The following is a 230,686-nucleotide window of genomic DNA, read 5'->3' as shown; positions in this document are numbered from 1 at the left end:
CACAAGTGACACCTTTCGATCGAGCGTTTCAATCAATGGCAATCATTACTGACTTGTGTGACTGGCGTCACTCATTGTTCTCGTCAAGTCGGGCTAAGGCCCCGACCCGGACAACCCGAGAGGCTTCGATGACCGGCTTCACCTTCAAGCGTCTGGGAGTCAGCACACTGGCCCTGGCGGTAGCCACCGTCTCTCTGGCGGCGTGCGGCTCTTCGACGAACAGCGCTGATCGTTCTTCGAGCACCACGCTGACCATCGGCTACGACTCCGACCCGGCACCGCAGGGCTACGACCCGCTGCTCTACGGCGGCGGCCAGCGACTCTTCTACGAGTCGGTCTACCAGTCGCTCTTCGCGGAGGGCGCCGACGGTCAGCCCGTCCCTGAGCTCGTCTCAAGCTTCAGCTATAACAAGGCCAAGACTCAGATGAAGCTGAAGCTCAAGTCCGGCGTCACCTTCACCGACGGCTCCAAGCTCACCGCTCAGCTGGTCAAGGAGAACCTCGACCGTCGCAGCGACTCCAAGCTCCAGGCCTACTCCGGCTTCGCCAAGGGCGGCTCGAGCGAGATCACAGACGTCAGGGCCCCGAGCGCGAACACCGTGGTGCTCACCTTCCCTGCTGCGCAGAGGTCGTTCCAGACGAACCTTGCCGGCGTCCCCGGGACGATCGTCGGAGCGAAGGCGATCAGTGACCCGAGCCTGCTCAATCGGGGTCCGGACGGCTCGGGCCCGTACAAGATGAACGCCGCGGTCAAGGGCAGCAGCTACACGATGAGCCGCCAGCCCCGCACGAACACGGGCACCTACCCGTTCCAGACGATCGTCTACAAGCCCCACCTGGACAAGAACGCTCGCCTGAATGCGCAGATCTCCGGCCAGACCGATGTGTCGCTCATCGACACGTCCACGGAGCAGACGGCGGCGTCCAACGGCGTCTCTCTGGCCAAGAACGGCGGCACGATGCTGGACCTACTGGTCTTCGACAAGACCGGGGTGAGCTCGAAGCCGTTCGGCAACAAGGACGTTCGCCTGGCACTGAGCTACGCGATCGACCGGGACGCCTTCGTCAAGACCGTGGCGAAGGGCGCCCAGCCGACAGCCAACGCCTTCCCCAAGTCCTCGCCCGGCTACGACCCCGCGCTGAACACCCAGTACTCCTACGACGTCGCCAAGGCGAAGCAGACGCTGAGCCAGGCCGGCTACCCGAACGGGTTCTCGTTCACCATCACCGCCAGCCCGACCAATCGGGCCGAGTTGGAGTTCCTGCAGAACGAGTTCAAGGCGATCGGCGTTGACATGAAGATCGACGTCACCACCTCGACCGACCAGCTCTTCGCAGCGATCAACTCCCAGCCGCTGGGCTTCATCCCGCTGACGATGAGCAACGAGATCGGCGTTACCACAGGGGTTCTCGTGGGCGGCTTCGCGAACCCGCACAAGACGCAGGACCCGCTGATCGGGGCTGCGCTCGGGGCGGCCGCAAACGCCTCCGCCTCGGACTACCCCGCCGCGGTCAAGAAGCTGAATGGCTCGCTGATCAACGAGGGCTGGCTGATCCCGGTCGCCGAGCAGTACTCGTACGCCGGCTACAACGCCAAGGTGCTCAAGGCGCCGGCCTATCCCGGCAGTGACGGCTACCCGCTGCTGAGCTCGTTCAAGCCGGTGTCCTGACCATTCCCGGCAGTTGGCCGGCGGTCCACAGGATCGTCGGCCGACCGACGGGACAGCGTGCTCGGTGCCGTGATCTCAGAAAGGAATTCATGTTCGCCTACCTCGCCCGTCGTATCGGGCTCGGTGTCGTCACTGTCCTGGTGGCGTCCGCCCTGAGCTTCCTCCTGGTGCACGCCTCCGGCGGCAGTCCAGGAGCCATCACCGCCGGGGAGGGGGCGACCAGAGCCCAGATCGCGGCGGAGAACGTCCGGCTCGGCTGGGACCGTCCGCTCGTCGCCCAGTACGCGAGCTGGCTGGGACATGCGGTCCGTACCAACCTCGGGGTCTCGTTGATCGACGGTACCGGCATCTGGCCGGACCTGATGCAGCGCATACCGGTCACCGCTTCGACGGCAGCCTTCGCGACTCTGTTCAGCGGGATCCTGGGGATCCTGGTCGGAGTCGTGGCGGCGGCGCGCCGAGGCCGACTCGATCGCCTGATCACGGTGACCAGCGGGGTCGTGCTCTCCCTGCCACAGTTCTGGCTCGGCATCCTGCTGGTCTATGTGCTCTCGGTGAATGCGCATCTGCTGCCCGCCACCGGCTATGTCGGGTTCATGACCTCGCCGACGCAGTACTTCCAAAGTCTGGTTCTCCCGGTGCTCGCCCTGGGGCTGACGGGAGCCGCGATCATCGCGCGCACGACCAGGGCGGGCATGGTCAACGCGCTGCAGCAGGAGCACATCCGCACCCTGCGGGCCCTCGGCACGCCGGTCTGGCGGATCCGCTACCTGCACGCGCTCCGCTTCGCCGGTGCGCCGGTGGTGTCGGTGCTCGGCATCCAGTTCATCGCCCTCTTCGGTGGCTCGGTCATCATCGAGCAGCTCTTCGCGCTGCCGGGTCTCGGCCAGGCCGCACAGACCGCGATCAACACCCACGACTTCCCCGCGGTCCAGGGCGTCGTCGTCATCGCGACCGTGGTTGTGGTCGCCACCAACCTGGTCCTCGACCTCGTCCTCGCTGTCCTCGACCCGAAGGTTCGTGCCGCGTGAACGCCTTCACTGAACCCCTCCAGCTGCCCGCGGCGTCCGAGCCGGCGTCCGGCCGCCGCCGACTGCCGGCCTCGCTGCGCCGCCCCGAGACCGTGCTCGCGATCGCATGGCTGGTCGCGATCGTGATCGCCTCGGCGATCGCGCACTGGTGGGTGCCATTCCATGTCGACCAGCAAGACCTCGCTCACGTCCTGGCCGGCCCTTCGCGCAGGCACTGGCTCGGCACCGACGAACTGGGTCGCGACATCTTCTCCCGGATCGTCACCGGTGGCTGGATCTCGATCGGTCCGGCACTGCTGGCAGTGGCGGTGGCCTTCTGCGTCGGCGTGCCGATGGCGTTGCTCGCAGCCGAGCACGGTCGGAGGGTCGAGTGGACCTGCAGCCGCGTCGCCGAGCTGCTCCTGGCACTGCCGACGACCGTGATTCTGCTCGCCTTCGTCGGCGCGGTGGGGGTCCATGTCTGGGCCATCATGGCCGTTCTCGGGCTTCTGCTCGCGGCGCCGGTGTATCGGATCCTGCTCGCGTTGGCTCAGTCGCTTCGCACCCGCCTCTATGTCGATGCGGCGAGGGTGAACGGCGTCGGCTCTCTCCTGGTGAACGTGCGTCACGTGCTGCCCGGCATGGCGACCACGATCGCCGTCCAGGCGGCGCAGCTCTTCGCGCTCGGCATCCTGATCGAGGCCGGCCTGGCCTTCATGGGCTATGGGCCGGCCATACCGGCGCCGAGCTGGGGCGGCCTCATCGGCGACGCTCAGCAGCACATCTACGACGCCCCCTGGATGATGGTTCCCACCGGTGTCGTGCTCGCGCTGACCGTGATCGCGGCCAATCAGATCGCCGACGCCCTGGCTGGTGAGCGACAGCGGACCGCACCTGCTCGCCGCCCCGTGCGACGAGCGGGTCGACCTCGAGCAGCGGCTCCGGCCGCGGGCGGGGCATTCCCTCGGACCGATGGATCCCTGCTCGAGGTGCGCGATTTGCACGTCGGCGTCGTGGAGGGCACGGAACTGGTCACCGGCGTCTCGGTTTCGGTCCGGTCCGGTACCGTGCTCGGCCTGGTCGGCGAATCCGGGTGCGGCAAGACGATGACGGCACGGTCGCTGATGGGACTGCTGCCCGACGGCGTCGAGGTCAGCAGCGGCTCCATCCTCTTCGAGGGCCGGGATCTGGTCGGGCTTTCCGACAAGCAGCACCAGGCCGTCCGCGGACGGGATATCGCGCTGATTTCGCAGGAGCCGATGGTCGCGCTCGACCCGATGTTCTCCATCGGCTATCAGCTCACCCAGCCCATCCGCCGCTTCCGCCGGGTCGGCCGCGCAGAGGCCCGCCGCATCGCGCTCGACTTGCTCGCCCAGGTCGGCATCGTCGACCCCGAGCGGATCCTGCGCAGCTACCCTCACGCACTGTCAGGCGGCATGGCCCAGCGAGTCTGCATCGCCCTCGCGCTCACCGGCTCGCCGAAGCTCTTGATCGCCGACGAGCCGACCACTGCTCTGGACGTGACCGTGCAGGCAGAGATCCTCAGCTTGCTGCGCTCACTGGTGCGCAGCACCGGCCTGTCGGTCGTCCTGGTCAGTCACGACCTAGGTGTGGTGGCAGACCTGTGCGACGACGTCGCCGTCATGTATGCCGGTCAAGTGGTCGAGTCCGGGACCGTGGCCGAAGTCTTGGACCAGGCCGCGCATCCCTACACGAATGCGCTGCTGAGCGCGAACCCCCACATCCCGCAGGGGGATTCGGTCCCGGACCGGCTGCCCGCGATCCGGGGCACGGTGCCGGCGGCGAAGGACTGGCCCACCGGCTGCAGGTTCGCGAGCCGGTGTTCCCTGGCCACCCCCGAATGTCACGAGCCGATCGCGGCGGCGCCGGCGCACGGTGCAGGAACCGTGCGCTGCATCCATCCGCTGGCCCTGGCGCCCAGCAGGGCCATGCCGAACGAATCCGGAGTCGTCCGATGAACCAGTCAGCGCTCTGCGTGCGGGATCTTGTCGTTCACTACGGACGTCGTCGCAGGACGCCGCCCGCCATCAACGGGGTCAGCTTCGACATCGCGCCAGGCGAGACTCTCGGGCTGGTCGGTGAGTCCGGCTCCGGCAAGTCGACCATCGGCAAGGCGATCCTGGGACTTCAGGCGGCGAGTTCTGGGGCGATCAAGCTGAACGGGACGGACATCACCACGGCCTCGCTGCGACAGCGGCGGGTCAGCGCGATCGACCTGCGCGTGGTCTTCCAGGACCCCTACTCCTCGCTCAATCCGACCCAGAGCATCGGCCAGACTCTGGTGGAGCCGCTACGGCTGTTGCGAGTCTCGAAGCAGGAGCAGTGGCAGCGGGCCCGAGAGGCGCTTGAGGCGGTCGGTCTCCCGAGCGATGCGATCGACCGCTATCCGGCGCAGCTCTCCGGTGGTCAGCGTCAGCGAGTGGCGATCGCCCGGGCCCTGGTCTGCGACCCGAAGGTGATCGTGCTCGACGAGCCGGTCAGTGCTCTCGATCTTTCGACCCAGGCGCAGGTGTTGAACCTGCTGGCAGACCTGCGTGACCAGCGACAACTCGCTCTGCTCTTCATCGCGCACGACTTGGGCGTCGTCCGGTTCCTCTCCCAGCGGGTCGTGGTTCTCTACCGCGGCCAGGTGATGGAGCAGGGCGATGTCGAGTCGGTGACCCAGGACCCACGTCACCCCTACACCGTGGCGCTGACCGCGGCGGCACCCGTGCCTCATCCGGCCGAGCAGGCGCACCGTCGCGCTGCGCGCGAAGCATTGGGCATCGGCGTGGCCGGGACAGCCGCGGCGGCACCGACGGGCTGTCCGTTCGTCAACCGGTGCCCGCTCGCGGGGGACCTCTGTCGCACCGAGCGGCCGCTCCTCACCGGCCCCGGTGACGCCTCTGCGGCTTGCCATCGCCTCGATGAGGTCGCCGCGCTTCGTGCGACCCGCTGACCCTCGAACCACCTTTGGAGATCCCATGCACCGGTTCCCCGCCGATTTCCTCTGGGGAGTGGCCAGTGCCGGCCACCAGACCGAGGGCGACAACGTAGCCAGTGACTGCTGGTTCGCCGAGAATGCGACACCGACTGTCTTCAAAGAGCCGTCAGGCAAGGCGTGCAACGGATGGGAACGTTGGCGCGAGGATGTCGACCTGGTTGCCGCCATGAACCTCAACGCCTACCGCTTCTCCGTCGAGTGGGCGCGCATCGAGCCCGTCGAAGGCGAGTTCTCCGCCGCTGCGCTGGCCCACTACGAGGAGATCGTCGACCACTGCATCGAGCGAGGTCTGGCGCCGGTCGTCACGTTCCACCACTTCGTTGCCCCGCACTGGTTCGCAGCGCGCGGCGGATGGCTGGACGCCGAAGCCCCGGAACGGTTCGCGCGCTTCTGCGATCGGATCATGACAGCCTTCGGTGATCGGATCGCGGTGGCGGTGACGATGAACGAACCCAACCTGCCGCCGATGCTGGCCTGGGCCGGGCTGCCCGAGTTCGTCCGGGACCTCGAGCGGGCGACGCTGGAGGCCTGCACCCAGGCGACCGGCGTCGAGCGCTACCGCCTGACCAACATCACGCTCGCCGAGGAGGCCGACGCCCTGCTCGCTGGCCAGGCTGCGGGGCACCGTGCGGCTCGCGCAGCGATCAAGGCGCGTCGCGCAGATCTTCCCATCGGCCTGTCGATCGCGATCGTGGACGACCTCGTCTACGGCCCGGATCCCACCTTGCGTGACCGCAAGCGCGCCGAGGTCTACGAGTCCTGGCTCGAGATCGCTCGCGAGGACGATTTCATCGGCATCCAAAACTACGAGCGGCACTACTACGACGCGACGCGTGCAGTGAACCTCGACGGCACACCCGCCGAGGGCGGGGTGATGAACCGCACCGACCCGGCGTCGCTCGGCAGCTGCGCGAGGTACGCCTACGCGGTGAGCGGCGTGCCGGTCCTGGTCACCGAGCACGGCATGCAGGCGGACGACGACACGAAGCGTGCCGGTTTCATCGAGCCGTCGCTGGCAGGTCTGCAGGAGGCGATGGACGACGGCGTCCCAGTGCTCGGCTACTTCCACTGGACTCTGATGGACAACTTCGAGTGGATCTTCGGCTTCGGGCCCAAGTTCGGGCTGCACGGCGTCGATCCCGTCAGCTTCGAGCGCACGCCGAAGCCGAGCGCGGGCCTCTACGGCGACCTGGTCGCGGAGCTGCGGCGTGGATGAGGTTTCCGCGCCGGAGTCAGGCCTTCCGGCCGCTCAAGACTCCTTCCTCATCAGGTGAGCAGTACTACGTGCAGGGCGCGCGGGCCGTGTACTCCCTCGACGCGGTCGAGTTCGATGTCGCTGGTGGCGGACGGTCCCGAGATCCAGGTGAGCGGGCTGGTGGGGTCGAGGCGGGGGAGGGCTTGAGGGACCGATGCAACGACCTGGTCGGCGGTGCGTACGACGCAGATGTGCAGGTCGGGGACGAGGGTGAGCGCGCGGCGGCCCTGCCCGGGGCCGCCGTCCAGGACGATCGTGCCGGTCTCGGCGATGGCGAGGGCACAAGTGGTGACCACGGCGTCCGTGGCGTCGAGGTCGTACGACGTGAGGGGTGTTCCCCTTTCCGCATCTTCGTCCGGGCGCTGCTCCACCGCTGTGTCGGACAGCCAGGTGTCCGGCAGGCCAGGTGCGACGGCGACCGTGCGGGCTCCCTGCTCGCCGAGCAACTTTGCTATGAGCGAGGGGAGTTCACTGCTCTGGGCACGGTGCACGATCGCCCGGTAGTCGGCCAGGTTCTCGTGGAGCAGGTCGAGGATCGTGGCTGGGTCGTCGGCGGTATGGGTCGTGAAGTAGGTGCGCGTGGGGTCGTCTGCCTCGGGTGCGTCGACAAGGGCCTTGCGCACGCGGGACAGGATTCGCTCGCGGGACGAGGGTGTCGTGGGGGAGGTCATGTGCGGTTCTTCTTCCACCAGTCGCGGAACGGTTCGGCGGGCATACTCGGCAGGTCTCGGCTGTTCGTCCACTGCCCGGCTCCCGGTCCGGGGAGCTTCTTCGGGTGCAGCTTGCGGGTCTTCGCCGCGACGCGTTCGCCCGCTGCCAAAACACCTGGGTGGTCCAGGACCCAGCCGGCCGCCTTGATCGCGGCCTTCTCCAGGCGGTGCCCCTTGCCGCCCTGGTCGGCGACCCGCTCGCGCAGGTGGACGAGGACTTCGGGGATGTCGATGGCGACGGGGCAGACTTCGTAGCAGGCGCCGCAGAGGCTGGAGGCGTAGGGGAGTGAGGCGTCGATCTCGCTGGCTGTGCCGCGGAGTTGGGGGCTGAGGATGGCGCCGATCGGGCCGGGGTAGACGGAGCCGTAGGCGTGGCCGCCGGCCCTTTCGTACACCGGGCACACGTTCAGGCAGGCGGAGCAGCGGATGCAGCGCAGGGCCTGGCGGCCGACCTCGTCGGCGAGGGTGTCGGTGCGGCCGTTGTCGATCAGCACCAGATGGAACGTCTGTGGGCCGTCACTGTCGCTGGTGCCCGTCCACATCGACGTGTACGGGTTCATGCGCTCTGCCGTCGAGGAGCGGGGGAGCGTCTGGAGGAAGACTTCGAGGTCGCGCCAGGTGGGGACGATCTTCTCGATGCCGACGACGGAGATGAGGGTCTCGGGGAGGGTGAGGCACATGCGGCCGTTGCCCTCGGACTCGACGACGACCAGGGTGCCGGTGGCGGCGACCATGAAGTTGGCGCCGGAGATGCCGACCTTGGCGCGCAGGAACTTCTCGCGCAGGTGGAGGCGCGCGGCCTCGGCCAGCTCCGCGGGTGTGTCCGTCAGACTCTCGGGGGCCGGGCGGCCCCACTCGCCCATTTCCTTGGCGAAGATGTCGCGGATCTCGCCGCGGTTGCGGTGGATCGCGGGGACGAGGATGTGGGAGGGGCGGTCGTGGCCGAGCTGCACGATCAGCTCGGCGAGGTCGGTCTCGTAGGCGTGGATGCCCTCGGCCTCCAGCGCCTCGTTGAGCCCGATCTCCTGGGTGGCCATCGACTTGACCTTGACCACTTCGGACTCGCCGGTCTCCTTGACCAGGCGGGTCACGATCCGGTTGGCCTCGTCGGCGTCGGTGGCCCAGTGCACGGTGCCGCCCGCCGCGGTGACGGCCTCCTCCAACTGCACGAGATAGGTGTCGAGATGGCGGAGCGTGTGGTCCTTGATCTGCTTGCCGGCCTCGCGCAGGAGCGCCCAGTCGTCGAGCTCCGCGACGGCCTTGGCCCGCTTGTCGCGGATGGTGTGCGTGGCGTGCCGCAGGTTCGCGCGCAGGGTGGTGTTGCCGACGGCCTCATGCGCCGCCTTGGGGAAGGACGGCATCCCCAGATAGGTCCCGCTCATGACCAGGGCTCCTCTTCGGTACTGGCGAGGATCTCCGCGAGGTGCAGGGCTCGCTGTGGTGCGTCCTGGCGGCGCAGGATGCCACCGATGTGCATCAGGCAGGAATTGTCCGCGCCGCACAGGACGTCCGCGCCGGTGGAGAGGGAGTGGTCGACCTTGTCGGCTCCCATTGCCGTCGACACGTCGGAGTTCTTCACCGCGAAGGTGCCGCCGAAGCCGCAGCACTCCTCAGCGCCCGGCAGTTCGATCAGTTCAAGCCCCTTGACCGCACTGAGGAGTTGCGTCGGCCGGTCACCCAGGCCCAGCATGCGCAGGCCGTGGCACGAGGGGTGGTAGGTCACCTTGTGTGGAAAGTAGGCGCCGACATCGGTCACGCCGAGCACGTCCACCAGAAACTCGGTCAGCTCGTACATGCGAGGGACGAGGGAGTCCGACACTCGCGTCAGCCGTGGGTCGGTGCCCTTCGCGGCGATGCGCGGATAGTTGTCGCGGACCATCGCCACGCAGGAGCCGGAGGGGGTGACCACATAGTCGTAGCCCTCGAAGGCGCGGCCCATGCGGTGCACGAGGGGTTCGGTCTCGCGGCGGTAGCCGGTGTTGAACTGGGGCTGTCCGCAACAGGTCTGAGCGGCCGGGAAGTCCACCTTCACACCGAGGCGTTCGAGGACTCTGACCGTGGCGACGGCTGTGGACGGATACACGGCGTCGTTGACGCACGTGGCGAAGAGGGCGACGCGCATCACGAGTCCTTGCCGGAAGTGGTGGCTGTGAGGGAGAGGCGGGCCGCGGCCGCGGCCCAGGCGGCGCTGTTGCCACGTGGTGTGTAGTGGCGTAGTTCCTGTGTGTCGGCGACGAGGCTGCGCATCGCCGACAGGTCGCCGATGAGTCCGTGGGCGCGCGCCTGTACGAGGATGTTGCCAAGGGCCGTTGCCTCGGTGGGGCCCGCAATCACCGGGAGGCCGGTGGCGTCGGCGGTGAACTGGCACAGCAGCTCGTTGCGGGAACCGCCGCCGACCAGGTGGACGTGGCGGATGTCGCGGTCGGCGAGGGCGGATGCCTGGCGCAGGGTGCGGCGGTGGGCCAGGGCCAGACTCTCCAAGATGCAGCGGACAACGGCGCCCTGGCTGCTGGGGGCCGGCTGGCCGGTGCGGAGGCAGTACGCGCGGATGCGCTCGGGCATGTCGCCGGGTGCCATGAACTCCGGGGCGTCAGGGTCGACCGCGGACGTGAACGGCTCGGCATGGGCGGCACTGGTGAAGAGGGCGGGCAGGTCGTCCGGCAGACCCTGCGCCGCCCAGGTACGGCGGCACTCCTCGAGGAGCCACATGCCCATGATGTTGCGCAGGTAGCGGACGGTGCCGTCGATGCCGCGCTCGTTGGTGAAGTTCGCTGCGCGGCTCGCCTCGCTGAGGACCGGAGCGTCGAGTTCGAGTCCGGCAAGAGACCAGGTGCCGCAGGAGATGTAGGCGAAGTCCGGTGTCGTGGCCGGCACGGCGACCACGGCCGACGCGGTGTCGTGCGAGGCGACCGTGGTCACGGGGGTGTCGGGGGCGAGGCCGGTGTACGCGGCGACGTGCGGGAGCAGTGTGCCCGCCGGGTCGCCGGGGGAGCGCAGCGGGGGCAGGAGTCCTGGGGCGAGGGAGAGCCGGTCGAGGATGCCGTCGGCCCAGGTGCCGGTGCGGGCGTCGAACAGGCCGGTGGTGGAGGCGTTGGTCTCCTCCGCGCCGATGGACCCGGTCAGCCAGTGGATCAGCAGGTCGGGGATCATCAACAGAGTTCGAGCGATGCCGAGCTGGGCGCTTCCTGCTGCGGAGGCGAGCTGGAAGACGGTGTTGAAGGGCAGGTGCTGCAGGCCGGTGACCTGATACAGCTCCTGGGGCCCGATCTTGGGCCATACATTGCGGGCGGCGACGCCTTCGGTGCGGGTGTCGCGGTAGTGGAACGGCTGGCCGAGCAGGGCGCCGTCCGCGTCGAGAAGGCCGTAGTCGACGGCCCAGGTGTCGATGCCGATGGAGGACACCTGACCTGCCGCGCGCAGGCCGTCGAGTATGCCCTGCCAGAGGGCGAGTACGTCCCAGCGGAGCCCGTCCTGGAGGCGGACGGGTGTGTTGTGGAACCGGTGCGTCTCCGTGAGGTCCAGGTGACTTGGGCCTACACGGCCGAGGATCACACGGCCGCTGGTGGCACCCAGGTCGGCGGCGGCGAAGGTGAGGTTGTGCATGCGGGCTCCGGGGAGGGGGCTGAGGTCTAGCGGCCGGGTGCGGGGCGGTCCGGCTGGTCACCGGCTCCCGCACCCGGCATGCTGCGGGTCATCGAAGGAAAGCTGCCGCGACCCCCGCGTCGACCGGAATGTGCAGGCCGGTCGTGTGGGTCAGGTCGCCGCCGGTCAAGGCGAAGACCGCGTTGGCGACATGCTCGGGCAGCACCTCCCGCTTCAGCAGGGTGCGCTGAGCGTAGAACTCGCCGAGCTTGTTCTCCTCGATGCCGTACGTCGCCGCGCGCTGCGCGCCCCAGCCACCCGCGAAAATTCCGGAGCCGCGCACCACGCCGTCCGGATTGACGCCGTTGACGCGGATGCCCTGCTCACCCAACTCGGCCGCCAACAGACGGACTTGGTGAGCCTGGTCCGCCTTGGTGGCCGAGTAGGCGATGTTGTTGGGGCCGGCGAAGACGGCGTTCTTGGAGGCGATGTAGACGATGTCGCCGCCGAGACCCTGTTCGGCCATGGTCCGCGCGGCCTCGCGGGAGACGAGGAAGGAGCCGCGCGCCATGATGTCGTGCTGCAGGTCCCAGTCCTTCGCCGTCGTCTCCAGGAGCGGCTTGGAGATGGAGATTCCGGCGTTGTTGACGACGAGGTCGACGCCACCGAAGGCGAGAGCAGCGGCCTTGAACGCTTCGGTGATCTGCTCCTCCGACGTGACGTCCACGGTCACGGCCACAGCCTTGTCCGGCCCTCCGAGCTGCTCGGCGACAGCAGCGGCGTTGTCCCCGTTCAGGTCGGCGACCACGACGCAGGCGCCCTCCGCCGAGAGCCGGTGGGCGATGGCCTTACCGATACCGGAACCGGCGCCGGTCACCAGAGCCACCCGGGTGGCGAGAGGCTTGGGCTTCGGCATGCGCCGCAGCTTGGCCTCCTCCAGCTCCCAGTACTCGATGCGGAACTTCTCCGACTCCTCGATGGGCGAGTACTCGGAGACGGCCTCGGCGCCGCGCATCACGTTGATGGCGTTGACGTAGAACTCGCCCGCGACCCGCGCGGTCTGCTTGTCCTTGCCGAACGAGAACATGCCGACTCCGGGCACCAGCACGATCGCCGGGTCCGCACCGCGCATCGCGGGTGACTCGGGTGTGGCGTGCCGCGCATAGTAGACGGCGTACTCCTCGCGGTACTCGGCGTGCAGCTCCTTCAGCCGGGCGGTCACGACGTCGAGTTCGGCCGTGGGCGGCAGGTCGAGGACCAGCGGGCGCACCTTCGTGCGCAGGAAGTGGTCGGGGCAGGACGTGCCCAGCGCGGCAAGGCGGGGGTGCTCGGCACTCGCCAGGAAGTCGAGGACGGCCTCGGAGTCGTTGAAGTGGCCGACCTGCGGGCGGTCCATCGACGCCAGCCCACGGATGACCGGGGCGAGCCGAGCCGCGCGCTCCAGGCGCTCGGTCGCGCCGAGCGCCGCGTATCCCTCGAGGACCGGACCGAACGGCTCGTCCTTGCCCTTTTCGACGAGGAAGGTCTCCGCGGTGCGGATGATGAAGAGGGCGTTGCGCTCGCACTCCTCGGCCGTCTTGCCCCACGCGGTGATGCCGTGTCCGCCCAGGATGCAGCCGACGGCCTGCGGGTTGGCGGTCTTGATGGCCGCGATGTCCAGGCCGAGTTGGAATCCGGGGCGGCGCCACGGCACCCACGCGACCTTGTCGCCGAAGCACTCGGTGGTGAGCTTCTCCCCGTCGGCCGCGCAGGCCAGCGCGATGCCGGAGTCGGGGTGCAGGTGGTCGACGTGAGCGGCGTCCACCAGGCCGTGCATGGCCGTGTCGATGGACGGTGCGGCGCCGCCCTTGCCGTGCAGGCAGTAGTCGAACGCGGCGACCATCTCGTCCTCGCGCTCCACACCCGGGTAGACGTCGGTGAGCGCCCGCAGTCGGTCCAGGCGCAGCACGGCGAGTCCGCCTTCGGTGAGTGTGCCCAGGTCGCCGCCCGAGCCCTTCACCCACATCAGCTCGACGTCGCCGCCGGTGACCGGGTCGGTCTCGGAGCCCTTGGCGGACGTGTTGCCGCCGGCGTAGTTGGTGTTGCGGGGGTCGGCGCCGAGTCGGTTGGAGCGCGCCAGCAGCGCGGCGACTTCGGGGTGCGTAGACATGGCGTGGATCAGTCCTTGTGAGAGAGGTGAACGTACGGAACGGAGCGAAGACTCAGGCCCCCCACCCCGCCTGCTCCCCGCCCACCCGCTCGGCCACGATCCGCTCCTGCCACCCGGAGGCGGCATACGCGGCGACGGGATTCGGGTTGAGCCCCTGTTCCTCGCGAAGCTCGCGCAGCAGAGGCCGGACATCGGTGTTGTAGGCGTCCATCAGCACGAGGTTGGCGCCGAGCACATCGCCTTCGCGCTGCGCGGCCACGAGCGCGTCGAGGTCGACGAGAAGCGCCTTGGCGGTGGCTTCCTGCACGTTCATCACGGAGCGGATGACCGCCGGGATCTTCGCCTCGATGTTGTGGCACTGGTCGAGCATGAACGCCACGTTCGTCTCCGGCTTGAAGCCGCCGTTCTTGGCGACCTCGTGCAGGATCCGGAACAGCTGGAACGGGTCGGCGGAGCCGACCATCAGGTCGTCGTCCGCGTAGAACCGTGAGTTGAAGTCGAAGCCGCCGAGCTTCCCCTCGCGGAGCAGTGTGGCGACGATGAACTCGATGTTCGTACCCGGCGCGTGGTGCCCCGTGTCCACCACGACCTGAGCCTTGTGGCCCAGCTTGAGGCACTGCAGGTACGAGGTTCCCCAGTCAGGCACGTCGGTCGTGTAGAAGGCCGGCTCGAAGAACTTGTACTCGAGGAGCAGACGCTGGTCGTCGCCGAGCCGCTCGTACACCGTGGCCAGCGACTCGGCGAGCCGGTCCTGGCGGGCCACGATGTCGTCCTGCCCGGGGTAGTTCGTGCCGTCGGCGAACCACAGCTTCAGGTCCTTCGACCCGGTCGCGTCCATGATGTCGACGCACTCCAGGAGGTGGTCGACGGCCTTGCCGCGCACCTTCGGGTCGGGGTGGCAGACGCTCCCCAGTTTGTAGTCGTCGTCCTGGAAGGTGTTGGAGTTGATGGCGCCGAGTTCCACACCACGTTCCTTCGCGTACGTGCGGAGGCCCTCGTAGTCGTCGACCTTGTCCCACGGGATGTGCAGGGACACCTTGGGTGCGATGCCGGTGAACTCGTGCACCTTCGCCGCGTCGTCCAGCTTCTCCCGCGGGGTACGCGGCACACCGGCCTGCGCGAACACCTTGAACCGCGTGCCGGAGTTGCCGTAGCCCCAGGATGGTGTCTCGATCCGCTGGCCGGCGAGTGCGGCCTTCACGGCAGCGATGTCAGGCATGTTCACCTCGGGGTGACTGAAGGAATGGGGTGCCCCGGAAGCTGGGGCGACAGGTACACGAACCGACCACGTGTGTGGCCGCATGCGGATGAAGATGTGAATCGATTCATTCCGTTGGGGAAAGTAACCCTCTTGACTGGCGGTCGTCAAGGGGTTCAAGTCGCCCGGTAGGGGCTCTCGGGGGCGTTACGAAATCGTGTCGTTCGTCCCTCGCGGGTCCAGGGTTCCTCCGATTTCCTGCAGTTCAAGTGGCCTTTATGGCTCGGCGGGCCCACATGGGAAGGCCTGGAGGTCCAAGTGACCCCTTGACCTGTCGACCGCGCGGGGTTAGCTTCCGGGCAACCTCGCTGAAACATTTCAGTCGGGTGACTTCTTCGGCATTCTTCGCCGCGCTCGACGACACACCACCTCGGCAGACTCCCCGGCACACCCATGGAGAGACGCATGACGCTTTCTGAACCGGAGACCACTCCGGTGCTCGCGCTGGAGGGGGTGAGTAAGTCCTTCGGCGCTGTACGCGCCCTGCGTGGTGTTTCGCTGCGGCTGTACGCCGGAGAGGCGCACGCCCTCGCCGGTGAGAACGGCGCGGGCAAGTCGACCTTGATCAAGACGCTTGCCGGGGTGCACCGCCCCGACTCGGGCGCGGTCCTGCTCGATGGTGAGCCGGTGGCGTTCAACGGTCCGGCGGACGCCCGTGACGCGGGCGTCGCCGTCATCTACCAGGAGCCGACGCTCTTCCCGGACCTGACCGTCGCCGAGAACATCTTCATGGGCCGCCAGCCCCGGCGTTCCCTGGGCCGTGTCGACCATCGCGCGGTCAAGCAGGCAGCCGCCGATCTGTTCACCCGGCTCGGTGTCGACCTCGATCCCGAGCAGCCGGCGCGCGGCCTGTCCATCGCCGACCAGCAGCTCGTCGAGATCGCCAAGGCGCTCTCCTTCGACGCCCGGGTCCTGATCATGGACGAGCCGACCGCCGCGCTCACCGGCAGCGAGGTCGCCCGCCTCTTCGGCGTCGTGAGGACGCTGCGCGCGCAGGGAGCCGCCATCCTGTTCATCTCGCATCGCCTGGAGGAGATCTTCGAGCTGTGCCAACGGGTGACCACGCTGCGTGACGGCGCCTGGATCAGCAGCGAGCCGCTGGAGGGGCTGACCGAGGACGATCTCGTACGGCGCATGGTCGGCCGTGATCTGGACGAGCTCTACCCCAAGCAGGTCACCGAGGTGGGTGACGTCGCGCTCACTGTGCGAAGGCTGACGCGTGAGGGTGTCTTCACCGATGTGTCGTTCGACGTGCGGCGCGGGGAGATCGTGGGCCTTGCTGGGCTCGTCGGCGCCGGCCGCAGTGAGGTGGCCCGGGCGGTGTTCGGCGTCGACCGTTTCGACGGCGGCGAGGTTGAGGTGCTCGGCAGGAAACTGAAGCCAGGCGCCCCGAGCCTGGCGATGGCCGCGGGCCTCGCCCTCGTGCCGGAGGACCGCCGCGCCCAGGGCCTGGTGATGGACATGTCCATCGAGCGCAACATCGGACTTACCGGTTTCGCCGACACCACCCGCGCCGGGCTCATGAACCGCACGGCCGAGCGCAGTCGCGCTGTCGACTGGGCGGTCAAGCTCCAGGTGAAGTACGCGCGTCTCGCTGATGTCGTCGGCACGCTTTCGGGCGGCAACCAGCAGAAGGTCGTCCTAGCCAAATGGCTTGCGACCGCTCCGCAGGTGCTGATCGTGGACGAGCCGACGCGCGGCATCGACGTCGGTACCAAGGCCGAGGTGCACCGCTTGCTGTCCTCGCTGGCCGCTGACGGAGTAGCGGTCCTGATGATCTCCTCCGACCTGCCGGAGATTCTCGGCATGGCCGACCGCGTCCTTGTCATGCACGAGGGCCGGCTCACCGCAGAGATCCCGCGCGCCGAGGCGACCGAGGAGTCCGTGATGGCTGCGGCCACCGGCCGTACGAAGGAAGGGAGGGCGGCCGCATGACCATGACCGCGCAGCCGGTGCGGAACGAGACCGCACCTCAGGCCACCGCCTCGCGCCGTTTCATCGACAAGGTGTTCAAGGCCCGCGAACTGGCCGTCGTCGCCGTGTTGGTGGTGATGCTCGGTGCCACGCAGATCTACAACGGCGAGTTCCTGTCCGAGCAGGGCCTCAAGGACCTGATGCTCAACGCCACCATTCTGGTGCTCGTTGCGGTCGGTCAGGCCGTCGTGGTGATCACCAAGAACGTCGATCTGTCGGTCGGCTCGGTGCTCGGCATCTCCGCCTTCGCCGCCGGCAACTACCTCCGGGACGGCGGAAGCCCACTCGTCGGCGTGCTCCTCGCCGTCGCACTCGGGGTGCTCTTCGGAATCCTGAACGGGGCCCTCGTCAGCCTCGGCAAGGTACCGGCCCTCGTCGTCACCCTCGGCACTCTCTACATAGTCCGCGGCGTCGACTCCATCTGGGTCGGCTCCAAGCAGATCACCGCCGACGCTCTGCCCGGCAGCTTCGTCGACTTCGGCCACGACGGTATTTGGGTCGTGCCCTATCTGGCGCTGCTCGCCGTCGTAGTCCTTCTCGCGGTCGGCTACTACCTGCGCAGCTACCGCAGCGGCCGCGACATGTACGCACTCGGATCGAGCCCCGAGGCGGCGAACCTGGCCGGCGTGCCCGTCCGTAAGCGCATCATGACCGCGTACGTGCTGTGCGGCGCGCTCGCCGGACTCGCCGGAGCCCTGTACCTCGCCCGCTTCGGTAATGTCGACTCCGCCACCGGCAACGGCTACGAACTCACCGTCGTCAGCGCCGTCGTGGTCGGCGGTGTCGCCTTCACCGGCGGCGCCGGCACCGTCTACGGGGCCGCGCTAGGCGCCGTCCTGCTGACCTCCATCAACAGCGTGCTCCCCGCGATCGGCGTCAGCTCGGTCTGGGTCACCGCGATCAACGGAATCCTGCTCCTGCTCGCCATCGCCGTCGACCGGATCCTGGCGCTGCGGGTCGCCGCGGTGCTGCGAAAGAAGGCCGCACAGATGAGGAGTGCCCGCCATGACTGACATCACGAGCCCCAAGCCGACGGCCCGTCGTGGCCTGGGTGGGGCGGTGCGCTGGGACACCGCGGTAGGCGTCCTGTTCGTGCTCCTGCTTCTGTTCTCGTTCTCGTTCGTCGACAACTTCGGCAACGCGCTCAACGTCTCGTTCCTCATCGGCAACACTCTGCCGATCGCCTTGATCGCGCTGCCGATGACGATGCTCGTCATCTCCGGTGAGGTGGACCTGTCCGTGGGGTCCACGGTCGGTCTGTCCAGCTCGGTGATGGGTGCCCTGTGGAACGAGGGCATGGCCATCGAGACGATCATCCCGCTGTGCCTGCTGCTCGGTGTCGTGTGTGGCCTCATCAATGGCCTCCTGGTCACCCGGCTCGGGCTGCCTTCCCTCGCTGTCACCATCGGCACCATGGCCGCCTACCGCGGCATCGCCCAGATCGTCCTCGGGTCCGACTCGGTCACCGACTTCCCTTCGCAGTACCTGGACTTCGGCGCGGGCCGGATCGGTGACACATTCATCCCGTACGCCGCCCTGCCCTTCGTGATCCTGTTCGTGATCGCGGTCCTGGTCCTGCACGCCACTCCGGTCGGCCGCTCGTTGTTCGCGATCGGTGCTTCGGAGGAAGCGGCACGTTTCACGGGCATCCGGGTCAAGCGCCTGAAGCTGTCCATGTTCGTCACGACGGGCGTGCTGTCAGCGCTCACCGGCGCCTTCTGGACCCTGCACTACGCCAGCGCCCGCTATGACAACGCTTCCGGCTTGGAGCTGTCCGTCATCGCGGCGGTGCTGCTCGGCGGCATCGATTTCGACGGCGGCAGGGGAACCCTCGGCGGCGCCATCGCGGGCGTGTTCCTGCTCGGCACCCTGCAGAACGTGATGAGTCTCGTCAACGTGTCCGCCCAGTCCCAGATCCTCGTCACCGGCGTGCTGCTCGTGTTCTCGGTCCTCGCCCCGCGCGTCGGTCGCCAGATCTCTCAGGCCAGGGCCAGGAAGAAGACGGCGGCAGCGCCACCGTCATCACCTGCGCCCGCCACTGCATAGAACCACCAGCTCCTGTTCGGTCAACCGCTGTACACCGTCGTACTACGCAAAGGCAGAAGCCCATGTCTCTCACCACCACCGCCAGAACCCGTCGGCTCACCGCGGCCCTCGCCGTCACCACCGCCCTCGTCCTCGGTGCCACCGCCTGCGGTGGCACGACCAAGGACGACGCGAACAAGGAGGCCGGCTCCGCGGCGGCGGGCAAGGCCGACGCCAATGCCGCGACCAAGAAGGGCCTGAGCATCGCGTTCCTGCCCAAGCAGGTCAACAACCCGTACTTCACTACCTCGGACAACGGCGGCAAGAAGGCGGTCGAGGAGCTCGGCTCGACCTACAAGGAGGTCGGCACCAGCAGCGGCACCGACACCTCCGGCCAGGTCTCCTACGTCAACACGCTCACCCAGCAGCAGGTCGACGGCATCGCCGTGTCGGCGCAGGACCCGGGCGCGCTGTGCACCGCGCTGAAGCAGGCCATGAAGAACGGCGTCAGCGTCGTCACGTACGACTCCGACACCAAGGCGGACTGCCGCAACGTGTTCGTCTCGCAGGCCAGCGCCGAGGACCTCGGCCGCACCCAGGTGCAGCAGATGGCCAAGCAGATCGGCAACAAGGGCGAGATCGCGATCCTCTCGGCGGCCCAGACGGCCACCAACCAGAATACGTGGATCGACTACATGAAGGACGAGCTGAAGAAGCCCGAGTACAAGGACATCAAGCTCGTCACGACCGCCTACGGTGACGACGACGCCCAGAAGTCCTTCCAGCAGACCCAGGGCCTCCTCCAGGAGCACCCGAAGCTGAAGGGGATCATCTCCCCGACCACGGTGGGCATCAAGGCCGCCGCCCAGTACCTGTCCGGCTCCAAGTACAAGGGCAAGGTCAAGCTGACCGGCCTCGGCACCCCCAACGACATGCGCGCCTATGTCAAGAACGGCACCGTGGACGCGTTCGAGCTGTGGGACCCGGCCAAGCTGGGCGCCCTGGCCGCGCACACCGCCGTCGCCCTCGAGTCCGGCCAGATCAGCGGCAAGGAGGGGCAGACCTTCAAGGCCGGTGACATGGGCGAGTTCACCATCGGCAAGGACGGTGTCGTCTCCCTCGGCAAGCCGACCGTCTTCGACAAGTCGAACATCGACAACTTCAAGTTCTGACCCGACGTAAGGGAGAAGGGGCCGCCGTTCACGTCATGGACGGTGGCCCCGGCTCCGTCATTGGACAAGGGAGATGAGGATGCAGCGGGTTTGCTTCCTGCTCAAGGTCAAGGCCGACCGGATCGACGAGTACCGAGTCCGCCACCAGGGTGTATGGCAGGAGATGCGAGAGGCGCTGACCGCCACGGGCTGGCACAACTACTCACTCTTCCTGCGCGAGGACGGTCTGCTCGTCGGCTACCTGGAGACCGAGGACTTCGACGCGGCCCGAGCCGCGATGGACGCCACCGACGTCAACGCCCGCTGGCAGGCAGAAATGGGCGACTTCTTCGAGGCACTGGACGGACAGGCTCCCGACGCCGCGATGCGACCCCTCACCGAGGTCTTCCACCTTGCCTGAGCGGCGGACAGGCACCGACTTACTAGAATGAATGCTGCTCAGAGCACGTACGAGGGGAACCCATGACGGTTGGCATCAAGGACGTGGCGCAGGCGGCGGGCGTCTCCGTCGGCACGGTCTCCAACGTCCTCAACCAGCCCGACCGGGTCTCCGCGGGCACCCGCCGTCAGGTGCAGGAGGTCATCACTCGTCTCGGCTACGTCCGCAGCGAGTCCGCCCGGCAACTGCGCGCCGGCCGCAGCCGCATCATCTCGCTGCTCGTCTTCGACATGGGCAACCCGTTCTTCGTCGACATCGCACGGGGCGCCGAACGCGCCGCGCGTGACGCCGGACTCGGCGTCATGGTGTGCAACAGCGGCCAGGACCCGGCCGAGGAGGCCGACTACCTCGCCCACTTCGCCGAGCAGCGGGTACGCGGGGCTCTTGTCGCCCCGGCCGACCCAAGCGGTGGGACGCTGCGTGACTTCCGCCGGCACGGCATCCCGTACGTCGTCGTGGACCGCGTCGCCGGAGACGAGGAGGGCTGCTCGGTCTCCGTCGACGACGAGGCGGGCGGCGCGCTCGCCCTGCGCCACCTCGTTGCACAGGGCCATCGCCGCATCGCGTTCGTCAGCGGCCCGCCGCATCTCAAGCAGGTCCAGGACCGGCGCACCGGAGCTCTGGTCGCGCTCGCCGAGGCCGGTCTCCCTCTCGACGCACTGCGCGAACTGCCCACCGAACGCATGGACGTGGCCGCGGGCCGCGACGCCGGCGCCCGCCTCCTGGGCCTTGCCGACCGCCCCACCGCCGTCTTCTGCGCCAACGACCTGCTCGCCCTCGGCGTTCTGCAGGCCCTGTACACCGCGGGCGTCCGGGTTCCCGAGGACATCGCGCTCGTCGGATACGACGACATCGAGTTCGCAGCGGCCGCGACCGTCCCGCTCACCTCCGTACGCCAACCCGCCTACACTCTCGGCACTATCGCCGCGGAGCTGCTACTGGAGGAAACAGGAGCGGCAGCGACGGATCACCGACACCAACACGTATTGCTGCAACCGGAGTTGGTGGTGCGCAGGTCGAGCATGGGCGGGCATGATGGCTAAAGCCTGTTGCAGAAGGCTGCGTTGGGGCAGGTCAGTGCCTCGGCGTAGCCATCCCGCCAGAACTGGATCATCGCGGCGTCGAGTGCCGTGTCGATGTCGAACTGCTTCCTGCCTGTCATGCCGCACCTACTTGCTGCTCTGCCCCATGTGTTGCTGGCCACCCCGTCTTGGATCAAACAGTAGATCTGGGTGTTGCCGTCCGGGTGCAGTGACTTGAGGGCCGTGCTGCGCAGGTGGTTGACCAGGTCGACGGTCTTGGCGTCCTGAGGGCTGCTGATCGACTTGAATGCGACGAGCGCGATGTCCTGCTGATGGCGAGCTCGGTGGCTGCTCGTGTTGACGTTGGGGACGGCGGTCAGAGTGTCGGTGACTGTGTTGAGCGGATTCTTGCGAAGGAACCCCGGGCGTTCACGACTCCGTTGGGAAATGCGTAAACCGGCTTCGCTGGCTTGCTGAGGTCGGCATGATCGTTGTGTTCGCCGGAGCGAGGGGTGTGGCTGGGTGTCGCTGGAGTCTCGGGACGATGGTGGGGTGCCGGAGCTGACCGCTCGGGTGGTGCGGGCGTCGTTCCCGAAGGGGACGTTGGCAGTCCGGGTGCGTGAGGCGCTCGGTCCGTTGTTCTCGGACGGATCCTTCGCTGAGGCGTTCTCGGCCCGGGGGCGTCCGGCCGTGTCGCCGGGGGCGCTCGCGCTGGTCTCGGCGCTGCAGTACGCCGAGGGACTCACCGATCGGCAGGCGGCTGACCAGGTGCGGGCTCGCATCGACTGGAAGTTTCTCCTCGGCTTGGAGCTGGACGATCCGGGGTTCGACTTCTCCGTCCTGAGCGACTTCCGTGTCCGGCTGATCGGGCACGGGCTGGAGGAGCATGTCCTGGACCTGGTTTTGGCCAGGTGCTCCGAACTCGGACTGCTGCGTGCAGGGGGTCGGCAGCGCACCGACTCCACCCACGTCCTGGCAGCCGTGCGGACGCTGAACCGGATGGAGTTTGTCGGTGAGACCTTGCGCGCGGCGCTGGAGGCACTGGCCGCAGCCGCCCCGGCATGGCTGTCCGAGCTGGTCAACGCCGACTGGGCCAAACGCTACGGCGCCCGGATCGACTCCTACCGCTTCCCCAAGGGCGACAACGTCCGCCAGGAGTGGGCCGAGCAGGTCGGCCGGGACGGCTTCACCATCCTGGAGGCCGTTTACGCACCCCGGGCCCCCGCGTGGTTACGGGAAGTCCCCGCCGTCCAGGTCCTGCGCCGGGCCTGGGTGGAGCAGTACCACCGCGACGGCGAGGGGGTGCGCTGGCGGGAGGGCAAAGATCTCCCGCCAGGCAGACGCAGGCTCTGTTCGCCCTACGACCCCGACGCCCGCTACGCGACCAAGCGCGGCTCGGGCTGGTGCGGCTACAAGACCCACCTCAGCGAGACCTGCGAACCTCACGTCCCGCACCTGATCACTCATGTCCTCACCACGGACGCCACCGTCGCCGACACCGAGGTCACCGCAGTCGTCCACCAGGGCCTGGCCACACGGGAACTGCTGCCTGAAGAGCACGACGTCGATGCCGGCTACGTCACCGCCGCACACATCGTGGCCGCGCGCGAGGCACATGGGATCGAACTGCTGGGGCCGGTCGGGCTGGATACATGCCACGAGAACTACGAAGGTGAGCACTTCACGCAGGGCGCGTTCACGATCGACTGGGAAGCCAAGAAGGCCGTCTGTCCCCAGGGCAAAATCAGTGCCAGCTGGTCCGACCAGCGCAAGAGCAGCGGCACCCCCGTCTCACGGGTGCACTTCACCGCCCAGGACTGCGCGGCCTGCCCGGTGCAGGACATGTGCACCAAAGCGGCGAACGGCAAGTGGGGCCGAAGCCTGACCCTGTTGCCCCAAGACCAGCAGGCAGCACTGGAAGACCGGCGCCGCGAACAGCTCACCGACCAGTGGCAGCAGCGCTACAACATTCGCGCTGGAGTGGAGGGCACCATCTCCCAGGCAATCCGACGCACCCGCATCCGCCGGACCCGCTACACGGGCCTGCCCAAGACCCGCCTCGGACACATCTTCGCCGCCACCGCCATCAACATCATCAGACTCGACGCATGGCTCAGCGAAACACCCCTCGGCGCAACCCGCACCTCACACCTCACCCGACTCCAACTCGCCGCCTGACGACGAGATCGCACCCGCCGGTTTACGCATTTCCCAACGGAGTCGTTCACGCCCGGGAGGAATCGCGTCCACGTGGTGCGACGCGGAGCGTCGCCGTGTTGTGCCACAGGTCATGACGGCTGCGGAGCGGCTGGGGTCGGTCAGTTCGGCATCGGTGTGCGTGGCCGTGTAGTGCTTCTCGAACCGCGACAGGTCCGCGGGCGTGGGGACCTGGGGCGCGAAGTGGCTCAGTCCCGGCCCCGAAGCAGGCGCAGGAGAGGCACCCTGGCGCTCCCGCAACTGGGCGAGCACGCGCCCGGGGCACACCCACTGATGCGCGGTCCGCATCGTGGTCGAGCACTTGAAGGCCGATGGGGCTCGTGTAGTAGTCCAGGCTGCGTTCAAGGTCTGCGACGGTCAACCGACGGCGCCGACCGCTAGTTGAGCGTCTATCCGGCCGGCTCGGAGGGTGTCACGGTCACTCTCCCTTTCCGGAAGCGGGGATGCGTGCGAACGGTTTGGCGACCTTCGCCGCGACCCCCATGGCTTTGAAGAACAGAATCAGCTTCCGCGGCGGGCCCTTGACGAACATCATGTCCAGGCCCCGCTGCGATGCAGCGGCCGACTTGGCCCCGCGCGCGAACATCATCTTCTCGTAGCGGGACAGGGCCGTCTCCACGTCGATCTCGCGGGCGAGGTCGGCACCGTCGATGAGCGCCAGATTGGCGCCCTCGCCCGCGAACGGCGACATCAGGTGCGCGGCATCCCCGACGAGCGTCACGCCGGGCGCCCGCTCTCAGGCCGGACCTGTCGGCAGGGCGTGGATCGGCCGGGGCCAGAACGCGTCGTCGCACACTCGCGGGCCCAGTCGGGATACTCCCGCAGCAGCCCGGCACCGCGAGGCGGATGCCGGATCAGCCCAGTCGATACAGCTGGTGTCAGGCCAGTCCTCGGCCCCGCGCAGGCCGCACCCGAGCGTGATGGTGTCGCCGCCGTGCCCGCCGATGTACTCAGGAAGGCCGCTTCCACAAGGCCGCTAGGCGACTCGGCCACACTCCTGCCGCAACCGTCGCCGGCTGAGAACGATGACGCCCCGGCTCCGGCTGAGACGGTGCCGGGGCGCCTGCTGACCTGCTTGATCTCAAACAAACGCTCCAACAAACGCGTGCCGACGGGGCGGCGCGATTGCATCGGCAGCCCGCGTAGTTCAGGCGGTCAGGCCTAAACGGCGGCGGACGATCCGGCGCCGGCGGGACAGCTCAGCACGTGGCTGCCGGGTCCCGCGTCGACGCGGGCGCCGTCGGGCATCCGGATCTGCGCGGAAGTTCCCGGAGGAATGGCGGCGCTCAGGGTGAACACACCGTCCTCGATGCGCCATGCCGAGCGGATGCGCCCGTATGGGCAGTCGTGTTCAGCGCGGGCGGATGTCAGTCCGCCTCCGGGGACGGGCTCGATGACGAAGCGCCGGTAGGCCGCGGCGGTGGGGTCGGCGCCGTCCGCGAGCCGGATCCCGGCAGTTCGCGTGTGTAGGAAGGAGACGACCGCGCCCTTGCTGTAGTGGTTGTAGGACATCTTGGGGCGGCCGGCGTCGTCGACGCCGTCCCAGTCCTCCCACATCGTGGTGGCTCCGCGCTCGAGCATGGCCAACCAGGAGGGAGAGGTGTCCTGGAGCAGCAGGGCGTAGGCGAGCTCCCCGTGGCCGTGGTCCGCGAGGACGGCCAGCAGGTCCGGGGTGGCCAGGAAGCCGGTCGCCAGATGGGTGCCAGCGGATCGAACGCTGCTCGCCAGTTGGTCGGCCACTTTTTCGCGCAGGCTGTCGGGAACGAGGCCGAAGGCGAGAGCGCGGACCAAGGTCGCCTGGGTGCCAGGGCTGATGATGCCGTCGGCAGCGACGTACTCGGCCTGCCACGCGGCGCGGGCGCCCTGGGCGAGGCGCTGGTATCGCTCATGGTCGTCGTTGCGGCCCAGGAGCCGGGCGGTGGCGGCGAGCAGCTGCGCGGAGCGGTGAAGGTACGCGGTGGCGACGTCACCGCGGTCCCGGGCGGGGTCCAGGTCGATGGCGACGCCGGGTTCGAGCCACTCGCCGAAGTGGAACCCTGTGTCCCACAGGAATTCCTCGTGCGGAGCCGGTTCGGGGCGCCGGGCGGCCCTGTCGGGGTGGCGGCGGGCGGATGCCTGCCCTGCCGCATAGTCGACCCAGGCGGTCATGGACGGGTACTGCTCGCGCAGGAGGTCCAGGTCGCCGTATGCCCGCCAGGTCTCCCAGGGGACGATCACGGCGGCGTCGCCCCAGCCTGCCGAGCCGGTCATGGGGCCCTCGGGTGAGGCTCGCCGGGAGGCTTCGTCGGCGGGATCGGGGACGAAGTTGGGAACTCGGCCGTCCGACCACTGGTCCGTGGCCAGGTCGCGCAGCCACTTGGCGGAGAATCCGGCGACGTCGTAGAGGAAGGCTGCGGTGGGGGCGAACAGCTGCCAGTCGCCGGTCCAGGCGGCGCGTTCACGCTGGGGGCAGTCCGTGGGCACGTCGCAGGCGTTGCCCCGGAAGCTCCACACCGCGGCCTCGTGCAGCCGGTTGATCCGCTGGTCGCTGCAGTCGAACCAGCCAGTGCGCTCCAGGTCGGTGTGTACGACGACGCCGGTGACGTCGCCGAGAGCGAGCTCGCGCGGATGGCCTTCCACCTGCACGTACCGGAATCCGTGGGTGGTGTGCCGGGGCTCGAACACCTCGCCCGGGCGCCCCGAGGAGACCACCTTGTCCACCTGTCCGGCCGGGAGCAGCCGGCCGGTCGTCCAGTCGAAGGCGCGGATGTTCTCGGTGGTGACGGCACCCTCGGCGTCGAGGGCTTCGCCGTGGGTGAGTATCAGCCGGGTCCCGGTGGGGCCGAGGTCGTTCAGACGCGCCCAGCCGCTGATGTTCTGGCCGAGGTCGATGATCTGCCGGCCGTCCGGCAGGGCGGTGACCGAGGTGGGCTGCAGTTGGGCGACGCGGCGCATGGGAGGCGCTGGGCTGGCGGTGAGCCGGCTGAAGTCCTCGTACAGGCCGCCCTCGCCGACCGCGACGCCGTCCCAACCGGGGCCGGCCCGACCGGCATCGTCCGCGGCGGACCAGCCCGGGTCGAGGAGGCGCAGGTCGACCTCCTGACCGTCCATCAGGTCGGCTGCCAGGACGGGGCCCCGGCAGCTCCGCCAGTTCGGCCCGGTGCCGATCACAGCGGTCGAGCCGTCAGAGTGCTCGACGATGAGCTGGGCGAGCAGCGCTGTGCGCTCCCCGAAGCCGTCGGCCGCTCTGCTGAAGCCGTGGCGGCCGCGGAACCAGCCGTCGGACAGCACCGCGCCTACGGCGTTGGCGCCCTCCTGCAGCAGTTCGGTCACGTCGTAGGTCTGCACTTGGAGCCGGGAACGGTACGCGGTGAAGCCAGGTGTCAGCTCCTGATCGCCGACCCGTCGCCCGTTGAGGAACAGCTCGTAGACGCCGTGGGCAGTGGCGTAGACCCGTGCGCGGGTCACCGGGCCGCGCACGGTGAAGTCGTGCCGCAGAAGGTGTGCGGGGCGCCTCCCGGCCGGCGCCGGGGGCTGCGCCTCGGCAGGTTCGATCCAGACCGCCTGCCAGTCGTCGCGGGCTGTCAAGCCGGTCTCCCACCAGGAGGGTTCGGACCACCCGCTCTCGCCGAGGTCGGTCCAGACCTTCACCTGCCAAGGGATCCGCTCCCGTGCCGTGGGCTGCGGGCCCTGGTAGGGAATCAGCAGGCTGCCGGATGCCTCGACGCGCCCTGAGTCCCACGCTCCGGCCCGGATCCGGTGCGCGAGCTGGTGTGTCGCGCCTGCGGGCAGCAGCCATGACAGGCGCGGGCGCGGTACGTCGATGCCCAGCGGCCGGTCCAGGTGTTCCACCCGCAGCCGGGTCGGCCGACCGCGGGAGTCACCGGAGGCAGGGGGCGTCCTGAGGCCGAGGTTCAGCTCGGGGGTGCTGGTCATGACCGTCCTTGGATCTGCGGTGCGGATGTCGCCGTCTCTTCGGCGGCGGGTGCCACGGGCGCGGCTGTGGGGGTGCCAGCTGCGCAGGTCGCGCAGCCGGCACCCCCACAGCCCGGGTTCAGGCTGCGGCGTGAGAGGTCTCGAGGGGGAGGGCGGACAGGCCCGTCGCCGAGTCCTTCAACCGCGGGATGAGTGCGGAGACGCCCAGCGCCACGACGGCGAATCCCGCGCCGGCCCAGAAGGCGAGGCTGTAGCCGGAGCCCTGGTAGAAGGCGGTGCCCTTCAAGGTGACGCTGTGGGCGTCCAGCGCCGCGTACATAACGGCGGTGAAGACGGCGCCGCCCACGTTGGTGAACATGGTGAGCATTCCGCTGCCCAGGCCCTGCTCGTCCACAGTCACCACCGAGACAACCAGGACAGGCGCGGTCGCGACGACCAGGCCGCTGCCCAGGCTGGCGACGCACATGGTCCAGGTGAGCTCGAAGGCGTTGCCGTGGAAGAAGCCCGCCAGCAGGAAGCCGACGGCGGTGACCGCCAGACCCGCCCGCCAGACGGCGCGGGCATCGGCTCGGCGCAGCACACGGCTGGTGGCGATGCCGGCGGCGAACAGCACGACGTTCCAGGAGACGCCGATGACGGCGTTGTGCGTGGTCGTCCAGCCGAAGCCTGCCGAGACGCCGGGGATGTTCGGGTAGAGCGCGAGCAGGATCGCGATGACCGGGGCGCTGTACACCACGGCCTGGGCGATGGAGCCGGAGGCGACGGCTGCGGCCACCGGGCGCCGGCTGAGCACCTTCAGGTCGATGATGGGGTGGGAGCTGGTCCGCTCGATGAAGACGAAGGCGACGATAGCGGCCAGGCCCGCGCCGATGAACACCCAGGTGCGGCCGCTGGCCCAGCCCCAGGTCGGCCCCTCGGCGAGGGCGTACACGATCGAGGCAAGGGCGCCGCCGAGCACGATGCCGCCGATCCAGTCGAAGCCGGCGGCGACGGAGTGACGCGGGGTCTCGGGCACTACGAAGAGGACCAGTAGGAAGGCGACGGCCGTCGCGGCGACGATGAACCACAGAGCGCCCTCGTAGCCCCAGGAGTCGATCAGCCAGCCGCCCAGGAAGGGCGAGGCCAAGGAGACGAGGCCGAGGCTGCTTCCCAGGATGGCGCTCGCCGACTTGACCAGGTGGCGGGGGAAGATGTCGCGGACTGTGGGGAAGCTGAGGGCTGCGAGCGGTCCGTAGAAGGAGGCGATCCCCCGGCCTACCAGCAGCATCGGGAAGCTGGTCGCCGTCGTCGCGATCACTTCTCCGATGACGCCCAGTCCGATCATGGCGAGCATCACGCGCTTCTTGCCGTGCATATCCCCGAGCTTGATCACAAAGGGGGCCAGCATGGTCGTCCCGAGCGTGATGATCAGGGTGAACCAGACCACCTGGGTGGTGTGGAAGTGCTCGGCCACGCTCGCGGTGGCGTTGGCGCCGAGGATGCCGACGGCGACGAGCAACTGGGTTGGCCAGATGAGCGCGATCAAGATGGCGATCAGTCGGGGACTGTATCCGCCTGCGCTGGAAGGGGGTGCTGCGTTGGGCGAGAGGCTTGCTGACGTCGGCGTCATGAAGCCGGTCCTTTCGCGAGGTTCGGACTGCGGGCAGGCGTGGACCGGTTGCCCGTTACGGAGTGGCCATGGGGGCGCAACCTGGCTGAAACCCGTCGTTGCGTGGGCTTGATGATGACACCGAATACTTAGTGTTCACTAGGTGTTGCAGAAGTGGTGCACGTCACACGACTGAACACATGCAAGCGATCGCCCGAAGCCGAGCGGCGCTTCCTTGATCCACCCCACCGGGGGCTTGCGCCGTGCGCCCGCTACGGTTGGGGCATGGTGACACCTCGAGGGCCGCGCGGCGGCTACGCGACAGGGCAGATGAGGCGCGCGCAGATCCTCGACGCCGCCCTGAACCGCTTCGGGCGCGATGGGTACCGCAGGACCTCGCTGGCGCGGGTCGCCAAAGACGCCGGGATCACCGACGCCGGGCTTCTGCACCACTTCCGCGACAAGCAGCAGCTGCTTCTGGCCGTCGTGGAGCGCTGGTTCCAGCGTCAGGACGAGCGCTGGACGCAAGTCTCAGCCTCCGCCAGCGCCAGGGAGGTCTTCCGCAGCTACCTTCAGGCCATCGAGGACAACCTGCGCGAGCCAGGGATGATCGAGCTCGAGGTCGTGCTGGCTGCCGAGGCGCTCAGCCCGGACCATCCTGCGCACACCCTCTTCTCTGGATGGCAGGAAAGCGGCGTCCATCGGCTGGCCGCGAACCTGCGCGCCGGTTCCGAGTCCGGCGAACTCAAGCCGGGCGCGGACCATGTGGCCTTGGCTCGCGAGTGCTTCGCGGTCGACGCGGGCATCCGGCTTCAGTGGCTGGCGAGCGGGAGGGCGTTCGACCTCGTCAGCGTTGTGCGCGTGCACCTGGACCGGCTCCTGCGCGACATCTCTACCGATGGCGAAGGGCTGCTCGCGGTTCCCTGAGGCTCGATGGAAAGTTTTCATCCTGAAGTTGCAGGTCACGGGGCTCGCGTGAGCTGGTGAGGGTGTGCTCACGCCGGCGGCCGTGGTGATCGTCTCGCGGAGATCATCCGCGACGCCTGGTCAGCGCCGATCTTCGCGTTGGTCAGTACGAGCACGGCCCGCAGCAGTGTGGTCGCGTGTCGGGCATTCATGCGGATCCTGGTGAGGATCTGCCAGTTCTTCAAATCTGCGAAGCCGTGCTTGTTCGGCGCGCGTTTGCGGCTCACCCGTCGGTTCGCGTCTTGCTGAGCGGCGGTGACCGGGTGGCCTCGGGTGGCTGCGGCCGGTGAAGATGACTGGGGCGTCGGTGTCGTCGTCCAGGCCGGTGAAGCCGAGGTCTGGCCCTGAGGCCGACCTTCCGTGGTTGGGCGCTGATCCTATTTGTGGCGGGCGGCGGTGATCTAGCTGGAGCGTCCCGGCTTCGCCGCCGAACCCCCCAGGTTGCAGCGCTTGTCGGTCAGGGCGAGGGACAGCGGTGGTGCTTGCCCGGGTCGTTCGGCCGGCTTTCGTTCCCGATGTGTCTGCGCGTGCGCACGAGGGTGCTGTCGAGCAGCATGACGGCGCCACCCTTCCCGGCGATTTCCTTCAGGGCGCGGTCCAGGCGCGGAGAGCGGGCCGACAGCAGCTCGATGACTTTCAACAGCCACCCAGGCAGGTCGCGTCATCGACACGCAGGGAATGGTCAGCCCCGAGGTCGCTTGGCTGGGGCCGACGGCTTTGCCGTCAGGGGTGAACGGCTCGGCAGGAAAGCGAAGAAGCGCTGTTCGCGCCGACCTCGCTCCGCTCCATCGTCCGGTGCGGGCCGCGTGGAAGACGGGTGAGGCAGTGGCCGTTCTCTGCGAAGGGGCCTGCGGCTTCGAGGTCCTGCGGTGCTGCAGGACCTCGCACACATGCAGGAGCGGGGTCAGGACAGTTGACGCCAGGCGTGGGTGAGTGCGTTGCGTAGTTGGGCGGTTTCCGTCGGGGTGAGGCCGTCCGTCATTCGCCGCTCCAGTTCGCGTACAGGTTCTTCGTGGTCCGCAAGGAGTTGGCGGCCGAGCTCGGTCAAGCCGATGAGGAGTTCCCGCCGGTTGGTGGGATTGGCGCGGCGGACGACGTACCCGCAGGCTTCCAGGGTGCGGACCATGTCCGCCATGGACTGGGCGGTGACGAATGAGCTGCGCGCGAGCTGGGCGGCCGTCAGTCCGTCGTGCCGATGGAGCACGGTCAGTGCCGTGTACTGCAGCGCGGTCACGCCCGACGGCTTGAGCGCTTCGTCCAGCCGGGCCCGGACGACAAGTTCGGTGCGTTTGACCAGGTAGAGGAGAGAAGGAAGGTCCTTCTCCCCTTGGCGGGCCGTCGGTGTGACTGCTTTCGGCACGGCGTCCTCCCGGTGTTGCTGCTTTGAGGGATGCGCGTGGCATGCCCCGTGTAGAAGAGTCACCCTAGCCCATTGACAGGATTCCTGTTGATCGAAAAACTGGCGCTTGCCAGGAATCCTGTCAATGAAGGGTTGGTAGTCATGGACTTGATCGGGAAGGTCGCCGTCGTCACCGGCAGTGGACGCGGGCTGGGTCTCGCATATGCTCGGGCGCTCGCCGCGTCAGGAGCCTCCGTTGTCGTCAACGACGTGGAGGAGGAGGCGGTCGAGGCTGCGGTCAAGGCCGTGGAAGCGGCCGGCGGCAAGGCTGTCGGTGTGACGGCTGCCGTCGGTGGCACCGGCGCGGCCGAACAGCTGGTCTCCGCGGCGGTGGAGCATTTCGGGCGGCTGGACGTCCTCGTCACCAATGCCGGCATCTTGCGCGACCGGGTGTTGTGGAAGATGACCGACGACGACTTCGACGACGTCGTGCGTGTTCATATGCGCGGCACCTTCACCTGTGCCCGAGCAGCAGCTGTGCGGATGCGTGAGCAGGGTGAGGGCGGACGCATCATTCTGATCGGCTCGCCTGCGGGGCAGCGCGGGAACTTCGGACAGACCAACTATGCGGCGGCCAAGGCGGGCATCGTGGCCATGGCGCGCACGTGGGCCATGGAACTGGCCCGGGCCCAGATCACCGTAAACGCCGTCGTCCCGGTCGCTGCCACCGAGATGACCAAGACCATTCCGGTCTTCGCGCCCGCCATCGAAGAGGCTGAACGTACCGGTGCGCCCCTGCCGGACTGGATGCGCAAGGACGAAGGGCTCGGCACGGTCGACGACGTCACCGGGCTCGTCACCTTCCTCGCCTCCGACGCCTCCAGCGGTGTGACCGGCCAGGCCATCGGCGTCGGCGGAGACCGCCTCGCACTGTGGTCCCATCCCAACGAGAAGGCGGTGATGCTGCGTGACGGCGGCTGGTCCGCCGAGGAGATCGCCCATGACTGGGTCGGCGGCATCGGGGCGGAACCGGAGAGCTGCGGCATCCCCGCCCCCCAGCCGCCGACGGGCGCCTGACATGCCCTCGTCCACCGCAATCGACCCGGAGCAGCTCACCGCGATCGACGTGCACACGCATGCGGAGGTGTCGCGGACGGGGCATCCCTCGCTCAGTCCTGAACTCATGGCCGCCTCCGAGAAGTACTTCGCGGCACACGGACACCGCCAGCCCACCATCGACGAGATGGCGGAGTACTACCGGCAGCGCCGGATGGCTGCCGTCGTCTTCACGGTCGACGCCGAGCACGCGCTGGGGCACCCGCCGATCCCGAACGAAGAAGTCGCCGAGAGCTGCGCGGACCATGCGGACGTTCTCATCCCGTTCGCCTCGATCGACCCGTGGCGGGGCAGTGCGGGTGTGCGCCAGGCCCGGCGTCTCGTTCACGAGCACGGCGTACGGGGGTTCAAGTTCCACCCGAGTCTGCAGGGCTTCTCGCCGGACGACCGGCTGGCCTACCCCCTGTACGAGGCCATCGAGGAACTGGGCGTGCCCGCCCTCTTCCATACCGGTCAGACCGGTATCGGCGCTGGTGTGCCGGGAGGCGGCGGTATTCGCCTGAAGTACTCCAATCCCATGCTCATCGACGACGTGGCGGCCGACTTCCCGGGCCTGCGCATCATCCTGGCCCATCCGTCCTTTCCGTGGCAGGACGAGGCTCTGGCCGTTGCGACGCACAAGCCGAACGTCTTCATCGACCTGTCCGGCTGGTCCCCGAAGTACTTCCCGCCGCAGCTCGTCCGGTACGCCAACACCCTGCTGAAGGACAAGGTGCTCTTCGGGTCGGACTATCCGGTGATCACTCCGGACCGGTGGTTGAGCGACTTCGACAAGCTCGATATCAAGCCTGAGGTACGGCCGCGCATCCTCAAGGACAATGCGGCGCGACTGCTCGGTCTGGTTCAGGACTGACCGCCGTCTGTTGTCTCCGGCGCACCGTGCCGGAACCCTGTCGCGGTACGGGCCGCTGTCCGACCGGTTCGCGAGCGGGGGCTCCTTAGGTCTCGCCGCACGTGTTGAGGCGACGGCAGGAATTCCTCGGCAACGTCGAGGCGTGGCGTGACCGGCCGTGTCATGCCCGGCGTAGCAGGCGACGGGCTGCCCTGCGGAGCCCCGCCGGGAACCGTGGCCACCGGCTCCCGGGCCAAAGGTTTATCCGACACTCCCGAGCCGTCCGTCTTCTCCACTCCCTTCTTGGCCGGCTCGTCCGATCACATCCGAAAGGCACGGCACCCGCATGCGCAACCACGGCATCGGATCCTGGACCGCGCGACGCGCCCGTAAGTCTCCGGACCGCCTGGCTCTCGTCCACGGCGCCACCCGGCGCACCTACGCACAACTCCACGACCGCACCACGCGCCTGGCTCACCACTTGCGCAGTCTTGGTGTGCGCCCCGGCGATCGCGTCGCGTTCCTGGGACCCAACCACCCCGCCTTCCTCGAAACGCTCTTCGCCAGCGGCCAACTCGGTGCCGTCTTCTTGCCCCTCAACACCCGGCTGGCGCAGCCGGAGTTGCGGCACTGTCTGACAGACTCCGGGGCCAGTGTCCTGGTGCACTCGCCTTCCTACGAGGCGTTCGCGGCTTCCAGCGGTGTTCGGCAGACCGTCAGCGTGGACGAAAGCCTGGAGGAGGCCCTCGCCCGCTCCTCGGACGCGCCGCTCGATCTCGTGGTCGGCCTTGAGGACAACGCGATGATCCTCTACACGTCGGGCACCACCGGCCGCGCCAAAGGGGCCGTGCTGACCCACGGAAACCTCATCTGGAACAGCTTCAACACCCTGGTCGACGGCGACTTCGTCACCGGGGACGTGACCCTGCTGTCCGCTCCGCTGTTCCACACCGCGGCACTGAACATGACCAGTCTGCCCACCGTCCTGAAGGGCGGCACCCTGGTCATCGAGGAACAATTCTCAGCGAGCCGTACCCTCGACCTCGTCGAAAGGCACCGGGTCTCCGTGTTGTTCGGGGTGCCGGCCATGTTCCAGCAGATCGCCGCCGAACCCCGGTTCGTCGAGGCCGACCTGTCGTCGTTGCGCATGCTGCTGTGCGGCGGCGCGCCGGTTCCCGAAGGCTTGGTTCGCGTCTACCAGCAACGCGGTCTCGGTTTCATCCAGGGCTACGGCATGACGGAGTCCTCGCCTGGCGTCTGCTTGCTCGACGCCGAGCACGCCCTGGACAAGACCGGTACGGCAGGTCTGCCGCACTTCTTCAGTGACATCCGTGTCGTTGATGCCGACGGCAACGATGCCGCACGCGGTGAACTGCTGGTCGAGGGACCCAACGTGATGAGTGGGTACTGGAATCTGCCCGCCGAGACCGCTGCTGCCTTTCACGACGGCTGGTTCCGCTCCGGTGATGTCGTGGCCACCGACGAGGACGGGTACGTCACCATCGTCGACCGCGTGAAGGATCTGATCATTTCGGGCGGGGAGAACATCTATCCCGCCGAGGTCGAAAAGGTTCTCTACGACCACCCGGCCGTCGTTGACTGCGCCGTCATCGGTGTCCCGGACGAGACGTGGGGCGAAGTGCCCCGCGCGGTCGTCGTCCTCGCCCCGGCCTCCGAGGCGACGGCCGACGACATCATCGCCTCTCTCGACGGGCGCTTGGCCCGATACAAGATCCCCAAGTCCGTCGTCTTCGCCGATGTACTGCCCCGCAGCGGCGCCGGAAAACTACTCAAGCGCCGTATCCACGAACAATTCGGCACATCCAACTGAAGGAGCTCCCCGTCATGACCGCCCTGCGCACCGCCACCGGACTCGACGAGATCAAGGCCCTGGCGGGCACCGGCCTCGACCGTACCGAGTGGCTTGAGATCACCCAGGAAAGGGTGAACACCTTCGCCGACGCCACCGGTGACCACCAGTGGATTCACACCGATCCCGCTCGTGCCGCCGACGGGCCCTTCGGTGGCACCATCGCTCACGGCTACCTGACCCTGTCCCTGATCATTCCCCTTTTCAACCAGTTGCTGACCATCCAGGGCACCTCGATGAGCATCAACTACGGCCTCGACAAGGTGCGTTTTCCGCACCCCGTGAAGGTGGGCGCCAAGGTGCGTCTGCACGGCGTGGTCGACTCGGTCGAGGACGTCAAGGGCAACGGCGTGGAAATGCGCCTGACTTTCACCATTGAGATCGACGGTGCGGACAAGCCGGCCTGCGTCGCACAGGCCATCTACCGTCACTACGCGTAGCACCCTGCCGGTGGGAGGAGCGTGCCCCGGGGCCGCGGGCGGGAGGCGGCGACACCGGCCCGGGGCTCCTCCCACCCTGTCCGCCGATCTACCACCAGCCCTGTCTCCACCGTCGCCAGGCCGCGAGGGGCGGGGTACTAAGCTGGAGCGATGCCGGAGAAGAACCCGTCGATCGAGGCGCTTGTGCTGCGCCGCGCACAGGAGGGGTCCGTCCTCCCACGCCAGCAGACCGGGGCGTCTCCGCAACGGCTGCTGACCACGTTGCTGGGCGAGCACTGGCTGGACGCCCCGGCGGCTCTGTCGATGAGTACGGTCATCACCCTGCTGGCGGAGTTCGGTATCAGCGAGACGAGCGCACGAGCGACCGCGAACCGGCTCGTCAAGCGGGGAGTGCTGGAGACCGAGCGGTCCGGGCGCCAGTCCTACTTGCGGCTGAGCGCGATCGGCTGCGAGGACACCCGGCACAAGACCGCGAGCATCGTGCGTTTCGGCTCGTTGCAGCCGGACTGGGACGGCCTGTGGACGCTGGCTGCCTTCAGCATTCCGGAACAGCAGCGCCACGTCCGCCACCGGGTACGCAGCTATCTGAGGTGGCTCGGGTTCGCGCCGCTGTTCGACGGGCTATGGGTTTCGGCGCACGCCGATCCGGCGGCTCTCGAGCCGATCTTCCGGGCCGCGGGAGTGGACAACTTGACGATCTTCAGGGCCGAGGAGGCAGGGGAGACCCTGCCGCTGGCGGCGTGGAACCTGAGCGACGTAGCCGCGGCTTACCGGACCTTCGTCGCCGACCACCAGCAACTGGCGGTACGGCTGACGGCGGGAGAAGTGAACCCCAGCGCCGCCCTGGCCGACCGGCTCCAGGTCTTGGACGCCTGGCGTACCTTTCCGGGAATCGACCCGGACCTACCGGACGAACTGCTTTCCCCCGACTGGCCCCGGACAACGGCGCGGTCGCTGTTCGTGTCCCTGTACGACGGGCTCGCGCCTCTCGCAGAGCTGCGATTCCGGCAGCTCATCGCCGTCCACGACGGTGCGGTGGCCGAACAAGCCGGCCACCGAACTACCGCCGACTGGGCAGCCGGATAAGAACGGAGCGGCGCGCGGTGAGGCGGTCAGCACCCACTGTTAGGCAGGAGTGAGCTGCAACTCGGCCGAGACAATGCCCAGTTCAGGCATCCTGGCGCCCTCGCGCTCACCGACGGCGGTGAACGACGTTGTACGGGACAGGAGTTCCTCAAGCGCGATCCTCAGCATCGTCCGCGCCATGGGTGCCCCGGGGCAGCGGTGCCGTCCCCGGCCGAAAGCGAGATGCCCAGCGATGTTCGCCCGATCGATCCGGAACGTGTCGGGATCGTCGAAGACCGCGGCGTCCCGGTTCGCTGACGCGTACGCGAGCGTGACGGGCTCCTCCGGGCGGATGGTGCGACCCAGAATCTCCACGGGCGCGGACGGGGTGCGTGCGAACCCCCGATAAGGCGCGTAGAGCCGTAGAAACTCCTCCAGGGCGTCCGGAATCAGCTCCGGACGTGAACGCAGCCGTTGCTGCAATTCCGGGTCGTCCGCAAGATGGACGGCGATCGACCCGAGGATGATCGGTGGTGCCACCATCCCGACCACGAGCGACTGACGGAGCGCCCCGACCACGTGCTCCGGGTCCAGCGGCACGCCGTCGATGCGTTCCGACAGAAGAGAACTCGCGGGATCCTCGTCGACAGGACGGGGATTGCGCCGCCGATCGGCAACCAGCTCGCGCGCCATGTCGTACAGCTTCTGACTCGTCGAGTTGACGATGTCCTTGTCCTGGCTGCGCCAGGCCTGCACCCACCGGGCCGACGTCTCGGCGAGCAGCGGAGCCACGTCCGGCGTGAGGTTGAGCCACTCGGTCGTGGTCCACGCAGGAAAACGGGTGCCGAACTCCTGCGCAATGTCACCGTGGCCACGGTCGAGCAGCGGCTGGAGTTCCTTGCCGGCGTGCCGGCGCAGCCGCGGCATCAACCGCTGCAGCCGGTCACGCTGCAGCGTCCTCTCCAGCGCCCGGCGGTACGGAGTGTGCGCGGGTGCATCGAAGTTCAGCGGAGGTCTGCGCAGCCCACGAGGATCACTGGGGACGACGGCTTTGACCGACGAGATGAAGGTACGGTCGTCGAGCGCCGCCGCACGAACCTCCCGGTACCGCGTCAAGGCCCAGAAACCACCGTAGGAACTGCTGTGCGCGACGGGGCATTCGGCCCTCAGCCGACGGTACATGGCGTGCACGCGGTCCGGTGCGTTGTCGGCCGTCGGGTCGAAGTCGTCCGGCTTGTCGGGGCAGGGGTCCACGGCAGTCATGGGTGGGTCCGATCGCTGGTTGGCCGGCCGGGAAGGAGTCGGGGGGAGCGGCGACGCTGCATCGCCTGGCTGCCCAACCCGAGCAGCTGATCTGTGGAGCGGTACTCGATGTACTCGGCGAGTTCCGGCGTGTACCGGCCCACGATCTGCCGGACCCGGAGCGCAGCCAGGGGGCCGAGGGCGTCGTAGACCTCGACATAGATGGTGCGGGCGTCTTTCCGGGGCCATTCGCGTGGCAGCAGGTTGGCGGGGAGATCCGGGTCGATACCGGGGAACGTGCGCCAGCTGTCCATGATCCTCGTGCGGGCGAGCAGCGCCTGGGCAGCGCTCACTTCTCCCTCACGGACCTGGTCGCGCAGCGGGCCGTAGGCCGTCACGAAACGTGCGTAGGTCGCCTCGACCTCGTCGAGATCCCAGGCGTCGACCGGTCGACGGGGCGACCCCGGCTGCTCCGCCGCGCGGAAGACGGTGACGTCCCGGATCCCGAGGCGGTCCAGCTCGTGCCGGGCCTGAGCGGCTACCGGGCGGGACGACACCCAGGTGCCGTCGTAGAGCGGGGCGAAACCCAGCCAGCGCAGTTTCGAGCGCACCGCGTGGCGCAGATCCCGTTCCCTCTCGTTGAGCGAGAAGAGGGCGAGGGTCCACTGCCCGTCCCACGATCGGTCGCCTTGTCCGAAGGACACGAATTCGTATGCGCCGGCCATGAGTACTTCCGCGGCGCCCGGCGCGAAGCCGTAATAGGTGTAGCGCCCCACTCTGGTCGAGGCGAGCACGCCGCGCCGGGCCAGCCGGTTCAGCGCCGCGCGGGCGGCGGCGGGACCGATGTCGAACTCGCCGAGCAGAGCCACGAGCGCCGCCGACGGCAGGTGCTCAGTGCGCCCCGCCCAGTAGTCGCCCAGCAGGGTCGTCAACAGGTGCTGAGACGACGAGCCCGCCTGGGGACGGGGCAGATGCGGGCCAGGGGCCCCGGCGGTCGGAACCACGTCGCCCGACTGTGCCGAGCCGGTGGGTCCAAGGGCAGCAGACGTCATCAGATGGCTCCATCAGCGACGAGCCCGTCGATCTGCTCCGCGGAGTAGCCCAGCAGCTCGCGGTAGACGAGCCGGCTGTCTTCACCGAGGTGGGGGACACCGTCGGCGAAATCGGTACGGGAGCGGGACATGTGAACGGGCATGCCGCTGCCGATCAATCCGTCCGCAGTGCCGTAGGCGGGATGGTGGAGCGCAACGGTGTCGCCGCGGCTGAGCAGCGACGCGTCGCTGACGGCCTCGGCGGGTTCCCTGACCGGGGCGCATGGGACACCGTGGGCCTCCAGAGCGGCGATCACTCGGTCCTGTGGGTGCTTGCGTGACCACTCCTCGATCAGGGCATGGAACTCGTCGGCATGAGCCACCCTCGCGTCACGGGTGGTGAACCGCCCGTCGGCCAGGAGCTCGGGGCGCCCCAGAGCCGTCAGCACTCCCCGCGCGAACTTGTCCTCCGGTGCGCAGATGGCCACCCAGCCGTCGGCGGTCTCGAACACCCCGAACGGCGCCAGCCGCGGCATGAACCTGCCGTTGCGGCCGGACAGGCCGAGCCGGGTCAGCAGGTGCGACTGCTCGCCGGCGACCAGCGCGGTGAGCGAGCCGAGCATGGAGACGTCGACATGCTGGCCGATCCCGGTTGCCTCCGCCTGCCGCAGAGCGCCCAGGACGCCGATGACCGCGTAGAGCGGTGCGGACAGGTCGCCGATGGGAAACCCCACGCGGACCGGCGGGTCACCCGGGCTGCCGGACGTCATCATGGTTCCGGACAGCGCCTGCACGATCGCGTCCATCGCCTTGCCGGTCCCCGGCTCGCCGGCCTGCCCGAAGCCGCTGATCGAGCAGTACACGATGCGGGGGTTGATCTCGGCGGCGGCCGCGTAGCCGACGCCGAGCCGGTCGGCAGTGCCACGGCTGTAGTTCTCGACGACGACGTCCGCCTGCCGTACCAGGTCCGCGAAGACCTCGCGGCCGGCCGGGTGCTTCAGATCGAGCGTCACGCTCTCCTTGCCCCGGGTGCGTTCGAGGGTCCCCAGGGAAATGTCGTCGTCGTGGCGGCGCTGCATCGTGAGTCCGTCGCGGCCGAAGTAGGGCGCGTTGTTGCGGACCCGGTCACCGCCTCGTGGGTTCTCGACCTTGATGACCCGTGCCCCAAGCCCGGACAGCAGGAGGGTTGCATAGGGACCGGCCAGCGCGATGGTCAGGTCGATGACGGTGATGCCTTCGAGCGGTCGGGGAAGTTCGGCGGTCTGTGCGGACATGAGTACCTCGACGGTATGCGGGGACAGCAGATGGTCGGACTGATGGTTCGACGGCAGGGCCGTGCCAGGGAACGCCGGGACCGGTACGCGGCAGGCGGCACCGACTCCCGGCCTTGGCGATGTGCGTGCTCGCCCTCCGGGCCGAGCCCGCGGCGTCAGTTCGCCCGCAGAGCAGGAGCGGGTCGCTGCAGGGGCGGGAGCACCGTTTGGAGGCCGTTGCGGCGAGGTGGGGAGGGGCACGTTCAGCCGGTGCCCTTCTCCTGGGCGCGACGGCGAGCGGCGACCGGTTCCACCCGGGTTTGGATGAACTCCGAGACCTCTGCCTGCACGGCTTGGGCATCCCAGCCCCGGGAGTCGCCACTGTCGCCGCCGATCTGAAGCACCGGCACCCCGGCCGCCTCCAGGGCGCGGTTGACGAAGTAGGTTCCCCGGCGATCGGTGCCCGCCATATGGACCGCGCCGTCGATGCGGTTGTGCACCGCCTCCTTGGCGTACCATTCCGCCGCCCACGGCGGTGCGTTGATCATGTCGGGGAACGCTGCGAACCTGCCAGCCAGGGTGCGCAGCGGATCGTCGCCGTGGCGGATGTAGCCGTCGGCCGCGATCGCGAGGTACATCGACCACACGAAGACCGCGCCGTATACCTCCTGGAACCAGGTGTAGAAGCCCATGTCGAACCAGAGGCCGGTCCCCACCCACATGAGCCGGATGCGCTCGTCGGGGCAGGGGGCCGCTCCCGTATCCACCCGGTCGCGTACCTCGTGGTAGAAGGTACGGGCCGCGTCACGTGCCCACACCGTCCCGCGGTGCCACTGGGGGATCATGACGCTGGGGATGCTGTCACTGATCGTGATGGGGGCCGGGCTGGTGCGGGCGATGAGGTCGCGAGCTGCCCGGTTCCACAGTTGCTGCTCGTTGACCAGAGCCATCACCTCACGGAAACGCTCCTCGTCGAAGACACGACCGGTGACCATCTCCAGATGCTTGACCGCACCGGTCAGTTCTGCGGTCATCAGGTCGATGCGCGCAGTGCCGATCAACGCTTCCCAGTCGTCCTCGATCCGCTCCCACCAACGGGGGTCCTGGTGGTTCGCGATGGTGCGCTCGAAGGGCAGGAAGACGGCGCCATGTTCGCGTTCCCAGACCTCGAAGACCTTGCGCAGGGCGTCCCCCGTCGTCTCGGCGAGCACCAGAGAGATGGGGGGCAGACCACCCCACGGGGGATCCTCGTCGAAGGTGCTCGCCAGCGCCAGGGTGTTGTACGCCTCCTGGTCGGCGGGGTATCCGCGGTCCGCAAGCAGACGCAAGTAGCGGCCGGATTTCTGCTTGGCCGCGCAGACCGACGCCCACCACTGGTTGACCACGTACGGAATGTCGAGCGCGCGCAGGATCTCCTGCGGGGCGTCGGCGTTGACGAGTGCGACCGGGTCGCCGTCCGCGGCACGCTGTTTCAGGTCGGCGAACCACTGCCGTTGATAGGCCGTGGCCGCGCTTGCGGAGGGCAGCACCATCCGGTTGCGCCGGCCGATGGCATCGGCCGTCACCGGGTCACCCCAGCGGCGCGGGCCGGTCGGCGCAGCGCCGGTTCCAGCAGTGAGCGCACGTTCTCGTTCCTTTCTTCGCCGTACCTCTGAGCAGGGACGGCGAACATCGGGATCCCGACGGCTTGCAGGGCCGCGCGCTGGGCCGGGACGTCCCACGGCGGCGCGTCGTCATGGCAGCGGGCCCAAGCCACCACCAGGTCCGCGCCGCACGCGGCGGCCATGCGCGCCGTCTGCGCGGCGCGTACAGCGGCGCTGTGACCCGCGGCGGCGGGCGCTTGCAGGGCCCCGGCCCGGACGAGAGCACTGCGGATGTCGTACGCGGGTCCGACGCTTGCCTCGCCGGCGAGGGCTCCCCAGCTGTGGTCCTCGCCGACGATCACGCAGCCCAGCGACTCGATGGCCTCGTAGGCATCCGGATGGTCGTGATCGCAGCCGGTCAGGAATACGCGAGTGCCCGGCAGCGCCGGCAGCCGGCCGGCGTCGTCGATCAGCCGCTTCACGGCCTCGCACCAGTGCTCGGGCGTCGTGAGGAAAGCCGCTCCGATCACCGCCAGGGCCTGGGCTCCGGTCAGGCGCGGGCCACCGGGGCCGCTGCGCAGCCGGGTGCCGACCGTCCGGATCAGCTCCCGCACACGGTCGTGGAGTTCGGCGGCGGTCCGCAGCCGGTCGTCGGTGACGGGCCGGCCGGCCCAGCTGCTGATCTCCTCGACCAGCTGGTCAAGGCGCGTCCGGTTGTAGGCGGCCGAGGTTCGCTGCGGGAGGTGGACGAGGTCGAAGAACGTGAACCGGGGCACCGTGGCGCGGGGCTGAAGACGCTGGATCTCCCGCAGGTACAGAAAGAGCCGCACGGAGCCTTCGGTGTCGGCGGACATCACGAGACCAGCGGTCCTTGCGGCGTCGCCCTCGAGGAGACGGGCGAGTTGCGACACCGCAAGCCGGTCGATTCCAGGCCCGCAGTACGGCTCGGCTGCCTCGTGCCGATCCGGGCGGCCAGCCAGCCGGAACGGGACGAATCCCGCGGCGGTGAGCACCTCGGCGGGCACGTCCGCACCGACGCAGGCGACCACGGGGCGGCTTTGCACCTCGGCGGGCAACGCGTCGTTCCGGGACTCGTAGACCGTGAGGAGATGCTGCAGTGATCTCAACGTCCGCCACCTCTCATGTACTGCTTCCGGTGAATTTAGCCGGTCGCGATGAGCAACATATGCAGCGACGATCCGGAAGGCAAGTATCTTGTGTCGAGGTTAGATCCCGCTCAACGCCGCGTATGTATGGGCGTTTTGAGGTTGCATGTACACCCCTGTGCCGCGTCAGTGACCAAAGAGTTGTGCCGCAATATGAGACACATTCATTGACACTCGGCAACGTACTTTCTATGTTTCACGTCACGTTCCAGCGCTACGACGGAGTGCGCCATCTCCTGTGGTCAGGCCCAGGCCACCCCTACCTGCCCGGGCTTCCGTTGTTTGCCGCGGTCGCCTCCCGTGCACACCGCACGACCTGTCCGCCGAGGCCGACATGGCAACGGCATCCAGCAATCCCCCGAGGAGACAGCCGATGGCCCGACTCATCCGACACGGACGGCGACCGATCGCCGTGCTTGCCATGTCGAGCGCCATGGCGCTCGTCCTGTCCGCCTGCGGAACGCACCCGTCGGCCGGTTCGCCGAGCGGCTCCGCCGACTCGTACAAGGTTGGCTTCATCCTGCAACTGTCCGGAGCGGGTTCCGTCTACGCGGACCACGCCCAAGCCGGCAGCAAGGCCGGCTTCGAAGATGTCAACAAGCACAACAAGGCCGGCGTCCGCTTCACCTCCATGGTGGCCGACGCAGGTGCGGACGCACGCAGCGCCAACACCGCCTGCAGCCGGCTCATCCAGCAGCAGAAGGCACAGGCGATCGTCGCCTTCATACCGGGCCCGCAACTGCTGGCCTGCAACGCCCTCGCGAAGCGGCTCGACATCCCGCTGGTGAGCCTGTCGTCCGGTGCAGGCAACATCTGCGCCTGGAACCTCACGAGCCTCGGGCTGGTGCCCAACCAGCAGACACTGCCCGCCATCGACGAACTCGTCGCCGAGGGCAAGAAGAGGTGGTACTTCCTCGGCGCCAACTACTCCACGCCGAAGGCCTCCATCGGGACGGCCAAGGAGCATCTGACCAAGCTGGGCGGCACCGTCGTCGGTACCGCTTACGAGCCCAGCGGCACCGCCGACTTCTCCCAGGACATCGCCAACATCGTCAAGGCCCGCCCCGACGTTGCCTTCCTCAACGTGATCGGTGACGACGACGTCGCCCTTCAGAAGCAGTGGGCGGCCGACCCGCGTACCAAGGGCATCACGCGGGTGGACGTGCTACTCGGCGAGGGCACCGCCAAGGCCTTGGGCGCCGCCGCCGAGGGAATCTGGTCGTCCAGCATCTACTTCGCCGCCATCAAGGGAAGCGGCAACGACGCCTTCAAGGATCTGGCCGAGCGAAGCGGTCTCAAGGGCGCGCCGGACGTCAACGCATATGTGTCGTACATGCAGGTGCAGGCACTCGCCGCCGCGGTCAAGCAGTCCGGGGCCGATGGGCGGGACGTCGTCAAGGCGCTCCGGCACACAGACATTGACGGCCCGGTCGGCGCCCTCAAGTCCATGAACTCCTTCAGCTACCAGCCGGTGTACCTGGCGCAGGCGCGGTCCGACGGCACCTTCACCATCCGCAAGAAGTCCGACCCGATCCCCCCGAAGCTTGCCTGCCAGGGCTGACGGACGACTCGGCAACGACCTCAAGGAGAGTCAAGTGACGCTCTTGTTCGACGTCCTGACAGCAGTCGGGATCCTCACCATCGTCGTCCTGGGCCTGGCCATCGTGCTGGGCGTACTGGATGTCATCAACCTCGCGCACACCGGCTTCATGGCGGTCGGCGTCTATGCCTCAGTGATTACGCACCGGGCGGGCTGGCCGTTCTGGATCGGCATCCTGGCCGGTGCCGCCGCCGCGGCGGTCACCGGGCTCGTCGTTGAAGGCCTGGTCATCCGACGCCTCTATGACCGCCCCCTGGAGACGATTCTTGCCACCTGGGGCATCTCTCTGATCGTCATTCAGGCCCTGACGCTGGGATTCGGACATGACAACCAGGCGGTCGGCCAGCCAATGGCCACGGCGACGTCCGTCGCCGGAACGCCGTACCCGACCTACCGGCTCCTGCTGATCCTGCTGGCAGCCGCGCTGGTCGTGGCGCTGGCACTGCTGATGCGTTTCACCAGGGTCGGCCTGACTATTCGCATGGTGCAGTCCAACCAGCACCTCGCCCGTGCGCTCGGTATCCGGGTCGCGCTCATCCGAGCCGTCACGTTCGTCGTCGGCTGCGCGCTCTCCGGCTTCGCCGGCGCCGCCCTGGGCCCCACCCAGGCAGTCACCCCCAACTACGCGCTCTCCCTGGTGGCCACCGGGTTCCTTGCGGTGCTGCTTGCCGGCGGAAGGCTGTCCGGTGTCGTGACCAGCTGCCTCGTCCTCGGGGTGGTGCAGATTCTCTTTGCGCATTGGGCCAGCCCCGTCTACAGCTCCACGGCGGTCATTGCGGTCGCCGTCGTTCTCCTGCGTATCCGACCCGAGGGGTTGACATGGCGTCACGCCTGACCTTCAACGGCCGACTCTCGGCCGCCGGCGCACTTGTCGCCGTGCTCGTGTTCGTGGTGCTCGGCCAGGTCGTCGGTGAATACGACGTAAGCCTGCTCACCGTCGCCTTCATCTACGGCATATCCGCCGTCAGCCTCGACCTCGTCTGGGGTTACGTCGGCGCGCCCGATCTAGGACACGGCCTGTGGTTCGGCATCGGCGCCCTCACGGTGGGTGCCATGACCACGACGACCGACAGCACCGGTCTAGTCATCTCGGTACAGGACGAGCCCTGGCGCTACGCCGTTGCCCTGCTCCTCGGCATCGCCATCGCCGCCGCGGTCGCCGGCGTGGTGGGGCGCTTCGCCTTCTCGGCCAAGGGATCCCCGTTCTACATCGCGGTCGTCACCCTGGCCCTGACCACCGCTGCCACCACGCTCTACTCACAATTCCCCACCGTCACCGGTGGCGAGAACGGACTGTTCGGCTTCAACCCCCTCACGATCACCACCCGCGCCTGGTACTACCTCACCCTGGCGGCGCTCGTGCTGGTCACCGCGGGTGCGCTCATCCTGGTCCGCAGCGATGTCGGCCTGCTGCTGCGGGCAGTCAGGGACAACGAGGTTCGCACCCGCTACCTCGGCTACAACGTGGAGAACGTCAAGACCGTGACGTTCATGGGCGGCGCGGGCCTGGCCGCCTTCGCGGGTGGGCTGATGGCGCTCGCCACCGGACTGGTGGCCGCCGACCTCTTCACCTTCCTGTTCGCCACGCAGATGATGGTGTGGGTGGCGGTCGGCGGACGCGCCACCATCATCGGCCCGGTGATCGGCGCCATCGGCCTGCAACTGCTCGGAGCGCGCCTGTCGGGGAGCTTCCCCACGCAGTGGTCGCTGATCCAGGGCCTGCTGTTCGTGCTCGTCGTGGTGTTCACGCCCAGCGGCATCCTGCCGCCGCTCACCCGCGCGTTCGGCCGACTGCTGAGACGAGATGCCCGGGCCGACGAGCGCGAGATCGTCCCCGAGACCACCGCACCCCCACCGCTCCCGGACAAGTCACCCGTCATCTCGGTTTCCGGCCTGGAGTTCGGATACGGGAGCCTTCAGGTGCTGCGTGGTGTGGACCTGAAAGTGCAGCGGGGCGAACTGCTCTGTGTCGTCGGCCCGAACGGAGCCGGCAAGTCGACGCTGGTGTCCGTGCTCGCCGATGGCAACCTGTCCGCCCGGGGCACCGTGCACTACGACCTCGGCGCACACACTGTGGACCGCCGTCCCCCGGCGCACCGCCTCGCGCGCCGGGGAGTGAGCCGCAAGTTCCAGTCGCCGCAGCTGTTCGAAAGCCTTTCGGCGGCCGAGACGGTCCTGCTCGCCCGCAAGGCTGGCAGACTGCCTTCCTTCTGGCGACGGAGCCGACGCATCCCCACCTCTCCAGCGGTGCTCGACGTTCTTGAGGCCATGGGCCTGCAGGGGCGGGACCATGAGAAGAGCACGTCGCTGGCACACGGGCTCAAACAGGGACTGGAGATCGCCGCCTCGGTTGCCTCCCGCCCCCAGGTGCTGCTGCTCGACGAACCCACCGCCGGGCTCACCCACAACGAACGGGCGGTCGTGGGAACGGTGTTGCAACGCCTTGCAAGGGGAGGTATGACGATCATCCTCATCGAGCACGACCTGGACTTCGTCAACCGGATCGCCGACCGTGTTGTCGTCCTGCACGAGGGCCGGATCATCGAGGACGGCACTCCCGCCGAGGTCAGCAACTCCGATGTGGTCCGTGAGGCCTACCTCGGGACGGTGGCGTGATGAAGCTGACGGCACTGGGCATCGAATCCGGTTACGGATCCGCCACCGTCCTCAGGGGGGTGGATCTGACCGTGGGCAACGGCGAGGCCGTCGGAGTCGTCGGCCGCAACGGCATGGGCAAGACAACGCTGCTCGAGACGCTCCTCGGCTTCATCCGGCCGACCGCGGGCACGGTGCATCTCGGCGGGGAGGACATCACCGGCCGGCTGCCGGAACGGACCGTGGGCCGAGGCGTGGCCTATGGCCCGCAGGACGAGCCGGTGTTCGCGGCGCTGAGCGTCGAGGAGAACATCGTCGCCGCCAAGGCCGGGCGCATCGACCTCAAGCGGCGATCGACCGTCCTCGAACTCTTCCCTGTCCTGGGCACGCGTCTGCGTCAGCGCGCCGGCACCCTGTCCGGGGGCGAGCAGAAGATGCTCGTTCTTGCCCGCGCCCTGCTTGCCGACCCCACGCTCATCGTCCTGGACGAGATCACCGCGGGTCTGCAGCCGTCGATGGTGGACACCGTGGTCAGCGCCCTGCGCTGGGAACGCCAGGAACGCGGCACCGGCATCCTGCTCGTCGAGCAGAACATCGACGCGACCCTGGGAGTGTGCGACCGGGTCGCGGTCATGAAGCTCGGCCGCCTGGTGGCCGAGGAACCCGCCGCAGAGGAGGCTCGGGAGCACTTGCTTCGCCTGCTGGCACCGTGACGTGCAGGCATGGCACGGCCATCCGCAGTGCCGGGGAGGTGCCGGCACTGCTCCGTCGTCGCGCAGCGTCCGAATGACCTGTCCCCTTCCCGTACCACCGGCGACCTGAGCCGCTGCTGGCCCGCGAGTCCCCGAACCGGCTCCACGGATGACGTTCGATGGAGTGCGGCCTGATCCACCGCCGTGCGTCCGACAGCGTCGCGCACTCCGGGACACCCGACGGCTCTGCCCCTCAGCCGGGACTGCCGTGCGGCGTGTCGGGTCGGAGCCCTGCCCCGACCCGTCTGATTCCGCACCAACCTGTCCTCAAGGAGGACCGTGAACCACAGCCCCCGCAACAACCATTCAAGCGCCGACGAGAGCCGCCGCGACGCCCACGACTTCGATCCCGTGCGGCCAGGCGAGACCTTCACCAGCGCCCACGAGGAGTTCGCTGGGCTGCGGGCCCGCTGCCCGATCGCCCGCAGCCAGGAGTACGGCGGGTTCTGGGCGCTGCTGGGCTACGACGACGTGCTCTCGGTGATCACGGACATCGAGCACTTCACGACGTCACAACAGAACGCAATACCGAAGTTCGCGTTCACCGGGGTGCGGCCACCGCTGCATCTCGACCCGCCGGACCACATGGCGTACCGGCGCGTCATCAACAAGTTCTTCACCCCGCCGAAGATGCGTGACCTTGCCCCCAAGGTCCGCTCCGCAGCAGTCGAACTCCTCGCCCCGCTCATCGACCGGGGCTGGACGGACGTGTGCAAGGACTACGCGCACCAGTTCCCCGCCCACGTCTTCGCCCACTTCTTCAACCTGTCCGTCGAGACCTCGACCCTGATCAAGCAAGTCAGCGGCACCTACGTCGACGCCATCCAGGTCCTCGACCACGAGACGGTGAAGAAGCTCAGCCGACGGCTGTACGAGATCGCCCAGTCAGTCATCGACGAGCGACGGGCCCATCCGCACGATCCCGAAGAGGATCTCACCGCTGCGCTGCTCGACGCCGAATACCAGGGCGCGCCACTGCCCGCCGACATGGTGCTCGGCTGCGTCCGGCAGCTCATCGTCACCGGGATGGTGGCGCCCAGTGTCTTCATCGGCAACATGTTCGTGCACCTGAGCCAAGACCAGGAGCTGCAGGATCACCTGCGCGACCGGCCGGAGGACATTCCCGCCGCGGTGGAGGAGTTCCTTCGGCTCTATTCGCCCTACCGGGGCATGGCCCGCACAGCGCGTGAGGACGTGAGGCTGGGCGGGCAGCTCATTCGCAAGGACGACCCCGTGGCGCTCGTCTACACCTCGGCGAACCGGGACCACCGAGTGTTCCCCGACGGAGACGCCTTCGTCCTGCACCGGCCCAACATCGCCAGGCACATCTCCTTCGGCCGAGGCACGCACAGCTGCCCCGGAGCGCCCCTCGCCCGGATGATGATGATCACGACACTGGAAGAGGCCCTCACCCGCAGCGCCGGCTTCCAACTCGCCGGATCTCCCGAAATGGCCATATGGGCCGAGTGGGGTACCCGTTCCGTTCCGCTGGATTTCGTCCGCGCCTGAGCCCGGATCCACCGGCTGATCTCGGGGGTGGGAATTTCGAGGTTGTGAGGGATGTGTCGGGATCGCGTCGCGGATTCAGGCATGGGGTGGGCTGGTCTGCCCAGCTCTTCCACTTGTCCTGTGGGGCTCGCCCTTTCGAACCCGGAACGGTTCAGTGATCAGCAACGCCGCCAGTCGGTGCAACCGGCCCATTGTCCGAGGGCGACCTCAATGCGCCGTTGACCGGGGACGGCCGCGCGGCAGCGGCCTCAATCTGATCCGGGGGAGGGTGGCTGGCCCCACTGCGCCTCCAGCGCCGTCCGCAGGGCATCGACCGTCCCCCGGCCGATCCGTTCGGCGAGCTGCTCTTCCAGCCGTTCAAGGATGACGCCGGCCTGGCGGTGCGCGCGTTCCCCATCCGGGGTACGCCGGATCAGGCGCTGCCGGGCGGAGGCGGGGTCGGGAACCTGTTCGAGCAGTCCGGCGGGGATCAGGCCGTGCACGGCCTGGTGTGCGGTCTGCCGGGTCACGCCCATGCGCCGCGCCAGCTCCGAGACCGTGGTGCCCTCGTCGTCCAGTACGGCGAAGAGCTGCGCCTGCGTCGGGGAGACCGGCGCGGCGCCGCCCGCTTCCATGGCCGCCAGCAGCCCTTCTTCGAACCAGCGCCGGGCGTCACCGAGCAGTTGGGGGAGGTTGCGGTGGGTGGATTGCATGTGTTCCTCACGGCGACAGGGGGCGGGGGCCGGGCTCGCCTCAGGGTTGCCCACCGACATTTTCCATGTCAGGCTACCTGACATTCCTGGCGGTAGCCGATCCGAGGAGACTCATGACCATCGAGTACGCCACCCGATACCGGCGGGCCTCGCGCATACCCGCCGAGGTGGGCAAGCCCTACTTCATCGAGAAGGGCGAGGGCGACCGCGCCCACCTGTTCGGTGACCTGGTCACCATCTACGCGGGCGGTGAGCAGACCGAGAACACCTTCAATTTCTTCACCGTCGAAGGCCCCAAGGGCGACCTCATCCCGGCCCACCTGCACTCGGACACCCATGAGGTCTTCTACATCGCCGCTGGCGCGGTCCGGCTGTTCGTCGAGGACACGGAGGGCAACCAGCAGGAGAAGCTGCTCACCCCCGGCGACTTCGGCTTCGTGCCCAAGAACTGCCCGCACGCCTACCGTATGGAGCGCCACCACAGCCAGGTCGTCGGCGTCGCCGCCGGCCCCGGGGGCACTTTCGAGCGGTTCTTCGAAAACCTCGGAGCGCCGGCCGAGCAACTCGGCCTGCCCACTGAGCCGGTCATCCCGGAACCCGGCAAGTTCGTGAGCATCCCCGAGCAGTACGACGTGCGTTTCCTGCCGGACCACCAGTGGCGGATCCGATGACGGCAGCCGAACCCTCGGTGCGGGAACGGATCGTCGCGCCCCACCCGGACCGGGCCCCCTTGCCGCCCGCCGATGAGAGGGAGCCCGGCGTGCGCGAGCTGCGCGGCGTGCCCTACGGCGTCGTCGAGGGCGGCCGTCCGTTGGAGTTGGACCTGTGGTTGCCGAAGGCCGACCAGGCGGGGCCTGTTCCGCTGGTGCTGTTCGTGCACGGCGGCGCCTGGCGTCGGGGGCGACGCGATGACATGGGTCCGTGCATGCGTTCCTGGGTTCCGGGGCCTTTCGCGCGCATCGCGTCTGCGGGCTTCGCTGTGGCCTGTGCCGACTACCGGCTCAGCGGCGAGGCCACGTTCCCCGGCGCGCTCGACGATCTGCGCGCCGCGCTGCGCTGGCTCACCCTGCGCTCCGCGGAACTGGACATCGACACCGAGCGGACGGTGGTGTGGGGGGAGTCCGCCGGCGGACACCTCGCCTCACTCCTCGCCCTGACACACACCGCCCCGTCACCGGCCGGTGCGGTGATCTGGTACGCCCCGAGCGACCTGACCACTGCACGGGGCTGCTTCGCTCCCGAAGACCCCGCCACGCCCGAGGCCCTGATGCTCGGCGCGGCCCCGGCCACGGTCCCGCAGCGCGCCCGCGCGGCCAGCCCTCTCGCCCAGGTCCGCCCCGGTGCGCCACCGTTCCTTCTCGTCCACGGCGACGAGGACACCTTGGTGGCCTGCTCCCACAGCGAATCTCTCGGCGCGGCATTGGAGCAGGCTCAGGTGCCGACCTGGCTATGGAAAGTCACGGGCGCCGACCACGGCTGGTGCCAGCTGCCTGATGCCCAAGTCGAGGAAATTTTCAACCGATCCCTGGCCTTCGCTCGTCACCTAGTCACCTAGTCACCTCGCGACCGGGAGGGCGAGTGGAGTGTGAGGGCCAAGGGCTGTCTCGCAAATGATCTCCGGTGCGGTCGGGGCGTGGTCGGTGGCGGTGGTGACCGCTCGCCTGTCACGCGAGGTTGAGGTTGTGCAGGCGGGCAATGCCGCGCAATCGAGGTGGGCTGCGAACATTGTGCGTGCCCGCAGCCCGATATCGGCGTCATGGGCACGCAGCGTTTGCGCGATCCGCATCTGCGCCACAGGTAGGCCGCCATTTGTTTCTCGAACCCGATGAGCCGATGGGCCAGTTCTTCCACCTGTCCCGCTCGAAAATACGATTCTCGGCTGTGGCCTGGACGTTTGTTGATCCTGGCGACGCGGCGTCGACTGCCCTGCGACGATCTGCAGATGTCGCTGTCGGTCGTCGCCGCGCTGGTCCGGAATCTGATCGCGGTGCCCGTGCCGTGCTGCGCAGCCGCGTGGCCAAGATGCGGAAGTGTTGGCGCTACAACATGAGAACGCGGTGTTGCGCCGTCAGATCGCCCGGGCCCGCTACCAGCCGGCCGACCGGGTCTGGCTCGCCGCACTTTCTCGGTTGATCCCTCGTGGCCGTTGGCGCCAAGTCTTCGCGGTCACTCCCACCACACTGCTGCGCTGGCACCGTCAACTCATTGTCCAAAAATGGACGTTCGGACGGACGTGCCGTCCAGGCAGACCTACCACCGCACCCATCGTCAAGCAGCTCATCCTGCGCCTGGCCCGGGACAACAGCACCTGGGGCCACCGCCGGATCCAGGGCGAACTCGCCCGCCTCGGCTACCCGATCGCGCCATCCACGGTCTGGGAGATTCTGCACGCCGCCGGCATCGACCTCGCCCCGCAACCCTCCGGCCCGACCTGGCGTCAGTTCCTCACCGCCCAGGCCCACGGGCATCCTCGCCGCCGACTTCCTGCACCTGGACACCATCTCGCTCAAGCGCCTGTACGCCCTGATCCTCCTCGAACACGGCACCCGCCGCGTCCACCTCGCTGGCATCACAGCTCACCCCACCGCCGGGTGGACCGTCCAACAGGCGAGGAACCTCGCCAGAGCACTGGACCACCGCATGGAGTCCTTGCGCTTCCTCCTACGGGACCGGGACAGCAAGTACACCGACGCCTTTGACGCCGTTTTCGAGGCCGACCACATGGAGATCCTGCTCAGCCCACCTCGGGCGCCCAAGGCGAACGCGATCTGTGAAAGGGCCGTGGGCACCCTCCGCCGCGAGCTCCTCGACCGGATCCTGATCTACGACGAGGTCCATGCTATTCGTCCGGGATCGGTGATCGGTTCGGGGACCGCGCCCATCAGGATGTAGTGCACGTAGAGACCTGCGGTCAGAAACTCCCCCACGCTATTCCGTCTTCGCTGTCCCCCTTGCCGGTTGGAACCCGCTCGCATCTGACGCCCGGGCCGGCCGCCGGATGCGCTGCTCGATCCGCCCGCGTAGCCGCCGCGGTCCAACTCTCCGTGCCTATCCAGACACGTAAAACAGGCACGAGACGGTTCGATGTCGAACCGTAAACGGGGGGGCGCAGACCGGGAACCCGTCTGCCGGTCGGCGGGCTTAGGCTTCTAGCCATGGCATCGACCCCGAACCCGACGCACCCTCCGGTCCGGTTCGAGACGGCCGAGCGTGTCTGGCGTCTCGTCGTCGACGAGGCCGACCGCGGGCGCGCCAGGCCGGAGCAGGTGCGGCTGGCGTGTGTTCTCACGCTGGCCCGGGCGACCGGCGGTCGGGCGAGGGTGGGGGAGTTGCAGCAGGTCGCCGTCGACGACGTCGACCTGGGGGCGGGCGCGGTCGGGGTTTGGCACGCGCGGCCGGGTCCGGCGGCCGGCTCCCGCTACCTGCGCATGTACCCGCTCGATGACGCTTCGTTGACGGTGCTCGGCTGGTGGCTGGAGGTCCGGAAGCGGGTGATGCATGGGCCGATCGAGGGGGACCGGGTGCGGGCGTTGTTCGTGACGGTGCGGGCCGCGCACAAGCCGGACGGCACCCTGTATCACGTCGGGATGCCGATTCACCCGCGCGGCATGCAGCAGTCGTGGGACCGGCTGGTCGGCCGGTTGAATGCCCGGCATGTCGGGGACGAGGGGTTCCCGTTGCCGCGCCGGTTCGAGCAGATGCGCCGCGCGTGGCGGTAGCTACTTCCCTCGCGTGCGGTAGTAGATCCAGATGCCTAGGACGGCGATGGCGGTACCCGTGAACGACCACCGCGTCACTTCGTCGCTGTAGGGCACCCGGGCGACAACAGGATTCACGGTCCTCCTTCGGCTGCCAGTTCATGTGGCGCGGCATGTCGCCTACCCCGCGTGTGTTGGGTCAGGTAGCTGCCTGTGATCTCCAGCGGGATGGGGTCTTCGGGACCTGTCCCATTTTTGCTATCCGAGTGTGGTGTTCTCCGGTTCTGCCTTGCTCGCAGGCGCCTGTGTGGTTGCGTGCGTGTGGCTGTCGTTGGTGAGGGACGTATGTGATGTCGTCGAAGTTGGATCTTGATGTGGCTCATCGGGTGTGCGAGGTGGCGACCGGTGGCTCCCTGCTGGCGGGTTCGTCGGTGGTGGAGGTCCGGGCGCGAGGTGTGCGTGCGGTGCTGGCGGCCCGGTTGAACATGGCAGAGATCGCACGTCGTGAACGCGACGGTGTAGCGCCATTGTTGGACGGGGCCGTTCTGGACGGGCTGATGCAGTTGCCGGCGGGCGTGCCCGTGTCTGCCTCGTCGTTGTCGCCGCGTGAGCGACTGCTGCTGCGGCATTGCCCTGCGGATGCCATGGAGTGCAGTGACGGTCAGTTGGTGCGCCGTCTGGTGAGACCACTGGAGGTGGACCTGGCCGTGGTGCGGTCCCCGAGGCCGGTGCGGGGGGCGTTGGTGCGGGCGGGCCGGTTCGGCGCCTACGCGCGGTCGACGGTGTGGCTGAATGGTCCTGTGCGCGGTCCGGAGCTGTTGGTGATGGAGGCTGCCGTGTATGGCCTGGGGGTTGTCCGGGGGTGGGTGGGCGAGACGCTGGAGTTGTTGGCGGCACCTCGGTCGGCTTCGCGGTTCGGGCATACGCCGGCGGGCTGGCTGTTCGCGGAGCAGGTGTATGCGGAGCTGATGTCTAGTCGGGCTCTCCTACCAGGCCGCCGTCCCGCAGTGTGTTGAGCAGCCGCAGGGGTCGTCTGACGCTTCGGGCCGGGCGGTTTTGCGGGTTTTGCTGTGCGCGCCGGCCCGGCGCCGGCCCTGGTACGCCAGGGCCGGCCGTCAGGCCAGGATGGTCCAGCGCTGCGGTGAGAGCTAGTCGCAGCAGTGCGGATCTCTACGTCTGCGGGCTGGGTTCAGGCGCCGGCGTAGGCATTGGCGTGGTGCCCTCCGGCGTGGGCGCCGTGCCAGTCCAGGCATAGCACCGTGGCGTCGTCCCCGAGATGGCCGTCGCAGGAGTCGGTGACCGCGGCGGTCAGGACGCGCACGACCTCGCGCGGGTGTTCGCCGGCGGTGTCGCGGATCAGGCCGGGCAGGTCGACGGCTTGCGCTTGGCGGTCTTGCATGCCGTCGGTGTGGAGGATGAGGCGGTCGCCGGGGCGCAGGTCGAGGTTCTGCACCCGGTAAGGGATCTGCGCGGCCATGCCGAAGGGCAGGTCGACGGCGAGGGTGATCTCGTCGACCGTGCCGTCGCGCAGGCGCAGTGGCCACGGGTGGCCGGCGTTGACGAGCTGGGCGCGGCTGTTGTCGAGGGCGATGCGCAGCAGCTGGCCGGTGGCGAAGGCGCGGCGGCCGTGGTCGAGGAGGGCCTGATCGATTTGGGTGGCCTGTTCGGCCAGGTCGGTGCCGGCGCGGCGGGCTCTGCGGGAGGCGTTGACGAGGAGGGTGGCCATGAGGGCGGCGTCGACGTCGTGGCCCATGGCGTCTGTGATCGACAGGTGCAGGGTGTTGTAGTCGAGGGTGTAGTCGTAGGTGTCGCCGGCGATGCTGTCTGCGGACGCCAGGGCGCCCGCGAGTGCGAACTCTGCTCCCTCGCACGAGGGAGCAGAGGGCAGGAGCTGACGCTGGATCTCCGCGGCCAGGCTCATCGGTGTGGTGCGCTCACCCCAGTGGTAGAGGTCGGTAAAGCGTCGGTCGGCGACGATGATGTAGGCGAGCGCGTGCGCGGCCTCCTCCACCTGCTCCAGTACGTCCTTGCTGACCTCGGGCAGGAACAGCTCCAGGACGCCGATGGTGTCCCCGCGATTGGTGACCGGGGCAAGCACCCGCCGGCCTTGCCCGCCGTCTTGGGTTTGCACCAGCTGTTGTCGGCGCAGAACTTCGTCGTAGGCGCTGCCCGTCAGGGGCATCTGATCGGCCTGGCGGCCTTGCTGGGAGGCCGTCTCCTGACTGACTCGCACCACCTTCCGGCCGATCACATCCACGAACAGAAACGACACGTGCCGCGCACCGAATCGGTCCCGCAGATTCCGCGCCACAACATCGAGAGAAGCTACCGGCGAGGCACCCTCCGCCGCCGCCAGCACCTCAGCCAGCCCGATCCGATCAACCACCACATCAGCCTCCCTGATCTCCCTCACTCCTTCCCCTTGGTGCCGCAGCCGTCACAGAAGCGACTCACGCTCCTGCAATATAGGCATGCGACTCAGAAGGACCAGCAATGCTGGCCACTCGCAATGTGATGGCAGGCGCTCAAGGCTCGCTGTCACTGGACAGCATGAGTTTCCCGCCCTCAACGTCTCGTGGCCCTGACCGACCAGCCGTCACTGGTATTCGCTCCCCAGGCTGTTACCCCACGCCGGTCACTTCATCAGTACTCCACTCGAGGACACCATGCGGACGCTGGGGCACTGGCGGCAGCTGGTGGCCGACTGGGCACAGGAGCCGTCCAGGCCGATCCCTGCCGATGTGCTGAGACACGCCCATGCCGTGCTGGCTGATGATCTCGGCATCCCCGCTGTCCTTGACAAGCTGGTCACCGTGGCGCCGCGCGCCGATGTACCGACGTGTGTCAAGTTTGAGACGTTCGCCCTTTTCGACCGCGTCCTCAGAATGAACCTCGCGCGCGAAGTGGGTCACCAGCACCGGGCCGCGACGTGGCGTCGGGCGCGTGGGCCAGACGATGGGGGTCGTTGCAACGGTCAACGGCCCCAGCGCATTCACTCCGCCAGGGCCGCCCTTCCGGATCGTCACACGTGAGAGTGCTCGATCCAGTTTCAATTGTACGACTGCGGGCCAGACAGGCCGGGAGGATGAGCGCACCATCGGGCAGGCCCCGTCCCGCTCGTTCTTGTGTGCAAGTGGGGCCGTGCAGGCCGTAAATGCCGGACTGAGCGGCGGGCGGGCGGCCCTCGGACAGGCCGGCTCAGCCGCGTTGTTCTTCTTCGGCCTCCATGCGGCGGATTCCCTGGTGGGTGAGGGAGACCATTGCGGGTGTGTTGCCCGGTTCCCAGTCGACTGTGATTAGGCCCTCGCCGGCCAGGTAGGTGCAGGCGGCCGCCAGGTCTGCCTCCGGGATGCGCAGGTCGTTCCGCAGCGTCCGCCCCGGGACTCCGAGGAGACGGTTGCCTTCGGTGGCTTCGTAGAGGGCGGTCAGGACCTGATCGCGGTAGACCTGCCGCTCGCGGAGGGTCGCCATGACCGAGTCCTTTCGTTCATGTGAAGGTCCGATGCTTCTCAGACTTCGTCGCCGTAGGCGCCGGTGTGCGTGGACGGTCTGCTGGTGGTGAGCCAGGCGAGGGCCGGTGCTGCGGCGGCTTCGGTGTCGACGGTGAGGTGGAGCCGGGTACCGCCCTCGGGAACGGGGTAGCTGCGCTGTTCCGTACCGGCGAAGGCATGGCGGAGCAATTCGGCGACCGTACGGGCGGCTTCGGGGGTGGCGGCAACGATGCGGATCTCGGCGAGTCCGGCCGAGGGCAGGGTCGCGGTGTCGGTGGGATGCAAGGTACGTGCTCCCTTCAAGAGCGAGCGCGGGGCCGGCGGGTGGGGCGGCCCAGGTGTCTGTTGCCCCACCCACGGCGCCTTCGGTCGGAGGAGTGGTCTGAGGTCAGGGCCAGGTGCCCGTGAGCCCGCGGCTAGTGGCTTGCCCCCGTCGACCTGTGGTCGCTACGGCCGGGTAGCCGGCTGTGATGGCCGGGAAGGGGTCGCTGAAGTGGTAGGCCGCGGTTCGTGCGTCGTGCTGGGCGTTGAGTCGGTGGAGCAGGCTCAGGCCAAGCACAATCATGAGGGCGCTTGCCGCGAACGTGATCAGGGCCTCCATGTCGTCATCTCCGCGTGTTCCACGGCAGGAGGATCATCCGCGCGCCCACGACCGGGCGCCGGAGGGACGGCGGCAGGGCGGACCCGCCGTCGTTCTCCCAGGTCTCCTCGCTGCTTCGGGTGTCCCGAATACGGCGGCCGGTCGCGGCTTCGTCGGACATCAGCACCCCGGCAGTGAGGACACTGCCGGGGATTGCGGCGGCAGTCAGAAGCCGGACGGCTGCGTCGGGTTCGGTCCCGGGCGGAATCACCAGCAGGTCGAAGCGGCCGACCGTGTAGGAGAGAAGGATCATCTTGTCGGGATCCAGTTCGGTGAACCAGCCCACGTGCACCGTGTGCCCGGTGAAGGAAACCTTGTGTGGGACGACGGGCCAGCGGGTGGGGTTCACCATGGCGCGCGTAATACGACCCAAACGCCCTTCCAGCGCTTCCACCAGGGACGGAAGTTCCGTGGGCAGGTCGCGCGAGTACGGCCACCAAGCACCGTCCAACTGGCCGGGGAGGGTGGTCTTCGGCGTCAGGGAAAAGCGCGTCGGGAGCGCGGAATCAAGCCCCCGTGCCACGCCGCGCTCGACGTTCGTGGTCATGATGCGGACCCGTCTCCGGGCCGCCCTGCAGGGCGGCCCAGTGTCATGATCGCCGGAAACGACGTCCGCGTGGGAGCGGGTGTTCGGGTTACTCCCGGTACCTTCAGACTACTCCGAGCCGCAGTCGGACGAGTTGTTCTGACCAGGCGATTTTCCACCGGGGACACCGCCCGGCCGATGCTCGCGGGCAAGACCACAGGCACGCGAAGTACCGCGAGACCACGGCGGTGCCTCGTCGGCCACGAGGTGTCGGCGGCCCCGCGCAGGCAGGCGACCCACCATGGCCGAACCTGACACCCCACCCCCGGACGCTCCTTCCGGTCGAGAGCCACCGAGCAGTGAGGCCCGGCGCGGCACTGCTCCCCCCGTTATGTTTTCCGCGGCTCCGCAACGGGGCCGCTGGCCTCCGGGCCCGGCATGACTGTTGCCCCCTGTCGAAGGCATGACCTGGGGGGTGGTGTTCACCGGGCCCGGGAGGTGTCCGTCGGAGACGCTGATCAGAGGTCCGGCCACCGTCCGGTCCGGCGCAATGCCGGGCAGTTCGCGGGCGGCAGGTCTGCATAACGTGGATGCGCGAGCACGACACCCAAGCCGAGGCCGGCACCGTCAACACCCGTGAAAGGGCGCGATGTTCGAGATCGAAGATGTCGGCGTGTTCCTGGGCCTGGACGTCGGCAAGAGTGCCCATCACGGCCACGGGCGCACCCCGGCCGGGAAGAAGGTCTTCGACAAGCCCCTGCCCAACAGTGAACCCGGGCTGCGGGCCGTGTTCGACAAGCTGGCTGCGAAGTTCGGCACCGTCCTCGTCGTTGTCGACCAGCCCGCTTCCATCGGCGCCCTGCCGCTGACAGTCGCGAGGGACGTGGGCTGCCGCGTCGCCTACCTGCCCGGCCTGGCCATGCGGCGGATCGCCGACCTCTACCCGGGCGAGGCGAAGACCGACGCGAAGGACGCCGCCGTGATCGCGGACGCGGCCCGCACCATGCCGCACACCCTGCGCTCGCTGGAGCTGACCGACGAGATCACCGCCGAACTCACGGTCCTTGTCGGCTTCGACCAGGACCTCGCGGCCGAGGCCACCCGCACGTCCAACCGGATACGCGGCCTGCTCACCCAGTTCCACCCCAGCCTGGAGCGCGTTCTGGGTCCCCGCCTCGACCACCAGGCCGTCACCTGGCTGCTGGAGCGCTACGGCTCCCCATCCGCCCTGCGCAAGGCCGGCCGCCGCAGACTCGTGGAGCTGATCCGCCCGAGAGCCCCGCGCATGGCCCAGCGGCTGATCGACGACGTCTTCGACGCCCTCGACGAACAGACCGTCGTGGTCCCGGGCACCGGCACCCTCGACATCGTCATCCCTTCTCTGGCCGCCTCCCTGGCCGCCGTCCACACCCAGCGCCGGGCGATGGAAGCCCAGATCAACACCCTGCTGGAGGCTCACCCTCTTTCCCCGGTCCTGACGTCGATGCCCGGCGTCGGCGTCAGGACCGCCGCAGTCCTGCTGATCACCGTCGGCGACGGCACCAACTTCCCCACCGCCGCCCACCTCGCCTCCTACGCCGGACTCGCCCCCACCACGAAGCAGTCCGGCACCTCGATCCACGGCGAACACGCACCCCGAGGAGGCAACCGGCAACTCAAACGGGCGATGTTCCTGTCCGCCTTCGCCTGCATGAACGCCGATCCGGCTTCCCGCGCCTACTACGACAAGCAACGGGCCCGCGGCAAGACCCACACCCAGGCCCTCCTCCGCCTCGCCCGCCAACGCATCAGCGTCCTGTTCGCCATGCTCCGCGACGGCACCTTCTACGAATCCCGGACACCGAAGGACGTCGAGCTCGCCGCATAACCTCAGCAACCCCGAACCACCCCAAACCCGACAGGAGTGCCTTGACGAAAGACATAGAGGCACCCCCCGGCTGTAGACGACGCACTCCTGCGAAGGCGGCCTCGACGGCGCGTGGGGACCCCGCTCCCTGGTCGTCATGACCGTGCCCTCGTCATGGACCTCGAGGACGCCGACTGCCGGGCCCGATTCCTGATCAGAGGTTGGGACGGAAAGTTCCCCTACCTGTTCGACGCCGTCCTGAAGGACGCGGGCATCGAGGTCGTGCTCAGCGGCGTCCGGATGCCGCGAGAACTCCATCATGGAGAGGTGGGTACAGACCGGCCGGTGCGAACTCCTGGACCGCACCTTGGTCTGGGGCTAGTGCCGTGACCGGATAGGTTCACCGAGGTCTCGTGGTCTGCGGGTGCGTGAGTCACCGCTGCTCCCCGGTTTCGGCTGGTCGCAGGGCTGAACGACCTCGTTTGCATGGTGGTAATCAACTTGCTGCCGACCCCGGCGGGCGGGCAGGGTCTGGATCATGCTTGAACTACGCACTTTGGAATCAGACGACTGGCCCCTTTGGCGGGAGTTGCGACTGGTCGCGCTTGCTGAGGCGCCCTACGCGTTCGGATCGACGCTGGCCCAGTGGCAGGGCTCCGGCGACCGAGAGGAACGCTGGCGTGCCCGTCTGTCGATTCCTGGCGCGCACGATCTCGTCGCGCTCCTCGACGGTCTTCCGGTGGGCATGGCCAGCGGAGTGCCGGGCGAGGGAGCAGAGAACGTGGAGCTGATCTCGATGTGGGTCAACCCCACGGCTCGGGGCAAGGGTGTGGGTGACTACCTGATCCAGGCGGTCGAGCGGTGGGCGGCGGAGCGCGGTGCCGCGACGCTGCGGTTGTCCGTCATGCCGGACAACCGCAAGGCGACCGCGCTCTATGAGCGGGCCGGTTTCACGGACACGGGTGAGCCCGGCGATCTTCTGCCCGATGGCGTTGGCAGGGAGCGGGTCATGGCGAAGAGCCTGGCCGCTGTCTGATCTCCACATCCGGGCACGGCGGGATCCCTCACTTGGTCAGGCTGCGGCGGCGAGGGGGCGTCCGCCCAGCGAATGCCCTTCTCGCTGCGAATGCGGGCGCGTTCGCGGCGCTGTGCGGCCAGGACGTCGGGGTGGTGGGGATTCTGGTTGCGCCAGCGCAGATAGCGGTGCAACTGGCAGGTCTGGACGGTGTGGTTGGGGTGGCGGGAGTTGGCGAGGGTGAACTGCCGCAGCGGCCCGAAGGGTGCCTCGATCGGGTTGGCCCAGGCGATGACATCGTTACTGATCGGGGAGCTATCAGGCCCCGGAGACGGAGGCCAGGTAGGCGTTCGTCTTCTCCGGCCAGAAGTAAACGATCTGGCCTGGCGCTGGTGGCTCCGCGAGGATGTCACCGCCGTCCCCATCGCCAGAGCTGCCAGCGTTGCCCCCACTCGGTCCTGGCGGCTGGAGCGTTGGCGAGGTTGTGGCGGCTGGTGAGGGTGTCGGGGTGCTCGGGGCCGAGGATTCGTTCGCGGGCGGTCCGGCCCGAACTTGTGACCAGCTCGACGGGAGGCTGGATTCCCCAGGTGTCCCCCAAGCAATGCAGTTGCATGAGGAACGCCTGGTAAACAAGGGGAGAGATGGCTCACTGTAAATCTGCTGCTGGCCTGAGCTAGGCCTAGGCCGTGACCACCAATCCGCCACCTCCTGCGTCTCCAACAAACCCGTGCGTTGAAGGCCAGTGAATGGTTTCAGATCTGTCCAGGGAGCGACCGGGGCCGCCTTTGGGGCCGCAGAACGGCGCTCGCGTACGGCTTCTTGGGTCAGGTGCGTGTCACGGGCACCCGACCGAGGAACTCAGCCGCGCGCCGCTCTAGGGCCCGCTGCGGCATATGTGCGCTCTCTGCCATCAACGTGGCTCGCTCTGCTCTCTGTGCGCAATCAGTCGACTGATGCCACGAAAGGGTACGTGGCTGGGGCGTGTTCGTGTCGATTTCATCGTTGCGGTCCCGACTGGGCCAAACTTGCGTCGAACGGCGAAGATCGTAAGCGTAAGGGAGCTGAAATGGCCACAGGACCGATGAAGTATGGCACCGAAAACGATGCGCTTGGGGATAGCACGACTCTGCGATCAGACTCCGCCGAGGCGGCCCTGTCCATCTACGACTTCAACGGGGTGGGCGTAAGCGCCTTGGGCGCCCAGGCCGGCGTAGAGGGTCGCTCAAATAGCCTCAAGGGAAGCGGGGTCGCCGGGCATGCCGTAGAAGACGGCATGGGTTACGGCGTGACAGGAGTCGCTGGCCGTGGGCTCGTCGGAGAGGGGATCGGTGTTGAGGGGATCTGCCTCTCCGAAACAGGCGTCGGCGTGCACGGAATTACGGCAAAAAATGGACGCTCCTGCGCGGTCAAGGGCGACGGGCTGGGGAGGAATAATATTGGAGTCGCGGGAATTGTCGAAGAAGGATTCTCCGCGATGGCGGTGCTGGGTGCGTCAACTGAGGGTTACGCCGGATACTTCAATGGAAAGGTTCGGGTTAGCGGAGACCTATTGAAATCCGCAGGCGGCTTCGAAATTGACCATCCATTGGACCCGGAGAATCAAACGCTCCGGCATTCATTCGTTGAGTCAGATGAACGTCGGAATATCTACTCAGACATGATCGTGACTGGCGATGATGGCAGGGCCGTAGTCGATCTACCTGAATATTGCGAAGAGTTGAATGAGAGATTTCGGTACCAGCTAACTGTGGTGGGTGCTGAATTTGCGCAAGCGATCGTAAGTCAGGAAGTACAGGAAGCGAAATTCTCTATCAAGACCGACCAGCCAAAGGTGAAGGTCTCGTGGCAAGTGAGCGGAACTCGCCGAGATCGTTACGCGCAGGCGAATTCCTTTTCGCCGGAAGTGGAAAAGCCTGAACATGAACGTGGAAGGTATCTGCACCCGGAGGCTTGGGGTAAGCCCAAGGAACTCGGGGTGGACTTCGAGCACTTGGCAGCGCTCCGCGAACAGGATGAAGAGCGCACTTTGCCGAAGTTGTTGAAACTTGCTGAACCGACCCGCGATGACGGCGCTAGCTGAGTACGTCTCTGCTGGCGTAAACGGTGGCTACCGAGCCACGGCCGGGCGAACCGGCTCTGCTCGTTTCAGGCGCGACAGGGCCTGCGGGTGCCAGCGATGACGGTCTCAATTGCGGTCTCATCAGCGCCTCAGTCCCAGGCTGTCCGCAGTCGTCCGCTGTGGTGCGATCTAGCCTCTGAACTGCGATGAAAGCCATTTCCCGGTCAGGAGAAGGGCCCTGCATCCGGACAGGCCTCGGCCGCGTCGGAAGGAAACCGGTGAGCGCTTCGGAAGCAACACAGTCGAAGACCCGCACGACGCCCGAGGACGTCGATGGAGTCCTGAACTTTCTCTGGCTCGAGCTGACGAACCGCTGCAATCTGCAGTGCGTCCACTGCTACACGGAGTCGCATCCGCTCAGCGGAGACCGGGACGTGCTGACCACCGAGGACTACGGATCCGTCATGGGCCAGGCATAAGACCTGGGCTGTCGCCGGATCCAGCTGATCGGGGGCGAGCCCCAGCTCCACCCGGCGTTCAAACAGCTCCTGCGCCGCAGCGTGGACACCGGCTTCGAGTTCGTCGAGGTGTTCACCAATCTCACCCGGATGGACGACGAGACACTCGCACTCTCAGCCGAGAACGGAGTGCACTTCGCGACCTCGGTCTACTCCGACGACCCCGATGTGCACGATGCCGTCACCACCGTGCGCGGCAGCCACAGGCGCACCGTTGCCAACCTGCGCCGACTCGTCGAGAGGGGAGTGCGGACGCGGGTAGGGGTCATCGCGGTGAAGGGCGACGCCGACGCCGCTGAACGTACCCGGCAATTCTTGCTAGACCTCGGGGTCGATGGCTCGGTGCGGACGTCCGAGGTGCGGGAGTTCGGCCGGGGACAGGACCTTCTCGGACAGCCTGCGAGCCTCTCGGGCCTGTGCGGGCATTGCTGGAACGGCAACCTCGCCGTCGCGCCGGACGGCAAGGTCTTCCCGTGCGTCATGTCCCGGGACTGGGCTGTCGGTGACGTCCTGGACCAGACGCTGGACGAAATCCTGCACGGTGGCGAGCTCGCGCAGATCCGCCGCGAGATCCACGACACGCTGTGGCCGAAGGCCTCCGAGGAACGGTGTCCGCAGTCCTGCCAGCCCGATATCTCGTGCCCCTGCGAGCCGCTGGTGTGCACCCAGTCGTGCGACCCTCTGCATTCAACCAGACAACCGCAGTAGGTGGTCCCCTCGCGTGCCGAAGGGCCCCTTCCTCTCGATGCGGCAGTAAGAGGGCAACTGGGCGTCGGCACTCCGGGTGTTCACGCTCGGGGTGGAGAGCCGCTTGGACGCGGTGCAGCGGCCGACAAGGAATCAGAAGGACCCGCTCCTCAAGCTGGGCTACACGGAGAACGCAGTCGAGATCACTCTGCAGCAGACCATCGCCTGGCGCTCGATGCACAGTCAGGGTCGCGGCCTGTTCTCCGTGCCGCCCCGACCGGCTGGTACCGGCCGGTCGGGGCGGTTGTGCATCTGCCGGTCACCGCCATCGAGGAGGGCCAGGGCCTGTCCTCGATGAGAGGCATCCGGCCGGCACGGCTCACCGTCTGCTGGTGGCCTGACGGCCAGCGTCACTTCATTGTGCCAGGTGAAGAACCGTGCCCCGGCGTCGAGTTCGAACTGGGGGACGCCGGTGTGCCCGCCCATGTTGGCGTGCAGCGTCTTCTCCTTGGTGCTGAAGGCGTCGAACAGGTCCAGGGCCGCCTGCCGGTCGTTCCCTTTGTCATCCCACTGCAGCAGGACCTGCAGCGGAATGGTGACTTGGCGGGCCTCCTCGAACATGTGCGGGGCACGAAACTACCGGCGAACGTCCGGCAGTGGCGCTTGCGGGCGGCGAATGGCGCGCGTAGAGCGGTGACCGGCGTCATTCGGCTTCGTAGAACGGTTGCCCGTGTTGGGTGCCGGGAAGACGTTCGTGGCGGGGGAGTCGCTCTACGGACGCGCAAAGCCCCTGACGCCATTGAGGCGGTCGGTCGCCTTGTGGCCTTCGGCGGTCACTGAGTCGCAGTGGAATCGTTCGGACGCTGCGGAGGCGGAAGCAGGAGAGGCAGTGAGGAGCATTGCGGTGCCAACCCCGGGGGACGACGCAGCACGTCGTAGGGGAGGAGCGGTCAGGGTTACCCGGCGCTGCTCCACCCGGTTGTGCTGGAATACGAGTCCAGCAGGTCCACCACGAAGACCAGGGTCGAGCCCGCCGGGATCAAGGGCGAGGGCGACTGCTTGCCGTAGCCGAGACGCGGGGGAACGATGATCTCGCGCCGACCGCCGACCTTCATCCCCCTCACCCCCCGGTCCCAGCCCTTGATGACCTTGCCACTGCCCAGGGTGAACTTGAACGGCTGGCCCCGGTCCCAGGAGGCGTCGAACTCCTTCCCGGACTCGAAGGTCACCCCGACGTAGTGGACCCTGACCACCATGCCTGGCTTCACCTCGGCCCCGTCCCCGACGACCAGGTCCCGGATGGTCAGCTCGGTAGGAGCGTCACCCTCCGGAACGTCGACCTCGGGCTTTGTCAGTTCACTCATTGCAGCCTCATCACTCTCCGTCGGAAGCCATCGCACGGACCAGCCGGACACATGAACATTCCATGCAGCAGATGGCCAGGCTACCGAGAATGCCGGTCCCCGGAGCACACCAGATCCAGCGGCCACACGTGATGATCTTTTGCACTGCCGATGAACGCGACCGGCACGCACAGGTCACGCAGTAATCGCCAGAACGAGACGAGGTGCAGACGGCTGTCGGCACATTGCGAAACATGTCGACCGAACATGGGACTTCGCAGGCACAACTCTCTGCAACAAGCAGCCCGGGCGCCCACGCACCGTCCGCTCCATCCGAGCCCTCGTCCTGCGCCTGACCCGAGAGAACAGCAGCTGGGGCCACCGCCGGATTCAGGGCGAACTCGACCGCCTCGGCTACCCGATCGCCCCGTCCACAGTCTGGGAGATCCTCCACGCAGCCGGCATCGACCTCGCCACGCAACGCTCCGGCCCGACCTGGCAGCAGCGCGAGGAGGAGTGAAGGCACCGGGAGCTGGAGGGCGGCCTATAGTCGATCTCATGAGTCGTTGGCAGGAACTGACCGGTGGCACATCCGGACACGAGTACGCCGCGCGCTTCGCCGCGCTGGCCCGCAACGGCAAGGATGTGCATGGTGAGGCGCGTTTCTGTGCGGCCCTGGTGCCCGCTGGGGCGCGGGTGCTTGACGCCGGATGCGGTACCGGACGGGTCGCGATCCGGCTGGCGGAGCTGGGGTGCGACTGCGTCGGGATTGACCTCGACGACTCGATGCTGGACGTAGCGCGGACTCACGCGCCGGAGCTGCTGTGGTTCCGGGCCGATCTCGCCGAGTTCGATCCGGCCCTGCTCGGCATCGCGGCGGACTTCGACCTGGTCCTCGCTGCCGGCAATGTCTTCCCACTGCTGGCCGCCAGTACCGAGGCCGCGGTGGTCAAGCGCCTGGCCGGGGCTTTGCGTCCGGGCGGGCTGCTGGTCGCGGGCTTCGGCCTGGACGCCGCCCACCTGCCCGTGCCGCCCGGTATCACGCTGCCGGAGTACGACGCGAGTTGCACTGCGGCGGGCCTCGCCCTCGTTGACCGCTTTGCCACCTGGGACGCCGACGCCTACGACGGCGGTGGCTACGCCGTCAGTATCCATCGCGCCAGCCCCTGATCCGGCCGCTCAGGTCCATGACCACCGGGGTGAGCGCCAGGCCCGCTGCGGCAGAGTTCTGACAGCCGAGAAGAGGCCAGCGCCCGCTACGAGAGCGTGACTGCCACGAGCGACACGCGAGGGTGGCTGAGGTCTCGTAGTGGACGTGAGCGTGCGCCGGGGGAGCTGGGTGGTGTTGGCAACTGTGTTGCCGGGAAGGGGAATCGAGGTCCTCGTCGTGTGCGGCAGCGGGATTCTGTCAGTAGCCTCGAACTGCGCGCTCCAGGTCTGTAGTTGCGCAAGTTACCGTGCCATTGGTGTCGAAGTCCCGCGACGGCGGCATACGACTTTCGAGAGCTTGGACGGGGCGCGCCGGCATTCCACACTTTCCTGTCTCCGGAGAACAGCTGCATTTCGGCCCTGCCTGCTGATGTCTTCGCTCCCTTCGCCGAAGCCACTGGCATGACGGCAGAACAAGCGGCTGATCTTCTTGCCGCGGCGCTGTCGTCCCTGACCGACAAGGTCAGCCCGCAGGCCCGCAATCCTGACGAGCAGTGATGTGCTCCGCGTGTCACAGGACACCGGCGCGGCTGCCCGTCCGCACAATGAGGCGATGGCACTCGAAAGGACACGACCGTGGCCGGTCCGGGCTACACCAGTCTCGCCGACCCGAACTCGGACGGCAGCCGAACATGACCGGACAGCGCCCTTCTGATGCGGGCAATTTGCGCGAGCCACAGCAAGCGCCATACGGCGAGGCCAGATGGCCGATGGCCGGAGCCGTCATCGCCGCCGCGGTGCTGACTCTGCTGCTGCCCGACGACCTGCGCCTGGGACCTCGCTGGACGCTCCCTCTTGTCGAAGGACTGTTCCTGGTGGTGCTGATCGCGGGCGACCCGGTTCGAATCAGCCGCCGCTCGGCTGCCATGCGTGCGGTATCGATCGCCCTGGTTAGCGTGCTGGCATGCGGTGCCATCTGGTCAACCATCCGGTTGGTCGACGACCTCATGCACGGTGGTAGCGAGACCAACTCCGCCGACGCCCTCCTGCAGGCCAGCGGCAGCGTGTGGGCCCTCACCGTCCTCGCGTTCTCCCTCTTGTACTTCGAACTCGACAGTGGCGGAGCCGCCGCCCGGGCTCACTCCATGTCGCCGACCCCCGCTCTCGCCTTTCCCCAACACCTCGCCCCCGAACTAAACGCCACGCAGTGGCGCCCCCGCTACATCGACTACCTCTACCTCGGCTTCACCAACGCCACCGCCTTCAGCCCCACCGACGTCATGCCGCTGGCACCTTGGGCCAAGATCGTCATGACTGTGCAGTCCATCGTCTCGCTGCTCATCCTCGGGCTCGTCGTCGCTCGAGCCGTCAATGTCCTCGCCTGACGACCCCCAGCGGCAAATCACCGCACGACGTGCGTAAACGCCTGTCTCGATGACTGGACCGACATCACCGACGCTTGGCGGATCGGATCGCCAGCTATTTGAACAACAGGCGCCTTCGCTTGGATGTCTTCGCCTACCGAGTCGAGTCGACCACCAGCGCAAGGCAGGCAGCCGCTAACACGGCAAGTGTCTGACTGCGTGACAACGCCGACGGACAGCAGCGGACGTACCCTGCGAACAGCGCGGTGATCCATGGTCACTTACCGAGGCGGGGTGGATAGCTCACCGCGCTCTTGCAGCCGCTCAGGGATGAACCACTCGAAGCTGAGGCTGCGGGTGCTAAGCGATCAGCTGACATCCAACGCTGACATCAACGACCCCGGACGGCAGCGACACACAGCGGGCACCTGTGGCACCGGTTTACGAGGCGGAGCCCGACCCGGCCGAAGGGACATCGAACTCCTAAAGCGGGTGTCGCAGGTTCGAATCCTGCCGGGGGGCACCGACGCAATGGCCCCGGACCGATCCTGGTCCGGGGCCATTGACATCAACGCGGGTGGTCACTGACGACCGCGCCTCGTTCTGAGCAGCCGATTCATGTCGAGACGTCAGGCGTGTGCGCGGTCGCGGCGTCCGCGACCCGCGTGGTGGCGCCTACGACCGGGTTGTCGTCTTGGCGGCCCGCTACGGCGAGCATCCGGTAGTCGCGCGGCGCATCCATCGACGGCGTCATCACATGGACCCCGTAGCTGGCGGGCAGCTGCTCCAGGGTCTCCTCCGCACCGCGGTTCCTCGCGACCCGACCCCAGCCTCGCCTGAGGAGGCGACGGCCGCCTACCGGCCGGTGGACGTCGTCGGTGCCTCGGCCGTCCTGATGGGCAGCGGCCTGGTGGCCCAGGTTGACGCCCGCGACCAACTCGGCGGGCCCCTCGCCGACGACGGCCTCGAACCGTTCACGCGGGTGCTCTACGCCAGCCACCAGGACCTCACCGCCGCGACGTCAGCCGGGCCCTCGGGCGCATGCAGGAGATCGGCTGGGCGGTCGGCGGCGAGTTCACGAGGTACGACGTACTGCTGAGCCCGGCGCTTGCCCGGCCGACGCCCCGGCTCGGCACGCTCGACACCGGCCGTCCGGAGTCGATCTACCAACACGCCTCGGTCTACTCCGCGTTCACCAGCGTCCACAACGTGAGCGGCATGCCCGCGATGTTGCTCCCCTTTGGCCCCGACGCCGAAGGCCTGCCATTCGGTGTCCAGTTCGCCGCACGTCTCGGCGCCGAGGGCACGCTCCTCGTCCTTGCGACACAACTGGAGTCGGCGGCGCCCTGGACGTGTCCGCCTACCGTGTGACCGCGGTTCGGGCGTCCAGGGGAGGGCGTCGATAAGGGGCGGGTGGTTGTCGCGCTGGTTCAGTTCAATAACCAGCGCCGTGATCGCGGGCGTTGTCGGCGTGAGCTGCCGCCGGTATTGATGCTCGCCAGACGCCGCCACACGGTTCGTGGGCCGGCTCGCGGGTCTCGCCCAGGTCATCGGTATGCAGTACCAGCTGACGTCCAGGCCAGGTGGGGCCATCGCCGAGACGGCAGATTCCGCGGGCCTCGGCCCAGCGGTGCGGCGTCTGTCTTCTCCAAGCCAGAGAAGAGTCGGTGGCTTGGCTCGATCACAACCATCCGCAGCGCTGGGCCTGTAGGGCCATCTGGAAGCGGTTGGCGGCGCCGAGGCGGGCCATGAGGATCTGCAGTCGACGGAACAGCGTCCGTCGGCTGATTCCCATCTCGCGGGCGATGACGTCGTCGCCCGCGCCACTGGCGAGGAGCCACAACAACCGACGGTCGGCGGGCGGCAGACCGCCTGGCCGGGTGGTGGAGCCATGGAATGGCAGGGCGCTCTGCCAGGACTGCTCGAACAGTGCCACGAGCGCGGAGAGCAGCCCACACGGTTGCACGACGAGCATGGTGTTGTGCACATCGGCCTCCTTGATCGACAACGACACGAGCGCGTACGCCTCGTCGATGATCACGAGCTTGACCGGTACCGAGGCGAGCACCCGGGCCTGTTCGCCGGCCTTGATGGCCGGTTCGATGGCCTCCTTGAGGCGGCCGGGATGCTCCAGCGAATCCCGCGAGTACACGACTCGCTGCGTCACGCCTCGGGCGAGCGTGGCCATCGCGTCGTCCATGGCCCCGGGCAGGGGGAAGTACGGGGGTGACTCGAGTTGCCGGATCTGGTCGCGGGCGCTGGCCCACGCCTGACGCATCCTGGGGCCGATGGCGTCCCCGGTGACGACCTCGACGAGATTGTCGTTGTACGCGGCGAGCCGCTGTCTGCGGAACGACTCGAACGCGCCGTCGACGGTGAGGCGTGAGTCCTCCACCTCGGCCGTCCGGTGTCGGGCGAGGATCTCCAGGCCAGCGGTCGGCGGAACCGGTGCCACCACGTCCCCGTCAGCCCCGGCCGCACTGGCCAGACCGGCGTCGACCAGTTCGCCGTACGCCTCGGTGAGCTCCGCGCCGTCGAGACCGGACGAGGCCGCGATCGCACTCATGGGAGCGGGGGACAGGTCCAGAAGCGCCAGGTAGACCCGGACCGCCGCGTGATCGATCCCCAGCAGCCGCAGGGCCTCGCCGAGCTTTTGGTTTGCCATACGCCGCATTATCGACGGCTCCCGATCGGTCCGCGCCGCAGGTCCGCATGGGCGGATGGCTGATCTGTGCCACTGGCACTCCTCGGCCGCCAGAGCGCGTAGTGCGAGGTAGCGTTCGGGAGCCACCGAGGACGGTGGCAGCGCGAGGGCGTCCGGCGCTACGCCGTGCCGGGGCGCGACATCTCCGTACACGCCTCCCCGTCCCTCGCGGTCGAGGAACCCACCCGGAAGAAGGTGCCCCACGTGGCGAAGGCTCGAAAGAACGGCCTCTACTCAGGGATCTCCGAGGAGCTGTCCGCCCTGATGCGGACGGGGTGGGCGGACACCGAGCGGCACGACCTGAAGGCCGCCGAGCAGGCCCCGTACGCGGCACACCGCCGTGCCGCGCTCTCCGCGCGCTATCCCGGCGAACGCCTCGTCATTCCCTCGGGAAATCTCAAGGTCCGCTCGAACGACGACACCTATCCGTTCCGGCCGTACACGGGCTACGTGCACATGTCCGGAGACCAGGCCCGTGACGGCGCGCTCGTGCTCGAACCCCGCTCGGACGGCGGTCACGACGCCTACTGCTATCAGCTGCCGCGCGACAGCCGGGACAGTGACGAGTTCTGGTCCGGCTACACCGCCGAGCTGTGGATGGGCCGGCGACGCTCCCTCGCCGAGTCGGAGGTCGTACTCGGCCTGCCCTGCCGCGACGTCCGCACGGCGGCCGACGACCTGGCTGCCGCCTCCGGTGTTCCGACCCGGATCGTCCGCGGCATCGACCCGGCCCTGGAGGCCGCAGTCACCACTGACTCGGAGTGCGACGCCGAGCTCGAAGAGGCGCTCAGCGACCTTCGGCTGGTCAAGGACGCCTGGGAGCTTGGCGAGATGCGCAAGGCCGTCGACTCCACGGTGCGCGGCTTCACCGACGTCGTCGGAGAGCTCTCCCGGGCCGTCGAGTCGTCCGAGCGTTGGATCGAGGGCACGTTCTTCCGCCGGGCGCGCCTCGAGGGCAACGCCGTCGGCTATGGCTCGATCTGCGCCGCGGGCGAGCACGCCACGATCATGCACTGGACGGACAACGACGGACCGGTACGCCCGGGGGACCTGCTCCTGCTCGACGCCGGCGTGGAGACGCACACGCTCTACACCGCCGACGTCACCCGCACCCTCCCGATCAACGGGACCTTCACGCCCGTGCAGCGCAAGGTGTACGACGCGGTGTACGAGGCCCAGGAGGCAGGCTTCGCCGCCGTGAATCCGGGCGCTCAGTACCGCGACTTCCACGAGGCGTCTCAGCGCCACCTGGCGGCGAAGCTGGTCGAGTGGGGCTTCATCGAGGGTCCGGCGGAGCGGGCGTACGAACTCGGTCTGCAGCGCCGCTTCACCATGGCAGGCACCGGACACATGCTCGGTCTGGACGTGCATGACTGTGCCCAGGCACGGAACGATGAGTACGTCGACGGCGTGCTGGTGCCGGGAATGGTGCTTACCGTCGAGCCGGGCCTGTACTTCCAGCCGGACGACCTCACAGTGCCGGATGAATGGCGCGGCATCGGCGTCCGGATCGAGGACGACCTGATCGTCACGGATGACGGCCACGAGAATCTGTCAGCGGGTCTGCCGCGGTCCGCAGACGACGTCGAGGCGTGGATGGCCCGGTTCGCGGGTTGAGATCGGCTGTTCCGGCCGCGTCATAGAGATGTGGCAGGCGTAGAGCGTTCCCGGTTGCACGCAGCACGGGGCATGTGATGACGCGCCTGCCGCGGCGGGTCGGGTTTGAAGTACGCGGTCACGGTGGGACTCAGGAGCGGACCTGTGACCATGGCTGCACCCAGAAGGTACTCGTTGGAGTTGCGTGAGTGTGCGGTGCGGATGTAGCGCACCTCCGACCCGAAGCCGCGGACCAAGGGGCTCGCTGGTGACCTCGGCGTGCATCCGGAGGCACTGCGCGGCTGGATCCGCCAGGCCGAGGCGGACGCAGGCGAACGCGACGACCGGCTCACCACCGGCACGTGATCCCGGAGAAGATCGACCACAAGGCCGCCCGCATGCGTCGGGGTTCACGCGGCGGACGGCCTCTCACCAGTCGCGCACCAAGACCGACGATCAAGCCTTCGGCGTCTTGATCTCGCTTCCCTGGGGGGTGAGGGCGTACCAGACACCCTTCAGTGCCTGGCCCTTGGTGTCACCGGCTGCCTGGTCGCCCGCGAAGAGGTAGACCGGGTGACTCTTGATGGTGAGCTGCTTGGTGCCATCCTTGCGCGTGACCGAGCCGAGCAGGCTGGGGTCGATACCCTTGACGTTGAGGGTGGCTGGGACCGCCGGCCACTTGGCGGCACAGTCCGCGTAGCAGTTCGACATCGCAGGACTTGTGGTGTCCTTGTCGAACACGTACAGGGTACGGCCCGCCTCGTTGACGATGATGGTGCCCAGCGTCGGCGACGACGACGTGCTCACCGCCCCGGCAGCGGCATCCTGCGAAGCCGGTGCGGATGCCGCGGTGGTTTTGCTGCCGTCGCCGGAGGAGCAGGCAGTTGCCTGGGCAGCGACGGCGAGCATGATGGCCGCGGCAGATACGACGCGGGTGTGAATCTTCATAGGGGTAACCCTTTCAATAGGAAGTAGGAATTGCGGTGAGGTGGCTTGAGCGCGGCGCCGCGCCCGGTTGCCCCGAGTCGCACGTGCTGGGGCAATTGCTCTGCAGGGCAACGACGTCAGGTCAGTGGCCTGTCGCCCCGCGTCAGGGCAGGCGGGACCATCCCGCGGGCCCGGCAGTGGAGCGGTCCGCGGGATGGTGGTCGAGGCAGGTCAGAGTGGTCGGGTCGTGGCGACCAGGCGTCCCGCATGGTCCATCACGGAGATGGATCGGATGTCGGGAAGGTGCAGGGCACTCGCCCCCGTCACGGCAGCGCTGCCGTTGGGAGTGATCGCCCAGGTGGCCGCCTGCTCCTTGCGGCCGTCTACCGAGGAGACCTGGAGGATGAAGGGTCCTGGTGCTCCTGCGGGCAGGTCGGCCAGAGTGACGCTCACCGCAGTGCCCCAGGGCTTGGCCGTGAGCGTGGCACGGCCGGAAACGGAGTACCCGGCGGCCGAAGTGAAGGCCGTGGCCGGGCCGGTCGAGTGCCGGAACGGCAGCATCGACCCCAGTCCGAGCCCGGCAACCACGATCAGAGCCGCAGCCAATGCCAGCCACTGCCGACGAGCCCGGCGCCTGCGTGCGACATCGGCGGCGCGGACCTGCTCCAGCAGACGGTCGAGCCCGGCCGACGAAGCCGGTGGCGCCGCATCGGTGTCGGCCTCGCGCGTGGCCTGGGGACGGGGCGCGGACATGCCCGTGGTACGGCGGAGCAGTCCCGCCAGCGGGGCCGAACGTGCGAGCTCGTCACGGCATTCCTGGCATGTGGGCAGGTGGGACTCCAGGATGCGGCGGTCGGTCTCGCTGAGACCGCCCAGCACGTACGCGCCGATCAGCATGCGCACGTCATCGTGGTCGGTGCTCACCGTAGAACTCCCATTTCTTCAAAGGCTGCGCGCAGGTTGCGTACGGCGTAGTAGGCGCGGGACTTGACCGTTCCCTCCGGGATCGTGAGCCGTGACGCGGACTCGGCGACGGTCAGTCCGTCGAAGTACAGCGCGTGGATCACGTCATGATGCTCGCTGGACAAGCGTTCCAACGCTGCGGCTATCACGTGCCCCTCCAGCGCCGCCTCCACATCATCGGCAGAAGGTACAGCCGCGAGTGCCTCGTTGTCGTAGAGCGGTTCCGGACGCCGCTGCTCAGCGCGCCAGCCGTCGGTGAGTACATTGCGGGCGATCGTAAAGAGATAGGAGCGGATGGTGACGTGGCGTGGCTCGATCTTGTCGATGCTGCGCCACGCCCGCAGCAGCGTTTCCTGCACGACGTCCTCCGCCTGCTCAGGGCTGCGCACGTACCTGCGCACGAAGGAGAGCAGCACATCGTGGTGCTCGGTGTACAACGCAGTCATCAACTGCTCGTCCGGCGTCACGCTCGATTTCCTCGTCTCGCAGGCTGGGGTCCCTTGGAGCATCGCCGGGCCCGGGCTGTAGGCGGTGGACAGTCCGCGCCCCGGGGAGGCGCGGAACCAGATCCGGTCCATCCGACTCACTTCCATACATGACCGCACCGGCTGTGCCGTCTTTGAGGACAGCTGCGACATGCGGTTTCTTGTGTCCTGAGGCACTGATCGTGTGCCCTTGCGGCTACGTATACGACGAGCTGGGGGTTCAAGTTCACCCGCAGGCAGCGCGTCTGGCGCTTGAGTTGGGCGTGCATCCCGATGCCCTGCCGGGCTGGATCCGCCAGGCCGAGGCCGATGCCGGCGAGCGCGACGACCGGCTGATGGCTGGCACCCGGCGCTCTGCCCGTGAGCGGGGCAAATCCGACCCGATCGACGCTGAGTTCGTCGCCCGGGTCGCCCTGCGGGAGTTCAACCTGCCATGAACTGTTGCAGGCACTGACGGTCGATGCCCAGCCGCTCGCCATTGGCTGCATCGACTTGCGTCGTCCGCCCAGCAGCAGACCGGGCAGGTAGCTCACGTCCTTGCCCTGCTGGTCCGAGCGCCGCAGGCGAGCGAACACCTCCGCCGCGAACGCCTTTAGCTCATCGCGTGAACGGCCCGACTCGTCCGGAGCCATATGGACAAAGAACTGCCGGAACACGACTGTGACCAGCCCCCGGCGCGCACCACCCAACTAAGCATTACTAGTTGACTTGCGGACTGAACCGGGTGCCGCAGGTGGTCGTACACATGACCGCTAGCCTCCCAACACTCAGGAGAACAAGTCATGAGGAAGAAGAAGTTCGGCTGGGCGATCGGCGCGGGTGCGGCCATGATCCTCGGCCTGGGCGCCGCGGCCTCCGGGCTGTCCAGCGCGAACGCCTCGAGCTTTGACACGGCCGCCTCCACCACAAGGCACCCGGTCAAGGTGGAGGTCTTGGCACCCAAGCGCGGGGACAACGCGGGCGCGGAGGGCAAGGGCTGGTTCGTGGACCTGAAGCTCTCCTTCCGGGGCAAGACCCTGGCCCAGACCGGCTTCAACGGGCTCCAGCTCACCGGCCCGGCCGCGCACAACAACGTCGCCCCCTTCCCCGGCACGTTCTCCACCGGCCAGGACGACAAGGTCCCTGCACTGGTCGTGCTGGACTCCACCATCAACAGCACCCTCCCCGGCTTCTCCGGGCCCGGCACCAACCTGGCCAACCTGTTCAACCTCTCCGGCGTCACCAACCGCACCCCGGACAAGACCGAACTGTGGGACACCTGGATCGTCGGCGCCCCCATCGCGGGGCAGAATGTCGACACCACCCTGACTGTGGCCGTCGTCGACGACCTCAACCACGACGACATCTACAACGACGCACCCAGCGTCGTGAAGGACCTCAACGACGATGGGAAGATCGACGCCAAGGACCTGGGCCTGATGGGCGTCGCCTCCAACATCGTCACCATCCCCTTCCACATCAACGCCGACCCCGCCTGATCCCCGCCAGGTCAGAAGGGCGCCGCCGCCGGGCAGGTGAACGCCTGCGCGTGCGCCGCAGTGCGAGCCGGTGTCATGAGACGGAGCGACGACGGCGCCGTCTCGCCCGCATTCGTCTGCTGCTCCGTAGGTGGTCCCCTGCGGACACCCGTCACTCGGCTGCAGACATGCCTGGGCACTTCCTGGGCTCGCCAGTTCCCCCGGATACATCATTGCCGGCGCATACCCGGCCACGCCGAAGGCCGCCCCTGCCCGCAGCGACATCCCTATCCGCGGGCAGGACGTCCGGTCCGACACGTCACCGTGCTCCGCAGGTTCCCGGGCCAAGGCCCCACGGCTTCGTCCGGGAACCTGCTGCGGCCAGTGCAAGGTCCTCAATTCTTTACGTCCCGTCGCACATGACTGACAGACGGACGGGCCGACACCCGGCCCCACCCCACCATGAGGAGCTACTCCCATGAACTCCCCGAAGACCCGTGTGGCCCTGGTGGCCTCCACGGCACTGCTGGTCGCCTCCGGCGCAGCGCCGAGCGTCACCGCCGCCCCTGCGCCTGGACACGGTCGCACATCCGTGGTGCTCGCCTGGTACGACACCACAGCTGACACGATCGCGACGGTTGGCTCATCACTCCCTCCAGTGACCAACAGCCGTACTTGGGCGCTCAGTTGGATCGCGGCGGCACGGGCCTTGCAACACGTGCCGTCTGGGGTCGACCGTAGGGACTACCAGGACGCGGCGCTGGCCGCCGCGGTGCACCGCGCCCTGGTTGAGCTGGTGCCCACCCGTGCCCCGGAGCTGGATGCCGCCCTGCAGCAGAGCCTGGATCAGACCCCCGACGGCCCGGCCGAGACCTTGGGCGCCGCAGCCGGTGAACGCCAAGCGCTGGAGGTCCTGCACGAACGCCAGGGAGACGGCCTCGATGCCGCCTCGGTGAACGCCCCCTTCACCGTGCCGCCGGCCGCGCCAGGAGTCTGGCAACCGACCCCGCCCGCCTTCGCCCCCGCCATCCAAAACGGCAGCCGGTTCGCCCGGCCCTTCCTGCTGAAAAGCGCCAGCCAGTTCCGACTGCCCGCGCCTCCCTCTCCCACCTCCGAGCGGTACCAGACCGACCTGAAGGAGGTTCGCGACTTCGGCGAGCTGAACAGCACCGTGCGCACCGCACGGCAGACCGACACGGCCAACTTCTGGTTCGGCTCCTCGCTGACCCTGTGGACCAAACCGATTCGCGTCGCGCTCGCCGCCACCTCCCACCAGCCGCTGCCCAAGCAGGCCGAACTCATCGCCCTGGCCAACGCCACGCTGGTGGACACCCAGATCGCCACCTCCGACAGCAAGTACACCTACCCGCTGTGGCGCCCCGTCACCGCGATCCGAACCGGCGTCGGCGAGATCTCTGCCGACCCGTCATGGACCCCACTGCACGCCACCCCGTCGCACCCGGACTACCCCAGCGGCCACAACACCTACGCAGGCGCGACGGAAACCGTTCTCACCGCCCTCGTGGGACCGCGCACGGCCCCGTTCACCCTGACCAGCGTCACCGCACCAGGCGTCGTCCACACCTACACCGCATGGCACCAGCTCACGTTGGAGAACATGGATGCGCGGGTCTGGCTGGGCATCCACACCCGACTCGCGGACGAGGCCGGGGTCACACTGGGTACCGATGTCGCCAGGTACGGCCTGAACCACGCCCAGTCCCTGTTCCAGGAGCACTGAATCCGCCGGGCGATCACCGCCTCGACTGTACGCAAGGCCCTGCTCTGCTGCCGGTCGCCCGTGGACCCTGTGGGTGCCAAGAACCACGTCCGTGCTGGTCACGCCACATGTTGGTACTCGTGCAGGATGCCGCCGAGGCGGTCGCGTCGATGGACCTCGAGGTGGGTGAGCCGGTCGGGTTCGCTGATCGGTTCGGGCAGGGAACGGAGTGGCGCCGCGCTTGCGAGAGCGCGATGGGGCCTGTGTTGGTTGTAGAACTGCTCGTACTCACGCAGGGCGTGTAGCAGATGGGCCTGATTCCATACGAGGGTACGGTCGAGGAGCTCAGTCCGGCAGGAACGCACCCATCGCTCCATGATCGCGTTCATCCGCGGCATCCGGACGCCGCTCTGGACGACCCCGATGCCCTCAGCGTGCAGGACGGCGTCGAAGGCGGCCCGTTGGCGAACGTCCCGGTCTCGGATCAGGAACTTCGCCCTGCCGCCGGTGTTCTGAAGGTCCATGACCAAGTTTCGGGCGAGTTGGGTGACCCAGGCCGTGGTCGGGTGCGTGGTCGCGCCGAGGATCCGCACGCGCCTGGTGGCGTGCTCGATCACGGTGAGGACGGTCATGGTTGCCCCGGTCAGTGTCTTGGCCTCGAAGAAGTAGGCGGCGAGGATGGCGTGTGCTTGGGAGCGTAGAAATGCCACCCAGGTGGTGTGGTCGCGTTCGGGTGCGGAGTTGATGCCGTGCTCTTTGAGGATGTTCCACACGGTGGAGGCGGTGACGTTGATTCCGAGCGCGGCGAGCTCGCCGTGGATGCGCCTGTAGCCCCAGTTGCGGTTCTCTCTGGCGAGCCGTAGCACCAGGGTACGGAGGGAGCGCACGGTGCGCGGACGGCCCGGGCGCTTGGGGCGGGAGGCCTTGGCATGGCGTCGGCGCAGCAGGTCGCGGTGCCAGCGCAGCAGCGTGTCGGGTGAGACGATCAACTGGAGTCGACGAAGTTGCACTCGGGGGAAGTGGTGCAGGAGCGCGGCGAGCAGTACGCGGTCGGGTCAGGTGAGTTGCGGCTTGTTGTTCTGCCGCTGCAGCACGGTGAGTTGATGGCGCAGTGCCAGGATCTCGGCATCCTTGTCACGGTCGCCCATCGGCAGGAGCCGTACCAGGGTGAACACGCTCGTCAGGGCCAGGTAGGGCAGTCGCAGCAGCACCGGACCATCCTGGCGTCGGCCGGAGCCGGCCCGCAATCACCGAGCGAGGCCCCCACCATCACCGCCGAACGGCAGGGACCCACGACAGTGCCCAGATACGGCCTGACCAGCACGGATGAGAATTCTGGCACCTACAGGGTTGCCATAGGAATTGCCGAGCCTGTTGGGTGGCCCAGGTGGCGGTGGCGCAACGCGGCGACCCCACCGAGCTGCTCTCGCGCCTGGGTCAGCAGGCTGACCAGTTCGCCCCCTCGGTGCGCCACTGTTCCACGCACATGGAGTCCAGTTCGGGGACCGGACGGCCCGTTCCGGAGAGCCGCGGGGCGAGCGGCTCGCTACTGGCGTCGGTGGCCACGGGTCTCCTCCTGCCCGACCGTCGGATCCGTCCCGTGAGGGAGCGTCGGCAGCACGGACTGTACGGGGTCCGGCACGTACGGCGACAGCCCGCCCCGCGCCCGAACCCTCCGCGGCTGCCCTCACGCACGCGACCCGGAACCCGTCACCTGTACTCCAGCTGTGCAGCCAGATTTTCTGGGAGGGCGTGCCGGTTCGCCTGCGTCACGACGATGACTTCGATGCCGGCGCGCTGTTTCAGGGCGTCGGTGAACGGGTCGCTGTGCGCATGAACGGTCGCGACCACATCGATGCCGGCTTCGAAAACGGACCGGACGGCCGCCCTGAACGAGGCGGCGGCCAACTCCATCCGGCCGAGCTCGTCGATGAGCACAAGCCGACCGGGAACAGGATCCGCCGAAGCCGCCATCAGAGTCGGCACCGCCACCCGGTCCATGACGCCCAGATCGACGCCGTACCGTCCCACCTTCGGCGGCCCCGGGAAATCGGCATGGGCGAGCACGACGCGGTGTCCCGCCGTCGTCTCCAGAGCGAAACCGACCCGGGAGCCGCCCTGCCGGATCTCCTCCGTGGTGAAGCCGACGATGTCACGGCCGTGCAGCAGCGAGGCCAGTCGGCGGATGGCGGTCGTCTTGCCGACGCCGGGGCGTCCCTCCAGCAGGATCCTCGTCGGCATCTCGTACTCCGTTCCGGGTCGGCAGCCCTCCACCAGGCTCCCAGCGAAGAAGGTCTTCGCCGCCCCGGATCGGCCGATCGGGCGCATAGGACGCCCGATCGGTGATGTTCATGCCGTTCACCGGGTACAGCGGCGTCCATGACCGCAATTGAGCTCAGCAGCACGGCATTCCGCGACCATCAGGCGATCCCACGCCACCACAGTGGGGAGAGTGACGACGTCTCACCACCCTTGACCTGGTCGGCGGCACCGGAGGGTGCGGCCGAGCTGGTCCTGGTCTGCGAAGACCCCGACGCGCCCGGAGGGGCGTTCCTCCACTGGCTCGTCACCGGTATCGACCCGGGGAGCTTTGGCGTGGACGAGGGCGAGACACCCGCCGGCGGCCATGTGTGGCCCAACGACTTCGGACGAGTGGGCTGGGGCGGGCCCATGCCTCCCCCCGGGCACGGGGAACACCGCTACTTCTTCCGCCTGTACGCCGTGTCCGAGCCGCTCCCGCTCCACGGCCGGGCGGGCTCCGATGCGGTGCACCGGGCCCTGAAGGGCAGGGGCCTGGCCAGTGGCACCCTGGTGGGCACGTATCAGCGCTGATCGGGTCCGTGGGCTCCGTACGGCCGGACGAAGCAGGCCGGTCAGCCCGAGGGCCGGCACGGGACCCGAGGTCTCGCCCAGGACGTACGTGCCCGTCGCTGATCGCGCCGCGCCAGGCTCCGGTCTTTTCCCCCGGCGCTCGATGAACGCCTTGAAGTGCCCCAGCCCGCCGTGGATCCCGCGCCGGACGACTCTGAGGGCGTCCACCGTCCGCCCGACGGGGCCGTGCGGCGCGTACTCCATGCGCAGCGTGACCCGTGTGTGGTCGCCGTCGCCGACCGTGGAACGGAAGGTGACCGAACTGGTGTGGCGCGGTTCGTCCAGGCTCTGCCAGACCAAGCGTTCACCGGGTGTGCTCCACGATCTGCGGGTCGAACACGTGGGTGACCGGGCCCCGGTCACCGGGCGCATCAGGGCCGGACCGAGCTGCTCGACGTCCTTCACGCCTGGCGTGAACCGGGGGAAGCTCTCGAACTGGGTCCACTGGTTGTGGGCGGCGCGCGCCGGGGCGGCTCCATCGACCGACGCCTCGAGCACGCTCACTACCTGCCCGCTTGCCTCGGGCTTCCGTTCGTGTCCAGTGCCGTCACGTTCTACCCGCCGCGCGAGCTGGAACCGCGGTACGCGTTCGGGTCAGGACGGCGTCCCCGGGTCGGTGTACCGCAGCAGTGCGCCCACGCCCTCGTACAGCCTCAGCTCGCTCTCCGGTACGACGACCAGTTCGGCACCAGTGCCGACGAGGGTCCGCAGCAGGGCCTCGTCGGCACGCTCCTCGCGGGGTGCCCGCACGCCGAAGGAGACCAGCTCCGCCTCGGTCAGGGCGAGCTGGGTGGGCTGCGGGCCCGCCCACAGCCGCAAGGAGGGCGCGGGCGGGTGGTTGAGGAGGAGCGCCGCGACCTGACCGCGCTGAAGGGCGGCGACGGTGGCGGACAGCCCCTCCGTCGCGGCCAGATGCAGTGCCCGCCGACCGATGAAGATGTCCACGAGCGCCCGGTCGTGCGAGGCCATGCGGCCGCGGAAGGCAATGTTCAGCTGTGGCTCCAGAAGGGCGCGCCGGGTGTCCGTCGGCGTGGGACCCCCTACGCGTACGACCCTGTCCCGCAGGGTGTGCGGGAGACGGCGGATCAGGACGTTGGACGCCCAATCGTCCCCGCCGATGACGACGGCGTCGGCGCAGGCGTGCCGCGCCCATTCGTCCAGCCGGTGGCCCAGCCGGACCGCGGTGTGGTGCCAGGTCGCCACCGCGACCCTGCGGTGCAGCCGCTCACCCGGGGTGACATTGGACGCCGGCCAGGTCCCGGTCTCCGCGTCCACCCTCACCCAGCCGTGGGTCTTGGCGGTCGGCAGCCCGCCATAGTGGACGGTCACGGCCAGGTAGGGGATCTCCGGGATGTGCTGGGTGACCAGGGGCATAGCATCCGGCAGCGTGCCGTAGCGCGCGGAGTCGTGTGCTGGCGGCCTGGGCAGCTCCCCGTCCAGTACGAGCGCTCCGTCCGCGGCGAAAACTGCCTGCCCGTGGATCCCCGGTACCTCCGTGTCGGCGCCGACCACCTCCTCCAGCACCTCGAGTAGCGCCCGGTCCGCGCCCTGACGGGTCAGGTTGTCGCGCAGCCGCCGCCAGCGCAGCGCGATCGCCCGCTCGGGATGCTCGACGTCACGCGAGGTGTCCAGGTACGCAGACGCGAACGGGCCGGGCTCCGCGTACAGGGGCTCCAGGAACGACAGCCTCATCGCCACTCCTCGTAGACGTTCTCCCTACGTTCGATGATGCGCGCTTCGGCCCAACATGTTGTCGAACTATTATCCGAATAGTCTCAATGTGTCGATGCTTCAGGGCAACGGAGGCGGTAGGCCAGGGTGTTCGGGTGAGTGAGGAGTACGCGCGTCGCCTCGTCGTTGCGTTGGACCCGTTCTCTCCAGGTCAGGGCCGAGGCGACTGGGTCGGTGCCGTGCTGGGTGTCGTAGTGCAGTACGCCCCGGAGCCCATCGTTCATCAACCCTCGCGGGGCATCGGGCTCATCGTGCAATCAGCGGTCCGCCATTTCGTCGCCATAGACCGTCAGCGGCCGGAATGAGCCGGCGGCGCGGGCCAGGGCCCACGATCCCTCCCTGCGCGGCACCTGAAGGGGACTGCCGTCCAGGAAGGGGCGGCTGACCCCGGCCAGGGTGCCTGGCAGTGCCGACAGCGCAGCGCGCACCTCAACCGGTGCGAAGAGCTCTTGCTGCCGGTGCAGCAGCAGATACGGGCTTATTGCCGGCGGGCAGCAGATCAGGCGGTCGGCCAATGATCTGCTCGCTCGGGTCAGTGCCACGTTCCGCCGGAGCGCTCACCGGCCGGGATGGGGCGATGGGGCCGTGATTGCCACGAGCGGCGCGCAAAGGAGGCCGAGGCAGCTGGCAGCACAGCCCGCCGACGCCTACCTTCCCGTCGACCTGAACGTTCGCCCCACTGCCTCGCCGGCCGAAGTACTCCAGGTTGTCACCGTCTGCGGCGGCCTGCTCGGCAGCGCCCTGGCCACAGCCACCCCGACCCTGAGGGCCTGGCACTGGGGCCCGTGCGACCTCGAAGGGTTCGCCGCGATGGGCGTCGCCGAAACCTTGCTGCACACCTACGACATCACGCAGGGACAGTCCGTGGACTGGCTGCCGCCAGCACCGCTGAGCGCAGCAGTACTCAACAGGCGCTTCCCTGCCTCCCCGCCCGGAGACCCCACTCAGGTACTCCTCTGGTGCACCGGCCGCGGAGAACTCGTCGGCCTCCCTCGCCAAACCTCATGGAGGTGGGAAGCAGCACGGCGGGACTGATCGAGTTGCCCCCGGCGAACGTTCCCGGTCACAGCATTAGCGGCGATGCCGCTGGCGTTGGAGGGCTGCACGGCTGGTCCTGCGACGTGGGTGCGCTCGCTGAAGAAGGTCAGCCGCCGCGCGGCGACGGGTCAGTCGTTTTCGGTGGCCTGCTCCCAGGCCTGCCGCACCTCCGCTGGGATGCGTCCACGCAGGGGGACGTTGAAGCCGTTCGCACGGCCCCACTCGCGGATTCTCTCCGGGTCGGAGGGCGGCTGTACCGACGGCATCGGTGGATACCACTGATCGAGGTCTGACGCTTCGAAGCCGATGCCCCCTTCCACGAGATCCTTCGGGAACTGCGGAACCATCGTCTCTCCGCTCAACACCGAAACCAGGAACTGCGTCAGGTTTCCGGCAAAGGTGAACCAGCGGGGCCCACGTGCTTCGTTGACGGCAATCGTCCAGGCATCCGGTTGTTTCTGAGGGTCGGTCACCCAGAACAGTCGCTCACCGTTGTCTGTGCCACCGCAGGGAAGCAGGAGCGCGGGATCCACGGGAGCCGGGTAGATGCCCTGAGCGTGATCGGACCGCATCTGCTCCCGCAGCTGGTTGCTTGCGGGACCTACCAGGTTGACGTGGACCGAGGTATGCCGGGGGTCGTAGACCCAGAGGTAGCCGGCAAAGCAGCCAGGGTCGTACGTGGCGGTGAGTCTTTCGTAGTCGTCGGGGAGAGGGGTGCCCAGAGTGGACTCGACGTGTGCCCAGTCCACCGGCTGCTGGTGGGGAGTGGGAGGGGGACAGAGCTCGGTGAGGCGCTCGAGGGGGCTCATTCGATTCCGCTCCTGCGTCGGATCTGCTGCGCGGCGTGGTGAGGGTTCTCGAAGTCGGATCTGAGCTGGAAGCCGCCGTCACTATCGGCTTCCATGGTGATCCACTTGGGCACAGAGGTCTTCTTGTCGTCGGTGTATTCAAGATAGACGCTGTACTGGACGATCTCTCCAGGGTGCGCGCCTGCCGAAAACAAGCCGCTGCTCAGAGTTCTGTGCTCCCGGTTCTTTGCGGCGACGGGCTTCAAAGCGGGACGACGATTCGTGTTTTTGAGCCTCACAGGATGGTCACGGGCACGCCCGTCCTCATCTGGCCCGTTGCCCTGATGACGAGTGGGCCCAGCTGGTCACCGACCAGCCGGCTGGAGTCTGCCACCCTCGCTCGGCTCTCGCGACAGCTCCTCGGCCCAACTACTGACCTGCGCCCCATTGACCCCAGTCAGGCAGCGGCCGGCCGGGAGACGAAAACGCGCTCGAGCAGGGCGTACAGCGCGACCCGATCATCGTCGCCAAGCCCGTCCAGACCCTCCTGCGTGGCGCGCATCTTCACGCGAATCGCGTCCGCGACGCGCTCGCCCTCGGTCGTGAGGACGACGTTCTTGACGCGCCGGTCGGAGGGGCTCGGTTCGCGGCGTACCAGGCCGCGCTTCTCCAGCCGGTCGATGATCCCGGTCATGTTCGAGGCGTCACAGGTCAGAGTGTCGGCCAGGGACCGCATCGCCGCGGGCCCCCGGCGCAGCACCGTCAGTGCCTTGCCCTGGCTCGCCGTGAGGTTCTCACTCGCCGCCGCGACCGTGAAGTCGCCGTAATAGGCGCCGAGTGACACCGAGAGCAGCTCCATGAGCTGGGCCGTGCCGACGCGGGGAGTTCCTGTCATGGGAGTCACTTTACCCCGGAAAACTTGACGATCTCAACTATTAATGTTTACCGTCTCCCATTGCTTGAGAACCTCAAGCATCAAGGTTGTCAAGTAACTGAGAGAGATTCGCCGTGTCCCAAGCACATCGCGCCGCGCCCCCAAGGGTCCCCGGGCAGACCCTGCTCGTCCTGGCCCTCGGGGCGGCCGCCATGGTCGTCTCGATGATGCAGACCCTGGTCGTCCCGGTGCTGAGCATCATCCAGGCCGATCTGCACGCCACCACGGCGAATGTCAGCTGGGTGACCACGGCCACACTGCTGTCAGCCGCCGTCTTCACCCCGCTCCTCGGCCGCTTCGGTGACCAGCACGGCAAGAAGCCCACCCTCGTCGGCGTCCTGCTCGTGATGATCGCGGGCTCGGTGCTCGCCGCCACCACCAGCTCACTGACCTGGCTGATCGTCGGCCGGGTGATGCAAGGGGCGGCGACCGCGATCTTCCCGCTCGCCCTGTCCGTACTGCGCGAGGAGATCAAGCCGGCCAAGCTGCACGGAGCCATGGCCCTGGTCAGCGGAACGCTCGCCTTCGGCAGCGGGCTCGCGCTGGTCGGCGCCGGACTCCTCACCCAGGGCTCGAACCCGGACTACCACCGGGTCTTCTGGCTCGCGGTCGCGCTTGCCGTGATGGCACTGGCCGGTGTGCTGCTCGCGGTGCCGCCGTCCCGCGCGAAGACCGGCGGACGGACCGACTGGCTGGGCGCGCTCGCCCTCGCGATGCTGCTCGTGCTGCTGCTTCTGCCCATCTCCCAGGGCCATGAGTGGGGCTGGACGTCCGGCAGGACGCTCGGCGCTTTCGTCGGTGCGGTCGTCATGGCATTCGTATGGGTCGCGGTCGAGCGCCGGGTCAAGGAGCCGATGGTCGACATGAAGATGTTCGTCCACCGGCCCGTCCTCTTCACCAACCTGGCCGGGCTGCTACTTGGATTCGCGATGTTCGCCCAGTTCATCGGCGTCTCGTACCTCGTGCAGATGCCCGAGAGCCTGACGGGCTACGGATTCGGTGCCTCGGTGCTCGACGCGGCCGTCGTCTACCTGCTGCCTACCACCCTCGTCTCACTCGTGGGCGCCCAGGCCGGAGGACTGCTCGTGCGCCGGATCAGCGCGCGCTTCACACTGGCCACCGGCGCCGCCTTCGGCGTACTCGGCTTCGTCTGGCTGACCGCCGCGCACGGCACCACTGCTTCGGTGATCGGCGCGGGCATGGTCATCGGCCTGGCGATCAGCTTCGGATACGCCTCCATGCCGGCGCTCATCGTCGCCTCCGTACCGGCCCACCAGACCGGTATCGCCAACGGAATCAACTCCATCTCCCGCTCGGTCGGCAGCGCCGTCGCGAGCGCCGTGATCACCTCGCTCCTTGCGTCGAAGACCATCGCGCTGCCGGACGGAATGCCCGTACTGCCCCAGGAGAGCCAGTTCACGCTGAGCTTCGCCATCGCCGGAGCGGCCTTCGCCCTGGTCGTGGTCGTCGCCCTCACCGGACTCAGGATGGCGCGCGCACCTCGTACAGCGGTGGCCAGGAAGGCCGACGCATCAGGGGCGGCGGAACCCGCAGGCTCTACACATGACGTCGAACTTGTCTGATCAGAACAGCTGTTGAGGTCCCGGCGGAACCCGACGCACCGGAAGCCGGTTCACTCTCGGCCTCCTCATTGCGCCCGGGACTGTCGGCGTCGTGGCCTCACAGCCCCCTGAGCCCTTCCCACCACACGTCGCCCGCCAAGACCGGCCTCCCTCAGAAAGGCACACCTCGATGAAGACCTCGCCCCGCCCCGACGACGGATCGGCACCGGTCGACCACCGCACGCAAGTCGCAGCCGAGACCGCCCGGCTCGTCGCAGCGGTCAGGGACGCCGACCTGACGACCCCAGTACCGAGCTGCCCCGGCTGGACACTGACCGACCTGGTCAAGCACACAGGCAGCGTCCAGCGCTGGTTCTCAACCCTGCAGAGGGCGGCCATCCAAGAACCCCCACAGAGCCGCACGGTGGACCTGCACCTCCCGGATCGCCACGACGAGTACCCCGACTGGCTGACCGAGAGCGCGACCGTGGCCGCAGGCGCCTTCGCAGCCACCGACCCGAGGCTGCCGATGTGGGCGTGGGGCGCCGACCAGCACGCGCGCTTCTGGGCACGCCGGATGCTCTTCGAAACCCTGCTGCACCGAGCCGACGCCGAGCTGACACTCGGCCTCCAGCCCGCGATCGACCGCGCGGTCGCGGTCGACGGGATCGACGAGTTCCTCGTCAACCTGCCCTTTGCCGCCTTCTTCGCCCCCAAGGTCGCCAACCTGCGCGCCCCCGACAGGACCATCCGCTTCCGCGCCACTGATGGCGACGGCGACTGGCTCGTCCGCCTGCGGCCCGACAGCTTCGGGCTCGCCACGGCCAGCGCGGACGCGCACACCGCTGACGCGACCATCCGGGGAACCGCCCGCGACCTGCTGCTGCTCGTCTACGGCCGCCTGCACCACGATTCCACGGCCCTCTCGCGCGAGGGAGACGACGACCTGCTGACGCACTGGTTCGCCAACTCCGCTTTCTGAGACGGCAGCCATCGTCCTGGCCGAACGCTCAAGGGTGCGGCGGGACTGTCCAACCAACGGGTCTGGCCCGTAGTCGGTGGTGACGCCGAGTAGCCATCCGCGATCATGATCTTGTGATGGATGTCAACTCCCTTATCGGGACGGTGTTTTCCGGGCTGTCGGCGCTGGTCGTCGAGGACGTGACGGGCGACGGTGACGAGGTGGGGGTCACGGCCTGCACCCGGGATGTGGCGGTGCCTGGCCGGTGTGCCGAACGCCAGCGGCGAGGGTGCACGGGTACCACCGCCGGACGGTGCGGGACGTGCCGGTCGACGGCCGCCCGGTCGTCGACCACCTGCGCGTACGAAGGCTGGTCTGTCCGCTTCTGGGCTGCTCGCGGCAGACCTTCCGTGAGCAAATTCCCGGACTGCTGAAGCTCCATCAGCGCCGCACTGTGCGTCTCGCCGCACAGATATCGCAGGTGGCACGGGAGTTATGCGGCCTGCCGACCGCACGCCTGGCCGGTCTGCTGGCCGTGCCCGTCTCCCGCAGCACAGCGCTGCGCCATCTGCGGCGCCTGCCGCTGCCCAAGCAGGCCATCCCGCCGGTGATCAGCGTGGACGATTTCGCCCTGCGCCGCCGCCACCGCTACGCCACGATCATCACGGATGCCGAAACCAGCCGACGCATCGCGGTCCTGCCCGACCACGGGAGGGCCACCCTGGAGTTCTGGGTGCGCGAGCATCCCGGTGTCGAGGTCGTGTGCCGGGACTGCTCGACCACCTACGCCGAGGCCGTCCGCCGCGCCCTGCCCGACGCGGTGCAGGTCAGCGACAGACGGCACCTCTGGCGCAACCTTTGCGACAAAGCCCAGCTCGAGGTCCGCGCGCATGCCGGCTGCTGGGCCACCATCAACCCGACTTGCCCCGGCGGAGTACGCGAGCAGACCACCCGCGAACGCTGGAACAAGATCCCCGATCTCCTCGGCCGAGGTATCGGCCTGCTCGACTGCTCTCGCCCCCTGGGCTTGGCCCTGAACACCGTCAAACGCTATGCCCGCATGCCCGAACCACAGGCCCTGCGCCTCACGCCTGCCTACCGGCCTTGTGGGGTTCCAGAACAGGGTCACCTGCGCTGAGCTGCGTGTCTATGCCGCCCGCTCGTATTCGTTGATGAGGCCGCCGAGGCGTTGTCGGCGCTTGATCCGTTCGTGGGTAGGACTGGCGATGGGGTGGTCGGGCCTTGGCGGATGCGGTTGTTGTCCACGGTGGGGCCGGCGTCCGTTGTAGTGATTGGCGTACTCGTCCAGGACAGCGTCGAACGACGCACTGAACTGACCTGCCCGATCCCGCACGAGAAACGTGAACTTGGACGTCTGGTTGCCGAGGTCGGCCATGAGATTCCGGGACGTAGCGGCTGCCGACTTTCATTGCGAAGAACACATACAGCCGCCGCAGGGTGATCGCGCAGTCGACGTGGAAGAAGTCGACGGCGAGCATGGTCGAGGCCTGAGTGCGCAGGAACTGCCGCCATGTGGTGTCGGTCTGCTGCGGGGTGCCGGGGGTATCTTCCGGTGCCTCAGGACCCTGCGGATAGTGGAAGCGCCCACGTGGTGGCCGAGCTTGAGCAGCTCGCCCTGGATGCGCTGGTATCCCCACGACGCGTTCTCCAGGGCGAGCTGCTCAATGAGCGTGGCGATCGCCTGGTCGATCGGTGGGCGGCCCGTGTGGTTCGGGTACGTCCACTCTTTCGTCACCAGCCGGCGGTGCCAACGCAGCATCGTGTCGGGGGTGGCCAGACGGTGCCGTTGCAGTTGCCGGGGCAGCTGTCGGACCAGAGTTGCGAGGTATGCGCGGTCGGCCCAGTCGAAGCGCGGCTTGGGGTTCGCGCGGCGCAGCACAGCGACCTCATGACGGAGGACCAGCAGCTCGACGTCCGTGGACGCGGAGGAACGGGCGAGCGATGCGAACCAGCCGAGCAGCCAGCTGAAGATCAGATAGAGCAGACGTAGCGACACCCCGAGATCATTCCCTGGAGGTAGTGCTCCACCCATTGCCACTGGTCATAGAGCCAGGCCGAGTTCTGGAACCTGAGAGGGGTCGTCGCAGGCGACGATGAGGTGCTGGTCGGGCTGGACCAGGGCGCCAGGTGGGTCAAAGGGGTTCCGCGGCGCGGGAGTTCCCCGCCGAGACGCGACCGGCCCGCAGGTCCTGCGCGTGCTGTGAGGTGTCCCGGCGTCGCACGGACTCCACGAGCCGCCGGTGCCGGGAGGGCGTACGGACGGCCACCGCAGGCGGATCTGGCACGGGCATCCACTCCGTGTGTCCCGCCGTCTCGAACGGATCGCCCGACGGGCTGTGCAGCAACTCGTCCTGCGGTCGTCCGTGCTCGTCCTTGCCGGTGGGGCGTAGGCGCGCGTGCCGGGGCACCACCGCCTAGTACCCGGGTAGCCAGGCGCCCCTCGAAGAACGCGGCACGCTCGGGACCGAGGGGCTCGTACGACGTGTTGACCGGCACCCGGAACGGAAGCGGCACCCGCCACGGTCCACGCGCACTGCCTCCGGTACCGGCGCCGGATCCTCGGAGTATGACGGGGTACCACTGCCCGCTCCGGAGCGGGCAGTGGTACCGCCGAAGCTGGGTGGACGGGTTCGTTGACTCCGTTGGACAGTCGTAGGGTGCAGGGGCGCGATAGATGGCGATCAGGTGGGCTTGGTGTGAGGACCGGTCCGCCACGGGCGCATCCCGGGGGGCGGGGGGGGAGAGAGAGGAGCACCGCATGGCCTTCGGTATCTCGTTCGAGCCAACGTTCGCGGGGCGTACAAGATCACGGCCATTCCTGTGAGGCAGACGAGGGCTCCGATGACGTCGAAGCGATCGGGGCCGTATCCGTCCGCGATCATGCCCCAGGCGATCGACCCGACACCCACCCGACGGCGGTCTCGGACTGGCCGGTGTGGTGGTGCACGCCCGGGCCCCTGCAAGCGAACCGGTGTGCTGACGGCCGCCCGGCGGCCCCGTACGGGCCTCAGGACATGCTGCCCCGGCACACCGTTCCCGGGGCCGGGGTGCGGCCCGTGCGGAGGTAGTGGTCGACCGTCTCCGTGACGCAGCGGTTCTGCGGGTATGTGCCGTGGCCCTCCTCCTCGGCCGTCAGGAGGACGCCGACGCCGTCGCCCAGGGCGCGGGCCATGTGGCGGGCGCCGGGGTAGGGGGTGGTCGGGTCGCCGGTGCCGCCGACCACCAGGACGGGGGCCGCGCCGCCGGCGTTCACCTGGAGCGTGGTGTGCTCGCCGTCGAACGGCCAGTCGTAGCAGCGGTAGACGCCGATGGACCAGGCAGCGCCGAAGACGGGTGAGGCGGCTTTGATGCGGGCCTCGTCCCGGTCGAGGCGTTCGATGCCGGGGCGCAGGCTGGAGTCCGCGCAAGTGATCGCGGACAGGGCAACGCGGCTGTTGTCGCGCGAGGTCGCCGCGCGGTCGGCGGAGCCGTTGTCGTCCGCGCCCTTGCTCAGCGGACGGCCGTCGTTGTGGTCGATCACCGCGGTGAGGGCCTTGGCGAGCGGCGCCCAGCCGTCCGTGCCGCGGTCGAGATGGTCGCTGACGGCATACGCGAGGTCGTCGGCGTCGAGGGTCCTTCCGGCGCCGGCCGGGGCGGGCTTCTTCTCCAGGCGATCGGCCAGGCGCGCCATGCGCCGCGCGGCCTCCTCGGGTCCGTCGCCGGTCGGGCAGTGGCGGATATGGGCCGCGCAGTGCGCGGCGAACCGGTCGAACGCCGCCTGGACCGCCTTGACCTGCGACACCTGCTTCTCGTCGAAGTCCTCGGTCGGATCGACGGACGCTTCGAGGACGAGCCGTCCGACGTGCGACGGATACAGGTGGGCGTAGACCGCGCCGAGCGCCGTTCCGTACGAGACGCCGAAGTAGTGCAGTCGCTCGTCGCCGAGGAGGTAGCGCATCAGGTCGAGGTCGCGCGCGGTGTGCGAGGTGCCGATGTACGGGAGGAGCGCCCCGGAGTGCTCGGCGCAGGCGTCGGGCCCGTCGAACCCGGTGTCGTTCGCGGTCTTCCCACATCGCACGGGTATGGTCGCGCCGACGCCGCGCGGGTCGAAGGAGACCAGGTCGTAGCGGTCGAGGAGCGGTTCGTACTGGTTGAGGAATTCGGGCAGTCCGCTCACGCCGGACACGCCGGGGCCGCCGAAGTTGAGGACGAGCGAGCCGATGCGCCGGGCGTTCGGGCCGGTGGCCTTGCGGCGGATCAGGGCGACGTCGATCGTCGTGCCGTCCGGTTTCCGGTAGTCGAGGGGGGCTTTCATGGTGGTGCAGTCGTAGCCCGTGCGCGCTGTGGGCGGCGAGGTGCACTTGGACCAGTGGAGGTGCTGGCCGGTGGTGAGCGCGGTGGGCAGACCGGCGGGCGGGTTGCTTGCGGTGAACTCCGTACGCGGCTCCGCATTCCGGCCGGGAGCGTCGTGCTGGAGCCAGGCGCTGACGGCCCCGATCGCGGCGAGGACGACCACGGCGATGATGCGCGCGCCGACCGAGAGGCCCGGTCTGCGGCTTCGTATCGGATGTGCGTCACTCATCGAAATCCCCGCGCTCCCGCCCCTGGACGCCCGCCCCGTGCCCGCATGCCCGTACCTGTGATCGTCCGATCGTCGAATGAGTGCAGGGTACAAGCCGCCTCCGGCAGCTCGGCTCGCGAGAGTGCCCAGAAATTTGTACCGCTCCGTGCTCACGCGACTCCTCCTGCGGTCCGGCCCGGCGTGTGCTGGACGCCGGGCTGCTGTGTGTGCGGCGGCGAGGCCATCGCCGGGGCGGGCTGTGGCGTGCGGAGCGCCTGGGCTCCCGGCCGTACGCCGTCGCCGTGCCTGCCGCATCGAGGTCGCACCCGTGGCCGTTCCACACCGGCCGGAGGGCCGGCTGCCTTCTGGAGCAGGAGTCCGGCGTCGACGTCGACACGGTGGAGCACAGTCCCGCCGGACCTTCGAAGCAGTCGCCCGGCTGGCCGCCAGGCTCCAGGACGGCATGCGGGAGCGCGCCGTCTCCCGCGGCCCCCGGCCAACTTCGACCGGGTCGCGGTCCGCGAGGACATCGAGCACGGGCAACGGGTTCCCGGAAAGGAGGGCGCGGTCGGTGTCGGTGAACGCGGGCCTGCCGACCTGGCGCTGCAGGACCAGCAACTGGTGCCGCAGCGCCAGGATCTCGATGTCTTTGTCCCGTTCGCCCGTTCGCTCATCGGCAGCAGTCAAAGGAGGGTGAAGGTGTCGGTCAGCGCAGCAGCGCGACCGATCATGATGCCGCCCGACCGCCGTTCACGGGGAAGAGCACGGACTGGTGCGGTGGCAGTGGGCCTGTCACCCGCGATCAAGCTCCTGACCTGGCCGGATGATTCACCGGCACGCGCAGTGTGACGGGCGAGCCTGGATCGCCAGGGCCAGGGCCGGAAGGCCGACCTGCACCGCGTGCTGTTCCCGCTCGGACAGCTCCTCGATGAGGTGCCGCAGGGACTCGGCGCGCTCGGCGCGCCGCTGCCGGAAGACCTCCAGGCCGGCGCCGGTGGCTTCCACAAGGACGAACCGGCCGTCACTGCGATCGACGTACGGACTCTGGACAACCACTCCCTCCATGGCCATGATGACGAACAACTCCATACGGTATGCAATCTACAGTCTGGAGTTGGCCAGGCGTGATGACTGCCGTCGTCGCGCAGGGTGCGCGTGTTGGGCCTGGCCTCCGTGCCAGCGCGTTTTCAGCCCGAACCCGACGTCACGACGTATCAGTGAGGTGAGGACGGCCATGGCAAAGGCACTAGAAGGCATCCGAGTTCTGGACATGACGCACGTGCAGTCCGGGCCCTCCGCCACCCAACTTCTCGCTTGGCTCGGCGCGGACGTCATCAAGGTGGAGGCGCCTACCGGCGACATCACGCGTAAGCAGCTGCGCGACCTGCCCGACGTCGACTCGCTCTACTTCACGATGCTCAACTGCAACAAGCGGAGCATCACCCTCAACACCAAGACCGAGCGTGGCAAGGAGCTCCTCACCGAGCTGATCCGGCGCTCCGACGTCATGGTCGAGAACTTCGGTCCGGGCGCCGTCGACCGCATGGGCTTTACATGGGAGCGCATCCAGGAGATCAACCCGCGCATCGTCTATGCGTCCATCAAGGGTTTCGGTGAAGGGCCGTACACCAACTTCAAGGCGTACGAGGTGGTCGCGCAGGCCATGGGTGGGTCGATGGCGACCACCGGGTTCGAGGACGGGCCGCCGCTCGCCACCGGCGCGCAGATCGGCGACTCGGGAACGGGCATCCATGCCGTCGCGGGCATCCTGGCTGCCCTCTTCCAGCGCGAGAATACCGGGCAGGGGCAGCGCGTGAACGTGGCCATGCAGCACGCCGTGCTCAACCTGTGCCGGGTGAAGCTTCGGGATCAACAGCGGCTCGCGCACGGCCCGTTGGCCGAGTACCCGAACGAGGACTTCGGAAACGAGGTGCCGCGCTCCGGGAACGCCTCCGGCGGCGGGCAGCCCGGCTGGGCCGTGAAGTGCGCTCCGGGTGGGCCCAACGACTACGTGTACGTCATCGTGCAGCCCGTCGGCTGGCAGCCGCTGAGCGAGCTGATCGGGCGGCCCGAACTGGCCGACGACCCCGAGTGGGCGTCCCCCGCGGCGCGGCTCCCTAAGCTCGGCAAGATGTTCCAGCTCATCGAGGAGTGGACCTCGACGCTCCCCAAGTGGAACGTTCTGGAGAAGCTCAACGCCCACAACATCCCGTGCGGCCCGATCCTGTCCACCAAGGAGATCATCGAGGACGCCTCGCTCGTCGCCAACGACATGGTCGTCGAGGTGCCGCACCCCCAGCGCGGCTCGTTCACCACCGTCGGATCCCCGCTCAAGCTCTCCGACTCTCCGGTCCACATCACCAGCTCGCCGTTGCTCGGTGAGCACAACGAAGAGGTCTTTGTCGGTGAACTGGGCCTGGACAGTGAAGAGTTGGCCGTGCTGCGGACCGGTGGGGTGATTTGATGCCGCTCGGACCGGACGGCAGCGTTTTCGTGCGGACGTGCTGTCGCCACGGTCACCGCCCCAGCCGTGCCGGCGCGCCTCGGTCACGTGTCGTGCACCCCGTTGTCTCCCGGATCCACGGGTATCCGCACTGCGCCGCCCGTACCACCCGTACCGCCCGTACGACCTCACACTGAGCGTCGGCCCTCATCGTGCCCGCGGTGGCTGACCCCGTCCGCCGCCGCGGCGCGGGTGCGAGGCCGGATGGTGTTCTCAGGCGCCCCCTGGCACCGTCCGGCCCGCCCACCCCTGCCTCGTTCCATCGCGCAACGGCACGATGGAACGGCCGCGCAAAGCCATGAGCGCCACCGTGAGCGCCGTCGAGGACCCGTCGCGCCCGACCGCATCCGCCGGCGGGCCCACCCTCCGTGAAGCCGTCAACTCGCCTACGCTGCACGGAAATGCCACATTCGTAGGCCTGGAGTCGGGGTGCGCCCCGTGGCGTCCACAGTGACCGCATGACGGCGTGCCGCGACTCCTCTCGACGCGCTCGGCGCGGAATTCGGCTTCACGCCCGCGGTGCCTGCACGCTCTCGACTCCGTGGATGCGATCCCGCCCCTGCGCTACGGGGTGGCCAAGGTTCTCCCTCGGGGCGATGTGCCGCAGGTCGGCAGCGCAGGACACGGCCCCCGCGGACATCTTCGTCAGAGACTTGCGCAGCACTCCAACATCCGTACACCCCAAGGGGATCGTGGTCCGACGGGCACCCGCCGAGGTCCGACGCGGCGTACGTGGACGTCCGTATGACCCGCATGACATTCGCGCGAGAAGGACGGAGTGCAGCCCCTAGACAGAGAGGCGACCCCTCTACAGAATACGGGCTACTCCATATCGTATGCAAAGTTGCGGCGTGTGGAGTGGATCACTGTTCCCGTCGTCGCGGAAGGGGTCGCACATGTGGTGACGCGAGGTCAGGACTCGTGAGCGCACGCGCGCTCCGGGCCGCGTCGGGGCGCAGGGAGCTCCGGCCGGCCGTGGGGGCGATCGCGGGGCGGAGGGTCCTGACGGCACGTGAGAACCGGACAGGGGGCGCTGGCCAGGGTTCTGCGACGTAGGGGTAATGGCATGACGACAACTGACGCACCGTCACACGTTCCGTACAGGGAGGTGACGGACGGAAACGGACGCACCTACCGGATCGGCGAGTCCGACCGGGACATCATGGGACGCCCGCGATGGACCATGGTGCTCTTTCCCTGGATGGGGATGCTGGGCATCAGCTCCTCGGAGTACGCGTTCACATCCGCCGAGGACACGCTGCACGAAGCTCATCTGTGGAACAGCGGGCACATCTTCTGGCTCATGGGCGTCTGGGTGTTCTTCCAGGCGGCTGTGGCCCTTCCGGCCGGACAGCTGCGCGAAAGCGGCAGGCTGCCGGCGCGCAACGCCATGATGCTCGGTGCCCTCGGCACCGTCCTCGGCTATCTGTCGCTGGCGTACGCGCCGAATGTGTTCGTGGCCTATCTCGGTTTCGGCATGTGCAGCGGCATCGGCGCGGGTCTCGTCTACGCGACCTGCGTCAACATGGTCGGCAAGTGGTACCCGGAGCGCAAGGGCGGCAAGACCGGCCTGGTCAACGGCGGTTTCGCCTATGGCTCGGTGCCCTTCGTGTTCCTGTTCACGTCCTACATGGACCTCAGCAACTACGAGACCGTCCTCGTCATGGTCGGCCTGATCTGCTGCACCGTGGTCGCGGTCGCGGGCTGGTTCTTCAAGGACCCGCCCAAGAGCTGGTGGCCCGAGCACGTCGACCCACTGAAGGTCTCCGACGATCCGCGAATCGTGCGCGCGCTGGAGAAGAACCCGCCGGCCGTGAAGCAGTACACGACGAAGGAAGCCGCGCGGACCCCTGTGCTTTGGATGATGTGGTTCTGCCTGCTGTGCACAGCGGGGATCAATATCTTCGGCATCGCCTTTCAGGTCCCGTTCGGCAAGGACATGGGATTCGCCGGCGGCATCGTGGCGACCGCCATGTCGCTGAAGGCGATCGTGAACGGTACGGGCCGCGGGGTCATCGGTTGGATCTCCGACAAGTACGGCCGTCGCAACACGCTCATCCTGGTCTGTCTGGTCCTGGGATCGGCGCAGTTCGGGGTGCTGGTGTCCGGATCGATGGGCAGCATGCCGTTCTTCCTCTTCTGCTCCATGGTCTCCGGTTTCGGCGGCGGCGCGATCTTCCCCCTGTTCGCCGCGATGACTGCGGACTACTTCGGTGAGAACAACAACGCCTCCAACTACGGTCTGGTCTACAGCTCCAAGCTCGTCTCCGGGCTTGTCGGCTCCGGCATGGGCGCCGTCGTGGTCGGCGCGTGGGACTACGAGGGGGCGTTCGTCCTCGCCGGTTCCATCGGCCTTTGCTCTGCGGTGCTCGCGGTGTTCCTGCGGGCGCCGGGCCGGCCGAAGAAGGACGGTGTCCGCACCGCCCCGGCCATGGGCGCGGTCGCAGGGGAGGCGCTCTGAGCGGGAGGTGAGGGTTCGGCCCCGCCCAGTGCGGGGCCGAACCACTGTCCCCGCAATGCGGCCCGCCGCACCGGGCCGCCCACGCTCCTGACGTCAACGACCACTCCTGGTCTCCCTTCTGTCGCCCCCGGTTCGCCGGGCGGCAGCGTTCTGCCCGGCTCCGTTCTGGCCGGGCATCGATCCGTCTGAGAGGCGACCGAGCATGCTGACATCGAGATCTTCCGGTGCGCGCCCGTCCACCGGTTCCCCCGGCCAGGAATCGGTCATCGAGTCTCTGGTGCAAGCCAACCGCGCCTACGCCGACGTGTTTCGCGACCCCGGAATGGATGCCCGTCCCGTCCTCGGAGTGGCGGTCGTGGCCTGCATGGATGCCCGGCTCGACCTGCACGCTGCGCTCGGCCTGGAGCTGGGGGACTGCCACACCATCCGCAATGCCGGTGGCGTGGTCACCGACGACACCATCCGCTCCCTCACCATCAGCCAGCGCGCCCTGAACACCCGAAGCGTCGTCCTCATCCACCACACGGGGTGCGGCCTGCAGACGCTGACCGAGGAGTTCCGGTACGACCTGGAGCGGGAGGTCGGGCAGCGCCCGGCATGGGCGGTGGAGTCGTTCCGGGACGCCGACCAGGACGTGCGACAGTCGATGCGGCGGGTGCGTACGTCCCCGTTCCTGCCTCACACCGACGATGTGAGGGGCTTTGTCTTCGACGTGGCGTCGGGGCTGCTGAGGGAGATCCCGGACCTCGGCTGAGCCCCCTTGCGTCCTCGCGAATCTGCGTCGTTCGAGGGGGAGTTGGATGGTCGCAACCCTCAGATGCGTAGCGCTACCGCAAGGGGCAATGGCATACTGTATGCAATACAGGTCGATGCCTCGCTGATCCGCGGCCGAGGCCATCGGGACCGCCCGCCCGGGGCGGATCGGACATCGCACCCAAGGGGGCGCCCCGTGTCGTATCCCAGCGCACTGCACGACGTCATCGCTCTGGCCGCCCAACTGGCGTGCCAGGAGGGGAAGTTCCCGCGCACGGTGGTCACGGCCCTCGGTCGGGCCGGGCTCCTCGGGCTGACTTGCCCGGCCGAACCCGCCGGTGGTGGCGCCGACTTGGCGCTGGCCGCCGAGGTGGTCGCCCGGGTCGTGCCCGTGTGCCCGGCCACGGCCGCGGTGCTCCAGTCCCACTACGCTGCGGCCGCGGTGGTCGGGGCGTACGGCGGGCGGTGGCTGCGGGGTGAGGTCGCGGCCGGCCGTCACCTGTGCAGCCTCGCGGTGGTGGAGGACGGTGCCGGGGGAACTGTGCGCTCGACCGTGCGGCGCAGGGGAGGTGTGGTGACGCTGCGGGCGCGCAAGCGCGATGTGGTCGCCGCGGGTGAGGCGGACAGCTATATCTGGTCGTCGCCGACTGTCGCGGACTCCGGCGGCCTGACGCTCTGGGGCGTCCCGGCTCACGCACCCGGCCTGTTCGTTCCGGCGCGCGCCACCGGGGTGCCGCTCGCCAGTGCCACGTCCACGGTGGTCGCCGACCCGGTGCGCGTCCCGGCCGAGGCGATGCTGGGGGCGGACGGCGAGGGGTTCGGGATGCTGCTCGGAGCCGTGCTGCCGTGGCTGCTCGAGCTGTGCGCCGTCGTCGGGTCCGATGCGGTGCACCCCTCGCTGGGTGCGCTGGCGCGGTCCGCTTCGGGGGCCGCGCGCTCTGGAGACGGTCAGGCGCTGGCGGCCTCCGCTTCGATGGCTTTGCGGTAGGTGCGGGTGCGCTCGGTGTGCTTGCGCATGATCTCGCCGGCCCGCTCCGGGTCGCCCTTGGCGATGGCCTCGATGAGGCGGGCGTGCTCGTTCCAGGAGCCCTTGGAGCGGGAGTTGGCGATCGGGGTGTAGTACCAGCGCACCTTGCGCCCCACCTGTGTGATCAGCTCGGCGAGTACGTCGTTGCCGCCCACAGAGGTGATGTAGGTGTGCAGGGCCGTGTTCGCGGCGACCAGGCGGTGGGTCGCACTCTCGGCCAGCGCGTCCACGCCCTCCTGCTGGAGCTGCCACAGGCGCTCGACGTGCTCGGGCTTGGCGTGCTGCGCCGCAAGTTGTGCGGAGTAGGTCTCCAACACCGTACGGACGCCGAGGAGTTGGGTCGCCTCTTCCTGCGTGGGGACATGTACGAATGCGCCCTGGGCGGGCCTGAGGTCGACCCAGCCGTCCGTGTGCAGGCGCTGCAGCGCCTCGCGCACGGGTTGCCTGCTGACCCCCAGCTGCTCGGCGAGATCCGCTTCCACCAGGTGCTGGCCCGGTTCCAGGGTGCCGCTGATGATCAGCTCTGCCAGGGCGTCGGACACCGCCTGGCGCAGCGGGGTGGGGCGGGCGACGCGTCGGGCGGAGGCAGCCGTCAGGCCTTGGCGCATGGTTCTCCTGTTCCGCCCCCGATCTCACCGAGTCGGCGGCTGTGCCGGCCGTTGCCCCCGGGCGGACCGCGCGGCGGCCGATTCAGGATACAGGTTTTCGTATGCAGAGTGATGTCCCCGTGGCGGCCTTGCGTGATGTCCCGCCTGGACGACGGGCGGTCGGGGACCGGATCAACTCAACGCCTCCTGCAGCGGATTGACGGGACATCGCGGTGAATGCGTCGATGCAGTTCTGTTTGGGATTCTGTATGCAGGAGCTTGTATGCATGCCAGTTTGCTGCTTCGCTAGGACTGTTTCGCCCCTTGCGCCGTCCGTGCGCGCGAGGTGAGGTCGAGGTGCCTCTGTGACCGCGAACCGTGGTGCTCGGACCGGACCCCCAGGTGCCCGTGCCCGTACCTCTCCCACGGCCCTGACGAAAGGCCGCACGACCATGAAGATCCGGACCAGTGATCCGACGGTGGAGCAGGTGGTGAGGACGGTCGCCGCCGCCCATCGCGAGCAGCGTGGCGCGCTGCTGCCGATCCTCCACGCCGTGCAGGCCGAACTGGGCCATGTGCCCAAGGAGGCCGTCCCCGTCCTCGCCGACGAGCTCAACCTCTCGCGGGCCGACGTTCACGGAGTGGTCAGCTTCTACCACGACTTCCGCGCCGAACCCGCGGGCCGCCGCACCGTCCGCGTCTGCCGCGCGGAGGCCTGCCAGGCGCAGGGCGCCGGGCGGCTCGTGGAGTACGTGGAGCAGAGCGGGCTCGCCCTCGGGCAGACCGCACAGGACGGCTCGGTCACCGTCGAACAGGTCTTCTGCCTCGGCAACTGCGCCCTCGGACCCGCTGTCGAGGTGGACGGGCGCCTGTACGGCCGGGTGGACACGGAGCGGCTCGGCGCGCTGCTCCACGGAACCGAGCGGACGCGGCGTGACGGCGCCACGCACGACGGAAGTGAGGTACCCCGGTCATGACCCGGCATCCCGCGCAGCCTCCTGTGCGGATCTACGTCCCCCGCGATTCGGCCGCTCGGTCAGTGGGCGCCGACGAGGTCGCCGCAGCACTCCAACAGGCCGTCGAGGGCGCAGACACGGCCCTCGATCTCGTACGCACCGGCTCGCGCGGCATGCTCTGGCTCGAACCGCTCGTTGAGGTCGCCACCGAGCACGGGCGCATCGGGTACGGTCCGGTGGCCCCCGACGACGTTCCCGCGCTACTCGCCGCCGGCCTGCTCGACGGCGGCGAACACCCCCTGCGCCTCGGCCTGGTGGACGAACTTCCGTGGCTGGCACGGCAGAACAGGGTCACGTTCGGACGCGTCGGCGTCATCGATCCGCTCGACGCCGACGACTATCTGCGCCACGGCGGACTCACCGGTCTGCGCACCGCGCTCAAGCTCACGTCCGCCGACGTGGTCGCCGAAGTGACCGACTCGGGCCTGCGAGGGCGCGGCGGGGCGGGCTTCCCCGCGGGCATCAAGTGGAAGACTGTCCTCGACTGCCCGGGCGAACTGAAGTTCATCTGCTGCAACGCCGACGAGGGCGACAGCGGGACCTTCGCCGACCGCATGCTCATGGAGGGCGACCCGTTCCTGCTCATTGAGGGCATGACGATCGCCGCGCACGCCGTCGGCGCCCGCGAGGGCTACCTCTACATCCGCTCCGAGTACCCGGACGCGGTGGTCACGATGCGCGCCGCCATCGAGATCGCCCGCGAGCGCGGCTGGCTCGGCACCTCGGTCCTCGGCACGCCGCTCGCCTTCGACCTGCACGTGCGGGTCGGTGCGGGCGCGTACATCTGCGGCGAGGAGACCTCCATGCTGGAGAGCCTGGAGGGCAAGCGCGGCATGGTCCGCGCCAAACCGCCGATCCCCGCCATCGAGGGCCTGTTCGGCAAGCCGACCGTCGTCAACAACGTCCTCACCCTCGCCACCGTCCCCGTCGTGCTCGCCCAGGGCGCCAAGGGGTACCAGGAGCTCGGCGTGGAGCGCTCGCGCGGCACCCAGGTGTTCCAGCTCGGCGGCAACATCGCCCGCGGCGGCATCGTCGAGACCGCCTTCGGCATCACGCTGCGTGAACTCGTCGAGGAGTACGGCGGCGGCACGCGGTCGGGCCGGCCGGTGCGCACCGCCCAGGTCGGCGGGCCGCTTGGCGCCTACCTGCCGCCCTCCTCGTTCGACCTGCCCATGGACTACGAGGCGTTCGCGGCGGCCGGGGCGATGGTCGGGCACGGCGGCATCGTGGTCTTCGACGACACCGTCGACATGGCCGCCCAGGCGCGCTTCGCCATGGAGTTCTGCGCGGCCGAGTCCTGCGGCAAGTGCACCCCGTGCCGGGTCGGTTCGGTACGGGGCGTGGAGACCATTGACCGGATCGTCGCGGACGAGAACCGGGACGAGAACCTGGCGGTCCTGGACGACCTGTGCGAGCTGATGACGGACGGCTCGCTGTGTGCGATGGGCGGCCTGACCCCGCTGCCCGTGCGCAGCGCGCTCACCCACTTCCCGGACGACTTCACCGGGCCGGCCCGTTCCCTCAGCGGGGCGCGGACGGTCGACATCCCAATCCCGCGCGTTCCAGGTGCGAGGACGGAGGGCACAGCATGACGCTTCTGAAGGAACCCGACTTCGGCACCCCGGAGCGGCCCGGACCGGCCACCGTGTCGGTCGAGGTCGACGGCATACCGGTGAGCGTGCCCGAGGGCACCTCGGTGATGCGGGCGGCGGCCGAGGCCGGCGTCGACATCCCCAAGCTCTGCGCCACCGACTCCCTGGAGGCCTTCGGCTCCTGCCGCCTGTGCGTCGTCGAGATTGACGGCCGGCGCGGCACGCCCGCCTCCTGTACCACGCCGTGTGCCGACGGCATGCAGGTGCGCACCCAGACCCCCAAGGTCGAGAAGCTCCGCCAGGGCGTCATGGAGCTGTACATCTCCGACCACCCGCTGGACTGTCTCACCTGCCCTGCCAACGGAGACTGCGAACTACAGGACATGGCGGGCGTGGTGGGCCTCAGGCAGGTCCGCTTCGGTCAGGACGGGGCCAACCACCTGGACGCGCCCAAGGACACCTCCAACCCGTACTTCGACTTCGACGCCTCCAAGTGCATCGCCTGCTCCCGCTGTGTGCGCGCCTGCGGCGAGATCCAGGGCACCTTCGCCCTGACCATCGAGGGACGCGGCTTTGACTCCAAGGTGGCGGCGGGCGCGGGAGAGTCCTTCATGGACTCCGAGTGCGTCTCCTGCGGCGCCTGCGTGCAGGCCTGCCCGACGTCCACGCTCCAGGAGAAGTCGGTCGTCGACCTCGGGATGCCGACCCGTTCGGTGATCACCACCTGCGCGTACTGCGGTGTCGGCTGCTCCTTCAAGGCCGAACTGCGCGGCGACGAACTCGTGCGCATGGTGCCGTACAAGGACGGCGGCGCCAACGAGGGACACGCGTGCGTCAAGGGCCGCTTCGCCTTCGGTTACGCAACGCACCCCGACCGTGTCCTCAAGCCCATGGTGCGCGAGAAGATCACGGACCCGTGGCGCGAGGTCGAGTGGGACGAGGCCGTCACCACCGTCGCGCGCCGGATGCGGGACCTGCAGGGGACGTACGGGACGGGCGCGGTCGGCGCGATCACCTCGTCGCGGTGCACGAATGAGGAGGTGTACGTCGTCCAGAAGATGGTCCGTGCCGCCTTCGGCAACAACAACGTCGACACGTGTGCGCGCGTCTGCCACTCGCCCACCGGATACGGGCTCAAGCAGACCTTCGGTGAATCCGCGGGGACGCAGGACTTCCGCTCGGTCGCCGAGGCCGACGTCATCGTGGTGATAGGCGCCAACCCCACCGACGGACACCCGGTGTTCGCCTCCCGGATGAAGCGCCGGCTGCGCGAGGGGGCCCGGCTCATCGTGGTCGACCCGCGCCGCATCGACCTCGTACGCTCGCCGCACATCGAGGCCGACCACCATCTGCAGCTGCGGCCGAGCACCAACGTGGCCGTGATCAATGCCATGGCGAATGTCGTGGTCACCGAGAACCTCGTCGACAAGAACTTCGTGGCCGAGCGGTGCGAGGGCTATGAGGAGTGGGCCGCGTTCGTGGCCCGCCCCGAGAACAGCCCCGAGGCCGTCGAGCCGGTCACCGGGGTCCCGGCCGGCGAACTGCGCGCGGCCGCCCGGCTTTACGCGGGGGCGCCCAACGGGGCGATCTACTACGGCCTTGGCGTCACCGAGCACAGCCAGGGCTCGACCATGGTGATGGGGATGGCCAACCTCGCGATGGCGTGCGGGAACATCGGGCGCGACGGTGTGGGCGTCAATCCGCTGCGGGGCCAGAACAATGTCCAGGGCTCCTGCGATATGGGTTCCTTCCCGCACGAACTGCCCGGCTACCGGCATGTCTCTGACGATGCGGTGCGCACCGTGTTCGAGGACCTGTGGGGCGCCACCTTGCTGTCCGAGCCGGGGCTTCGTATCCCCAACATGTTCGACGCGGCCATCGACGGCTCCTTCCGCGGGCTGTTCGTCCACGGCGAGGACATCGCGCAGTCCGACCCGAACCTCAAGCACGTCACCGCGGCCCTGGAGGCGATGGAACTCGTCGTCGTCCAGGACCTGTTCCTCAACGAGACCGCCAAGTTTGCCCACGTGTTCCTGCCCGGGGCGTCGTTCCTGGAGAAGGACGGCACGTTCACCAACGCGGAGCGCCGGGTCAACCGGGTGCGCGCGGTGATGGCGCCGAAGTCGGGCAAGCACGAGTGGCAGATCGTCACTGAGATCGCCACCGCCATGGGGTACCCGATGGCGTACGAGCACCCGAGCCAGATCATGGACGAGATCGCCTCGGTCACCCCGACGTTCGGGGGTGTCTCCTTCGAGCTGCTCGACAAGGTGGGCAGCGTCCAGTGGCCGTGCAACGCCGAGGCGCCCGAGGGTACGCCCGTCATGCACATCGACGAGTTCGTACGCGGCAAGGGCAAGTTCGTCGTCACGTCCTACGTGCCGACCAACGAGCGCTCCACCCGCCGCTTCCCGCTGGTGCTCACCACCGGGCGCATCCTCAGCCAGTACAACGTCGGGGCGCAGACGCGCCGCACCGGCAATGTCGCTTGGCATGCCGAGGACGTCCTGGAGCTGCATCCGCACGACGCGGAGGACCGCGGGATCGGCGACGGCGACCTGGTCACCCTGGCCAGCCGGGTCGGCCGCACCACGCTGCGCGCGATGGTCTCCGACCGGATGCCGACCGGCGTCGTCTACACGACCTTCCACCACCCGGTCACCGGCGCCAACGTGGTGACCACGGAGAACTCCGACTGGGCGACGAACTGCCCCGAGTACAAGGTGACGGCCGTCCAGGTCGCCCTGGCGCCGAAGGGGCAGGAAGGGGCGCCCACGGCCGCCGAGGCCCCCGTGGGCGCCCTGACGGCGGGGGACTGACACCATGGCCGCCACCGAGCCGTCGGAGCGCCGCATGGCCAACGACATCGCCGTGAACCTCGCCCATCTGCCCGCGGGACAGGCCGCCGCCGAACTGGCCGGACACATCGGCAGGTTCTGGGATCCGCGGATGCGCACCAGGCTGTGCGCGCTGGCGGACAGCGACGCGCCGGGCATGCACCCCTTGGTCATCGAGGCGGTGAAGTTGCTGCGCTGACAATGGAGTTGAAGGCACAGCCCGCTGCGGAGTGACGTAGCGGGCTGTGTGTCGTGCAGCCCCGCGGGCAGAGCCCACGGGGCCCTTCGGCCTGCCCGGAACCGGTCTCTTTGCTCGCTGCGGCCTGTAACCACACGGCTCCCAAAGGTAGTTGGGTAATGCAGTGGTCAAGCTTCATGCCGCCCCACTGGACACGAGAATTCCGCACTCCATACCGTATGCAATCTGCAGTCAGGCTCCCTGCGCCTGATCGGCAGGTCAGTTGTCTGCCATACCTCGCCGCGGACTTGAACCCGCCGCCCCGAGGACGAACCACCAGGTCACCGCCTGCGCGCCGGCGGATTCCGGGATGCCGCCCCGGATCCGTGACGAGCCGACGGCGTACCCCCCACCGCGCCCGGCCCCGGCCCGGGCGCGCATAGCCGGAGGGGAGTCGCTTTCACCACTGCACGAAGAGCAAGGCCCCAGGGGGCGCACGCCAGGCTCTTTTCAGCAAGGGAAGGCACACATGTCAGTAACACCGCAGGCGACTTCCACCTCGTACCGGGAAGTCACCGACGCCAACGGGCGCGTCTACCGCGTCGGCGAGACCGACCGCTCCATCCTGGGCAGGCCCCGGGCATGGATGGTCTGGCTCCCGTGGATCGCGATGATGGGTGTCAGCGTTTATGAGTACGGATACAGCTCGGCGGAGTCGACGCTCGAGCACGCCCACGGCTGGACCCTCACCGAGGCCTTCTGGATCGCCAGTATCTGGGCGGTCTTCCAGGCGGGCGTAGCCTTCCCCGCGGGCAGGCTGCGCGAGACCGGAAAGCTCTCCGCGAAGACGGGCATGCTCCTCGGAGCCGCACTGTCCGGACTCGGCTTCATCGCCATCTCACACGTCTCGAACACGATCGTCGTGATCCTCGGCTACTCGGTGCTCGGCGGCGCCGGTTCCGGACTCGTCTACGCGACCTGCATCAACATGGTCGGCAAGTGGTATCCGGACAACAAGGGCGCACGGACCGGCTTCGTCAACGGCGGATTCGCGTACGGCACCTTGCCGTTGATCTTCGTCTTCAGCTATTGGTTCCACCCCGGCAACTATCAACTGGTCCTCGACCTGATCGGCCTGGGCATGGTGCTCCTCGTGGGTGCCTGCGGCTTCTTCTTCCGCGACCCGCCCAAGAGCTGGTGGCCGCACGACGTCGACCCGCTCAATCGCGGTGGCGGCGAGGACGCCGATCGCGTGGCGCGCAGGCTGCGCAAGAACCCGCCCGCCAAAGGGCAGTTCACCCCGATGCAGGCGATCAAGACCGGGCAGCTGCCGCTGATGTGGTTCGCCCTCGTCTGCATCGGCGGCGTCTCCCTCTTCGGCATCAACTTCCAGGTCCCCTTCGCCAAGAGCCTCGGCTTCGGGCCGCTGATCGCCGCCTCGTCGGCGGGTGTGCTCGCCGTGGTCAACGGGGTGGGCCGGGCCGCCGTGGGCTGGCTGTCGGACACGCTGGGCCGCCGGCAGACTCTGACGCTCGTCCTTGTGATCGCGGGCGTCGCGCAGTTCGGCGTGCTGTGGTCGGGGCAGGCCCACAACGAGCCGATGTTCCTGATCTTCGCCTTCGTCAACGGCTTCGGCGGCGGCGCCTTCTACCCACTGTTCGCGGCACTGGTCCCGGACTACTTCGGGGAGAACAACAACGCCACCAACTACGGCCTCGTCTACAGCGCCAAGCTGGTCGGCGGTGTCGGTGGTGGCGGCCTGGCCGCTTCGGTGATCAGCGCCTGGGGCTACTCGGGCGGCTACTACCTGGCAGGGGGCATCGCCTTCCTGTCGGCCCTGATCACCCTGCTGCTGCGCCAGCCCGGCCGCCCCGCGGACCAGGAGCTGCCCGGTGTGCAGCCCGCCTCCGGCAGCGACAGCCGAGGGCTGACCAGCGCGGCGAACTGAGCGGAGACCCGGGCGCGTCCTCGCGCCCGGGACCGCAGACCGTGCGCGGATGCGGACACAGCGCTGGACGGCGGCGGCAGTCGTCCGGCGGGCACCCGTGGCACAGGCCGGGGTCGGACGGTGGGGTGCGCTCCCTGCTCCGTCCGGCTCCGGCCAATTGGCGTGTCAGGTACGGAAGTTGGGGTGAGAGCGTCCGGTGTCGCCGCCCTTACGCCCGGGCTCGGGGCACGGCACTGAGTTGCCGGCAGTAGAAGTCGGTGGTCGTCCGGGTGTGCTGGTGCATCAGGGCCTCGGCCCGGTCGGCGTCGCCGGCCGCGATGCGGTCGATGATCTCGGCGTGCTCGTTCCACGCGTCCTTGCCGCGTGGTCGCGCGATGGGCATGTAGTACCAGCGCACGCGGCGGTCGACCTGCCGGATCAGCTCGGCGAGGATGGGGTTGCGTGCCAGCTCGGTGATGAATCCGTGCAGCACCGCGTTCGCCTCGACTATGCCGCGGGCGTCGTCCGCGGAGAGCGCGGCTATTCCGGCGGCCTGCAGTTCCCACAGGCGCGCGATGTCCGCACCGGTCGCGTACTGTGCGGCGCCGTGCGCCGCGTGGGTCTCCAGGACGGCGCGGACGCCGAGGAGCTGGGCGGCTTCCTCGACGGTCGGGCTGTGCACGAACGCGCCCTGCGCGGGGCGCAGTTCCACCCATCCATCGGACTGTAGGCGCAGGAGCGCCTCGCGCACCGGCTGGCGGCTCACGCCCAGGTCCACGGCGAGTTCGGCCTCGATCAGATGCTGGCCCGGCTGGAGTACGCCCCCCACGATCAGCTCGATCAAGACGTCGTACACGGCTTGGCGCAGAGGTGCCGGCCTGGCGACCGGTGTCGTCGCGGTGCCTGGGAAAGTGCGTGGCTCGCGCATGGGCTCCCTCGGGGTGGCGGGCTGCGGGGAGGTGCTGGTGGTGGAGGGTTCTCGTGCAGCATATAGGATTCTGTATGCAATCTGAGTCTGTTGTGCAGATCCCGGAACTGGCCAAGCGCGACGCGCGGCGACCGGGAGAGCATCCCGGCCGCCGCGCGTCGTATCGGCGATGTACGTCTACTTGACGGTCAGGCAGGTGCGGGCTGCTCCGCCGGCCTGGGGCCGGAACCCGCCGCCGGGCCCGGGTCGCTCACTGCCAGCTCGCGCAGGATCGCCTCCACGCTCTGCTTGGCGTCGCCGAACAGCATGCTGCTGTTCTCCCGGAAGAACAGCGGGTTCTGCACGCCTGCGTACCCGGAGGCCATGGACCGCTTGAACACGACGACGTGCTCCGCCTCCCACACCCGCAGTACCGGCATCCCCGCGATGGGGCTGGCCGGATCGTCCATCGCCGCCGGATTGACCGTGTCGTTGGCGCCGATGACCAGGACCACCGAGGTGTCGGCGAAGTCGTCGTTGATCTCGTCCATCTCCAGGACGACGTCGTACGGGACGCGGGCCTCGGCCAGGAGGACGTTCATGTGCCCAGGCAGCCGCCCGGCCACGGGGTGCACGCCGAAGCGGACGGTCACGCCGCGCTCGCGCAGGCGGCGCGTCAGCTCCGCCACCGGGTGCTGGGCCTGGGCGACCGCCATGCCGTACCCCGGCGTGATGATCACTTGTGTGGCGTTGAGCAGTGCGTTCGCGGTGTCCTCGGCGCTGATCTCCCGGTGCTCGCCCTGCTCCTCCTCGCCGCTGGGTGCGGCCTCGACGCCGAAGCCGCCCGCGATGACGGAGAGGAAGGACCGGTTCATGGCCCGGCACATGACGTAGGACAGGTAAGCGCCGGAGGAGCCGACCAAGGCCCCGGTCACGATGAGCAGGTTGTTGTCCAGGAGGAAGCCGGCCGCGGCGGCGGCCCAGCCCGAGTAGCTGTTGAGCATCGACACCACGACGGGCATGTCGCCGCCGCCGATGGAGGCGACCAGATGCCAGCCGAGCGCGAGCGCGAGCACGGTGACGGCGATCATCAGCGCGAGGTTCGGGCTGACGGTGAACCAGACGGTCAGGCCCACGAAGCCGGCCAGCGCGCCGACGTTGAGGAGGTTCTTCCCGGGCAGGGTCAGCGGCCGGGACTTGATGCGCGCCGACAGCTTCAGGAACGCGATCACGGAACCCGTGAAGGTGACCGCGCCGATGAAGATGCCGATGAACACCTCGGCGTGGTGGATCCGCAGCAGCGAACCGGCCAGCTCGGTGGAGCCCGGGTGCTGCGCCTCGACCTCCAGGTAGCTGTTCCACCCGATCAGTACGGCGGCGAGCCCGACGAGGCTGTGCAGCACGGCGATCAGCTCGGGCATCTGGGTCATCTCGACGCGGCGGGCCCGCCACAGGCCGATCGCGCCACCGATCGCGCCCGCGATTGCGATCAGCGCGATCGACCCGCCGGAGACGGAGCGCCCGGCGACGACGACGGTGGCGACGAGCGCGAGGGCCATGCCCGCCACGCCGTAGGCGACCCCCGCCCGGGCGGTGTGGTGCTGGGAGAGTCCCGCCAGGCTGAGGACGAACAGCAGTGCGGCGACGATGTCGGCGGCCTGGGCCGCCGTGGTTGTGTTCATCGAACCTCAGCCTTTCGAGAACATGCCGAGCATGCGACGGGTGACGGCGAACCCACCGAAGATGTTCACGGTGGTGAGCAGGATGGCCAGGAACGCCAACACGCCGATTGCCAGGGGCGGGTGGCCGATCTGGAGCAGCGCCCCGACTACCACGATCCCCGAGATCGCGTTGGTGACCGACATCAGTGGGGTGTGCAGCGCGTGGTGGACCTTGCCGATCACGTAGTAGCCGATGACCACGGCTAGCGCGAACACCGTGAAATTGGAGGCGAGTTGGGCGGGTGAGACGGCGACGATCGCGAACAGGGCGAGCATCCCGAGCGCGATAAGGCCGTAGCGGCCCGCCGGTGACAGGCGCCGTGGCGGCGTCGGATCGACCGGTGACGCCGGCGCGGCCGGGGCCTTCGCGGGCGCCGCCGAGACCGCGACGGGGGGCGGCGGCCACAGCGTCTCGCCGTCGTGCACCACAGTCACCGCGCGCTGTACGACGTCCTTGAGGTCGAGGGTCAGCTGCCCGTCCCGTTCCGGGGTGAGCAGCTTCAGCAGGTTCACCAGGTTCGTGCCGTACAGCTGTGAGGCTTGGGCGGGCAGGCGGCCCGCGAGGTCGGTGTAGCCGATGACGGTGACGCCGTTCTCGGTGACGATCGCCCGGCCGCTCACCGTCCCCTCGACGTTCCCGCCCTGCGCCGCCGCCATGTCGACGATGACGCTGCCCGGTTTCATCGAGGCCACCTGCATGGCCGTGATCAGCCGTGGCGCGGGGCGCCCCGGGATGAGGGCCGTCGTGATGATGATGTCGACGTCCCTGGCCTGCTCGGAGTAGATCTCGGCGGCGCGTCGGTCGTAGGCCTCGGAGGTGGCCCGCGCGTATCCGTCGCCGGCCGACTCCTGTTCGACCTCTACGGGCAGGAACTCGCCGCCGAGCGAGCGCACTTGATCGGCGACCTCGCTGCGCGGATCCGTGGCCCGCACCACCGCGCCGAGGCTCCCAGCGGCTCCGATGGCTGCCAGGCCGGCCACTCCGGCGCCGACCACCAGCACTTTCGCGGGAGGCACTTTGCCGGCCGCGGTGACCTGCCCGGTGAAGAAGCGTCCGAAGGCGTGGGCCGCCTCGATGACCGCGCGATAGCCGGCGATGTTGGCCATCGAGCTGAGCACGTCCAGGGACTGGGCCCGCGAGATGCGGGGCACGGCGTCCATCGACAATGCGGTCAGGGGTCTGTTCGCGAGCTCGGTGAGGAGTTCGGAGTGTTGCGCGGGGGCGAGCAGGCCGACGATCGTCGCCCCGTCCCGCAGCCGCCGCACCTCGTCGTGGGACGGCGCGTTGACCTTGAGGACGACATCGGCCGGCCAGGCGTCGTCGAGGCGCGCTCCCGCCTCGACGTACGACGCGTCGGAGAAGCCCGATGCGGCTCCGGCCCCGGTCTCGACGACGATCTCGTAGCCGAGCTCGATCAGGCGGCGGACGGTGTCGGGGGTGGCCGCCACTCTGGTTTCCCCGGAGGTCGACTCGGCGACCACGCCGATGCGTTGTGGTGGTGAAGCGGGCATTGCTCTCCTTCTCTCAGGGGCCTTACGGGTCCGTCGGTGCGTCGGGAGCGTCGGGAGCGTAGCAAGAGGGGCACGGGGCAGGAGCAGTGCAGCATATTGTATGCAGTTTGCTGGGTGTCAGGAGTGGGCCCCGGCGGCCGGGCAGTTGGGGATATCGCGGCCGTATCAGTTCGGGCGCGACGGGTGTACAGCGGAGAGTCCGACTGCATACAGTATCCAATCACAATCGCTCACCCTTCCTCCCGAGAGGAGTTGCCGTGAAGATTGCTGTCCTCGGAGCCGGTGCGATCGGAGCCTTCGTAGGAGCGGCCCTGCACCGGGGTGGTGCCGATGTCCACCTGATCGCCCGCGGTCCGCACCTGCAGGCCATCCGTGAGCGCGGGGTCAGGGTCATCAGCCCGCGCGGAGACTTCGTCGCCCACCCGCACGCCACCGACGACCCCACCGAGATCGGACCCGTGGACTTCGTGTTCCTCGGGCTCAAAGCACACTCCTACCCGTCCAGCGGCCCGCTGATCGAACCGCTCCTCGGCGAGTACACCGCCGTCGTCGCCGGGCAGAACGGCATCCCGTGGTGGTACTTCCACCGGCTCGCGGGACCCTACGAGGGCCGCCGGATCGAGGCGGTGGACCCGGGCGGTGCGACCAGCAAGGTCCTCGCGCCGGAACGGGCCGTGGGCTGCGTGGTCTACCCCGCCACCGTCATCGACGCCCCCGGCGTGATCCGCCACCTCGAAGGCACCCGCTTCTCCATCGGTGAACCCGGTGGCGGGATTTCGGCGCGGTGCACCGCGCTGAGCGAGGCGATGGTCGCGGGCGGGCTCAAGTGCCCCGTGGAGCCGAACCTGCGCGACGATATCTGGATCAAGCTGATGGGCAACGTCGCCTTCAACCCGATCAGCGCCCTCACCCGGGCCACGATGGTGGAGATCTGCCAACATCCGCCGACACGACGCCTGGTGGCCCAGCTCATGGAGGAGACGTTGGACATTGCCGCCCGGGTCGGCAGCAACCCGGATATCTCCATCGAGAAGCGCCTGCGGGGCGCGGAGGGCGTCGGCGACCACAAGACGTCGATGCTCCAGGACCTGGAAGCGGGCAAGCAGCTGGAACTCGACGCCATCGTGACCGCGGTGGTGGAGATGGCCGACATCACGGGTGCCGAGGCACCCAGGCTCCGAGCGGTGCACGCGGCCACCGACCTGCTGGCACGCCGCACCGGCACGGGATGAAGCGCGGCCCTGCTCCCCCAATGACCTTGGGGAGCAGGGCCTTCGGATCGGGCATGGCGCAGCCGAGACCGCCGGGTAAGCTCGGGCAGCGCGCCACCGCAGGTGTGTTCGACCTGGTCGGGGGCGGGGACGTATGGGATGCGGGGGACGAAGCAGGAGGCGGGGCATGCTCTTCCGGCAGCTGGAGTACTTCGTGGCGGTGGCCCGGGAGAGGCACTTCGCGCGCGCCGCGGAAGCCTGCTTCGTCTCGCAGCCCGCACTCTCCGTGTCGATCGCCAAACTGGAGCGCGAACTCAACGTCACACTGATCAACCGCGGCCACAACTACCAGGGCCTGACGCCCGAAGGCGAGCGCCTGGTCGTCTGGGCCAAGCGGATCCTCGCCGAGCAGGAGGCGTTCAAGGCCGAGGTGGCCGCCGTCCAGTCGGGCATCACCGGGACGCTGCGCCTCGGCGCGGAGCCCACCGCCTCGACGACACTCGCGCTGCCGGTGATGGCGTTCTGCACCGCGCACCCGCTGGCCAAGGTCCAAGTGCGCTCCCGCCTGTCCACCACGGAACTCATCCGGCAGCTGCGCGCCTTCGAGCTCGACGCGGCCATCGCCCACTTCGGCCCCGAGGACCGGGACGGACTCCAGGTGACGCCGCTGTACGAGGAGCGGTACATGCTGCTTGCCGCGGCCGATCAACTGCTGCCCCAGTCCGACACCCTCACCTGGGCCGAGGCGTCCCAGCTGCCGCTCGCGCTGCTCACCCCCGACATGCGGATCCGTCAGGTCATCGACGCCGCGTTCACTCGCAGCGGAGTCACTGTCACCCCGCAGGTGGAGACCGACTCGGTGGCGACCCTGTACGCGAACGTGGGCGCGGGCGCCTGTACCAGCATCGTGCCCCACACCTGGCTGAGGGCCCTGCCGGTCACCGGCCGGATGCGCGCGCTGCGCCTCGTCGAACCGGACGCGCGAGCGCTCATCTCGGTCGCGATCCACGACGCGACGCCGGGCTCGCTCGCGGCCCGCGCGTTCATGACGGCGGCGGCCTCACTGCGCCTGGACGACTTCTTCGACCAGCCGCTGCCCGTGGCCGAACCCCTGGTCCGCTGAAGCGGGGCGGGTCCGGCGGGCCCGCCCGGCCGCTACGTCACCGGGCGAAACGGAGCTGGACCGCCTGCCGGTCCAGCGCTCCCTTGGCCGTGTGCGGCAGCGCCTCGACGACCCGGATCCGCTCGGGCACCTCGAAAGCGGCCAGCCGGCCCCGGCAGTACCTGACGATCTCGGAGGGCTCCGCGTCCTCCCCCTCGCGCAGCACCACGGCCGCGCCCACCCGATGCCCGTGCCGCTCGTCCGGCACCCCGAACACGGCGGCCTCGGCGATAGCGGGACAACCGCACAACACGTCCTCGACGTACTCGGGACTGACCTGATCGCCCGCCCGGGTGATCAGATTCCTGATCCGGCCGGTGAGGAACAGAGCGCCGTCGGCGTCCAGATGCCCCAGGTCCCCGGTGCGCAGCCAGCCTCCGCCGAAACCGTGCGCAGTCGCCGCCGGATCGACGAGATAGCCCCTGGTCACGCTGGGGCCGCGCACCCAGACCTCGCCCTGCACACCGGGCGGGCACGCCTGCCCCGACGCGTCGACGACCTGAATCCGCGTCCCGGTCGGCCGGCCCACGGATCCGTGCTTGGACGTACCGGTCGGCGGCAGGGGTTCGCTGCTCGCCTGATGGGCGGCCTCCGTCATGCCGTACGCCGACAGGAGCGGCACCCCGAGCGTGCGCTCAAGAGCCCGCTGGGTCGCGGTGTTGAGCGGAGCGCTGGAACTGCGGGCGAAGCGCAGCGGCGGCACGAGCGGCGCGAGATGTTCGACCGCCGAGCGGTCGAGGAGGATCTCGTGGATGGCGGGCACCGCGGTGAACCAGGTGGCCCCCACCGCCCGCATGTCATCCCAGAACGTGTCCGCCGAGAAACGCCCCCCGGCCGGGAGCAGCACACACCCGCCGCCGGCGAGCGTGGCGAGCAGCGCCGCGATCAGCCCGTGCGTGTGGAACAGCGGCATGACCGCCACCGTCGCGTCTCGCGGCCCCAGTTCGTACGTCGCGCACAGCGCACGCACCGCCGCGGCCACGTTCCCGTGGGTCAGCGGCACCAGGCGGGCCCCGTCCGTGGTGCCCGCCGTCGACAGGATCAGGGCGTCGTCCGGGGCGAGGCCCGGTGCGGGTGTCCCGTACAGGCCGAGCGGCGCGCGCGTCGTATCGAGCGTGACCATGCAGGGGGCGCCGGACGCGACGCTTACCCGCACGGGCCAGGCCGGTACGCCCGCGGGCGCCTCGGGCCCGCACAGCACCACCCGCGCCCCGAACATCCTGAGCCGCGCGGCCAGTTGACCGGCGGTCAGAGCCGGATCCAGCGGGGCGACGACCGCGCCGGCCCGGGCCGCACCCAAGAGGGACACGACGTACTCGACGCTGTTCGCGGCGACCAGCCCCACCGGGTCCCCGGGCCGTACCCCGGCGGCCGTCAGCCGGCGGGCCAGGTTGTCGGCGAGCGAGGCGAGAGCGGCATACGACAGTTCGACGCGATCCGCACCGACGACGAGGGCCCGCGCGTGCGGACGCGCCCGCACGGGCCGCGACAGCAGATCGACGAGACCGGTGAGCGCGGGGACGTGGTAACGGTCCGGTTCACGCACGGACGCCGTGGCCACTGTGGCCATCACCGCACCTCCTTGCGCCGGTTGAGGCGAACAGCCGACACATCCGAAACGGTCGACAGAGCTGAAACGGTCGACTGCGAGCCTGGGGGCCGTGGCCCGTCAGCGTCCAATGCGCAACGGTGAACGGCTGATAGTGGCCGACTATCACCGCAGGTACCCGGGCCCGTTCCGGCCGTTGATAAATACCGGTTATTGGCTGGTCGTCGTCAGGTCTTGGACGGGGCGAGGGTGCAGTGCGGAAGGTGGATCCACAAGCCGCACAGCATCACTTGCCCAAGGAGGACCTCGGACCATGACCGCCCCCTCACCACAGGAGACAGCGGCGAACGCCGACGCACAGGCCGAGCTCACCGACGGGTACCACCTGGTCGTCGACGCTCTGAAGCTGAACGACGTCGAGACCATCTACGGCGTGGTCGGCATCCCGATCACGGATCTGGCCCGGCTCGCCCAGGCCGAGGGCATCCGCTACATCGGCTTCCGCCACGAGTCCAACGCGGCCCACGCCGCGGCCGCGGCCGGCTACCTCACCAAGAAGCCGGGCATCGCTCTCACGGTGTCCGCGCCGGGGTTCCTGAACGGACTCGTCGGCCTGGCCAACGCCACCACCAACTGCTTCCCGATGGTGCAGATCTCGGGGTCCAGCGAGCGCCACCTCGTCGACCTCAAGCAGGGCGACTACGAGGAGATGGACCAGCTCGCCGCCGCGCAGCCGTTCTGCAAGGCCGCGTACCGCATCAGCCGGGTCGAGGACATCGGCCGGGGCATCGCCCGCGCGCTGCGCACCGCCGTCTCCGGCCGGCCGGGCGGCGTCTACCTCGACATCCCGGCCGCCGTACTCGGCTCCATCATGGACAAGGCGGAGGGCGCCAAGACCCTCAGCCGGCTGGTCGACCCGTCTCCGCGACAGCTGCCCGCGCCCGAGGCGGTGGATCGCGCCATCGAACTCCTCGCCGGCGCCGAGCGGCCGCTCGTGGTGCTCGGCAAGGGCGCCGCCTACGCCCAGGCCGACGACAGGATCCGGGAGTTCGTCGAGTCGACCGGCATCCCGTACGTACCGATGTCGATGGCCAAGGGCCTGCTGCCCGACGACCACCCGCAGTCGGTGGCGACCGCCCGCTCCCTCGCGCTGCGCAAGGCCGACGTCGTGATGCTCGTCGGAGCCCGCCTCAACTGGCTGCTCGGGCACGGCGAGGCGCCGCAGTGGAACCCCGACGCGAAGTTCATCCAGGTCGACATCGAGCCCAGGGAGCTGGACAGCAACCAGCCGATCGCGGCCCCCCTCGTCGGTGACGTCGAGTCCGTGCTGGAGGCGCTGGCCGAGCGCGCCAAGCCGGGACAGATCTCCGCGCCCGCCGCCTGGCGCGAGGAGCTCGCGGCGCGCTCCGCGCAGAACGTCGAGAAGATGGCCGGACGCCTGGCGGCCGACCCGCACCCGATGCAGTTCATGGGCGCGCTGCGCGCCGTACGCGACGTGCTGCGCGACAACCAGCACGCCTACCTCGTCAATGAGGGTGCCAACGCCCTCGACATGGCGCGCAACGTCATCGACATGCACGTCCCGCGCCACCGCCTGGACGTCGGCACCTGGGGTGTGATGGGGATCGGCATGGGCTACGCGATCGCCGCCGCCGTGGAGACCGGCCAGCCGGTGATCGCCGTCGAGGGCGACAGCGCCTTCGGGTTCAGCGGCATGGAACTGGAAACGATCTGCCGCTACCAGCTCCCCGTCACCACCGTGATCATGAACAACGGCGGTGTGTATCGCGGCAACGACGTCAACCCGCGCGACGACGCCCCGTCGCCCACCAGCCTGACGCTGTCCGCCCGGCACGACCTGATGATCGAGGCGTTCGGTGGCAAGGGCTACCGCGCCACCACGCCCGCCGAGGTCACCGCAGCCCTCACCGAGTCGCTCGCCGCGGGCGGACCCGCCCTGATCGACTGCGCCATCGACCCCGGCGCGGGTACGGAGAGCGGTCACATCTCGCACCTCAACCCCAAGGGCATCACCGTCGGCAACATCGTGCCGTCGAAGAAGTGACCGCCCGCACTGTTCGGCAAGCCATCTCTCAACTTGCGAACGCACAACCACTGTTCGCCGCGCAACCCATCACGAGAAGGACTCAGACATGAATGAACAGCCGCTCGCGGGCATTAAGGTGATCGACTTCACCGGGGTTCAGGCGGGCCCTGCCTGTACGCAGATGCTCGCCTGGTTCGGCGCCGACGTCATCAAGGTCGAGCGCATCAATGGCGGCGACGTGACCCGCCAGCAGCTGCGCGACATCCCGGACCTCGACGCCCTGTACTTCACCATGCTCAACTCCAACAAGCGCTCCCTGGCCATCAACACCAAGACGGCCGAGGGCAAGGAGGTCATGGAGAAGCTGATCCGCGAGGCCGACATCCTTGTCGAGAACTTCGCGCCCGGCGCCATGGACCGGATGGGCCTCGGCTGGGACCACATACACGAGCTCAACCCGCGCCTCATTTTCGGCTCGGTCAAGGGCTTCAACGAGCAGTCCAAGTGGAACGACCTGAAGACCTACGAGAACGTCGCCCAGGCCGCCGGCGGCGCTGCCTCCACCACCGGCTTCTGGGACGGCCCGCCCACCATCTCAGGCGCCGCCCTCGGCGACTCCAACACCGGGATGCACCTGATGATCGGGCTGCTCACGGCGATCATCCAGCGCAACCAGACGGGCCTCGGCCAGAAGGTCTCCGTCTCCATGCAGGACGCTTGCCTCAACCTCACCCGCGTCAAGCTGCGCGACCAGCAGCGCCTGGAGAAGGTCGGCTACCTGGAGGAGTACCCGCAGTACCCGCACGGCGAGTTCGGCGACGCCGTGCCGCGCGGCGGCAACGCGGGAGGCGGCGGCCAGCCCGGCTGGATCCTCAAGTGCAAGGGCTGGGAGACCGACCCCAACGCCTACATCTACTTCACCGTCCAGGAGCAGAACTGGAAGCGCACGGCCGAGGCCATCGGCCGCCCGGAGTGGGCCGACGACCCGGAGTACAGCACTGCCCGCGCCCGCCAGCCACACATCATGGACATCTTCGGCGAGATCGAGAAGTGGCTCGCCGACAAGACCAAGTACGAGGCCGTCGACATCCTGCGCGAGTGGGAGGTGCCGTGCGCCCCGGTCCTGTCGATGAAGGAGCTCGCCGAGGACCCCGACATGCGTAAGAGCGGAACCATCGTCGAGGTGGAGCAGAAGGAGCGCGGTACCTATCTGACGGTGGGCAGCCCGGTGAAGTTCTCCGCGTTCCAGCCGGACATCAAGGGCGCGCCGCTGCTCGGTGAGCACACCGACGAAGTCCTCGCGGACCTGGGCTACGACGCGGACGCCATCCGCAAGCTGCACGAGGGTTCCGTCGTCGCCTGACGCCTGTCCGCCTGGCGGCAGGGGTCAGGCGGCAGGCGGGGCAGGAGTCAGAGGACAAGGGGGTGCCCCGTGCGCGACGAGCGTGCGGGGCACCCGCGTGTGCGGACCCGGAGACGTGTGTAGTCCCAGACGTGCGCGGTCCCGGAGAACGCAGAACAGCGAGGCGGGCAGGGAACCCGGGGTTCCCTGCCCTCCTCGCCATGACCCGCGTTTCACAAGGTCGTGGCGCCGGCGTTCGCGTCGGCGAGGCGGCGGCGCAGCTCCTTCTCCTGAGCGCGGCGCGCGGTGACGTCACGGATGACCGCGCCGACATGTCCGGTGCCGCCCCGCGGATCCGGCAGGAGGCACACGCTGAACTCGATCGACAGGCTCGACCCGTCGGCCTTGAGCGCGGGCACGGTCAGCAGGTCGCTCGCACCGTAGTGGGTGGAGCCCTTGGCCATCGCCGCGTGGAAGCCCTTCCAGTGCGGGCGCCGGTGCCGCTCGGGGATGATCAGGTCGAGGCTCTGTCCGAGCACCTCGCTCTCCTTCCATCCGAAGATCCGCTCCGAGCCGCTGTTCCAGAACTCGATGAGCCCCTCGCTGTCGACGATGACGATGCCGTCGGGCGCGTGGATGGTCATGTGCGCGAGCAGTTCGGGGTGCGGGACTGCCATGGTTCCTCCGGGTGGCGCGATGCGGGCGTAAGGCCGGTTGTAAGCATACTGAATACAATCGACCAGATCGATGGGTGAGTCGAGGTTGAACTCAGAGTCGATGCCCGGGAGTTGACGATCCCGACCTGAGTCGTGAGCTGGGCTGTGGGGCTCAAATATGGGATTCGGCTGCTGATCTGCGGGTTCGTAGTGGTGTCAACTGGCTATCTGGTACTCATTGATGAGTCCGCCGAGGATTGCTGTGCGGTGGACGCGGTGCTCGGCGAGGTCGATGGGGCGCGGCGGTCCGGCTTCAGCTTGCGATGGACAGAGCTGGCTCAGTGCGCGGTGAGGCCGGTGCCCGTTGTAGTGCTCCAGGTACCTGGTGAGGGTTCGGCGCAGGTGCCGTTCGTTGAGGATGAGTGCCCGGTCGAGGAGCTCGCGGCGCAGGGTGCCGATGAACCTTTCGCAGTGCGCGTTCGCTTTCGGGGCCTGGGGCGGGCTTTTGAGGACGCGCAGGCCGACGTCGGCGACGTCGGCGCAGACGGCGTCGAAGGCGTCGGTGACCTGGCCGCCGCGGTCACGGATCAGGAACTCGATGCCTGCGATGTTCATGCCGGTATCCATGAGGAAGTTGCGGGCGGCCTGGGTGGTCCATGGGCCGGTGGGGTTGGCGGTGACGCCGAGCAGGTGCGCACGGCGGCTACCGTGTTCGAGCATGACCAGGGCGTAGATGCGTTTGAGATTGATGGTGTCGACGTGCAGGAAGTCGACAGCGACGATGTGCTCGGCCTGGGCAGCGAGGAACTGCCTCCAGGTTGCTCCGGTGCGACGTGGGGCGGGGTCGATACCGGCCCGATTGAGGATGGTCCACATGGTGGAGGCGGCCATCTTGTGGCCGAGGCGGGTGAGTTCGCCGTGGATGCGCCGATGGCCCCATCCCGGGTTCTCGGCCGCCACGCGCAGGACCAGGGCTCTCACGGCGGCGGCCGTTGGCGGGCGTCCGGATCGGCGCCGCTGGCTATAGTCCCACTTCCTCGCGACCAGTTTGCGGTGCCAGGCCAGCAGCGTGGCCGGGGTCATCGGGAAGGCCTGAGCCCAGAGGCGGCGTGGTATCAGGTGCGAGAGGGTGGCGAACCACAGGCGGCCGGCTGGTTCGTAGCGTAGGCATGGGACATGTCGGCGCAGGACCGCGTTTTCGTGGCGCAGCACCAGCAACTCCGCGTCCTTCGTGACGTCACGCCGCAGCAGCAATGCGGGCAGCGACAGCAGGCGGCGGGTGACGGCGTACACCGTGGACAGGATCACGAAACATGATCCCAGACGCGGCAGAGCCGCTGCTCAGAATCCTGTACCCCCGGTTCTTTGCGGCGACGGGCTTCAAAACGGGACGACGATTCGTGTTTTTGAGCCTCACAGGTAGGCCTGGCTGTCGGCGGCGCTCGGCCTGATCTCCAAGACGGTCGAGTCCGCGAGCAACAAGCCGCTCCTCATCCAGTTTCTGGCGTTCCTCGGCTCGGCGTTCGTCCCGGCCGGCTCGATGGCCCCTGGCCTGCGCTGGTTCGCCGAGAACCAGCCGTTCACCCCGATGACCGAGACGCTGCGCGGCCTGCTCACCGGTTCGGAGATCGGCAACAGCGGCTGGATCTCGCTCGCCTGGTGCGCCGCGATCGCCGTGGTCGGCTACCTCTGGTCGCGCTCGCTCTTCAACAACACGACGAAGAGTTGAGCCGCGAGGGCCCGCATCTCATCGCACAGGGGCCCGCCTCCGGAAGTCCGGAGGCGGGCCCCTACTGGCTGGGTGGCCGGGGTCAGGGGGTCTCGTTGACCACCATGGCCGAGCCGCCGCCGCGGCGCTTCGGCTCGGCGACCGCCGTCACCTTGCCGTCGCGCCCGAACTCCAGCGCCGCGGCGGCGCCGATCTCGGGTGACGGCGTGAAGGCCTGCGGCGCCAGGACGAAGTGGTGGCCGAGGGCTTCGAGCGCGGGGCGCTCGGGTGAGTCGAGGAACGCGGGCTCGGCGTCGGTCGTGGTGCGGTTGCGCTGCGAGATGCGCGGCGCGGCGACCGCCTCGGGCAGCGACATCCCCAGGTCGAGGCGGTTGACGAGGGTCTGCAGCACCGTGGTGATGATGGTGGCGCCGCCCGGCGAGCCCACTGCGATCTGCGGTTTGCCGTCGCGCAGCACGATCGTCGGCGACATGCTGCTGCGCGGCCGCTTGCCCGGGCCCGGCAGGTTCGGGTCGGGAACGCCCGGCGTCAGTGGCGCGAAGTCGAAGTCGGTGAGCTCGTTGTTGAGTAGGAACCCGCGGCCCGGGACGGTGATCGCGGAGCCGCCGGTCTGCTCGATGGTCAGCGTGTACGAGACGACGTTGCCCCAGCGGTCGGACGCGACCAGGTGTGTGGTCGACGGCCCCTCGTGCGGCTCCTGGCTGCCGGTGCCGCGCGTGCAGCCCTGGCCGGGACGGCGCGGGTCGCCAGGAGCGAGCGGGCTGGTGAGCGCCGCGTCGGGGCGGATCAGGCAGGCCCGGTCCTTGGCGTACGTCTTGGACAGCAGTTCCGTGGCCGGCACGTCGGAGAACGCCGGGTCGCCCACCCAGCGGTTGCGGTCCGCGAACGCGATCCGGCTGGCCTCCAGGTAGTGGTGGAGCGCCTGGGTCCGGTCGGCGGACGACAGGTGGAAATTCTCCAGGATGTTCAGCGCCTCACCGACGGTGGTGCCGCCGGAGGACGACGGGGCCATGGAGTACACGTCCGAGCCGCGGTACGTGGTGTGCGTCGGGGTGCGCGGGATCGCCCGGTAGTCCGCGAGATCCGAGAGCTCCATGGACCCGGGGCGCACGTTCCGCGTCGAGCCCTCGGCCACCGGCGGGTGCTGCACCGTACGCACCACGTCGCGTCCGATGGAGCCGCCGTTCATGGCGCGGGCGCCCTCGTCGGCGAGCTGCCGGTAGGTTCGCGCCAGGTCCGGGTTGCGGAAGCGGGAGCCGACTACGGGCAACTGACCGTGCGGGAGGAAGAGTTCGGCCGTCGAGCTGATGTCGCGGAACCGCGCCTCGTTCATCTTGGTCTGGGCGCGGAACTCGTCGTTGACGACGAACCCGTCATCCGCGATGCGCGTTGCCGGGCGCAGGGCCTGCTTCAGGGGGATGGTGCCCCAGTCGTCCAGAGCCTTCTGCCAGGTGGCCGGGGTGCCCGGAATGCCCACGGACAGGCCCGAGTTGACTGCTTCGTCGAACGGGATCGGGTTGCCGGTCGACGGGTCGAGGAAGGCGTCAGGTCCCATCCGGGCGGGCCCGGTCTCGCGCCCGTCGATGGTGCGCACTTTCCCTGTCGCGGCGTCGTAGTACACGAAGTACCCGCCGCCCCCTATGCCCGCCGAGTACGGCTCGACCACACCGAGTGCGGCGGCGGTGGCCACGGCTGCGTCGACCGCGTTGCCGCCGTGCCGCAGCACGTTCAAGCCGGCCTGAGTGGCGTACGGATTCACGCTGGAGACCGCACCGCCGCTGCCGATGGCGACGGCCTGCTTCGCAGGCAGCTGAAGCCCGGAACCGTCGGCGCGCGGAGCGGAGGCGGGGGCTCCGACGGCGCCGGAGGGAGTCAGGACGGGAAACAGAAGCGCGGCCGCGGACGCGGCGACAACAACGGTACGACGGACAGGCATGGAGCCTCCGGTGACCAGAAATGAGGGGATCGGCCGAAACCCTGACAGCGTTGGAGCAGGTCAGCAACGAGACACGGGAAGATTTGCGGGAGATCTGAGGTTTCCGGCGGGTAGCCGAAAGGCGCCACTGCCCCCGGACTCCGCCCCGGCACCGGGCGCCGAGACGAAGCCGCGGGGGCCGTACGGGATCCCGTACGGCCCCCGCGGTGGTCGGGTGGCTTCTCGCTTCGGACCGTCCGTCAGCTCACTTGCCGTAGGCCTTCTTGAGCAGGTCCACGTACGCCTTGGGCGAGTGCATCAGGTGCTTGCGTGAGGCCTTGGCGTGTCCGTGGCGTAGCAGGTCGCGGTGCCAACGCAGCGGGGTGTCGGGGGGAGACGATCAACTGGAGCTGGCGAAGTTGTACGGGGGGAGGAGGATGTGCAGGAGCGCGGCGAGCAGCGCACGGTCGGGCCAGGTGAGCTTCGGCTTGCCAATCTGCCTCTGCAGCACGGCCAGTTAATGGCCCAGCGCCAAGACTTCGGCGTCCTTGCCGCGGTCGCTCATCGGCAGGAGCCGTATCCAGGTGAACATGCCCTTCAATGCCAGGTAAGGCAGTCGCAGGAGCACCGGATCATCCTGGCCCCGGACGGAACGCGCTGGCAATCACCGGCCGAGGCCCTCACTGTCACCGCCGACTGGCATGGACCCGCGACAATGCCCACACGGCCCCTGACCAGCACGGGCGAAGACGGCGTCAAAGGAACGGGTGTACTTTGCTGTCCCGGTCCCGGAGGAGGAAGCGCAGCGGCTTCAACCGGTGCCCCTGCGCCATGGCAAGGTTCCTGGCCTGCTGAACGGCCTATTCGGCGGTGGGGTGGGCGGTGACGCCCGCGAGGTGGACGCGGCGGGTGCCGTGTTCGATGAAGATCAGGGCGTACAGGCGCTTGAGCGAAATGGTGTCCAGGTGCAGGAAGTCGGCGGCGCGATGATGCCGTGGGCCTGGGAGGTGAGGAACTGCCGCCAGGTGGGGCCGGAGCGCTGCGGCGCGGAGTCGATGCCGGCTGCGTGGAGGATCTCCCAGACTGTGGATGAGGGAGAGGAATTCTCCTTCCTGCGCCTCGAAACTGACACGGTTGGCGATGGTCTTCTCGCCGTAGCCGAAGCTGACGTCCTGGACCTCGATATCTGGTTGCGTGGGGGCCGGGTTCATCGCCGTCGTCTCAACTCCCGTGCTGACAGCGCCGCTGTTCATGACGCCTCCGGCAGCAGACTGGGGTCGTAGAGATCGTCGACTGTGGGGAGGCGCTTCCCGCTTTTGCCGTACTGGAGTTCAACTCGACTGTTCTGTCGTGTGACTGCCTCGCGCACCGGTTCGGGAATGCGGCCGACCGTCCGAACGGGGTGCGCAGGTGTCCGTCGGACATGACGGACGCGGAGTGGGTGGTGGTGCGCAACGCGCTGCCGGTTCCTGCCTGGCCGGAGTGTCGGGGCGGGCAGCCTGAAACGGGCCACGGCCGGAAGCCCCGCCAGTGCCAGACGTGCGAGACGCAGGGCCTGCGGTCTGTCCGGCAGGACCTCGTAGCTGGGGCTCACACCCACGTGTGCCGGGTGCCCGACGCAACGCCGTCGGCACCTCACGGTAGGCCCGCGGCCGCCGCCTCGTGCGCGCGGGACGCGGCCTCCGGCTGCGAGAACCATGATGCCTGCGCCCTCGAGCGGGGCGCGCTGCTACGTCTGGTCGATCGGACCGCGCCGGACTGCAAGGACGGCGGCCTCCCGTCCGTGGCCGCGCGAAAAGATCGGACCTCTGGCTTCAAGACCCCTTGTGGTTAACGGGTGTTGACTGCATCATTCCCGGGACGCGGGTTCACCTCCGAGTATGGGAGTCGCTTACATGAACGAGAGACACATCTCGGCCGCACTCTCCCGCCCATCCCGGCGGACCGCTCTCACTCTGGCCACCGGAGTGGGCGCAGCCACGCTTCTCCCGCAGACTGCCTCCGCCTGGGCCGCTTCTGCCGCCACCGTGGGGGCGAGCGCGCATTCCACCGATGTCTCGCCCCATGAACGGGTCGCGCGCGATGCCTCGTTGCGTTGGCGCACGCTGCCCGCCGACTGGAAGGACGGCGCACTGCTCGGCAACGGGCTGCTGGGCGCCGTCGTCTCCAAGGGCGCCGCCGCGAACACCCTCCAGGTGATGCTCAGCCACACCAAGGTGCAGGACCAGCGCGGGCAGTGGCGTGCGGCCATCGGATACTCCCGACTGCCGATCGGCTGTCTCACCCTCAGCCTCTCCGGCGAGATCACCGCCGTCGACTGGACCCTCGACCTGTACGACGCCGAACTGCGCGGCACCATCACCACGGTCCGGGGCAGCGTCGCGTTCAGCATCCTGGTGCACAACTCCCGTGACGCGCTGGTGGCGTTCACCGAGCCGAGCCCGGGGGAAGAGGACGCGGCCTGGTCCTTCACCTGGATGCCCGCCACCACGTCGCGCACAAAGGACAAGCCCGCCGACTACGTGGGCAACCCGGACCCCGCGACCGGCACTGCCGAGGGCACCTCCTATGTCGAGCAGCCGCTGATAGCGGGCGGCGGCTGGACCACGGCCTGGCGCGAGCGCCGCGACGGCACCCGCCGGGTGCTGGCCGCCCATGTCGTGTACCGGCACCCGGAGGAGCTGAGCGGCACCACGCGCCTCGCCCTCGCCGCGGTCGACCGCACCCTCGCCGCCTCCACCACGGGCCTGCTGAGCGAACACCGATCCTGGTGGCACCGCTACTACCGCCGCAGCTTCGTCTCCGTACCCGACAAGCGAATCCAGGACTTCTACTGGATTCAGCTGTACAAGCTCGCCAGCGCCACCCGCGCGAACGGGCCGTCCCTGTCCGAGTGGGGGCCGTGGTATCCGGAGACCGGGGGCAGCTGGACCGCCGTCTGGTGGAACCTGAACGTGCAGATCGCGAGCTGGCTGCTGCAGGGCTCCAACCATCCCGAACTCGATTCCGTCACCTCGACGTTCAAGGCCTTCGAGGCGGAACTCCCCACCTCCGTCCCCGCGGAGTACCGTGACGGCGATACCTACGCCCTCGCGCACCCCTCGGACTGGATGCTGCGCACCGGCGGAAAGACGGTCGGCGTCCCCGGCACCGCCTCCAAGACCGACAACACCGGCAACCTGCTGTGGGCGCTGCACAACATCTGGCTCAGCTACCGCCACTCCATGGACCTGGCGATCGTCCGCGACGTGCTCTACCCGATCCTCACCCGCGCGGTGAACTTCTACGACCACTTCCTGTACGAGGGTTCAGACGGCGCCCTGCATCTGCCGCTGACCCGCTCACCGGAGTGGGCCGACGCCGAGGACTGCACCTACGACCTGTCCCTGGTGCGCTGGGGCTGCACCACCCTCCTGCAGTGCCTGAAGCTGCTGCGCACGACGCACCCGAAGGCGGCCCGCTGGCAGGAGATCCTGGACCGGCTCACTCCCTACCCGCAGGACGCGACCGGGGTGATGGTCGGCGCGAACAAGCCGCTCACCGAGTCGCACCGGCACTTCTCGCACATGCTCTGGCTCTTTCCGCTCGCCGAGTACGACTACGCGCGCCCCGCCGACCGTGCCCTGATTGACACCACCTTCGACCACTGGGTCAAGGACCGTACGCAGTGGGCGGGTTACAGCTTCGCCGCCGCGTCCTCGATGGCTGCCCGGATCGGCCGTCCCGAGCAGGCCGTCGACCTGCTGACGTACTTCACCGATGGCAACGTGTTCCGCAACTCCCGGATGACCGAGAACACCATGTACGTCGAGGGCGGCAACCTTGCCGTCGAATCCCCGCTCACCGCAGGCCAGTCCGTGCTCGACATGGTGATCCAGAGCCACTCCGGGCCGGTGCGGGTCTTCCCCGGTGTGTCGGCGAGCTGGCCCGACGCCAGTGTCCAGGGCCTGCGCGCCCAGGGCGCCTTCCTCATCGACGCCGACCGGGCCGACGGCGCCACCCGATGGGTACGGGTGCACAGCGAGGCCGGCGCGCCGCTCGACCTGGAGCACGGGATCAGCGGGGACATCGACGTACGGGACGAGCAGGGGCGACGTTTGCCGTACCGCACGACGGGTGTCGGGCGCGCTGTGATCCAACTCCCGCAGGGCGCCGTGGTGTTGGTGACCCCTGCCGGCAAGAGGATCACCGGTCCCGCACCGCGGGACGTGCCCGCACTGTCGGCGCGGCGCCCCTGGGGGCTGCCGGACTGAACGCACCGGCGCGCCGGACTCGGGAGTGATGTTCTTGTTGAAGCGGAGCAGGCTGTTGGTCGGCGCCTGGCGGTAGTTGGTTGCGGGCCCGGTGGGGGCGGGCTCGTTGTCGTGCGGTGCGTAGGCGGCCAGGACCTGTCGGGCGTGGGCCTCGTTCATGATGAGGACATGGTCGAGGGCCTCGCGCCGGATGCTGCCGATCACCCGCTCGCGGTGAGCGTTCATCCGAGGAGCCCGCGGCGCGCTCATGAAGATCTCTATTTCCTCGGCTTTGAAGGCGGCCGTCTTCCGTCTAGTTGCCGTTGCGGGAGGCTGAGTTGGTGGCGGGGTGCCAGGATCTCGGCGTCCTTCTCGCGGTCGGTCATCGGCAGCAAACGTAGTGTTGCGAAGGTCTGGGTCACGGCGAGGTAGGCGAGGCGGACGAGCGCATGAGCAGCGATCACGCAGGATGGCGAACGGGTCACATTCTGGCTGAGCTGGCCTGCGCGGATGCATTTTCTGGCACGCACAGGGTCACTAGTGCTGCCCCGCGCAAGTTCGTGGAGGGGTGTTGATCAGGGTGTCGGGTCGCCGAGGTAAAAGCCGCAGGCGCAGTCCAGGGCGTCTTCGGGTGAGCCGAAGGGCAGTCCGGTGGGCAGGAAGTTGTCCTCGTACTTGCCTCGGCTGGCGAGGTAGAGGGCGAAGCCCCAGGTGTGCAGGACGCCGGTGAAGCGCAGGCGGCACAGCGGCAGCGGTTCCTCCTCGCCCGGCAGTTCCCCTGCCACGTAGGCGAATCCGGAGCGGAAGCGCACCTGGACGCGGGCGAGCTGGGGCCAGCGTTCCTTGGCGCGGACGTTCAGACGGTGGCGCAGGTGATCCTGCATGGACTCGGGCGGATTCTTCGGCACGGGTCCATCCTGCTGGGTTACCCCCGCATACGCCATGATCATCACTTTGGTCGGGGTGGGCGAGGGTGTGGCCGGGATGGTCGAGGCGGTCGTGGTGGAGTTGGACGAGAGGGTGCGCGAGTGTCTGATCCGTACAGCGGTCTCCCTGAAAGCGCAGGTGCGGGCGGTGCTCCGGGCGCGGATTGTGCTGGCGGCGGGTGAGGGCCTGAGCAATGGGGCTATCGCGCGGGACCTGGCGGTCAGCGTGAACACGGTCCGTAAGTGGCGCGGACGGTTCGCCGCTCTGGGCCGGGACGGGCTGAAGGACGCCGCCCGCTCGGGCCGGCCCAAGGCATACGGGCCCCAGGTGACGGTGGCGATCGTGGCCGCCGCCACCAGTGTGCCCCCGCACCCGGAAGCGACCTGGTCGCACCGCACGATCGCCGCCCAGGTCGCCGGCACTGTCTTCGCCACCATTTCTGCCTCCCAAGTCGGCCGGATCTTGGCCGACTTGGACCTCAAGCCGCACCGGGTCCGCGGCTGGCTCACCCGCCGAGACACCCCTGACTTCTGGGACCGTGTCGCGGACGTGTGCGACCTGTACCGCGACCCACCTGAAGGGGCGGTGGTGCTGTCCATCGACGAGAAGACCGCGATCGCCGCCCGCGCCAGGCGCCACCCCGGTCGTCCCGTCAGGCCAGGCGAGCCCGCTCGCGAGGAGTTCGAGTACCGCCGCCACGGCACCGCCTCGCTGGTCGCCGCCCTGGACGTGCGCACCGGCGAGGTCCTCACCGAGATCATCGCCCGCAACGACGCAGCGACGTTCACCGCCTTCCTCGACCAGCTCGACACGGTCATCGCCCCAGACCAGGACATCCATGTCGTGCTGGACAACGGCTCCTCCCACACCGCCAAACACACCAAGGCGTGGCTCGCCGACCACCCGCGCTGGCACGTGCACTGGACCCCGCCGCACGCCTCCTGGCTCAACCAGATCGAGCTGTTCTTCTCCGTCCTGACCCGCCGCGTGCTGCGACACGGTGACTTCTCCAGCCGCGATGACCTCATCGACAAGCTGGAGAGTTACGTCATCGGCCGCAACGAGACCGCGAAGCCGTTCAGGTGGACCTATGACGGCAGCCCACTCAAGACCGCCTGATCAGGCCCAACACCCCTCCACGAACTTGCGCGGGGCAGCACTAGGCCGACCACCCCGACTTCGAACCTGAAGCGGAACAACTACGAGCAGAGCGCACGACGCACGAGGAGCTCTTTGCGGAACAGCTCTAGCTAGCCCCGCAAGTCACGCCCATCGGGGCCGGGCATGATCCCGATCACGCCATCCTGGGCCGCTCGCGCGGGAGGCCGCGTGGGGCGCCGGACGCGGTCGCTGTCGAACCAATATCGGGACTCATGGCCACCGACTTCCCCAGCGACCTGCTTGCTGCCCGCCGCGACCTTGACGCCGCGTACACCGCCCTCGCGGCACTGTCCCGGACGCTGCCCTGGTCGGTGCAGCCCGACGAGAACGGCATTCCCGCGACCGGCCACGGCCCCCACGACATCGATCGAGCGCCCGCCGACCTCGGGCTACACGGAGCAGGAGGCCGCCGAGGTGGCGCGCCTGACCGCGGACGTGATGCGTCTCGCCACAGTCGTGACCTCACACGCGTTCTGGGGCAGCTTCTCCGGCCCGGACCTCGTGGAAGCGCGCATGGACCTCATCAATGCGGTGAAGGCGGGTCCGCCCGACGTCGTCGCGGCGGCATAGGGAACGGCGACCAGGACGTCGGCTGCAGCGCGAAGGCCGTGCGCGCTAATCGATCACTCCGAGCTCCACGTCGGGCTTGCAGTGCGTGCACGCCGGCACCTGGTCCCACAGCGCCCGACGCGCTTGCTCTTCGCTGATCGACCGGGTCCGGTTCTTCGCCATGTGACAGCCCTCGACGTGGACGTACACCGGTGCCCGGCCCGAGCCGATGCCCAGCTCTATCAGCCAGTCCGGGGCCGGCGGCAGCATCCGCTCACCCTGCAGCCGCTCGGCCTCGCGCCGCTCCGCATCCGCGATCCACCTGCGCGTACGCGCCAGATCCCGTTCCTGCACCCGCTCCAGGAACCGGAGCGCATCAAGCTGGTGAATCTTGCCGGACATCAGCTGAGCCGGTACTCCCGCGAGCCCGTTCCCGGAGCACGCCGAAGGGCGCCCGCCTCTTCTAGACGGCGCAGCTGATACATGACCGATGACGGGCTGGACAGACCCACGGCCGCAGCGATCTCCCGGACCGTCGGGGCCTCGCCGTGATCGGCGATGTGGGTGCGTATCGCCGCGAGAACTGACCGCTGCCGCTCGGTGACGTCCCAGGACCGCCGGACCCGGGTCATGACTCCTCCTGCCCGGCCCGGCGCCGCAGGTCGGCAAGCCGCTCCTGCGGCACGTCCTGGATGAGCTGTCGGGACAGATCAATCAGGCGCCGCCGCAGTCGCGTATTGCTGCCTGCCGGGCCTTCGGCGAGCGCTTTGTAGGTGCGGTCCCATTCGCGCTGAGACTGCACGATGTCGGGGGAATGTCCGCTGTGCACCATGAATCAAGTAGATCAGGTGTTCGAATTTCGCGGCAAGTCTCCGGACCGTGAGTCACGCACTCCTGTTGTCCTGTGACGGCGCACCTTGAGCGCGTGCCAACGAAGTCTGAGCGATTCTGGCGGCGCCTGCGCGCCTGCTCTCTCCAGTTGCCGTTGGGGTGTGCTCAGCGCTTTCTTGAAGAGCGGGTGGAACGGCCCGCTCTTCAAGGAGGAGCGCACCATGGCGCAACCGGTAAGTCGGCCAACAATCAGTGCTGAGCAGTTCAGCCGAGTGCGTGACGAGATTAGGAGCACGGCGGCGCCCGAGAAGGACGCTCAGTCCATCCGGGACTGTGCTCTGCGCATCGTGCAGACCCTAGGCCTGGCGCTATCCACGGATGACCTGAGCAGGCTCCTCACCGAACTCATGGCACCGAGGGTGGCCCCACCCCCTGGGAGCCCTCAGTTCCTCACCCGAGAGGACATCCTGGACATGCCCGACGAGCAGTCAGGAGAAGATGAAGGCCCGGTTAGGTAGACCGGGCCGTCACGCCTGATCACATCCTCAGCTAACCGGAGGGGGTGTCTGGCCCCCACCACTCAATCTTCGATGGCAAGCGGTCAAGGTTCGCTGGCACAGGACACCTGTGAGCTGACCTGCCGCATCCAAGGCTGAGCGATTCTCATCGGAGGCTGAGTGAGGACACGGAGCAGGCGACGGTCAGGGGGCCGGGAAGGATTCAGAACCGGTTTCAGCGGTAGGGCTCAGCGCTCTCCACCTACCGGCCGCCGAGACGGCCGACCTGCCAGTGCCCCCGGCCCGCAACGTCCACGAACATCGCATGGGCGGTCAGCACGTCCAGGACAGCTGCCATCCTGTGGGGCTCGAAAAGTCATCGCTGCAGTTCAAGCGGCATGTCGGTACTCGTTGATTGCTCCGCTGAGGATCCGGGTGCGCAAGAGCTTGCGGGGCTCGAAACCATCCAGGACTGCTGGCTGTTCCTGGGCCTCGGGCGGTCGTTGATCGCGGGATCGGTGCGGCCGATGTCTGTTGTAGTGGTCCTGGTACTCGGCGAGGACCTGCCGGGCGTGGGCCTCGTTCAGGAGCAGAACGTGGTTGAGTGCCTCGCGGCGGATCGTGCCGATCACGCGCTCGCAGTGGGCGTTCATGCGCGGTGCCTGGGGTGCGCTGAGCAGCACGTCCATGCCTTCGGCTTCGAAGACGGCGTCGAAGGAGCCGGTGTACTTGCTGTCGCGGTCGCGGAGCACGAAGCGCAGCGACTCGACGCGGCTGCCCAGGTCATCGGCGAGATTGCGCGCCTGCTGGGTCGCCCACTGTGCGGTGGGGTGGGCGGTGACGCCGGTGATGTGGAGTCTGCGGGTGCCGTGTTCGAGGAACGCCAGCGCGTACAGCCGGCTGCCGGTGATCGTGTCGACGTGGAAGAAGTCCGCCGCGATGATCCCCTCGGCCTGCGCGGTGAGGAACTCGCGCCAGCTCGGGCCGGTGCGGCGCGGGGCGGGGTCGATGCCGGCCTTGTGTAGGATCTCCCAGACCGTGGACGGCGCGATCGGGTGCCCCAGTCGGGCCAGTTCGCCCTGGATCCGCCGGTGGCCCCACCGCGGATTCTCCTGCGCCAGGCGCAGCACCAGCTTCTTGAGCGCGGCCGCCGTGGGTGGACGCCCGGTGCGTCGGCGTCGGTCGGAGTAGTCCCACTCCTTGGCGATCAGCCTGCGGTGCCAGGCCGGTAGCGTCCCCGGCGTGACCGCGAAGACGCTGCTCCAGCAGCGGCGCGGTATCAGCGACGACAGCGCGGCCAGCCAGAACCGGTCCGCGGGCTCGTAGCGGACCGGACCGTTGACTTGTCGTCGCAACACCGAGTTTTCGTGCTGCAGCACCAGCAGTTCGGCGTCCTTGGCCGTGTCCCGGCGCAGCAGGACCGCGGGTATGGACAGCAGCGCCCGGGTGGCCCGGTACAGCATCGAGATGATCACACGCGCAGCATCCCAGCCACCGCGGAGGGCCTGGCACGTAGGCTCCCACCTGCAGCGATGACTTTACGAGCCCCACAGGACTGGGCAGCCTGGGTTGGCGCTTCTACGATGTGGGCGATCTTGAAGAAGGCCGGAGTCGATCCGGGACCACGGCGCTCGGGCACAACGTGGGCGGAGTTCGTATCGGGCACCCACAAGCTCGACCGCCTCCGGCGGGAGGGGCGTTGACACCGCCGCGCAAGACGGGCAGTGGGTTCGGTCGCCACCTGTGATGAGAGGGAGCACGCTCCCTCCCAGTCCCCTTGACGGATTGCTCCCACTCGGGCCGCTGCTCGCAAAACGCCCCGGAGCCATCAAGCTCCGGGGCGTTTTAACGGCAGTCGCCGCTCTGATTGCCGGCAAACGTCAGCCGTCGTTCTCCGCCGACGGGATGAACGCACCCGGCACGTCCTGCGGAGCATAGATCTTCTTCTCACCCGGGTACGGCTTCGTCCAGTTGTGCGACTCGTACCAGGCCAAGTGGTTCATCTGCGCCGGGGGAGCGTAGTCCGGCACGGCGCGGGGGCCGGTCAGCCGCTGCTTCGACCTCCACTGGTCCCACTCGGCGGCGACGTTCTTCATGTCCGCCGGCACCGAGGCCGCCGGCACGGCCGCCGCCTTCGGGTTCTGCGCCGCGGGGGTGTCCAGACCACAGGACGGCGCGCCGTTCTTCACACCGTCGGTCAGCGAGACCCGGTTGGGCAGCGCGGTGAACGGCGTGAAGTCCGGGCTCTGGGTGAACGCCGCGGCCATCGGGCTGGCCGCGGTGTCTTTCTGGTTCATCGGCTGGACCCCGAGGATCTGCTCGATGGTCCGCATCATGTTGATCTGCGAGTAGTAGTGGCTGTCCACCGCGCCGTGCTTGGCCCAGGGGCTGATGATCTGGACCGGGGCGCGGTGGCCGTCGACGTGGTCGGTGCCGGCCTGGGAGTCGTCCTCGACGACGAAGATCGCCGAGTCCTTCCAGTACTTGCTGTGCGAGATCTCGTCAACGATCTTGCCGACGGCGAGGTCGTTGTCCGCGACCTGGGCGGGACCGCTCACCGGGCCACCGGTGTGGTCGCTGGAGAGCCAGAACATGTTCAGGTTCGCCGGACCGTTCTTCTGGAAGTCCTTCTTCCAGATCTCGGAGCGGTAGACGTCCGGGACGCTGGTGTCGAACTTCGGGAAGCCGTGCACCGACACGTCGTTGAGCGACGGGATCGGCGAGGTCGAGTTCAGCGGGTAGGCGGTGTCCTGACCGGTCGCCGCCATGTTCTTGCTGTCGCAGTACAGGTTCTGCCAGCTCGCGCCCGACGGCTTCGTCAGGAACTGCTGGAACTCACCGAAGTTCCGCACGGACTTGCCCGCGTCCTGCGCACCGGTCCAGATGAAGCCGGTCCGCTGGTGGCCGAGGGCGTCGTCCTCGGTGTCGTAGCTGCGGGTGTACTCACCGGCGGAGGACTCGGTGTACTCCGGGTTGTCGCTCTGCATCAGCCAGTTGTGGCCCTCAGCGGAGTTCGTGCCGATGTCGTAGGTGTTGTCGAACAGGCCGAACTGCTTGGCCAGGGCGTGCTGGTTCGGCGTGACGTTCTCGCCGTACTGGGCCAGCGACGGGTCGCCGTTGCCCTCCGAGATGTCACCGAAGACCTGGTCGTAGGTCCGGTTCTCCTTGACGAGGAGGAAGACGTGCTTGATCGTCGAGGGGTCGCCGAGCTTGACCGGGACCGGCATCGGCTTGGCTGGGGTGCCGTCGGACTTCTTGAGCGACTCGCCGTTCCAACCGTTCTGCTTGAAGACCTTGCCGGTGTAGGACCTGATCACGCTGTCGTCGGGCAGCGTGAACTTCGTCAGGCTCGACGTCGTGTCGTGGGTGCCGTGACCGCTGGCCTTACGGCGGGCGTCGATACCACGGGTGTTGGAGACGTAGACCTGGTCGCCGACGGTGGTGATCTCCGAGGGGAAGTAGTCCGTCGGGAGAAGGCCGACGTAGCTCACCGGCTCCTGCGCGGACGTGTACTTGTAGACGGCGACCGCGTTGGCGCGGCCCAGCGTCACCAGCAGGTGACCGTCGTCGGTGAGGGTCACCGCGTTGGGCTCGTAACCCACGGAGGCCTCGGCCCACGGCCGGGTGGCGATGGTCTGGACGACCTTGCCCTTCGCCGTGTCGATGACCGACACGTCGTTGGTCGCCGTGTTGGTGACGAACAGCGCCCCGTTCTTGGCGTACAGGGCGGTCGGGTGCAGGCCGACATCGATGCTGGAGACGGCGGCGTCCTGGTTCTCCAGGTCGATGACGCTGACCGTGCCGCTGGTGGCGGCAGCGGTCTTCTGGTCGGCGAGTACCTGCGTGCCGTACGAGTTGATCGTGGGCTCGCCGGGCTTGGCCGGGCGGCCACCCTCGTTGCTGACGTAGAGCTTGTTGCCGACGACGATCACGTCGCGCGGGGCGTTGCCCACGGCCCAGCTCTGCTTGATGGTCCCGGTCGCCGCGTCGATGGAGACGACCCGGTTCTGGCCGTTGACCGCGGAGTACACGGTCTTGCCGTCGGCCGAGAACACCGCCTCGCCCACCAGGGCGTGCTTGGACCCCTGCGCCGCGATGGTGACGGTCCTCGGGCTGGAGACGCTGCCGTCCGCGTTCACGGTGAGCACGGTGTAGCCGTCCGGCTGGCCCAGCCACAGCTGCTTGCCGTCGGGCGAGTACGTCGGGCCTTCCTGGCCCACGTTGATGCTGCTGAGGCGGGGGTTGGACGACGCGGCGTTGCTGACGAGCTGCTGCGTCTTCCAGTTCTTCAGGTCCACGATAGCCAGGGCCGCGCCACCGTCGGTGACCGAGGCGGCCATGTGCGTGCCGTCCGGGCTGACCGAGGACGACATGATCTTGCCCTGGTTGATGACAAGACGGTCGCCGTACGGGGCGATGTACTGGTTGCTGGAGACGACCTGGCCGTCCTCAGTGACCTGACCGACCTGGTCCGTGCCGAACTGGTGGGTCTGCGCGAGCGCCGTGCCGGCGGCCACGAGGGCGACAGCGGTGGTGGCCGCCGTCAACAGCGGTATCCGGCGCCCGATGCGTCTGCTGAGGAGGTTGATCCGAGCTTCCTCAGCGAGCTTGCGGCGGCGAGTGACCTGCATGGAGTGTTATCCCTTCAGGGTGGTGTCGAGCAGTTCGACGTTGCCGTCGAACTGCCACAGTGGGTTCGGTGCGTCCCCTTCGGGGGTCTGCACCAGGAAGTAGCCGTTCACTTCCTTCGGTCCATCGCCATCGGCCATGAACCGCCCGTCCGGAGTGACGTCGAGTTGGTAGATGGCCTGTCCTGAGGCCTCGACGCCGGGAAGATGCCACGTCACGACGCAGCGCCAGTCGTTGCCCGGGCCTTGAGCTGCGACCCTGGTGCTTCCCTTGTTGCACGCCGCCGTGGCCTTCAACTCGGCCTCGGTGACGGCGGGTCGGTGGAGTTGGTCGGTCTGCATGCGGTACAGGTGCGCGAACGCCGTGGCGACCGAGCGCTGCACCTTGTCCTGCGTGACCCCGGAGCTCGTCGCCGAAGTCGTCGCGGCGACGACCGCGAATGACACGGCGGCCACCCCGACGAGCGGCAGGACCCCGACGGTGATCGCGCGGCGGCCCGAGCCGTCGTGGGTCGGATTGGTGAATTCGCGCCGTACGAAGAGCACGTAGGCCAGCGCCGTCGCGACCACGGCCCACACGAGGCTGACAACGACGCCGATCAGCAGCGGGCCGAGCTGCTGCGGGCCGGTGAACAGTCCGTTCCAGGAGATGAAGGCGTAGCTGGGCAGGGCGACGCGCACGGCCGCAGGAAGCGGCAGCATCTGGGCGACCGCCATCGCGAGCGCGACGAGTACGGGCACCAGGAGCCCCATCGGGGAGCGTCCCAGCGTGACCGACCCGAGGAAGCCGAGCGCGGCGAGCGCCAGGGTCGGGGCGAGGGCGCAGATCCAGGAGAGCAGGACCTGAACGGCGGCGTCCGACGGTGCCAGGAGGTGGCCGTCGAGGCCGACCAGCGGCTGGTCGCCGACCGCGAGGAGGCCGCCGACCGTGCTGGAGACCGCGAGCCCGGCCACGAGCAGCAGCAGGACGGTGAGGCTGGCGGCTGCCTTCGCCACGAAGATCCGCCGAGGCGAGCGGACGGCCACGAGCAACTGGCGCCAGGTGCCTAGCCGGTCCTCGGAGGCGAACACGTCACCGGCCACGATCGAGGTCAGCAGCGGGAGCGCCCAGGTCCCCGCGAAGCCGAGCATCACCAGCGGCCCGGCCCACCCGGAGGCGTGCATCCAGCGTCCGAAGAGGGTGTCAACGGGGAGTGTGCTCTGCTGGCTCACGCCGGCGACGAAGAGGGCGGGAGCGATCCAGCAGGCGAGGACCAGGAGGCGGATCCGCCACTGGGAGACGAGCTTGACGAGCTCGAAGCGACAGGCGCGGGTGACGGGGACGCGACGGACCCGGGCCACCTGCTCGTGTTCCTGTTCCTGTTCCTGTTCCTGTTCCCGGCTCCGGGTGGGGGGCGTGGTCATCTGCCGGACTCCTGCAGTTCGGTGAGGGCGAGAAACGCGGCTTCGAGCGGCGACACGACGGGAGTGAGCTCGCGCAGCGCGACGCCCTTCTCCACGAGCCGCGCCACGAGTTCGTCGAGGGCGGGCAACAGGGCCCGTACGACGAGCAGTTCGGCGTCCTGCCGTACCCCGGCGTCGTTGACGACCTGGATCCCCGGCGCGTCGCAGGCCACCCGGCGGGCGGCCTGCGGGTCGGAGGTGAGCAGCCGGTAGTCGAGTTCACGGTTCTCGGTGGCGAGCTTGCTCAGCGGGCCGGAGAAGACGACGCGGCCGGTGGCGAGGATGGTGACCTCGGAGCACAGTGCCTCGAGGTCGTCCATGCGGTGGCTCGAGAGCACGATGCTGGTTCCGTCGGCCGCGAGCCGGTTGAGGACACCGTGCACCTGCCTCTTGCCCGCCGGATCGAGGCCGTTGGACGGTTCGTCGAGCACGAGCAGCCGGGGCTTGGTCAGCAGAGCGGCGGCGAGTCCGAGCCGTTGGCGCATGCCGAGGGAGAAGCCGCGGGTGCGGTCGTCGGCGACATCGGTGAGCCCGACCTGTGCGAGCACGTCGTCGATTCTCGCCGTCCGCGCTTCGTGGCCGCGGAGTTCGGCCAGCGCGGCGAGGTTCTGCCTGGCGGTGAGCGAGGGGTAGAGACCTGGCGCGTCCACGAAGCCGGCGACGCCGTCGGCAACGTCGAGGGCCCGCCCGACCGGCGTACCCAGGATCTCGAGGCTGCCGCTGTCGGCGACGGCCAGGCCAAGCAGCAGGCCGAGCAATGTGGTCTTGCCGGCGCCGTTCGGTCCGACCAAGCCGTGGATCTGGCCCTGCGTCCCATCCAGGTCGATTCCATCGAGTGCGATGACGTCGCCGAAACACTTGGTGATCCCGCGAGCCTGGAGTGCGATAGGTCTGTCCATAAGTCCTCTCCTCCGTACCTCCAAGGACCTTAGGTGTGACAACCAACGTTCGGCAGGGCGGCTGGTTGAACGTTCATGGAATGGAAGATGGCTGGCATCTGCGCCGATGCCGCGTGCCGAGGAGGCGAACTCGACCCGTTCAAGCCCTACTTGGAACATCGCTGGGCCGAAGCCGGAAGGCGGGTCACCGCCGCCGTGGAAGGAGCTCGCCGCGCCCGCCGCGGGGACGGTCGAGAACGAGCACGAGGCGCTGCTGCGCCGGCTGCGCGGGCCGCACCCGCCTTCCGGGCGCGCGGGTGGCCTTACTCGGCGCGGCGCGCCACCGTGAAGTGGCCGATCCGGTTGCCCGTCTCGGCGATGCCCTGGACCTTCAGCCTGGCGTAGCGGCCCTTCGGCGCGGGCTCGACGTCCACGCGCAGGAAGGTGTAGTTGAGGTCCCCCGGGTATCCTCCTCCACCAGGGCCATGTCAAGGGGTCCGCGACCTCGGCCAGTGAGGTGCCCAGGGGCTTCCTGTGTGCGTGCACGGCGCCGAGAGCAGCCGTCGGCGGGCTGCATGGACAAGCCCGCCTACGCCTGGTCAGGCAATCTGATGTGGGGCGGGTCGTACGACATCGACCCGCATGAGGAGACCGGCACCGCGACCGTGCAGTGGTCGGGGGGTGTGAAGGATGAACTGAGCACGAAGGACCAGGATCTGAAGCAGGACATGGCGTTCGCGCCGTTCGCGACGTTCTCCACCAGTGTCCCGGAGACCTTCCCCACAGACAACAGCCAAGGTTTTGTCGGCGCTCCCGTCTACACCCGCTGCGACATGGTGTATTCCCCCGCAGGCTGCGTGATGCGTGACTACATGCCGGGCTACGTCTTCAACACCAAGAAGACCCCCGCCGCCGCGGCGCATGCATGGCTGGTCCAAGAGAAGATCCGTAAGGGTGCGCCGCTGAACTATCTGCCGGACCGGCGCGGCAGTACTGGCCTGCATGGTGAGCGCAACAAGTACGGCCGTGACCCCGACGCCAACCGCAGGGTGATCTGTCCCGACAAGTGGGCCGCGGAGTCCGGCCACCCGGCCTCCACGACGGTCACGGACATCTCTGCGTCGGACGTACTGTCCTGCGACGAGTTCGCCGCCACTTACAACAGCGGTGGCATGCCGGCGGACATGGAAGGCACCAACCCGGTGACCTCGGGGGACCAGTGTCTGCAGACCTTCTCCAGGAAGCTGACGTCCAGCGGCAACTGGCATCTGTTCGACGACGACCGTCGGGCCGCGCCGACCTTCAAGGAGGTGTGCGGCCGCTCCACAATGTCGGGTTGGGTGAACTCCACCTCGATGAGCCGCTTCCCGACCTTCGCCAAGCAGCTTCGGCTGCCTGATGAGGATCTGTACTTTGTGACGACCCCGGGCTTCGAGAACTGCGACGCCTCCCAGGCCGTCGTGAAGTGCGACATCAGATAAGTAGTCCGGTAGCACCAGCTGGGGGCGGCGCCAAACGTGCTGCCCCCAGCATCCGTTGGAGGACGAAGATGAACGACGACGGCATCACGTGGATCGCACGCGCTGACCTCTCCTGGCTCGGGTACTGCGTTACCCTCGCCCGCGGACTGACCCCGGAGGAGTTGGTCACCCGCCTCGCCAGCGATCAGGAGCCCGCCTCTCTAGGAGGCGACACCGCAGCGGAGTTGGAGGCCCACCTGGCGCGGCAGGACCGGGAGCAAGGCACGAGCGACAGCATCGCAGTGCGATACGGCGAGGTCGACGGGCTGGCCTTCGCGGTAGCGCACGGCGACAACTGGCCTGGCCGAATGGGCCCCGGATACACCAACGGCCTCTCCGACGACGGCGCCGACGTCTTCCAGTTGTACTGGGAGCAGGAGAACCCCAAGCTGCCCCCACCCCTTTTCACCTACTACCACGACGGACAGTACATGTGCGGCTTCGACATGTTCATGCACACGTGGTCGCAGGAGATCGCCGGCACTCGCCCAGATCTCATCCGCAGTGAAGTTGAGAACGCGGGAATCCCCACCGAGACGGACCGGAACGTTGCCCACCTTGAGTCCCTCAAGATCGTTGAAAGCAGGTTTCATCTCAACTTGCCCAAGGAGTTGGTGCTGTACGGAGAGCTTCCTGCTGCACTGATCGCAGGACAGTCCTAGGCCCTGTCGTCAAATGATGATCTTGAGTGGTGGATCATGGTCGGGTGATACGTCGTCATGAACTATCCGATGCCGAGCGGGAGTTCGTCCGGCCGTTGCTGCCCGCGTCCTTGCGGGGCCGCAAGCGGTTGGACGACCGAAGGGTCCTCAACGGGATCGTGTGGAAGTTCCGCACCGGCACGGCCTGGCGGGATGTGCCCGAGCGGTACGGATCCTGGGCCACGCTGCACACCCGTTTCCGCCGGTGGGCCAAGGACGGCACCTTCGAGCGGATGCTGCGGGCCGCGCAGGCCAAGGCGGACGCGGCCGGGGACATCGGCTGGCTGGTGTCGGTCGACTCCACCGTCGTGCGGGCCCACCAGCACGCGGCCGGGGCCCGAAAAGGTGCCCCTATGGTCTTCGTCAAGCTGCGGTGGGGGTTGGGGCCTCGTAGAAGGTGCCGTCTCGGAGCATTGCGAAGAGCACGTCGAAACCGACGTCCAGACCCAGATAGACGTCGATGCCGCCCTCACCGGTCACGTGCCTGCTCCCGTATTCGCGTTCTTCCCGGCCTCACCTGCGGCATCAGCGTGCCGGCATCCACGTTACGAAGAGACGGCCTGCTGGGGCCTGTGGCTCGGAGGCCCCAGCTGGGTGCGCCACGAGGCGCCATGTGACCGAGTGGATGTGGTAGGCGGCGTCGACGCGGTCGTTGATGGCGGAGTTGGCTCTGACACGACGGTGACGCGACTCGACGTCGGATGAAGTCAGGGTGAGTCAGGAGATTGCCCGGAGCTGGCTGGGGGACCGGCGGCGGAGTTGGTCGACGGCCTGGGCCGTCCTCTCGTCCGCGGGGAGGAAGACGACCAGCTGCTGAGCGCCCGAGGAGAGTTCGAGCGTCTCGCGGATCAGCCGCAGTTCGCATCCGGACGGGTGGTTGAGGCGGAGAACGCCACGTTGCGGAACCACGTGACGGTTCAGGCGGAGCGTGAAGTCGGGGCTGGCGATGGGGGCTAGTTCTGCGGTGAACCACTCGGAGTTGTCGAGGGACGGTGCGAGCCACAGGTCGAAGACCTGCTCGTCCGCGACATCGTCCCAGTCGGCGAAGAGCGTCCGGGCGCGAGGGTCGGTGAAGAGGTAGCGAGTGAGGTTCGGGGCGTTGGCGTCGAGCAGTCCGGTTCCGCTGGTCACGGACTCGTAGCCGCTGGTGTGGGCGAGGATGTCGCCCAGCCGGTTGGTCACCATGGCGATCCCCGGTTCAAGGAGGCGGAGTGTCTCCAGGACCGACGGACGGACTTCGCGGCGCGGTGGTGCCGGCCGAGTGTGAGCGGAACATTCGCCGCCAGTGATCTTCGCGAGGTAGCGCAGGTGGTTGCGTTCCGACGGGGCGAGGCTGAGCGAATCGGCCAGCGCGTTCACCACCGCCACCGAAGGATTGCGGTCACGGCCCTGTTCGATGCGGGTCAGGTATTCGACGCTGATGCCGGCCCGCGCGGCGAGATCCAGGCGTCGTAGCCCCGGTGACCGGCGGCGGCCGCGATCCGGTAGGCCCAGCGATTCCGGCTGGGTGCTGTCGCGCTTGGCCCGGATGAAGTCCCCTAACGGCGTACCCATGTTGGGAGCATACGGTGCTGCCCGCTGATCGCGGAGTGCTCAGGCTGGCCCTGTGGGGGCCAGCCTGAACACGGTCTGGCTGGAGCCACGGCGCGGCCTGATCGTGGTGGGCATGGAAAAGAACAGGCACAAGCTGGTGATCATCGTCGGAAGCGTCCGGGATGGACGGTTCGGCCCCGTTGTGGCCTCGTGGGTCGTCGAACAGGCAGACATTCACGGTGGTTTCGATGTGGAGGTCGTCGACCTGGCCGAGATCGACATCCCGTTGGCGCTGCCTGCGGCATCGCCGAAGTTCGCCGGCGATGACTACCCCCGTCCGGTCGGGATGGCGGCACTGACGTCGGCTCTGGAGAACGCTGACGCGTTCATCGTGGTCACACCGGAGTACAACCACAGCTATCCCGCGTCGTTGAAGGCGGCCATCGACTGGCATTTCACCCAGTGGACGGCCAAACCCGTCGCCTTCGTCAGCTACGGTGGTGCAGCAGGTGGTCGGCACGCGGTGCTGCACCTGGAGAACGTGCTGACCGAGTTGCACGCGGTGACGATTCGCGATGGTCTGGCCTTTCCGAACTACTTCACGGCGTGGCAGGAAGGCCGTCCCCTCGCCCCTGAGGCCCCCGGGTACGCCAAGACGCTGCTCGACCAGTTGGCCTGGTGGGCTGCCGCGCTCCGGTATGCGCGCAACGCCGCTCCCTACCCGGCGTGAGCGTCGCGACGATGGAGTACCTCCCGCTCAGGCGCACCGTTCTGCGGGCCAGCAGGCTCACGCTCGGCTGTATGGGATTCGCGGATCCAGCGCAAGGGGTCAACCCCTGGCTTCTGGACGAGCAGGCTGCGGCACCGATTTTGCTGGAGAGCTATCGCACCTACGCAGGCACGTATTAACCGGCACCCGCACCTGGAGCCGTGCGGCGAGGAGGGCGCGGTCGCCTGCGTCGAATCGCACCCGCTACCCGTTCAGTTGCCGCTCGAGCACGGCGATCTGGTGACGCAAGGTCAGGATCTCTACATACTTGTCCCGGTCGCTCATCGACATCAGGCGTAGCAACGCGAACGCGTTCTTCACACCCAGGTACGTCAGTCTCAGCAGCACGATCAACCATCATGCCGTGGTGATCCGGAGGGGCATCACTTGTGCTCCGTCACCGGGTACTCATTCACCTCATAACCACTCTGATCTGTGCGGATGAGGTTCTCGGCAAGCGCAAGGTGTCCACGGACGCTTCGTCAGACCTCCCCGGTCGGCAGGGCCTGCTCGACCCAGATGGTCTTGCCGGTGGGCGTGTAGCGCGTTCCCCACTGCTGGGCCAACTGAGCGATGATGAAGAGACCGCGACCGCCCTCCTCGTCGAGGGCGGCGTGCCGCAGATGGGGCGAGGTGTGTCCGGTGTCGGAGACCTCGCAGATGAGGGTTTGCTCGCGGATGAGCCGCACCTTGACCGGCCCGCCGGCATGGCGGATGGCGTTGGTGACGAGTTCGCTGACGACGAGTTCGGTGGTGAACGCCAGGTCGTCCAGTCCCCATGCGCCGAGTTGCCCCGTGGCCGCGGTGCGGGCGTCGCCGACCTGCGCCGGGTCCGCGGCCCACTCCCACACGGCCACCTGGTGCTCGCCGAGCATCCGGGTGCGTACGAGTAGCAGGGCCGCGTCGTCGTTGGCCGGCCCCGGCAGCAGCGTCGCGACGGCGCGGTCGCAGAGCTCTTCCAGGGGGCGCCGCCGGTACTGGGCGAGGGTTTCGGCCAGCAGACGGAGCCCGGCGTCGAAGTCTCCGGTGGCCTGGACGAGGCCGTCGGTGAAGAGGGCGATGAGGCTGTCCGGGGCCAGCTGGAGATCCATGCTCTGGTATGGCAGACCGCCCACTCCCAGGGGCGGGCCCGGTGGGAGCTCCGGGTAGTCGGCGACACCGCTGTCCGACTCGAGGACCGCGGCCAGCGAGTGGCCGGCGCGCGCCATGCTGCACTGTCCGGACACCGGGTCGTACACCGCGTACAGGCAGGCCACCCCCAGGGCTTCGTCCCCTTGGGGCCTCGCGCCGCCCGGGCCGTGAGCGGCCGCGCGCTCTTTGGCGGTCTGTCCGACCAGGTCGTCCAGGCGTGCGAGGAGCTCGTCCGGAGCGAGGTCCAGCCGGGCGAGGACGCGTACGCCGGTGCGCAGGCGTCCCATGGTGGCGGCGGCGAGCAGTCCGTGGCCGATCACCTCCCCGACTACCAGGCCGACGCGCGTGCCCGACAGCGGGATGACGTCGAACCAGTCGCCGCCCACCCCGGACCGGCTGTCCGCTGGTACGTAACGGCTCGCCGGCTCGACGGCGGTCTGCGGCGCCAGCCTGTGGGGCAGCAGGCTTCGCTGGAGTCTGAGGGCCGCGGTGTGCTCGCGTGTGACGACCAGCATCAGCACGACGCCGAGCATCAAGGCTCCCAGGCCCACGACGGTCACCCCGCCCGTCCGTCCGATGAGCGGCAGGTCGATGGAGGTCGCGCCGTAGTGGGGGTCCGCGTAGACGTCGAACGCGGCGTAGCAGAAGAGGAAGAGCATCAGCAGCCCGCCCAGCCCCGGCAGCAGGCCCTTGAACAGGAAGTCCCCGGAGCTGCGGGTGAGCACCTTGCGGTAGTACCAGACGCACGCGAAGCCGGTGAGGCCGTAGTAGAACGCGATCGCGAGGCCGACTGACTCGATGGAGTCGGCCAGGACGTCGCGACTGATCGCCGCGAGCAGGACGAATAGCGCAATGGAAGCCAGGCCCATGCCGACGGTCGACCAGGTCGGGGTGAGAAATCTGCGGTGCACGCGGGCGAATCGTGAGGGGAGGGCCTTGTGCGCGGCCATGGAGAAGACGGTCCGGGCCATGGGCAGGATGGTGGTCTGGGCGGATGCGGCCGCGGAGGTCAGCACCATGAGGATCAGCAGCTTGGAGAGGAAGAGCCCCGTGCCGTGGCTGCCGAAGACGGCGCTGCCCAGTCCGGAGAGCACATCGCCCGCGTTGTCCCTGTTGCCCAGCCCGATTCCCGCGCTGCCGACTCCGGCGAATGCCTGCGCCGAGGTGGCGACGAGGGCGTAGGTGATCAGCAGCAGCACGGTGGAGATGACCGCGGCTCGCCCGGGGATGCGCGTGCTGTCGGCGGTCTCCTCGTTGACCGTGACGGCGGTGTCCCAGCCCCAATAGATGAAGACGGCGGCGAGGAGGCCCGCGGTCAGTGCTTCGGTCGAGGGCACGTGGAGTGGGTTGAACCAGGAGGGTGAGACGTGGATCGCCGTCCTGGGGTTGCCCGTGTAGACCTTCACCAGAGCGGTGACGGCGAACAGGACCAGTACGGCCATCTCGATGAACAGCAGCCAGCGCTGGACGGCGGCCGAGATCTCGATGCCGACGAAGCAGATCGCGGTCATCACGATGATCCAGACGATGCCCGCGACGGTGGTCCACAGCCTGTTGTTCGCGAGTGAGTGGTAACCCAGGAGCCGGAAGCTGTAGATGCCGGCGATCTCGGCGAGGTTCGTCATGACGAGGATGTCGGCGACGATGATGCCCCAGCCGCCCATCCAGCCGGTGCGCGGGCCGAAGGCGCGGGTCGCCCAGGTGAAGGTCGTCCCGCAGTCGGCGTTGCTCGCGTTGAGTTCCTTGTAGGCGTACGCGATCAGCAGCATGGGGATGAAGGCCAGCACCGTGACTACCGGGGCCTGAAGGCCGACGGCGGCCACGATGAGGCCGAGCGTGGCCGCGAGGCTGTAGGCCGGGGCGGTGGAGGCCAAGCCGATGGCTACGGAGGAGACCATCCCCAGGGCACCGGCCTTGAGCCCTTTCCTTCCCGCGCCCGAATCGAGTGCGAGCGGCGCGTCGGACGTGGCACGGCTACCGCGGATCCTCACACCGATGCAACTCCTCATCGCAAGCCTCGTGACCGCATTATCCCTGTATGTGACCTGGGCCTGCTAGGGGAAATCGGCCGGATGATTCTCCGTCGGCTTCCTTGGTGCGCGGCTTTCCGTGGCGCTGTAAGTGCCAAGAACCACGTCCGGTCTGGTCATGCCGCATGTTGGTACTCGTGCAGAATGCCGCCGAGGCGATCGCGTCGATGGACCTCGAGGTGGGTGAGCCGGTCGGGTTCGCTGATCGGTTCGGGCAGGGGACAGAGTGGCGCGGTGCTTGCGAGAGTGCGGTGGGGGCGATGCTGGTTTTGAAGTGCTCTCCTCCCTTCGCAGGCTCAGGAAGGAGATTCCTGCTTACCTTGCGGCAGCGGGCTTGACGCCACGGGTGCGCCTGACGACTGCCCTCCCGGCAGCCGGGATCGTCACGAGGCCGATCCGGTACAGGTGCAAGACGTTCCGGGCCGCGTTCCAGTCGGCATTCGCCGACCATCCGCAGGCCGGGTTCTTGCATACGAACGTGGCCTGGTCTTCGCGGCTGCCGGGCGTGATGAATCCGCACGCGGAGCAGCGCAGGGAGGTGTTCGGGGCGGGGACCTTGACCAGGGTTCCGCCGTTTCGGGCGGTTTTGTACGTCAGCAGTGTCACGGTGCGGCCCCACGCCTCTTGGCTGATGGAACGGTTCAGGCCGGACTTCTGCGCGACGTTCTTCCCCGGGTTCTCGATGGTTCCCTTGGCGGACTTGACCATGTTCGTGATCTGCAACTGCTCCACCACGACCGTGCCGTACTGCTTGGCGATGGCGGTGGTGGTCTTGTGCTGCCAGTCGGTTGCTCGGCGCGTGGCTCTTGCGCGGAGCTGCTTGATCTGGTCGTAGGTGGCGTGCGGGCGTTTCCCCTTGAGCGTGGACACCCTGATCATTGGATCGTGATGATCCATAGGACAGGAGTTCCCGTTGGGGACGTCGAAGTACTCGCCTGAGTTCCGGGCCGATGCCGTCGCGCTGTACCACTCGAGCCCGGGTGGGACATACGCGTCGGTGGCCAAGGACCTGGGCGTTAACCACGAGACGCTGCGCACGTGGGTGCGGGATGCCGGGCAGGCCGCCCGGCCCGGGGCGGTGGAGGCCACCGCGATGGAGAAGGAGAACCGGCAGCTGCGGGCGCGGGTGAAGGAACTCGAGCTCGAGCGGGAGATCCTGCGGAGGGCCGCGAAGTATTTTGCGGCCGAGACCAGCTGGTGAGCAGCCGCTTCCAGTTCGTCGAGGATCACCGTGACGCCTTCGGCGTCAAGCGGCTGTGCCGGATACTCGCGGTCTCGCGGTCCGGCTTCTACCGGTGGCTGGCTGGCGCATCGGCGCGGGCCGGCCGGGCGAGGGCGGATGCCGAGCTCGCCGAGCACATCAACCGGATCCATCAGGAATCGGACGGCACCTATGGGGTTCCGCGCGTCACCGCCGAGCTGAAGGATGCCGGCAGGCCGGTCAATCACAAGCGGGTCGAGCGCGTCATGCGCAAGTTCCACATCGTCGGGCTGCACCTGCGCAAGAAGGTCCGCACCACCATTCCCGAGCCGTCGGCGACACCGGTGCCGGACCTGCTCCAGCGGGACTTTGCTGCCCAGGTGCCGAACACCAAGTACGTGGGCGACATAACCTATCTCCCGATCGGCAACGGCCAATTTCTTTATCTGGCAACGGTGTTGGACCTGTGCTCGAAACGCCTGGCGGGCTGGTCGATCGCCGACCACATGCGGACCTCGCTGGTCACCGACGCGCTCAGGGCCGCAGCGAGGGCCCGCGGCGGGGACGGTCTGCGCGGGGCGATATTTCACAGCGACAACGGGGCGCAATATGTGTCGAAGGAGTTCGCCCAGGTCTGCTCGGAGCTGGGCGTGACCAGATCGCGCGGCGCGGTCGGCACGAGTGCGGACAACGCCGCCGCGGAGAGTCTGAACGCGACCATGAAGCGCGAGACGCTACAGGGGCGGAAGCGGTGGAACGGGGCGCGTGAGGCCCGCCTCGCGGTCTTCCGCTGGGCGACCCGCTACAACACCCGCCGACGGCACTCCCGCCTCGGCCAGATCAGCCCGATCACCTACGAGCAGCGATCAACTACGCTGGCCACCGCCGCATGACAACCGGTGTCCACGATCACGGGGAAGGCCCCTGCAGCCGGTTGGAGCTGCGCTCTTTCGGCTTGCGGAAGCTCTTGCGGTGCGCGGCGCGCTGTTCCAGGCGGAGCAGTTTGGCCTTCTCATCCGGGTTCAGCCACTTGTCCCGGTCGGCGGTGCCGTCCGGGAGTCGGGGCGGCCGGTCGTGGTCCTGGTGGTTGCCGTCGGACAGCGCAAGCGGCAGGTTCACCCCGGCGTCGATACCGACCTCGGGACCCTGGTGGGGCTCCGGCTTGGACTCAAGGGTCTGGATACGGAAGGCGATGTGCCATCCGAGCCCGTCTTTGACCAGCCGTGCCCCGGTGATCCGGTTCTCCCTGTCGGCGAGCTTGCCGACGGGGAGATCCCTGGTCCAGCGGAACCGGACACGGCCCACCTTGGGGATGTTGACCATGCCCCACCGTCGGTGCACTCGCTTGATCTGCAAGTCCCGGCCCTGCGGGATGTCCACCGACAATGCCGTGCGGAAGCGGGCCTTGAAGTTCGGCTCGTCCGCACGCCCGTCCCAGCAGTTCCGCCACGCCTGGAAGTACGTCTTGAGTACCGCCTGCGCGGCCTGCGCGGGCAGCACCGCGTACCAGTCGATCTCCTTGCGGGCCCGCCGCAACGCCTGATCCATGCGCGTCAGAGCGCGCTGACACTTCGGCGTCATCTGCCACAGGTCGTGGAGCTGATTCCACATCGCGCGCGCCGCGTGCGCCTGGTCATCCATGAGCCGGACCTGTGCAGGCGTCAGCGCCAGCCGGGCGCGGTGCCCGAACTGCCGCTTCTCCCACACGAGTTCACCCATGACAATCACCCTACTACAGTTGGCTTATGTCACCACGATGGAACCCGAATCCTGACGTACGCACCGGCCGTCACGTCGTCTACAACCTGCACGTCCACTTGGTATTCGTCACCAAGTATCGGCGTAAGGCATTCACCGACGCCATGCTGACGCGCACCGAGGAGATCATGCGCGACGTCTGCACCGACTTCGAGGCCGAACTCAAACAGTTCAACGGCGAGCAGGACCATGTGCATCTGCTCGTGCACTACCCGCCCAAGGTCCAGCTCTCCAAACTGGTCAACTCCCTCAAGGGCGTCAGCTCCCGCAGGCTCCGCCAGGAGTACAGCACGCACGTCCGCCGCTACCTGTGGGGCGGACACTTCTGGTCCGGCTCCTACTTCGCCGGATCCTGCCGCGGCGCACCGCTGACCGTCGTCAAGCAGTACATCGAGAACCAGCAGCGCCCCACCGGCTGAGGACAACACTGCGGACCCGTGCGAACGTGCAGGTCAGAGCAGCCCTGAGATGGCCTTCACCCCCGCCGTAAACGGCGGAGCACTGGCCAAGATCAAAGGTAGAGGACAAGCCAGCCGAGTATCCGACAGAAGATCATGTAGAGCAGTCGCGGAGCCACAACCGACGATCACGCCCAGCCCACAGCGTCAGCCAAAACTCCAGGTCAACGCACGCGTGGAATAGAGACATCCTTCAGGGTCGGCCCAGGGCCTGCCCGGTCCTCTTTCTGTCGGATGAGCAGGCGGAGAAGCTCATGCCCGGCCCGAAGTAGCCAGCGGTCTGTTCACACAAGGTGTGGGGCTGACGTTATGTCAGCCCCGCTTCGGTCATGTCTACGGTTGAACGCTGGTTCTGGTGGGTGCCGACTCTCTGCCCGCGTCGTCGACGTTGACGATGTAGTAGTTCGTGTATCCGGACAGGGGCTGGGGGTCGACCCAGGAGCCGGAGGGGGCGTAGGGGGTGCCGACGAGGGTCCAGGCCTGCTCGCCGGGGCTGCGGCGGTAGACGTGGTAGTAGTTCGTCATTTCCGAGTTGACGTCCCACCAGAGGTGGGCGGCGCCGTCGATGACCTGGCTTTCGACCAAGGCGGGCGTGGGGCCGACCGGCTCGGGCCGGGTCACGGTCACGGTTTCGGTGTACGCGGAGGCGTTCCCCGCGGCGTCGACGGCCCGGACGCGGTACGAGACGGAGACGCCCGTGGGGGCCGACAGGTCCGTGTGGGCCGTAAAGGACGTGGTGGTGGCCCCCTCGTCCGGATACGGCCGTGTATCGGGATCCGACGAGATCTCGAAGTGGTCCCAGTCACCCGGGGGAGCTGTCCACCGCAGGGTGTTCCCCGCGGTCGTGCCTTGCGCGGTGAGACTCGTCGGTGCTTCGGGCGCGGTCGCGTCGGCCGTGCTCACGTACACGGCTGCGCTGTCGGACGACTCATGGCCGGCCCGGTCGACGGCACGTACCCAATAGGCGTAGGTGGCGCCGTCGGCGGGCGGGTGATCCGTGAAGGAGGTCGCAGTCAGTGGTGCGTCACCGCTGATGACTTCCGCAGGGGGTGCCCCTTCGCCTGCCGGCCGGCGGAAGACGCGGTAACCGGTAACGTTTTTCCGGGCATTGCCGGACCAGGTGATCGTGGCAGTGAAGGAGTCCAGTTCGTACGTGACATCCGTGCCGGTGGGGGCCGAAGGGCCGGCAGCAACAGCGACGGAGCTGGGGGCCGCGTGGGCGTCAGCCGCGCCCGTCAGTCCGAGGCCCGGGGTGAGGGTGGCGGCGACGGCAGCGGTGACCGCGGCGATACGTAAGCGTCTGGGACGGCTTCGGCGGGGCGACGGAACAGCGGAATCGATCACGGCTGGCGGCCCTTTCCATGAGGACGGGGGGTGCAGGCGTGGGGGATGGGAGCGATGTGGAGCAACGGCAATGTAGCTGCAACTCGTCGCTGTGTCAGGGAAGTTAGGGGCCGATTCGACCTGTGGCGGGAGGGGGTCGGGAGATTGGCGTGTATCTGTCGCCCGGCCCGTGCGTCGTCCGGGTCCGGGGCTACGCCGACCTAGCGCCCCAACGACTGCCACACCGCGAGCGCGAGTGCTGTACGAGAGGGTCTCGGCGTCCTTGGCGCAGGCATTCGTCAGGGTCAGGCAGGCGAGGCGCAGGAGCATGAGTGATCATCATGCCGTGCGGACTCGAAGAGGTCACGATGGGTGTTGACCTGGGTGGACGCAATTTTCGGTACGCGCAGAGCGGTGAATGACGGCAGCAACGGGGCGACCAGCTCCCAGAGTTCTTCGGGAACCAGACGCTTCGACAGATCAGCATCCGCGACCGGCATCATGTCGCACGGCGCTAAGCCACGTGAGACACACTCTTAAAGTGATGGTGGGTGGGCGGTTACAGAGCGGGTCGGATGCTCGGCGTTGAGGATAAATGCCGTGCTGTCGTTCTTCGGTGGCAGGCCGAGGACCGCTCGGGCGGCGAGCTCGCCAAAGACCGGTGCGTTCTTGAAACCCTTGCCGGAGAAACCGGCGCAGACGAAGACCGAGGGCATGCTCGGGTGTTCGCGCATGAACTCGATGCGTGAATGCGTGTAGGCCGCGAAGTAGGCCTGGGCACGCATCGGGTAGTCCTCCAGTATCGGGAAGAGGTCCCGTGCGACGGCGCGGATGGGCTCTAGGTCCTCGTCGGTGATGCGCAGCGGCGCGGTGTCCGGGGACTCGACGGGCAGGTGGTCGCGGAATCCGACGCCGAGCTTCATGGCCAGGCCGTCCGCGGTCGGCAGCCCGTACGAGTAGTCGGGTTCCGTACGCAGGTAAGGGAGCATGCCGTCGAGCGTGCTGCCGGCTTTGGGTAGGTACCACGATGAGATGAGGCGCCGCGTCGCGAGGTACGGGGCCATGTCCGGCAAGAGGGTGGCGGTCCAAGCACCCGCCGCGACGACGACTCGGTCGTAGTGTTCCGTACCGTCGCCGGTCACGATGTCGACCTGGCTGCCGACTTGGTTGATGGCCGTGACACGGCATTCGCGCAGGATCCGTGCGCCGCGTGCGACGGCCGCGTCCGCGGCGGTACGTACGGTGCGTTCGGGGAAGATGATGCCAGCGCCCTTGTCGAGGATCGCTATCTCGTCCTCGTGCAGCCGGTATTGCGGGAAACGCAGCTGTGTTTCCTCGCGACTGAGCACCTCGGCGCGGCTGCCGAGAAGGGCTGCGCTCTTGAGTGCGGTGTGCGTCGCGGGGCTGGCGGTGCTGCCGATGGCGAGGGCGCCGGTCAGGTTGCGCAGCGTGTGTCCGGATTCCTCTTCGAGCTCGCGCCAGATGAGGTCGGCCCGGTCGGTGATGGCCAGGTACTCCAGGTGTTCTACGTCGATGTGGCGGAACAGCCTGGTTTCGCCGCCGGCGGCTCCGCGTGAGTGTCCCGGGCTGAAGAGTTCGTATCCGGTCACGTCGGCACCGTGCTTGGCAAGTTGCCAGAGCGTCTGTGCTCCGATGGTTCCCGTTCCGATCACGGCGATGCGAGGAGTGGGCATGGGGGTCAGACCTCGATTCCGGCGTACAGGCTGCGGTGGATGGGCCTGCGAAACGCGTACAGGGACAGGCCCGCAGTGATTGCTCCGAGCGCGAGGGTCAGGAAGTAGGTGTTGTTCGAGACGGCGATGAAGTACTGAGCCTTTTCCAACCTCACGTTGATGCGTGGTGAAGGACGAGGACGGCCTTCACGAAGTTGGTGATGCGGTTCGTGCTGCACCGGAGTTTCCGTAGGAGGCGCCAGCCCTTGAGGGTGGCCATGGCCTGCTCGCCGAGGCAGCGGATCTTGGCGTGTGTGCTGTTGTGCCGGCGCTGCCACCGCTTGAGGCGACGGCCGCGGAAGGGTACCCGGATCGAGCCACCGGCGCCCTGATACGCCTTGTCGGCCCAGCACTTGAGGCCCGCCGTAGAAAGTGCGTCGACGATGCGGTGGGTGCGGGCGGCGGTCAGGTCGTGGGTGGAACCGGGCAGCGCTGGCGAGGCCCACAAAAGCCGTCTGAAGGGATCGGTGAGGACCTGGACGTTCATGCCGTGGCGTTTGTGTTTCCCGGAGTAGTACGGGGTGTCGGCGGCGATCCGGTCGATCGGCAGCAGCGTCCCGTCGAGGATCACGAAGGCCAGGCGGCTCGCGGTCCGCATCGCCTCGGCCAGGCTGGGAGCCAGCGCGGCCAGGACCTCTATCGCCTCGCGGACGTAGCGGTAGACCGTCGCGATCCCGATGCCGAACGCGGCGGCGAGCTGGGCATAGGTGTCGCCGCATCGCAGATGAGCCAGGACCAGCAGAGCCTGACGGCCCGGCGTGACGCGGCGCCACCGGGTGCCGATCTCGCGACGGCGAACCGTGAGATGCCCAGCGAGGTGGCGCAGGTGGGCACTGGACAGATCGATCGCCGATGGATAGACAAGCACACAAAGCTCCTGGTCGGCACGGGTGATCTTGGTCGTGAACCCGTCTACCAGGAGCTTCATCGGTTCGTACAGGCCGCCAACCTCCAGGCAACGCCGTCAGGTTGGAAAGGGCTGTGTGCCACGAACAAGAGGAGGGGCTCAATGTAGGAGAGCCGCTGCGATTGATGCTGTGCAGGAGATGAAGGATTTGGCCCTTCGGAGCCGCCCTGCGGGGGGGGGGGGGCAGGGCCATTGCATGATTGCGATCTGTCCGGGTTGGTCATGTGAGGCCGAGGGCTGACAGCGGGCGGTGGTAGTCGCGGCTGGTGTGGCGGAGGGCGGCGGCGATGTTGGTCTCGCCGTTCTGGCGGAAGAGGCTGACGGCGAGGTTGCGCAGGCCGGCCATGGTGCGGGGCAGGTGGCCGGTGCGGACCTTGGAGTCGTCCTCGCGGAAGGTGCGGTCACGGACGTGGTGCAGGAGGTTCTCGATGCCCCAGTGGCCTCTGATCCAGGCGGCGAGCTGGGCCGGGGTGGCGTCGTGGATGTCCAGGCTGGTGATCACGTAGACCCGCTCGATGGTGAGCTTGCCGGTACTCAATTCCCTTCGCCATCGGACGACTTGGATGGCCTGGCGGGCGCCGGGATAGTCGAGGTGGCGGAAGGCTGCGACCTTGAGCCGGCGGATCTCCACGCGGTGGTGGGCCTTGTCGCGGGTGCGGTGCTCCAGCGGGATGTCGGCCCACGGCAGCTTCCTGACCTGCGCATACAGACCGGGATGGTTCTTCTTGACGACGGCCAGGTAGTGGGCGCCGCGCGTGCGGAGGTAAGTGCCGTGGGCGTGCTGGGTGTGCAGGGCGTCTGTGGTCAGCACGGTGTTCTCCAGATCGATGGTGTCCAACAGGGGCTGGAAGGAGGGGATCTCGTTGCTCTTGGAGGTGATCTGCCGCTGGGCCAGGACCACGCCGTGGTGGTCCATCGCGGCAAGCAGCTGGATCGCGGTGGCCGTGGTGGTGCGGGAGCCGCGCACGGTCTTGCCGTCGACCGCGATCGCCCGCAACGACGGTTTCGGCGGCGGCTCGGACAGCTGTGACGATGGCGTTCGGGCCTTCAGGTATGCGCCGATGGCCGCGTCGAGGGCATCGCCGTCGACGCGTTGGAGCAGGCGGCGGACCGTGGCCGCGTGCGGCACCGGCCGGATGCCGGTGAGCGGGTCGGCCGGGAAGCCGAGGAGCCTCAGGGCGGACTGCGGGGCGTCTGTTATCCATTCGCCGATCGCGACGAGGGAGCGGGCGCCGGCCAGGACTGCGGCGGCGGCCGCACAAAGCAGCGGGAGCATGGGATAGCGCCGTCCTCGCAGGCCGCGTGGATCGGGCACCCAGATCAGGAAGCGACGCAGGTCGGCGGCGTCCTGCTGGGTGACGCGGAGGTTCGGGAGGGCGAGTTGGTCCAGCCTGGCGGGCATGGGAGATGATGTTCGGGCAGGCACGGTCTCGCTCGGTTCTCATGGGTCTCGACAACCACATGATCACCAGCGCCGTGCCTGTACTGCTTCCCGGGAACATCCCACCTGGTACCGGAACATGACGTCACGTCACACGCGAGACCGGCGAACCGGACCGATCGCGAACACGCAATGCCCCTGGGGGGGGGGGAGGCTCCAAACCGCCACATGCTGCGGAAGCGGTGATGCGACCGTGGTGAGCGATGTGGAAAAGGCACTCTTTGAAGTGTCAGGTGGGGATCAGGAAGACGAGCGCGAGCGAATCACTGAGGACGTGTCGTTATCCAACTCAAGTGGCATCAAAACCGGGGCGATGGCTTTTGCTCCGGGAGGAGTCTGGCGGGTTCCCGTTTATTGGCCAGGCGGTGTCCGGCATGGAGGTGACGTGAGCCTGATCTGCTGCTCCTGTACGGAACGTGGGAAGACATGCCCCGACACTGCAGCCCGGTGCGGGTGCGAGAGGGAGTATTCCAAGCGGTGACCACCGTGAGGAACCGAGTACCGTCGCGGGGCATGTCGGCGGACCGGCCCGTAGTAGTGCCGAAGCCCCTGTAATGGGAGTGGAGCGAAGGGGCCGGGTCACTCGTGACTGTGGGAGTTTGACCAACCGGAGGTCCTCCGGGAGGAGTCGAGGGACCAGTTGAAGTCGCCGGAGAAGTCGTTTGATATTTCGAAATGGGAAGTCTGGGAGGCATTCCAGGAGATAAAGAGGAATCAGGGCGCGCCGGGAGTGGATGGGCAGTCCATCGCTGACTTCGAATCAGATCTTCGGGGCAACCTGTACAAGGTCTGGAATCGGATGTCGTCAGGGTCTTACTTTCCCCCTCCGGTGCGAGCGGTGGAGATCCCGAAGCAGCATGGTCGCGGCACAAGAATGCTAGGTATTCCCACTGTCGCCGATCGCGTTGCTCAGACCGCGGTGGCCAGGCACCTCGGAGTCCGGGTGGAGCCTGCGTTCCACCAGGATTCCTATGGATACCGGCCACGTCGGTCGGCCCTGGATGCGGTGGAACGCTGCCGGGAACGGTGCTGGAGGAAAGACTGGGTGATCGATCTCGACATTCAGAAATTCTTCGACAGCGTCCGGTGGGACCTCATCGTCAAGGCCGTGGAGGCTCACACCGATGCCGTCTGGGTGATTTTGTATGTCAAGCGGTGGCTCCAGGCGCCGCTTCAACTGCCCGACGGCACCTTGCAGAAGCGGAACCGGGGGACCCCACAGGGGTCTGCCGTTTCGCCCGTGCTGGCGAACCTGTTCATGCACTACGCGTTCGACCTGTGGCTGGCCCGGGCCTTCCGGGATGTCCAGTTCGAACGGTATGCCGACGACGCGGTCGTGCACTGCGTCAGCGAGCGCCAGGCCCAGCAGGTCCTGACGGCGCTCGGGAACAGGATGGAAGAGGTCGGGCTGCGGCTGCACCCCGACAAAACCAAGATCGTGTACTGCAAGGACGGAAACCGGCCCGGTGCCTACGAGCACACGTCGTTCACCTTCCTCGGGTTCACGTTCCAGGCCCGCAGGGCGCGGAACAGGAGAGGGAAGAATTTCACCAACTTCCTGCCCGCGATCAGCAAGGAGGCCCTGAAGAAGATCAGTGGGGAGGTCCGCTCCTGGCGGATCCACCTGCGGATCGGCCTCACCTTCGCCGAACTGGCCCGCAAGATCAACCCGATCGTCCGCGGGTGGATGCAGTACTACGGAGCGTTCTACCGCTCTGAACTGCTACCCCTTCTGCGGCGCATCAGCGCCTACCTGATGCGCTGGATCCGCAAGAAGTACAAGCGATTTCGGTCGTTCAAAGCAGCCCACAAGTGCTGGCAGCGCATCACCAGCCGGCACCCCAGGCTCTTCGCCCACTGGGCTTGGACACCGTGTTTCTGGTGATCAGAGTGACAAGAGCGGAGTGACGGGAGACTGTCACGCTCCGTTCTGTGGGAGCCCGGGGGTGAGATCCCCCCGGGCGACCCGACCAATGTCAGAGATTAATCATTGGCCTTTTCGTATGCTTCCTTAACGGAAGCGGGAACTCGACCCCGGTCATTCACCTCAAGGCCGTTTTCCTTGGCCCAAGCCCGAATCTGGGCCGTGTCCGAGTGGGCGGAGGGTCCTACCGCTCGACGCTTACCCCTCGTGCCGGCAGTGGTGACGCTGCCACGTACTCGACGGGCCCCCTCAGCGCTCAAGTAGGGGTGCAGAACTTCCAACAGGCGATCGTGGTTCTCCGTGGAGAGGTCAATCTCGACCCCAGCCCCGTCGATGAGGATGGTGTGGGTACCGATCTCTTCGGATTCTTCACCTGTGAGGTCGTCCGTATAAGTGATTACTTCTCGCTGAGCCATGCGCTGATTGTAGGGCTAGGGCCTGCGCCGCCCCTCTTCACTCAGAACAGGGGCGGCCCTCGGGCTCAGCTTCGGCAGAATGGAGGTGTCAAGCCATGGTTCGCACTTTCATGGCTACCCTGACCGGATCATCGCTCACTTCTTTGATTTCACCGGCCGCTAGGCGACCTTTGGTTTTGTCCGTGTGATGCGGGTGATCGTGACGGTAACAGCGACGGTGTCCGCCGTGCCGTGCGTCGTGACCAGGGGGGTGAGGGACGCGCGGGTCCGGTCGTGGACGGTGCGGGCGACGTCTATGGCTCGGTGTCCCTCGGCCAGGACGCAGCGCACCACCTCCACTTGCCAGCCGGAGCCGTCTGGGTCATGGACGACACGGATGCCCGACAGCGGCGAGGCGAACCTGCTGGCTGCCGCGCCTGCAGTTGCGCGTCAGGCGGCTCGGGCGAGACGGCTCGCGAGGGTGGGCTGCAGGGCGAGGACCCCGCTGACCGCGAGGGCGGCCTCAGCGGCGGTCTGGCGAATGTCGGCAGGGTGACATGCGGTCATGGGGTGCCGCCCGGTCCACTGCGGGTGGTGTCTGCGCGGTTCGGCGATACGGGTGGTGCGTCGATGACCGTGACGTCCACTGCTGTCACCCTCAGGCCCAGGGCATGGTCCGCGGCATCTACTACCGAGCGGCGCACCATGTCCTTGCTGACCGGCTACCGCCGCCTCAACCATCGCTACGAGCGGGAACCCGGCAACTACCTGGCCTTTCTCGGTCTGGCAGCCGCGCTCTGCTGCTACAAACGGCTCCTCAAACTGACCATGTAGGACACGGTCTTAGGACGGCTTGGGACGGCTTTTCAGAGGCGGGGTGGCCGCGCCGCGCACACAAGCAAGAGGAGCACGTCGGGCGGGGGTGCTCTTCTTGCTTCACCCAGGGCGCTGATTGATCACGAACTCGATACGTTCTCCAGGTGCGCGGCCTGGGCGGAGGGCTGGGTGTCTGTTCCCAGCCACTCGCAGAACAGGATGGTGGCGTCGTCCTGGAGCTGTCCGTTGTGGTGGTCCAAGACGGCGTGGACGACGCGGCGAAGGGACTCGGGAACGGGTAGCCCGTCGGCGTGGCACCGGATGAGGAGTTCCACGAACCGGGCGAGGCCGAATTCCGGACCTCCCGCTCGTCGTGCTTCGGTGATGCCATCGGTGTACAGCACGACCCGGTCGCCGGGTTCCAGCTGTTCGCGGCACGGATGCACAGGCAGGCCGAGATCGATGCCCATGGGGAGGGCCGGCTCGCACCGCAGCGGACTGTTCCAGCGGCCGGCCCGGATGATCAGGGGCAGGTGGTGGCCGCGGTTGACGAAAGTGAGCAGACCGGTGGCGGCGTTCAACTCTGCGAGGATGCCGGTGGCGTAGCGCTGGTGGTGGAACTGCTCGATCAGGTCGGCCTCGATCCGTTCGCTGGTCTCGACCAGATCGCATTCCTGGCGTCGGGAGTTGCGGCAGGTGGCGATGGCCAGGTTCGCAGTAAGCCCTGCCGCGGTGTCGTGGCCCATGGCGTCGAAGATCGACAGATGGACGCGGGTTCCGGCCGTCGCGTAGTCGTAGGCGTCGCCACTGACTTTGTAAGCGGGCTCCAGTGCTGCCGCGATGACAACCCGGCCGTCGGCATAGGTGCGCGGCGGCATGAGATTCCACTGCATCTCCGCGCCGACGGCCATGGGCGCGGTCCGCGCGAGCCGGGCGTAGGAGTCGCTGCGGTCCCGCTTGCTCGCGACGACCAGGGCGGTGAGTGCGGCCAAGGCATCGGCGTCCTCGCGCACCATATCGTCCTCACGAGAGGTGCAGACCTTCATCACCCCGAGGCGTTCCATGCCGTTCAGCATCGGGACCCACCAGGCGCAGACATCATCGTCATTTACAGGTCCCGCAGGGAGAATCTCCCCAGTCTGGTAGGTACGTCCCGCCAAGGTGCCGTCGATCCGCAACTCCGCCGGGTCGTCCCCGGGATCCTGGCCGGCATCCGGTCCTTTGCCGGTGAGCAGCCGCAGGCACCGCAGCTCCAGGTCCGACAGGTACACGAGCACAGTCGGGAATCCGGCGGGAGCGGCGCATCGGTCCAAGGACTCGGGCAACGACTCCAGGGGCACGAGGTGGCTGGCCTCCAGCAGGTCGACCAGCATTCGACGTACCGGGCCGTCCCACGTTGTCATCCGGGCACCCCCGATCCTGGGCACACACGCCCCCCGTTGGCTCCAGTCTTGCGGCCGAAGCCGCTCCACGCACCTCCGAGCAATTCGGAGGCGCCCCGTGCCGGTCGGCGTCTCGCCTCGACTCGCGGGCGGTACCCCGGAACGCCCGTGACGGCCCTGACGCGTCAGGTGCTGGACGGAAGAGACCACCCGGCCTCGCGAGGCGGTGGTCTCTTCCGTCTCCCGGCGGAGGAGCCAGCGTCCGCAGCCCCGATCCACTAAGAGCTGCCTTGACCTGCGGAGACCTGCTCTTAGTAGCGGTGCGTGACTGGACGCTGGCGGACGCTAAACAAATTGTTTAGCGTCCACATCGAAAGTGCAGGTCAGAGGGGACGAGAGAAGTCCGGCGGACGCTGCGGACGCTCTTTTCCCTTAACTCTCTTTAGTTGTCGAGTGGCCTACTGGCAGCCGTGCCCCATCGGGTAGTGACCGGCGCACCTCTCGCAATACACCGTGATGTGTTGTCCGTCGTCGTCAGCCATACGTAGCTAGGCGTCCTGGACTGAGAGAGGCCCGCCCGGCCCGAAGGACGGAAGGGAGGCCGGGCGGGGCTCTGCGGAATCCTCCGAGGCCGACACCCGTACCGCATGCACGCACCGGCCATTCGGGTGACCATGGACGTATGGCGATGGCGCCGATAGTCGTGCACCCGCCGCTCGGCACGGGCGGCCGGCGGGTGACCGCGGGCGGACAGATCCTCGGTCTCGCCTACTCGGATGGGGACGTGATCGAGTTCCTGCGCCGCGCGGGCCTGCCGGACGCGGAGGACCTGCTGGAGGATCCGTCGTGGGTGAAGTGGCACGGCGGCCGGGCGCACCACTATGAGGCAGCTTGAGTGGGCACTGTCCTGTCCTCACTTCCAGGGGAACGGGGCGCAGGTTCGGGGAGCACGTCGAAATTCATTTCGCGATACTCCGAGGTCACCTTCGAGATGGCGCCCGTCAGCACGTAGATCAGACCAGAACTCGTGACAACGAGGACGTAGATGGCCAGCCATTGGGCGGGCCCGTGCCCATCGATGCCTGCCCACAGGAACGTAAGAATGAGCGCTGCCGTCATCAGGCAGCACAGCGCTGCCCAAATGAGATTCGCCCAGCCCATTGCGGTTGTCTGGGCGTTGACCATCCGTTCCGCCAATGGGTCGGCCCTTGCAGCTAGCTGCCTATCGTTGGCCAACTCGATCAACGAGCGGGTGCTCTTGGCAAGCGTGTGTAGTTCGACGAAACCGATAACCAGGATGACGGCGATCGCTGCCGAGGTCATCGCGGCGAAGTCGTCTGTCATGGCCAAGTCGTAGCCAGCGGTGAGAAAGAGAGCCGTCGCCATAGCTCCGAGCGATCCGAAGGCTCCGCCCAGTTCGACTGTGAGCCTCCGGGATCGCTGCCAGGCCTTCCAGTACTCATGCTCAGACAGCTCGGTCATGGCGGCATGGTGCCATAGCGGCAACCCCGCCGACAGGAGAAGTGGCTAGCTGCCTATGCCGCCTGCCGACGCGAGCGACGGCACCCGGGCCGCGAGATTCGACAGGAGGTAGTCCGCGAACGCCTTGTCGGTCTTGCCGTCTTCGAGGGCTGCGGACAGCAGGAGCACAAACTCGTGCGCCTCGGTGAAGGTGAGCACGGGGAGCCGCTCGGCCGGCGAGTCTTCGACGGTGTCGTCGTCGAGGTTTGTGAGGGACCACGGACTCGCCGACAGCGGGTCACGTGCTGGGAGGCGTGCGGGAGCTCGCGCGCGCAGAGCCCAGACGGTGTGCTGGCGCGGCAAGGAGGATCTGCCTGCGGGGAGGGCGCTGATCGCCTCGCCGTACGACGCTGAGGCTCGGTATTCACAAAAGCGCGGCTCGCCGTGGACCGGCTACAAGGTCCACCTGAGCGAGGATTGCAGCGGCGCCGGGCAGCCGCACCTCATCACCCACGTGGTGACGACTGATGCCACCTCGAACGACGCTACCGTCGTCGATGCGGTGCACGACGCGCTCACTGCCAAAGGGCTCAAGCCCGCTGAACATCTTCTGGACTCGGGGTACTCCTCCGCCGAACTCCTGCTGACCGCTCCTGCCGATCGCGACATCTCCGTGATCGCGCCGGTCCGGCCGAACAGCACCCCGCAGCAGGTCCGGGCCGCCGGGTTCGGCAGGTCTGCCTTCACCATCGACTGGCAGGACAAGAAGGCCATCTGCCCGTCCGGCCAGGACAGTCGCTACTGGACTGCCGGCCTCGACAACAACGGCCGCGATGCGATCAGGATCCGCTTCGCGACCACGACCTGCGCTCCCTGTCCTGTTCGCGACCAGTGCACCCGCTCTACCCAGTACGGCCGACAGCTCACCGTCCGGCCCCAGGAACAGGACGCGCTACTTGAACGCGTCCGCATCGAGCAGACCACCGAAGCATGGAAGGAACGCTACGCGGCCAGGGCCGGGATCGAGGGAACCATCCACCAGGTCGTCGCCGTCAGCGGCATGCGCCGCACCCGCTACCGCGGCCTGGCCAAGACACACCTGGGCCACGTCCTGGCGGCCACTGCCGTCAACCTGATCCGGCTCGACGCCTGGTGGAACGACACACCCCTCGCTCGCGCCAGAACATCCCGACTCGCAGCCCTCGATCTCGCGGCATGAACGAATTGGGCAACAGAGTCTCTTGAGCGAGCTGCAGGATCAGCTTCTTGAGCGCCGTCCTGGTCGGTGGGCGTCCTGTGTGGGTGCGGCGGGCGCTGTAGTCCCATTCGCTGCGATGAACCTGAGATGCCAGGCCGGCAGCGTGCCAGGCGTGACCGGGAAGATCTCGCGCCAGCGGCGACGGAGTATCAGGTTGGAGAGGGCGGCCAGCCAGAACCGGTCCGCGGGCTCGTAGCGGACCGGGCCGGCGATCTGACGGCGTAGCACCGCATTCTCATGTGGAGGACAAGTAACTCGGCGGCCTTGGTGCTGTCGCGACTCAACAGCACCCCGGGGACGGACAGCAGCTTGCGGGCGACTTTGTACAGCAGTGAGACGATCACGCCGGCATGGTTCCAGTACAGGCCGCGCGATGGTCGCGACCTGCAGCGATGACTTTACGAGCCCCACAGGTGACGATCGACAGCAGCATCGAAGGATCACCCCAGGCGCCGCGGAGGCTGTTGCCGCGCGCGGAGAAGCAGCAGGCCAGACCCCGAATCGTATTTCCGAGCGGGACAGGCCAGTCCAAGAGGGTCGTACTGGGTGTGAGGGTCGGGTACGTACGCCATCGGGTTGGGCGCGGGAGCCAGGCCGAGGGGGTCGGGTGTGGCGTAGCGGGCGGTTTCGGGGTCGTAGTGGCGGAAGTAGTTGTAGTGGAGGCCGGTCTCCGGGTCGGCGTACTGGCCTGGGAAGCGTAGGGGGGTGTAGGCGGTGGCGTCTTTGTTCCAGGCGGTGGTGCCCCACGCGGTGGTGCGGGTGTGCCAGGCGACGTGGCCTTCTTCGTCGACGAGTTCGCCAGTTCCAGGAGTTTCTGGGTGACGGACGGATCCTGCTCACCCCCGTCACCGCCGAGCCGGCGTTCGAGTAGGACGCCTACCTGGTGTCAGCTGAGCGGACCGCCGAGCTGATGCGGGCGGTATGGCCGCTCACCGCGGTGCCCGTGCTGGGCTTCCCCGCGGTCAGCGTCCCCACCGTGCACTCGGACGGACTGCCCATGAGTGTTCAGCTCATCGGCGGTCGATTCGACGAGGCCCGCATCCTGAGGGCGGCCGAGGCGATCGAGGCACGTACCGGACGCTTCGCTCCGGCACTCGACCGGTGAGCCGGACGGTGAGGTCCCGGAACGGTCCTGACACACCGCCAGACGATCACACTCAACAATGTGACAACGCCTCCAGGGAGCTGCTGGCGCATCTTCCGCAAGGCCGCCCTCGTCGGCCAGTCCTTCGCCGGACCACCCGAGATCGAACAAGCCGCACGCCTCGGAACATACCGGCTCAACGCCCGAGCCAGGCCCTGGGTATGGGGAGACCCGCACCACCAACCCGTGTACTACGGCACCGATAGGTGTACGTCGTTTGAGGAATCCAGCGCGGTGCCCTGTCCGGAGAGATCGGCCGGACAGGGCCCTGGGCTCAACTCACTTGCATTGGCCGATGTGCGGCCCGTTCACGGTGTTGCCCGACTGCTGCAAAGTGGGTGAGTTGCCCGCGCAGCGCAGCGGCGCCCCGACCTGGTTGCCCTCGAACTCCGGGACGAGGTCCTCGGACAGCAGGCCGCTGCCACTGTTGTCGTTGATCCTCACCGGCGCCGACATCGTGTTGGACGAAACCTCAAGGCCGCCGGTGTTGCCGTCCAGGGTCAGCGGGGCCTTGAAGGCGTTGCCCGCGCAGTCCGTCCCCTCACCGTCGCCCAGCAGCACGAAGCCGCTGGTGCCCGCGAGGGTTACCTGCGCGTCGAGGGTCGAGTGGCAGATGGTGACGGCGAGGGCGCCGTCCGAGGCCACCGGGCCGTTGATCTCCGCACCCGACACTGCCAGCGCTCCGCCGGGCTGCACCTCCACCGGGCCGTTCTGCGTAGCGCCGGGGGCGATGCACAGCGACTGGTCGGCCGCCACGGTCAGCGGGCCGTCGTGGTCCGTGATGCACGGCTGGGTGAAGCCGACGGTGAGGTCGGTGGGCGCGGCCGTGGCACTGGTTGTGAAGGTGGGGTCGCCGCCATAGGTGGCGGCGATCCTGTGCGCCCCGGGCTGGAACTTGCTGGTCGTGAAGGTCGCCCTTCCGCCATGGAGCGGCACGGTCGCCAGCGTGGTCGTCCCGTCCGAGAAGGTGACCGACCCGGTCGGGGCGCCCGCTCCCGGGTTGGCCGAGGCCACGGTGGCGGTGACGTTGACGGCGTGGCCGAACAGCGGGGTCGCGGTGTCCGTGCTGAGTGTGACCGAAGTCCCGTACCGGAACGAGACGACGGCCTTGCCGTTGCCGTGGTTGACGCCCTGGAGGAGCGAGACGATGGTCGCCGACGGATCCGCGTAACTGCTGCCGCCGCCACCGCCCGCGCCCGGGAAGTAGCCCGGGTTGCCGCCGCCTGAGCCGCCGCCACCGCCGTGCCAGCCGCCACCGCCACCCCCGCCGCCGGGGCCGCCCGCGCCGCCGTTGCCTCCGGTTCCGCCGCTGCCGGGGTTGGGCTGGCTGGTGACGGGGTCGAGGTCGATGCCGGGGGTGCCGGGGCCACCGTTCAGGGTGTTGGGGTTGCCGTGACCGGCTGCGGTCTGGCTGCCGCCGCCGCCCGCGAGACCCGAGCCCAGCGGGCCGTTGCTCTGGCCGCCGTCCAGGCCGACCTCGCCGCCGCCGGCGCCGCCCTGTAGCTCGGGCCCGCCGTTGCCGGCGCCGCCGCCACCGCCGGCCACCAGGACGCGGTCGGAGCCGCCGAACGTGTCGGCCCGGACGTCCGAGCCGCCGCCGCCCGAGCCGCCGCCGCCGTGCGCGCCACCGCCGCCGGTCCCGTGGCCGGTGCCGCCGGGCCGGGCGAACTCACCGTGCCGGGACGAGCCGGGGATGCCGGCCGCGCCAACGGTGAGCTGGAGGGTCTGGCCGGGGGCCACAGGCAGGGTCGCGCGGCTCTCGCCGCCGAGTCCGCCGGGCGCACCGGGTATCACCGGGTGGGGGACGATGTAGCCGGCGGCGCTGCCGCCCTCGCCGCCGAACAGGTCGATGTCGACCGCGGTCACGCCGTCCGGGACGGTGAAGGTGTCCGTGCCCACGGAGTCGTAGGTGCACGTGGGCTGCGGCGCCGTGGTGAAGACGCCGCCGGTGCCACAGGGCTCGGCCGCACTCGCCGTGCCGGCGGCCGCGGTGAGGGGCACGATCGCGGCGGCGACGAGGCCGGTGGTGCCGGCCACCGACATCATCTTCGATCTGAATATGGTCCGACGGGAGGTTGGGCTGCTGTCGCTCATGGATGTTGACACTGTTTCTCCGGCCCTGTGGGCAGCCGAGGTAGGGGAACGGGTGGTCCGCAGGCGGGCCGGGCCCGCCTGCGGATCGGGATCAACCGTCAGTCAGACGCCGTCGTTGGCGCAGAGCGCCCAGACGTCCGCGTAGGTGTTGGTGGAGCCGGCGCCGCCCGCGTGGGCGTCCGCGGACCAGTACGAGGCGGTGGTGGCGCCGTCGCCGACCGGGTTGCCACTGGAGTTGCTGGGGAAGCTGCCGTTGAGGTGGTCGCCGCCAGAGCCGGGGCCGGTGTAGTCGGTGGTCGTCACGTTGCCGCCGCTGGCGCCTGCGCCGCCGCTGACCAGGTTGCCGTCGGCGCCGCAGCCGACCGTCACGACGGTGTTCGCGCCCGCCGAGGAGGAGGTGGTCACCTCGCTGTAGTGGACCTTCACCGTCGCGCCGCTGACGTTGATGCCGCTGCCACTGCAGATCGCGTACGCGTAGGTTTCGTTCGTGGTGCCGCCACCGCCGCCGTTCCAGCCGACCGCCGTCCAGGAGTCGGGGTTGGTCTCACCGTCGGCCGCTGCCTTCAGGCCATTGTCGTGCCCGGAGTTGTTGAACGTGGGGAAGCTCGAGATCGGCTTGAGGCTGCCGACGCTGGCCGGGGTGGTCCGGGCGCCGCCGCCGAGCAGCACGGTGTTGGCCGGACAGGTCGCCGTGACCGCGACCGGCGTCGCGGCGGCGGTCGGCCCGGCGGCCTTGTTCATGACGATCTGAGTGTGGTTGACCAGGTTGCTGGTGAAGCACACCGCGTACGGCGTCGTGGAGAACGAGCTGTTCACCGCGCCGCCACTGCCGCCGATGCCGAGCCAGTGCGTGTTGTCGGTGCCGACGACACCAGTGGCGCCGGTGTACTCGGCGGAGCCGTCCGAGCTGGGCTCGCTGCCCATCACATGGTTGCCGTTGGACGACGTACCGGTACCGATGGCCTGCTCAAGACCGCCGCCGGAGACGAGACCGCTGCTGCAGTCCGCGTGGGTCGAGATCTCAGAGAAGGTGGTGGTGGGCCCGGCGGTCGCGCCGGGGGTCTTCACGGTCACGCTCACGGTGTTGGCGTACGCGACCCCGGGCACCGCCAGGGCCAGCAGAGCGCCAATCACCAGCGCCTTGCCGGCCACCAGGCGCGGCAGGAATTTGGTCTTCATCGGACTCTCCCTCTCTGTTTGCAGCGCTGCGCACGGGGAGGGCAGCGCGGAGAAATGCCGTGCAGGAGAAGAACCGACCGCTTCGGGGGGAGCGGCCGCCACGGGTCCGTGGGCGGCTGGGGAGCCTTGGACGGCGGGAGACGGAACCCGTATGAGCCGGCACTCAACGCGGCTCACAGACGCGGACAGTAACAGTCCGCCAGAAACCGCAGCTACAGGCGAATCACACAGGATGGGCTGGCAGATGCTACATGTGATGAGCAATGAACCTCGAACCTGCAGGTTCCTGCCCCCGCACCGCTGCGACAGGGCCGGCCACCGCTGCCAGAACGCCCGATCCGGCGCCCACCCGCCGCGTGAGCGTCCCCGGGCCCCGCCAACACCGCCGACTCCGTCGAGAATTCGCACGCTCGCCCTCTGGCCGTCCCCAGCACGTCGGGACAAGTCGGCACTCACGTTCGAGACTCGGCGTGCATGGGGACTGCCCGGATGCGATCGGTTTGTCGTAGGTGCGCCGCCGCTGGGGTGCGACGGCATGTCGGCCGGGACGTGAGCGGGGAAGCAGTACTCGATGAGGCTGCCTCTGTAGCCGCCGTCGGCCCAGACCAGTTCCTTGGGTTCAACCGGTCGCTGCAACATCGCAGGGAGAACAAGTGCCGGAGGTGTTGCAGGGTGGCGAGGATCGGTCGTCCGGGGATGTCGGATGTGCAGAAGCGGGAGGTCTGGCGGCGGTGAAAGGAGGGGCAGTCGCTCAGCGAGATCGGCCGCGCGCTGGGCAAGGTACCCGGCTCGATCCACGGCGTGGTGAAAGCGAACGGCGGCTTCGTACCCGCCGAGCGCACCCTGTCGGGTTCCAGAACTCGGCCTGGCCCGGTGATCAGCAGCGATGGATAGAGCATCACGCTCCGGGAAGGATCTCGGACTGTGTCGCTACGTCTGCTCTACCTGGTCTTCGCCCGGCTGCTCGGCTGGCTGGCGCTTCTCTGTCGTTCCTCGGCGTCCAAGAACATCGAACTACTGGTCCTGCGGCACGAGGTCGCGGTGCTGCGCCGCACGAATCCCAAACCGCGCTTCGACTGGGCCGACCATGCCTACCTCGCCGCCCTGATCCGACACCTGCCCGGGGCGCTGCGACAACACCGTCTGGTCACACCCGGCACGATTCTGCGGTGGCACCGCCGGCTGGTGACGAAGAAGTGGACGTACCCCAACCAGACCGGCCGCCGCCGATCGACCGGGCTACCGCCACGCTCATCGAACAACTCGCCCTGGAAAACGCCTCCTGGGGATACCAGCGTATCCAGGGTGAACTCCTCAAGCTCGGCTACCGCGTGGGCGCTTCGACGATCCGCAGGATCCTCAAGCGCGGGAAGATACCCCCGGCACCCGAGCGACGCACCGACACGACGTGGCGGCAGTTCCTCCGTACCCACGCCTCGACGATGCTCGCCGTCGAGTGCCGTGCAGCGCTGCCAAGCTCGCCACGACCGTCCCCGTCCCGGCCGCGGACCAATGGCGTGCCACTCGATCCCGAGGCCGCCGCCGACGGCGACCAGCAGAGTGTTCCGCCGGTGGTGCCGACATGAGGACGGCGGCGCCGCGGCGGCTCAGCATGCCTCCGTACAAGTCAGTCATCGCCGCCCTGGCGGTGAAGTGCCTGGCCACGCGCATCGCCCGAGACGAAGACCAGGGTGTCGGATCCGCCTCACGCGGCCGTGATCGCCCCCGCGTTGCTCATGACCTGCACGCTCTCGTCGAGGATGTCCGTGGCCGGGGTGCGGTCCGGGCTGTAGTCCGTCAGGTCCGGGACGCTGGAGCCGCTGATGAGTTCCTGCGCGGCGAGCAGGCCGAGCGCCGGCGCCAGCGTCACCCCGCTGTGCGTGACGACCGTGTAGAGACCGGGCGTTGCCGCCGAACAGCCCACCAGCGGCAGCCCGTCCGCCGGGACCGGACGCACTCCCAGCCGGACGCCGGCCATCTCGGCGGCGCGCAAGGGGGCGTACACCTCGCGGCCCAGGCGGTGCAGCTCCTGTTCCAGTGCCGGGTCGGCCTGCCGTGCCGTTTCCGACGCTCCCTCGACATCCGGCGGCAGTACGGCGTCCACCGGCCAGGAGATGGACACCACGCGGCCGTCGGGTGCGGGCCTCAGATCGACACCGGGAGTCGCCAGGATCGCACCGAGGCGGTCCTGATCCGGCAGCCGCGTGCTCTCGCCCACGAGCCCCGGCACCCGGTTGAGCGGCAGCGACCCGCCGGCCAGCGCGGCGATACGCCCTGCTTGCGGACCAGCGCAGTTGACCACCCAGTCCGCCTCGAAACGGCGGCCCTCGGCCACCACTCCGGTGACGCGGTCAGCGGTGCGCAGCACCCCGGTGACCCGCAGCCCGTAACGGATGTCCGCGCCGTTGAGCGCCGCCCGGTCCAGGAGGCGCCGGGCGAACAGGGGAGCGTCGTACCAGGACGCGTGCTCGTGGACGACGAGCTCGTCCGCCCGGCATGCGTCAGGGCTCACGCCCGGGGCCAGCTCGGCCAGTTCGGACGGATCGGCCGCCCGGCAGGCGTGACCCCAGCCGCGCAGGCGCTCGGCGCGCTCCCGGATGACGAGCTGCTCCCGCTCGGTGTGGCCCCACTGCACGAGCGGCACGGGGTGACGCCAGTCGGCTCCGCCCAGCTCGTCGCCGAGCCGCACATGCAGTTCGGCGCTGCGCCGGTTCAACGCGTAGTAGGTGTGCGGGGTCTTGAGGTGGGTGACGTCGATGGAGAAGGTGGCGCTGGATGTGCCGGCGGCCGGACCGCCTGCCTCGATCACTGTGACGTGGGCGCCGGCGGCCGCCAGATGGTGCGCGACGGAGGCGCCGAGCACGCCGGCTCCGATGACGAGGACACGGGACATGGGTCTTCCTTTGCGGTGCGTGGATGAAGAGTGGGGGAGGCGGGGCGTGGGACCGGTCAGCGGACCTTGCCGAGGAACGCCCGAGTGCGCCCGTGGCGGGGGGAGCCGAGCACGTCCGACGGCGTGCCGGACTCGACGACGACACCGCAGTCCATGAACACGAGGGAGTCGCCGACCTCCCGCGCGAAGCCCATCTCGTGCGTGACGACGATCATCGTCATGCCGTCGTCGGCGAGGGCGCGCATCACGTCGAGGACCTCGCCCACGAGCTCGGGGTCGAGGGCGGAGGTGGGCTCGTCGAACAGCATCAGCTCGGGCCGCATCGCCAGAGCCCGGGCGATCGCCACGCGCTGCTGCTGACCGCCCGACAACTGCGAGGGGTAGGAGTGCGCGCGGTCGGCGAGTCCGACCCTGGCGAGGAGCGCCTGGGCCCGCTCCCTGGCCTCAACCTTGGACTCCTTCCTGACCTGCACCGGCGCCTCCATCACGTTCTGCAGCGCCGTCATGTGCGGGAACAGGTTGAACCGCTGGAAGACCATGCCGATGCCGCGCCTCTGGCGGGCCACCGCCGCGTCGTCCAGTTCGTGCACACGACCGTCGCGCTCCTCGTAACCGATCAGTTCGTCGCGTACGTACAGACGCCCCGCGTCGATGGTCTCCAAGCGATTGATGCAGCGCAGGAACGTGGACTTGCCGGAGCCGGACGGGCCGACCAGGCACATCACCTCGCCCGCCATGACGCTCAGGTCGATCCCCTTGAGCACCTCGGTCCTGCCGAAACTCTTGTGCACGCCCTCGGCGCGCACCATCGTCGCGGTGCTTGTCTTCATCGCTCCTCCTGAGGTGCGGGCCGGCGCGCGGCGAAGGTGGCGCGCATGCGCTGGAGCGGGGTGGGCAGCAGGTCACGGCTCGCCCCGCGCCCGTATCGGCGCTCCAGGTAGTACTGGCCGACGCTCAGGACCGACACGGCCAGCAGGTACCAGGCGCAGGCAACGGTCAGCAGCGGGATCTGCTGGAAGTTGCGCGAGTAGATGGCCTGGATGGAGGTCAGCAGCTCGGGCACGGCGATCACCGAGACCAGTGACGTGGTCTTGAGCATGGAGATCACTTGGTTGCCGGTGGGCGGGATGATGATGCGCAGGGCCTGCGGCAGCACGATCCGGCGCAGGGTCTGACGATGCGTCATGCCGAGGGCGTTCGCCGCCTCCGACTGCCCGTCGTCCACGGAGGCGATGCCGGAGCGGACGATCTCGGCCATGTAGGCGGCCTCGTGCAGTCCGAGACCGAGCAGGGCCGCCGACGTCTGGGTCACCAGCCGGTTCGTGTCGAACTCCACGAACGTCGGCCCCCACGGCACGCCGAGCCCGACCTGGGGCACGACCGCGGCGAGGAAGTACCAGAACAGCAGCTGGACCAGGAGGGGTGTGCCGCGGAAGACCCAGATGTAGAGCCAGCTCAGGCGGGACAGGAGAGGGTTGTCCGACCTGCGCATCACAGCCAGGACGACACCGCCGACGATGCCGATCGCCATCGCGGCCGCCGTCAGCCAGAGCGTGGTGCCCAGACCCTCGAGGACGACGGGCGCGAAAAGGTGGTCGCCGACGGTCGCCCACTGCATGCGCGGGTTGGCGGCCCACCCTTGGAGCAGGAACACGAGGACGAAGGCCAGGGCGGCCGACGCGACCCAGCGGCCCGGACGGGGCAGCGGCACCGCGTCGATCTCCTTGCGGACCGCGGGCGTCTTCGCGATGCCGGTGCCGCGGAGAGTGGACTCGCTCATGCGGTGGCGCCGCCGTTCACCGTGGCACGGTCCAGGGCGCCGGACTCGACGTCCCAGCGCTTGAGGATCTTCCCGTAGGTGCCGCTGTCCATCACCTTCTGGAGGGCCTGCCGCACCGCCTCGACCAGCTTCTTGTCCTGCTTGTTCACCAGGATTCCGTACGGCAGGAAGCGGTAGGGCTTGCCGACCTGCTTCATCTGGCCGTGGGACTGCTCGGCCTGGTAGGCGACGGTGGGCGTTCCGCCGACGAAGGCGTCTGCGCGACCGGTGGACAGGGCCTGGAAGCAGCCGACGGAGTCGGGGAAGACAAGCGGCTTCGCGGCCGGCTTGCCCGCGGCCTTGCACTTCTTGGCCTGCGCGTCCACGTCGTCGACCTGGGCGGTGCCGTTCTCCACGGCGGCCGTCCGCCCGCACAGGTCGCCGAGCGAGCCGATGGACTCGGCGTTCTTCTGCTGGACGAGGATGGCACTGCTGGTCTTGAAGTAGTCGACGAACGTGACGTGCTGCTGCCGTTCGGGCTTGTCCAGCATGGCCTGGATGGCGAGGTCGTAGCGGCGCGACTGTACACCGCCGATGATGCTGTCGAAGCTGGCCTTGGAGAACTTCACCTTGACGCCGAGGACTTGGCCGACCGCCGTCATCAGCTGCGGTTCCATGCCGATCAGCGTCTTGTTGTCGGAGCCGAGGGACACCAGGGGCGGATAGTCGTCGCCCTCCGCCACGACCAGCTCACCGGAGTCGCGCACCTTCTGCGGCAGGAGCGCCGCGAGCTGCGCGTCCTTGCGCTGCGCGGCCGGGCCGGAGTCGGCAGCGGGCCCCTTGCCTCCCGCGTCGGCCGAGGGCGAGCCGCCACACGCCGCGAGCAGTGGAAGAAGTCCGGCCAGCGCCACACCGGCGGACGCGGCGCGCTTCGACCGGCGGGCTCGGAGCTCCGGGAGCCGTATTTCCATGGCAGTGCCCTTCCCTGGGTCGGCCGGCCATGTCCTGGCCGGTCAATGCCGCTCAATCTGCGGCAGCGGGGACGGCAATACAAGATGAAGCAGAATGAACGTTGCCGCACACATCGTTCAGCTGAACTGTTGCTTGTAGGGGAGACGATCTCCGTTCCGACCTGCGGAGAATCAGTGGAAGCGTGGCCTCCACCTGCCCACAGGGAACCTTCCTGGATCGAACTCTGGCGGCGGCACCAGGCCGGTGGTTAAGTTCACCTGATGCTGACCCCGACGCAGTTGCAGGCGATCCGAGACGTGGTCGCCACCGGCTCGCTGCGCACCGCCGCCCGCCGCCTCGGCTACTCACCGTCCGCGATCTCGCAGCAGATCGCCTCGGTCGAACGGGCCCTCGGTGTGCCCCTCTTCGAGCGGTCGCCGCGCAGTGTCCGGCCGACCGCCGCGGGTGCCCAACTCGCCCGCAGAGCCGTCAGATTGCTCGCCGATCTGGAGGCAGCCGAGGACGAGATGCGGTCCTTCGCGGCGGCCGAGCGCGGACGACTGCACCTCGGGAGCTTCTGGTCGGCAGGCTTCCGTCTGATGCCCGCGGTCCTCACCGACTTCCTGCGCGACCGCCCGCACGTCGACGTCCGCTACGAGGAGGGTGACCCACCCGTCACCCTGCCCGCCGTCGCCGAGGGCCGGCTCGACCTGGCGGTGATCTTCGAATACGGCACGGTGCCCCGCAACGACCCACCCGACCTGGAGCGCACCCTCATCCTCGAGGAGCCGCTGTACGTCCTCGTCCCCAAGAAACACCGCCTCGCCCGCCGCAAACGCATCCGGGTCGGAGACCTCTCGGCCGAGCGCTGGATCTGTTACCGCGAGGACACCGACGCGGCCCGCTCCTTGTTCCACATCTGCGCCGAGGGAGGCTTCCGCCCCGAAGTCATCTTCCGCACGAACGACTACAACCTGCCCTTCGAACTCGTACGGAACGGGCTCGGCGTCGCCATCGTGCCCGAACTCGCCCTGAGCAAGTCGGACGACGTACACCTCATCCGCCTCGCTAACCCCACCCACGTGCGCCGAGTGTTCGCCGTGCGCCGCGCGGGAGACCCGAACCCGTTCCTCGACCAGGCGGTCGCGGTACTGCGCACGGCGGCGGCCACGATCGACCGCGAGCTGTCACAGACGATCGACCCGCCGACGGCGGTGTAGCCGACGGGGGCGACAGGGTCTGGCGGCGGACACACGCAGCCTGCATCGCCGCGAGAGTTGATGTGTGGGTGCAGGCGGCGGTGGATGCGGAAGGCCGCTTCGTGGGCAGGCGCGACGTGCAGGGGATGCGCCGAGGGCGGCGGCCCCATGGGCGAGGGGCGTGCACGGCGAGGTCGCGGTTGACTCTCACGACGCGGTGGGAACACGGGCAGGTTCTGGTCGTCGACGTTGCCGGGACGTTCGACGGGGACACGGCGACGCAACTGTGCTTGCCGCTGACCCGCATGCTGGGTACTGGACAGCGGGCCTTCGTCGTGAACTTCGACGGTGTCGAACCCTGCGGGGCCGTGGCGGTGTTCATGTGGTCGCGGTCGGCGATGTGTCCAGCAGCAGGGAAGCGGCCGGCTCGGGGATGGGCGAGGCCGGTTCCCCGAGCCGGAGCGATACTGCTTCTCCGTCGTCACCACATCGTCGACGGTGAGCCGGACGATTCGGGTGAGGGGTTGTGCGTAGAGGAGCACGATGACGCCGGCGACGCGGAGGTTCTACGGGAGCTGGACGCACTTGCGTTCTCCTACTACGTCCGCATGCTCGCCAGCGCCACCAAGGGCTTCGACGACATCACAGACATGATCGTCCTGGACAGCGTGCGCTGGTGCGTGCCGGCCCTCGATGAGGCTGCACAAGCCCGCGCCCTGCGGCTTGTTCAGAACTGACCTCCCCGGGGTGCAGCTGCCGCTGCGCCCCGCGTCCGGGGTGCGGGAGTCTGCCGCGTGGTTTGTTCACGAGAACGGGTTCTGGCTCAAGTTGTGTGATGCGTGCACTGTCCTCGCCCTCGCGGGCCGGGCACGCCTCCCGCACGGCCTGATCGCGGAAGTGTTCCAACGCGCCCTCGATGCCCTGTTGCCTGCGGGCCCGCCAGCGCGGCGCGCCGTCCTGGCCGGACCGGGACTGTCCGTCCCCGATCTGGGCGCCGACATACTCCTCCTGCCGACCCACCCGCAGACAGGGGAGCCCTGGAGCCCGACCGGCCCGACCGGCCCGACCGCATCGGCATACCCGGTGCCGCTGCCGTTCGGGGTGTGGATGTGGCTGGCTTTCCCCGAGCCACACCTACACCTGCCCGCGTCGCCTGGTCCGAGGCCTGCCCAGGCGTCTTCGTCGGCCGCGCCCTTGCCCCTGTGGACCGCAACGGCCCTCACCTCGTCCCCCGTCATGGAGCGAGGCTTCCAGCTCGAGATCGCCGACCGCCAGCGGTCCGCCGCACCTGTACCGGATCGAGTGGCCGGCGCCGACCGGCGCCGTGGATCAAGCTCCGCGCGGCGCCCCGAAGTTCGCTTGTTCGGGTGATCGCTTTATGTTCGGGGGACATCTGGCCGCAGGGCTGGAAAGGTGGAGGGCGTCCCCGGTCGGGACGTGCGAGTACCATCGGAGCACCAGGGGGCGGACGACGTGGCGAAACGCAAGCTCACCGCAGAGAAGCAGGCAGACCGTGCGCTGTGTCCCGTGCAGGTCTCGCACCTGCTGGGGCTGAAGGTCCACGAGGTCGCCCGGGCCATGCGAGCCCACGGGATCACACAGGCGCTGCAAACGGCGCAAGCCAGGCAGTGGCGACAGAATCCGGGCAGCGCACCGGCCTGGCTGACCACCCTGCTCACCGAGGTGACCGTGCGCGCGGCGCAGCTGCAGGCCCGGCGGGAACGCGGCGCCCTGGAGGACGAGCACCGTCAGCTCCTTCTGCGGGACACTGTCGAGCGGCGACTGCTGGCCGGAGAGCATATCCCGCCCGGGTACGACGCCGAACTGATCGTGCAGGACATCGCGTTCACCGCGTCGAAGGAGCTTGTGCGCGGCTGCGGGCCGGTGTGCGGCGGCCCGGTCGCCGATGTGCTGCTTCCCGTGGAAGAGGCGGCGCTGTACTGGGCCGGTGTCGATCCGGACGATCACGGTACGTGGGTGGTCCACTGCGGCGACTGCCCGGACGTGGCCGATGAGCCCTCACCCTGGGACTGAGTGCATGCCCTTGAGCGGCCGAAGCCGGGGGTCTGATGGGGAACCGGCCCGACCGGTGTCGCTCATCACGCCGCTGCGTTCCTGGAGCGATGGGTGGACCTCACAGAGGACGAAGAAGATACCTCCCCCTGGTCGACGGGGCCGGTGATCGGCGAGGCGGCCGGCCCGTTCATCTACTTCCCGATGCGCTACAGCATGGCCGAGGAGGCTTCGGCCTACGCTGCCGATCTCGAGGCATCGATGGGGCTCGTTTGCTACGACCCGCAGGCTCGGCGGCTGCGCCCCTGACTGACTCCGGATCGCAAGTTGGTAGCGCCCCGCCGGGAAGCGGCCGCTCACTCGCTCGGTCTGGCCGATGGGACAAACGACACGCCATGGCATTCGGCGGTTCCCGCTGCCGTGCTACAGGCCGCGAAACAGCAGGAGACACGATCCCGTCGTATCCGGCCCTGATCGCAAGACGGCAGCTCGACAGCGCCGGCCCCGAATGTCCGGGGCCCGCACGAGGGTTGCAAGGTGATGGCGGACTCGGGCGACGGTGACCCGGTGGGCGACGGCGACGGTTTGGATGACCACGCCCTGGCTGGTCAGGGGGCATCCGTGCCAGTTTGGGAGATGTGGGAGACAGGCGGTGCTCCCTGGGCGGGTTAACGTCCAGCCAACTTGGGCAGCCCCCAAGGACCTGGCGTGGGCTGCTCGTTAGGCTCTCGGCATGACTGACTACGTGCAGGTTTCGACGGCCACGGAGACCAAGCAACAGGCAATCGATCTCGCTGGCCCGGCGGTCAAGGAGCGGCTCGCAGCGGGCGCGCAGATCATCGGGCCCGTCACCAGCGTTTTCTGGCATCTCGGTGAGTACGGCACGGGTGAGGAGTGGCAGTTGCTCCTGAAGACGACTGGCGACCGCTATCCGGAGCTGGAGGCCTACCTCCTCGAGCGCCACCCTTGGGACAATCCGGAGGTGTGTGCCGTGCCGATCACCGAGGGTGCGGAGCGCTGCAAGAAGTGGATCAGCGACTCCGTTTCCTAGGACGCGTCCTAGCCTGCCACACGCTCCAACAGGTCTCGGACAGGGCCGAGATCCTTGTGCGCGCTGAGCCGACTAAGAATCGGGTCGATGCGGAGGAGCGGCAGGCGTACAACGACGCGCTGGGCCGACTCCTCACCTGGAGCCGGCCCGTCCCTCACCCAGAAGCAGTCGGCAGGGGCTTCCGCGCGGTTTCGCGGGAGGCCGCCACTCCGATCAGGGAGAGAAGTGCGACCGCGATGAGGAAGAACGCGGGGGAGTAGGAAGAGCCGGTCCACGAGATCAGCCACGTTCCGACGTAGGGCGCCACCCCGCCGAAGAGTGCGGCACCCACGTTGAACGGCAAAGCGAAGCCGAGGTAGCGCGAGCGGGTCGTGAACGTCTCGGCGAAGAAGGACGGGAACACGGCGTCGTTGAGGGAGAACATCGTGAGGAACACGACGAGCACCACCGTGGAAACGAGCACGCCGCCCACGGATATCGCCATCATCAACGGGTAGCTCAGCGCGATGAGCAGGACGCACGCCGCGAGAAGCATTCGCCTCCGGCCGAACCGGTCAGAAAGCGCCGCCGTGCACGGAATGATGGCGATGTAGCAGACGAGGGAGATGGTCACCACGAGGTTCGAATCTCCCTGGCTCATTCCCGTCTCTTCGATGAGGTACGTCGGGATGTAGCTGAGGAGCAGGTAGTAGCCGCCGGCGTTGAGCGCCATCACGAGAAGCAGACGCCCCATCCTCGGGAGGGATGCCATGAACGACGGCTTGTGCCCGGTCTCCTGCTGAGCGGTCTTGGGCGCGTCGTACTCCCGGTCAGCGAGCTTGAGGTACTCGGGGGTGTCCTCGAGCCTGAACCGCAGGTAGAGGCCGATGAGTCCGAGCGGTCCCGCCATGAGGAACGGCAGTCGCCATCCCCAGGACTCCATGCTGCCGGCGGACAGGTTCGCGTACATGAGCGTCGCCATGACGGACGCGAGAAGGAAGCCTGCCGCGGAACTCATCGGCACGAAGCCGGTGAGCAGGCCACGTCTCTTGTCCGGTGAGTATTCGGCGATGAAGGTCCCGGCTCCGGCATACTCCCCGGCCGCCGAGAAACTCTGCGTGATGCGCAGCAGGAGGAGAAGGGCGGGAGCGGCGACACCGATGGTCGAGTACCCCGGAACGAGGCCGATCGCGAGGGTCGATCCCGACATGAGGAGGATGGTCGTTCCCAGGACGCGCTTGCGTCCCATCCTGTCTCCGAGGATTCCCCAGAGAAGCGCGCCGAGCGGGCGGACGAGAAACGAGAGACCGAAGACGGCGAACGTGCTCAGCAGGGCGACTGACCGGTCTTCCGACGGGAAGAACACGACGGCGATGGTGGTCGCGAGATAGCTGTACGAGGCGTAGTCGAAGTACTCGATGAGGGTTCCGAGACCGCTGGCCGCGATGACCCGCCGCATGACCGCGCGATCGGGTGGCGCTACGGCGTGGGTGGAGGTGAGCATGGGAATCTCCTTCATCCTATGGCTCTGCGGCCGGTCCCCGGTGACGTGTGTCCGGAGGTGACATGGGCCACTCGCGTGGTCGCGTCCCTACGATTTCCAGCCGGCGGGCCAGGGCCTATGGCCTCACCGGCGCTCCTCCAAAAACGCGTTGTCCACGGCGTACACGTCAGGGCGTGCATACCATCGCGTGTGGCTCAGGCGGTCAGTCCCTGAAGCCGCGCGCCTTGAGAGCCAGCCAGAGTTCGGTCTGCGTGTCGACGCTGTCGAGGCTGCGGCCCGTCACCTGGGTGAGCCGGAGCACGCGGTTCCTGATCGTGTGCCGGTGCACCCCGAGACGCACCGCGCACGCCTCGATCGACCGGTTTTCGATGAGCCACGTGTGGAGTGTCGTGAGCAGCACGTCTCCGTTGGGCAGCGCGTCGATGGGCGCGAGTACGGCGTTGGCGAAGGCCGTCAGGTACTGGCTGTCGGCGACGTGCAGGAGGAAGTCGTGGGCGGACCCGTCGACGAACCCGACGAGTGAGCCGATCCGCCGGCTCGTCTCCAGCGCGGCCCGGGCCTGTCGCAGGGTGCGGGCTGCGTTTCCGGGGGGCAGCGCGGTCCCGATGCCCACCGGTGTGTCGAGGCCGTACTCCTGGAGCAGGCGTTTGGGGTCCTGGGTGGCCAGGCCCTCGACGAGTCGCTCGCTCACCCTGAGCAGGGGTGATCCGAGGACAACCGCGAGATCGTCCAGGAGGACCTCGGCGTGTGTCTGCGACTTCGCCTCGACGACCACACCCCACAGGGTCGGGGCGTTGATGTTCAGCCCGCGGAGAAACGCCCGGGCCCGCGCGTCGTCCTCGGTGGAGAGTAGGCGCGCCACGTGCTGGGCGCGCCGCCGACGCTCCGGTTCGTCGAGGAACCAACGCCGCTCGAACTCGAGGGCGAGCAGGGACAGCAGGGTGGGCACGGCGAGGTCGGCCATGGCCAGACCGCTGTCGGAGCGGGCTATGTACCCGCGCACGGTCGTCTCTCCCGCGAACGGAGACACGATCAGGGCGAGGGAGCTGCCGTCGACGGAGACCCGCCGGGTGTGGCCGAGGGCAGGTGGGTCCGCCCGCACGCGGTCACCGGTCGCCTCGGCCGACGGGGCGTGCAGCCCGGTGTTCTTGCCGAGCAGACGCCCGACGCGGTCGAACACCCCGGCGCTCTCGCCGGTCGACCGCTGCCACTCCTGCAGCAGTGCGTCGACCGTGCCGCCGCGCGCGACGATCCTCGTCAGGCGTACCTGGAGAGCGAAGGAGTCCTGGAGGGCCACGCGTTCCGCCGCGACCTGCTTCGCGATGACAGCCCTGGTGATCTTCGTGAAGGGCGTGGAGGCTGGCGCGGACAGGAGCGGAAGGTCGTGCTCGCGGGCCAGGTCGACGAGGAAGCCGGGGATCTCGCGGAGAGGTGCCTGGGGTCCGGTTCCCAGGATCAGTCCCACGGCTCCATGCGCTGCGAGCGCGCTCACATAGTTCGCCCATGGCTCGGGATCCGCGCCGAGAACGGCGCCGCTCGTCATGACGATCTCGCCCCCTTGGAGCCACTGTCCGGGAAGGCCGATTTCGGCGGCGTGGGGCGCGGTGACGGTGGCGTCCATCCGCGATCCGGCGTGTTCGACGGCGAGATGGAGGCCTTCGAGGGTAGCGACATCGGCCACGGTGAGCGCGTGGGCTGTGCGGTCCATGCCCGCATCGTACGAGCGGTCGGCGTCGCCCTGCGGGCCACCTCCGGCCCATGGGTTTGTACACGCGGGAGATGGCTGAGGGCTCTCCCGCCGAAATAGCTTCCAGGAGTCCGAAGACGAAGCGCCGCGAACGGGCGATGCCGCCGGGACGCCCGGCGCGCGGCACGTGAAAGGAAGCCGAATTGATCCAGCAGAACGAGTACTACGACGGTCAGGTACGCAGCCTCGAGTTCGCCAACAGCCAGGGCAAGTTCACCGTCGGCGTCATGGAGCCGGGGGAGTGGGAGTTCGAAGCCCCGACCCGGGAGTGGATGATCCTCATCCGGGGAACCTGGGACGTGAAGCTCCCCGGATCGCGCGACTGGAAGACCTTCGGCGAGGGCGACTCCTTCCAGATCGAGGCGGACGAGTCCTTCACCGTGCGCATCTCCGACACGGTGGCCTACCTCTGCCCTTACACCTGAGTTCTCCGCTCGGTGAAGCCTGCGCGGTACCCGTCATGTCGCTGACCTGACGGGCTCCGCGCACGTTCCGATTCCCGGTCCTGGCGACCTGGCTTCGTCGCGGCCACCGTGCCTCAACCCCCGACGAAGCCAGGTCGCCAGGACCGGGCTCGTCGTCACGTGTGTCCCAAGCGGCGAGGTCGACGACCTGGCCGTCGGGGAAGAGAGCCCAGGTGCGGCCTTCGGCTACGAAGGCACCGGACGGCTCGGCACCTACTAGCCACTCGGCGGCCCAGCCAGCGATCTGCCAGCCGAGGGTATGGCGGGGCAGTCGTTCGCGTCCTTCAGCCAAGTCGGCCCGTAGAACGACGGCCCAGGGCGTCAATCTCCAAGGGAGTGAGCTGAGTTGCAAGAGCTCACCTCCAGAGCTGTCAACTCTGGTCCATAGGCGCCCGGTTGGAAAGGGATCGCCGTACAGGTGGGCATTTCGGAATCGCACGAACCGGCATCGGCGTACGGTGCGTGGTGGTCGCCGACGCCAGTTGAGTCTCAGCAGCAGCGCCAGTGTGCAGGGCCGACTTCAGGCGCGCGACCAGCTCTGGCGATGTGAGGCCCAGCCTTCCCTGCCGCCCGATAGACTCATTTCCTTCACGCCAGGCTCACCATATGCACACATGTGTCGACAGGGTGAGTGAGGGGGGTTCCTCGTACCTGGGTGATCGGTTGGGAGGCCGCATGTACGAGATGGTCAAGGGGGCCAACGTCGGGCTGGGGGGCTTGAGCGGCAGCGACGTCGATTCGGTCGTCGTCAGTCTGGGTTGGGTGAGCCCCACGGGTGAGGGGGACGCCGATGTCTCCGTGCTCCTGCTGGACGAAAACGCCAAGGTCCGCACCGACACCGACTTCTACTTCTACAACAACGCCTGCGCGCCAGACGGGAGCGTGCAGCTACTGGGCAAAACGCCCGTGGGAGAGGGCAGCGAGGACCGGATCAGTTTCGACTTGACGGCAGTTCCCGGCGATGTCGCCACCATCCTCATCGCGGCGAGCCGGTACGAGTCGGCCCGGTTCGACGAACTCGAGGATCTGCAGCTGAGGTTGAGCGACGGGTCCGGCGAGCCGCTGCTGCGGTTCGCGATCGATGATGCCGGTGACGTGAGCGCGCTGATCTTCGGGGAGCTCTACCGGCGCGGGGAAGAATGGAAATTCCGGGCTGTAGGGCAGGGCTACGAGGCAGGCTTCGCAGCCCTGGCAGGGGATCACGGCGTAGACATCGACGACGACGCCGAGCAGGCGAACGCCACGCAGGCAGAGGAAGGCTCCCAAGAGCTCCCGGCCTCTGACGTCCTCCAGCAGAACCCCGCGCCAGAATCGGCGCCGGACCCCATCGCCACAGTGACCGTCCCCGGCCCACGACAAGAAGCCGAGGCAGCGGCGCCCGCCAGGAAGCCGGTGCGCCCGCGCACGTCGAAGAAGAAGGTCACTGTTTCCAAGACGCCGCAGAAGTCCCTCGCGGAGAACGAGTCCTGGAGGGGCGCGCGCCTCTTCCCCGTCTCCGCGTTGAAGAGTGACCGTGACCGGGAGACTCGCGCCACCTCGGTCCTGCTGGCTGTGATGGCGCAGGTGCCCGAGCTCGGCCGGCGGCTCACCGCCGGGTTCGGCGCCCCCGCCGGGCGTATGGAGACCTTCACCGAGGTGTCGCTGCCCCACGGAGAATCGCCTCGGCGCCCCGACGGTGTCATCCGTGTGGAACGAGCGGGCAAGCTGTGGACGGCACTCGTCGAGACCAAGACCAATGGCAATCCGCTCAGGGCCGAGCAGGTGCAGGACTACTCGGACATCGCCGCCAGGAGGGGTTACGAGGCGGTCATCACCCTCTCCAACGACGTGGCGCTGGAAGGCAGCCCGCTGGTCGAGGTGAAGATCGACCGGCGGCGGAAGAACAAGGTGAGCCTGTGGCATCTGTCCTGGGCCGAGGTAGCCCACCAGGCGCAGATGCTGATCCGGCACGAGGGCGTCGGGAACCCCACACACGCATGGCTCTTGGAGGAGTTGCTGCACTACCTGCTCCACGAGAATTCGGGCTGTCACGGCTTCCACAACATGGGGCCGGCATGGGTGCCTGTCCGTAACGGGATCCAGGACGAGACGCTCGGCCCGGGCGACCCACGGGCACTCGAGGCCGTCGAGAGCTGGGAGCGTCTGGTACGTCAGGTCTCGCTGGGCCTGGGGGGCGAACTCGGACGGAAGGTCCTTCCCGTGCAGCGTGCCCGCCGCGGCACGGACGCCGTGGCCCGCCGCACCCGCATGGCCGACGAGTTGTGCCAGAACGGCAAGCTCCAGGCCGAGCTGCGCATCGAGCAGACACCAGGAGTACTCGCCGTCACCGCCGACCTGCGCACCGGCAAGATCCGCACATCCATCGACATCTCGCCCCCGGAGCAGGGCTACCCACTCTCCTGGGCCAAGCGAATCGTCCGCGAACTGGCTGAAGCGCCCGCGGACCTGCACATCGAGACCTTGGTCGATGGCGATGCGGGAGGACCGCGGGGAACGCTGGAACGCCTGCGCCCCGAGCCGGGTGATCTCCTCCCGAAGGGCGGGGCAAAGATCACCGGATTCCGGCTGTCCCTGTACAAGGGCATGGGCGCCCAACGGGGGAACACAGAATCCGGATTCATCCGCAGCGTCGACGAAGCAATCCACAAGTTCCATACCGGGGTGGTGGCCCACCTCGACCGCACGGCGACCAGGAGGAGGGCGCCGGGAAAGCCGTCTGTCGGGGCGTAGGACAGCTGCAGCCGGCCAGGGCGTCCCCCGCGGGGCAATGACCGCTGATCACCCTGCGATCCGCAGGACGATGAACGGTGCGAACACGGAGCTCCTGTGCAAGTTGCGCGCCACAACGTGCTAGGCGTACTGGGCGGCACGGTACGTATGTCCCGCCGCGACGACGCCGACCACTGGTGCGCCCCCATGGCCGAGGGCCGCGCTTGCCCCGCACCAAGGAACTGGCCGCGCTCGTCGACGCCGGGGTTGCCGAGACTCGTCAGGCCGCACCTGCGCGGTGGCCGTCGCCTCCCACGTCAGCCGGTCCAACGCCGGGGCCTAATGCCACGTCAGGGCCCAATCGTCCGGGGGAGTCCGCACGGTTGGCTTGTGTGAGAGGCCGTGAGACGACGATGCCCCGGCCGTTCCGGCGGGGCAGGCGCGCGCTGAGGGGCGCCGTGTCAGGCGTGCGCATCGTTGTACTCGCGAGGCTCGCCCTGGTGCTCGCATAGCCCGTATCCGCCAGCGCCGGGGCGTTCCCGCGTTCTGGGGCATGGCGTTCGGGGCCGTGCGCCTGGGAGCGCGGAACGGGCCGCTCTCGCGATCTCTATCAGAAGTGTCCGTCGCTGGAGGGCCGAGACACCGGGACGTGAGTAAAACGGGACAAACTAGTATGAATGCCCTGAGTGTGTTGCAGGGGCGTCGGGATCCCATGCGTGCCCGATGCTCAGCGCGGGGTGCTGCGTTGGGTTGATCATGAGCGACCGACGTGAACACGACGAATACGCCAGCGGCGTCCGTGCCGAACTCAACGGAAGCTACTGGCTCGACGCCCCCGAGCGCGACGGGCACACCCAGGCGACTGCCGCTGGTGCAAAGCCCTGGCGAAGGCCGAAGCCGAGGCGAGGCGTCGCAGGAATTCCCAGACCGGTACCGACTGACCCCGCCCCCATTTCCGGCGGGCGCTCCCGAGTCCGCCACCTCGACACGCCTGCCGGTCCCCACCCGCAGGAGCGGCCGGTTTCGACGGGTAGTCACGCAGCCGCAGCTGAGCGCCCGTCTGTGATCGCAGTTGGCCGCTTCGCGCCGGGGCGGCATCGTTCACCAGATCAGTGGAGAGGACCGAAAGACGGCGCCGTCAGGGTGACGAAGAGCCTGCGTCGATCGCCAACCGCCGGGGGCGTTCTTACCGCCCACGAGGCCGGCGAGGGCGAGGTGGAAGGTGTCCCCGCGCGGAGTCGGGAGCACGGGACGCAGACGGTCGCGCGTCTGTTATGGCAGCGGACGGAAAGCCGCTCGCCCAGCTCGTGGCGGGCGTCGTAGCGGTGCGGGATCTCCCCGGTCATCGCGTCCCGCGTCCTCGTCAGGAGAGATGCACAGGGTGCGCGCACCCGCCCGTCGTAGCTATCTGTGCCAACCAGCGGGCGAATCAGGGATCTTGGGCGATGCGCAATGCGTCGCGGTCTGCTCTGGAGAGCTGACGCAGGCGCGCCGCGCGGTCGCGAGCGGCGCACCTGCCAGCCGGACGGTCCCTTGCGCACGCCTCTCAGACGCCTGCGCCCGGGAGGAACGCCGCCATTCCACAGTGTGATCACCATCCGCTGACGATCCCTCATGAGTCACGGCGATTCGATGTAACGCGTGACGCATCGTGAGAGTGTGGCTACTGCTCATGATTCATAAGTTGCAGGAGGGGCAGCGGTACGTGGCTGTGAACGGGGGAGGGGCACCGCCCGTGATGCTGACACGGACGCACCGCATACTCATCGGCGTGGTCGTCGCCGGTGCGGTGGTCATCGCCGGCATCGGTTTCGCGGGTTCGTACGCGGCCGTTCGCTCACTCGCGCTCCAGAAGGGGTTCGGGAACTTCAGCTACGTGTTCCCGATCGGCATCGACGCGGGTATCTGCGTACTGCTCGCCCTGGACCTGCTGCTGACCTGGATCCGCATACCGTTCCCGCTGCTGCGCCAGACGGCGTGGCTGCTGACCGCGGCGACGATCGCGTTCAACGGCGCGGCCGCCTGGCCGGACCCCCTCGGCGTCGGCATGCACGCCGTCATCCCGATCCTGTTCGTCGTCTCCATCGAGGCGGCGCGGCACGCGGTGGGCCGGATCGCGGACATCACGGCCGACAAGCACATGGAGGGCGTGCGCCTCACGCGCTGGCTGCTCTGTCCGCTGCCCACGTTCCTGCTGTGGCGCCGCATGAAGCTGTGTTGTGTCCTGAACATGAAAGGGAGTTGGTCGTAGGGCAACTTCTAGAAGTGATGCTGTGCGGGAGATGAAGGTATGGCCCTTCGGAGTCGCCCTGTGGGGGGAGACTTCAAACCACCTCATGCTGCATTGGGTTGAAGACCGTTGTGGTGAGCGATGAGGAAAAGGCGTCCAGGAGGCGTCAGGTGGGGTCCGGGAAGACGAACACAAGTGAATCGCTGCTGACGTGTCGAAATCATAAAGACGACATCAAAACCGGGGTGTCACAGTTACTCCGGGATGAGCCTGGCGGGTGCTCGCTTATTGGCCAGGCGGTGTCCGGCATGCAGGCGACGTGAGCCCGGGCTGCGGCTTCCGCACGGAACAGGAGAAGGCCTGCCTTGATGCTGTCCGCCGCGCTGCGGTGGCGAGAGGGAGTGCCCCAAGTAGCTGTATCTGCGAGGGGTCGAGTACCGAGGCAGGGCAGGCCGGCGGACCGGTTCGTAGTAGTGACGAAGCCCCTGTAATGGGGGTGGAGCGAAGGGACCGGGCCGTTCGTGACTGAGGTGATCGCATCAACCGGACAGAGTCCGGGAGGAGTGAGATGAGCCAGTTGAAGTCACCGACCAAGCCGTTTGATATCTCGAAGTGGGAAGTCAAGGAGGCATGGGAGGACGTCAGGGCCACCAAAGGCGCACCCGGCGTGGATGGACAGAGCATCGATGACTTTGAGGGTGACCTGAAGAACAATCTTTACAGGGTCTGGAATCGGATGTCATCGGGTTCGTACTTCCCACCCCCGGTGCGTGCGGTGGCTATTCCCAAGCCGCACGGTGGAGGCACGAGAATGCTGGGCATTCCTGCTGTCGCCGATCGCGTGGCGCAGACCGTAGTGGCCCGGCATCTGACGCGGAGGGTGGAGCCAATCTTCCATCCCGACAGCTATGGATACCGGCCCGGGAGGTCTGCCCTGGACGCAGTGGGGAAGTGCCGTGAGCGTTGCTGGAAGAGGGCCTGGGTGGTCGAACTTGACATCGCCCAGTTCTTCGACAGCGTGCCCTGGGACCTGCTGGTCAAGGCGGTGGAGGCGCACACCGACGCCGTCTGGGTGAAGTTGTACGTACGGAGGTGGCTCGCTGCCCCGCTCGTCATGCCCGACGGCACCCTGCTGGAACGGGAGCAGGGGACCCCACAAGGCAATGCCACTTAGATAAGTGGTTAGCGTTCCGCCGTCCACATATGCACAGAGGCACGCCCGGGCTGCCTGTGGATAGTCAACTATGCGATACCGGCGCTTCGTTGTTCCCGGTGGACCGGTTATCTTCCTCACCTATGGGTGGGGTGCGGGATGGTTCGGCGGCGGTTTCGGGTGTCCGGTTGACCGATCGGGTGGGTGTCGGGGTTCTGACGCGTCTGGTCGATCGTGATCTGGTCGATGAGGTTCTCGCGGAGACGAGGCGGACGGAGAAGAGGTCCCGTCTGCTTCCGGCGCGTGTTGTTGTCTATTACGTGTTGGCCCTGTGCCTCTTCTTCGGGGAGTCGTACGAGGAAGTCATGCGTCTTCTCGTCAACGGTCTTCGTTTTCTGGGGACCTGGCGGAAAGACTGGACGGTTCCTACCACGGGTGCCATTTCGCAGGCGCGCCGGCGTCTGGGGCCGGAGCCGTTGCGAGTGCTGTTCGAGCGGGTGGCAGTGCCTTGTGCTCAGCGGGGGACACAGGGGGCGTGGCTGGGGCGGTGGCGGCTGATGGCCATCGACGGGTTCGTGCTGGACATTCCTGATACCCCGGCGAACGATGCGGAGTTCGGCCGGTCCGGGGGAAAGGCGAATCCGGCGCCTTTCCCCCAGGTGAAGATCGTGGGGCTGGGTGAATGCGGGACCCATGCAGTGGTGGCTGCGCGGCTGGGTCCCTGGCGAGTGGATGAGGGAGTTCTCGCTGGACAGCTTGTCTCCGAATTCGAACCGGGCATGCTGGTCACCGCCGACCGGGGATTCTACGCGTACCGTCTGTGGGAAGCCGCTGCCAGGGCTTGCGCAAGTTCCCGGGTTCGCCCAACTGGCGTGAGGATGCCGCGGGTTGGGGTGGATGACAGAGCGGACACGGAATCCGTGATCATTCAGGTGTCTAAGCCGAGTGATCAAGAGGGTTCCCGTGTCCGCTGTCTCATCTTCCCCGATCCCTGCCGTGTTGGCCAAGTTGGGTCCGCTCAACCCGGACGACGTGGCTGACCTGCGGTTCTTCCTGGAGGCGGTGCCCGATCCTCGCTCCCGGCGGGGCCGTTGGTACTCGTTGGCCTCAATCCTGCTGGTCTGCGCGGCCGCCGCGGTCTCAGGAGCCCGGACCATCGACGAGCTCGCCGAGTGGGGTGCCCGTGCCGACGCCGGGCTGCTCGCCGCGCTCGACGTGCGCCGTCACCTGCTGCACTGGCGGCATGCACCGTCCAGATCGGCGATCGGGAGGGTCCTCGAGCGCCTCGACGCCGACGCACTCGATGCGGCCGTCGGAGCCTGGCTGGCTCACCGCCATACCGCCGCAGCCCCGGGCAGACGACGGGTGATCGCCGTGGACGGCAAGGCACTGCGCGGCTCCGCCCGTCTGAGCCAGCCCCGCCGCCACCTGCTGTCCGCCGTCACCCACGGCCGCCCGGTCACCCTCGCCCAGGCCGAGGTCGGGTCCAAGACCAACGAGACACGGCACTTCCAGCCCCTGCTTGCACCGCTCGACCTGGACGCAGACGTGGTCACCTTCGACGCGCTGCACTCCGTGAAGGCCAATGTCGCCTGGCTGGTGGAGACCAAGAAGGCGCACTACGTGGCCGTGATCAAGCCCAATCAGCCCACCGCCTGGGCCCAGCTGGACGGTCTGGACTGGCACGCGGTGGCCATCCAGCACACCGCCTCGAACAAAGGACACGGCCGTCGCGAGTCCCGCTCGGTCAAGACTCTCGCCATCGCCGACAACCTCGGCGGCATCGCCTTCCCCCACGCGAAGCTCGCCCTCCGCGTCCACCGCCGCCGCAAAGCAACCGGCAGGAAGGAGACCCGCGAGACCGTCTACGCGGTCACCAGCCTCGACGCCCACCAGGCGAAACCGGCCGAACTCGCCTCCCACCTGCGCGGACACTGGATCGTGGAAGCCCAGCACCACATCCGCGACCGTACCTTCGCCGAAGACGCCTCCACCGTCCACGCCGGCAACGCACCCCGCGTCATGGCCGCCCTCCGCAACCTCGCAATCGGAGCCCTCAAAGCCCTCGGAGCGACCAACATCGCCAAGACCACTCGCGCCATCCGCGACCAACCCGAACGAGCCCTCCCCATCCTGGGCATCACCTACAAGCCCGACCTCAACGGAACTTGATCAAGCCCTGAGCCGCTGCCGCTACCGGTGCGGACCTCTTGTGGCGCATGCCCGACGGTCCTCATCTGCCGGTCGTCCGGCCGCTGGAGGACGGATCGTACGAGTCTTTTCTCCTCGACCCCAAGGTCCGCAACCGGCGTGCGAATCAGCGCCACCGTGGATCGGCCGCCATCGAGAAGCCGTCCGGGATCCCGGTAAGAGTCGTCGAGTACGAAGTCACGAACCGTGGAGGCAAAGGCGAGATCTTCTGCCTGATCACCACCATCATGAACCCGGATGAGGCCAGCTCCGCCGAACTTGCCGCCGCCTACGCCGAACGCTGGGAGTTCGAATCCAGCCTGGACGAGATCAAGACGCATCAACGAGGCCACGGCGGCGTACTGCGCTCGAAATCACCGGACATGGTCGAGCAGGAGATCTGGGCACTGCTTCTCACTCACTACGCGGTCAGGCACCTGATGTGCGAGGCAGCCGACCACGCCGACATCGACCCGGACCGACTGTCCTTCATGCGCTCACTGCGCGTCATCCGCCGTCAGGTCACCGACCAGGCGGGATTTTCCCCCCTGCCGCCTCACGAACGCCCTTGACAAGGCATATGCAGAAATAATCGAAAGACTCAACCCTTGCCGACGGAACCGCAGTAGTCCACGAGCCGTCAAGCGTATCCACGTCCATGCCTACAGGAAGAAACTCCGCACCGAAACCACGACCCGTCACCCGGACCCACCCCACATCAAAATCCTTGCCGTTTCTTAAATAAGCGGCATTGCCCCACAAGGGGCTCCGGTGTCTCCCGTCCTGGCGAACCTGTTCCTGCACTACGCATTCGACCTCTGGATGGACCGGGAGTTCCCCACCATCTGGTTCGAACGCTACGCAGACGATGCGGTGTTGCACTGCGTCTCCGAGCGCCAGGCCCGTGAGGTACTGGCAGCTCTGGTGGACAGGATGGCCGAGGTCGGGCTGCGTCTGCACCCGGCCAAGACCCGGATCGTCTACTGCAAGGAAAGAGGACGCACCGGCTCCTACGAGCACGAGGCGTTCACCTTCCTCGGGTACACGTTCCGCGCCAGACAGAACCGGATGCGCAATGGGGTGGTTTTCACCTCGTTCGAACCGGCTGTCAGCAAGGACGCCCTGAAGAAGATGGGGCGAGAGGTGCGGTCCTGGAGGCTGCACACCCGCACCAACACGTCCTTCCAGGAACTCGCCCGCAGGATCAACCCTGTGGTCGCGGGATGGATCAACTACTACAGCCGTTTCAGGCCTTGGGAGTTGTACCCCTTCTTGGCGCGCATCAACGCCTACCTGGTGCGGTGGATCCGCCACAAGTACAAGCGGCTCTCGGCCAACCGCAAGGCCACCGTGAAGATGCAGGAGATCGCCCGTCGATACCCCCGCATGTTCGCGCACTGGCGCTACACAACGGCGGCCGTATGGGTCGGTTGATCAGGACGGTAAGAGCCGTGTAACGGGAGACTGTTACGCACGGTTCTGTGAGGGCCGAGGGGTGAGATTCCCCTCGGCTACTCGGCGGAGCTGCGCTCCTACGAGGCCGTGATCAAGCTGGAGCAGGAGCGGCTCGTCTACCAGGCGCGGCTGCGGTCCCGCTTCGGCCGGAACTGGCGCCGCAAGGCTCCGGTGGAATCGCTGATGCCGTTGCGTCTGGCGAAGTACGGGGTGCCACTGGCAGAGACGGCTCCGGCGGGGCTCGCGGCTGCCGGGATCGAACCCCGGCTGCTGCCGGCCGCACCGCAGCAGACCACCCCGGAACTTGAGCCGCCGATCGAAGCCGCAGAGGCTCTTACGGCAGAATCTTCGAGTCCGTGGCTCGCCAAACAGCTGCCGGCGCACCAAGCCGAGACGGCGGATTCAATCGACTACTTCGGTGCCTATAAGGATTTCCTGGCTGAGTATCAGGTCGTGCCGACGGCGGCTCAGTTCGCGCACTATCTGCGGGTCGAGCATGAGGCTGCCCAGGAAGACGGCAGTCCGCTGTCGGAAGTGGAGCTGGTGCCGCTTCTGGCCGGATATGCGGCCAAGCTTGAGGCGAGCGTGGGCCGCCAGGACATAGGCGACGGGGACGGGCCGCAAGCTGAGGTGCCGGTCTCAGAGGAGACGTGGGCGGCGTTCTACCGGGATGTGGCCCGCGCCTATGTCGAGGAGTTCGGCGCCTCCCCCGATGCGGCAGCGCTCGCGCAGTACCTGCGACAGCGCTACAACTTGGACGCTCCCGAGCCGCACCTGCTGCCCCCTGAGGTGACAGCGGAGCAGCTCCCGGCCCCTCACAGTGCGGACATGACGCCCCCCGTCGGGCCGGTGCGAGGCAAGACTCCGTCGGACGGCTTGGTGCCGGTTCCCTCGCAGCGGGACCGCGCGCAGATCGACGTAGCCCTCGACTCTTCCGCGACTGTTGACGACGGAGGGGAGGAGGGCGAGGAGCTCGCGCGGCTCACGAATCCCGACCGGTACTACCTCGCCTACCAGCGATACGTGGACACCCACGCCATGGAGCCCAAGGGCAGAGCAGCCTGGGAGGAAGTGTCCCAACAGCTTGCTGCGTCCGGTGTCCTGGGCGACAAGGGACAGCCGGTCAGCCCCAGCACCCTGCGCCGGTACGCACTGGAGCAGCGCATCTACCGCCGGTGGGTCGACGAATACGAGCGCCTGGGCGAGCCACCTACGTACGAGGTGCTACTGGATCGGCTCGCCCACGACGGGATCAAGTCGGGCAACCGGCAGCTGACCCTCGACGATCTGCAGCGCGGCGAGCATCTCGCGTCTGGGTTCGAGCGCCGCTACCACGCACTGCACAGCCACAACTGATCACCGGCGGCCGTGACCTGCGGCCGCCCTAGCGTCGTAGTCAATCATCGTGCCGACCCTAGCCTGTGGGCGCCGTCCCCAGGACTTGAACCTGTGGCCTCATCCCTTATCAGGCCCCTGGACCGCCATCGGCAACCCGCCCGGCTGGCAACTCCTGGCCGAGATGGCCGTCAACGTGGCTGGCCGCACTGCGCCTGCGCCCGGCAGAGATTTGAACGGCTGCGTTGATCCTAGGTCGGCGGCGACTTGACGGATGGACTCAGCAGGCGCCGACGCGAACGGCGGTCGCGGACAGGGTGGTGTAGTTCATCGTGAAGCGTCCCCCCAGGGAATCGATGGCGCCCCCGACGGCATCCAGTACCTCGGCCAGTTGATCGGGACGGAGTTGGGTGAGACCGCCGGTGGTGGGTAGCAGATCCAGCCATTGGTCGCGCGTGTAGGACTGCTCCCAGTCGAATCGCCACTGTTCGGGATCATTGAACTGTTCGGTCTCCCGGATCTTGTCGGCGAACTTTGCGTATGCCGCCTGGTAGAGGTCGAGCGGACGTCGGGCCGGTTGGCCGTTGAGCGGGGAGTCGGGCGCCGCCCGCCGGAAGGCAGCGGCGAACGGATCGGCCACCTCGGCTGGCGGCTCGTACACGTGCCCGAAGATCGCCAGCCGTCCCCCTGGACGCAGCACACGTGCCGCCTTCACGGCGCCGGCGACCGGATCCACCCAATGCCACGACTGGGCGGCGATGACCGCGTCGAACGTCCGGCCGGCCGGCTGCCAGGCTTCGAACGTCGCCACCTCAACCTGCAGGCCACGGGCTCGCGCGAAGTCAGCCATCCGCGCATCGGGTTCGACGCCGAGCACGGCGGAGCCGGCCGCCTGGAACTGGCGGGCTGCGATGCCGGTGCCGCAGCCGACGTCGAGTACGTCGGGCCCGGGGCTCCCGGCAACGATCCGCGTCACCAATGCATCGGGGTAGCCGGGCCGGGCCTGGTCATAGCGTTGCGCGTCCACGCCGAACGACTCGGCCATCCGCCGGGCCTCATGCGACTGCGCTGGGGGCGGTTCCGGTTGCTCTCGCGGTAGAGTGGGCATGCGCCCACTTTAGTGGGCGCATGCCCACTCGACAACGGGTGCTAGCGAGCTGATGCGCGAGAGGATCTGTGAGTGCCGACTGGGGTGCACCTTCGCGACGCGCGGCAGCAACTGTTCGACGCTGCCGAGCGTGTGCTTCTGCGGGACGGGCCGGACGGGCTGACCAGCCGGGCCGTCACTGACGAGGCGGGATGCGCCAAGGGCGTCCTGCACCGGCACTTCTCCGACTTCGACGCCTTCCTCGCCGACCTCGTACTTGACCGTGCCGGGCAGCTCGAGATGCAGGCGAGTGCGCTGCGCGAGTCCGCAGGCAGCGGCACGGTGGCCGACAACCTCACCAGCGCGCTGACCACCTTGTTCGGGCCGATTCCGGTGGCAATCATCCCGCTCATTACCTTCCGGGACGAGCTGCGTGCACGGCTGCGGCAAGCCAGGCCCGGAGGGGGCATCGCGGTCCTCGCCCAGGCCACGACAGCGATTTCCGCTTATCTGGCCGACGAGCGTGAACTGGGCCGCATTGCGGCCGACGCCGACATCGACTCACTCACTCTCTCCCTGGTCGGTGGCGGGCATCTCCTGTTCACAGACCGCGACCCCGGCCCGCCGACCACGGCAGTCGTCAACAAGCTCGTGACAGCGGTCATCGCCGACGCCGTGCAACGACGTCCGAATTAGGTGCCACTTGGCGATCTCGGCGGGCGGGAACCACAGATCGCACTGGCCCAGCTCGCCAGGTCCATAGACCGTCCGAGACGCCGGATCGACGGGCCGATACGCCGGACGCAGTTCCCTGACGCGCTCTTTCAGCACGGTCAGGCCACGGTCCCAGCCGATTCGTTCGGCGATCACCGTCGCCGGCATCTGCGGCCACTGCTCGAGCAGTTCGCGGATCTGCGGCTCGACGACATCGATGTTCGAGCCCTTGCTGCCCGCTGATACTTCGGTGGAGCATCGTCCGCAATGGCTCTGCGAACGGTGTTCCTCGAGACGCTCAACTTCCTCGCAATGGCTCTCACCGCATCTCCTCGGCCCGGAGAAGCCGACGGATCTCCGCCCAGTCCTCCACGTTGATCACCACTCCTCCCGGCCTGACTCAACGAGCCAGGCTGCTGGAGCGTGCAACTATCTAGCGTCCGATACCGGTCCACTTTTCAGCCTTGGCAGACAGGCCGCGGCTGTTCGCGCAAGCTGGTGTCAGCTGCTGACGTCAGAAACCGGGGCGTTCGACGAGTTCGGGCTACTTGCACGCCGGATCATCACCACTACGTGCACCGCTTGCTCCGGGTAGGCCCATAGCCGTACAGGCACCCCAGACCCTTCACACTCGATCACCAGCGCTCTGGTCGGGACCCACAACATTTCGCGGAAGGTCGCTCGGCGCGCGCGGATGTAGCGCAGATCTTTCGGGAGTTCACGCAGCCGCGTCCTCGACCAGCGAGGCTTCCATTGGAACCTGCCGCCGGCGCGTACGTGACCAAGGCTGTATCGGCGCCCCTCGTCAGGCAGGTTGGCCCCGACCTGGAAGAAGACTACTTCCCCTGCTTCGGTCTGAGTGGCTGTTCGCCGCGCTCGCCGCGCCAGGAGAAGCCTCCCGATCACCCCACCGAGGAAGGCACAGAGCGCCGTAATCATGCGCGAAGTAAAACAGGCGGCCAACTCATCGCCAAGAGGTTCGGCGCACCTCGGACCTGACACATCCCAGCAGCTGACCCTGCCAACAACGCAAATGAAGATCACGGCTTACGGCTGTCATGTAGGACGCACACCGCCACATACACGCAGAAGTTGACCACCCCGCAGCCGTTGTCCTGCTGATCGCTCAGCCGGCGTTCACACAGGGTTGGTGTCCACTCGCTTCGATGAGCGGGCTGCAGCACCCCCTCGACTGTCCAGGCCCCTGTGAGGAGCTTCCATGGCCCCCGATCCGAACATCCCGACATCCGAGTCCGAACTCAGCGACAGACCCGGGACGACGACCGGCACCACTCGCCGTAAGTTCCTCCAGAGCACAGGGGTCACCGCCGGGGCGCTGGCGCTCGGCGCGACCGCCGGGGCGGGCGGCGCGTACGCCGCTCCGAACCCCAGGTACGTCTTGCCAAAGGGCTTCGAGGGCAACATGTCCGACCTGAAGCATGTCGTGATCCTGATGCAGGAGAACAGGTCCCTCGACCACTACTTCGGTACGTTCCCGGGCATACGCGGCTTCAACGACAAGCAGGCGCTGCGGTTCCAAGACGGCACTACCGTCTTCCAGCAGAAGGACGGCAGCGGCAACATCGTCACCCCGCAGGTCGACGACGGAGCGTGGGGCAACGACCACGGAGCCTGGGGCGACGTCGACCATCGCAAGTGGGACCTGTGGCTGCAGCACAACGGCGCCAGCTGTATGAACTACCACAGCGACACCTACATGGGCTTCTACCACTCGGTCGCCGCGCAGTACACCATCGCCGACCAGAACTTCTGTTCCGAGTTCGGGCCGACTGACCCCAACCGCAAGTACCTGTGGAGCGGTACCGCCAACAGCGAGACGGGCAATACCGATGAGTCCAACTACTCCCGTTCCTGGACCACGGTGGCCGAGCAGCTCCAGCAGGTCGGCATCGACTGGCGGCTCTACTCTGACAACAGTGGCAACGGGCGACAGGGTTACATCAGTACCTGGGTCGGCGACTACGGCGACAACGAGCTGAAGTACTTCAAGGGATTTGACCCGGAAGGGCTGAGCGCCGACGACCCCAAGCTGCGGCCCGGCACCGGCTTGATCTGGCGCGGCAACGCCACGTACTACTCCGGCATGACCGCGCCGAACGACGACTCCGACGCGAACCTCGACTCGGTACTCAAAAATTTCCATGACGCCTGCCAGCCGGGCGCGGAACACCCGCTGCCGGCAGTCTCCTGGATCGTGGCGCCCTACGGCTGGTCCGAGCACCCGGACGCAGACACCCTGCACGGCGAGCGCTACGTCAAGAAGACGCTCGACATCCTGCAGAGCAACCCCGACATCTGGAACCACACCCTCTTCATCCTCAACTACGACGAGAACGACGGGAAGTTCGACCACGTGCTGCCGCCGTGGCCCGAGCCGGGCACGTCGCGCGAGTACGTCGGCGACTACCCGCTCGGCTTCGGCCCGCGAGTGCCGATGCTGCTGGTCTCGCCGTGGACCCGCGGCGGGTACGTCGCCTCGGAAGTCTTCGACCACACCTCGACGATCAAGTTCCTCGAGACCTGGGCGACCCACCTCGGCAAGCCCTTCCGTTGCCCCAACATCAGCGACTGGCGGCGCTCGATCGCGGGCGACCTGACCAGCGCGCTCGACTTCGCCCACCCGCAACCGGGGCCAGCCACCTTCGTGGACCCACTGGCCGACCAGTCGGTGTCGATTTCCCCCGACCACATGAAGCCGCGCCCGCTGAGCTTCCATCCGCACGCGACGATCTCGGAGGACCGCGCGACGGGGACGGTCACCGCCAGGATGACCCTGACCGGCGGCCCGAAGGACAAGGCCCTGAGCTTCCAGGTCTTCCCCGACAAGTACCAGCCGTTCTCCAGCACGCCCTTCACCGTCACCGCGCGCAACACGCGCAAGTACACCTGGGACGCCAAGGCCACCGACGGCAAGTACGCGTTCTCGATCTACTCCAACGACGGGTTTGTGCGCTCCTTCGCCGGCCAGGTCGCTCCCGCCGGAACGAGGGACGGTGGCCTCCCGCGCGTGGAAGTCGACCTGCTAAAGGCCAAGGGCACCAAGCACGAAGCTCAGGCGAAGCTCACGCTGCACAACGACGGCACCAAGCCGGTGCACTACACGCTCACCGCCAATGACTACCTCGGCCGTACCCAGAAGGTCACGGTGGCCCACGGCGCGACGAAGGTCGTCATGTGGCCGACCCAGGAGGGCTACTACGACGTGGTCGTCACCGTCGACAGCGACACGACCTGGACGCAGCGCTACGCCGGCCGGATCGCCACCACCACAAAGGACTGACCGGCAGGGACCTCCGCGGCGACGGTGCACAAATGCGACCAGCAGGGCCTCCTGGTGCTCGGTGTGGCTTCAACACCGTCCGAGCACAGCCCGGTCTCGATCAGGTAGGGAAAGCTCCGCGCCCTCCGGTTCGCCCCGCCGTGAGGCGCAGATCAGATCAGAAGTTGCCTCGGCTCCTACGCCCGTTCAAAGGTCGGCTTCGCCGACGGGCTGCAACCCCCGGGGTGTTGCAGCCCGTCTTTGGTCGGACAGCCCCGGACAGCGGAACTTTGAGCTGTTCGGGCGGTTTTTGCAGGTGAGAGCCCTGACCGGACAGCCGTGACAGGGCGAACACAGCGGGGATTTGCGGGCGCGCCGACCACTGTCAGATGGCTGCCGTAGCTTGTGGCCATGGTCGAAACAGGCGAGCACTCCGACTCCCGGCCCGATGTGCCGCCCGTGGGACGCCAGCCCGTGGCGGGCGTCCAGGCGTACTACGCGGAGAATGCCGGGCTTCTGTCACAGCGATATGAGAGCGTCTCCTTCGAGGAGGTGCACGGCAAGGTTTTGGATCTGCTGCCGCCGTCTCCGGCGGTGGCGCTGGATGTTGGGGCCGGCACTGGGCGGGACGCTGCGGCGCTGGCGCGGCGCGGCTATCAGGTAGTGGCGGTCGAGCCGACGCGTGAGATGCGGGACGTCGCACGGCGCCTGTACCCGGGCGAGGACGTTTCATGGGTAGAAGACTTCCTACCCGAACTCCCCTGTCTGGAGGGGGCCTTTGATCTGGCCCTCTTGTCGGCAGTGTGGATGCATCTGCTGCCGGCCGAACGGGGGCGAGCGATGGAGCGGATGGCCTCACTGTTGGCTCCCGCGGGACTGCTGGTGATTTCGCTACGACGTGGAGACCCGCCGACGGACCGTGTGATGTTCGATGTGTCCGCCGAGGACGTCGTGCGCGACGGGGAGCGAGCGGGGCTGCGGCTGGTGCGGCTTGTGGAGGAGGGCGTAGACAGGCTCGGCCGTGCCGAGGTGTGGTGGCAGACCGTCGCCCTGCGCAAGGGGGAAGAGTGAGCGGCCGGGACTTCTATGCCCAAGACGCCTCGGCGCGTGCATCATGGCGGCTGGCCGTGCTGATGGGGGCCAACTCACGCACCTACAAGTTCGCCCTTGGCCAAGCTTTGCTGGAGTTCGGTGGGCAGGGACAGGAGTCTGTCCCACTTGCCGAGTTTGCCGCCGCCTACAGCCTTGCCCTGGTGCGCCACTGCGCTCAGAACCCGCAGGCGCCGCAGGCTGAGAGCTTGGGCGAGAACGACTTCCTCACCATCGCCGCTCAGGAAGGCGCCGGGACCCTGGAGACCGGCCGGCCCACTGAGCGGCTGCTGGCGGCGGCAGCGCGCTCAATGCCGACGATGGTGATGCAGAAATTCCACAACCTGCGCGGCGACACCAAGGTGCCCCACACCTTCTATCAGCTGGCCGGGACGGGGCGACACCGTGTGGTGCGGCTGACCCCCGACCTGCTCCAGTTGGCCCGCTCGGAACAAGCCGTGGCTCTGACTGCCGAGTTGGGAGCCCGCTGGAACATCGTCGAGACGTCCTTCGCCGCGGGCATCGGCCGCAGCCTGATAGAGGAGGGCGTCCTCATCGACTGGGACACGCTTCAACTCACGGACAGACGCCGGCGCCGCTCGGTAACCGGCATTGTCGAGGCCACGACCGGCTTCCAGCATGGACGCTGCCTGATCTGCGAAGACGTCCTGGGCATGAGCGATGACATCGCCGTCGACCACGTGTTCCCGTTCTCCCTGATGCGTCGCTTCGAGAGCGTCGGCTCCTGGCACGGACCGGATCTGGACGCCCTGTGGAACCTCGCCCCAGCACACGCCACCTGCAACGGAACGAAAAGTGATCGACTGCCCAGCCCACTCGAACTCGCCCGGCTGGCCGCCCGAAACGAGGCCATCATGCAGTCCCCCCACCCTCTCCGCCGCACCCTGCAACTCAGCCTCAGCAACGCCCTGCCCGATCGGCGAGCGCCCTCGTGGTCAGACTTCCTGCAGGCAGTACAGATGACCGTATGAAGCGATACCCAGGCCGGGTACGGCGTAGAACGTTCAGCCATCCCACGGCTACGGAGGCCCATTGGGCCTGTGGTGTCGCTGCTGGTCACGGTGCCGCTTCTGCGTATCTGACGGCTGCCTGTCCGCAGATAGTCCACGGGCGCTGGTGCCTACGTGCATGTCGGGGCGGGGTTGCTGCGGTTGGCATGTCCCCGCGCAGGTCGTATGACAGCACGTGCCACTGACACGGCGTAAGAATGCGATCGCTGAGGGCGACGGAGTTTCGGCCAGCGAGAGCCGCTCATCCATCCGTCTGAATGGATGCCACCTGCGCGTTCGACGCCAGGGCCGGTCAACTTTCAGCCGATTCAGAGTGCGTGAGCAGCACTACGAAACTCATGGCAGGAGGCAGATCTCCGACCACCACATGGGCTTCGATCATCCTCGCGCGTGCCGATCGCCCTGGCTGCTGCTCCGGGTCCCGCTTGAGGGTGCCATCCATGACGTCGGTGCCGGTCTGGATCTGCTGCCGATGGACATTCTCGGTCACGGCAGTCGCGCAGTGGCCGACGAGACGGGAGATATATTCCAGGGGTAGGCCACTCTCGGAGAGCGACGAACGTTGGTCGCCTCCAGCTGCTTGTCGACGGCCCAAGAGAAGACCAGTTCGTTTCCCCGTAATCTTCACCGGCGGCGAGGCGCCCCAACCCTGACCTGGGGCGTCGCGGCACTGGGATCTGGCGTCGTAGCTGAGTACCGGCGTCACAAAGCAATCGGCCGGTAGGCCAAGGCATGGTCGACCACTTCCTCGGCAGACAGCTCCCGTTGCGGCGGCCAGAAGACCAGGCCGCTGACGTGGCCGGACGGGCAGGCCAGAGCTCTGTCGAGCCTGTCCAGCCAGTCGTTCACCTCTTCTTCGGAGGCATAGTCCGCCTCCATGATCCGCTGCACGAGCGCGACCGCTTCCGCCCGACTCAACTCCACCGCACCCATTAGGCTCCTCCCACCGGCGTCACCTTAGCGAGCGGCTTGATCGCCCGGACAAGTCCTAGTCGAACGGAACAGCCCTTAACTCCTGCAGGGACCGAGTGAAGCCAGGCCGTTTCATCGAACTGCGGAGGGCGCACTGGCCGGCCGCCGGCTTTGAACCGGTGGCCTCATCCTTATCAGGTCAATCCAGTATGTTCGTCGACCCGGGCCCGCCAGCTTGCTGCCTCGGCTTCGAGGCCGGTGGCAGCTCCCCTGGACAAGATCGTGCAGCCGCCAGTCCTCCTGGCTACTCTGGGAGCACGGGTAACTACCGTCCAGAGGGGGCAAGTTCGTGGATCCGGAGATAGTCGCGCTGGCGGGTACAGCAGGCACAACCCTGGTCACTCTATTGACGACCGAAGCGTGGCAACGAGCCCGAGACGGCATTGCCTCGTTGTGGCGCCGTGCTGAGCCAGATCGGGCCGAGGGGATATCCGCCGAGCTCGACGTGACCCGGACAGACCTGCTAGCTGCTCAGGTCGGCGGCGACCTCGAATCCCGGGACGAACTGGGTACAGAGTGGCAAGGCCGCATCCGGCGGCTACTCGTGACACACCCCGAAGAAGCTGAAGCGCTTCGCACGCTCATCAACGAGCTACAGCCGCTCGCGCCAGCCGTTACGTCTGTCTCGCAGCACGCCACCGCCTCCGGGCACGCCCGCGTGTACCAGGCGGGCCGCGACCAGAACTTCAACCAACGATGAGTGGCGGCAACGACGCGCAGGCCGACGGGCAAGGGCGCGTTTACCAAGCTTCAGGCGACCAGCACATCATCGAGCACCACCATCACAGCCCCGAGTGGTCGGGGCCGGACTCGGTTCGTCACCCAGCCGTCGGCCGCGCCCCCGTGGCGCTCCGCGACCGCGTCGGAGAGATGGACCGGCTGCGGGCCGCGGTCGAGCCTGGCATCGGCAACCGCGTCTACGTCCTCCATGGCTTGGGAGGCTGCGGCAAGACTGCCGTGGCCTACACCCTCTTCCAACACGCCACCAACAACGTCGGCCGCGTCGGACTCTGGGTCAATGCCTCTGACCCAGCTTCTCTACGCGCCGGCATGCTTGCTGTCGCCGCTGACCGTGGCGCAACCGACGCTGAACTTACCGGTGCACGCAGCGGCCTGCGCCCCGCCGCCGACCTTGTCTGGCAGTACCTCGACCGCTCTGAGCAGCCATGGTTGCTGGTCCTCGACAACGCCGACACCCCTGCCGTCCTCCGTGACGGAGGATGGCTGCGCACCAGCCCCTCCGGCACCGTCATCGTCACAACCCGCCAGGCAGCAGCCCATTGGTGGCCGGGCGCCGAACTCCTCCAATTCGGCGTCCTTCCACGCGAAGACGCCGCCCGCGTCCTCCAGGACATCGCACCGCACGCTGGAAGCATTGAAGAAGCGGCAGAGGTCGCCGACCGCCTGGGACGCCTTCCCCTGGCGCTCACCCTCGCTGGCGGATTCCTCGCCCACCAAGTCATTGACCCGTGGACCCTCGCCGACTACGGGCACGGACTCGACAACGGTGCTGGACTCCACCGCATCGAACTCATAGACCAGGGTGCTGAAACCCACAGCGATCCCCGGCGCCTATTGAGCCGCACCTGGCAACTCTCGCTGGACGCCCTCACCGCACAAGGACTCCCCGAAGCAACCCACCTGCTCCGCCTTCTCGCTTGCTTCGCGGGCGACCCGCTCCCCCTCAAGGTCCTCGCCCATGCCGAACTTGGCGCAGAGCTGAACCGTACCCGCGTCGAATCGGCCCTCCGAGGGCTGCTCGACCACTCTCTTGCCGAGCTCCTGCCAGCCCCCGCACGCTGCCTACGCGTCCACGGAATACTTCTTGACAGTGTTGCTCACGCAACCCCGCATAACCAGCGACAGCAACTCGCTTCGACAGCTGTCCATGTACTCAAAACCATGCTGCCAGAGGTACCCGAGCGTGGAGTGCAAGACCCTGCGATGATAATGCTCGCTCCTCATGTCATTGCATTCCTACGGCGAGTAGTGAACTGGGAGACTGGACTACCCGCGGTGGAGGGAGCAGCCGAGTGCGCCCTCCGGCTCGTCATTGCCGTTCACAGGTCAGGGGACTACGCCTCGGCTCTCGCATTGGCTAATGAAGCCATCGAAATTTCCGCTCCCCGCCTGCAGGCCGAGAACGTGTTCATTCTTAGACTCCGCCAACGTGTGGGCGGGGCCCTCTGCCGCCTCGGACGATTCGAGGAGTCCGAGACCAAATATCAAGAGATACTTGAGGAATGTGAGGGGACACTCGGATCCGATGCTCCCGACACGCTCGAAACATGTTTACAGCTGGCGATACCGCTCTACAATCTTGGACGGGCCCAGGAATCGATTCCATTGATCAGACGGGCAGCGCAAGGCCGGGAGGAGACTCTTGGCAAGTCGCATCCACTCACACTCATCGCACGGGCGTTACTCCTAGAGGTGGCTGGGAGCCCAGATATAGCTGGGCTCCCAGTGAGCGACGAGCTGCTTTCCACGGGGCCCGCACTGATTGCAGACTGCCGCAGCACACTCGGCGAGGATCATTCGTTAACGCTCGACGCTGAACTGAGCTACGCCTTTGCGCTTATCAGTGCCGGTAGACCGATTGAGGCACTCCCTCATTCTCGTAAGGCTCTCGCCGGGTACGAGCAGACCTTCCCCCCGGACTACCCGGTGCTGCTCAGTGCACGACACAACCTCAGCCGCATCCTCAACGCCCTAGGCCAGCAGGCCGATGCGATCGAGCAAATAGAGATGGTTACAGAAGGGCGAATCCGAACCCTAGGCCCGACACACCCGTGGACCCTTACCGCCCAAAATCTTCTCAGTCAGTACAGAAACCCTTAAAGCCGGGACAGTTCCAACGCTGTAGCCTCTGAGCGCTTCCTCGCTTATGCACCGCTTCTTGCGCAGGAACTTGTGCACGTTGGGAGCGATCTCGCCTGACCGACGTCGGGGCGCCAATGACCAGCAATCGGGCGGCGGTTGGTGGCCGTTGTTGGTCGCCGTGGGTCGCCCTTCGACGGCTCACAGGCGGCCCGGCTCAGGAACCCGGCAGATTTGCAGTCCGCGCGGCTACCTGCCCACCACCAGCGAAAACGTCGTCGAACAACATCGCTGCCCCCAGGCCTGCCCCGGGCGCGGTGGCGCGTCGCCCCCTCGTGAGTTGAGCACTTCACTGTCGTCGACGAGGGACGGCCGAGCGGCCGAACGTGGCGGGCCAGGTTTACAGGCGCAGGATGACCAGGGCGGTGTCGTCGGTGGCGTCACCGGGTGGGAGCAGGTCCGTGAGCACGGCGTCGGCGAGAGCTTCGGGATCACCTGCCCGGTGTCGGGCCAGGGAGTCGGCGAGCCGGGCGAGGCCCGTGTCGATGTCTTCGCCGCGGCGTTCGATCAGACCGTCGGTGTAAAGCACGAGGACGGCGCCCTCGTGGAAGGAAGCGACAGCCTGGATCCGGGAGCCGTGTTGAGGACGAGCGGCCAGTGGCGGGTCGGTGGCCTGGTCCAGGAACTCGACGGTCCCGTCCCTCTGCAGGAGCACTGGTGGGGGGTGGCCGGCGCTGCTGTAGGTGATGGTGTGGTTCTCCCAGTCGATGAACGCCGTGGCCACGGTGGTGTTCTCGGCGCCGTCGATGGTGCGGGCGTACAGCCCGAGAACTTCCAGGGCGCGGGCGGGGCCTTCAGGATCGAGAGAGGCGGCGGTGAGGGCGCTGCGCAGTTGCCCCATGACGCAGGCCGCGGGCAGGCCGTGGCCGACGACGTCGCCGACGGCGACGGCGATGCGATCGCCAGGCAGGTCGACCAGGTCGTACCAGTCGCCGGCCACATTCAGCGCTTGGGCGGCGGGCCGGTAGCGAACGGCCGCCGAGTGCCGGCCGACCGTGCGAGGAGCGGGCAACATGGCTTCTTGCAAGGTCAGCGCGACGTCACGGGCGCGGATGAGTTCGGTGACGTCCTCCAGCCGATGCAGCAGCAGCGTCATCCGCCCATCGGGTCCGAATACGGGAATGTTGGTCACGTTGAAATACCGCTCGTGCCATACCCCGGGCTGGTCATGGTCCTCCATGTCGACGCGCTGCAGCGCTACGGTGCTGCGCTCACCGGTGTCCACCGCCCGGCGCAGTGACGCCAGAACTCTGAGCAGGAGAGGCTCGGCGGAGTCGTTTTCGGGCTGGTCCTCAGGCAGAAAGCGACCGACCACTTGCTCGCGGGGGAGGCCCCGGAGGCGCAAGAACTCCGCGTTGGCGTCCGCGAAGATCAGCTGCGGAGTCACCAGCGCCACCGCCCCGGGCAGAGCCTGGAACACCGCCGCGTAGTCGACCGCCGGTTCTGCCATGATTTTCCTGCTCACCACGCCGCTGTCTGTCTTTTCACGATACGAGCAGAGAGCCACAGCTCGCATCATGATGTTGCAGGCCTAAGGGAAGCTACACACGAACGATGATCGATTGCTCATGCCAGTTACGCACTGTGTGGCGCTCTTGTCGTACGCGTCCTGGTGGCGTCGGATCCCGGTGTGATGCTCGGAGCTCCAGGCAGCCAGGTACTCAATGGCGGACAGCAGGGAGGCGCCGAGGGAGTGAGTGGAGTACTCGACGCAGGGCGGCACCTCCGCATAGGCAGTGCGCTCGACAAGGCCGCTGCACTGAAGGCGCTTGAGGACGAGGGTGAGCATGCGCCGGGAGATGGCGGGAGGCGCGACAGGGGCCCACGATCATTGACCGTGGGCCCCTGTCGGTCGTTGGACGAAAAGCACCCCTGACCTGCGCTTACAGCACCGGCAGGTTCTTCCGCAGTTCGAACGCGGTGACCTCGGAGCGGTACTCCTCCCACTCCTGCTTCTTGTTGCGCGCAGGAATTGATGAGCGCCGCCGACCGCCTGCTGCGATCCAAGCTCGACCACTCCTGACCTGCGGGCACCGGGTCATTGATGGTCGTTGTCTGTCGTTGCGGGCCACCCGTTGACGGCCCGGGTTAGTACTCCAGTGAGCCGCTGGGGCTGCCGGACCACACGCTCAGTTAAGACACTGGTGGGGAGTGCACCCAGGTGCCAGCATCTGACCACACCCAGGAGTCGACCCCCTCCCCGCGCAGTCCGGTGACCCGCAAAGGCCGACCGTCATCATCCTTGGCGATTGTCTGGGACTGCGTCTTGCCCGAGTTCACGTTGTACTTCAAGGACACCGACCAGTCACACAGCTTTGGAGCGGTCAAGAAGGGTGTCAGGATCAAGAAGCCCGGGGACTGAGCACCGCCCAATGAGACCACCTTCTCGAACGGCGCTTCCTCCGGGCTGTCCGTCGGATCCTTCTGCTTGAAGACGAGCGCAGGCACTGACGAGTCATCTGCGGTGAGGTTGAAGTGCGCGTTATCCCACACCTCGGTCCCCCCAGTCCCGATCGAGATGCTGGTCTTCACTGGCGACGGCCGACAGTTAACCGCCCGTGCCGCTAGCTGCGTAACTACTACTGCCTTCTGCTTTTCGCTGGTCAGCTGCAACTTGTACGAATCAGCTTCCATGGCAACACGCCACCCACCGCGCTTCTTCACGAAGGCCCAGATGGCCTTCCGGTCGTCCCTCAGCCCCTTAAGCTCTGCCTGCTCCTCGGGAGCGAGTCGCCGGTCAAGTACCCAGCTCGTCCACGGTTCCTCGTCGCTGAGCCCTGGGTTCATCTTCCAGTCGAACGGCTTCTTTGCATCCTCGATCACATCCGCGTTGTGGTCGTCGCGCTTGGCGTCTCCCTGCGAGTGCCTGTTCTCCAGCCAGTGCGACACCTCGAAGCCGCCAACGATGCTGACCAAGGCCACCACGCAGGTGACGGCGATCGCTCTGAAGGCGCGCTTTCGGCCGCGAGCCGGATCCTGTCCCGATAGCTGCTCCAGCACTTCATCGCGCCACGTCGGCGGGGCTGGCGTAGGTGGGGCAGACGCTTCCGGAGCGTTCGTGGAACCGCTGCCGGAACCGGAAGCACCTGGGCTGGCATTGCTGCCCCCGCTGGGGGCCTGCCCATTTCCCGCAGCAGGGTCCGGGGCTGCCGGGTTCGTCATCGTTCCTGCTCCTCGCTGCCACGTCAGCCTGTCACGTGATGGGACACAGGAATGTACTTCATCACACCTCAACTCCCATACAACATATGGTCGATGGACTATGTTCGGAGGGTGGAGAATCCGGAGATCATCATCAAGCTCGCCCCGGATGAGGCGCTAGTCCTGTCGGACTGGCTGTAGCAGGTGCAGATGACGGACCTCAGCCGTCTCGTCGGCGATGCGGCAGTCTGGGCGCCCCTTCACCGCATTGCTGGAACGCTCGACAAGTCGCTGCCGGGGATCTTTGCGGCGGACTACGCCGAACGTCTGGAAGCGGCCCGCAGCAGGCTTTGTCCAGCCCTGAACGACAGCGCGACCAGCTTCAGCTCCTGGAAGAGGGCACCCGCGAGAATCAGTACGCCCGGAACACGCTCATTGAGATGAACCTGTCGCTCGTACGGTTCGCCGGGCGCCGGTTCATGAACCGTGGCGACGGTGACATAGAGGACATCGTCCAGGTCGGAACCATCGGTCTGATCAAGGCGATCGACCGGTTCGACCTGTCCCGAGAGGTCGAGTTCTCCACGTTCGCCATTCCGTACGTCGTCGGTGAGATCAAGCGGTACTTCCGCGACACGACCTGGGCGGTCCACGTGCCCCGGCGGCTCCAGGAGCTGCGGGTCGACCTCGCCAAGGCCAAGGAGGAGCTCGCAGTCGTCCTGGACCGTGACCCCACGGTCAAGGAGGTCGCCGAGCACATGGAACTGAGCGAGGACGAGGTCATTGAGGGCGTCGTCGCCGCGAACGGCTATACCGCCGGCTCCCTGGACATGGCCGCCGACGCCGGCGAGGCGGGACCGGCTCAGGTTCAGGGCCGTACGGTGGCCGACTTCATCGGTGAGCCCGACCCCGGCATGGAGACCGTCGAGGACCTGCACTGCCTGCATCCTCTTCTGGGCCGTCTTAACGACCGGGAGCGCCACATCATCGAGATGCGGTTCGGGCAGGAGATGACCCAGAGTCAGATCGGCGAGGTGCTCAGCGTCTCCCAGATGCAGGTCTCCCGCCTCCTGAGCCGCACACTCGCCAAACTGCGGACTGGCATGCTCGCCGACGGCTGATCCTCGTCATCCAGAGTGATCCGCTCGCGCGCCTCGCGCACTGTTCGCGGTTGCACCGTCAGCGCCGGGCCGGCCGCACTCGGCCAGTACGGACACCGGATGCGCCCCAGAACTGGCAGGCCCCATAAGGGCGTCAGCCGTCCGCGTCGGTGTTGAAGACCTCGCCCTCGCGCAGCATCCGGAAGCGCAGAGCGGACCACGTTTCGTCCACCGCGATCTGGGCGATCGGATGCATCTCGTCCTCGGCCAGGATCCACCAGAGCGAGTCCCGGTTGACGTCCGCCTTGACGCCAACGGTTGTGTCATGCCTGCTCGCCATGGTGGATGGCTCGTGCCGCGTTGATGAGGCCGATGTGACTGAACGCCTGTGGATAGTTTCCAAGCGCTTCCCCGGAGGTGGGAGTGACTTCTTCGGCGAGGAGGCCGACATCGTTGGCGCAGGCGAGTGCTGCTTCGAAGACTTCGCGTGCGCGCGACACTTCGCCGATCAGGGCCAGGGCGTGGGCGAGCCAGAAGGTGCACAGCAGGAACGCCCCCTCATCGGATGCGAAATCGTCCCGGAGATAGCGACGTACCTGTCCGCGTGTGTCCGACAACTGGTCCGCGACCGCCGACACGGTGGCGCGGATGCGGGGGTCGTCGCCAGGAAGGAATCCGACGAGGGGCAGCATGAGGGCTGAGGCGTCGAGCGCGCTGGATCCGAATGCTTGGGTGAAGGCGCCAAGGCGCGGGTTCCACCCTTCGGTTTCAATGGCTGTTCGAATGGTCTGGCGGGTGCGCCGCCAGGACGTGACGCGTTCGGTCGTCGCTCCGAGCGCGGGCGCGAGATCGATGGCCCGGTCGAGGGCGACCCAGCACATCAGTTTCGAGTAGAGAAAGTGGCGGCTGGGACCTCGCACTTCCCAAATGCCTTGGTCGGGCTCGTTCCAGCGTCGAGCAGCGGTCTCGGCGGCCTGGAGGAGGAATCTACGGGTGGGCTGGTCGAACCACTCGGTGCGGGGGTGGGTCTGGTGTGCGGCGTCGAGTAGTTCGCCGTAGACGTCGAGCTGGTGCTGGCGCCAGGCGTCGTTGCCGGTTCGGACCGGTGCGCTGCCCCGCCATCCCGAGAGGTGGGGAAGGGTGCGTTCGCTGAGGTCTCTTTCGCCGCCGATTCCGTACATCACCTGGAGGTCGACGCCGCGTTCGAGTTGGGTGGCTGCGGCCTGGGCGAGGAATCCGAAGTAGGCGGCCTTCTCCTTCTCGCAGGCGGAGGTGGACAGGGCTTGGAGGGTGAAGCTGGCGTCGCGGACCCAGGTGTAGCGGTAGTCCCAGTTGCGGTCGGCTCCGATGCTTTCCGGGAGGGAGGTGGTGGCGGCTGCGACGATGGCTCCGGTGGGGGTGAAGGTCAGTGCTTGCAGCACTCGCCCGCTGTGGGCAACCTGTTCCTTCCACCGGCCTTCATAGCCCTGATGGATCTGTGTCCACGATCTCCATCCTTTGATCGTGTCGTGCAGTCGTCGGTGGATGCGCCCGCTCCGCCAGGGTTCCGGTTCCGCCTCGCCCCAGGCGGGCAGGGACGACAGAGCGAATCCGATCCGTCGGCCCGCCCTGAGTACGGTCTCACCGTGCGCGGTCGAGCCGTCGATCCGCAGCGCGAGCGGGGCGGACAGTACAAGTCGCTGCGCGCCTCCGTACGCGCTGAGTCCGCCGCGTACAAAGGACATCACCGGGTGGACGAGGCCGAACTCCGGGCGTGGCGCGAAGTTGGTCTCCACCCTGACCGATCCGCTGGTGCACGTGATCTGGCGCAGCAGGATGCCGGGGGAGGACGCCGCCAGCGCGTGCCCGCGCTCGCGGTGCCCCATGGCCAGGGCGTCAAGGAGAACCATGGTGCCGGAGGCGGTACGGAAAGTGGTCTCCAGTACCAGGGTCTCGGGTACGTAGCGGCGGGTGACCTCACTCGGTCCGCTGGGGCGGATCGTCCAGTGTCCGGCCTCCTCGTCGAGTAGACGGCCGAAGACCGCCGGACTGTCGAAGCGCGGCAGGCACAGCCAGTCCACTGAACCTGCCGTGGACACCAGCGCGGCCGAACGGCAGTCCGACAGTAGTGCGTAGTCACCGATCGGGCGCGTGCTCACGTCAGTCCTGCCTGCCGAGCGTGAATCGGGGTCCGCTGCCTCAATGTTTCCAACCGCTGGTTCACGGGGCGGGCTCGTGACCGGGATCGTTCTTGCCCGGTCCCGGCCGTGTTGCGCCGGATCTGTCCACGCTCGGCTCGCGGGTGGGACGAGACCGTCCCATGCGGATCAGCAGGGTGAGCGCAGAGATTGCGAACAGGGCGGCGGTGATGAGCAACCAGCGACCGAGATACACGTCAGTGGAGAGCGTCGTGTACAAGGTGAAGCGGTGACTCACCCGCTCCAGGATCAGGGGAAAGTACGTCAGGAGCAGCACGCCGGACAGGAAGACCGGAACCCGGACGTAGTTGATCCAGCCCTTCGTCGGGCGGGAGGCTTCATTCGCTGTGGCAGGTTCCTGACGCTCGCCCAGCAGGGTCTGGGCGGAGCGGTCGGTCACGGTGTAGAGGGGCAGCAGCACCAGATCGTGCAACAGGGCCGCCGCGACGAACCAGATGACCACCTTCCACGGCTCGGCTCCGGCCAGGAGTCGGATCCCGGCGTAACCGGTCAGAGCAAACGAGCAGAGCACCAGAAGCAGATGCAGGGGAGAGGCCCCGTAACGACTGCGGAAGCGGCTCATACGTTCTCCCCGAAGGTCAGCCGGGTGACCCATTTGGTGTTGTGGACACCCGGGTTGGCCGGGACGATGATGCGCGCCGGGTAGCCGTGGTCCGGCGACAGATCTGCGCCGTTGACCCGCAGCGCAAGCAGCGAGCGGGGATCGCGGACCTGGTTGTCGCGCAACGTGGTCGAGCGGAAAGAGCCGCTGAGCTGGGCGGACTGCACGAAGACACCGGGCGGGCGGTGGCTGAACCCGACGAGCGCGGCCAGATCGGCCAGCCGGACCCCGCTCCACTCCTGGTCCTCGGTGGACCAGCCCTCCACACAAGCGATAGGCAGCGCCGCACCGTGCTGCGGCAGCGCCAGAACCTCTTCACGGGTGAGGACCCGCTCGCGGCCGCCGCCCCGAACGACAAGACGCCAGGCCGCACCCATGTCAACGGCACGGATGCCCACACCGGCCGCGGTCTTGTTGATCTGAAAACCGTTGGGGCCAGGTCCTGGATCCTGACCGCGCGGCGCGAGCAGCGCGGTGGGCCGGAGCCGGCCTCCGATGCTCTGCCCGGCGGTCACCGCAAGCAGCACCAGGGAGCCGGCCCCTACCATCCCCAGCGCGCCCCTGCGGGACATGGTCGGCGCGGCAGGGCGAGGAGTGACCAGACCCGTGGGATCCGAAAGCTCGGTCTCACCCGTCTTGGGGCGCCTCCGCAGCTCCTCGCGGAGACCGCCGCGGCGCAGCATCCGGACCATGAGCGGGATCCGGAAGGTGATATGAACGACGAATGCGCCGATGAAGATCCAGGCCCCGTAGAAGTGCAGGGGGTAGAAGGAGCCGGGGAAGATGTAGTCCAGCTGGATGTTGAGTACCCCGGTGGCGAATTCGAACAGTACGCCGCCCACGAGAAGCAGCAGCGAGAGCCGCTCCAGCGCGTGGCTGACCGATTTGACCGGGGGCCAGGAGAACAGTTTGGGGATCACCGACCACAGCTTCGCTAGGAGCACAGGGATCAGCACGATGCCGAGCGTGACGTGGACGCCCTGGGTGAGCCGGTACAGCCAGTACGGATGGGTGGGCCAGGAGAACAGATAGAACCCCAACCAGCCGCGGTCCGGCGTTTTGTCATTGGCGCCGAGGTCCGGGTTGTACGCGGCGTAGGAGAGCAGTCCCGTGACGAACAGCAGCGTGATGCCCACCAGCAGTGCCGCGCCGAGCACGGACGTCAGCCACGGCCCGCGCAATGGGCTGCGCCAGAACCCCGGCCGGGTCGGGCCGAACGGCGGCCCATCCCGCAACAGCCCCGCCAGACGCACCCTCGACGGAGCAGTTGATGCGGTGTCAGTCCGGGCACCGCTGTTCGGTGGTGGTGGGCCGGTTGAGGAAGGGCCGCTCCAGGTTCTCGGACCCTCTTCGCTGCCGCTGAGGGGCGCGGCGGGGTTCCCAGCCTGACCGGGGCGACCGACCGGTGCAGCTCCGGCCCGAGGAGGCGTCTTGTTGACGCCGGACGCATCGGGATCGTCCGCGCTTTCATGCCCGGCTTCCTCGGGGCTTGGGTCCTGGTCTTGCGAGTCGCCCATGGGATTCCCTGTGCTTCATCAGACGGAAGATGGCCGAATGGCATCGCACGGTAACCCTGAAGTTTGTATGAAGCGCGCATTTGAGGGCGGCCGTAATAATTTTCCCCAAACCAGCTCGCGCCAGTCGGGTCTACTTATTGGTGCGAGATCCGAAAAGCTAAAAGGACTCCGCCCGACTCCCGAAGTCACCGCGAATCGGCATCCGCAGAAACGGGCACTGCCAGCACGTTGTACGCCGCCCAGCCCTTGGTTTCAGACGCCTCTCCGGTCAGTTCAGACGAGGCGCTGCTCGAGACGGTCCGCAGTGCCGCCTCACCCTGCCGGCGCCTGACGCCCCTCAGCGGCGTCGCTGCGGTTGGACGTCTAATTAGCCGCCTGAGAAGAAGTCGAGGTAGGCCTGGGCCAGGGCGGCCGGGTTCTCAAGCGCGATGTTGTGACCGGACGCGGGGATGACGGCACCGCGGACGTCGCGGGCCACCTGCGCGAGCTGTTTGGATACTTCGTCCCCGAGATAGGCCTGCGCGCCGACGGCCAGGACCGGGCAGCTGATCGGATCGGCGTAATGCGGGCGGTTCTGTTCGGCGTCGGTCTGGCGGGCGCGGAACATCTCCAAGATGGCCCTGGTGCCGCCCGGCTGCTCGGCCGAGTGCACCATTTCGTCGATGTCCTCCTCGGTCAGCGCGCTCGGGTCCCACATATGGCGTCTGGCGTAGTACGTCCAGAACGGCCGTTCCCGCCCGGCCAGCAGCAGCTCGGGCAGGTTCGGCAGGCTGAAGAAGCTGAAGTGCCAGCCGGTTCGGGCATCGTCAGCGGCGAGCGAGGGATCGTGTTCGCCGCCTGGCATCCCTGGGCCGACTGGCAACCCCGGTAGGAGCGTCTCCTGGAACACCAGTTGCTGCACCCGGGGCCGGTGGAAGGCGGCGACGGCGTAGGCGATGGCCGCGCCCCAGTCCTCGCCCGCGACGCGGAACTGGTCAAAGCTCAGGTAGGTGGCCAGTTCGGCGACGTCAGCGGCCATCGCGGCGGTGTCGTAGCCGGTCAGGGGACGCTGGGAGCCGCCGCAGCCTCGGTTGTCGACCGCGATGACGGTGTAGTGCGGGGTCAGCAGCGGCACGACGTGGCGCCAGTACGACATTGACTTCGGCACACCGTGCAGCAAGAACACCGGCTCGCCGGTGCCGCCGATCGCGTAGTGGATCTCCACGCCATTGACTTTGGGCTTGCCGTGTTTGAGCCGGACTCCGGCGTGGTCAGTGAGGTTCATCTCGTCGAACTACCTCCTTCTCTTCGACCGTATAGCCGCCGACCGGGTGGTGGATCTTCGGAGCGGTATTTCTGCAGCCTCAACTTGTCCCTGTGGCCGTGGCGGCCGTTGGGCCAGCGTCCACGGCCAGCATGGAAGTTTCGCCCGGTACAGCAGCGAAGTACAGCAACCTCGCCGACCGCCAGCAGCCACCAGAGCCTGCTGCCGTCCCCCGGCCAGTCGCCTGGGCACACGGTCGCCGAGGGGGCTCCGGCTCCCGGCACGTTCTGGGGTATCAGTCCTCGCCGCTGCCGTACGGCCTGGTCAGAATCTCGAGGTTGTGTCCGTTGGGGTCGTCGAAGTACGCCCCGCGGCCGCCATCGTTGTGGTTGATCTCGCCGGGGTGGTGGTGGGACGGGTCCGCCCAGTAGGTCAGGCCCGCCTCGCCGATACGGGCGAAGATCGCGTCGAAGTCGTCCTCGGAGACAAGGAACGCATAGTGCTGTGGGCTGATCGCCTCGGCCGTGTCCATGTAGTCCAGCGTCACGCCGTTCGGCATCTGCACCGGGACGAACGGACCGTACTCCGGTGCCACGTCCAAACCCAGCAGATCCGCGAGGAACCGTGCGGACGCCATCGTGTCGTGCGCGGCGACGATCGTGTGGTTGAGTTCGACTGCCATCGGTCGGCCTCCTTCCCCCTGGCTGCCGGAACTGCTTTCCACGCTAGCAACCGTTCGGGCCGGCGCCATCGGTCTCTGGTCCGGTCCAGCTCCGACCTACGACCGAGAACTAGGAGGGCGAGGGCCCTTCCTGGAGCTGCACGGCAGTACGTGATCAACGCGTTTCAGGACTCGGAGTCAACGGCGAGGGCATAGAACGGTTCGGCATGGTCGTCCTGGCCGTCCCGCCCGCCGCTGATCTCGCCAAGGTGCAAAGGCTGCTCATGTGCGCGGACGCCGACTCGCCTCCTGGCCCAGTGTGCGCACTGACCTGCGCAACGCCGGGGCCGAGGTCGTCGACGGGAAGTCGTCATCGACGGACAATTCATCTCCGGCCGCTCGCCGGCGGACCTGCCAGCCTTCTGCCGGGCCATCGTCGACCAGTTCGCCAAGACCGGGTCGTCACGCTAGTGCTGTGCCGGGCCTAGGGCGTGTTTCAGATGTGCTGGTCACAGCCACTCGTTGATGGCCGCGATGGTCAGGGTCGCTTCGTAGCGAACGGCGAGTTTGTCGTATCTCGTCGCGACCGCGCGGTGGCGTTTCAACCGACCGATCCCGCACTCGACCGCGTGCCGCTCGCGGTAGTCGGCCTTGTCAAACTTCGGCGGCCGACCGCCGTGGATCCCGCGTTTGAGGCGGTTGGCGATCTGGTCACGTTTCTCCGGGATCGTGCAGCCGATCCCGCGTCGTCGCAGGTAGGCCCGGTTCGCCCGCGAGCCATACGCCTTATCGGCGCGGACCTTGTCCGGGCGGTTACGAGGCCGCCCGGGCCCGAGCCGGGGGACCCGGATCTGCTTCAACACCGCCTGGAACTGCGGGGAATCGCCCCGCTGCCCGGCCGTGATGATCAGCGACAGAGGTTTCTGCCCCTGCTCGACTGCGAGGTGGACCTTGGTGGTCAGGCCGCCGCGCGACCGGCCGAGCCCGTGGTCTTCGGGCTCGATTCCGACGCCGCCCGGGGGCTCCTTTTGCAGACCCCTTTTTCCGCGCGCCCGCAGCGTGCTGGTGGGCACGGGCGATCGTGGAGTCGACCGACACATCCCAGGCGATCAGCCCGTCGGCGTCCGCCCGGGCCTGGAGCTGCTCCAGGATGTGCTTCCAGGTTCCGTCGCGCTGCCAGCGCCGGAACAGCCCGTATACGGTCTGCCAAGACCCGTACCGTTCCGGAACATCGCGCCACGGCGTACCGGCCCGGGTCCGCCACCGTATGCCGTCGATCAACTGCCGTTTGGGATGCACCGGCGGCCGCCCCGGCTTCACGCCCACCGGCAACAACGGCTCCAGCCGAGCCCACTGTGCATCCGTCATGTCTCCACGTGCCACAGAACAAGATCATCTCACCTCAAGATCCACATCTGAAACACGCCCTAGCGGGCTGGCTGCCCGACGCCCCGTCCGGGGGGCTGCACCGCCGCTGGCTGGTCTGGTGCTCCGGGGGCCGCAGGGGCGGCACATTCTTGATCCAGATCACGCCGTCCACTGGCGAATCGACCAGCTACGCCAGACCCCGTCAATCAAGCCCGGTCCGTGGCAAGCTGGCAATGCTGACTTTCTGCGACCACAACCAGCGATGTGTCGGGCTGATACGCCGAGTTGCACGGCGCTACCACTGAGCTCTTTCAGCGTGGCGACTGATCGGGTGAGGGGATTGGTGTCCGCCAACTCGCTGCCGGCTTCGGTATCTCCGTCGGCACCGCCCACGCATACACGGCAGCTCGTCGTCGACCTGCTCGCCACCGTGCGCCCGGCCTCCTGCGTGCCCTGCGCGAATCCGAGCAGGACTAGGTCCTGATCGACCACCTGGCGGCGTGCGACCGCCCTGGTGACGGCCGGGCCGACTACTCCCAAAAGCATCATCGGCACGGGGAGAACGTGCAGGTAGTGAGCGATCCTGCCAGGCGGCTGCCTTGGATCTCGCCTGAACTGCCCGGCCGTGCCCACGACCTGACCGCGGCCCGACCCACCGGATCATCCGGATCTGCGAACGCCACGGTGTCCCCGTCCTCGCCGACCGCGCCTACATGGCAGCTGGCCCGTGGGTGATGACACCCCTCAGACGCCAGCCGGGCCGCGACCTCACGCCAACCCAACGAACGATCAACCGCGCTCTCTCGGGGGCGCGGGCACCGGTGGAGCGGAGTGGCCCGCCTGAAGTCCTGGCGGGTCTTCTGCATAGCCCGGTGCAGACTGAATCGAATGTCGTCAATCGCCGCGGCCGTCCTCACCCTGGAGCGGCAACGCTGAATGAGCTCACTGTGTGCCGGACAGGCCGAGGAATCCCTGGCAAACGAGAGGACCCAGCCGCGAGGCCGTCTCGAACGTCGCCCAGTAAACGAGGCCACGCCGGAGAACGTCGCCTATCCGAACCAGGCGTGGCCGGAGAACGTCCGAGCGTCCGGCTGCGCTCTGATCGCGCAGTACCCGGTCGTGCAGTTCGGCGTCGAACGCGGGGATCACGGTCATGCCCTCGCAGTGGGCCACTGACAAAACATCGCACCCCGGGCAGCATGAGTACGCCGTCCGGGGTGCGTGTGGGCTGGGGGTTGGGTCAGCCCGTGTTGTCCCCGGCGCCTCGGCGCTGCCGTAGAAGAGGGCGAACACGGCAGCGATGACGACCAAGGCCAAGCCGACGACCACGGCCATATCGAGCCGCGAGACCCGGCGAGAACTCATTTCGTCCTCAACGGAATTTGGGAGTGATCACCGCTGAGAAAACCTCAGTCTCCAGTTGACATGCAGAGTCCCGGTGGGAGGCTTGAAGTGAGTCCGCGGGGCTCCCCTGCTGCGTCTAATGCTGCGGCTGAAAAGGCAACGTGATGCAGCGGCCCGGCCATTGAGGCCGTGCGCCTCCCCGATGAGTTCCTCCCCGGTGAGTTGCTCGCGTCAATTTCGAGTGAGTACTTTGCGAAACCTGCCAGTGCGTACTGGCGCTAGCAGCCCCGTGCGTCCTGCGTGGGCGTTTCGCGCGGCGCATGTTGGTTCATTCGCGAATTTTGTTCCTTCCATCGATATTCGAAATATCGGACAGGAGGAGAGAATCCCATGAAGGCTCTGGTGTATGACGGGCCACGTTCGGTGAACGTGCAGGATGTGCCGGACGCGAGGATCGAGCGGCCGACGGATGTGCTGGTGAAGATCACTTCCACCAACATTTGCGGGTCGGACCTGCATATGTATGAGGGGCGCACGGACATGGAGACGGGGCGTGTCCTGGGCCACGAGAACATGGGGGAGGTCATCGAGGTCGGCGATGGCGTGGACCGTGTGCGGGTGGGGGACCTGGTCTGTTTGCCGTTCAACATCAGTTGCGGGTTCTGCCGCAACTGTGACAACGGGCTGACGGCCTTCTGCCTGACCACGCCGGTGGATCCGACGATGGCCGGTGCCGCATACGGCTTCGCGGGAATGGGCCCCTACAGCGGCGGTCAGGCAGAGTTCCTGCGGGTTCCGTACGGAGACTCCAACTGCCTGGTGCTGCCGGAGGAGGCGCGCGAGAAGCAGACCGACTACGTGATGCTGTCCGACATCTTCCCGACCGGCTGGCACTGCACGGAGCTGGCCGGCGTGCAGCCGGGCGAGACCGTTGTCATCTATGGCGCGGGCCCGGTCGGTCTGATGGCGGCGCTGTCGGCAAATCTCAAGAGCGCCGCGCAGGTGATGGTCGTCGACCGTCACCCGGACCGGCTCGCGCTCGCAGAGCAGATCGGTGCGATTCCCATCGATGACTCCAAGGCCTCGCCGATCGACCAGATCAACGAACTCACCAACGGTCTGGGGGCGGACCGTGGCTGTGAGTGCGTGGGCTACCAGGCGCACGACCCTCAGGGTGTCGAGCACCCGAACCTGACGCTCAACAACCTGGTGCACTCGGTGAAGTTCACCGGGACGATTGGGGTCGTGGGTGTCTTCGTGCCGCACGACCCGGGGAGCCCGGACAAGCTGTACAAGGCGGAGGGCGAGGTCGCCTTCGACTACGGCCTGCACTGGTTTAAGGGCCAGTCGATGGGGACCGGCCAGGCCAACGTCAAGGCATACAACCGACAGCTGTGCGCCCTGATAGAGCAGGGCAAGGCCAAGCCCTCATGGATCGTCTCCCACGAGCTGCCGCTGGACCAGGCCCCCGCCGGCTACCAGCACTTCGACGCCCGTGACGACGGCTGGACCAAGGTCGTCCTCCACCCCAACGGCTCGAGCTGACCGGACCGGGCCATCGCGGGCCAAGGCCCGCCCCGCAGACACCGGGCACCTGGCCTTCGCACAGAACCAGAACTGGTTCTGTCCCAACTTCTGTGATGGCGTCTCGCCGCCTGGCGAGTCGGTGCCGTGATGACGCAGAAACCGCCACGTCAGGAGGTTGGACCGGCTGTGCGGACAGCCGCGGACGGACGGGCATGGCGTCGCTTCACAGAAGTTGAGCCAGAACCCAATCTCGTGAACATCGAACACGCCAGTTACTCGGCGACTCCCGAGTAACTGAACACCGCTGCCCAATCTCGTGTCTCGCGGGCCAGGTGCAGGACGAGGGCTCGGATGGAGCGGACGGTGCGGGGCGCCCGGGCTGCTTGTTGCAGGAGGTTCTCGCGTGGCGCCGCCGGAGCAGGTCGTGATGCCATCGCAAGATGGTGTCCGGAGGGACGAGTAGCAGTAGCCGCGCAGCACCGCACGGGGGAGCGGGGCCAGGAGCGCGGCGAGGACGACCCGGTCTACGGGGGCTGAACTTTACTTTCTGCGACTCGAGTTGGCGCTCGAGAAGAGAGAGCTGGTGGCGTAGGGCGAGGATTTCTGCGGCCTTGGCGTGGTCACTCGTGCGCGGCAGGCCCAGAGCGGCGAAGAGGTGAGCAGCGGTCAGGTAGGTGAGACGGAGCAGCACGAGCGGGCCTGGCTGAGCTGCGGCGTTCGCCGCGCGCCGGCGGAGATGAGCGGTGTCGGGACGGCGGGCGGATGGACACCCAGCTCCTCCGGGGCAACGGCGGTGTCGGGTAGCCGAATGACGGCGACGACGAGCCGTGATGGTGCCGCTTCTGGTGATGCCGGGGGCGGCGTGTCTCCTGCCTTACGGTCACCCCCCCGACGCGGCGCGCCAGCCGTGCCACCGGCGGACGGCGATCACGAGCGCCGGACCGGTCGGCGGTCGCTGCCGGTACGGCGCGTACTTCTCCCGCAACAGGGCGACGGCCGCCGGGTACTCGCCCTGGGTGCCGGGCGGCAGCACGCGGGCGTCACCGTCCGCGCGGACCCACCACAGCCGCTCCCAGTCCTCGTCGTACGCGTCGACGAGCAGGCAGACAGCCGGGTGGGCCGCGATGTTGTCCAAGCGTTTCAGCTGCTGCGACCTCTTCGGCTTCCAGTCGACGGCGGTGACGATCTCCTCGCCGTGGGCCGCGAAGACGACCGGCACCAGATGCGGGCGCAGGCCCGCGTCCACCGTCGCCAGGCGCGCCACCCGCGCGGTCATGAACCGGCGGCGCGCCTCGTCCCCGGCCATGTCCGGCACGGTCAGCTCCTATTCAGCGGCAGCCGCGAGCTGTCACCGGTGGCTGGACGTGGCCTCGGCCAGTTCGTCCAGGGTGCGCAGCGTCTCGTTCTCCGGCAGGGTCGGCAGATACAGCAGGACGCGTTCGACGCCGAGTTCGGCGTAGGTGTCGAGCGCCTTGCGGTCGTGCCGGCCCGCGTACACCACGACGGACGGGCGGTCACCGGCCGTCCGCCGCATACGCGCGATGCGTTCACCCAGCTTCTCGAGCGGCAGATCGCTCGGCATCCACGCCGCACCGTACGCGGCGACGCGTTCGAAAGCGCGCTCGCTGTCGCCCCCGACCCAGATGGGCGGATGGGGCTTCTGGACCGGCTTGGGCCAGGCGTAGACGGGATCGAAGTCGACGAATTCGCCATGGAACTCGGCCTCCTCCTTGGTCCACAGCTCGATCATCGCGCGGATGCGTTCGTCCATGAGCCGCCCGCGGACGGCTGGATCCGTCCCGTGGTTGCGCATCTCCTCGCGGTTCCAGCCCGCGCCGACCCCAAACACGGCCCGGCCGCCGGAGATCAGATCGAGGGAGGCGACCTCCTTCGCGGTGTGGATCGGATCGCGCTGGATCACCAGAGCGATGCCGGTGCCCAGGAGCAGGTCACGGGTCACCGAGGCGGCCGCGGCGAGCGCCACGAACGGGTCGAGCGTCCGGTAGTAGATCCGCGGCAGCTCACCGCCCCCCGGGTACGGGGACTCCCGCTTGACCGGAATATGCGAGTGCTCGGCCAGCAGCAGGGAGTCGAACCCACGCTCCTCCAGGGCGGGTCCCAACGCCGCGGGGCCAATGCCCTCATCGGTGACAAATGTCGATACTCCGAACTTCATCCGCGACCACCTCGCCTCGTCGGCACACCTGCTGTCAGTGTGACGCGGTCGGTCGCTCCTCGTCGGGCATGACCTCCCGCGGCGTGGCGTCCGGACCCTATGCCCACTGTCACTGCCCGACCCACGCGTCCGCCGGCCGCTGCAGGCCCACCTCGCGCAGCGCCGCAGTGGTGAGGCGAGAACGCCGGCGATCGCACGCGGGTCGTCACGGAGCTCGTAGACGATGTCGAGCATCCGCGCCCGGCCCTCGCGACCGTGTGGCACCTGCCCCAGCACCAGCTGGATGGTGGCCCGGGCGCGGCCGGTGGCGGCTACCTGGTCCTCGACGTTGCGCAGTTCCTCATCGAGCCGGCCTCCGAACACGCTGCGCTGCCCGTCGACCGTCATCAGGACAGGCGTCCGCGTCCTCGGGGACCAGCCGGTCGATGTCCGGGACCCCGTACCCGTTGCGCAGATGCTCCGGGCAGTCGTCGTACACGATGGCGGCCGGGAGGAACTGCGCGGCGTGGAGCGTGTGGAAAGGGGAGAACTGTGCGGTGAAGTTCCTCCGTGATCGTGGACAGCAGATGGTTAGCTAGGCTAAATAGTCACCGTGGTCGTCCTGGAGCATGAGGCGACGTTCCTGTTCGCGCTTGGAGTAGGCGGCTGCCCGGATCGCCTCGTCGCTCTCCAAGCCCGATCCCAGTGCGCCGCCCACCGTTGCGACCGAAGCGACGAACCATGACAACGTCCAGTAGCCCGTTGCGTGCAGCGGGGTTCGTGTCATGGAAGCGAACACTTGGTCGTTGAGGATAAACAGCGCCCACACCAAGTTGATGACCATCAAGCCCACGTAGCAGACGAGCACCCCGATACCCACGGTCACGACCGTCGAGGCGTTGTAGAGTCTCGCCCTCTGCCTCGCCTCCAGTGAGCCCTCTGCTGAGCGATGCCATAGCTGCGCGTCTACGATCAGCCAGCCGATCATGACCCCGACGGACCCGACCATGGCGATCACGAGGCGCGGCGCGCTCAGGGCCTCGGCCAGGCTCCAGGCAGTGGAGTTCACGGTGGCGACTGCTCCCGTGGCAAGTGCGGCCGCCAGGGCTTTCGACAGACCCGGCACCAACCGCCACGGTCGGTTGGCGCGGACCATACCGGCGAGCACCCGCAGGTAACCGCGGGGCCCGCTGACGACGTACCGAAGATCGGCGGTCTCCTCCCCACCGACCGGGACCGGGTGGATGGGCGCGAGTCGACCGGCGAAGGGCCCCAGCAGCGGCTGGCTCTGCGGAGGTCCTTGAGCCCCAGTAGCCTTCGGACCTGCCAAGCCCAGCACGGCTTCTTCCACGGCCCGCCGAGCCCTCGTATACAGCCGAAAGCCCCCCAGAGAGGGAAGAGACAACAGCGCCAAGCCGTGTTCGTGACTCAGATTCACAACGAGCTTGCGCCCGTGCGTGTGCAGCGGAAGGTCGGTGAGGGCCACGACGATGTCCCAATTCTCAGCTCTTCCGCGGTCCATGATCCGGCGCATCAAGGTGGGCAAGTCCTCGGTCCCTGCGGTGAAGGGCTCACTGACCACCTCGACGTCGAACCGTCGCCCCTGGCCCGACTTGTCGGCGAGCCGAGCAGTAAGTGTCTGGGCCATGCGCTGCGCGATCTCCGTCGGCGCATCCGGATCCGCCAGGAGAGCCACGACCGTAACGCCCTGAGACGACACCCGCATGACTGGACCCTTCTCGTCGGCTGCCCCCCGACCGCCCGTGCCCACAGGATGCCCCCGAGGTATCGCCGACGCCGCGTGACACGCTGGCCCCTGCCAGCAGGTTGTGCGTGCCGATAATTACGCCGTTGCAGGTCAGGAAGCGTGTTGGTACTCGTGGAGCACGCCGCCGAGACGGTCGCGTCGGCGTATGCCAAGACGCTCGATCTGTACTGGTTCGAGCGGTTCGGGGACGGCGTGGAGAGGCGCGGCAGCCTGCAGTGTGCGGTGGGTGCGGTGATGGTTGTAGTGCTGCTCGTACTCGCGGAGCGCTCGCCGGAGGTGGGCTTCGTTCCAGAGCAGGGCGCGATCGAGGAGTTCACGGCGCAGGCTGCGAACCCAGCGTTCCATGATTGAGTTCATGCGCGGCGTGCGGACGGCGGTGAGCACGGTACGGATCCCGGCCTGGCCGAGGATCTCGTCGATGACAGCGGGGTATTTCGCGTCGCGGTCGCGGATCATGAACTTGATGGCGGCGAGCTGTCCGGCATCTTCGAGGTCCATGACCAGGTTCTTGATTGCCTGGGTGACCCAGGCGTGGGTGGGATGCGCGGTGGTGCCGAGTACACGGACGCCTCGGTGGGCGTGGTGGATGGCGGCGAGGATGTACTGACGCTGCCCGCTGAGGGTGACGGTCTCGATGAAGTCCATTGCGAGGATGGCCTCGGCCTGGGAGTGCAGGAAGGTGGCCCAGGTGACGTTCGAGCGCTGGGTCGCAGGATCGACGCCTTCGGCCTTGAGGATTTCCGTGGATACGCCGGTATCCCCAGGTGGGGTTTTCCTCGGCGAGGCGGAGTATGAGGCGGCGGACGGAAGTGACTGTGCGGGGGCGGCCGGGACGCCGGTTGCGGCTGAGACGGACGTGACGGTTATTCATGAAGTCGCGGTGCCAGCGCAGGACAGTGTCCGGGGAGACGATGAGCCGCAGCCGGCGCAGGGCGGCTCGTGGCAGCGGGGTGAGGAGAGCGGCTAGGAAGGCGCGGTCGGCCGCCTGAAAACCGGGGCGCTGGTTGCCGGGCCGACGCTGCAGGACGGCGAGCTGGTGACGCAACGCGAGGATCTCGATGTCCTTGTCCCGGTCGCTCATCGGCAGCAGCCGTAGGAGCGCGAAGGTGTTGGTCACGGCGAGGTGGGCCAGGCGCAGCAGCACGACAGGTCATGATGCCGCCCGCTGTCCACGTGAAACAAACATGGGCGCGGCCAGCTCTGCAGCTGAGGGACTTGTCATCGACGATCAAGTCCTGACCTGGCCGGATGATTTATCGGCACACGCAGTCTTGGCCATCAGCGTGATGAGGTCGAACGCGACGGTCGCGGCCGCCACGCAGGTGATCTCGGCGTGGTCGTACGCCGGCGCGGTCTCCACGACGTCGGCGCCGACGATGTTCAAGCCGTCGAGCGCACGCAGCATGCGCAGCAGTTCGCGGCTGTTGAGTCCACCCATCTCCGGTGTGCCGGTGCCCGGCGCGAACGCGGGGTCGAGGACGTCGATGTCGACCGACACATAGACAGGGGCATCGCCCACGCGTCGGCGCACGACGTCCACCGCGCCTTCGATCCCGAGCACGTCGAGGTCACCGGCCCGGATCACCCGGAAGCCGAAAGAGGCGTCATCGACCAGGTCGAGCCGGTCGTAGATGGGACCGCGGATTCCCACGTGGATCGACTTGTCCTCAGCGAGCAGACCGTCCTCGAAAGCCCGACGGAACACCGTGCCGTGGGTGGTCGGCGCGTTGAAGTAGGTGTCCCAGGTGTCGAGGTGAGCGTCGAAGTGGACCAGTGCGATCGGCCCGTACTTGTCCGCCGCGGCCCGCAGCATCGGCAGTGCGACCGTGTGGTCACCGCCGATCGTGACCAGTCGGCGGTCGCGCTCACCGACCACCTCCCGCGCTGCCTGCTCGATCTGTTGCATCGCATCGTCGATGGAGTAGGGCGTGCACGGAACGTCGCCGGCGTCGGCCACCTGCATCTGCTCCAACGGCGCCGTGTCGAGCTCGACATGGAAACGCGGGCGCAGATGACGTGATGCCTGGCGGACACCCATCGGGCCGAAGCGGGCCCCCGGTCGATACGAGGTACCGCCGTCGAATGGAACGCCGAGGACGGCGATGTCGTAGTCCGGTACCGCGTCGATGGTCGGGATCCGGGCGAAGGTGCTCGCCCCGGCAAATCGCGGTACCACGGTGGCCTCAGTGGCACCGATCGGATGGTGGTTGCTCATCTGGTGGTTACTCATCGCTGATGGCTCCGATCAGGGTGTTCGGGACGGTGACGGCTGCGGAGCGTCCTGCATGCGCCTTGCGCCGTTCGACGGCTTTGACCGTGAAGTAGTAGAGCGGTGAGACGATGACAAGCCCGGCCATGAAGGAGACGTCGGTGTTGTTGAGCGCCCTCGCGATCGGGCCTGTGTAGTACGTGCCGATCACCATGAACGGGATCTGGACGCCTACGCCCACGAGGTAGCAGATGACGGCGGGCCAGTTCACCAGCCCGTATCGGCCGCCGTCGGCGCGGAAGAAGTCGCCGACCTCGTAGTCACCGTGCCGGACCAGGTAGAAGTCGACCAGATTGACCGCGGTCCATGGCACGAGCGAACCGAGGAGCAGCGTCAGGAAGTTGTTGTAGACGCTCACGAAGTGGGTGCCGATCGTCAGCGCGACCGTGAGTGAGAGGGCGACCAGTGCGACGGCGATGAGAGCACGCTCACGGCTGCGTGCCGTGAACCGCGGAGCGAAGGTCTGCACGATGGTGATCGTGCACAGCGTGCTGCAGTACAGATTCATTGCGTTGGTCGCAGCCACACCGATGCTGAACACGGCGACCACGAGCACGCTGATCCCGGCCGTGGCCTTGGCGAGTGCAACCACGGGGTCGGCGGTTGGCATCAGCACCCCGATTCCGGCGCCGAGGAACATCGGAAGGATGGAGCCGATCGTGGTGCCCCAATAGCTCATCCAGAAGGCCGGCTTGGAGCCCGTCTCGGCCGGCAGGTAACGCGAGTAGTCCGAGACGTACGGGGCGTAAGCGATCTGCCACACCGCGGATGCCGAGACCGTGCCCATGAATCCCGCCAGGGTCGCTCCGCCGCTGTGGAAGAAGTGCGGCGGGACGTGGTGCACACCGAATGCCCAGACGAGCGCGAGGATCAGGGCCAGTCCGGAGGCGATGGTCATGACGCGCGCGTAGGCGTGGATCAGCGAATAGCCCCAGATCGCCGCCGCGAGGCTGGTGATCGCGAGTACGACGATGCCGCCCGATGTGCCGAGGGCGGGGATGACCGAGGCCAGTGACTCGCCGCCGAAGACGAGGATCGAAATGAAGAAGCCCAGGTACATGCAGACCACGACGGCGACGATGAGCACCGAGCCCCAGGCACCGAACTGGCCCTTTGTCTGCACCATCTGAGGGACGCCGAGCCTCGGCCCCTGCGCCGAATGCAGAGCCATGAAGATCGCACCGAACAGGTTGCCGATCACGATCGCCAGCGCCGCCGACCATACGGGCTGGGCGAACACGGTGGTGGCGAGGGCACCGGTGACGATGCTCAGGACCATAATGTTGGTGCCGAACCAGATGGTGAACATGTCGCGGCTGCGGCCGTGTCGCTGATCCGGCGGAATCTGCTGGATGGTGGACTCCTCGATGTCGGTGCCCGAGGAGCCGCGCTCTTCACGCAGTTGAGTCATCTCGTCATCTCTCAGCTCTGGGCCCTACCGGGACCGGTTCACCATGACGTGCTTGGTCCGCGAGTAGTCGTCGAGGGCGTACGACGACAGGTCTCGGCCGTACCCGGAGGACTTGAAACCGCCCCACGGCATCTCCGTTGCGAACGCGAGGTGGTCGTTGACCCAGACCGTGCCGAAGTCCAGGCGGGTCGGCAGGTCTGCCGCGCGCCGTGCGTTCTCGGTCCAGACCGAGGCCGACAGCCCGTACGGCGTGCCGTTCGCGGCCGCGATCGCGGCGTCCTCGTCGGTGAATGTCTCGACCGTGACCACCGGGCCGAAGATCTCCTCCCGGGTGCACTCGGCCCCCTCCGGAACATCCACGAGCACGGTCGGCAGGACGAAGTAGCCGTCACGGTCAGGCGCGCAGCCACCGACCGCGGCACGCGCACCCTCGGCGTACGCCCGGTCGAGCGCCGCAAGTACGCGGTCGCGGTGATCCTTCGAGACCAGTGGACCCATCTCGACCTTGTCACCGTCAGCGGGGTCGCCCACGACCATTGCCTCGGCTCGTGTGACCAGACGGGCGATCAGGTCGTCGTGGACGGATGCCTCCACGAGCACCCGACAGGCGGCGCCGCAGTCCTGACCGGAGTTCCCGAATCCGGCGAAGATGACACCGTCGGCAACGGCGTCGAGGTCGGCATCGGCGAAGACCAGTACAGGCGCCTTACCTCCGAGTTCGAGGTGCACCCGCTTGAGCGAGTCGGCCGCAGCGCGAGCAACGGCCCGGCCGCTGCGCACGCTGCCGGTGACCGACAGCAGGGCTATGCCGGGGTGAGTCGCCAGCGCCTGGCCGACGACAGCGCCGTCGCCGGTGACGATGTTCAGCACGCCTGCCGGAAGCACGTCGGTGAGCAACTCGGCCAGTCGCAGGGTGCTCAGCGGTGTCTGCTCCGAGGGCTTGAGCACACACGTGTTGCCGGCCGCGAGAATCGGTCCCAGTTTCCAGGCAGCCATCAGCAGCGGGTAGTTCCATGGCGTGATCGCACCGACCACCCCGACGGGCTCACGGACGATCATCGACGTTCGGCCCTCGACGTATTCCCCCGCACTCACGCCGAGTTGGGCGCGAGCCGCGCCGGCCATGAACTGGAAGGTGTCGATCGTCCCGGCGACGTCGAAGGCAGCGAGTTCCTTGGGCTTGCCGGCGTTCCGGGACTCGATGTCGGCCAGCTCTTGGGCGTGCGCCTCGATCACGGATGCTGCCGCGAGCAGTTCGTCGGCGCGTTCCTTGGGCGTCTTGCGACCCCACGCGTCAGAGGCCGCTGTGGCGGCGGCGACGGCTCGGTCGACGTCCGCCGCCGTGCCGCGCCGTGCGTAGGCGATGACCTCGCCGGTCGCGGGGTTGACTACCTCTTGAGTGGGCTCGCCGGTTCCCTGCCACGGGTCGCCGTCGATGTAGTGCGCGAGTTCTCGCGGTTGTGTCATGGTCGGTGTCCTCGTGAGCGAAGGTCTTGGTCAGCGGTTCTGGAAGCCGCGTTCGACGACGGCCTCGAGCATGTCGACGTAGGTGTCGACGTCGTCCTGGACGGCCCGAGGGGCCGGCTCGTAGGCGAGCGCCTTCTTCACCAACGGGCTCTGGAAATAGGCGCCCGCGGTGAGCAGGGTGAGCGCCTCGAACTGATCCGGGTGCTCGCTCGCGAGCTCGTCGAGCGCCGCTTCCGGGTCCCTGCCGACACAGGCGGTGAGTGCGAGGCCGAAGGCTTCGACGAGGTCTCGTCGGTAGCCCAGCACCTGGTCGATGAACACGCCGGGTACGCCGGCCGCGGTCGCGGAGGGCATCGGGTCCAAGGCGGGGATGAGTACGTCGGCGATCACCGCGAAGGTGTCGCCCTGGTCGGAATCGAGCATGCGGACTCCTCAGGAGGCAGTGATCAGGAGGCAGTCGTCGGGAGGCAGCCGTCAGGAGGCAGTGATCTGGTTGTGCCGGTCGTCGACGAGGTGGCGCATCGCTCGCAGCGCGACGGCCATGAGCGTGGCCGTCGGATTGACTCCGGTCGATGTGACGAAGGTGCTGCCGTCGATGATGAAGAGGTTGGGGATGTCGTGGGACCGGCCGTACTCGTCGACGACCGACGATGCCGGATCGGCGCCCATCCGCGCGGTGCCGAGCAGGTGCCACCCGCTCTCGCGAACCACGGGGATCGGGTTGACCGAGAGCGCACCTGCCGCTTCGTGCGCCTCGGTCGCCCGGGCGACGTGGAAGTCCAGCATCCGCCGGGTGTTCTCGCTGATCCGGTAACGGATCTTCGGGGCCGGGATGCCGTCCGAGTCGGTCAGGTCGGGGTCGAGCACCACCTCGTTGTGCTCTTCGGGCAGGTCCTCGGTGGTGATCCCCCACTCGGTGTAGCGTCCGAAGGTGCTCCGTAGCCGCGTGTGAAAGGCCGAGCCGAAGCCTTCGCGCCAGTCCTGGCCCGGTTCCCACAGTGTGTGGGTGAGCGGGCCGCCCGTCGGCATCAGGTTCCACTTCGCGCCGCGGACGAAACCCCGGCTGGTGTCGGTCTCGTAGAACTGGAGCGACTGCAGAGCCTGGCCGGTCGGTCCGAGGTGACTCTCGAGGTCGTCCTCGTAGGCACCGTAGACCGACGCGTACGGGTGGACCATGAGCCGCTTGCCCACCAGGCCGGACGAATTCGCGAGTCCGCCGGGGAATCGCGAGGACGCCGAGTTGAGAAGGAGGCGCGGAGTGCCGACGCCATTGGCGGCGAGGACGGTGACGCCGGCGGCTTGGTGCCGCACCACCCCCTCACGGTCGATGTACTCGGCGCCCGTCACCAAACCCTGCCCGTTCACCGTGAGTTGCCGTACCCGAGCGCCAGTAACCAGCACCGCGCCGACGGCGATCGCATCTCGCCAATGAGTGAAGTCGGTGCTCGCCTTGGCACCGGTCGGGCACCCTGACTCGCAGGCGCCGTACCTCATGCAGGCGGGCCGGTTGCGGAACTTGCGGGACGCGATCGCATTCGGCGCCGGCCACCAGTGCCAGCCGAGCTTGTCCATCCCCCTGGCCGCGGCCAGGCCGTACTTTCCGATCGGCATCGGCGGCAGCGGAAAGGCGTGCGCATCGGGGTACGCCGGGTCCCCTTCGAGTCCCGAGGCGCCGATGTGACGCGTCACCTCGTCGTAGAACGGCCGAAGGTCTTCATAGGTGAACGGCCAGTCGTCGGCGACACCGTCGAGCGTGCGCACGCGGAAGTCCGAGGGCAACGCCCTCACCCAGTGCCCGGAGAACATGATGGTGCTGCCTCCGACACCGTTGAACATGAGTGGTTCGAGCGGGCTCTCCGCTGAGTTGACGGGGTAGTCCGCCTCGCGGCCGCGGATGTTCGGGCTGGGGTGCCACTGCTTGAGCCGGGACAGCTCCCACGACGGCTTGCCGCCGGTGAAATCGTCCGGCAGCGCCCATTCACCCTGCTCGAGGCAGACGACCCGGAAGCCCCGACCCGCCAGCTCGAGCGCGGCGACACCACCTGATGCTCCCGCGCCGACGATGAGCACATCCACGTCGTCGGCCGCTCCATGCACGCTCACTCGACACACTCCTGACCGGCGATGAGAACCGCCATTTCGGCATCCGACCGGCTCGGCCTGGACGTCCGCGCCGTGGGGTGTCCCCACCCTGCCCCCGCTGTGCTCGAGCGCGCGCCATCGAAGCTGCCACATTCGTTGCCACAAGGTTTGTGCACATGCACAAGGCGGACGACCGGGTCCCGAGGCCGCCGCTGATGACGGCTGTCAGTCCGTGCCGGGTCCGCCGGCGGCGCCGTCGCCGGGCAGCAGCAGCGCCCGCGCCTGCATCGCGAGCCACAACTCGGTGATGTGGCGGCTCTCGTTAATGCTCAGTCCGGTGATCTCTTCGACCTTGCGGATTCGATACAGCACCGTCTGGCGATGTACCCGCAGGACATCGGCCGTCTTCTGCCACGACCGCTGATGCGCGAGATAGGCATCGAGTGTCGCGAGCAGCGGAGTGTCGTGAGCCCGTTCGTACTCGATCAGCGGCCCGAGAGTTCGCGTCACCAGGGCCGCTGCGTCATCGATACTCCCGACACCGATGAACGGAGTGGCATCCCCGTACCTGAACGTGCGCCCTGGCATCCCGTCAGCAGCACGCAACGCCCAGTTCGCCTCGCGCAGAGCCTCCGGCATCCGCTCGACGCTTCGGATGACTCCGCTAGCCCCGATCAGAGCCTGCGGCCCGAGCTCGGCTCGCATCACTTCGCTGACGTCCCCGATGTCGACGGCTATGAGGTACAGCACCTCCGAGTGGTGTGCGGCGGCATGAGGAACGGCGTTGCGCCACAAAGCGATGTGAGAGTCGCGTAGCTTGCCGACCTCGGTGGAACTGATCGCAAGGAGGCGAGCCCCCGCGACGTCAATACCGAAGCTTGTCAGCTGCCGACGCCCAACGCGCGGATCGATGCGACCTTCCATCAACTGCGCGAGCAACTCGGCACCGAGACGGCGGCGATGCTCGATCGCCACCAACGACTGGGAAAGCTCCAGGGCGACGACGGTGACGGCATGCTGCATGAGGATCGCATCAATGACGCTGCGCCTCTGGGACACGAGCACCAGCACCGCCGCACGCTGGGTCGGGATGTCCACCAGACGCAACTCCCGCCCGTCATCCAGCGGCAGGACCAACGCGCCCGCGCGCAGATCGGCTGTTCCACTGGCGATCCTGTCCAGAGCCGCCGCGATAACCGGATCGAGGCGCTGGCCTTGGGGATACCAGGGCTCGCCCGACTCGCGGTGGCAGACATGCACGTCGCACCCCAACACCTGCGCGAGAGGCCCGCACACCACCGACGCGCCGTCATCGCTCGCAACCATCCGCTGGACGGTGCGGTAGATGCGCTCCGTACGAACCAGGCGATCCGACTGCTCGAGCAGGTTCGCGGCGGCGACCGCCTGGGATATCGCCACGAACGGCATCGGGTAGTCGACCATCAGCACGCTGAAGCGCAGGCGCTCACTCGTCGCGACGAACTCATCGGTGAGAGGCGGGCAGTACATCTTGTCACCGATCGCCAGCCCGCTGGCACCCGCGTCGTCCAACTTCTCGATCAGTGCGGCCTGCCGGCCGGGCTCCGACGGAAACGACATCCCGTTGGTCAGCAGCAGGTCGCCGCCGGTCAGCCACCGCCACGGATCCGGCAGATCGGACACGTGCGTCCACGAAACCGCCCGGTCCGTACCTTCGCCTCCGCAATAGAGATGCAGGCGCAGGTGCGGCAACTCGAGGAGATCCGCGACAGTGATCGACATGCGCTGCTCCTACCCGCCCGAGTTCCGCCTCACCATTCGTTTCCGGGACGAGCCCATCGGACAGCGGCCGCCGAACCTGCGTCGGCTCGGCGCGCTCTCCGGTCGCCCGGAGCGGGCTGAGGCACTTGGCCGAGATGGCCCGGTCTGGAATCCGGCCCGGCCGATCTACTGGCCAGGCTCGACCGGTCCACTCCCACCCGACACCGGGAAACCTCCGTCGCCCAGGCACCCTGATCAACCCCCAAGGACTTCCGGAGCCGACCACTCAGCAGCGCAGCGGACCCGCCACGTCCTCGACGACGCGCAACGCCTCCCCGCTTCGTACGAGCTCGGCGATGTGCTCTATATCGGCGTGGAAGACCCGGTCCTCGTTGACGGTCGGTACGGTTTCTCGGATCCTGGCCCGCAGGGCCTCCGTGGCCGGCGAGGGCAAGCGCGGCGCGAGCAGGTCGAGCGCCTGCACGGCGCACATCAACTCGATCGCTACGACGTAGCCGAGCTTGCGCGCCGCCCGGTATGCCTTCAGCGCCGCCAGATAGGCGTTGCTGACCGGGTCCTCCTGATTGGCCGAGGTGGGGACAGTATCCGCAGATGCGGGCACTGCCATTCCGCGCAGCTCCATGGTCAGCGCTGCGGCCGTGTATTGCGCGATCATGTATCCGCTGTTTAGTCCCGGCCGGGGAACCAGGAAAGCGGGCAGCTCGCTGAAGTTGCTGTTGACCATGCGGTCGGTGCGGCGCTCGGATGCCTTGGCCAGCACCGTCATCGCGTTCACCA

At 67.9% G+C, this 230,686-nt stretch carries 197 protein-coding genes and 24 pseudogenes (2 of these 221 running past the window's edge); 104 read left to right on the top strand and 117 right to left on the bottom strand.

The genetic code is table 11. The features are described 5' to 3' along the window. On the bottom strand, window positions 1-3 hold the 5' end (the start) of the coding sequence (locus OG758_RS12690) for an IclR family transcriptional regulator (RefSeq protein WP_326710091.1). It extends 819 nt beyond the left edge of the window; 3 of the gene's 822 nt are visible here — the first part of the coding sequence; it begins with the start codon at window positions 1-3; its stop codon lies off the left edge, out of view. Between the two features lie 125 nt (window positions 4-128). Here OG758_RS12690 and OG758_RS12685 point away from each other — a divergent pair, with 125 nt between their 5' ends. The 5 genes from OG758_RS12685 (at window position 129) to OG758_RS12665 (ending at window position 6,900) form a co-directional block, all read left to right on the top strand. Continuing rightward, entirely contained in the window at window positions 129-1,670 is a 1,542-nt protein-coding gene (locus OG758_RS12685; RefSeq protein ID WP_326710090.1) for an ABC transporter substrate-binding protein, read from the top strand. 89 nt (window positions 1,671-1,759) lie between these two features. Further along, a complete protein-coding gene (locus tag OG758_RS12680) occupies window positions 1,760-2,701 on the top strand; it encodes an ABC transporter permease (RefSeq protein WP_326710089.1) in 942 nt (313 codons plus the stop codon). After that, window positions 2,698-4,659 (top strand): dipeptide/oligopeptide/nickel ABC transporter permease/ATP-binding protein, encoded by a 1,962-nt coding sequence (locus OG758_RS12675; protein ID WP_326710088.1) that lies wholly within the window; start codon window positions 2,698-2,700, stop codon window positions 4,657-4,659. Before OG758_RS12680 ends, OG758_RS12675 begins: the two co-directional genes overlap by 4 nt. Next, a complete protein-coding gene (locus tag OG758_RS12670; RefSeq protein WP_326710087.1) occupies window positions 4,656-5,639 on the top strand; it encodes an ABC transporter ATP-binding protein in 984 nt (327 codons plus the stop codon). Before OG758_RS12675 ends, OG758_RS12670 begins: the two co-directional genes overlap by 4 nt. 25 nt (window positions 5,640-5,664) lie before the next feature. After that, window positions 5,665-6,900: a glycoside hydrolase family 1 protein gene (locus OG758_RS12665; protein WP_326710086.1), complete on the top strand. Its 1,236-nt coding sequence runs from the start codon at window positions 5,665-5,667 to the stop codon at window positions 6,898-6,900. Window positions 6,901-6,950: 50 nt separating this feature from the next. On the opposite strand, the gene OG758_RS12660 is transcribed toward OG758_RS12665, so the two are convergent. The 6 genes from OG758_RS12660 to rhaI form a co-directional block, all read right to left on the bottom strand. Further along, entirely contained in the window at window positions 6,951-7,610 is a 660-nt protein-coding gene (locus OG758_RS12660) for a LutC/YkgG family protein (protein ID WP_326710085.1), read from the bottom strand. Further along, on the bottom strand, window positions 7,607-9,031 hold the full coding sequence (locus OG758_RS12655; RefSeq protein WP_326710084.1) for a LutB/LldF family L-lactate oxidation iron-sulfur protein: 1,425 nt from the start codon (window positions 9,029-9,031) through the stop codon (window positions 7,607-7,609). Before OG758_RS12655 ends, OG758_RS12660 begins: the two co-directional genes overlap by 4 nt. Then, window positions 9,028-9,771, bottom strand: a complete 744-nt coding sequence (locus tag OG758_RS12650) for a (Fe-S)-binding protein (protein ID WP_326710083.1) — start codon at window positions 9,769-9,771, stop codon at window positions 9,028-9,030. Before OG758_RS12650 ends, OG758_RS12655 begins: the two co-directional genes overlap by 4 nt. Then, window positions 9,771-11,252 (bottom strand): rhamnulokinase, encoded by a 1,482-nt coding sequence (locus OG758_RS12645; RefSeq protein WP_326710082.1) that lies wholly within the window; start codon window positions 11,250-11,252, stop codon window positions 9,771-9,773. The genes OG758_RS12650 and OG758_RS12645 overlap by 1 nt, the downstream gene beginning before the upstream one ends. A gap of 88 nt (window positions 11,253-11,340) precedes the next feature. Further along, window positions 11,341-13,380: a bifunctional aldolase/short-chain dehydrogenase gene (locus OG758_RS12640; RefSeq protein WP_326710081.1), complete on the bottom strand. Its 2,040-nt coding sequence runs from the start codon at window positions 13,378-13,380 to the stop codon at window positions 11,341-11,343. A gap of 52 nt (window positions 13,381-13,432) precedes the next feature. Beyond that, entirely contained in the window at window positions 13,433-14,599 is a 1,167-nt protein-coding gene (rhaI, locus tag OG758_RS12635; protein ID WP_326710080.1) for an L-rhamnose isomerase, read from the bottom strand. A gap of 444 nt (window positions 14,600-15,043) precedes the next feature. Here rhaI and OG758_RS12630 point away from each other — a divergent pair, with 444 nt between their 5' ends. The 6 genes from OG758_RS12630 to OG758_RS12605 all read left to right on the top strand — a co-directional run bounded on the left by OG758_RS12630 (window position 15,044) and on the right by OG758_RS12605 (window position 21,291). Beyond that, window positions 15,044-16,573 (top strand): sugar ABC transporter ATP-binding protein, encoded by a 1,530-nt coding sequence (locus OG758_RS12630; protein ID WP_326710079.1) that lies wholly within the window; start codon window positions 15,044-15,046, stop codon window positions 16,571-16,573. Then, window positions 16,570-17,625 carry an ABC transporter permease gene (locus tag OG758_RS12625; protein WP_326710078.1) on the top strand — a complete coding sequence of 352 codons (1,056 nt, stop codon included), beginning with the start codon at window positions 16,570-16,572 and terminating at the stop codon, window positions 17,623-17,625. The genes OG758_RS12630 and OG758_RS12625 overlap by 4 nt, the downstream gene beginning before the upstream one ends. Further along, the gene (locus OG758_RS12620; RefSeq protein ID WP_326710077.1) at window positions 17,618-18,658 is read left to right on the top strand and encodes an ABC transporter permease; all 1,041 of its coding nucleotides are present in this window, start codon (window positions 17,618-17,620) and stop codon (window positions 18,656-18,658) included. Before OG758_RS12625 ends, OG758_RS12620 begins: the two co-directional genes overlap by 8 nt. Window positions 18,659-18,720: 62 nt before the next feature. Next, window positions 18,721-19,809 (top strand): rhamnose ABC transporter substrate-binding protein, encoded by a 1,089-nt coding sequence (rhaS, locus tag OG758_RS12615; RefSeq protein ID WP_326710076.1) that lies wholly within the window; start codon window positions 18,721-18,723, stop codon window positions 19,807-19,809. A gap of 79 nt (window positions 19,810-19,888) precedes the next feature. Then, on the top strand, window positions 19,889-20,209 hold the full coding sequence (locus tag OG758_RS12610) for an L-rhamnose mutarotase (RefSeq protein WP_326710075.1): 321 nt from the start codon (window positions 19,889-19,891) through the stop codon (window positions 20,207-20,209). A gap of 62 nt (window positions 20,210-20,271) precedes the next feature. Beyond that, window positions 20,272-21,291: a LacI family DNA-binding transcriptional regulator gene (locus OG758_RS12605; RefSeq protein WP_326710074.1), complete on the top strand. Its 1,020-nt coding sequence runs from the start codon at window positions 20,272-20,274 to the stop codon at window positions 21,289-21,291. Window positions 21,292-21,329: 38 nt separating this feature from the next. Here the strand turns inward: OG758_RS12605 and OG758_RS12600 are convergent. After that, window positions 21,330-21,410, bottom strand: a pseudogene (locus OG758_RS12600) (TetR/AcrR family transcriptional regulator); the annotation flags it as partial. A gap of 382 nt (window positions 21,411-21,792) precedes the next feature. Between OG758_RS12600 and OG758_RS12595 the strand changes: the two are divergent. After that, entirely contained in the window at window positions 21,793-23,448 is a 1,656-nt protein-coding gene (locus OG758_RS12595; protein ID WP_326710073.1) for an IS1182 family transposase, read from the top strand. A 457-nt stretch (window positions 23,449-23,905) separates the two neighbouring features. On the opposite strand, the gene OG758_RS12590 is transcribed toward OG758_RS12595, so the two are convergent. The 3 genes from OG758_RS12590 to OG758_RS12580 form a co-directional block, all read right to left on the bottom strand. Continuing rightward, complete coding sequence (locus OG758_RS12590; protein WP_326710072.1) at window positions 23,906-24,208, bottom strand: FAD-dependent oxidoreductase; 303 nt, start codon at window positions 24,206-24,208, stop codon at window positions 23,906-23,908. A 440-nt stretch (window positions 24,209-24,648) separates the two neighbouring features. Next, complete coding sequence (locus OG758_RS12585) at window positions 24,649-27,402, bottom strand: family 78 glycoside hydrolase catalytic domain (protein WP_326710071.1); 2,754 nt, start codon at window positions 27,400-27,402, stop codon at window positions 24,649-24,651. A gap of 118 nt (window positions 27,403-27,520) precedes the next feature. Then, complete coding sequence (locus tag OG758_RS12580; protein ID WP_326710070.1) at window positions 27,521-28,927, bottom strand: MFS transporter; 1,407 nt, start codon at window positions 28,925-28,927, stop codon at window positions 27,521-27,523. A 237-nt stretch (window positions 28,928-29,164) separates the two neighbouring features. Here OG758_RS12580 and OG758_RS12575 point away from each other — a divergent pair, with 237 nt between their 5' ends. Further along, window positions 29,165-29,917 (top strand): TetR/AcrR family transcriptional regulator, encoded by a 753-nt coding sequence (locus tag OG758_RS12575; protein WP_326710069.1) that lies wholly within the window; start codon window positions 29,165-29,167, stop codon window positions 29,915-29,917. Between the two features lie 68 nt (window positions 29,918-29,985). Here OG758_RS12575 and OG758_RS49025 read toward each other — a convergent pair. From OG758_RS49025 to OG758_RS12560, 3 genes and pseudogenes are all read right to left on the bottom strand, one after another. Then, a pseudogene (locus tag OG758_RS49025) lies at window positions 29,986-30,243 on the bottom strand (transposase family protein); the annotation flags it as partial. A 170-nt stretch (window positions 30,244-30,413) separates the two neighbouring features. Continuing rightward, complete coding sequence (locus OG758_RS12565) at window positions 30,414-30,596, bottom strand: hypothetical protein (RefSeq protein ID WP_326710067.1); 183 nt, start codon at window positions 30,594-30,596, stop codon at window positions 30,414-30,416. A gap of 264 nt (window positions 30,597-30,860) precedes the next feature. Continuing rightward, window positions 30,861-31,316, bottom strand: coding sequence for a MarR family winged helix-turn-helix transcriptional regulator (locus tag OG758_RS12560; RefSeq protein WP_227298506.1), 456 nt, complete (start codon window positions 31,314-31,316; stop codon window positions 30,861-30,863). Between the two features lie 141 nt (window positions 31,317-31,457). Here OG758_RS12560 and OG758_RS12555 point away from each other — a divergent pair, with 141 nt between their 5' ends. The 5 genes from OG758_RS12555 to OG758_RS12535 all read left to right on the top strand — a co-directional run bounded on the left by OG758_RS12555 (window position 31,458) and on the right by OG758_RS12535 (window position 36,639). Beyond that, window positions 31,458-32,372, top strand: coding sequence for an SDR family NAD(P)-dependent oxidoreductase (locus OG758_RS12555; RefSeq protein ID WP_442810298.1), 915 nt, complete (start codon window positions 31,458-31,460; stop codon window positions 32,370-32,372). A gap of 19 nt (window positions 32,373-32,391) precedes the next feature. Further along, window positions 32,392-33,264 carry an amidohydrolase family protein gene (locus OG758_RS12550; RefSeq protein WP_279349020.1) on the top strand — a complete coding sequence of 291 codons (873 nt, stop codon included), beginning with the start codon at window positions 32,392-32,394 and terminating at the stop codon, window positions 33,262-33,264. Between the two features lie 325 nt (window positions 33,265-33,589). Further along, window positions 33,590-35,074 carry an acyl-CoA synthetase gene (locus OG758_RS12545; RefSeq protein WP_326710066.1) on the top strand — a complete coding sequence of 495 codons (1,485 nt, stop codon included), beginning with the start codon at window positions 33,590-33,592 and terminating at the stop codon, window positions 35,072-35,074. Window positions 35,075-35,088: 14 nt separating this feature from the next. Beyond that, a complete protein-coding gene (locus tag OG758_RS12540) occupies window positions 35,089-35,553 on the top strand; it encodes a MaoC family dehydratase (protein WP_227298509.1) in 465 nt (154 codons plus the stop codon). A gap of 150 nt (window positions 35,554-35,703) precedes the next feature. Then, entirely contained in the window at window positions 35,704-36,639 is a 936-nt protein-coding gene (locus OG758_RS12535; RefSeq protein WP_326710065.1) for a PaaX family transcriptional regulator, read from the top strand. A gap of 39 nt (window positions 36,640-36,678) precedes the next feature. On the opposite strand, the gene OG758_RS12530 is transcribed toward OG758_RS12535, so the two are convergent. The 5 genes from OG758_RS12530 to OG758_RS12510 form a co-directional block, all read right to left on the bottom strand. Further along, the gene (locus OG758_RS12530; protein ID WP_326710064.1) at window positions 36,679-37,881 is read right to left on the bottom strand and encodes a cytochrome P450; all 1,203 of its coding nucleotides are present in this window, start codon (window positions 37,879-37,881) and stop codon (window positions 36,679-36,681) included. Further along, window positions 37,878-38,912, bottom strand: coding sequence for a PaaX family transcriptional regulator (locus OG758_RS12525; RefSeq protein WP_227298512.1), 1,035 nt, complete (start codon window positions 38,910-38,912; stop codon window positions 37,878-37,880). Before OG758_RS12525 ends, OG758_RS12530 begins: the two co-directional genes overlap by 4 nt. Further along, window positions 38,912-40,165, bottom strand: a complete 1,254-nt coding sequence (locus OG758_RS12520; RefSeq protein WP_326710063.1) for a CaiB/BaiF CoA transferase family protein — start codon at window positions 40,163-40,165, stop codon at window positions 38,912-38,914. Before OG758_RS12520 ends, OG758_RS12525 begins: the two co-directional genes overlap by 1 nt. A gap of 242 nt (window positions 40,166-40,407) precedes the next feature. Then, window positions 40,408-41,709, bottom strand: a complete 1,302-nt coding sequence (locus OG758_RS12515; protein ID WP_326710062.1) for a 2-hydroxyacyl-CoA dehydratase family protein — start codon at window positions 41,707-41,709, stop codon at window positions 40,408-40,410. Then, the gene (locus OG758_RS12510) at window positions 41,706-42,854 is read right to left on the bottom strand and encodes a 2-hydroxyacyl-CoA dehydratase family protein (RefSeq protein WP_326710061.1); all 1,149 of its coding nucleotides are present in this window, start codon (window positions 42,852-42,854) and stop codon (window positions 41,706-41,708) included. The genes OG758_RS12515 and OG758_RS12510 overlap by 4 nt, the downstream gene beginning before the upstream one ends. Before the next feature lie 412 nt (window positions 42,855-43,266). Here OG758_RS12510 and OG758_RS12505 point away from each other — a divergent pair, with 412 nt between their 5' ends. The 5 genes from OG758_RS12505 (at window position 43,267) to OG758_RS12485 (ending at window position 49,349) form a co-directional block, all read left to right on the top strand. Then, window positions 43,267-44,454: an ABC transporter substrate-binding protein gene (locus tag OG758_RS12505; protein WP_326710060.1), complete on the top strand. Its 1,188-nt coding sequence runs from the start codon at window positions 43,267-43,269 to the stop codon at window positions 44,452-44,454. Window positions 44,455-44,488: 34 nt separating this feature from the next. Next, window positions 44,489-45,328, top strand: a complete 840-nt coding sequence (locus OG758_RS12500) for a branched-chain amino acid ABC transporter permease (protein ID WP_326710059.1) — start codon at window positions 44,489-44,491, stop codon at window positions 45,326-45,328. Beyond that, on the top strand, window positions 45,313-47,109 hold the full coding sequence (locus OG758_RS12495) for a branched-chain amino acid ABC transporter ATP-binding protein/permease (RefSeq protein ID WP_326710058.1): 1,797 nt from the start codon (window positions 45,313-45,315) through the stop codon (window positions 47,107-47,109). Before OG758_RS12500 ends, OG758_RS12495 begins: the two co-directional genes overlap by 16 nt. Next, window positions 47,109-47,801, top strand: coding sequence for an ABC transporter ATP-binding protein (locus OG758_RS12490; protein ID WP_326710057.1), 693 nt, complete (start codon window positions 47,109-47,111; stop codon window positions 47,799-47,801). The genes OG758_RS12495 and OG758_RS12490 overlap by 1 nt, the downstream gene beginning before the upstream one ends. Before the next feature lie 318 nt (window positions 47,802-48,119). After that, on the top strand, window positions 48,120-49,349 hold the full coding sequence (locus tag OG758_RS12485; protein ID WP_326710056.1) for a cytochrome P450: 1,230 nt from the start codon (window positions 48,120-48,122) through the stop codon (window positions 49,347-49,349). A 248-nt stretch (window positions 49,350-49,597) separates the two neighbouring features. Here OG758_RS12485 and OG758_RS12480 read toward each other — a convergent pair whose 3' ends face one another. After that, the gene (locus OG758_RS12480) at window positions 49,598-50,041 is read right to left on the bottom strand and encodes a MarR family winged helix-turn-helix transcriptional regulator (RefSeq protein ID WP_326710055.1); all 444 of its coding nucleotides are present in this window, start codon (window positions 50,039-50,041) and stop codon (window positions 49,598-49,600) included. Window positions 50,042-50,154: 113 nt separating this feature from the next. Here OG758_RS12480 and OG758_RS12475 point away from each other — a divergent pair, with 113 nt between their 5' ends. The 5 genes from OG758_RS12475 (at window position 50,155) to OG758_RS12455 (ending at window position 54,755) form a co-directional block, all read left to right on the top strand. After that, entirely contained in the window at window positions 50,155-50,712 is a 558-nt protein-coding gene (locus tag OG758_RS12475) for a quercetin 2,3-dioxygenase (protein WP_326710054.1), read from the top strand. Next, on the top strand, window positions 50,709-51,596 hold the full coding sequence (locus tag OG758_RS12470; RefSeq protein ID WP_326710053.1) for an alpha/beta hydrolase: 888 nt from the start codon (window positions 50,709-50,711) through the stop codon (window positions 51,594-51,596). The genes OG758_RS12475 and OG758_RS12470 overlap by 4 nt, the downstream gene beginning before the upstream one ends. Window positions 51,597-52,681: 1,085 nt before the next feature. Beyond that, window positions 52,682-52,933, top strand: a complete 252-nt coding sequence (locus OG758_RS12465; RefSeq protein ID WP_326710052.1) for a hypothetical protein — start codon at window positions 52,682-52,684, stop codon at window positions 52,931-52,933. A gap of 263 nt (window positions 52,934-53,196) precedes the next feature. Next, on the top strand, window positions 53,197-53,760 hold the full coding sequence (locus OG758_RS12460; RefSeq protein ID WP_326710051.1) for a hypothetical protein: 564 nt from the start codon (window positions 53,197-53,199) through the stop codon (window positions 53,758-53,760). Between the two features lie 329 nt (window positions 53,761-54,089). Then, window positions 54,090-54,755, top strand: coding sequence for a hypothetical protein (locus OG758_RS12455; RefSeq protein ID WP_326710050.1), 666 nt, complete (start codon window positions 54,090-54,092; stop codon window positions 54,753-54,755). A gap of 173 nt (window positions 54,756-54,928) precedes the next feature. Here OG758_RS12455 and OG758_RS12450 read toward each other — a convergent pair whose 3' ends face one another. The 4 genes from OG758_RS12450 to OG758_RS12435 form a co-directional block, all read right to left on the bottom strand. Next, window positions 54,929-56,128: a PP2C family protein-serine/threonine phosphatase gene (locus OG758_RS12450; protein ID WP_326710049.1), complete on the bottom strand. Its 1,200-nt coding sequence runs from the start codon at window positions 56,126-56,128 to the stop codon at window positions 54,929-54,931. An 809-nt stretch (window positions 56,129-56,937) separates the two neighbouring features. Further along, on the bottom strand, window positions 56,938-57,210 hold the full coding sequence (locus OG758_RS12445) for a hypothetical protein (protein WP_326710048.1): 273 nt from the start codon (window positions 57,208-57,210) through the stop codon (window positions 56,938-56,940). A gap of 38 nt (window positions 57,211-57,248) precedes the next feature. After that, the gene (locus tag OG758_RS12440; RefSeq protein ID WP_326710047.1) at window positions 57,249-57,515 is read right to left on the bottom strand and encodes a hypothetical protein; all 267 of its coding nucleotides are present in this window, start codon (window positions 57,513-57,515) and stop codon (window positions 57,249-57,251) included. A gap of 320 nt (window positions 57,516-57,835) precedes the next feature. Then, window positions 57,836-58,417 (bottom strand): DUF5994 family protein, encoded by a 582-nt coding sequence (locus OG758_RS12435; protein ID WP_326710046.1) that lies wholly within the window; start codon window positions 58,415-58,417, stop codon window positions 57,836-57,838. Between the two features lie 628 nt (window positions 58,418-59,045). On the opposite strand from OG758_RS12435, the gene OG758_RS12430 reads away from it, so the two are divergent. The 3 genes and pseudogenes from OG758_RS12430 to OG758_RS12420 all read left to right on the top strand — a co-directional run bounded on the left by OG758_RS12430 (window position 59,046) and on the right by OG758_RS12420 (window position 61,278). Continuing rightward, the gene (locus OG758_RS12430) at window positions 59,046-60,263 is read left to right on the top strand and encodes an IS110 family transposase (protein ID WP_326710045.1); all 1,218 of its coding nucleotides are present in this window, start codon (window positions 59,046-59,048) and stop codon (window positions 60,261-60,263) included. A 147-nt stretch (window positions 60,264-60,410) separates the two neighbouring features. Further along, window positions 60,411-60,618 (top strand): annotated as a pseudogene (locus OG758_RS12425) (hypothetical protein); the annotation flags it as partial. Between the two features lie 162 nt (window positions 60,619-60,780). Next, a complete protein-coding gene (locus tag OG758_RS12420; RefSeq protein ID WP_326710044.1) occupies window positions 60,781-61,278 on the top strand; it encodes a GNAT family N-acetyltransferase in 498 nt (165 codons plus the stop codon). A gap of 36 nt (window positions 61,279-61,314) precedes the next feature. On the opposite strand, the pseudogene OG758_RS12415 reads toward OG758_RS12420, so the two are convergent. After that, window positions 61,315-61,547, bottom strand: a pseudogene (locus OG758_RS12415) (IS630 family transposase); the annotation flags it as partial. Between the two features lie 776 nt (window positions 61,548-62,323). On the opposite strand from OG758_RS12415, the gene OG758_RS12410 reads away from it, so the two are divergent. The 4 genes from OG758_RS12410 (at window position 62,324) to OG758_RS12395 (ending at window position 64,879) form a co-directional block, all read left to right on the top strand. Then, on the top strand, window positions 62,324-63,337 hold the full coding sequence (locus OG758_RS12410; RefSeq protein WP_326710043.1) for a hypothetical protein: 1,014 nt from the start codon (window positions 62,324-62,326) through the stop codon (window positions 63,335-63,337). Between the two features lie 257 nt (window positions 63,338-63,594). After that, entirely contained in the window at window positions 63,595-63,795 is a 201-nt protein-coding gene (locus OG758_RS12405) for a hypothetical protein (protein ID WP_326710042.1), read from the top strand. Window positions 63,796-63,798: 3 nt separating this feature from the next. Next, window positions 63,799-64,542, top strand: a complete 744-nt coding sequence (locus tag OG758_RS12400; protein WP_326715879.1) for a radical SAM protein — start codon at window positions 63,799-63,801, stop codon at window positions 64,540-64,542. A gap of 76 nt (window positions 64,543-64,618) precedes the next feature. Then, window positions 64,619-64,879: a DUF3556 domain-containing protein gene (locus OG758_RS12395; protein WP_326710041.1), complete on the top strand. Its 261-nt coding sequence runs from the start codon at window positions 64,619-64,621 to the stop codon at window positions 64,877-64,879. 62 nt (window positions 64,880-64,941) lie between these two features. Here the strand turns inward: OG758_RS12395 and OG758_RS12390 are convergent. Continuing rightward, a pseudogene (locus tag OG758_RS12390) lies at window positions 64,942-65,168 on the bottom strand (alpha/beta hydrolase); the annotation flags it as partial. Between the two features lie 309 nt (window positions 65,169-65,477). Continuing rightward, entirely contained in the window at window positions 65,478-65,885 is a 408-nt protein-coding gene (locus OG758_RS12385) for an FKBP-type peptidyl-prolyl cis-trans isomerase (RefSeq protein ID WP_326710040.1), read from the bottom strand. A 280-nt stretch (window positions 65,886-66,165) separates the two neighbouring features. On the opposite strand from OG758_RS12385, the pseudogene OG758_RS12380 reads away from it, so the two are divergent. The 3 genes and pseudogenes from OG758_RS12380 to OG758_RS12370 form a co-directional block, all read left to right on the top strand. Next, a pseudogene (locus OG758_RS12380) lies at window positions 66,166-66,369 on the top strand (hypothetical protein); the annotation flags it as partial. A gap of 53 nt (window positions 66,370-66,422) precedes the next feature. Continuing rightward, a complete protein-coding gene (locus tag OG758_RS12375; RefSeq protein WP_326710039.1) occupies window positions 66,423-67,034 on the top strand; it encodes a class I SAM-dependent methyltransferase in 612 nt (203 codons plus the stop codon). Window positions 67,035-67,705: 671 nt separating this feature from the next. Further along, window positions 67,706-68,398, top strand: coding sequence for a hypothetical protein (locus OG758_RS12370; protein WP_326710038.1), 693 nt, complete (start codon window positions 67,706-67,708; stop codon window positions 68,396-68,398). Between the two features lie 595 nt (window positions 68,399-68,993). Here OG758_RS12370 and OG758_RS12365 read toward each other — a convergent pair. Next, window positions 68,994-69,377 (bottom strand): hypothetical protein, encoded by a 384-nt coding sequence (locus tag OG758_RS12365; protein WP_326710037.1) that lies wholly within the window; start codon window positions 69,375-69,377, stop codon window positions 68,994-68,996. A 41-nt stretch (window positions 69,378-69,418) separates the two neighbouring features. Between OG758_RS12365 and OG758_RS12360 the strand changes: the two genes are divergently transcribed. Next, entirely contained in the window at window positions 69,419-69,748 is a 330-nt protein-coding gene (locus OG758_RS12360; protein ID WP_326710036.1) for an amidase family protein, read from the top strand. A gap of 310 nt (window positions 69,749-70,058) precedes the next feature. Here the strand turns inward: OG758_RS12360 and OG758_RS12355 are convergent, their stop codons facing one another. Further along, entirely contained in the window at window positions 70,059-71,042 is a 984-nt protein-coding gene (locus tag OG758_RS12355) for a LuxR family transcriptional regulator (protein ID WP_326710035.1), read from the bottom strand. Window positions 71,043-71,285: 243 nt separating this feature from the next. Between OG758_RS12355 and OG758_RS12350 the strand changes: the two genes are divergently transcribed. Continuing rightward, window positions 71,286-72,698, top strand: coding sequence for an aminopeptidase P family protein (locus OG758_RS12350; RefSeq protein ID WP_326710034.1), 1,413 nt, complete (start codon window positions 71,286-71,288; stop codon window positions 72,696-72,698). Between the two features lie 222 nt (window positions 72,699-72,920). Then, window positions 72,921-73,043 (top strand): annotated as a pseudogene (locus OG758_RS49020) (transposase); the annotation flags it as partial. 90 nt (window positions 73,044-73,133) lie between these two features. Here the strand turns inward: OG758_RS49020 and OG758_RS12345 are convergent. The 4 genes and pseudogenes from OG758_RS12345 to OG758_RS49015 form a co-directional block, all read right to left on the bottom strand. Continuing rightward, a complete protein-coding gene (locus OG758_RS12345; protein WP_326710033.1) occupies window positions 73,134-73,625 on the bottom strand; it encodes a COG4315 family predicted lipoprotein in 492 nt (163 codons plus the stop codon). 210 nt (window positions 73,626-73,835) lie between these two features. Then, window positions 73,836-74,528 (bottom strand): anti-sigma factor family protein, encoded by a 693-nt coding sequence (locus tag OG758_RS12340; protein ID WP_326710032.1) that lies wholly within the window; start codon window positions 74,526-74,528, stop codon window positions 73,836-73,838. Continuing rightward, window positions 74,525-75,034: a sigma-70 family RNA polymerase sigma factor gene (locus tag OG758_RS12335; RefSeq protein ID WP_326710031.1), complete on the bottom strand. Its 510-nt coding sequence runs from the start codon at window positions 75,032-75,034 to the stop codon at window positions 74,525-74,527. Before OG758_RS12335 ends, OG758_RS12340 begins: the two co-directional genes overlap by 4 nt. A gap of 450 nt (window positions 75,035-75,484) precedes the next feature. After that, window positions 75,485-75,684, bottom strand: a pseudogene (locus OG758_RS49015) (IS701 family transposase); the annotation flags it as partial. A gap of 150 nt (window positions 75,685-75,834) precedes the next feature. Here OG758_RS49015 and OG758_RS12325 point away from each other — a divergent pair. Further along, the gene (locus OG758_RS12325; RefSeq protein ID WP_326710030.1) at window positions 75,835-76,530 is read left to right on the top strand and encodes a hypothetical protein; all 696 of its coding nucleotides are present in this window, start codon (window positions 75,835-75,837) and stop codon (window positions 76,528-76,530) included. Window positions 76,531-76,987: 457 nt separating this feature from the next. Continuing rightward, window positions 76,988-78,250, top strand: coding sequence for a vanadium-dependent haloperoxidase (locus OG758_RS12320; protein ID WP_326710029.1), 1,263 nt, complete (start codon window positions 76,988-76,990; stop codon window positions 78,248-78,250). A 98-nt stretch (window positions 78,251-78,348) separates the two neighbouring features. Here OG758_RS12320 and OG758_RS12315 read toward each other — a convergent pair whose 3' ends face one another. The 4 genes from OG758_RS12315 to OG758_RS12300 all read right to left on the bottom strand — a co-directional run bounded on the left by OG758_RS12315 (window position 78,349) and on the right by OG758_RS12300 (window position 80,470). Continuing rightward, on the bottom strand, window positions 78,349-79,272 hold the full coding sequence (locus OG758_RS12315; RefSeq protein WP_326715878.1) for an integrase core domain-containing protein: 924 nt from the start codon (window positions 79,270-79,272) through the stop codon (window positions 78,349-78,351). A 12-nt stretch (window positions 79,273-79,284) separates the two neighbouring features. Further along, a complete protein-coding gene (locus tag OG758_RS12310; protein WP_326710028.1) occupies window positions 79,285-79,440 on the bottom strand; it encodes a hypothetical protein in 156 nt (51 codons plus the stop codon). A 226-nt stretch (window positions 79,441-79,666) separates the two neighbouring features. Then, window positions 79,667-79,795: a hypothetical protein gene (locus OG758_RS12305; protein WP_326710027.1), complete on the bottom strand. Its 129-nt coding sequence runs from the start codon at window positions 79,793-79,795 to the stop codon at window positions 79,667-79,669. 144 nt (window positions 79,796-79,939) lie between these two features. Further along, complete coding sequence (locus tag OG758_RS12300) at window positions 79,940-80,470, bottom strand: nucleoside-triphosphatase (protein ID WP_326710026.1); 531 nt, start codon at window positions 80,468-80,470, stop codon at window positions 79,940-79,942. Window positions 80,471-80,608: 138 nt separating this feature from the next. On the opposite strand from OG758_RS12300, the gene OG758_RS12295 reads away from it, so the two are divergent. Continuing rightward, complete coding sequence (locus OG758_RS12295) at window positions 80,609-81,061, top strand: YbhB/YbcL family Raf kinase inhibitor-like protein (protein WP_326710025.1); 453 nt, start codon at window positions 80,609-80,611, stop codon at window positions 81,059-81,061. Window positions 81,062-81,256: 195 nt separating this feature from the next. On the opposite strand, the pseudogene OG758_RS12290 reads toward OG758_RS12295, so the two are convergent. From OG758_RS12290 to OG758_RS12280, 3 genes and pseudogenes are all read right to left on the bottom strand, one after another. After that, window positions 81,257-81,598: pseudogene (locus tag OG758_RS12290) on the bottom strand (SRPBCC family protein); the annotation flags it as partial. A gap of 96 nt (window positions 81,599-81,694) precedes the next feature. After that, entirely contained in the window at window positions 81,695-82,792 is a 1,098-nt protein-coding gene (locus OG758_RS12285; RefSeq protein ID WP_326710024.1) for a baeRF2 domain-containing protein, read from the bottom strand. Window positions 82,793-83,088: 296 nt separating this feature from the next. Then, window positions 83,089-83,346: a hypothetical protein gene (locus OG758_RS12280; RefSeq protein WP_326710023.1), complete on the bottom strand. Its 258-nt coding sequence runs from the start codon at window positions 83,344-83,346 to the stop codon at window positions 83,089-83,091. Between the two features lie 70 nt (window positions 83,347-83,416). Between OG758_RS12280 and OG758_RS12275 the strand changes: the two genes are divergently transcribed. Continuing rightward, complete coding sequence (locus OG758_RS12275; protein ID WP_326710022.1) at window positions 83,417-83,866, top strand: hypothetical protein; 450 nt, start codon at window positions 83,417-83,419, stop codon at window positions 83,864-83,866. A 131-nt stretch (window positions 83,867-83,997) separates the two neighbouring features. On the opposite strand, the gene OG758_RS12270 is transcribed toward OG758_RS12275, so the two are convergent. The 3 genes from OG758_RS12270 to OG758_RS12260 form a co-directional block, all read right to left on the bottom strand. Next, a complete protein-coding gene (locus OG758_RS12270) occupies window positions 83,998-84,678 on the bottom strand; it encodes an Lsr2 family DNA-binding protein (protein ID WP_326710021.1) in 681 nt (226 codons plus the stop codon). Next, window positions 84,675-84,923: a hypothetical protein gene (locus OG758_RS12265; RefSeq protein ID WP_326710020.1), complete on the bottom strand. Its 249-nt coding sequence runs from the start codon at window positions 84,921-84,923 to the stop codon at window positions 84,675-84,677. Before OG758_RS12265 ends, OG758_RS12270 begins: the two co-directional genes overlap by 4 nt. Before the next feature lie 191 nt (window positions 84,924-85,114). Then, window positions 85,115-85,552: a MarR family winged helix-turn-helix transcriptional regulator gene (locus tag OG758_RS12260; protein ID WP_326710019.1), complete on the bottom strand. Its 438-nt coding sequence runs from the start codon at window positions 85,550-85,552 to the stop codon at window positions 85,115-85,117. Between the two features lie 113 nt (window positions 85,553-85,665). Between OG758_RS12260 and OG758_RS12255 the strand changes: the two genes are divergently transcribed. The 3 genes and pseudogenes from OG758_RS12255 to OG758_RS12245 all read left to right on the top strand — a co-directional run. After that, a complete protein-coding gene (locus tag OG758_RS12255; RefSeq protein ID WP_326710018.1) occupies window positions 85,666-87,174 on the top strand; it encodes an MFS transporter in 1,509 nt (502 codons plus the stop codon). A gap of 169 nt (window positions 87,175-87,343) precedes the next feature. Further along, window positions 87,344-88,135 carry a maleylpyruvate isomerase family mycothiol-dependent enzyme gene (locus OG758_RS12250; RefSeq protein ID WP_326710017.1) on the top strand — a complete coding sequence of 264 codons (792 nt, stop codon included), beginning with the start codon at window positions 87,344-87,346 and terminating at the stop codon, window positions 88,133-88,135. Window positions 88,136-88,248: 113 nt separating this feature from the next. Next, window positions 88,249-89,249 (top strand): annotated as a pseudogene (locus tag OG758_RS12245) (ISL3 family transposase); the annotation flags it as partial. 12 nt (window positions 89,250-89,261) lie between these two features. On the opposite strand, the gene OG758_RS12240 reads toward OG758_RS12245, so the two are convergent. The 6 genes and pseudogenes from OG758_RS12240 to OG758_RS12215 form a co-directional block, all read right to left on the bottom strand. Next, window positions 89,262-89,510: a hypothetical protein gene (locus OG758_RS12240; RefSeq protein ID WP_326710016.1), complete on the bottom strand. Its 249-nt coding sequence runs from the start codon at window positions 89,508-89,510 to the stop codon at window positions 89,262-89,264. A 30-nt stretch (window positions 89,511-89,540) separates the two neighbouring features. After that, the gene (locus OG758_RS12235) at window positions 89,541-90,131 is read right to left on the bottom strand and encodes a helix-turn-helix domain-containing protein (RefSeq protein WP_326710015.1); all 591 of its coding nucleotides are present in this window, start codon (window positions 90,129-90,131) and stop codon (window positions 89,541-89,543) included. 136 nt (window positions 90,132-90,267) lie between these two features. Continuing rightward, window positions 90,268-90,543 (bottom strand): hypothetical protein, encoded by a 276-nt coding sequence (locus OG758_RS12230; RefSeq protein WP_326710014.1) that lies wholly within the window; start codon window positions 90,541-90,543, stop codon window positions 90,268-90,270. A gap of 381 nt (window positions 90,544-90,924) precedes the next feature. Next, a pseudogene (locus OG758_RS12225) lies at window positions 90,925-91,035 on the bottom strand (YnfA family protein); the annotation flags it as partial. Window positions 91,036-91,142: 107 nt separating this feature from the next. Then, window positions 91,143-92,696 carry an alpha/beta hydrolase gene (locus OG758_RS12220; protein WP_326710013.1) on the bottom strand — a complete coding sequence of 518 codons (1,554 nt, stop codon included), beginning with the start codon at window positions 92,694-92,696 and terminating at the stop codon, window positions 91,143-91,145. An 807-nt stretch (window positions 92,697-93,503) separates the two neighbouring features. Next, window positions 93,504-93,764 carry a hypothetical protein gene (locus OG758_RS12215; protein WP_326710012.1) on the bottom strand — a complete coding sequence of 87 codons (261 nt, stop codon included), beginning with the start codon at window positions 93,762-93,764 and terminating at the stop codon, window positions 93,504-93,506. Window positions 93,765-93,909: 145 nt separating this feature from the next. On the opposite strand from OG758_RS12215, the gene frc (OG758_RS12210) reads away from it, so the two are divergent. The 4 genes from frc (OG758_RS12210) (at window position 93,910) to OG758_RS12195 (ending at window position 99,380) form a co-directional block, all read left to right on the top strand. Beyond that, window positions 93,910-95,139, top strand: coding sequence for a formyl-CoA transferase (gene frc / locus OG758_RS12210; protein WP_326710011.1), 1,230 nt, complete (start codon window positions 93,910-93,912; stop codon window positions 95,137-95,139). 1,105 nt (window positions 95,140-96,244) lie between these two features. Further along, window positions 96,245-97,639 (top strand): OFA family MFS transporter, encoded by a 1,395-nt coding sequence (locus tag OG758_RS12205; protein WP_326710010.1) that lies wholly within the window; start codon window positions 96,245-96,247, stop codon window positions 97,637-97,639. A 202-nt stretch (window positions 97,640-97,841) separates the two neighbouring features. Then, on the top strand, window positions 97,842-98,393 hold the full coding sequence (locus OG758_RS12200; RefSeq protein WP_326710009.1) for a beta-class carbonic anhydrase: 552 nt from the start codon (window positions 97,842-97,844) through the stop codon (window positions 98,391-98,393). 195 nt (window positions 98,394-98,588) lie between these two features. Next, the gene (locus tag OG758_RS12195; RefSeq protein WP_326710008.1) at window positions 98,589-99,380 is read left to right on the top strand and encodes an acyl-CoA dehydrogenase family protein; all 792 of its coding nucleotides are present in this window, start codon (window positions 98,589-98,591) and stop codon (window positions 99,378-99,380) included. Here the strand turns inward: OG758_RS12195 and OG758_RS12190 are convergent. Then, a complete protein-coding gene (locus tag OG758_RS12190; protein WP_326710007.1) occupies window positions 99,341-100,027 on the bottom strand; it encodes a GntR family transcriptional regulator in 687 nt (228 codons plus the stop codon). The two genes, OG758_RS12195 and OG758_RS12190, sit on opposite strands and share 40 nt — an antisense overlap. Before the next feature lie 431 nt (window positions 100,028-100,458). Between OG758_RS12190 and OG758_RS12185 the strand changes: the two genes are divergently transcribed. From OG758_RS12185 to OG758_RS12165, 5 genes are all read left to right on the top strand, one after another. Then, window positions 100,459-100,983, top strand: a complete 525-nt coding sequence (locus OG758_RS12185; RefSeq protein ID WP_326710006.1) for a formate dehydrogenase subunit gamma — start codon at window positions 100,459-100,461, stop codon at window positions 100,981-100,983. Further along, window positions 100,980-102,614: a formate dehydrogenase beta subunit gene (locus OG758_RS12180; RefSeq protein ID WP_326710005.1), complete on the top strand. Its 1,635-nt coding sequence runs from the start codon at window positions 100,980-100,982 to the stop codon at window positions 102,612-102,614. Before OG758_RS12185 ends, OG758_RS12180 begins: the two co-directional genes overlap by 4 nt. Then, window positions 102,611-105,433, top strand: a complete 2,823-nt coding sequence (gene fdhF, locus OG758_RS12175; RefSeq protein WP_326710004.1) for a formate dehydrogenase subunit alpha — start codon at window positions 102,611-102,613, stop codon at window positions 105,431-105,433. Before OG758_RS12180 ends, fdhF begins: the two co-directional genes overlap by 4 nt. A 4-nt stretch (window positions 105,434-105,437) precedes the next feature. Continuing rightward, the gene (locus OG758_RS12170) at window positions 105,438-105,650 is read left to right on the top strand and encodes a formate dehydrogenase subunit delta (RefSeq protein WP_326710003.1); all 213 of its coding nucleotides are present in this window, start codon (window positions 105,438-105,440) and stop codon (window positions 105,648-105,650) included. A gap of 508 nt (window positions 105,651-106,158) precedes the next feature. Continuing rightward, complete coding sequence (locus OG758_RS12165) at window positions 106,159-107,577, top strand: OFA family MFS transporter (protein WP_326710002.1); 1,419 nt, start codon at window positions 106,159-106,161, stop codon at window positions 107,575-107,577. Window positions 107,578-107,785: 208 nt separating this feature from the next. On the opposite strand, the gene OG758_RS12160 is transcribed toward OG758_RS12165, so the two are convergent. From OG758_RS12160 to OG758_RS12150, 3 genes are all read right to left on the bottom strand, one after another. Continuing rightward, on the bottom strand, window positions 107,786-108,484 hold the full coding sequence (locus OG758_RS12160) for a GntR family transcriptional regulator (protein WP_326710001.1): 699 nt from the start codon (window positions 108,482-108,484) through the stop codon (window positions 107,786-107,788). Between the two features lie 188 nt (window positions 108,485-108,672). Beyond that, the gene (pntB, locus tag OG758_RS12155) at window positions 108,673-110,145 is read right to left on the bottom strand and encodes a Re/Si-specific NAD(P)(+) transhydrogenase subunit beta (protein WP_326710000.1); all 1,473 of its coding nucleotides are present in this window, start codon (window positions 110,143-110,145) and stop codon (window positions 108,673-108,675) included. 6 nt (window positions 110,146-110,151) lie between these two features. Continuing rightward, window positions 110,152-111,696, bottom strand: a complete 1,545-nt coding sequence (locus OG758_RS12150) for a Re/Si-specific NAD(P)(+) transhydrogenase subunit alpha (protein WP_326709999.1) — start codon at window positions 111,694-111,696, stop codon at window positions 110,152-110,154. A gap of 257 nt (window positions 111,697-111,953) precedes the next feature. On the opposite strand from OG758_RS12150, the gene OG758_RS12145 reads away from it, so the two are divergent. Both OG758_RS12145 and OG758_RS12140 read left to right on the top strand, forming a co-directional pair. Beyond that, window positions 111,954-112,928: a 2-dehydropantoate 2-reductase gene (locus OG758_RS12145; RefSeq protein WP_266557367.1), complete on the top strand. Its 975-nt coding sequence runs from the start codon at window positions 111,954-111,956 to the stop codon at window positions 112,926-112,928. Between the two features lie 166 nt (window positions 112,929-113,094). After that, window positions 113,095-114,030 carry a LysR family transcriptional regulator gene (locus tag OG758_RS12140; RefSeq protein WP_266557365.1) on the top strand — a complete coding sequence of 312 codons (936 nt, stop codon included), beginning with the start codon at window positions 113,095-113,097 and terminating at the stop codon, window positions 114,028-114,030. A 37-nt stretch (window positions 114,031-114,067) separates the two neighbouring features. Here the strand turns inward: OG758_RS12140 and OG758_RS12135 are convergent, their stop codons facing one another. Then, window positions 114,068-115,639: a FadD7 family fatty acid--CoA ligase gene (locus OG758_RS12135; protein WP_326709998.1), complete on the bottom strand. Its 1,572-nt coding sequence runs from the start codon at window positions 115,637-115,639 to the stop codon at window positions 114,068-114,070. Between the two features lie 292 nt (window positions 115,640-115,931). Between OG758_RS12135 and oxc the strand changes: the two genes are divergently transcribed. Together oxc and frc (OG758_RS12125) are read left to right on the top strand one after the other, a co-directional pair. Beyond that, window positions 115,932-117,683, top strand: a complete 1,752-nt coding sequence (gene oxc / locus OG758_RS12130) for an oxalyl-CoA decarboxylase (RefSeq protein ID WP_326709997.1) — start codon at window positions 115,932-115,934, stop codon at window positions 117,681-117,683. An 88-nt stretch (window positions 117,684-117,771) separates the two neighbouring features. Further along, on the top strand, window positions 117,772-119,028 hold the full coding sequence (gene frc, locus OG758_RS12125; RefSeq protein WP_326709996.1) for a formyl-CoA transferase: 1,257 nt from the start codon (window positions 117,772-117,774) through the stop codon (window positions 119,026-119,028). Window positions 119,029-119,240: 212 nt separating this feature from the next. Here frc (OG758_RS12125) and OG758_RS12120 read toward each other — a convergent pair whose 3' ends face one another. Both OG758_RS12120 and OG758_RS12115 read right to left on the bottom strand, forming a co-directional pair. Then, window positions 119,241-119,684, bottom strand: coding sequence for a PAS domain-containing protein (locus tag OG758_RS12120; protein ID WP_326709995.1), 444 nt, complete (start codon window positions 119,682-119,684; stop codon window positions 119,241-119,243). Window positions 119,685-119,879: 195 nt separating this feature from the next. Then, window positions 119,880-120,971 carry an integrase core domain-containing protein gene (locus tag OG758_RS12115; protein WP_326709994.1) on the bottom strand — a complete coding sequence of 364 codons (1,092 nt, stop codon included), beginning with the start codon at window positions 120,969-120,971 and terminating at the stop codon, window positions 119,880-119,882. A 118-nt stretch (window positions 120,972-121,089) separates the two neighbouring features. On the opposite strand from OG758_RS12115, the pseudogene OG758_RS12110 reads away from it, so the two are divergent. Beyond that, window positions 121,090-121,392, top strand: a pseudogene (locus OG758_RS12110) (ABC transporter permease); the annotation flags it as partial. An 82-nt stretch (window positions 121,393-121,474) separates the two neighbouring features. Here OG758_RS12110 and ggt read toward each other — a convergent pair. Together ggt and OG758_RS12100 are read right to left on the bottom strand one after the other, a co-directional pair. Then, on the bottom strand, window positions 121,475-123,328 hold the full coding sequence (gene ggt, locus OG758_RS12105) for a gamma-glutamyltransferase (protein ID WP_326709993.1): 1,854 nt from the start codon (window positions 123,326-123,328) through the stop codon (window positions 121,475-121,477). 724 nt (window positions 123,329-124,052) lie between these two features. Continuing rightward, window positions 124,053-124,400, bottom strand: a pseudogene (locus OG758_RS12100) (integrase core domain-containing protein); the annotation flags it as partial. Between the two features lie 330 nt (window positions 124,401-124,730). On the opposite strand from OG758_RS12100, the pseudogene OG758_RS12095 reads away from it, so the two are divergent. Beyond that, window positions 124,731-124,811 (top strand): annotated as a pseudogene (locus OG758_RS12095) (transposase); the annotation flags it as partial. Between the two features lie 391 nt (window positions 124,812-125,202). Continuing rightward, window positions 125,203-127,560: a glycosyl hydrolase family 95 catalytic domain-containing protein gene (locus OG758_RS12090; protein ID WP_326709992.1), complete on the top strand. Its 2,358-nt coding sequence runs from the start codon at window positions 125,203-125,205 to the stop codon at window positions 127,558-127,560. 554 nt (window positions 127,561-128,114) lie between these two features. Here the strand turns inward: OG758_RS12090 and OG758_RS12085 are convergent. Further along, window positions 128,115-128,447: a hypothetical protein gene (locus OG758_RS12085; protein WP_266569625.1), complete on the bottom strand. Its 333-nt coding sequence runs from the start codon at window positions 128,445-128,447 to the stop codon at window positions 128,115-128,117. A gap of 34 nt (window positions 128,448-128,481) precedes the next feature. Here OG758_RS12085 and OG758_RS12080 point away from each other — a divergent pair, with 34 nt between their 5' ends. Together OG758_RS12080 and OG758_RS12075 are read left to right on the top strand one after the other, a co-directional pair. Further along, window positions 128,482-129,585 (top strand): IS630 family transposase, encoded by a 1,104-nt coding sequence (locus OG758_RS12080; RefSeq protein WP_266569624.1) that lies wholly within the window; start codon window positions 128,482-128,484, stop codon window positions 129,583-129,585. Between the two features lie 456 nt (window positions 129,586-130,041). Beyond that, window positions 130,042-130,197, top strand: a complete 156-nt coding sequence (locus tag OG758_RS12075; protein ID WP_326709991.1) for a hypothetical protein — start codon at window positions 130,042-130,044, stop codon at window positions 130,195-130,197. Window positions 130,198-130,242: 45 nt separating this feature from the next. Here the strand turns inward: OG758_RS12075 and OG758_RS12070 are convergent, their stop codons facing one another. The 7 genes from OG758_RS12070 to OG758_RS12040 all read right to left on the bottom strand — a co-directional run bounded on the left by OG758_RS12070 (window position 130,243) and on the right by OG758_RS12040 (window position 138,474). Beyond that, on the bottom strand, window positions 130,243-130,578 hold the full coding sequence (locus OG758_RS12070) for a DUF6233 domain-containing protein (RefSeq protein WP_326709990.1): 336 nt from the start codon (window positions 130,576-130,578) through the stop codon (window positions 130,243-130,245). Continuing rightward, entirely contained in the window at window positions 130,578-130,808 is a 231-nt protein-coding gene (locus OG758_RS12065; protein WP_326709989.1) for a LexA family protein, read from the bottom strand. The genes OG758_RS12070 and OG758_RS12065 overlap by 1 nt, the downstream gene beginning before the upstream one ends. Further along, a complete protein-coding gene (locus OG758_RS12060; RefSeq protein WP_326709988.1) occupies window positions 130,805-131,008 on the bottom strand; it encodes a hypothetical protein in 204 nt (67 codons plus the stop codon). Before OG758_RS12060 ends, OG758_RS12065 begins: the two co-directional genes overlap by 4 nt. A gap of 885 nt (window positions 131,009-131,893) precedes the next feature. After that, entirely contained in the window at window positions 131,894-132,979 is a 1,086-nt protein-coding gene (locus OG758_RS12055; RefSeq protein WP_326709987.1) for an integrase core domain-containing protein, read from the bottom strand. A gap of 405 nt (window positions 132,980-133,384) precedes the next feature. Next, window positions 133,385-136,135 carry a bifunctional YncE family protein/alkaline phosphatase family protein gene (locus OG758_RS12050; RefSeq protein WP_326709986.1) on the bottom strand — a complete coding sequence of 917 codons (2,751 nt, stop codon included), beginning with the start codon at window positions 136,133-136,135 and terminating at the stop codon, window positions 133,385-133,387. Window positions 136,136-136,141: 6 nt separating this feature from the next. Further along, window positions 136,142-137,536 carry an ABC transporter permease gene (locus OG758_RS12045; RefSeq protein ID WP_326709985.1) on the bottom strand — a complete coding sequence of 465 codons (1,395 nt, stop codon included), beginning with the start codon at window positions 137,534-137,536 and terminating at the stop codon, window positions 136,142-136,144. Then, window positions 137,533-138,474, bottom strand: coding sequence for an ABC transporter ATP-binding protein (locus OG758_RS12040; RefSeq protein WP_326709984.1), 942 nt, complete (start codon window positions 138,472-138,474; stop codon window positions 137,533-137,535). Before OG758_RS12040 ends, OG758_RS12045 begins: the two co-directional genes overlap by 4 nt. A 554-nt stretch (window positions 138,475-139,028) precedes the next feature. Between OG758_RS12040 and OG758_RS12035 the strand changes: the two genes are divergently transcribed. From OG758_RS12035 to OG758_RS12025, 3 genes and pseudogenes are all read left to right on the top strand, one after another. Beyond that, entirely contained in the window at window positions 139,029-139,934 is a 906-nt protein-coding gene (locus OG758_RS12035) for a hypothetical protein (protein ID WP_326709983.1), read from the top strand. A gap of 68 nt (window positions 139,935-140,002) precedes the next feature. After that, entirely contained in the window at window positions 140,003-140,635 is a 633-nt protein-coding gene (locus OG758_RS12030) for a DUF6461 domain-containing protein (protein WP_326709982.1), read from the top strand. 26 nt (window positions 140,636-140,661) lie between these two features. Then, a pseudogene (locus OG758_RS12025) lies at window positions 140,662-141,015 on the top strand (IS5 family transposase); the annotation flags it as partial. A gap of 376 nt (window positions 141,016-141,391) precedes the next feature. Here the strand turns inward: OG758_RS12025 and OG758_RS12020 are convergent. Further along, on the bottom strand, window positions 141,392-142,228 hold the full coding sequence (locus OG758_RS12020) for a helix-turn-helix domain-containing protein (protein ID WP_326709981.1): 837 nt from the start codon (window positions 142,226-142,228) through the stop codon (window positions 141,392-141,394). Window positions 142,229-142,340: 112 nt separating this feature from the next. Between OG758_RS12020 and OG758_RS12015 the strand changes: the two genes are divergently transcribed. After that, window positions 142,341-142,937 carry an NADPH-dependent FMN reductase gene (locus OG758_RS12015; protein ID WP_326715877.1) on the top strand — a complete coding sequence of 199 codons (597 nt, stop codon included), beginning with the start codon at window positions 142,341-142,343 and terminating at the stop codon, window positions 142,935-142,937. Window positions 142,938-143,180: 243 nt separating this feature from the next. Here OG758_RS12015 and OG758_RS12010 read toward each other — a convergent pair whose 3' ends face one another. From OG758_RS12010 to OG758_RS12000, 3 genes are all read right to left on the bottom strand, one after another. Next, a complete protein-coding gene (locus tag OG758_RS12010) occupies window positions 143,181-143,324 on the bottom strand; it encodes a hypothetical protein (protein WP_326709980.1) in 144 nt (47 codons plus the stop codon). A 134-nt stretch (window positions 143,325-143,458) separates the two neighbouring features. Beyond that, a complete protein-coding gene (locus OG758_RS12005) occupies window positions 143,459-146,098 on the bottom strand; it encodes a SpoIIE family protein phosphatase (protein ID WP_382062290.1) in 2,640 nt (879 codons plus the stop codon). 354 nt (window positions 146,099-146,452) lie between these two features. Then, the gene (locus tag OG758_RS12000; protein WP_326709979.1) at window positions 146,453-147,007 is read right to left on the bottom strand and encodes an RNA-guided endonuclease InsQ/TnpB family protein; all 555 of its coding nucleotides are present in this window, start codon (window positions 147,005-147,007) and stop codon (window positions 146,453-146,455) included. Window positions 147,008-147,050: 43 nt separating this feature from the next. Here OG758_RS12000 and OG758_RS11995 point away from each other — a divergent pair. Beyond that, a protein-coding gene (locus tag OG758_RS11995) for an IS3 family transposase (RefSeq protein ID WP_326709334.1) occupies window positions 147,051-148,231 on the top strand; the annotation gives its coding sequence in 2 pieces (ribosomal slippage) (window positions 147,051-147,318 and window positions 147,318-148,231; 1,182 coding nt in all). 31 nt (window positions 148,232-148,262) lie between these two features. Here the strand turns inward: OG758_RS11995 and OG758_RS11990 are convergent. After that, a pseudogene (locus tag OG758_RS11990) lies at window positions 148,263-148,979 on the bottom strand (RNA-guided endonuclease TnpB family protein); the annotation flags it as partial. 104 nt (window positions 148,980-149,083) lie between these two features. Between OG758_RS11990 and tnpA the strand changes: the two are divergent. Further along, window positions 149,084-149,515 carry an IS200/IS605 family transposase gene (tnpA, locus tag OG758_RS11985; protein ID WP_326709978.1) on the top strand — a complete coding sequence of 144 codons (432 nt, stop codon included), beginning with the start codon at window positions 149,084-149,086 and terminating at the stop codon, window positions 149,513-149,515. Between the two features lie 372 nt (window positions 149,516-149,887). On the opposite strand, the gene OG758_RS11980 is transcribed toward tnpA, so the two are convergent. The 5 genes from OG758_RS11980 to OG758_RS11960 all read right to left on the bottom strand — a co-directional run bounded on the left by OG758_RS11980 (window position 149,888) and on the right by OG758_RS11960 (window position 154,919). After that, on the bottom strand, window positions 149,888-150,898 hold the full coding sequence (locus tag OG758_RS11980; RefSeq protein ID WP_326709977.1) for a hypothetical protein: 1,011 nt from the start codon (window positions 150,896-150,898) through the stop codon (window positions 149,888-149,890). Window positions 150,899-151,413: 515 nt separating this feature from the next. Further along, entirely contained in the window at window positions 151,414-152,571 is a 1,158-nt protein-coding gene (locus tag OG758_RS11975; RefSeq protein WP_326709976.1) for an FAD-dependent oxidoreductase, read from the bottom strand. Between the two features lie 5 nt (window positions 152,572-152,576). Beyond that, window positions 152,577-152,720 carry a hypothetical protein gene (locus OG758_RS11970; protein ID WP_326709975.1) on the bottom strand — a complete coding sequence of 48 codons (144 nt, stop codon included), beginning with the start codon at window positions 152,718-152,720 and terminating at the stop codon, window positions 152,577-152,579. Between the two features lie 2 nt (window positions 152,721-152,722). Continuing rightward, window positions 152,723-153,478, bottom strand: coding sequence for a transposase family protein (locus OG758_RS11965; protein WP_326709974.1), 756 nt, complete (start codon window positions 153,476-153,478; stop codon window positions 152,723-152,725). A 259-nt stretch (window positions 153,479-153,737) separates the two neighbouring features. Further along, a complete protein-coding gene (locus OG758_RS11960; RefSeq protein ID WP_326709973.1) occupies window positions 153,738-154,919 on the bottom strand; it encodes an ISAs1 family transposase in 1,182 nt (393 codons plus the stop codon). Window positions 154,920-155,598: 679 nt separating this feature from the next. On the opposite strand from OG758_RS11960, the gene ltrA reads away from it, so the two are divergent. Beyond that, complete coding sequence (ltrA, locus tag OG758_RS11955; RefSeq protein ID WP_326709972.1) at window positions 155,599-156,843, top strand: group II intron reverse transcriptase/maturase; 1,245 nt, start codon at window positions 155,599-155,601, stop codon at window positions 156,841-156,843. Between the two features lie 98 nt (window positions 156,844-156,941). Here the strand turns inward: ltrA and OG758_RS11950 are convergent, their stop codons facing one another. Continuing rightward, the gene (locus OG758_RS11950) at window positions 156,942-157,298 is read right to left on the bottom strand and encodes a histone-like nucleoid-structuring protein Lsr2 (RefSeq protein ID WP_116507310.1); all 357 of its coding nucleotides are present in this window, start codon (window positions 157,296-157,298) and stop codon (window positions 156,942-156,944) included. Between the two features lie 678 nt (window positions 157,299-157,976). Between OG758_RS11950 and OG758_RS11945 the strand changes: the two are divergent. Beyond that, window positions 157,977-158,111 (top strand): annotated as a pseudogene (locus OG758_RS11945) (IS5/IS1182 family transposase); the annotation flags it as partial. Between the two features lie 122 nt (window positions 158,112-158,233). Here OG758_RS11945 and OG758_RS11940 read toward each other — a convergent pair. Then, on the bottom strand, window positions 158,234-159,496 hold the full coding sequence (locus OG758_RS11940) for a PP2C family protein-serine/threonine phosphatase (protein WP_326709971.1): 1,263 nt from the start codon (window positions 159,494-159,496) through the stop codon (window positions 158,234-158,236). Between the two features lie 661 nt (window positions 159,497-160,157). On the opposite strand from OG758_RS11940, the gene OG758_RS11935 reads away from it, so the two are divergent. Then, a complete protein-coding gene (locus OG758_RS11935; RefSeq protein ID WP_326709970.1) occupies window positions 160,158-160,370 on the top strand; it encodes a hypothetical protein in 213 nt (70 codons plus the stop codon). Here the strand turns inward: OG758_RS11935 and OG758_RS11930 are convergent. Continuing rightward, window positions 160,355-160,957 carry a hypothetical protein gene (locus tag OG758_RS11930; protein ID WP_326709969.1) on the bottom strand — a complete coding sequence of 201 codons (603 nt, stop codon included), beginning with the start codon at window positions 160,955-160,957 and terminating at the stop codon, window positions 160,355-160,357. The genes OG758_RS11935 and OG758_RS11930 overlap by 16 nt on opposite strands. A gap of 45 nt (window positions 160,958-161,002) precedes the next feature. Beyond that, complete coding sequence (locus OG758_RS11925; RefSeq protein ID WP_326716298.1) at window positions 161,003-161,299, bottom strand: hypothetical protein; 297 nt, start codon at window positions 161,297-161,299, stop codon at window positions 161,003-161,005. Between OG758_RS11925 and OG758_RS11920 the strand changes: the two genes are divergently transcribed. Continuing rightward, on the top strand, window positions 161,187-162,155 hold the full coding sequence (locus tag OG758_RS11920; RefSeq protein ID WP_326709968.1) for a transposase: 969 nt from the start codon (window positions 161,187-161,189) through the stop codon (window positions 162,153-162,155). The two genes, OG758_RS11925 and OG758_RS11920, sit on opposite strands and share 113 nt — an antisense overlap. Window positions 162,156-162,718: 563 nt before the next feature. Here OG758_RS11920 and OG758_RS11915 read toward each other — a convergent pair. Beyond that, window positions 162,719-162,991 (bottom strand): annotated as a pseudogene (locus OG758_RS11915) (RHS repeat-associated core domain-containing protein); the annotation flags it as partial. 86 nt (window positions 162,992-163,077) lie between these two features. On the opposite strand from OG758_RS11915, the gene OG758_RS11910 reads away from it, so the two are divergent. Further along, complete coding sequence (locus OG758_RS11910) at window positions 163,078-163,299, top strand: hypothetical protein (protein ID WP_326709967.1); 222 nt, start codon at window positions 163,078-163,080, stop codon at window positions 163,297-163,299. Window positions 163,300-163,617: 318 nt separating this feature from the next. Here the strand turns inward: OG758_RS11910 and OG758_RS11905 are convergent, their stop codons facing one another. Both OG758_RS11905 and OG758_RS11900 read right to left on the bottom strand, forming a co-directional pair. Then, window positions 163,618-165,375 carry an Ig-like domain-containing protein gene (locus tag OG758_RS11905; protein ID WP_326709966.1) on the bottom strand — a complete coding sequence of 586 codons (1,758 nt, stop codon included), beginning with the start codon at window positions 165,373-165,375 and terminating at the stop codon, window positions 163,618-163,620. A gap of 159 nt (window positions 165,376-165,534) precedes the next feature. Next, entirely contained in the window at window positions 165,535-166,611 is a 1,077-nt protein-coding gene (locus tag OG758_RS11900) for a hypothetical protein (RefSeq protein WP_326709965.1), read from the bottom strand. Window positions 166,612-167,780: 1,169 nt separating this feature from the next. Between OG758_RS11900 and OG758_RS11895 the strand changes: the two genes are divergently transcribed. Then, the gene (locus OG758_RS11895; RefSeq protein WP_326709964.1) at window positions 167,781-168,197 is read left to right on the top strand and encodes a hypothetical protein; all 417 of its coding nucleotides are present in this window, start codon (window positions 167,781-167,783) and stop codon (window positions 168,195-168,197) included. Between the two features lie 119 nt (window positions 168,198-168,316). Here OG758_RS11895 and OG758_RS11890 read toward each other — a convergent pair whose 3' ends face one another. The 4 genes from OG758_RS11890 to OG758_RS11875 are packed head-to-tail and all read right to left on the bottom strand — an operon-like array spanning window position 168,317 to window position 172,234. Beyond that, complete coding sequence (locus OG758_RS11890; protein ID WP_326709963.1) at window positions 168,317-169,504, bottom strand: NAD(P)/FAD-dependent oxidoreductase; 1,188 nt, start codon at window positions 169,502-169,504, stop codon at window positions 168,317-168,319. A 56-nt stretch (window positions 169,505-169,560) separates the two neighbouring features. Next, a complete protein-coding gene (locus OG758_RS11885) occupies window positions 169,561-170,334 on the bottom strand; it encodes an amino acid ABC transporter ATP-binding protein (protein WP_326709962.1) in 774 nt (257 codons plus the stop codon). Then, a complete protein-coding gene (locus tag OG758_RS11880) occupies window positions 170,331-171,284 on the bottom strand; it encodes an amino acid ABC transporter permease (protein WP_326709961.1) in 954 nt (317 codons plus the stop codon). Before OG758_RS11880 ends, OG758_RS11885 begins: the two co-directional genes overlap by 4 nt. After that, window positions 171,281-172,234 carry an ABC transporter substrate-binding protein gene (locus tag OG758_RS11875; protein WP_326709960.1) on the bottom strand — a complete coding sequence of 318 codons (954 nt, stop codon included), beginning with the start codon at window positions 172,232-172,234 and terminating at the stop codon, window positions 171,281-171,283. Before OG758_RS11875 ends, OG758_RS11880 begins: the two co-directional genes overlap by 4 nt. Before the next feature lie 261 nt (window positions 172,235-172,495). On the opposite strand from OG758_RS11875, the gene OG758_RS11870 reads away from it, so the two are divergent. From OG758_RS11870 to cutA, 5 genes are all read left to right on the top strand, one after another. Beyond that, entirely contained in the window at window positions 172,496-173,434 is a 939-nt protein-coding gene (locus OG758_RS11870) for a LysR family transcriptional regulator (RefSeq protein ID WP_326709959.1), read from the top strand. 179 nt (window positions 173,435-173,613) lie between these two features. Continuing rightward, a complete protein-coding gene (locus OG758_RS11865) occupies window positions 173,614-174,150 on the top strand; it encodes a hypothetical protein (protein WP_326709958.1) in 537 nt (178 codons plus the stop codon). A gap of 676 nt (window positions 174,151-174,826) precedes the next feature. Further along, the gene (locus OG758_RS11855) at window positions 174,827-175,447 is read left to right on the top strand and encodes a hypothetical protein (protein ID WP_326709957.1); all 621 of its coding nucleotides are present in this window, start codon (window positions 174,827-174,829) and stop codon (window positions 175,445-175,447) included. Window positions 175,448-175,540: 93 nt separating this feature from the next. Beyond that, window positions 175,541-175,735, top strand: coding sequence for a hypothetical protein (locus tag OG758_RS11850; protein ID WP_326709956.1), 195 nt, complete (start codon window positions 175,541-175,543; stop codon window positions 175,733-175,735). A 424-nt stretch (window positions 175,736-176,159) separates the two neighbouring features. Further along, complete coding sequence (gene cutA, locus OG758_RS11845; protein WP_326709955.1) at window positions 176,160-176,477, top strand: divalent-cation tolerance protein CutA; 318 nt, start codon at window positions 176,160-176,162, stop codon at window positions 176,475-176,477. Between the two features lie 154 nt (window positions 176,478-176,631). Here cutA and OG758_RS11840 read toward each other — a convergent pair whose 3' ends face one another. Together OG758_RS11840 and OG758_RS11835 are read right to left on the bottom strand one after the other, a co-directional pair. After that, window positions 176,632-177,960, bottom strand: a complete 1,329-nt coding sequence (locus tag OG758_RS11840) for an MFS transporter (RefSeq protein ID WP_326709954.1) — start codon at window positions 177,958-177,960, stop codon at window positions 176,632-176,634. Window positions 177,961-178,162: 202 nt separating this feature from the next. Further along, on the bottom strand, window positions 178,163-179,668 hold the full coding sequence (locus tag OG758_RS11835; RefSeq protein WP_326709953.1) for a PucR family transcriptional regulator: 1,506 nt from the start codon (window positions 179,666-179,668) through the stop codon (window positions 178,163-178,165). Between the two features lie 182 nt (window positions 179,669-179,850). On the opposite strand from OG758_RS11835, the gene ppnP reads away from it, so the two are divergent. Both ppnP and OG758_RS11825 read left to right on the top strand, forming a co-directional pair. After that, complete coding sequence (gene ppnP / locus OG758_RS11830; RefSeq protein ID WP_326709952.1) at window positions 179,851-180,132, top strand: pyrimidine/purine nucleoside phosphorylase; 282 nt, start codon at window positions 179,851-179,853, stop codon at window positions 180,130-180,132. Window positions 180,133-180,846: 714 nt separating this feature from the next. Then, complete coding sequence (locus tag OG758_RS11825) at window positions 180,847-182,901, top strand: TerD family protein (protein ID WP_326709951.1); 2,055 nt, start codon at window positions 180,847-180,849, stop codon at window positions 182,899-182,901. A gap of 1,088 nt (window positions 182,902-183,989) precedes the next feature. Here OG758_RS11825 and OG758_RS49010 read toward each other — a convergent pair. Further along, window positions 183,990-184,226, bottom strand: a complete 237-nt coding sequence (locus OG758_RS49010) for a replication initiator (RefSeq protein ID WP_442810294.1) — start codon at window positions 184,224-184,226, stop codon at window positions 183,990-183,992. 326 nt (window positions 184,227-184,552) lie between these two features. On the opposite strand from OG758_RS49010, the pseudogene OG758_RS11820 reads away from it, so the two are divergent. The 7 genes and pseudogenes from OG758_RS11820 to OG758_RS11790 all read left to right on the top strand — a co-directional run. Beyond that, window positions 184,553-185,095, top strand: a pseudogene (locus OG758_RS11820) (DUF2637 domain-containing protein); the annotation flags it as partial. A 583-nt stretch (window positions 185,096-185,678) separates the two neighbouring features. Beyond that, window positions 185,679-186,284, top strand: a complete 606-nt coding sequence (locus OG758_RS11815; RefSeq protein ID WP_326709950.1) for a reverse transcriptase domain-containing protein — start codon at window positions 185,679-185,681, stop codon at window positions 186,282-186,284. 122 nt (window positions 186,285-186,406) lie between these two features. Further along, window positions 186,407-187,303, top strand: coding sequence for an IS4 family transposase (locus OG758_RS11810; protein ID WP_326709949.1), 897 nt, complete (start codon window positions 186,407-186,409; stop codon window positions 187,301-187,303). Then, window positions 187,260-188,435 (top strand): ISAs1 family transposase, encoded by a 1,176-nt coding sequence (locus OG758_RS11805; RefSeq protein WP_326708336.1) that lies wholly within the window; start codon window positions 187,260-187,262, stop codon window positions 188,433-188,435. The genes OG758_RS11810 and OG758_RS11805 overlap by 44 nt, the downstream gene beginning before the upstream one ends. A 14-nt stretch (window positions 188,436-188,449) precedes the next feature. Beyond that, window positions 188,450-189,025 (top strand): annotated as a pseudogene (locus OG758_RS11800) (transposase); the annotation flags it as partial. A 169-nt stretch (window positions 189,026-189,194) separates the two neighbouring features. Beyond that, window positions 189,195-189,887 carry a reverse transcriptase domain-containing protein gene (locus OG758_RS11795; protein ID WP_326715875.1) on the top strand — a complete coding sequence of 231 codons (693 nt, stop codon included), beginning with the start codon at window positions 189,195-189,197 and terminating at the stop codon, window positions 189,885-189,887. Window positions 189,888-189,974: 87 nt separating this feature from the next. Next, window positions 189,975-190,203: pseudogene (locus OG758_RS11790) on the top strand (DUF2637 domain-containing protein); the annotation flags it as partial. Between the two features lie 1,320 nt (window positions 190,204-191,523). On the opposite strand, the gene OG758_RS11785 reads toward OG758_RS11790, so the two are convergent. Continuing rightward, complete coding sequence (locus OG758_RS11785; RefSeq protein WP_326709948.1) at window positions 191,524-192,351, bottom strand: class I SAM-dependent methyltransferase; 828 nt, start codon at window positions 192,349-192,351, stop codon at window positions 191,524-191,526. 72 nt (window positions 192,352-192,423) lie between these two features. On the opposite strand from OG758_RS11785, the gene OG758_RS11780 reads away from it, so the two are divergent. Then, complete coding sequence (locus OG758_RS11780; protein ID WP_326709947.1) at window positions 192,424-193,026, top strand: TetR/AcrR family transcriptional regulator; 603 nt, start codon at window positions 192,424-192,426, stop codon at window positions 193,024-193,026. A 12-nt stretch (window positions 193,027-193,038) separates the two neighbouring features. Here the strand turns inward: OG758_RS11780 and OG758_RS11775 are convergent. Then, a pseudogene (locus tag OG758_RS11775) lies at window positions 193,039-193,426 on the bottom strand (helix-turn-helix domain-containing protein); the annotation flags it as partial. An 837-nt stretch (window positions 193,427-194,263) separates the two neighbouring features. Here OG758_RS11775 and OG758_RS11770 point away from each other — a divergent pair. From OG758_RS11770 to OG758_RS11760, 3 genes are all read left to right on the top strand, one after another. After that, window positions 194,264-196,345: an alkaline phosphatase family protein gene (locus tag OG758_RS11770; protein ID WP_326709946.1), complete on the top strand. Its 2,082-nt coding sequence runs from the start codon at window positions 194,264-194,266 to the stop codon at window positions 196,343-196,345. 390 nt (window positions 196,346-196,735) lie between these two features. After that, window positions 196,736-197,395 (top strand): class I SAM-dependent methyltransferase, encoded by a 660-nt coding sequence (locus OG758_RS11765; protein WP_326709945.1) that lies wholly within the window; start codon window positions 196,736-196,738, stop codon window positions 197,393-197,395. Continuing rightward, a complete protein-coding gene (locus OG758_RS11760) occupies window positions 197,392-198,405 on the top strand; it encodes an HNH endonuclease (protein ID WP_326709944.1) in 1,014 nt (337 codons plus the stop codon). Before OG758_RS11765 ends, OG758_RS11760 begins: the two co-directional genes overlap by 4 nt. Window positions 198,406-198,736: 331 nt before the next feature. Here the strand turns inward: OG758_RS11760 and OG758_RS11755 are convergent, their stop codons facing one another. Then, entirely contained in the window at window positions 198,737-198,934 is a 198-nt protein-coding gene (locus OG758_RS11755) for a hypothetical protein (RefSeq protein ID WP_326709943.1), read from the bottom strand. Between the two features lie 212 nt (window positions 198,935-199,146). Continuing rightward, window positions 199,147-199,377, bottom strand: a complete 231-nt coding sequence (locus tag OG758_RS11750) for an e9imm peptide (protein WP_326709942.1) — start codon at window positions 199,375-199,377, stop codon at window positions 199,147-199,149. A 328-nt stretch (window positions 199,378-199,705) separates the two neighbouring features. Between OG758_RS11750 and OG758_RS11745 the strand changes: the two genes are divergently transcribed. Together OG758_RS11745 and OG758_RS11740 are read left to right on the top strand one after the other, a co-directional pair. Beyond that, on the top strand, window positions 199,706-200,116 hold the full coding sequence (locus OG758_RS11745) for a hypothetical protein (RefSeq protein WP_326709941.1): 411 nt from the start codon (window positions 199,706-199,708) through the stop codon (window positions 200,114-200,116). Next, window positions 200,113-202,257 carry a tetratricopeptide repeat protein gene (locus OG758_RS11740; RefSeq protein ID WP_326709940.1) on the top strand — a complete coding sequence of 715 codons (2,145 nt, stop codon included), beginning with the start codon at window positions 200,113-200,115 and terminating at the stop codon, window positions 202,255-202,257. Before OG758_RS11745 ends, OG758_RS11740 begins: the two co-directional genes overlap by 4 nt. Before the next feature lie 379 nt (window positions 202,258-202,636). Here the strand turns inward: OG758_RS11740 and OG758_RS11735 are convergent, their stop codons facing one another. The 4 genes and pseudogenes from OG758_RS11735 to OG758_RS11730 form a co-directional block, all read right to left on the bottom strand. After that, on the bottom strand, window positions 202,637-203,746 hold the full coding sequence (locus tag OG758_RS11735; protein ID WP_326709939.1) for a PP2C family protein-serine/threonine phosphatase: 1,110 nt from the start codon (window positions 203,744-203,746) through the stop codon (window positions 202,637-202,639). Window positions 203,747-203,827: 81 nt separating this feature from the next. Next, on the bottom strand, window positions 203,828-204,097 hold the full coding sequence (locus OG758_RS49005) for a winged helix-turn-helix transcriptional regulator (RefSeq protein ID WP_442810422.1): 270 nt from the start codon (window positions 204,095-204,097) through the stop codon (window positions 203,828-203,830). An 82-nt stretch (window positions 204,098-204,179) separates the two neighbouring features. Next, a pseudogene (locus tag OG758_RS49000) lies at window positions 204,180-204,260 on the bottom strand (glutamine synthetase); the annotation flags it as partial. Between the two features lie 169 nt (window positions 204,261-204,429). Then, window positions 204,430-205,296, bottom strand: a complete 867-nt coding sequence (locus OG758_RS11730) for a hypothetical protein (RefSeq protein WP_326709938.1) — start codon at window positions 205,294-205,296, stop codon at window positions 204,430-204,432. 389 nt (window positions 205,297-205,685) lie between these two features. Between OG758_RS11730 and OG758_RS11725 the strand changes: the two genes are divergently transcribed. Beyond that, on the top strand, window positions 205,686-206,558 hold the full coding sequence (locus tag OG758_RS11725) for an RNA polymerase sigma factor SigF (protein ID WP_442810421.1): 873 nt from the start codon (window positions 205,686-205,688) through the stop codon (window positions 206,556-206,558). A 133-nt stretch (window positions 206,559-206,691) separates the two neighbouring features. On the opposite strand, the gene OG758_RS11720 is transcribed toward OG758_RS11725, so the two are convergent. The 6 genes from OG758_RS11720 to OG758_RS11695 all read right to left on the bottom strand — a co-directional run bounded on the left by OG758_RS11720 (window position 206,692) and on the right by OG758_RS11695 (window position 212,778). Continuing rightward, the gene (locus OG758_RS11720) at window positions 206,692-206,877 is read right to left on the bottom strand and encodes a hypothetical protein (RefSeq protein WP_326709937.1); all 186 of its coding nucleotides are present in this window, start codon (window positions 206,875-206,877) and stop codon (window positions 206,692-206,694) included. Further along, entirely contained in the window at window positions 206,861-208,675 is a 1,815-nt protein-coding gene (locus OG758_RS11715) for a glycoside hydrolase family 15 protein (RefSeq protein ID WP_326709936.1), read from the bottom strand. Before OG758_RS11715 ends, OG758_RS11720 begins: the two co-directional genes overlap by 17 nt. A gap of 61 nt (window positions 208,676-208,736) precedes the next feature. Then, window positions 208,737-209,297, bottom strand: coding sequence for a hypothetical protein (locus tag OG758_RS11710; protein ID WP_326709935.1), 561 nt, complete (start codon window positions 209,295-209,297; stop codon window positions 208,737-208,739). Then, window positions 209,294-210,583, bottom strand: a complete 1,290-nt coding sequence (locus OG758_RS11705) for a molybdopterin-dependent oxidoreductase (protein WP_326715874.1) — start codon at window positions 210,581-210,583, stop codon at window positions 209,294-209,296. The genes OG758_RS11710 and OG758_RS11705 overlap by 4 nt, the downstream gene beginning before the upstream one ends. Before the next feature lie 637 nt (window positions 210,584-211,220). Further along, complete coding sequence (locus tag OG758_RS11700) at window positions 211,221-212,117, bottom strand: alpha/beta fold hydrolase (RefSeq protein ID WP_326709934.1); 897 nt, start codon at window positions 212,115-212,117, stop codon at window positions 211,221-211,223. 274 nt (window positions 212,118-212,391) lie between these two features. After that, on the bottom strand, window positions 212,392-212,778 hold the full coding sequence (locus OG758_RS11695) for a VOC family protein (protein ID WP_326709933.1): 387 nt from the start codon (window positions 212,776-212,778) through the stop codon (window positions 212,392-212,394). Window positions 212,779-213,043: 265 nt separating this feature from the next. Between OG758_RS11695 and OG758_RS11690 the strand changes: the two are divergent. Next, window positions 213,044-213,228 (top strand): annotated as a pseudogene (locus OG758_RS11690) (DJ-1/PfpI family protein); the annotation flags it as partial. 38 nt (window positions 213,229-213,266) lie between these two features. On the opposite strand, the gene OG758_RS11685 reads toward OG758_RS11690, so the two are convergent. Further along, a protein-coding gene (locus tag OG758_RS11685; protein WP_326709857.1) for an IS5 family transposase occupies window positions 213,267-214,140 on the bottom strand; the annotation gives its coding sequence in 2 pieces (ribosomal slippage) (window positions 213,267-213,753 and window positions 213,752-214,140; 876 coding nt in all). 465 nt (window positions 214,141-214,605) lie between these two features. Between OG758_RS11685 and OG758_RS48995 the strand changes: the two genes are divergently transcribed. The 3 genes from OG758_RS48995 (at window position 214,606) to OG758_RS11675 (ending at window position 217,014) form a co-directional block, all read left to right on the top strand. Then, window positions 214,606-214,860 (top strand): transposase family protein, encoded by a 255-nt coding sequence (locus OG758_RS48995; RefSeq protein WP_442810420.1) that lies wholly within the window; start codon window positions 214,606-214,608, stop codon window positions 214,858-214,860. Further along, a complete protein-coding gene (locus tag OG758_RS48990) occupies window positions 214,839-215,429 on the top strand; it encodes a hypothetical protein (protein ID WP_442810293.1) in 591 nt (196 codons plus the stop codon). The genes OG758_RS48995 and OG758_RS48990 overlap by 22 nt, the downstream gene beginning before the upstream one ends. 430 nt (window positions 215,430-215,859) lie before the next feature. After that, on the top strand, window positions 215,860-217,014 hold the full coding sequence (locus OG758_RS11675; protein WP_326709932.1) for a glutathione-independent formaldehyde dehydrogenase: 1,155 nt from the start codon (window positions 215,860-215,862) through the stop codon (window positions 217,012-217,014). Between the two features lie 254 nt (window positions 217,015-217,268). On the opposite strand, the gene OG758_RS11670 is transcribed toward OG758_RS11675, so the two are convergent. From OG758_RS11670 to OG758_RS11650, 5 genes are all read right to left on the bottom strand, one after another. Further along, window positions 217,269-217,430 (bottom strand): hypothetical protein, encoded by a 162-nt coding sequence (locus tag OG758_RS11670; RefSeq protein ID WP_326709931.1) that lies wholly within the window; start codon window positions 217,428-217,430, stop codon window positions 217,269-217,271. Between the two features lie 446 nt (window positions 217,431-217,876). Next, a complete protein-coding gene (locus OG758_RS11665) occupies window positions 217,877-218,311 on the bottom strand; it encodes a TIGR03668 family PPOX class F420-dependent oxidoreductase (protein ID WP_199842036.1) in 435 nt (144 codons plus the stop codon). 33 nt (window positions 218,312-218,344) lie between these two features. Then, window positions 218,345-219,172: an LLM class F420-dependent oxidoreductase gene (locus OG758_RS11660; protein ID WP_326709930.1), complete on the bottom strand. Its 828-nt coding sequence runs from the start codon at window positions 219,170-219,172 to the stop codon at window positions 218,345-218,347. 574 nt (window positions 219,173-219,746) lie between these two features. Next, the gene (locus OG758_RS11655; protein WP_326709929.1) at window positions 219,747-220,877 is read right to left on the bottom strand and encodes a hypothetical protein; all 1,131 of its coding nucleotides are present in this window, start codon (window positions 220,875-220,877) and stop codon (window positions 219,747-219,749) included. 132 nt (window positions 220,878-221,009) lie between these two features. Continuing rightward, window positions 221,010-221,564 (bottom strand): integrase core domain-containing protein, encoded by a 555-nt coding sequence (locus OG758_RS11650; RefSeq protein WP_326709928.1) that lies wholly within the window; start codon window positions 221,562-221,564, stop codon window positions 221,010-221,012. On the opposite strand from OG758_RS11650, the gene OG758_RS11645 reads away from it, so the two are divergent. After that, complete coding sequence (locus tag OG758_RS11645) at window positions 221,554-221,886, top strand: hypothetical protein (protein WP_326709927.1); 333 nt, start codon at window positions 221,554-221,556, stop codon at window positions 221,884-221,886. The two genes, OG758_RS11650 and OG758_RS11645, sit on opposite strands and share 11 nt — an antisense overlap. A gap of 261 nt (window positions 221,887-222,147) precedes the next feature. On the opposite strand, the gene speB is transcribed toward OG758_RS11645, so the two are convergent. From speB to OG758_RS11610, 7 genes are all read right to left on the bottom strand, one after another. After that, entirely contained in the window at window positions 222,148-223,149 is a 1,002-nt protein-coding gene (gene speB / locus OG758_RS11640) for an agmatinase (RefSeq protein ID WP_326709926.1), read from the bottom strand. Beyond that, window positions 223,142-224,599 (bottom strand): purine-cytosine permease family protein, encoded by a 1,458-nt coding sequence (locus OG758_RS11635; protein WP_326709925.1) that lies wholly within the window; start codon window positions 224,597-224,599, stop codon window positions 223,142-223,144. The genes speB and OG758_RS11635 overlap by 8 nt, the downstream gene beginning before the upstream one ends. Before the next feature lie 24 nt (window positions 224,600-224,623). Next, the gene (locus OG758_RS11630; protein WP_326709924.1) at window positions 224,624-226,066 is read right to left on the bottom strand and encodes an aminobutyraldehyde dehydrogenase; all 1,443 of its coding nucleotides are present in this window, start codon (window positions 226,064-226,066) and stop codon (window positions 224,624-224,626) included. A gap of 30 nt (window positions 226,067-226,096) precedes the next feature. After that, entirely contained in the window at window positions 226,097-226,489 is a 393-nt protein-coding gene (locus OG758_RS11625; RefSeq protein ID WP_326709923.1) for a hypothetical protein, read from the bottom strand. A 51-nt stretch (window positions 226,490-226,540) separates the two neighbouring features. Further along, on the bottom strand, window positions 226,541-228,169 hold the full coding sequence (locus OG758_RS11620) for a GMC family oxidoreductase (protein ID WP_326709922.1): 1,629 nt from the start codon (window positions 228,167-228,169) through the stop codon (window positions 226,541-226,543). Between the two features lie 204 nt (window positions 228,170-228,373). Further along, window positions 228,374-229,909: a PucR family transcriptional regulator gene (locus OG758_RS11615; RefSeq protein WP_326709921.1), complete on the bottom strand. Its 1,536-nt coding sequence runs from the start codon at window positions 229,907-229,909 to the stop codon at window positions 228,374-228,376. Window positions 229,910-230,174: 265 nt separating this feature from the next. Next, window positions 230,175-230,686, bottom strand: the final stretch of a protein-coding gene (locus OG758_RS11610; RefSeq protein ID WP_326709920.1) for an HAL/PAL/TAL family ammonia-lyase. It continues 1,030 nt past the right edge of the window; only the last 512 of its 1,542 coding nucleotides appear in the window; the start codon falls outside the window, past its right edge; it ends in the stop codon at window positions 230,175-230,177.

Source organism: Streptomyces sp. NBC_01474, assembly GCF_035918215.1.
Classification (GTDB): Bacteria; Actinomycetota; Actinomycetes; order Streptomycetales; family Streptomycetaceae; genus Streptomyces; species Streptomyces aureus.
This window is presented reverse-complemented; position numbering and strand designations above follow the sequence as displayed.

Bases quoted from the DNA above. Each gene is read 5' to 3' on its own strand.
- OG758_RS12050 (WP_326709986.1), bottom strand. From the start codon at position 136,135: ATGCAGGTCACTCGCCGCCGCAAGCTCGCTGAGGAAGCTCGGATCAAC.
- OG758_RS12670 (WP_326710087.1), top strand. From the start codon at position 4,656: ATGAACCAGTCAGCGCTCTGCGTGCGGGATCTTGTCGTTCACTACGGA.
- OG758_RS11890 (WP_326709963.1), bottom strand. From the start codon at position 169,504: ATGTCCCGTGTCCTCGTCATCGGAGCCGGCGTGCTCGGCGCCTCCGTC.
- OG758_RS11625 (WP_326709923.1), bottom strand. From the start codon at position 226,489: ATGCTCGATTCCGACCAGGGCGACACCTTCGCGGTGATCGCCGACGTA.
- OG758_RS11885 (WP_326709962.1), bottom strand. From the start codon at position 170,334: ATGAAGACAAGCACCGCGACGATGGTGCGCGCCGAGGGCGTGCACAAG.
- OG758_RS11710 (WP_326709935.1), bottom strand. From the start codon at position 209,297: ATGAGCCGCTTCCGCAGTCGTTACGGGGCCTCTCCCCTGCATCTGCTT.
- OG758_RS12685 (WP_326710090.1), top strand. From the start codon at position 129: ATGACCGGCTTCACCTTCAAGCGTCTGGGAGTCAGCACACTGGCCCTG.
- OG758_RS12260 (WP_326710019.1), bottom strand. From the start codon at position 85,552: ATGACAGGAACTCCCCGCGTCGGCACGGCCCAGCTCATGGAGCTGCTC.
- OG758_RS11825 (WP_326709951.1), top strand. From the start codon at position 180,847: ATGTACGAGATGGTCAAGGGGGCCAACGTCGGGCTGGGGGGCTTGAGC.
- OG758_RS12535 (WP_326710065.1), top strand. From the start codon at position 35,704: ATGCCGGAGAAGAACCCGTCGATCGAGGCGCTTGTGCTGCGCCGCGCA.
- OG758_RS12665 (WP_326710086.1), top strand. From the start codon at position 5,665: ATGCACCGGTTCCCCGCCGATTTCCTCTGGGGAGTGGCCAGTGCCGGC.
- OG758_RS12180 (WP_326710005.1), top strand. From the start codon at position 100,980: ATGACCCGGCATCCCGCGCAGCCTCCTGTGCGGATCTACGTCCCCCGC.
- OG758_RS12620 (WP_326710077.1), top strand. From the start codon at position 17,618: ATGACTGACATCACGAGCCCCAAGCCGACGGCCCGTCGTGGCCTGGGT.
- OG758_RS12170 (WP_326710003.1), top strand. From the start codon at position 105,438: ATGGCCGCCACCGAGCCGTCGGAGCGCCGCATGGCCAACGACATCGCC.
- OG758_RS12185 (WP_326710006.1), top strand. From the start codon at position 100,459: ATGAAGATCCGGACCAGTGATCCGACGGTGGAGCAGGTGGTGAGGACG.
- OG758_RS12165 (WP_326710002.1), top strand. From the start codon at position 106,159: ATGTCAGTAACACCGCAGGCGACTTCCACCTCGTACCGGGAAGTCACC.
- OG758_RS12190 (WP_326710007.1), bottom strand. From the start codon at position 100,027: ATGCGCCAAGGCCTGACGGCTGCCTCCGCCCGACGCGTCGCCCGCCCC.
- OG758_RS11675 (WP_326709932.1), top strand. From the start codon at position 215,860: ATGAAGGCTCTGGTGTATGACGGGCCACGTTCGGTGAACGTGCAGGAT.
- OG758_RS12370 (WP_326710038.1), top strand. From the start codon at position 67,706: ATGACCGGACAGCGCCCTTCTGATGCGGGCAATTTGCGCGAGCCACAG.
- OG758_RS11670 (WP_326709931.1), bottom strand. From the start codon at position 217,430: ATGGCATCACGACCTGCTCCGGCGGCGCCACGCGAGAACCTCCTGCAA.
- OG758_RS12040 (WP_326709984.1), bottom strand. From the start codon at position 138,474: ATGGACAGACCTATCGCACTCCAGGCTCGCGGGATCACCAAGTGTTTC.
- OG758_RS12625 (WP_326710078.1), top strand. From the start codon at position 16,570: ATGACCATGACCGCGCAGCCGGTGCGGAACGAGACCGCACCTCAGGCC.
- OG758_RS12530 (WP_326710064.1), bottom strand. From the start codon at position 37,881: ATGACTGCCGTGGACCCCTGCCCCGACAAGCCGGACGACTTCGACCCG.
- OG758_RS12375 (WP_326710039.1), top strand. From the start codon at position 66,423: ATGAGTCGTTGGCAGGAACTGACCGGTGGCACATCCGGACACGAGTAC.
- OG758_RS11810 (WP_326709949.1), top strand. From the start codon at position 186,407: ATGGGTGGGGTGCGGGATGGTTCGGCGGCGGTTTCGGGTGTCCGGTTG.
- OG758_RS12240 (WP_326710016.1), bottom strand. From the start codon at position 89,510: ATGGCCGACCTCGGCAACCAGACGTCCAAGTTCACGTTTCTCGTGCGG.
- OG758_RS11900 (WP_326709965.1), bottom strand. From the start codon at position 166,611: ATGAAGACCAAATTCCTGCCGCGCCTGGTGGCCGGCAAGGCGCTGGTG.
- OG758_RS12035 (WP_326709983.1), top strand. From the start codon at position 139,029: ATGGACAAGCCCGCCTACGCCTGGTCAGGCAATCTGATGTGGGGCGGG.
- OG758_RS12585 (WP_326710071.1), bottom strand. From the start codon at position 27,402: ATGACCAGCACCCCCGAGCTGAACCTCGGCCTCAGGACGCCCCCTGCC.
- OG758_RS12420 (WP_326710044.1), top strand. From the start codon at position 60,781: ATGCTTGAACTACGCACTTTGGAATCAGACGACTGGCCCCTTTGGCGG.
- OG758_RS11735 (WP_326709939.1), bottom strand. From the start codon at position 203,746: ATGGCAGAACCGGCGGTCGACTACGCGGCGGTGTTCCAGGCTCTGCCC.
- OG758_RS12385 (WP_326710040.1), bottom strand. From the start codon at position 65,885: ATGAGTGAACTGACAAAGCCCGAGGTCGACGTTCCGGAGGGTGACGCT.
- OG758_RS11870 (WP_326709959.1), top strand. From the start codon at position 172,496: ATGCTGACCCCGACGCAGTTGCAGGCGATCCGAGACGTGGTCGCCACC.
- OG758_RS12060 (WP_326709988.1), bottom strand. From the start codon at position 131,008: ATGGTGCACAGCGGACATTCCCCCGACATCGTGCAGTCTCAGCGCGAA.
- rhaI (WP_326710080.1), bottom strand. From the start codon at position 14,599: ATGCCTGACATCGCTGCCGTGAAGGCCGCACTCGCCGGCCAGCGGATC.
- OG758_RS12150 (WP_326709999.1), bottom strand. From the start codon at position 111,696: ATGCCCGCTTCACCACCACAACGCATCGGCGTGGTCGCCGAGTCGACC.
- OG758_RS48990 (WP_442810293.1), top strand. From the start codon at position 214,839: ATGGCAGCTGGCCCGTGGGTGATGACACCCCTCAGACGCCAGCCGGGC.
- oxc (WP_326709997.1), top strand. From the start codon at position 115,932: ATGACCGCCCCCTCACCACAGGAGACAGCGGCGAACGCCGACGCACAG.
- OG758_RS12650 (WP_326710083.1), bottom strand. From the start codon at position 9,771: ATGCGCGTCGCCCTCTTCGCCACGTGCGTCAACGACGCCGTGTATCCG.
- OG758_RS12435 (WP_326710046.1), bottom strand. From the start codon at position 58,417: ATGACCACGAACGTCGAGCGCGGCGTGGCACGGGGGCTTGATTCCGCG.
- OG758_RS12015 (WP_326715877.1), top strand. From the start codon at position 142,341: ATGGAAAAGAACAGGCACAAGCTGGTGATCATCGTCGGAAGCGTCCGG.
- OG758_RS11815 (WP_326709950.1), top strand. From the start codon at position 185,679: ATGAGCCAGTTGAAGTCACCGACCAAGCCGTTTGATATCTCGAAGTGG.
- OG758_RS12445 (WP_326710048.1), bottom strand. From the start codon at position 57,210: ATGGCGACCCTCCGCGAGCGGCAGGTCTACCGCGATCAGGTCCTGACC.
- OG758_RS12270 (WP_326710021.1), bottom strand. From the start codon at position 84,678: ATGAGCCCCCTCGAGCGCCTCACCGAGCTCTGTCCCCCTCCCACTCCC.
- OG758_RS12140 (WP_266557365.1), top strand. From the start codon at position 113,095: ATGCTCTTCCGGCAGCTGGAGTACTTCGTGGCGGTGGCCCGGGAGAGG.
- OG758_RS12465 (WP_326710052.1), top strand. From the start codon at position 52,682: ATGGAGTCCTTGCGCTTCCTCCTACGGGACCGGGACAGCAAGTACACC.
- OG758_RS12295 (WP_326710025.1), top strand. From the start codon at position 80,609: ATGACCGCAATTGAGCTCAGCAGCACGGCATTCCGCGACCATCAGGCG.
- OG758_RS11875 (WP_326709960.1), bottom strand. From the start codon at position 172,234: ATGGAAATACGGCTCCCGGAGCTCCGAGCCCGCCGGTCGAAGCGCGCC.
- OG758_RS11950 (WP_116507310.1), bottom strand. From the start codon at position 157,298: ATGGCTCAGCGAGAAGTAATCACTTATACGGACGACCTCACAGGTGAA.
- OG758_RS11635 (WP_326709925.1), bottom strand. From the start codon at position 224,599: ATGACTCAACTGCGTGAAGAGCGCGGCTCCTCGGGCACCGACATCGAG.
- OG758_RS12455 (WP_326710050.1), top strand. From the start codon at position 54,090: ATGTCGTCGAAGTTGGATCTTGATGTGGCTCATCGGGTGTGCGAGGTG.
- OG758_RS49010 (WP_442810294.1), bottom strand. From the start codon at position 184,226: ATGACCGGGGAGATCCCGCACCGCTACGACGCCCGCCACGAGCTGGGC.
- OG758_RS12045 (WP_326709985.1), bottom strand. From the start codon at position 137,536: ATGACCACGCCCCCCACCCGGAGCCGGGAACAGGAACAGGAACAGGAA.
- OG758_RS11650 (WP_326709928.1), bottom strand. From the start codon at position 221,564: ATGGACTTCATCGAGACCGTCACCCTCAGCGGGCAGCGTCAGTACATC.
- OG758_RS11720 (WP_326709937.1), bottom strand. From the start codon at position 206,877: ATGGCGAGCAGGCATGACACAACCGTTGGCGTCAAGGCGGACGTCAAC.
- OG758_RS12200 (WP_326710009.1), top strand. From the start codon at position 97,842: ATGCTGACATCGAGATCTTCCGGTGCGCGCCCGTCCACCGGTTCCCCC.
- rhaS (WP_326710076.1), top strand. From the start codon at position 18,721: ATGTCTCTCACCACCACCGCCAGAACCCGTCGGCTCACCGCGGCCCTC.
- OG758_RS12300 (WP_326710026.1), bottom strand. From the start codon at position 80,470: ATGCCGACGAGGATCCTGCTGGAGGGACGCCCCGGCGTCGGCAAGACG.
- OG758_RS12320 (WP_326710029.1), top strand. From the start codon at position 76,988: ATGAACTCCCCGAAGACCCGTGTGGCCCTGGTGGCCTCCACGGCACTG.
- OG758_RS12030 (WP_326709982.1), top strand. From the start codon at position 140,003: ATGAACGACGACGGCATCACGTGGATCGCACGCGCTGACCTCTCCTGG.
- OG758_RS12640 (WP_326710081.1), bottom strand. From the start codon at position 13,380: ATGTCTACGCACCCCGAAGTCGCCGCGCTGCTGGCGCGCTCCAACCGA.
- OG758_RS12250 (WP_326710017.1), top strand. From the start codon at position 87,344: ATGAAGACCTCGCCCCGCCCCGACGACGGATCGGCACCGGTCGACCAC.
- OG758_RS12475 (WP_326710054.1), top strand. From the start codon at position 50,155: ATGACCATCGAGTACGCCACCCGATACCGGCGGGCCTCGCGCATACCC.
- OG758_RS12545 (WP_326710066.1), top strand. From the start codon at position 33,590: ATGCGCAACCACGGCATCGGATCCTGGACCGCGCGACGCGCCCGTAAG.
- OG758_RS12410 (WP_326710043.1), top strand. From the start codon at position 62,324: ATGGCCACAGGACCGATGAAGTATGGCACCGAAAACGATGCGCTTGGG.
- OG758_RS11935 (WP_326709970.1), top strand. From the start codon at position 160,158: ATGGCGATGGCGCCGATAGTCGTGCACCCGCCGCTCGGCACGGGCGGC.
- frc (WP_326709996.1), top strand. From the start codon at position 117,772: ATGAATGAACAGCCGCTCGCGGGCATTAAGGTGATCGACTTCACCGGG.
- OG758_RS12495 (WP_326710058.1), top strand. From the start codon at position 45,313: ATGGCGTCACGCCTGACCTTCAACGGCCGACTCTCGGCCGCCGGCGCA.
- OG758_RS11770 (WP_326709946.1), top strand. From the start codon at position 194,264: ATGGCCCCCGATCCGAACATCCCGACATCCGAGTCCGAACTCAGCGAC.
- OG758_RS12540 (WP_227298509.1), top strand. From the start codon at position 35,089: ATGACCGCCCTGCGCACCGCCACCGGACTCGACGAGATCAAGGCCCTG.
- OG758_RS12605 (WP_326710074.1), top strand. From the start codon at position 20,272: ATGACGGTTGGCATCAAGGACGTGGCGCAGGCGGCGGGCGTCTCCGTC.
- OG758_RS12160 (WP_326710001.1), bottom strand. From the start codon at position 108,484: ATGCGCGAGCCACGCACTTTCCCAGGCACCGCGACGACACCGGTCGCC.
- OG758_RS11975 (WP_326709976.1), bottom strand. From the start codon at position 152,571: ATGCCCACTCCTCGCATCGCCGTGATCGGAACGGGAACCATCGGAGCA.
- OG758_RS12215 (WP_326710012.1), bottom strand. From the start codon at position 93,764: ATGGAGTTGTTCGTCATCATGGCCATGGAGGGAGTGGTTGTCCAGAGT.
- OG758_RS11645 (WP_326709927.1), top strand. From the start codon at position 221,554: ATGAAGTCCATTGCGAGGATGGCCTCGGCCTGGGAGTGCAGGAAGGTG.
- tnpA (WP_326709978.1), top strand. From the start codon at position 149,084: ATGTCACCACGATGGAACCCGAATCCTGACGTACGCACCGGCCGTCAC.
- OG758_RS11960 (WP_326709973.1), bottom strand. From the start codon at position 154,919: ATGCCCGCCAGGCTGGACCAACTCGCCCTCCCGAACCTCCGCGTCACC.
- OG758_RS12080 (WP_266569624.1), top strand. From the start codon at position 128,482: ATGATCATCACTTTGGTCGGGGTGGGCGAGGGTGTGGCCGGGATGGTC.
- pntB (WP_326710000.1), bottom strand. From the start codon at position 110,145: ATGAACACAACCACGGCGGCCCAGGCCGCCGACATCGTCGCCGCACTG.
- OG758_RS11740 (WP_326709940.1), top strand. From the start codon at position 200,113: ATGAGTGGCGGCAACGACGCGCAGGCCGACGGGCAAGGGCGCGTTTAC.
- OG758_RS12610 (WP_326710075.1), top strand. From the start codon at position 19,889: ATGCAGCGGGTTTGCTTCCTGCTCAAGGTCAAGGCCGACCGGATCGAC.
- frc (WP_326710011.1), top strand. From the start codon at position 93,910: ATGGCAAAGGCACTAGAAGGCATCCGAGTTCTGGACATGACGCACGTG.
- OG758_RS12645 (WP_326710082.1), bottom strand. From the start codon at position 11,252: ATGCACAACCTCACCTTCGCCGCCGCCGACCTGGGTGCCACCAGCGGC.
- OG758_RS11615 (WP_326709921.1), bottom strand. From the start codon at position 229,909: ATGTCGATCACTGTCGCGGATCTCCTCGAGTTGCCGCACCTGCGCCTG.
- OG758_RS12360 (WP_326710036.1), top strand. From the start codon at position 69,419: ATGCAGGAGATCGGCTGGGCGGTCGGCGGCGAGTTCACGAGGTACGAC.
- OG758_RS11660 (WP_326709930.1), bottom strand. From the start codon at position 219,172: ATGAAGTTCGGAGTATCGACATTTGTCACCGATGAGGGCATTGGCCCC.
- OG758_RS12505 (WP_326710060.1), top strand. From the start codon at position 43,267: ATGGCCCGACTCATCCGACACGGACGGCGACCGATCGCCGTGCTTGCC.
- OG758_RS11655 (WP_326709929.1), bottom strand. From the start codon at position 220,877: ATGCGGGTGTCGTCTCAGGGCGTTACGGTCGTGGCTCTCCTGGCGGAT.
- OG758_RS12520 (WP_326710063.1), bottom strand. From the start codon at position 40,165: ATGTCCGCACAGACCGCCGAACTTCCCCGACCGCTCGAAGGCATCACC.
- OG758_RS12655 (WP_326710084.1), bottom strand. From the start codon at position 9,031: ATGAGCGGGACCTATCTGGGGATGCCGTCCTTCCCCAAGGCGGCGCAT.
- OG758_RS11785 (WP_326709948.1), bottom strand. From the start codon at position 192,351: ATGCCCACTCTACCGCGAGAGCAACCGGAACCGCCCCCAGCGCAGTCG.
- OG758_RS11940 (WP_326709971.1), bottom strand. From the start codon at position 159,496: ATGACAACGTGGGACGGCCCGGTACGTCGAATGCTGGTCGACCTGCTG.
- OG758_RS12555 (WP_442810298.1), top strand. From the start codon at position 31,458: ATGGACTTGATCGGGAAGGTCGCCGTCGTCACCGGCAGTGGACGCGGG.
- OG758_RS12220 (WP_326710013.1), bottom strand. From the start codon at position 92,696: ATGAGTGACGCACATCCGATACGAAGCCGCAGACCGGGCCTCTCGGTC.
- OG758_RS11630 (WP_326709924.1), bottom strand. From the start codon at position 226,066: ATGACACAACCGCGAGAACTCGCGCACTACATCGACGGCGACCCGTGG.
- OG758_RS12120 (WP_326709995.1), bottom strand. From the start codon at position 119,684: ATGGCAGTCCCGCACCCCGAACTGCTCGCGCACATGACCATCCACGCG.
- OG758_RS12325 (WP_326710030.1), top strand. From the start codon at position 75,835: ATGAGGAAGAAGAAGTTCGGCTGGGCGATCGGCGCGGGTGCGGCCATG.
- cutA (WP_326709955.1), top strand. From the start codon at position 176,160: ATGACTGACTACGTGCAGGTTTCGACGGCCACGGAGACCAAGCAACAG.
- OG758_RS12285 (WP_326710024.1), bottom strand. From the start codon at position 82,792: ATGAGGCTGTCGTTCCTGGAGCCCCTGTACGCGGAGCCCGGCCCGTTC.
- speB (WP_326709926.1), bottom strand. From the start codon at position 223,149: ATGAGTAACCACCAGATGAGCAACCACCATCCGATCGGTGCCACTGAG.
- OG758_RS12430 (WP_326710045.1), top strand. From the start codon at position 59,046: ATGTTCGAGATCGAAGATGTCGGCGTGTTCCTGGGCCTGGACGTCGGC.
- OG758_RS11695 (WP_326709933.1), bottom strand. From the start codon at position 212,778: ATGGCAGTCGAACTCAACCACACGATCGTCGCCGCGCACGACACGATG.
- OG758_RS12680 (WP_326710089.1), top strand. From the start codon at position 1,760: ATGTTCGCCTACCTCGCCCGTCGTATCGGGCTCGGTGTCGTCACTGTC.
- OG758_RS12490 (WP_326710057.1), top strand. From the start codon at position 47,109: ATGAAGCTGACGGCACTGGGCATCGAATCCGGTTACGGATCCGCCACC.
- OG758_RS12135 (WP_326709998.1), bottom strand. From the start codon at position 115,639: ATGGCCACAGTGGCCACGGCGTCCGTGCGTGAACCGGACCGTTACCAC.
- OG758_RS11765 (WP_326709945.1), top strand. From the start codon at position 196,736: ATGGTCGAAACAGGCGAGCACTCCGACTCCCGGCCCGATGTGCCGCCC.
- OG758_RS12090 (WP_326709992.1), top strand. From the start codon at position 125,203: ATGAACGAGAGACACATCTCGGCCGCACTCTCCCGCCCATCCCGGCGG.
- OG758_RS12660 (WP_326710085.1), bottom strand. From the start codon at position 7,610: ATGACCTCCCCCACGACACCCTCGTCCCGCGAGCGAATCCTGTCCCGC.
- OG758_RS12020 (WP_326709981.1), bottom strand. From the start codon at position 142,228: ATGGGTACGCCGTTAGGGGACTTCATCCGGGCCAAGCGCGACAGCACC.
- OG758_RS12065 (WP_326709989.1), bottom strand. From the start codon at position 130,808: ATGACCCGGGTCCGGCGGTCCTGGGACGTCACCGAGCGGCAGCGGTCA.
- OG758_RS11750 (WP_326709942.1), bottom strand. From the start codon at position 199,377: ATGGGTGCGGTGGAGTTGAGTCGGGCGGAAGCGGTCGCGCTCGTGCAG.
- OG758_RS11930 (WP_326709969.1), bottom strand. From the start codon at position 160,957: ATGACCGAGCTGTCTGAGCATGAGTACTGGAAGGCCTGGCAGCGATCC.
- OG758_RS12355 (WP_326710035.1), bottom strand. From the start codon at position 71,042: ATGGCAAACCAAAAGCTCGGCGAGGCCCTGCGGCTGCTGGGGATCGAT.
- OG758_RS12460 (WP_326710051.1), top strand. From the start codon at position 53,197: ATGGCATCGACCCCGAACCCGACGCACCCTCCGGTCCGGTTCGAGACG.
- fdhF (WP_326710004.1), top strand. From the start codon at position 102,611: ATGACGCTTCTGAAGGAACCCGACTTCGGCACCCCGGAGCGGCCCGGA.
- OG758_RS12470 (WP_326710053.1), top strand. From the start codon at position 50,709: ATGACGGCAGCCGAACCCTCGGTGCGGGAACGGATCGTCGCGCCCCAC.
- OG758_RS12345 (WP_326710033.1), bottom strand. From the start codon at position 73,625: ATGAAGATTCACACCCGCGTCGTATCTGCCGCGGCCATCATGCTCGCC.
- OG758_RS12480 (WP_326710055.1), bottom strand. From the start codon at position 50,041: ATGCAATCCACCCACCGCAACCTCCCCCAACTGCTCGGTGACGCCCGG.
- OG758_RS12525 (WP_227298512.1), bottom strand. From the start codon at position 38,912: ATGACGTCTGCTGCCCTTGGACCCACCGGCTCGGCACAGTCGGGCGAC.
- OG758_RS11835 (WP_326709953.1), bottom strand. From the start codon at position 179,668: ATGGACCGCACAGCCCACGCGCTCACCGTGGCCGATGTCGCTACCCTC.
- ggt (WP_326709993.1), bottom strand. From the start codon at position 123,328: ATGCCTGTCCGTCGTACCGTTGTTGTCGCCGCGTCCGCGGCCGCGCTT.
- OG758_RS11840 (WP_326709954.1), bottom strand. From the start codon at position 177,960: ATGCTCACCTCCACCCACGCCGTAGCGCCACCCGATCGCGCGGTCATG.
- OG758_RS12070 (WP_326709990.1), bottom strand. From the start codon at position 130,578: ATGTCCGGCAAGATTCACCAGCTTGATGCGCTCCGGTTCCTGGAGCGG.
- OG758_RS11880 (WP_326709961.1), bottom strand. From the start codon at position 171,284: ATGAGCGAGTCCACTCTCCGCGGCACCGGCATCGCGAAGACGCCCGCG.
- OG758_RS12205 (WP_326710010.1), top strand. From the start codon at position 96,245: ATGACGACAACTGACGCACCGTCACACGTTCCGTACAGGGAGGTGACG.
- OG758_RS11700 (WP_326709934.1), bottom strand. From the start codon at position 212,117: ATGAACCTCACTGACCACGCCGGAGTCCGGCTCAAACACGGCAAGCCC.
- OG758_RS12630 (WP_326710079.1), top strand. From the start codon at position 15,044: ATGACGCTTTCTGAACCGGAGACCACTCCGGTGCTCGCGCTGGAGGGG.